General features: G+C 60.1%; 192 protein-coding genes, 1 tRNA gene, 1 pseudogene and 1 riboswitch (1 of these 195 cut by a window edge). Of the genes and pseudogenes, 95 read left to right on the top strand and 99 right to left on the bottom strand.

Annotation, left to right across the window (positions count from 1 at the left end):
- Window positions 1-242 precede the first annotated feature (242 nt).
- Window positions 243-1,442 (bottom strand): tyrosine--tRNA ligase, encoded by a 1,200-nt coding sequence (gene tyrS, locus FBY12_RS14185; RefSeq protein ID WP_054044107.1) that lies wholly within the window; start codon window positions 1,440-1,442, stop codon window positions 243-245.
- A 211-nt stretch (window positions 1,443-1,653) separates the two neighbouring features.
- Here tyrS and FBY12_RS14190 point away from each other — a divergent pair, with 211 nt between their 5' ends.
- Window positions 1,654-3,072, top strand: coding sequence for a peptidoglycan DD-metalloendopeptidase family protein (locus FBY12_RS14190; RefSeq protein WP_092277379.1), 1,419 nt, complete (start codon window positions 1,654-1,656; stop codon window positions 3,070-3,072).
- A gap of 3 nt (window positions 3,073-3,075) precedes the next feature.
- A complete protein-coding gene (locus tag FBY12_RS14195) occupies window positions 3,076-4,167 on the top strand; it encodes an anhydro-N-acetylmuramic acid kinase (RefSeq protein WP_145253329.1) in 1,092 nt (363 codons plus the stop codon).
- Window positions 4,168-4,294: 127 nt separating this feature from the next.
- Here the strand turns inward: FBY12_RS14195 and erpA are convergent, their stop codons facing one another.
- Both erpA and argC read right to left on the bottom strand, forming a co-directional pair.
- Entirely contained in the window at window positions 4,295-4,645 is a 351-nt protein-coding gene (erpA, locus tag FBY12_RS14200) for an iron-sulfur cluster insertion protein ErpA (RefSeq protein ID WP_007947969.1), read from the bottom strand.
- A gap of 168 nt (window positions 4,646-4,813) precedes the next feature.
- Entirely contained in the window at window positions 4,814-5,848 is a 1,035-nt protein-coding gene (gene argC, locus FBY12_RS14205) for an N-acetyl-gamma-glutamyl-phosphate reductase (RefSeq protein WP_121732512.1), read from the bottom strand.
- Between the two features lie 136 nt (window positions 5,849-5,984).
- Here argC and hemJ point away from each other — a divergent pair, with 136 nt between their 5' ends.
- The 6 genes from hemJ to coq7 all read left to right on the top strand — a co-directional run bounded on the left by hemJ (window position 5,985) and on the right by coq7 (window position 10,610).
- A complete protein-coding gene (gene hemJ, locus FBY12_RS14210; protein WP_101208602.1) occupies window positions 5,985-6,413 on the top strand; it encodes a protoporphyrinogen oxidase HemJ in 429 nt (142 codons plus the stop codon).
- A gap of 33 nt (window positions 6,414-6,446) precedes the next feature.
- A complete protein-coding gene (locus FBY12_RS14215) occupies window positions 6,447-7,415 on the top strand; it encodes a nitronate monooxygenase family protein (protein WP_145253331.1) in 969 nt (322 codons plus the stop codon).
- A 93-nt stretch (window positions 7,416-7,508) separates the two neighbouring features.
- A complete protein-coding gene (locus FBY12_RS14220) occupies window positions 7,509-8,495 on the top strand; it encodes a DUF805 domain-containing protein (RefSeq protein ID WP_145253333.1) in 987 nt (328 codons plus the stop codon).
- Between the two features lie 62 nt (window positions 8,496-8,557).
- Window positions 8,558-9,346, top strand: coding sequence for an SDR family oxidoreductase (locus FBY12_RS14225; protein ID WP_121732509.1), 789 nt, complete (start codon window positions 8,558-8,560; stop codon window positions 9,344-9,346).
- An 80-nt stretch (window positions 9,347-9,426) separates the two neighbouring features.
- Complete coding sequence (locus FBY12_RS14230) at window positions 9,427-9,765, top strand: histidine triad nucleotide-binding protein (RefSeq protein ID WP_092277358.1); 339 nt, start codon at window positions 9,427-9,429, stop codon at window positions 9,763-9,765.
- Window positions 9,766-9,962: 197 nt separating this feature from the next.
- Window positions 9,963-10,610, top strand: a complete 648-nt coding sequence (coq7, locus tag FBY12_RS14240) for a 2-polyprenyl-3-methyl-6-methoxy-1,4-benzoquinone monooxygenase (RefSeq protein ID WP_092281630.1) — start codon at window positions 9,963-9,965, stop codon at window positions 10,608-10,610.
- 125 nt (window positions 10,611-10,735) lie between these two features.
- On the opposite strand, the gene FBY12_RS14245 is transcribed toward coq7, so the two are convergent.
- Window positions 10,736-11,158 carry an OsmC family protein gene (locus FBY12_RS14245; RefSeq protein WP_092277352.1) on the bottom strand — a complete coding sequence of 141 codons (423 nt, stop codon included), beginning with the start codon at window positions 11,156-11,158 and terminating at the stop codon, window positions 10,736-10,738.
- 249 nt (window positions 11,159-11,407) lie between these two features.
- Between FBY12_RS14245 and crp the strand changes: the two genes are divergently transcribed.
- The gene (gene crp / locus FBY12_RS14250) at window positions 11,408-12,052 is read left to right on the top strand and encodes a cAMP-activated global transcriptional regulator CRP (RefSeq protein ID WP_092277349.1); all 645 of its coding nucleotides are present in this window, start codon (window positions 11,408-11,410) and stop codon (window positions 12,050-12,052) included.
- Here crp and FBY12_RS14255 read toward each other — a convergent pair.
- From FBY12_RS14255 to FBY12_RS14270, 4 genes are all read right to left on the bottom strand, one after another.
- Window positions 12,049-12,750 carry a lipoate--protein ligase family protein gene (locus FBY12_RS14255; RefSeq protein ID WP_145253335.1) on the bottom strand — a complete coding sequence of 234 codons (702 nt, stop codon included), beginning with the start codon at window positions 12,748-12,750 and terminating at the stop codon, window positions 12,049-12,051. The genes crp and FBY12_RS14255 overlap by 4 nt on opposite strands.
- A 129-nt stretch (window positions 12,751-12,879) precedes the next feature.
- Window positions 12,880-13,716, bottom strand: coding sequence for an indole-3-glycerol phosphate synthase TrpC (gene trpC / locus FBY12_RS14260; protein WP_092277343.1), 837 nt, complete (start codon window positions 13,714-13,716; stop codon window positions 12,880-12,882).
- Window positions 13,713-14,762 carry an anthranilate phosphoribosyltransferase gene (trpD, locus tag FBY12_RS14265; RefSeq protein ID WP_121732506.1) on the bottom strand — a complete coding sequence of 350 codons (1,050 nt, stop codon included), beginning with the start codon at window positions 14,760-14,762 and terminating at the stop codon, window positions 13,713-13,715. The genes trpC and trpD overlap by 4 nt, the downstream gene beginning before the upstream one ends.
- A gap of 9 nt (window positions 14,763-14,771) precedes the next feature.
- A complete protein-coding gene (locus FBY12_RS14270; protein ID WP_092277337.1) occupies window positions 14,772-15,365 on the bottom strand; it encodes an aminodeoxychorismate/anthranilate synthase component II in 594 nt (197 codons plus the stop codon).
- 404 nt (window positions 15,366-15,769) lie between these two features.
- Between FBY12_RS14270 and estP the strand changes: the two genes are divergently transcribed.
- The gene (gene estP / locus FBY12_RS14275; RefSeq protein ID WP_145253345.1) at window positions 15,770-17,680 is read left to right on the top strand and encodes an esterase EstP; all 1,911 of its coding nucleotides are present in this window, start codon (window positions 15,770-15,772) and stop codon (window positions 17,678-17,680) included.
- 240 nt (window positions 17,681-17,920) lie between these two features.
- Here estP and trpE read toward each other — a convergent pair whose 3' ends face one another.
- The 10 genes from trpE to FBY12_RS14325 all read right to left on the bottom strand — a co-directional run bounded on the left by trpE (window position 17,921) and on the right by FBY12_RS14325 (window position 30,392).
- Complete coding sequence (gene trpE / locus FBY12_RS14280; protein WP_145253347.1) at window positions 17,921-19,402, bottom strand: anthranilate synthase component I; 1,482 nt, start codon at window positions 19,400-19,402, stop codon at window positions 17,921-17,923.
- 72 nt (window positions 19,403-19,474) lie between these two features.
- Window positions 19,475-20,293 carry a phosphoglycolate phosphatase gene (locus FBY12_RS14285; protein ID WP_145253349.1) on the bottom strand — a complete coding sequence of 273 codons (819 nt, stop codon included), beginning with the start codon at window positions 20,291-20,293 and terminating at the stop codon, window positions 19,475-19,477.
- Window positions 20,290-20,964, bottom strand: coding sequence for a ribulose-phosphate 3-epimerase (gene rpe, locus FBY12_RS14290; RefSeq protein ID WP_092277324.1), 675 nt, complete (start codon window positions 20,962-20,964; stop codon window positions 20,290-20,292). Before rpe ends, FBY12_RS14285 begins: the two co-directional genes overlap by 4 nt.
- Window positions 20,965-21,054: 90 nt before the next feature.
- The gene (locus FBY12_RS14295) at window positions 21,055-22,203 is read right to left on the bottom strand and encodes an iron-containing alcohol dehydrogenase (RefSeq protein ID WP_101208593.1); all 1,149 of its coding nucleotides are present in this window, start codon (window positions 22,201-22,203) and stop codon (window positions 21,055-21,057) included.
- A 227-nt stretch (window positions 22,204-22,430) separates the two neighbouring features.
- Window positions 22,431-23,255, bottom strand: coding sequence for an ABC transporter permease (locus FBY12_RS14300; protein ID WP_008084123.1), 825 nt, complete (start codon window positions 23,253-23,255; stop codon window positions 22,431-22,433).
- A 12-nt stretch (window positions 23,256-23,267) separates the two neighbouring features.
- Window positions 23,268-24,515: an ABC transporter permease gene (locus FBY12_RS14305; RefSeq protein ID WP_145253351.1), complete on the bottom strand. Its 1,248-nt coding sequence runs from the start codon at window positions 24,513-24,515 to the stop codon at window positions 23,268-23,270.
- A 192-nt stretch (window positions 24,516-24,707) separates the two neighbouring features.
- Window positions 24,708-25,751 carry an ABC transporter substrate-binding protein gene (locus FBY12_RS14310; RefSeq protein WP_145253353.1) on the bottom strand — a complete coding sequence of 348 codons (1,044 nt, stop codon included), beginning with the start codon at window positions 25,749-25,751 and terminating at the stop codon, window positions 24,708-24,710.
- 43 nt (window positions 25,752-25,794) lie between these two features.
- Window positions 25,795-26,919: an ABC transporter ATP-binding protein gene (locus FBY12_RS14315; protein WP_092277312.1), complete on the bottom strand. Its 1,125-nt coding sequence runs from the start codon at window positions 26,917-26,919 to the stop codon at window positions 25,795-25,797.
- 327 nt (window positions 26,920-27,246) lie between these two features.
- Entirely contained in the window at window positions 27,247-27,876 is a 630-nt protein-coding gene (locus FBY12_RS14320; RefSeq protein WP_003210977.1) for a response regulator transcription factor, read from the bottom strand.
- 119 nt (window positions 27,877-27,995) lie between these two features.
- Window positions 27,996-30,392 carry a PAS domain S-box protein gene (locus FBY12_RS14325; protein WP_145253355.1) on the bottom strand — a complete coding sequence of 799 codons (2,397 nt, stop codon included), beginning with the start codon at window positions 30,390-30,392 and terminating at the stop codon, window positions 27,996-27,998.
- Between the two features lie 73 nt (window positions 30,393-30,465).
- Here FBY12_RS14325 and FBY12_RS14330 point away from each other — a divergent pair, with 73 nt between their 5' ends.
- Window positions 30,466-31,482 (top strand): alpha/beta hydrolase family protein, encoded by a 1,017-nt coding sequence (locus FBY12_RS14330; protein WP_145253357.1) that lies wholly within the window; start codon window positions 30,466-30,468, stop codon window positions 31,480-31,482.
- 146 nt (window positions 31,483-31,628) lie between these two features.
- Here the strand turns inward: FBY12_RS14330 and FBY12_RS14335 are convergent, their stop codons facing one another.
- The 3 genes from FBY12_RS14335 to FBY12_RS14345 are packed head-to-tail and all read right to left on the bottom strand — an operon-like array spanning window position 31,629 to window position 34,085.
- The gene (locus FBY12_RS14335) at window positions 31,629-32,396 is read right to left on the bottom strand and encodes a TerB family tellurite resistance protein (RefSeq protein ID WP_121732500.1); all 768 of its coding nucleotides are present in this window, start codon (window positions 32,394-32,396) and stop codon (window positions 31,629-31,631) included.
- A gap of 1 nt (window position 32,397) precedes the next feature.
- On the bottom strand, window positions 32,398-33,069 hold the full coding sequence (gene murU, locus FBY12_RS14340) for an N-acetylmuramate alpha-1-phosphate uridylyltransferase MurU (protein WP_145253359.1): 672 nt from the start codon (window positions 33,067-33,069) through the stop codon (window positions 32,398-32,400).
- A complete protein-coding gene (locus tag FBY12_RS14345; protein ID WP_145253362.1) occupies window positions 33,066-34,085 on the bottom strand; it encodes an aminoglycoside phosphotransferase family protein in 1,020 nt (339 codons plus the stop codon). The genes murU and FBY12_RS14345 overlap by 4 nt, the downstream gene beginning before the upstream one ends.
- A 130-nt stretch (window positions 34,086-34,215) precedes the next feature.
- Here FBY12_RS14345 and FBY12_RS14350 point away from each other — a divergent pair, with 130 nt between their 5' ends.
- The 11 genes from FBY12_RS14350 to FBY12_RS14400 all read left to right on the top strand — a co-directional run bounded on the left by FBY12_RS14350 (window position 34,216) and on the right by FBY12_RS14400 (window position 48,320).
- Complete coding sequence (locus FBY12_RS14350) at window positions 34,216-37,017, top strand: LPS-assembly protein LptD (protein ID WP_145253364.1); 2,802 nt, start codon at window positions 34,216-34,218, stop codon at window positions 37,015-37,017.
- Window positions 36,998-38,314, top strand: a complete 1,317-nt coding sequence (surA, locus tag FBY12_RS14355) for a peptidylprolyl isomerase SurA (RefSeq protein ID WP_145253366.1) — start codon at window positions 36,998-37,000, stop codon at window positions 38,312-38,314. The genes FBY12_RS14350 and surA overlap by 20 nt, the downstream gene beginning before the upstream one ends.
- Window positions 38,311-39,300 carry a 4-hydroxythreonine-4-phosphate dehydrogenase PdxA gene (gene pdxA / locus FBY12_RS14360; protein ID WP_145253368.1) on the top strand — a complete coding sequence of 330 codons (990 nt, stop codon included), beginning with the start codon at window positions 38,311-38,313 and terminating at the stop codon, window positions 39,298-39,300. Before surA ends, pdxA begins: the two co-directional genes overlap by 4 nt.
- Entirely contained in the window at window positions 39,297-40,115 is an 819-nt protein-coding gene (gene rsmA / locus FBY12_RS14365) for a 16S rRNA (adenine(1518)-N(6)/adenine(1519)-N(6))-dimethyltransferase RsmA (protein WP_145253370.1), read from the top strand. The genes pdxA and rsmA overlap by 4 nt, the downstream gene beginning before the upstream one ends.
- A 122-nt stretch (window positions 40,116-40,237) precedes the next feature.
- Window positions 40,238-40,618, top strand: a complete 381-nt coding sequence (apaG, locus tag FBY12_RS14370) for a Co2+/Mg2+ efflux protein ApaG (protein WP_121732494.1) — start codon at window positions 40,238-40,240, stop codon at window positions 40,616-40,618.
- On the top strand, window positions 40,618-41,499 hold the full coding sequence (locus FBY12_RS14375) for a symmetrical bis(5'-nucleosyl)-tetraphosphatase (protein WP_145253372.1): 882 nt from the start codon (window positions 40,618-40,620) through the stop codon (window positions 41,497-41,499). The genes apaG and FBY12_RS14375 overlap by 1 nt, the downstream gene beginning before the upstream one ends.
- A gap of 34 nt (window positions 41,500-41,533) precedes the next feature.
- Entirely contained in the window at window positions 41,534-41,863 is a 330-nt protein-coding gene (gene glpE, locus FBY12_RS14380; RefSeq protein ID WP_121732492.1) for a thiosulfate sulfurtransferase GlpE, read from the top strand.
- 296 nt (window positions 41,864-42,159) lie between these two features.
- Window positions 42,160-44,082, top strand: a complete 1,923-nt coding sequence (locus FBY12_RS14385) for a PrkA family serine protein kinase (protein WP_092277272.1) — start codon at window positions 42,160-42,162, stop codon at window positions 44,080-44,082.
- Between the two features lie 117 nt (window positions 44,083-44,199).
- A complete protein-coding gene (locus FBY12_RS14390; RefSeq protein ID WP_092277269.1) occupies window positions 44,200-45,471 on the top strand; it encodes a YeaH/YhbH family protein in 1,272 nt (423 codons plus the stop codon).
- Window positions 45,468-47,030: a SpoVR family protein gene (locus tag FBY12_RS14395; RefSeq protein ID WP_145253374.1), complete on the top strand. Its 1,563-nt coding sequence runs from the start codon at window positions 45,468-45,470 to the stop codon at window positions 47,028-47,030. The genes FBY12_RS14390 and FBY12_RS14395 overlap by 4 nt, the downstream gene beginning before the upstream one ends.
- 63 nt (window positions 47,031-47,093) lie before the next feature.
- Complete coding sequence (locus FBY12_RS14400; protein WP_145253376.1) at window positions 47,094-48,320, top strand: multifunctional CCA addition/repair protein; 1,227 nt, start codon at window positions 47,094-47,096, stop codon at window positions 48,318-48,320.
- Window positions 48,321-48,405: 85 nt separating this feature from the next.
- On the opposite strand, the gene folK is transcribed toward FBY12_RS14400, so the two are convergent.
- Window positions 48,406-48,924, bottom strand: a complete 519-nt coding sequence (gene folK, locus FBY12_RS14405) for a 2-amino-4-hydroxy-6-hydroxymethyldihydropteridine diphosphokinase (RefSeq protein ID WP_092277261.1) — start codon at window positions 48,922-48,924, stop codon at window positions 48,406-48,408.
- Entirely contained in the window at window positions 48,915-49,271 is a 357-nt protein-coding gene (folB, locus tag FBY12_RS14410; RefSeq protein WP_008051601.1) for a dihydroneopterin aldolase, read from the bottom strand. Before folB ends, folK begins: the two co-directional genes overlap by 10 nt.
- A 74-nt stretch (window positions 49,272-49,345) precedes the next feature.
- Here folB and plsY point away from each other — a divergent pair, with 74 nt between their 5' ends.
- Entirely contained in the window at window positions 49,346-49,915 is a 570-nt protein-coding gene (plsY, locus tag FBY12_RS14415) for a glycerol-3-phosphate 1-O-acyltransferase PlsY (RefSeq protein ID WP_121732491.1), read from the top strand.
- A 35-nt stretch (window positions 49,916-49,950) separates the two neighbouring features.
- Here plsY and tsaD read toward each other — a convergent pair whose 3' ends face one another.
- Window positions 49,951-50,976, bottom strand: coding sequence for a tRNA (adenosine(37)-N6)-threonylcarbamoyltransferase complex transferase subunit TsaD (tsaD, locus tag FBY12_RS14420; RefSeq protein ID WP_145253378.1), 1,026 nt, complete (start codon window positions 50,974-50,976; stop codon window positions 49,951-49,953).
- A 199-nt stretch (window positions 50,977-51,175) separates the two neighbouring features.
- On the opposite strand from tsaD, the gene rpsU reads away from it, so the two are divergent.
- The 7 genes from rpsU to FBY12_RS14455 all read left to right on the top strand — a co-directional run bounded on the left by rpsU (window position 51,176) and on the right by FBY12_RS14455 (window position 60,648).
- A complete protein-coding gene (gene rpsU, locus FBY12_RS14425; RefSeq protein WP_002551877.1) occupies window positions 51,176-51,391 on the top strand; it encodes a 30S ribosomal protein S21 in 216 nt (71 codons plus the stop codon).
- A 482-nt stretch (window positions 51,392-51,873) separates the two neighbouring features.
- Window positions 51,874-53,850, top strand: a complete 1,977-nt coding sequence (gene dnaG, locus FBY12_RS14430; protein WP_145253381.1) for a DNA primase — start codon at window positions 51,874-51,876, stop codon at window positions 53,848-53,850.
- 67 nt (window positions 53,851-53,917) lie between these two features.
- Window positions 53,918-55,768, top strand: a complete 1,851-nt coding sequence (gene rpoD / locus FBY12_RS14435; protein ID WP_092277246.1) for an RNA polymerase sigma factor RpoD — start codon at window positions 53,918-53,920, stop codon at window positions 55,766-55,768.
- A gap of 122 nt (window positions 55,769-55,890) precedes the next feature.
- On the top strand, window positions 55,891-59,637 hold the full coding sequence (locus FBY12_RS14440) for a bifunctional diguanylate cyclase/phosphodiesterase (protein WP_145253383.1): 3,747 nt from the start codon (window positions 55,891-55,893) through the stop codon (window positions 59,635-59,637).
- Window positions 59,638-59,652: 15 nt separating this feature from the next.
- Window positions 59,653-59,729 (top strand) — tRNA-Ile (locus tag FBY12_RS14445).
- Between the two features lie 153 nt (window positions 59,730-59,882).
- The gene (locus FBY12_RS14450; RefSeq protein WP_145253385.1) at window positions 59,883-60,203 is read left to right on the top strand and encodes a DUF4258 domain-containing protein; all 321 of its coding nucleotides are present in this window, start codon (window positions 59,883-59,885) and stop codon (window positions 60,201-60,203) included.
- A gap of 4 nt (window positions 60,204-60,207) precedes the next feature.
- Window positions 60,208-60,648: a DNA-binding transcriptional regulator gene (locus FBY12_RS14455; RefSeq protein WP_145253387.1), complete on the top strand. Its 441-nt coding sequence runs from the start codon at window positions 60,208-60,210 to the stop codon at window positions 60,646-60,648.
- Between the two features lie 153 nt (window positions 60,649-60,801).
- On the opposite strand, the gene FBY12_RS14460 is transcribed toward FBY12_RS14455, so the two are convergent.
- Window positions 60,802-63,186 (bottom strand): glucose/quinate/shikimate family membrane-bound PQQ-dependent dehydrogenase, encoded by a 2,385-nt coding sequence (locus FBY12_RS14460; protein ID WP_145253389.1) that lies wholly within the window; start codon window positions 63,184-63,186, stop codon window positions 60,802-60,804.
- A gap of 183 nt (window positions 63,187-63,369) precedes the next feature.
- Between FBY12_RS14460 and FBY12_RS14465 the strand changes: the two genes are divergently transcribed.
- The 10 genes from FBY12_RS14465 (at window position 63,370) to FBY12_RS14510 (ending at window position 74,465) form a co-directional block, all read left to right on the top strand.
- Window positions 63,370-63,831 carry an Lrp/AsnC family transcriptional regulator gene (locus tag FBY12_RS14465; protein ID WP_008067391.1) on the top strand — a complete coding sequence of 154 codons (462 nt, stop codon included), beginning with the start codon at window positions 63,370-63,372 and terminating at the stop codon, window positions 63,829-63,831.
- Window positions 63,832-64,183: 352 nt separating this feature from the next.
- Window positions 64,184-65,866, top strand: a complete 1,683-nt coding sequence (locus FBY12_RS14470) for an NAD(P)/FAD-dependent oxidoreductase (protein WP_145253391.1) — start codon at window positions 64,184-64,186, stop codon at window positions 65,864-65,866.
- Between the two features lie 12 nt (window positions 65,867-65,878).
- Window positions 65,879-66,673 carry a carbon-nitrogen hydrolase family protein gene (locus FBY12_RS14475; protein WP_145253394.1) on the top strand — a complete coding sequence of 265 codons (795 nt, stop codon included), beginning with the start codon at window positions 65,879-65,881 and terminating at the stop codon, window positions 66,671-66,673.
- Between the two features lie 48 nt (window positions 66,674-66,721).
- Window positions 66,722-69,157, top strand: coding sequence for a pyrroloquinoline quinone biosynthesis protein PqqF (gene pqqF / locus FBY12_RS14480; protein ID WP_145253396.1), 2,436 nt, complete (start codon window positions 66,722-66,724; stop codon window positions 69,155-69,157).
- Window positions 69,158-69,314: 157 nt separating this feature from the next.
- Window positions 69,315-69,389, top strand: coding sequence for a pyrroloquinoline quinone precursor peptide PqqA (gene pqqA / locus FBY12_RS14485; protein ID WP_009045898.1), 75 nt, complete (start codon window positions 69,315-69,317; stop codon window positions 69,387-69,389).
- A 72-nt stretch (window positions 69,390-69,461) separates the two neighbouring features.
- Window positions 69,462-70,373 carry a pyrroloquinoline quinone biosynthesis protein PqqB gene (pqqB, locus tag FBY12_RS14490; protein WP_145253398.1) on the top strand — a complete coding sequence of 304 codons (912 nt, stop codon included), beginning with the start codon at window positions 69,462-69,464 and terminating at the stop codon, window positions 70,371-70,373.
- Window positions 70,374-70,501: 128 nt separating this feature from the next.
- Complete coding sequence (gene pqqC / locus FBY12_RS14495) at window positions 70,502-71,254, top strand: pyrroloquinoline-quinone synthase PqqC (RefSeq protein WP_145253400.1); 753 nt, start codon at window positions 70,502-70,504, stop codon at window positions 71,252-71,254.
- Window positions 71,251-71,526, top strand: a complete 276-nt coding sequence (gene pqqD, locus FBY12_RS14500; RefSeq protein WP_145253402.1) for a pyrroloquinoline quinone biosynthesis peptide chaperone PqqD — start codon at window positions 71,251-71,253, stop codon at window positions 71,524-71,526. Before pqqC ends, pqqD begins: the two co-directional genes overlap by 4 nt.
- A gap of 4 nt (window positions 71,527-71,530) precedes the next feature.
- Window positions 71,531-72,673 carry a pyrroloquinoline quinone biosynthesis protein PqqE gene (pqqE, locus tag FBY12_RS14505; RefSeq protein ID WP_167370475.1) on the top strand — a complete coding sequence of 381 codons (1,143 nt, stop codon included), beginning with the start codon at window positions 71,531-71,533 and terminating at the stop codon, window positions 72,671-72,673.
- Window positions 72,639-74,465 carry a S9 family peptidase gene (locus FBY12_RS14510; protein ID WP_145253406.1) on the top strand — a complete coding sequence of 609 codons (1,827 nt, stop codon included), beginning with the start codon at window positions 72,639-72,641 and terminating at the stop codon, window positions 74,463-74,465. The genes pqqE and FBY12_RS14510 overlap by 35 nt, the downstream gene beginning before the upstream one ends.
- A gap of 107 nt (window positions 74,466-74,572) precedes the next feature.
- Here FBY12_RS14510 and FBY12_RS14515 read toward each other — a convergent pair whose 3' ends face one another.
- Window positions 74,573-74,731 carry a YqaE/Pmp3 family membrane protein gene (locus tag FBY12_RS14515; RefSeq protein WP_007904205.1) on the bottom strand — a complete coding sequence of 53 codons (159 nt, stop codon included), beginning with the start codon at window positions 74,729-74,731 and terminating at the stop codon, window positions 74,573-74,575.
- Window positions 74,732-74,938: 207 nt separating this feature from the next.
- Window positions 74,939-76,231, bottom strand: a complete 1,293-nt coding sequence (locus FBY12_RS14520; protein ID WP_145253408.1) for an aspartate aminotransferase family protein — start codon at window positions 76,229-76,231, stop codon at window positions 74,939-74,941.
- 181 nt (window positions 76,232-76,412) lie between these two features.
- Here FBY12_RS14520 and FBY12_RS14525 point away from each other — a divergent pair, with 181 nt between their 5' ends.
- Entirely contained in the window at window positions 76,413-77,333 is a 921-nt protein-coding gene (locus FBY12_RS14525) for a LysR family transcriptional regulator (protein ID WP_145253410.1), read from the top strand.
- Between the two features lie 239 nt (window positions 77,334-77,572).
- On the opposite strand, the gene FBY12_RS14530 is transcribed toward FBY12_RS14525, so the two are convergent.
- From FBY12_RS14530 to bioB, 10 genes are all read right to left on the bottom strand, one after another.
- Entirely contained in the window at window positions 77,573-79,351 is a 1,779-nt protein-coding gene (locus tag FBY12_RS14530; RefSeq protein WP_145253413.1) for an acyl-CoA dehydrogenase C-terminal domain-containing protein, read from the bottom strand.
- 272 nt (window positions 79,352-79,623) lie between these two features.
- Window positions 79,624-81,420 (bottom strand): acyl-CoA dehydrogenase C-terminal domain-containing protein, encoded by a 1,797-nt coding sequence (locus tag FBY12_RS14535; protein ID WP_145253415.1) that lies wholly within the window; start codon window positions 81,418-81,420, stop codon window positions 79,624-79,626.
- A 90-nt stretch (window positions 81,421-81,510) separates the two neighbouring features.
- The gene (locus FBY12_RS14540; protein ID WP_121732474.1) at window positions 81,511-82,797 is read right to left on the bottom strand and encodes a GGDEF domain-containing protein; all 1,287 of its coding nucleotides are present in this window, start codon (window positions 82,795-82,797) and stop codon (window positions 81,511-81,513) included.
- 231 nt (window positions 82,798-83,028) lie between these two features.
- Window positions 83,029-84,834, bottom strand: a complete 1,806-nt coding sequence (locus tag FBY12_RS14545; protein ID WP_109521079.1) for a phenylacyl-CoA dehydrogenase — start codon at window positions 84,832-84,834, stop codon at window positions 83,029-83,031.
- 278 nt (window positions 84,835-85,112) lie between these two features.
- Window positions 85,113-85,409, bottom strand: coding sequence for a pyrroloquinoline quinone biosynthesis protein PqqE (locus tag FBY12_RS14550; protein ID WP_092277185.1), 297 nt, complete (start codon window positions 85,407-85,409; stop codon window positions 85,113-85,115).
- A gap of 108 nt (window positions 85,410-85,517) precedes the next feature.
- Window positions 85,518-86,198 (bottom strand): dethiobiotin synthase, encoded by a 681-nt coding sequence (gene bioD / locus FBY12_RS14555; RefSeq protein WP_145253417.1) that lies wholly within the window; start codon window positions 86,196-86,198, stop codon window positions 85,518-85,520.
- Window positions 86,195-87,007: a malonyl-ACP O-methyltransferase BioC gene (gene bioC / locus FBY12_RS14560; protein WP_145253419.1), complete on the bottom strand. Its 813-nt coding sequence runs from the start codon at window positions 87,005-87,007 to the stop codon at window positions 86,195-86,197. Before bioC ends, bioD begins: the two co-directional genes overlap by 4 nt.
- The gene (locus FBY12_RS14565; RefSeq protein ID WP_145253421.1) at window positions 87,000-87,731 is read right to left on the bottom strand and encodes an alpha/beta fold hydrolase; all 732 of its coding nucleotides are present in this window, start codon (window positions 87,729-87,731) and stop codon (window positions 87,000-87,002) included. Before FBY12_RS14565 ends, bioC begins: the two co-directional genes overlap by 8 nt.
- Entirely contained in the window at window positions 87,724-88,902 is a 1,179-nt protein-coding gene (gene bioF, locus FBY12_RS14570) for an 8-amino-7-oxononanoate synthase (protein ID WP_145253423.1), read from the bottom strand. Before bioF ends, FBY12_RS14565 begins: the two co-directional genes overlap by 8 nt.
- A 161-nt stretch (window positions 88,903-89,063) precedes the next feature.
- Window positions 89,064-90,119, bottom strand: coding sequence for a biotin synthase BioB (bioB, locus tag FBY12_RS14580; RefSeq protein ID WP_121732469.1), 1,056 nt, complete (start codon window positions 90,117-90,119; stop codon window positions 89,064-89,066).
- Window positions 90,120-90,208: 89 nt separating this feature from the next.
- Between bioB and FBY12_RS14585 the strand changes: the two genes are divergently transcribed.
- From FBY12_RS14585 to rarD, 5 genes are all read left to right on the top strand, one after another.
- Window positions 90,209-90,949: a ComF family protein gene (locus FBY12_RS14585; RefSeq protein ID WP_145253428.1), complete on the top strand. Its 741-nt coding sequence runs from the start codon at window positions 90,209-90,211 to the stop codon at window positions 90,947-90,949.
- A 183-nt stretch (window positions 90,950-91,132) separates the two neighbouring features.
- A complete protein-coding gene (locus FBY12_RS14590) occupies window positions 91,133-91,897 on the top strand; it encodes a TOBE domain-containing protein (RefSeq protein ID WP_145253430.1) in 765 nt (254 codons plus the stop codon).
- 107 nt (window positions 91,898-92,004) lie between these two features.
- Complete coding sequence (locus FBY12_RS14595) at window positions 92,005-93,906, top strand: PhoX family phosphatase (protein ID WP_145253432.1); 1,902 nt, start codon at window positions 92,005-92,007, stop codon at window positions 93,904-93,906.
- 161 nt (window positions 93,907-94,067) lie between these two features.
- The gene (locus FBY12_RS14600) at window positions 94,068-95,042 is read left to right on the top strand and encodes a serine/threonine protein kinase (protein WP_092277162.1); all 975 of its coding nucleotides are present in this window, start codon (window positions 94,068-94,070) and stop codon (window positions 95,040-95,042) included.
- Between the two features lie 146 nt (window positions 95,043-95,188).
- Window positions 95,189-96,076, top strand: coding sequence for an EamA family transporter RarD (gene rarD / locus FBY12_RS14605; RefSeq protein WP_092277159.1), 888 nt, complete (start codon window positions 95,189-95,191; stop codon window positions 96,074-96,076).
- A 228-nt stretch (window positions 96,077-96,304) separates the two neighbouring features.
- Here the strand turns inward: rarD and FBY12_RS14610 are convergent, their stop codons facing one another.
- Window positions 96,305-96,823, bottom strand: coding sequence for a glycine cleavage system protein R (locus FBY12_RS14610; RefSeq protein ID WP_145253434.1), 519 nt, complete (start codon window positions 96,821-96,823; stop codon window positions 96,305-96,307).
- Window positions 96,824-97,422: 599 nt separating this feature from the next.
- Between FBY12_RS14610 and FBY12_RS14615 the strand changes: the two genes are divergently transcribed.
- The gene (locus tag FBY12_RS14615; protein ID WP_145253436.1) at window positions 97,423-99,600 is read left to right on the top strand and encodes a malate synthase G; all 2,178 of its coding nucleotides are present in this window, start codon (window positions 97,423-97,425) and stop codon (window positions 99,598-99,600) included.
- 192 nt (window positions 99,601-99,792) lie between these two features.
- Here FBY12_RS14615 and FBY12_RS14620 read toward each other — a convergent pair whose 3' ends face one another.
- On the bottom strand, window positions 99,793-100,239 hold the full coding sequence (locus FBY12_RS14620) for a response regulator (RefSeq protein ID WP_092277150.1): 447 nt from the start codon (window positions 100,237-100,239) through the stop codon (window positions 99,793-99,795).
- Between the two features lie 283 nt (window positions 100,240-100,522).
- Between FBY12_RS14620 and FBY12_RS14625 the strand changes: the two genes are divergently transcribed.
- From FBY12_RS14625 to FBY12_RS14660, 8 genes are all read left to right on the top strand, one after another.
- Window positions 100,523-102,457 (top strand): putative nucleotidyltransferase substrate binding domain-containing protein, encoded by a 1,935-nt coding sequence (locus FBY12_RS14625; RefSeq protein WP_306092828.1) that lies wholly within the window; start codon window positions 100,523-100,525, stop codon window positions 102,455-102,457.
- Window positions 102,454-103,161 carry a PolC-type DNA polymerase III gene (locus FBY12_RS14630; protein ID WP_145253438.1) on the top strand — a complete coding sequence of 236 codons (708 nt, stop codon included), beginning with the start codon at window positions 102,454-102,456 and terminating at the stop codon, window positions 103,159-103,161. The genes FBY12_RS14625 and FBY12_RS14630 overlap by 4 nt, the downstream gene beginning before the upstream one ends.
- Before the next feature lie 222 nt (window positions 103,162-103,383).
- Window positions 103,384-103,902, top strand: coding sequence for an RNA polymerase sigma factor (locus FBY12_RS14635; protein WP_092277144.1), 519 nt, complete (start codon window positions 103,384-103,386; stop codon window positions 103,900-103,902).
- A complete protein-coding gene (locus FBY12_RS14640) occupies window positions 103,899-104,870 on the top strand; it encodes a FecR domain-containing protein (protein WP_145253440.1) in 972 nt (323 codons plus the stop codon). The genes FBY12_RS14635 and FBY12_RS14640 overlap by 4 nt, the downstream gene beginning before the upstream one ends.
- Before the next feature lie 212 nt (window positions 104,871-105,082).
- The gene (locus tag FBY12_RS14645) at window positions 105,083-107,509 is read left to right on the top strand and encodes a TonB-dependent siderophore receptor (protein WP_145253442.1); all 2,427 of its coding nucleotides are present in this window, start codon (window positions 105,083-105,085) and stop codon (window positions 107,507-107,509) included.
- A 77-nt stretch (window positions 107,510-107,586) separates the two neighbouring features.
- The gene (locus tag FBY12_RS14650) at window positions 107,587-108,729 is read left to right on the top strand and encodes a PepSY domain-containing protein (RefSeq protein WP_145253444.1); all 1,143 of its coding nucleotides are present in this window, start codon (window positions 107,587-107,589) and stop codon (window positions 108,727-108,729) included.
- Window positions 108,726-108,905: a hypothetical protein gene (locus tag FBY12_RS14655; protein WP_092277132.1), complete on the top strand. Its 180-nt coding sequence runs from the start codon at window positions 108,726-108,728 to the stop codon at window positions 108,903-108,905. Before FBY12_RS14650 ends, FBY12_RS14655 begins: the two co-directional genes overlap by 4 nt.
- Before the next feature lie 1,167 nt (window positions 108,906-110,072).
- Window positions 110,073-110,702, top strand: a complete 630-nt coding sequence (locus FBY12_RS14660) for a glutathione S-transferase (protein WP_109521066.1) — start codon at window positions 110,073-110,075, stop codon at window positions 110,700-110,702.
- 262 nt (window positions 110,703-110,964) lie between these two features.
- Here FBY12_RS14660 and creD read toward each other — a convergent pair whose 3' ends face one another.
- The 4 genes from creD to FBY12_RS14685 all read right to left on the bottom strand — a co-directional run bounded on the left by creD (window position 110,965) and on the right by FBY12_RS14685 (window position 115,186).
- A complete protein-coding gene (creD, locus tag FBY12_RS14670; RefSeq protein WP_145253448.1) occupies window positions 110,965-112,335 on the bottom strand; it encodes a cell envelope integrity protein CreD in 1,371 nt (456 codons plus the stop codon).
- 138 nt (window positions 112,336-112,473) lie between these two features.
- A complete protein-coding gene (creC, locus tag FBY12_RS14675) occupies window positions 112,474-113,892 on the bottom strand; it encodes a two-component system sensor histidine kinase CreC (protein WP_145253450.1) in 1,419 nt (472 codons plus the stop codon).
- Window positions 113,892-114,620, bottom strand: a complete 729-nt coding sequence (gene creB, locus FBY12_RS14680; RefSeq protein WP_145253452.1) for a two-component system response regulator CreB — start codon at window positions 114,618-114,620, stop codon at window positions 113,892-113,894. The genes creC and creB overlap by 1 nt, the downstream gene beginning before the upstream one ends.
- A 59-nt stretch (window positions 114,621-114,679) precedes the next feature.
- Window positions 114,680-115,186 (bottom strand): ATP-dependent zinc protease, encoded by a 507-nt coding sequence (locus FBY12_RS14685; RefSeq protein ID WP_145253454.1) that lies wholly within the window; start codon window positions 115,184-115,186, stop codon window positions 114,680-114,682.
- 225 nt (window positions 115,187-115,411) lie between these two features.
- Between FBY12_RS14685 and FBY12_RS14690 the strand changes: the two genes are divergently transcribed.
- A complete protein-coding gene (locus FBY12_RS14690) occupies window positions 115,412-116,299 on the top strand; it encodes an acyltransferase (RefSeq protein WP_121732453.1) in 888 nt (295 codons plus the stop codon).
- A 1-nt stretch (window position 116,300) separates the two neighbouring features.
- Here the strand turns inward: FBY12_RS14690 and FBY12_RS14695 are convergent, their stop codons facing one another.
- From FBY12_RS14695 to FBY12_RS14735, 9 genes are all read right to left on the bottom strand, one after another.
- Window positions 116,301-116,864, bottom strand: coding sequence for a DUF2780 domain-containing protein (locus FBY12_RS14695; RefSeq protein ID WP_145253456.1), 564 nt, complete (start codon window positions 116,862-116,864; stop codon window positions 116,301-116,303).
- A 198-nt stretch (window positions 116,865-117,062) separates the two neighbouring features.
- Window positions 117,063-118,262 carry a formaldehyde dehydrogenase, glutathione-independent gene (fdhA, locus tag FBY12_RS14700; RefSeq protein WP_145253458.1) on the bottom strand — a complete coding sequence of 400 codons (1,200 nt, stop codon included), beginning with the start codon at window positions 118,260-118,262 and terminating at the stop codon, window positions 117,063-117,065.
- Between the two features lie 225 nt (window positions 118,263-118,487).
- A complete protein-coding gene (gene purU, locus FBY12_RS14705) occupies window positions 118,488-119,345 on the bottom strand; it encodes a formyltetrahydrofolate deformylase (protein ID WP_101206932.1) in 858 nt (285 codons plus the stop codon).
- A gap of 386 nt (window positions 119,346-119,731) precedes the next feature.
- Window positions 119,732-120,364, bottom strand: a complete 633-nt coding sequence (locus FBY12_RS14710; RefSeq protein WP_121732450.1) for a sarcosine oxidase subunit gamma — start codon at window positions 120,362-120,364, stop codon at window positions 119,732-119,734.
- Window positions 120,365-120,498: 134 nt separating this feature from the next.
- Window positions 120,499-123,516: a sarcosine oxidase subunit alpha gene (locus FBY12_RS14715; RefSeq protein ID WP_145253460.1), complete on the bottom strand. Its 3,018-nt coding sequence runs from the start codon at window positions 123,514-123,516 to the stop codon at window positions 120,499-120,501.
- A complete protein-coding gene (locus FBY12_RS14720) occupies window positions 123,513-123,842 on the bottom strand; it encodes a sarcosine oxidase subunit delta (RefSeq protein ID WP_145253462.1) in 330 nt (109 codons plus the stop codon). The genes FBY12_RS14715 and FBY12_RS14720 overlap by 4 nt, the downstream gene beginning before the upstream one ends.
- 15 nt (window positions 123,843-123,857) lie before the next feature.
- Complete coding sequence (locus FBY12_RS14725) at window positions 123,858-125,108, bottom strand: sarcosine oxidase subunit beta (RefSeq protein WP_007947735.1); 1,251 nt, start codon at window positions 125,106-125,108, stop codon at window positions 123,858-123,860.
- Window positions 125,109-125,129: 21 nt separating this feature from the next.
- On the bottom strand, window positions 125,130-126,383 hold the full coding sequence (gene glyA / locus FBY12_RS14730; protein ID WP_145253464.1) for a serine hydroxymethyltransferase: 1,254 nt from the start codon (window positions 126,381-126,383) through the stop codon (window positions 125,130-125,132).
- Between the two features lie 281 nt (window positions 126,384-126,664).
- Window positions 126,665-127,381: a TraX family protein gene (locus FBY12_RS14735; RefSeq protein ID WP_145253466.1), complete on the bottom strand. Its 717-nt coding sequence runs from the start codon at window positions 127,379-127,381 to the stop codon at window positions 126,665-126,667.
- 131 nt (window positions 127,382-127,512) lie between these two features.
- Between FBY12_RS14735 and FBY12_RS14740 the strand changes: the two genes are divergently transcribed.
- Window positions 127,513-128,553 carry a low specificity L-threonine aldolase gene (locus tag FBY12_RS14740; RefSeq protein ID WP_145253468.1) on the top strand — a complete coding sequence of 347 codons (1,041 nt, stop codon included), beginning with the start codon at window positions 127,513-127,515 and terminating at the stop codon, window positions 128,551-128,553.
- Between the two features lie 26 nt (window positions 128,554-128,579).
- Window positions 128,580-128,681 (top strand): annotated as a pseudogene (locus FBY12_RS27905) (short chain dehydrogenase); the annotation flags it as partial.
- Between the two features lie 365 nt (window positions 128,682-129,046).
- On the opposite strand, the gene gbcB reads toward FBY12_RS27905, so the two are convergent.
- Window positions 129,047-130,147: a glycine-betaine demethylase subunit GbcB gene (gbcB, locus tag FBY12_RS14750; protein WP_121732445.1), complete on the bottom strand. Its 1,101-nt coding sequence runs from the start codon at window positions 130,145-130,147 to the stop codon at window positions 129,047-129,049.
- Between the two features lie 296 nt (window positions 130,148-130,443).
- Between gbcB and gbcA the strand changes: the two genes are divergently transcribed.
- Window positions 130,444-131,739 (top strand): glycine-betaine demethylase subunit GbcA, encoded by a 1,296-nt coding sequence (gene gbcA / locus FBY12_RS14755; RefSeq protein ID WP_145253470.1) that lies wholly within the window; start codon window positions 130,444-130,446, stop codon window positions 131,737-131,739.
- Window positions 131,740-131,807: 68 nt separating this feature from the next.
- On the opposite strand, the gene FBY12_RS14760 is transcribed toward gbcA, so the two are convergent.
- The 8 genes from FBY12_RS14760 to FBY12_RS14805 all read right to left on the bottom strand — a co-directional run bounded on the left by FBY12_RS14760 (window position 131,808) and on the right by FBY12_RS14805 (window position 143,248).
- Window positions 131,808-132,587 carry a hypothetical protein gene (locus FBY12_RS14760; protein ID WP_145253472.1) on the bottom strand — a complete coding sequence of 260 codons (780 nt, stop codon included), beginning with the start codon at window positions 132,585-132,587 and terminating at the stop codon, window positions 131,808-131,810.
- A 76-nt stretch (window positions 132,588-132,663) separates the two neighbouring features.
- Window positions 132,664-133,437 (bottom strand): hypothetical protein, encoded by a 774-nt coding sequence (locus tag FBY12_RS14765; RefSeq protein ID WP_092277076.1) that lies wholly within the window; start codon window positions 133,435-133,437, stop codon window positions 132,664-132,666.
- A 1,933-nt stretch (window positions 133,438-135,370) separates the two neighbouring features.
- Window positions 135,371-136,141, bottom strand: coding sequence for an electron transfer flavoprotein subunit beta (locus tag FBY12_RS14780; RefSeq protein ID WP_121732442.1), 771 nt, complete (start codon window positions 136,139-136,141; stop codon window positions 135,371-135,373).
- A gap of 15 nt (window positions 136,142-136,156) precedes the next feature.
- A complete protein-coding gene (locus tag FBY12_RS14785) occupies window positions 136,157-137,377 on the bottom strand; it encodes an electron transfer flavoprotein subunit alpha/FixB family protein (RefSeq protein ID WP_145253478.1) in 1,221 nt (406 codons plus the stop codon).
- Window positions 137,377-139,326 (bottom strand): dimethylglycine demethylation protein DgcB, encoded by a 1,950-nt coding sequence (dgcB, locus tag FBY12_RS14790; protein WP_145253480.1) that lies wholly within the window; start codon window positions 139,324-139,326, stop codon window positions 137,377-137,379. Before dgcB ends, FBY12_RS14785 begins: the two co-directional genes overlap by 1 nt.
- A 174-nt stretch (window positions 139,327-139,500) precedes the next feature.
- Entirely contained in the window at window positions 139,501-141,561 is a 2,061-nt protein-coding gene (gene dgcA, locus FBY12_RS14795) for a dimethylglycine demethylation protein DgcA (RefSeq protein WP_145253482.1), read from the bottom strand.
- Between the two features lie 15 nt (window positions 141,562-141,576).
- A complete protein-coding gene (locus FBY12_RS14800) occupies window positions 141,577-142,107 on the bottom strand; it encodes a DUF5943 domain-containing protein (RefSeq protein WP_007907543.1) in 531 nt (176 codons plus the stop codon).
- 163 nt (window positions 142,108-142,270) lie between these two features.
- Window positions 142,271-143,248, bottom strand: coding sequence for a dipeptidase (locus FBY12_RS14805; RefSeq protein WP_092277058.1), 978 nt, complete (start codon window positions 143,246-143,248; stop codon window positions 142,271-142,273).
- Between the two features lie 231 nt (window positions 143,249-143,479).
- Between FBY12_RS14805 and FBY12_RS14815 the strand changes: the two genes are divergently transcribed.
- Window positions 143,480-143,881: a lysozyme inhibitor LprI family protein gene (locus FBY12_RS14815; protein WP_145253484.1), complete on the top strand. Its 402-nt coding sequence runs from the start codon at window positions 143,480-143,482 to the stop codon at window positions 143,879-143,881.
- A 4-nt stretch (window positions 143,882-143,885) separates the two neighbouring features.
- On the opposite strand, the gene FBY12_RS14820 is transcribed toward FBY12_RS14815, so the two are convergent.
- Together FBY12_RS14820 and FBY12_RS14825 are read right to left on the bottom strand one after the other, a co-directional pair.
- Window positions 143,886-145,124: a type II toxin-antitoxin system HipA family toxin gene (locus tag FBY12_RS14820; RefSeq protein ID WP_145253486.1), complete on the bottom strand. Its 1,239-nt coding sequence runs from the start codon at window positions 145,122-145,124 to the stop codon at window positions 143,886-143,888.
- Entirely contained in the window at window positions 145,121-145,417 is a 297-nt protein-coding gene (locus FBY12_RS14825; RefSeq protein WP_145253488.1) for a helix-turn-helix transcriptional regulator, read from the bottom strand. The genes FBY12_RS14820 and FBY12_RS14825 overlap by 4 nt, the downstream gene beginning before the upstream one ends.
- 273 nt (window positions 145,418-145,690) lie before the next feature.
- On the opposite strand from FBY12_RS14825, the gene FBY12_RS14830 reads away from it, so the two are divergent.
- A complete protein-coding gene (locus FBY12_RS14830) occupies window positions 145,691-146,107 on the top strand; it encodes a DUF3010 family protein (protein WP_092277049.1) in 417 nt (138 codons plus the stop codon).
- A gap of 14 nt (window positions 146,108-146,121) precedes the next feature.
- Here the strand turns inward: FBY12_RS14830 and FBY12_RS14835 are convergent, their stop codons facing one another.
- Window positions 146,122-147,066, bottom strand: a complete 945-nt coding sequence (locus tag FBY12_RS14835) for a GlxA family transcriptional regulator (protein ID WP_145253490.1) — start codon at window positions 147,064-147,066, stop codon at window positions 146,122-146,124.
- A 206-nt stretch (window positions 147,067-147,272) separates the two neighbouring features.
- On the opposite strand from FBY12_RS14835, the gene FBY12_RS14840 reads away from it, so the two are divergent.
- From FBY12_RS14840 to FBY12_RS14860, 5 genes are all read left to right on the top strand, one after another.
- Window positions 147,273-148,217, top strand: coding sequence for a choline ABC transporter substrate-binding protein (locus FBY12_RS14840; RefSeq protein ID WP_121732432.1), 945 nt, complete (start codon window positions 147,273-147,275; stop codon window positions 148,215-148,217).
- 97 nt (window positions 148,218-148,314) lie between these two features.
- Complete coding sequence (locus FBY12_RS14845; protein ID WP_121732431.1) at window positions 148,315-149,202, top strand: 3-keto-5-aminohexanoate cleavage protein; 888 nt, start codon at window positions 148,315-148,317, stop codon at window positions 149,200-149,202.
- Window positions 149,203-149,342: 140 nt separating this feature from the next.
- The gene (locus FBY12_RS14850; RefSeq protein ID WP_145253492.1) at window positions 149,343-150,308 is read left to right on the top strand and encodes an L-carnitine dehydrogenase; all 966 of its coding nucleotides are present in this window, start codon (window positions 149,343-149,345) and stop codon (window positions 150,306-150,308) included.
- A gap of 314 nt (window positions 150,309-150,622) precedes the next feature.
- Window positions 150,623-151,105, top strand: coding sequence for a thioesterase family protein (locus FBY12_RS14855; protein WP_145253493.1), 483 nt, complete (start codon window positions 150,623-150,625; stop codon window positions 151,103-151,105).
- Between the two features lie 419 nt (window positions 151,106-151,524).
- On the top strand, window positions 151,525-151,782 hold the full coding sequence (locus FBY12_RS14860) for a hypothetical protein (protein ID WP_109502551.1): 258 nt from the start codon (window positions 151,525-151,527) through the stop codon (window positions 151,780-151,782).
- A 93-nt stretch (window positions 151,783-151,875) separates the two neighbouring features.
- On the opposite strand, the gene FBY12_RS14865 is transcribed toward FBY12_RS14860, so the two are convergent.
- A complete protein-coding gene (locus tag FBY12_RS14865) occupies window positions 151,876-152,979 on the bottom strand; it encodes a GlxA family transcriptional regulator (RefSeq protein WP_092277029.1) in 1,104 nt (367 codons plus the stop codon).
- A 523-nt stretch (window positions 152,980-153,502) separates the two neighbouring features.
- Window positions 153,503-154,879, bottom strand: coding sequence for an L-serine ammonia-lyase (locus tag FBY12_RS14870; protein WP_121732428.1), 1,377 nt, complete (start codon window positions 154,877-154,879; stop codon window positions 153,503-153,505).
- A 436-nt stretch (window positions 154,880-155,315) separates the two neighbouring features.
- Between FBY12_RS14870 and FBY12_RS14875 the strand changes: the two genes are divergently transcribed.
- The 3 genes from FBY12_RS14875 to choV all read left to right on the top strand — a co-directional run bounded on the left by FBY12_RS14875 (window position 155,316) and on the right by choV (window position 158,364).
- Entirely contained in the window at window positions 155,316-156,266 is a 951-nt protein-coding gene (locus FBY12_RS14875; protein WP_121732427.1) for a choline ABC transporter substrate-binding protein, read from the top strand.
- Window positions 156,267-156,343: 77 nt separating this feature from the next.
- Window positions 156,344-157,189 (top strand): choline ABC transporter permease subunit, encoded by an 846-nt coding sequence (choW, locus tag FBY12_RS14880; protein ID WP_121732426.1) that lies wholly within the window; start codon window positions 156,344-156,346, stop codon window positions 157,187-157,189.
- The gene (gene choV / locus FBY12_RS14885) at window positions 157,186-158,364 is read left to right on the top strand and encodes a choline ABC transporter ATP-binding protein (RefSeq protein WP_092277018.1); all 1,179 of its coding nucleotides are present in this window, start codon (window positions 157,186-157,188) and stop codon (window positions 158,362-158,364) included. The genes choW and choV overlap by 4 nt, the downstream gene beginning before the upstream one ends.
- A gap of 195 nt (window positions 158,365-158,559) precedes the next feature.
- On the opposite strand, the gene FBY12_RS14890 is transcribed toward choV, so the two are convergent.
- The gene (locus tag FBY12_RS14890; RefSeq protein WP_256663330.1) at window positions 158,560-160,509 is read right to left on the bottom strand and encodes a BCCT family transporter; all 1,950 of its coding nucleotides are present in this window, start codon (window positions 160,507-160,509) and stop codon (window positions 158,560-158,562) included.
- Between the two features lie 485 nt (window positions 160,510-160,994).
- Between FBY12_RS14890 and betI the strand changes: the two genes are divergently transcribed.
- From betI to yccS, 9 genes are all read left to right on the top strand, one after another.
- Window positions 160,995-161,588, top strand: coding sequence for a transcriptional regulator BetI (betI, locus tag FBY12_RS14895; protein WP_010466984.1), 594 nt, complete (start codon window positions 160,995-160,997; stop codon window positions 161,586-161,588).
- 107 nt (window positions 161,589-161,695) lie between these two features.
- Entirely contained in the window at window positions 161,696-163,168 is a 1,473-nt protein-coding gene (betB, locus tag FBY12_RS14900) for a betaine-aldehyde dehydrogenase (RefSeq protein ID WP_145253496.1), read from the top strand.
- 155 nt (window positions 163,169-163,323) lie between these two features.
- Window positions 163,324-165,027, top strand: coding sequence for a choline dehydrogenase (betA, locus tag FBY12_RS14905; RefSeq protein WP_121732423.1), 1,704 nt, complete (start codon window positions 163,324-163,326; stop codon window positions 165,025-165,027).
- 286 nt (window positions 165,028-165,313) lie between these two features.
- The gene (locus tag FBY12_RS14910; RefSeq protein ID WP_145253500.1) at window positions 165,314-166,756 is read left to right on the top strand and encodes a TldD/PmbA family protein; all 1,443 of its coding nucleotides are present in this window, start codon (window positions 165,314-165,316) and stop codon (window positions 166,754-166,756) included.
- A complete protein-coding gene (locus FBY12_RS14915; RefSeq protein ID WP_145253503.1) occupies window positions 166,756-168,093 on the top strand; it encodes a TldD/PmbA family protein in 1,338 nt (445 codons plus the stop codon). Before FBY12_RS14910 ends, FBY12_RS14915 begins: the two co-directional genes overlap by 1 nt.
- Before the next feature lie 137 nt (window positions 168,094-168,230).
- Complete coding sequence (mdtD, locus tag FBY12_RS14920) at window positions 168,231-169,658, top strand: multidrug transporter subunit MdtD (RefSeq protein ID WP_145253507.1); 1,428 nt, start codon at window positions 168,231-168,233, stop codon at window positions 169,656-169,658.
- A gap of 238 nt (window positions 169,659-169,896) precedes the next feature.
- Complete coding sequence (gene dbpA, locus FBY12_RS14925; protein WP_256663331.1) at window positions 169,897-171,234, top strand: ATP-dependent RNA helicase DbpA; 1,338 nt, start codon at window positions 169,897-169,899, stop codon at window positions 171,232-171,234.
- Between the two features lie 131 nt (window positions 171,235-171,365).
- The gene (locus tag FBY12_RS14930; protein WP_145253515.1) at window positions 171,366-172,544 is read left to right on the top strand and encodes an NAD(P)/FAD-dependent oxidoreductase; all 1,179 of its coding nucleotides are present in this window, start codon (window positions 171,366-171,368) and stop codon (window positions 172,542-172,544) included.
- A 396-nt stretch (window positions 172,545-172,940) separates the two neighbouring features.
- A complete protein-coding gene (yccS, locus tag FBY12_RS14935; RefSeq protein WP_121732417.1) occupies window positions 172,941-175,124 on the top strand; it encodes a YccS family putative transporter in 2,184 nt (727 codons plus the stop codon).
- A 155-nt stretch (window positions 175,125-175,279) separates the two neighbouring features.
- Here the strand turns inward: yccS and FBY12_RS14940 are convergent, their stop codons facing one another.
- Complete coding sequence (locus tag FBY12_RS14940; RefSeq protein ID WP_145253518.1) at window positions 175,280-176,017, bottom strand: ABC transporter substrate-binding protein; 738 nt, start codon at window positions 176,015-176,017, stop codon at window positions 175,280-175,282.
- Window positions 176,018-176,274: 257 nt separating this feature from the next.
- Between FBY12_RS14940 and FBY12_RS14945 the strand changes: the two genes are divergently transcribed.
- Window positions 176,275-176,727, top strand: a complete 453-nt coding sequence (locus tag FBY12_RS14945; RefSeq protein ID WP_121732415.1) for a GNAT family N-acetyltransferase — start codon at window positions 176,275-176,277, stop codon at window positions 176,725-176,727.
- 126 nt (window positions 176,728-176,853) lie between these two features.
- On the opposite strand, the gene FBY12_RS14950 is transcribed toward FBY12_RS14945, so the two are convergent.
- The 3 genes from FBY12_RS14950 to FBY12_RS14960 are packed head-to-tail and all read right to left on the bottom strand — an operon-like array spanning window position 176,854 to window position 179,829.
- Window positions 176,854-177,150: a helix-turn-helix domain-containing protein gene (locus FBY12_RS14950; protein WP_145253521.1), complete on the bottom strand. Its 297-nt coding sequence runs from the start codon at window positions 177,148-177,150 to the stop codon at window positions 176,854-176,856.
- 13 nt (window positions 177,151-177,163) lie between these two features.
- Window positions 177,164-177,661: a M48 family metallopeptidase gene (locus FBY12_RS14955; RefSeq protein WP_145253524.1), complete on the bottom strand. Its 498-nt coding sequence runs from the start codon at window positions 177,659-177,661 to the stop codon at window positions 177,164-177,166.
- Between the two features lie 44 nt (window positions 177,662-177,705).
- Window positions 177,706-179,829: a bifunctional diguanylate cyclase/phosphodiesterase gene (locus FBY12_RS14960; RefSeq protein WP_145253529.1), complete on the bottom strand. Its 2,124-nt coding sequence runs from the start codon at window positions 179,827-179,829 to the stop codon at window positions 177,706-177,708.
- Window positions 179,830-180,151: 322 nt separating this feature from the next.
- Between FBY12_RS14960 and FBY12_RS14965 the strand changes: the two genes are divergently transcribed.
- Both FBY12_RS14965 and FBY12_RS14975 read left to right on the top strand, forming a co-directional pair.
- The gene (locus tag FBY12_RS14965) at window positions 180,152-180,820 is read left to right on the top strand and encodes a polysaccharide lyase family 7 protein (RefSeq protein WP_121732412.1); all 669 of its coding nucleotides are present in this window, start codon (window positions 180,152-180,154) and stop codon (window positions 180,818-180,820) included.
- Between the two features lie 538 nt (window positions 180,821-181,358).
- Window positions 181,359-181,652, top strand: a complete 294-nt coding sequence (locus FBY12_RS14975) for a fructose-bisphosphate aldolase (protein ID WP_145253532.1) — start codon at window positions 181,359-181,361, stop codon at window positions 181,650-181,652.
- Between the two features lie 1,055 nt (window positions 181,653-182,707).
- Here FBY12_RS14975 and FBY12_RS14980 read toward each other — a convergent pair.
- The 8 genes from FBY12_RS14980 to tkt all read right to left on the bottom strand — a co-directional run bounded on the left by FBY12_RS14980 (window position 182,708) and on the right by tkt (window position 190,760).
- Entirely contained in the window at window positions 182,708-183,973 is a 1,266-nt protein-coding gene (locus tag FBY12_RS14980; RefSeq protein WP_145253535.1) for a type II toxin-antitoxin system HipA family toxin, read from the bottom strand.
- Entirely contained in the window at window positions 183,966-184,217 is a 252-nt protein-coding gene (locus FBY12_RS14985) for a helix-turn-helix transcriptional regulator (RefSeq protein ID WP_145253538.1), read from the bottom strand. Before FBY12_RS14985 ends, FBY12_RS14980 begins: the two co-directional genes overlap by 8 nt.
- Window positions 184,218-184,379: 162 nt before the next feature.
- Window positions 184,380-185,444 carry a class II fructose-bisphosphate aldolase gene (gene fba / locus FBY12_RS14990; protein ID WP_054044249.1) on the bottom strand — a complete coding sequence of 355 codons (1,065 nt, stop codon included), beginning with the start codon at window positions 185,442-185,444 and terminating at the stop codon, window positions 184,380-184,382.
- A 252-nt stretch (window positions 185,445-185,696) separates the two neighbouring features.
- Entirely contained in the window at window positions 185,697-186,029 is a 333-nt protein-coding gene (locus FBY12_RS14995) for an MliC family protein (protein WP_145253541.1), read from the bottom strand.
- A gap of 56 nt (window positions 186,030-186,085) precedes the next feature.
- Entirely contained in the window at window positions 186,086-186,310 is a 225-nt protein-coding gene (locus tag FBY12_RS15000) for a hypothetical protein (RefSeq protein ID WP_121733149.1), read from the bottom strand.
- A gap of 34 nt (window positions 186,311-186,344) precedes the next feature.
- On the bottom strand, window positions 186,345-187,508 hold the full coding sequence (locus tag FBY12_RS15005; RefSeq protein ID WP_145253544.1) for a phosphoglycerate kinase: 1,164 nt from the start codon (window positions 187,506-187,508) through the stop codon (window positions 186,345-186,347).
- A gap of 17 nt (window positions 187,509-187,525) precedes the next feature.
- The gene (epd, locus tag FBY12_RS15010; protein ID WP_145253548.1) at window positions 187,526-188,590 is read right to left on the bottom strand and encodes an erythrose-4-phosphate dehydrogenase; all 1,065 of its coding nucleotides are present in this window, start codon (window positions 188,588-188,590) and stop codon (window positions 187,526-187,528) included.
- A 172-nt stretch (window positions 188,591-188,762) separates the two neighbouring features.
- Window positions 188,763-190,760, bottom strand: a complete 1,998-nt coding sequence (gene tkt / locus FBY12_RS15015) for a transketolase (RefSeq protein WP_109502874.1) — start codon at window positions 190,758-190,760, stop codon at window positions 188,763-188,765.
- Between the two features lie 260 nt (window positions 190,761-191,020).
- Between tkt and FBY12_RS15020 the strand changes: the two genes are divergently transcribed.
- From FBY12_RS15020 to FBY12_RS15035, 4 genes are all read left to right on the top strand, one after another.
- Window positions 191,021-192,016 (top strand): metalloregulator ArsR/SmtB family transcription factor, encoded by a 996-nt coding sequence (locus tag FBY12_RS15020; RefSeq protein WP_145253552.1) that lies wholly within the window; start codon window positions 191,021-191,023, stop codon window positions 192,014-192,016.
- Window positions 192,017-192,034: 18 nt separating this feature from the next.
- The gene (gene metK, locus FBY12_RS15025) at window positions 192,035-193,225 is read left to right on the top strand and encodes a methionine adenosyltransferase (protein ID WP_145253555.1); all 1,191 of its coding nucleotides are present in this window, start codon (window positions 192,035-192,037) and stop codon (window positions 193,223-193,225) included.
- 337 nt (window positions 193,226-193,562) lie between these two features.
- Entirely contained in the window at window positions 193,563-195,242 is a 1,680-nt protein-coding gene (ligB, locus tag FBY12_RS15030; protein ID WP_145253558.1) for an NAD-dependent DNA ligase LigB, read from the top strand.
- A gap of 97 nt (window positions 195,243-195,339) precedes the next feature.
- Window positions 195,340-195,735, top strand: coding sequence for a DUF1090 domain-containing protein (locus FBY12_RS15035; protein ID WP_145253561.1), 396 nt, complete (start codon window positions 195,340-195,342; stop codon window positions 195,733-195,735).
- Window positions 195,736-195,857: 122 nt separating this feature from the next.
- Here the strand turns inward: FBY12_RS15035 and FBY12_RS15040 are convergent, their stop codons facing one another.
- On the bottom strand, window positions 195,858-196,307 hold the full coding sequence (locus FBY12_RS15040) for a cytochrome c (protein ID WP_092276930.1): 450 nt from the start codon (window positions 196,305-196,307) through the stop codon (window positions 195,858-195,860).
- 128 nt (window positions 196,308-196,435) lie between these two features.
- Between FBY12_RS15040 and FBY12_RS15045 the strand changes: the two genes are divergently transcribed.
- Window positions 196,436-197,614, top strand: coding sequence for a murein transglycosylase A (locus tag FBY12_RS15045; RefSeq protein ID WP_145253565.1), 1,179 nt, complete (start codon window positions 196,436-196,438; stop codon window positions 197,612-197,614).
- Between the two features lie 128 nt (window positions 197,615-197,742).
- Here the strand turns inward: FBY12_RS15045 and FBY12_RS15050 are convergent, their stop codons facing one another.
- Both FBY12_RS15050 and FBY12_RS15055 read right to left on the bottom strand, forming a co-directional pair.
- Window positions 197,743-198,126, bottom strand: coding sequence for an MAPEG family protein (locus FBY12_RS15050; protein ID WP_092276924.1), 384 nt, complete (start codon window positions 198,124-198,126; stop codon window positions 197,743-197,745).
- A 40-nt stretch (window positions 198,127-198,166) separates the two neighbouring features.
- Window positions 198,167-199,000, bottom strand: a complete 834-nt coding sequence (locus FBY12_RS15055; RefSeq protein WP_145253568.1) for an EamA family transporter — start codon at window positions 198,998-199,000, stop codon at window positions 198,167-198,169.
- A gap of 359 nt (window positions 199,001-199,359) precedes the next feature.
- Between FBY12_RS15055 and FBY12_RS15060 the strand changes: the two genes are divergently transcribed.
- Window positions 199,360-200,529, top strand: a complete 1,170-nt coding sequence (locus FBY12_RS15060) for an MFS transporter (protein ID WP_121757160.1) — start codon at window positions 199,360-199,362, stop codon at window positions 200,527-200,529.
- 373 nt (window positions 200,530-200,902) lie between these two features.
- Window positions 200,903-202,168 carry a sodium:proton antiporter gene (locus FBY12_RS15065; protein WP_145253572.1) on the top strand — a complete coding sequence of 422 codons (1,266 nt, stop codon included), beginning with the start codon at window positions 200,903-200,905 and terminating at the stop codon, window positions 202,166-202,168.
- 48 nt (window positions 202,169-202,216) lie between these two features.
- On the opposite strand, the gene FBY12_RS15070 is transcribed toward FBY12_RS15065, so the two are convergent.
- Together FBY12_RS15070 and FBY12_RS15075 are read right to left on the bottom strand one after the other, a co-directional pair.
- Window positions 202,217-203,104: a formate/nitrite transporter family protein gene (locus FBY12_RS15070; RefSeq protein ID WP_121733159.1), complete on the bottom strand. Its 888-nt coding sequence runs from the start codon at window positions 203,102-203,104 to the stop codon at window positions 202,217-202,219.
- Window positions 203,105-203,301: 197 nt separating this feature from the next.
- Window positions 203,302-203,706: an acyl-CoA thioesterase gene (locus tag FBY12_RS15075; protein WP_092276898.1), complete on the bottom strand. Its 405-nt coding sequence runs from the start codon at window positions 203,704-203,706 to the stop codon at window positions 203,302-203,304.
- Between the two features lie 199 nt (window positions 203,707-203,905).
- Window positions 203,906-204,006, top strand: a riboswitch (S-adenosyl-L-homocysteine riboswitch).
- A gap of 23 nt (window positions 204,007-204,029) precedes the next feature.
- Here FBY12_RS15075 and ahcY point away from each other — a divergent pair.
- From ahcY to FBY12_RS15095, 4 genes are all read left to right on the top strand, one after another.
- The gene (gene ahcY, locus FBY12_RS15080; protein WP_145253576.1) at window positions 204,030-205,439 is read left to right on the top strand and encodes an adenosylhomocysteinase; all 1,410 of its coding nucleotides are present in this window, start codon (window positions 204,030-204,032) and stop codon (window positions 205,437-205,439) included.
- A gap of 181 nt (window positions 205,440-205,620) precedes the next feature.
- The gene (gene metF / locus FBY12_RS15085; RefSeq protein ID WP_101209142.1) at window positions 205,621-206,466 is read left to right on the top strand and encodes a methylenetetrahydrofolate reductase [NAD(P)H]; all 846 of its coding nucleotides are present in this window, start codon (window positions 205,621-205,623) and stop codon (window positions 206,464-206,466) included.
- Window positions 206,467-206,637: 171 nt separating this feature from the next.
- Complete coding sequence (locus tag FBY12_RS15090; RefSeq protein WP_145253579.1) at window positions 206,638-207,453, top strand: ABC transporter substrate-binding protein; 816 nt, start codon at window positions 206,638-206,640, stop codon at window positions 207,451-207,453.
- Window positions 207,454-207,676: 223 nt separating this feature from the next.
- The gene (locus FBY12_RS15095) at window positions 207,677-209,557 is read left to right on the top strand and encodes a DEAD/DEAH box helicase (RefSeq protein ID WP_092276886.1); all 1,881 of its coding nucleotides are present in this window, start codon (window positions 207,677-207,679) and stop codon (window positions 209,555-209,557) included.
- Between the two features lie 1,378 nt (window positions 209,558-210,935).
- On the opposite strand, the gene FBY12_RS15115 is transcribed toward FBY12_RS15095, so the two are convergent.
- From FBY12_RS15115 to FBY12_RS15125, 3 genes are all read right to left on the bottom strand, one after another.
- Complete coding sequence (locus FBY12_RS15115) at window positions 210,936-211,529, bottom strand: YceI family protein (protein WP_145253585.1); 594 nt, start codon at window positions 211,527-211,529, stop codon at window positions 210,936-210,938.
- Window positions 211,530-211,561: 32 nt separating this feature from the next.
- The gene (locus tag FBY12_RS15120) at window positions 211,562-212,113 is read right to left on the bottom strand and encodes a cytochrome b (protein WP_145253589.1); all 552 of its coding nucleotides are present in this window, start codon (window positions 212,111-212,113) and stop codon (window positions 211,562-211,564) included.
- 281 nt (window positions 212,114-212,394) lie between these two features.
- The gene (locus FBY12_RS15125) at window positions 212,395-214,170 is read right to left on the bottom strand and encodes a flavin monoamine oxidase family protein (RefSeq protein WP_145253592.1); all 1,776 of its coding nucleotides are present in this window, start codon (window positions 214,168-214,170) and stop codon (window positions 212,395-212,397) included.
- Window positions 214,171-214,407: 237 nt separating this feature from the next.
- On the opposite strand from FBY12_RS15125, the gene FBY12_RS15130 reads away from it, so the two are divergent.
- Window positions 214,408-215,814: an adenosylmethionine--8-amino-7-oxononanoate transaminase gene (locus FBY12_RS15130; protein WP_145253595.1), complete on the top strand. Its 1,407-nt coding sequence runs from the start codon at window positions 214,408-214,410 to the stop codon at window positions 215,812-215,814.
- Between the two features lie 63 nt (window positions 215,815-215,877).
- Entirely contained in the window at window positions 215,878-216,597 is a 720-nt protein-coding gene (locus FBY12_RS15135) for a 16S rRNA (uracil(1498)-N(3))-methyltransferase (RefSeq protein ID WP_145253598.1), read from the top strand.
- Between the two features lie 202 nt (window positions 216,598-216,799).
- Here FBY12_RS15135 and FBY12_RS15140 read toward each other — a convergent pair whose 3' ends face one another.
- Window positions 216,800-217,417, bottom strand: a complete 618-nt coding sequence (locus FBY12_RS15140; protein ID WP_101209147.1) for a hemolysin III family protein — start codon at window positions 217,415-217,417, stop codon at window positions 216,800-216,802.
- A gap of 128 nt (window positions 217,418-217,545) precedes the next feature.
- On the opposite strand from FBY12_RS15140, the gene FBY12_RS15145 reads away from it, so the two are divergent.
- The gene (locus tag FBY12_RS15145; RefSeq protein ID WP_145253601.1) at window positions 217,546-218,466 is read left to right on the top strand and encodes a LysR substrate-binding domain-containing protein; all 921 of its coding nucleotides are present in this window, start codon (window positions 217,546-217,548) and stop codon (window positions 218,464-218,466) included.
- 243 nt (window positions 218,467-218,709) lie between these two features.
- Here FBY12_RS15145 and madM read toward each other — a convergent pair whose 3' ends face one another.
- The 11 genes from madM to FBY12_RS15200 form a co-directional block, all read right to left on the bottom strand.
- A complete protein-coding gene (gene madM, locus FBY12_RS15150) occupies window positions 218,710-219,474 on the bottom strand; it encodes a malonate transporter subunit MadM (protein WP_092276863.1) in 765 nt (254 codons plus the stop codon).
- Between the two features lies 1 nt (window position 219,475).
- Window positions 219,476-219,892, bottom strand: a complete 417-nt coding sequence (gene madL, locus FBY12_RS15155; RefSeq protein WP_121733169.1) for a malonate transporter subunit MadL — start codon at window positions 219,890-219,892, stop codon at window positions 219,476-219,478.
- 66 nt (window positions 219,893-219,958) lie between these two features.
- A complete protein-coding gene (mdcH, locus tag FBY12_RS15160; RefSeq protein WP_145253604.1) occupies window positions 219,959-220,870 on the bottom strand; it encodes a malonate decarboxylase subunit epsilon in 912 nt (303 codons plus the stop codon).
- Window positions 220,867-221,487: a malonate decarboxylase holo-ACP synthase gene (locus tag FBY12_RS15165; RefSeq protein ID WP_145253607.1), complete on the bottom strand. Its 621-nt coding sequence runs from the start codon at window positions 221,485-221,487 to the stop codon at window positions 220,867-220,869. Before FBY12_RS15165 ends, mdcH begins: the two co-directional genes overlap by 4 nt.
- A complete protein-coding gene (gene mdcE, locus FBY12_RS15170) occupies window positions 221,481-222,269 on the bottom strand; it encodes a biotin-independent malonate decarboxylase subunit gamma (RefSeq protein WP_145253610.1) in 789 nt (262 codons plus the stop codon). Before mdcE ends, FBY12_RS15165 begins: the two co-directional genes overlap by 7 nt.
- Window positions 222,266-223,108: a biotin-independent malonate decarboxylase subunit beta gene (locus FBY12_RS15175; protein ID WP_145253613.1), complete on the bottom strand. Its 843-nt coding sequence runs from the start codon at window positions 223,106-223,108 to the stop codon at window positions 222,266-222,268. The genes mdcE and FBY12_RS15175 overlap by 4 nt, the downstream gene beginning before the upstream one ends.
- On the bottom strand, window positions 223,101-223,400 hold the full coding sequence (locus FBY12_RS15180; protein ID WP_054044377.1) for a malonate decarboxylase subunit delta: 300 nt from the start codon (window positions 223,398-223,400) through the stop codon (window positions 223,101-223,103). Before FBY12_RS15180 ends, FBY12_RS15175 begins: the two co-directional genes overlap by 8 nt.
- Complete coding sequence (locus FBY12_RS15185) at window positions 223,400-224,251, bottom strand: triphosphoribosyl-dephospho-CoA synthase (RefSeq protein WP_145253616.1); 852 nt, start codon at window positions 224,249-224,251, stop codon at window positions 223,400-223,402. The genes FBY12_RS15180 and FBY12_RS15185 overlap by 1 nt, the downstream gene beginning before the upstream one ends.
- On the bottom strand, window positions 224,252-225,922 hold the full coding sequence (mdcA, locus tag FBY12_RS15190) for a malonate decarboxylase subunit alpha (protein ID WP_145253620.1): 1,671 nt from the start codon (window positions 225,920-225,922) through the stop codon (window positions 224,252-224,254). It abuts the gene before it with no gap.
- 687 nt (window positions 225,923-226,609) lie between these two features.
- Window positions 226,610-227,065 carry a chemotaxis protein CheW gene (locus FBY12_RS15195; RefSeq protein WP_145253624.1) on the bottom strand — a complete coding sequence of 152 codons (456 nt, stop codon included), beginning with the start codon at window positions 227,063-227,065 and terminating at the stop codon, window positions 226,610-226,612.
- Window positions 227,058-230,686, bottom strand: the 3' portion of a protein-coding gene (locus tag FBY12_RS15200) for an Hpt domain-containing protein (protein ID WP_145253627.1). Its footprint extends 2,341 nt past the window's final position; 3,629 of the gene's 5,970 nt are visible here — the last part of the coding sequence; its start codon lies beyond the right edge, outside the window; its stop codon occupies window positions 227,058-227,060. The genes FBY12_RS15195 and FBY12_RS15200 overlap by 8 nt, the downstream gene beginning before the upstream one ends.

Raw genomic sequence — 230,686 nt, forward strand, 5'->3', positions numbered from 1 at the left:
CTTCAACAACTTCAACCACTTGCGCTTTCGATCTCTCGTTAGCGGGAGGCGAATTCTACAGCGTTACTCGCTGCTGTCAACCCCTCTTTTTCAACTCCCTTTCGCACTTCGATGAACTGAAGCAACTCACTGCCGAAACCTGCGTAACTCATTGTTTACCAAGGAGTTTTCCGTTTCGACTGCGCCGGAATTGGGGCGAATTATAGACTTCCAGAATCTGCCGTCAAGCGCTGATTTCAGGTTTATTCGGATTTGAGCGTAATACGCGCAAATGCCTTCTTCCCGGCCTGACAAACATGGGTCGCGCCAAGTACGTATATAAAGGTGCGATCGACAACCTCACCATCTATACGCACACCGCCGGAATTGAGGAGATCACGCGCCACTGCCGAGTTCTTCACCAGGCCTGCCTTATTAAGGACGGCCGCGATCGGCATATCTTCTGCAGCAGTCAGCTCGATTTCCGGCAGATCGTCCGGCAGTTCGCCTTCTTTCATACGGTTACCCGCAGCGCGGTGAGCATTGGCCGCAGCCTCCTCACCATGGAAACGTGCAACGATCTCTTCAGCCAACTTGATCTTGATGTCCCGCGGATTCGCACCGGCCTCGACGTCAGCGCGGAACGCATTGATCTCATCCATGGAACGGAAGCTGAGCAATTCGAAGTAGCGCCACATCAGCGCGTCCGGAATCGAAACCAGCTTGCTGTACATAACGCCTGGCGCTTCCTGGATACCGACGTAGTTGCCCAACGATTTGGACATCTTCTTCACGCCATCCAGACCTTCAAGCAACGGCATGGTCAGAATGCACTGTGGCTCCTGACCATAACCACGCTGCAGCTCACGCCCCATCAGCAGGTTGAACTTCTGGTCGGTACCGCCCAACTCGACATCCGCGCGCAAAGCAACCGAGTCATAACCCTGAACCAGCGGATAGAGGAACTCGTGAATGGCGATCGGTTGATTGGTGGTGTAGCGCTTGTCGAAATCATCGCGCTCGAGCATGCGAGCCACGGTGTATTGCGAAGTCAGGCGAATGAAGTCAGCCGGCCCCATCTGATCCATCCAGGTGGAGTTGAAAGCCACTTCGGTTTTCGCCGGATCGAGAATCTTGAACACTTGAGTCTTGTAGGTCTCGGCATTCTCAAGTACCTGCTCACGCGTCAACGGAGGACGGGTGGCGCTCTTGCCGCTCGGATCACCGATCATGCCGGTGAAGTCACCTATAAGGAAGATGACCTGATGGCCCAGCTCCTGGAACTGACGCAGCTTATTAATAAGCACCGTGTGCCCGAGGTGCAAATCCGGCGCCGTCGGATCGAAGCCAGCCTTGATACGCAGCGGCTGGCCGCGCTTGAGCTTCTCGATCAGCTCGGACTCGACCAACAGTTCTTCTGCACCACGTTTGATCAGCGCTAGCTGCTCTTCAACCGACTTCATAACAGACCCGCAAGGCTCGAATTCAAAGGGAACCAACCATACAAGATCACGGGTCAAATACAAAGTTTGGCCGGCGCAATGACGCCAATCCGCCGGCAGAGTGTCCGCGGACTTGCTTCAGGGATGATTTGGTTATATTTTATACAGTTATTTCATCTTCATCATGTCATTCATCTTTTCCAATTCATCTTTTCAAAGTCAAAAATTACCTATGACCACAAAACCGTCTAAAGCGCCGCCGCTTTACCCGAAGACCCACCTGCTCGCCGCAAGTGGTATCGCCGCCCTTCTTAGCCTGGCTCTCCTGGTATTCCCTTCCAGTGATGTTGAAGCCAAAAAGACAACGCTCAGTCTTGAACTGGAAAGTCCTGCTGAACAACTGACACAAGACCAAGACGCCGCTGAAGCCGTTCAAGCCACAAATGAGCCGGAAGCTTCGCCATTCGCGCAGATCGAAGAAAGCGCCGAAGACCCTACCGCCACGGCTCAAGCAGCCCCCGCGCCAGTGGTCGAGCCGCCGAAAGCGCCCAACCACAAAGAAGTGATTGTCGGCAAAGGTGACACCCTTTCCACGCTGTTCGAAAAAGTCGGCCTGCCAGCCGCTTTCGTCCATGAAGTATTGGCCAGCGACAAGCAGGCCAAGCAGTTCAGCCAGCTCAAGCGCGGCCAGAAACTCGAATTCGAACTGAGCCCGGAAGGCCAGTTGACCAGCCTGCACAGCAAGGTCAGCGACCTCGAAACCATCACCCTGTCGAAGAATGACAAGGGTTATGCGTTCAACCGCATCACTGCCAAACCGACCGTGCGCTCTGCTTATGTCCATGGCGTGATCAACAGTTCGCTGTCGCAATCCGCTGCACGCGCCGGCCTGTCGCACAGCCTGACCATGGACATGGCCAGCGTGTTTGGTTACGACGTCGACTTCGCTCAGGATATTCGCCAGGGTGACGAGTTCGACGTGATCTACGAACAGAAAGTCGTCAACGGCAAGGCCGTCGGCAATGGCCCGATCCTCTCCGCGCGCTTCACCAACCGCGGCAAGACCTACACCGCCGTGCGTTACACCAACAAACAAGGCAACAGCGCGTACTACACCGCTGACGGCAACAGCATGCGCAAGGCGTTCATCCGCACGCCGGTAGACTTCGCGCGCATCAGCTCGAAGTTCTCCATGGGCCGCAAACATCCGATCCTGAACAAGATCCGCGCGCACAAAGGCGTCGATTACGCAGCGCCGCGCGGTACGCCGATCAAGGCAACCGGTGATGGCAAAGTGTTGTTGGCGGGCCGTCGCGGCGGTTATGGCAACACCATCATCATTCAGCACGGCAACACCTACCGCACGCTGTACGGTCACATGCAAGGCTTCGCGAAAAACGTGAAGACTGGCGGCTCCGTCAAGCAGGGTCAGGTGATTGGTTATATCGGCACCACTGGCCTGTCGACCGGCCCGCACTTGCACTACGAGTTCCAGGTCAATGGCGTCCACGTCGACCCTCTCGGCCAGAAACTGCCGATGGCTGATCCGATTGCCAAAGGCGAGCGCTCACGTTTCCTCGCGCAAAGTCAGCCATTGATGGCGCGGATGGACCAAGAGAAGGCCACCATGCTGGCCTCGAGCAAACGCTAAGCCATGGCGCTCTATATAGGTGTGATGTCCGGGACCAGCCTCGATGGTCTGGACATTGCGCTGATCGAGCAGACCTCGGCGATCAAGCTGATCGCTACGCACTACATCCCCATGCCTGACACCCTGCGCGCCGAGCTGCTTGGCTTGTGCGCCAGCGGCCCGGACGAGATTGCCCGCTCCGCCATCGCCCAGCAGAACTGGGTGACACTGGCAGCGCAAGGCATTCACGCCCTCCTCGACCAACAACACCTCAAACCTGCAGATATTCGCGCGATTGGCAGCCACGGCCAGACCATTCGCCACGAACCGGCGCGCGGTTTTACCGTGCAAATCGGTAATCCCGCGTTGCTCACCGAGCTGACCGGCATTACCGTTGTCAGTGATTTCCGCAGCCGCGACGTCGCCGCCGGCGGTCAAGGCGCGCCGCTGGTGCCAGCCTTCCACGAAGCGTTGTTTGAACAGCAGCCGGGCAATCGTGCGGTGTTGAACGTGGGCGGTTTCAGTAATCTGAGCCTGATCGAACCGGGCAAAGCGGTCGCCGGTTTTGACTGCGGTCCGGGTAATGTCTTGCTCGATGCCTGGATTCACCAGCAACGCGGCGACAACTTTGATCGCGACGGTCAGTGGGCGGCCAGCGGCAAGGTTGAGCCGACATTGCTGAGCGAACTGTTGAGCGATCCCTTCTTCGTGACCAAAGGCCCGAAAAGCACTGGCCGCGAAGTGTTCAACCTGGCGTGGCTGATGCAGCACCTGTCGCACTTGCCGACCTTCGCTGCTGAAGACGTGCAGGCAACGCTGCTCGAACTGACCGCCCTGACGATCATCGAGTCACTGCAAAGCGCTCAATCAAACACCCGAGAATTGCTGGTCTGCGGTGGCGGCGCGCACAACGCTGCGCTGATGGCGCGTTTGGCGAGCCTGTTGCCGAACGCCAAGGTCAGCAGCACTGCCGCGTATGGCGTTGATCCGGACTGGGTCGAGGCCATGGCGTTCGCGTGGCTGGCGCATTGCTGCCTCGAAGGCATCGCCGCCAACCGCCCGAGCGTCACCGGCGCGCGCGGCTTGCGCGTCCTCGGCGCGATCTATCCCGCGTAGCTCTTCATAAAGGATCCTGTTCATAAAGGATCCTGGTCATAAAGAATCCTGGCCAGCGCAAATCCCGGACAGCAAAACGCCGCAGAGCTTTCAAGCCATGCGGCGTTTTTTATTGCGGTGACGCGGATCAGATCGAGAACGACGAACCGCAACCACAGGTGGTGCTGGCGTTCGGATTCTTGATCACGAACCGCGAACCTTCCAGACCTTCCTGGTAATCCACCTCGGCACCTGCCAGGTATTGGAAGCTCATCGGGTCAACGACCAGACTGACACCTTCGCGCTCGACGATGGTGTCGTCATCGGCCACTTCTTCATCGAAGGTGAAGCCGTACTGAAAACCTGAACAACCACCGCCCGTAACAAATACGCGCAGCTTCAAGCGATCATTCCCCTCTTCATCGACCAGGCTCTTCACCTTGTGCGCGGCACCGTGGGTGAATTGCAAAGCCGTGGGGGTGAAGGATTCGACGCTCATGTTAACTGTCTCCCGGCGTTACGCCGCCATAATGCGTGATGACGCGCATTATCCGCTTCTCCTAGAAAATTGGTCAACTATTGTTACGGTATATCAATCGATCCAATTGTCAGACCAAAATGCAAGAAGGCCCGATTCACGGGCCTTCTTGTGTAGCGCGATAAAGCCTTAAGGCAACATGCCCGCATGGGACAGACCAAAACGCTCATCGAGGCCGAACAGGATGTTCATGTTCTGCACCGCTTGGCCCGACGCGCCTTTGACCAGGTTATCGATCACCGACAACACCACCACCAGGTCGCCATCCTGCGGACGGTGCACGGCGATCCGGCAAACATTCGCGCCGCGTACGCTGCGGGTTTCCGGGTGACTGCCGGCCGGCATGACATCGACGAACGGTTCGTTGGCATAACGCTTTTCAAACAGCGCCTGCAGATCCACCGAACGATCAACCACAGTGGCGTAGAGCGTCGAGTGGATGCCGCGAATCATCGGCGTCAGGTGCGGAACGAACGTCAGACCAACGTCCTTGCCCGAAGCGCGCCGCAGACCTTGGCGAATTTCCGGCAAGTGACGGTGACCTTTCACCGCATAGGCTTTCATGCTTTCCGACGTCTCGGAGTACAACGAACCTACAGCAGCACCACGACCGGCACCGCTGACGCCGGATTTGCAGTCAGCGATCAGGCGCGAAGTGTCGGCCAGACCTGCTTCAAGCAACGGCAGGAAACCCAATTGCGTGGCGGTCGGGTAGCAACCCGGCACGGCAATCAGGCGCGCTTGCTTGATCTGCTCGCGATTGACTTCCGGCAGACCGTAAACCGCCTCTTCCAGCAATTGCGGCGCACCGTGCGGTTGGCCGTACCACTTGGCCCACTCATCGGCGTCATCCAGACGAAAGTCCGCCGACAGGTCGATGACTTTGGTACCCGCCGCCAGCAATTCACCGGCCAAGGCGTGCGCCACACCGTGCGGCGTGGCGAAGAACACTACATCGCAAGCGCCCAGGGTTTTGGTGTCCGGAACGCTGAACGCCAGGCCGTCGTAATGACCGCGCAGGTTCGGGTACAGATCAGCCACGGCCAGACCGGCCTCGGATCGGGAAGTGATGACCACCACTTCTGCTTGCGGATGCTGCGCCAACAGACGCAGCAGTTCGACACCGGTGTAACCCGTGCCGCCGACGATACCGACCTTGACCATAAACCTGCCCTCAACGAACCACTGGAAAGCCGTCGATAATAGGGGCCGCGCGGCCCTGCGACAACCGTCAAGGTGACGCGCGGCGGCACAAGCCTCTACTATTCCCGCTTACCGTGAACCTGGGAATAACTAAAAAATGCTCTATCTATGGATCAAAGCGCTGCACATCATCAGCATGGTCTGCTGGTTTGCCGGCCTGTTTTACCTGCCGCGCCTGTTCGTCTACCACGCGCAAAGTGAAGACACCGTCAGCAAGGAACGCTTCAGCCTCATGGAGCGCAAGTTGTACCGCGGCATCATGGGCCCGGCGATGATCGCCACGCTGATCTTCGGCGGCGCACTCATCTACCTCAACCCGAGTATCTTCAGTAGCGGCGCGTGGATTCACGCCAAGTTGACCCTGGTGGTCCTGCTTATCGGCTACCACCACATGTGCGGCGCGCAGGTAAAACGTTTTGCCCGTGGCGAAAACACCCGCAGCCATGTCTTTTATCGCTGGTTCAATGAAGTGCCGGTTCTGATATTGCTGGCTATCGTAATTTTGGTCGTGGTCAAGCCGTTCTAACTCAATCAGCCGCAATTAACCGGGGTACTTCCAATGTCGCTGCCCGCTCTGCTCGAACAACGTTTGCGTTTGCCCGTGGTGGTCGCGCCGATGTTCCTGATTTCCAATCCGCAGTTGGTGCTGGCCTGCTGCCGCAATGGCGTGGTCGGCAGCTTCCCCGCGCTTAACCAGCGCGAAAGCAGTGGCTTCAAGGCCTGGCTGGAAGAGATCGAAGCCGGGTTGGCGACCTTGGAAAACCCGGCGCCTTACGCCGTGAACCTGATCGTCCACAACAGTAATCCGCGCCTGCAAGCGGATCTGCAGATCTGTATCGAACACAAAGTGCCGATCGTCATCACCAGTCTCGGCGCCGTCAAAGAGCTGGTGGACGCGGTGCACAGTTATGGCGGCCTGGTGTTTCACGACGTAACGACGCGTCGTCATGCCGAGAAAGCTGCCGAGGCCGGCGTCGATGGGCTGATCGCCGTGGCTGCCGGGGCCGGAGGTCACGCCGGGACCTGGAGCCCGTTCTCGTTGATTGCCGAAATTCGTCAGTTCTTCGACAAAACGTTGCTGCTGGCCGGCTGTCTGAACCATGGCCACGAAGTGCTGGCGGCACAATTGCTCGGCGCGGATTTGGCCTACTTCGGAACGCGATTTATCGGCACCACCGAAAGTCATGCGCCTGACGCCTACAAGCAGATGTTGCTGACATCCAAAGCGGCAGACATCGTCCATACTCCTGCGGTGTCGGGGGTTCCGGCGAGTTTCATGCGCCAGAGCCTGGAGGCGGCCGGTTTTGACATGGCCGCGCTGCAAGGCAAGGGTGAAGTGAATTTCGGTTCCAAATTGAAACCGTTGAGCGACGAAGCCAAAGCCTGGAAGACCGTGTGGTCAGCCGGCCAGGGTGTTGGTGACATCCGTGATTTGCCGAGCGTCGACGAATTGGTCGCACGCCTCGACGCGGAGTATCGCCAGGCGCTGGAACGCGCTGCTCAGCTGCCGCAACGCTGGCCGCGTTGACGCTAAAACTTGGCCAGCCACCTGCGGCTGGCCGTACACTGCTCGACCGCCACACCCCACTTTCCAAAATTGCGCGACAAGGATGCCCCGGACATGAGCGAAAACCGTTACAAGATCGTCTTTGACGGCACTCTGCTGCCGGGCGTTGACCTCAGCACAGCCAAACTCAACCTCGCCGACCTGTTCAAGAGTGAAGTTGCGGCCATCGAACGACTGTTCACTGGGCGCACGGTTGCGCTCAAACGCGACTTGTCACAACTCGACGCACAAACTTACCTGCAGGCACTGAGAAAAACCGGGATCGACGCGCGCATCGAAGCCGAACCGGCAATCGAGCTGAACCTGGCCGATGTTCCCGACCATGCGACGGTCAGTCTGCACAAGGCGCCGACCGATCCGCAATCCCCGTACGCGCCACCACAGTCCACCGTCGGTGAGGCCGTGCCGGCATTCGCCACACTCCGCCCCTTCAGCTTTACCGGACGCATCGGCCGTGTACGTTTCCTCGCATGGACGATGGCGCTGACCCTGGTAACGCTGGGCATCGGTACGGTTCTGGCGATTTTCGGCATCGCGCTGATTGGCGCGGACTCGACTGCCGGGCTGATTCTCGGTGGGCTGCTGCTGTTTATCCTGCTGCTGGTGCTGGCGGTTATCAGCATTCAGTTCAGCGTCCAGCGCTTGCATGACATTGGCTGGTCGGGCTGGTTGTGGCTGATCAACCTCGTGCCGTTCGTAGGCAGTTTTTTCCCGTTTGTGATCATGGTGGTTCCGGGCAATACCACGGCTAATCAGTACGGCCCACCGCCGCCGCCGAACAGCACAGCGGTCAAGGTTCTGGCCTGGTTGTGGCTGGCATTTATCGCGCTGATCTTCGTAGGCGCACTGGCCGGCGGCATCACGGCGCTGCAGCAAGAGTATGAAACGGCTGCCGAAACCAGCTACGACAGCAGCACGGTGATTACCGACGACGTCGAAGTCGAGTCTGCCGACGAGGCTGAAGAGGCACCCAATTCGGCCGACGACGCAGCGGATGCAGCCGAAGAAGCCCAGCCCCCTGTAGACTCTGCGCAAGAATGAACAGCGCTCCCCGCCCGTGACACCTGCGTCGCGGGCGCGGAGCTGTTGCGATGGAGAACTGCATGACCCGTTACGCTCTGATCACTGGTGCTTCCAGCGGCATCGGCCTGGCGATGGCCGAAGCGCTGGCACGGCGCGGCCGCAGCCTGATTCTGGTGGCCCGACAACGTGATCAGCTGGAAAGTATTGCGATTGAACTGACTCAGCGATTTGGCGTGGAAGTGTTGTTCCGCGCCTGCGACCTCGGCGAACCGTTAAGGCTCTCCGGGTTTTTGCTGGAACTGGAAGAAGGTGATCGGCAGATTGATCTGCTGGTCAACTGCGCCGGCATCGGCACCTGCGGACCGTTTCTGGCGCAGGACTGGATGACAGAGCAAGACCTGATCGAAGTCAACATCCTTGCGCTCACGCGCCTGTGCCACGCGATTGGCAACAGCATGGCGTTGCAGGGCGGCGGGCAGATTTTGAATGTGGCCTCGGTGGCCGCGTTCCAACCCGGCCCGTGGATGAGCACCTACTACGCGAGCAAGGCTTACGTGCTGCATTTTTCCGAAGGCTTGCGCGTCGAGCTGAAGAAATGCGCGGTCAAGGTTTCGGTGCTGTGCCCAGGCCCGACGCGTACGGCGTTTTTCCGCACGGCGCAACTGGACACGGCCAAGGTCAACACCAGCCGAGCGCTGATGAGCCCGGAAGAAGTGGCCCTGTATACCGTTCGCGCACTGGAAAAAAACCGCGCGATCATTATTCCGGGCCGGCGTAATCGCTGGATCACCCGCCTGCCGCGCTTCGGCTCACGGTGGCTGACCCGGACCATCGCCGGCATGGTCAACAAGGCTTATTGCCCGCGCTGAATGCCCAACAGGTAAAAGGCTGGGCTCCGGTCTACCCCATGGTTACACTCGGGCCAGCCCAAACAACGGAGAAAACAGCTGTGGATACTCTGTTCACCAAGATCATCAACCGGGAAATCCCGGCCAAGATCATCTACGAGGACGACCAGGTTCTGGCCTTCCACGACATCGCCCCACAGGCCCCGGTGCATTTTCTGGTGATCCCGAAAAAACCGGTGCGCACCCTCAATGACCTGACCGAAGACGACAAGGCGTTGGCTGGGCACATCCTGTTCACCGCCCAACGCCTGGCGCTGGAACTGGGCTGCGAGGAAGGTTTCCGCGTGGTCATGAATTGCAATGAACTTGGTGGGCAGACGGTCTATCACATTCATATGCACGTGCTGGGACAGCGCCAGATGACCTGGCCGCCGGGCTGATTCACCGCCCCGCCCTATGTAGGAGCGAGGCTTGCCCGCGAAGAACGATCACGCGGTCTACCAAAATGACCGCGTGAGGCCATTCGCGTGCAAGCCTCGCTCCTACAGGTTCGTGGTGATTCCCACAAATGACCCAGCGCAATCCTTACCCGGCCGATTCAGTTAAACTGGCCGCCGAGATTCCACCGGAGGTCAGCATGACTACCCAGCGTCACTACTCGCCAATTGATCGTCTTCTGCTGCAAGCCGATGCCGCGATGCGCACTTTGCTGCCCTTCAGTGGCCAGCCCTATCGCCCTTCGCCCGCCATCGTCCAGCCCGAAGTGCAAATGAGCGACGAAGACACCCGGCACGTTGCCGGCCTGATGCGCATCAACCATACCGGCGAAGTTTGCGCCCAGGCGCTGTATCAGGGCCAGGCCCTGACCGCCAAGCTGCCCCAAGTGCGCGCCGCCATGGAACATGCCGCTGAAGAAGAAATCGATCATCTGGTGTGGTGCGAACAACGCATTCACCAGTTGGGCAGCCACACCAGCATTCTCAATCCACTGTTTTATGGCATGTCGTTCGGCATCGGCGCAGTTGCCGGTCTGATCAGCGACAAAGTCAGCCTTGGATTTGTCGCGGCGACCGAGCATCAAGTGTGCAAGCACTTGAATGAACATCTGGAGCAACTGCCGGCCGAGGATGAAAAGTCCCGGGCGATCCTCGAGCAGATGCGCATCGATGAAGAACACCACGCGGAAAGCGCGTTGGATGCCGGTGGTTTTCGCTTCCCGGCGCCGGTGAAGTTCGGGATGAGCTTGTTGGCCAAAGTGATGACCAAGAGCACTTACCGGATCTGACCGCCAGCCTTGCTCCCACAAGAGCGCTGCATCAGCCACAAGTGTGCGAAACCCATAAAAAAGGCGACTGCCGTGAGGTAGTCGCCTTTTTTATGCTCGAAAATCCATGGTCGTTGAATGTCGATTCAACCCAGCTCGATGATCTCGTAGTCGTGCGTAATGGCCACGCCAGCGGCGCCGAGCATGATCGAGGCCGAGCAATATTTTTCGGCGGAGAGTTCGATTGCACGTTTGACCTGGGCTTCTTTCAAGCCTCGGCCCTTGACCACGAAATGCATGTGAATCTTGGTGAACACCTTCGGGTCTTCGCTCGCGCGCTCGGCTTCGAGGAAAGCTTCGCAGCTCTCGACCGCCTGACGGGATTTCTTGAGAATGCTGACCACATCGAAATTGCTGCAACCGCCGACACCCAGCAGGAGCATTTCCATCGGGCGTACACCCAAATTGCGGCCGCCGGCGTCGGGCGGGCCATCCATGACTACCACGTGACCGCTGCCGGATTCGCCGAGGAACATGGCTTCGCCAGCCCATTGGATGCGTGCCTTCATCGCCAAGACTCCACTGTATAAAAAAGGGTCCCCAGCTTAGCACAGGGCCCCGCCCACACAGCGCTCGCGCGTCCTCGGACCGATGTGCCGAGCTTGTAGGCAAATTCTCGAATCATGAGCGAATGTGTCTGTTAAGCTGGCGCCAATTCACTGGCGCATAGCCAGCTACCAAGCGAATGCAAAAATCGCAGGCTTCACCCGCTCCTACAAAAACACTAAAACACCGTGCAGTCTTTTCGGGATACAACCATGGTTGCTATTACCCCCACACCCAAAATCAAGAACCTCGACAAACTGTTGATGCATTGCCAGCGCCGTCGTTACGCGGCCAAGAGCAACATCATCTGCGCTGGCGACCGCTCTGAAAGCCTGTTCTTCATCATCAAGGGCTCGGTCACCATCCTGATCGAGGACGACGACGGGCGCGAGATGATCATCTCGTACCTGAACGCCGGGGACTTTTTCGGTGAGTTGGGTTTGTTCGAACAGGCAGGCCTGGAACAGCAACGCAGCGCCTGGGTGCGCGCCAAGGTTGAATGCGAAGTTGCGGAAATCAGCTACGCCAAGTTTCGCGAACTGTCCCTGATAGATCCGGACATTCTTTACGTCCTCAGCGGACAAATCGCACAACGCCTGCGCAACACCACGCGCAAGGTCGGCGACCTCGCGTTCTTCGATGTCACCGGACGTGTCGCCCGTTGCCTGCTTGAATTGTGCAAGCAACCGGACGCCATGACTCACCCGGACGGCATGCAGATCAAAGTCACGCGTCAGGAAATCGGGCGGATCGTCGGGTGTTCACGCGAGATGGTCGGTCGCGTGCTCAAGGATCTTGAGGAACGCAACCTGGTGGATGTCAAAGGCAAGACCATGGTGGTCTTCGGTACGCGTTAAGCGCCGAACATCTGCGCCAGCGACTGGCGATACAACGCGTCGAGACGCTCCAGCGCATCCGGCGCGGCGAATTTCTCATGCAGGGCAATGTGGCTTTCGGCGCGCACTCGCTGCTCGAGGCCACAGGCTTGGTTGAAGCGATTGACCGCCGCCGCCATCGAATCCCGCTCGTTATCCAGCAACAAAGCCCCGTGCACCAACCCGACCGGCCGCGTGCCGCCCTTGCTCTGGCGCCAGCGCTGAGCGGTGCCGACCATTTTGCGCGCATCCAGATTGACGTTAAATCGGCCATCGCAGAATGCGCCTTCGATTTCGCCCAGCGACGCAACGCCGCCCAATTCATCGAGCAACTGACAAATCGGATCGCAGAGTCGGCGGTAAGCGGTTTCGATACGATTCTGGTCGCCTTCGCTGCGCGGCGCTGCGTAGACCAGGGCGATGTTGACGGTGGCGGCCGATTGCGGAACGGGTTCACCACCGGTTTCGCGCAGCAGCACTGGCCAACCCGCGGCGGCGGAGACTTCGCAGGCGGATTCGAACAGCGGCAAACGGCTCAAGCGCCGCGGCATGACCAGTGCGCGGTCGCTGGGTTGCCAGAACAGCAGGCCGAATTCTGCGGCACCGGTGCAGACATGGGCGAGCAGATCCTGTTCGGCTTGCAGGCCGGCTTCGATGGTCAGCGAGGTCATCAGGGTCATAAGGTATTCCGTCGGACGTTAAGTCTATGGTGCGTCTTATGCCGTCATCGCGAGCAAGCTCGCTCCCACACTGGATCGCCTGTTCAACGACGATCCCCTGTGGGAGCGAGCTTGCTCGCGATGCTTTTATCAGTCGAGCGTCGAACCACTCACCACACTGCCGCGTTCCGGGAAGAACAAGCGCTGCAGTTCGGTGCCCGGGCTTTCGGCGCGCATGAACGCTTCGCCGACCAGGAACGCGTACACGTCGCTGATTTCCATCAGCTCGACATCGGCGCGGTTGAAAATCCCGCTCTCGGTAATCACCAGACGGTCACGCGGAATGCGCGGCAGCAGGTCGAGGGTGGTTTCGAGGTTGACGTCGAAGGTGTGCAGGTTGCGGTTGTTCACGCCCACCAACGGTGTGTCGAGGGTTTTCAAAGCGCGCTCCAGCTCGTCGCCATCGTGCACTTCCACCAACACATCGAGGCCGACACTTTTCGCCACGGCGGCCAGCTCGGCCATTTTCACGTCGTCGAGCGCAGAGACGATCAACAGCACGCAATCAGCGCCGAGCGCACGGGACTCGATGATCTGGTACGGATCGATCATGAAGTCTTTGCGGATCACCGGCAGTTTGCACGCCGCGCGGGCCTGTTGCAGGTAGGCGTCGGCGCCCTGGAAGTAATCGATATCGGTGAGCACCGAGAGGCACGTCGCGCCGCCCTTTTCGTAGCTTTTGGCGAGGTCGGCGGGCACGAAGTTCTCGCGGATCACACCTTTGCTCGGCGAGGCTTTCTTGATTTCGGCAATCACCGCCGGCTGCTTGAGCTTGGCTTGAGCGATCAATGCCTGGGCAAAACCGCGCGGGGCATCGGCAGCCCTGGCCAGGTTCTCCAACTCGGCCAGGCTGACACGGGCGCTACGCTCGGCAACTTCCTGGACCTTGCGGGCCAGAATGTTTTCCAGAACCGTCGGTACACTCATCCCTCATTCTCCACTCGAAATACCGCGGTAAACGCACCCAGCTCCTCGAGTTTCTCCCGAGCGAGGCCGGTGTGCAGCGCGTCGTGCGCCAGGGCTACGCCCTCTTTCAAACTTGTTGCGTGGTCCGCGGCATACAGCGCGGCACCGGCATTGAGCACAATCATCTCGGCGGCTTTCTGGCCGTTCTCGGTTTTGCGTTTGCCCAAGGCATCGCGGATCAATTCCAGTGAAGCGGCCGGGCTCTCGACCGCCAAGCCGTGCAGGCTCTGGCTCTTCATGCCGAGGTCTTCCGGTTCGACCCAATATTCGCTGATCTGGTCGTTCTTCAATTCAGCGACAAAGGTCGGCGCGGCGAGGCTGAATTCGTCGAGGCCATCCTTGGAATGCACCACCAACACATGTTTGCTGCCCATGCGCTGCAAGACTTCGGCCAATGGCCGGCACAGCGCCGGGTTGAACACGCCGACCACCTGATGTTTCACGCCGGCCGGATTCGTAAGCGGGCCGAGCATGTTGAACAGGGTGCGCAGGCCCAAGTCCTTGCGCGGACCAGCGGCGTACTTCATTGCGCTGTGATGAGTCTGGGCAAACATGAAGCCGATGCCGACGTTATCGATGCAACGCGCGACCTGCACCGGCGTCAGGTTCAAGTAGATCCCGGCCGCTTCGAGCAAATCGGCACTGCCGCTTTTGCCCGAAACCGCACGGTTACCGTGCTTGGCTACCGTGCAACCGGCTGCCGCGACGACGAAGGAAGAAGCGGTCGACACGTTGAAAATGTTCGCACCGTCACCGCCGGTGCCAACCACATCGACGACGCCGTCGAGAGTCTTGAGTTCGACTTTGTCCGCCAGTTCACGCATGACCGACACCGCGCCGACGATCTCGTCGATGCTTTCGCTCTTCATGCGCATGGCCATCATGAACGCGCCAACCTGCGCGTCGGTGCATTGACCGGTCATGATTTCGCGCATCACGTCGCGCATTTCATCGGTGCTGAGGTCGAGGTGATCGACGATACGGCTCAGGGCTGTCTTGATGTTCATGAAAAGTCCTTAGCGCGTGCCGCCGGTTTGTTTGAGGAAGTTTGCGAACAGCTCGTGGCCCTGTTCGGTGAGGATCGATTCCGGGTGAAATTGCACACCTTCGATGTTCAGCGTCTTGTGGCGCAGGCCCATGATTTCGTCGACCGAACCGTCTTCGAGTTGGGTCCAGGCAGTCAGTTCGAGGCAATCGGGCAGCGTGTCGTGCTTGACGATCAGAGAGTGGTAACGGGTAACCGTCAGCGGATGATTCAAGCCTGCGAATACACCCTTGTCCTCGTGGAATACCGGACTAGTCTTACCGTGCATGACTTGACGGGCGCGGACCACGTCGCCGCCAAAGGCTTGGCCGATCGACTGATGACCGAGGCACACGCCGAGGATCGGCAATTTGCCGGCGAAGTGCTTGATCGCTTCGATGGAGATGCCGGCTTCGGTCGGCGTGCAAGGACCGGGGGAAACGACGATGCGCTCAGGGTTGAGGGCTTCGATTTCGGCAATGGTGAGTTCATCGTTGCGCACAACTTTGACCTGGGAGCCCAGCTCACCAAGGTATTGCACAACGTTGTAAGTAAAAGAGTCGTAGTTATCGATCATCAGCAACATGGCGAAGAACCTCTTGAATTCACTGACTTATAAGACAGCCTTCGAATGATTGCCCGCAGCGCGCTGCGCTTTGTCTGGTGCTGGAGTGCGCCAGCCAAGCGGCATTTCAAACGGGTAAAGAAGGCGAAGCGGTACAGGTCCGGCGAGGCCGGCAAAAGAATTCAGGCGCGCCAACGCCAGCGGGCGTGTGCCTTGATGACTTGATCCAGGAGTTTGCTGATGATCAACACGGGAAAGGTCTCATTCATACGTCTCGGCACAGTAACTTAGCTGGGCAGAGCGTGCAATATGGCACACGCCAAGGCTGGCGAAACAAATCGGCGCTGCACGACAGATGGCAAAAGGCCGGAAGTTTTTGGTACTGTCGTTTCGTTCACTACAACAATAAATAAACGGACTTGCACATGATCAAACAGACGTTGTTTGTACCGCTCGCCAGTTGCCTGCTCGCCATGGCTTGCGCCCAAGCGTATGCGGCGCCCTCCCCTTATTCGAACTTTGTGGTGTTCGGCGACAGCCTGAACGACGCCGGGACATTTGCCGACACCGGCGGCCCTGCCGGCTCGACCCAGCGTTACACCAACCGCACCGGCCCGGTGTATCTGGATGGCAGCGGTGAAGTGCGCTCGCTCAATTCCACGCAAATCCTCGGTGGCAAACTGGGTTTCTCGGCGGATCAGACCGCTTCGTCATCCTCCGCAGTCCGCGCTGGCCAAGGCCTGCCCGATGGCAACAACTGGGCGGTCGGCGGTTATCGCACCGACCAGATTCTCGATTCGATCACCAGCACCTCCGCCACCGGTGACCGCACGCGCGCCGGTTACTTGCCGTCGAACAACTTCCGCGCCGACCCGAACGCGTTGTATTACCTGTCGGGCGGCGGCAACGATTTCCTTCAGGGCCGGGTCACCAGTCTGCCGCAGGCCAGCGCCGCAGCGGATCGTCTGGTCAGCAGCGTGCAAACCCTGCAACAGGCCGGCGCGCGTTACATCATGGTCTGGCTGCTGCCGGACATCGGTTTCACCCCGGCCTTCAATGGTTCGCCGCTGCAATCGTTCACCTCGCAGCTCAGCAACCAATTCAACACTGAACTAGTCAGCCAGTTGCAAAGCGTCAACGCCAACATCATTCCACTGAACATTCCGGTGCTGCTCAAAGAGACGTTCGCCAATCCCGGCCAGTTCGGTTTGGCCACTGACCAGAACCTCAGCGCGACTTGCTTCAGCGGCAGCGGTTGCCTGGCCAATCCGCAATATGGCATCAACGGCCTGACGCCGGATCCGACCAAGCTGATTTACAACGACGCGGTCCACCCGACCGAAGCCGGGCAGCGGCTGATCGCCGATTACGCCTATTCGCTGCTGGCAGCGCCATGGGAGGCGACGCTGCTGCCGGAAATGGCCCACGGCACGTTGCGCTCGCATCAGGATGCGCTGCGTAACCAGTGGCTGGCTGATTGGGAAAACTGGCAAGGCGTTGGTCAATGGCGGGCGATTGTTGCCGGCGGTGGCCAGCATCAGGATTTCGACAGCCAACGCAGCGGCGCCAGTGCTGACGGCAATGGTTACAACCTAAACATAGGTGGCAGCTACCGTCTCAACGACGCTTGGCGCGTCGGTCTGGCGGCGGGTTTCTACAATCAGAAGCTTGAGGCCGGCGATCACGATTCCGACTACAAGCTCAACACCTACCTGGGCACCGCGTTCGCGCAATATCAGCAGAATCGCTGGTGGGGTGACACGGCGTTGACCGCCGGGCATCTGGACTACGACAGCCTCAAGCGCAAATTCCAGTTGGGCGTGAATGAGCGCGGGGAGAAGGGAGATACCGACGGTTATGTGGTTGCCATCAGCGGCCGCGTCGGTTACGACATCGCGCCGCTGGCGAGCAGCCCGTGGCACTTGTCGCCGTTCGTGAGCGCGGATTTCGCAAAGGTTGAAGTCGATGGATATTCGGAGGACGGCGCCAACTCGACGGCGCTGACTTTCGATGATCAGTCACGCATTTCCCGGCGTCTGGGCGTGGGCATTCAGGGCAAATATCAGATCACTGCGCAAACCCAAGTGTTCGGCGAACTGGCCCATGAGCGCGAATACAACGACGACGCGCAAGACGTGACGATGAACCTCAACAGCCTGCCCGGCAACCGCTACACCCTGGCCGGTTACACGCCGCAGTCCAATTTGAACCGGTTGAATCTGGGCGTGAGCCATAACCTGACCAAGGATTTGGCGTTGCGGGCGAGTTATGACATTCGCAAGGACGATGACTTTACTCAGCAAGGGGTGAATGTGGGGGTAAGTCTGGACTTCTAAATCACAGGCATAAAAAACGCGACGCCCTCTCAGGCGCCGCGTTTTTTTATGGCTGATCAACACCCATGTTGTGCGAGGTAGCCTGTTGTGGCGAGGGGGCTTGCCCCCGTTCGGCTGCGCAGCAGTCGCCAATCCAGACGACTCGATAAATCTGGAAGAATGCTGGGGGCCACTTCGCGACTCGACGGGGGCAAGCCCCCTCGCCACAAAAGCTCGCTCCCACAAGGGATTGGTGTTGACTCAGGTGTCCGGGGTTTGCTCGGCCAGCGCTACGGCGCGGAACATCGCGCGGCGTTTGTTCAGGGTTTCTTCCCATTCCAGCGCCGGCACCGAATCGGCGACGATGCCGCCACCGGCCTGCACGTGCAGTTCGCCGTCCTTGATCACCGCCGTGCGGATCGCAATCGCGGTGTCCATGTTGCCGTTCCACGCAAAATAACCCACCGCCCCGCCATACACGCCACGCTTGACCGGCTCCAGTTCGTCGATGATTTCCATCGCGCGAATCTTCGGCGCGCCGGACAACGTGCCCGCCGGCAGAATCGCCCGCAGCGCGTCCATCGCCGTCAGCCCGGCCTTCAATTGACCGGTGACGTTGGAAACAATGTGCATCACGTTGGAATAACGCTCGATGACCATCTTCTCGGTGAGCTTCACCGAACCGATCTCCGACACGCGACCGGTGTCGTTACGACCGAGGTCGATCAGCATCAAGTGCTCGGCGATTTCCTTGTCGTCCGACAGCAAGTCCTTTTCCAGCGCGACATCCGCCTCTTCGTTGGCCCCGCGTGGGCGGGTGCCGGCAATCGGGCGCACGGTGATCAGGTTGTCCTCGACCCGCACCAGCACTTCCGGCGAACTGCCGACGACGTGGAAGTCGCCGAAGTTGAAGAAGTACATATAAGGCGTCGGGTTGAAGCAACGCAGCGCGCGGTACAGATCAATCGGCGCAGCCTTGAAATCGATCGACATGCGCTGCGACGGCACAACCTGCATGCAGTCGCCGGCCAGAATGTATTCCTTGATCGTGTCGACGGCTTTTTCGTAATCGCCCTGAGTGAAACTCGAGCGGAACAGCGGATCAGCCGACTGTTGTTTGCTGAAGTCCAGACCGCGACGCGGAGTGATCGGCTGGCGCAGTTTCTCCAGCAGTTCCTGCAAACGCGCCTGACCTTGTTCGAAAGCATCGGCTTGCGCAGGATCAGCCAGAACGATCGCGTGCATCTTGCCGGCGAGGTTGTCGAACACCACGACCGCATCAGAAACCATCAGCAGAATGTCCGGCACGCCCAGCGGGTCCGGGTTCGGGCATTTGCCCAGACGCTTTTCCACATAGCGCACACAGTCGTAACCGAAGTAACCCACCAGACCGCCATTGAAGCGCGGCAGGCCGGGGATGGTCGGCACGTTGTAACGGGCTTTGAATTCTTCGACGAAGGCCAGCGGATCTTCGGCTTCGAGGCTTTCGATCTCGACGCCGTCGTGGGTCACGCTGATCTGGTGATCGTGGACCCGCAACACCGTGCGGCACGGCAGGCCGATGATCGAATAACGGCCCCACTTCTCGCCGCCCTGCACCGATTCAAGCAGATAGGAATTCGGCTCGTCGGCCAGTTTCAGGTAGATCGACAACGGCGTGTCGAAGTCGGCCAGGGTTTCGCAGGCCATCGGGATACGGTTATAGCCGGCAGCGGCCAAACGCAGGAATTCTTCGCGGATCATGGGGTAGCCTCGTGGCTTGAGGGTCTGACGGTCAGGTATGCAAACGCGCCGGCAATGCCGGCCAGGAACAAGTCAGGCGCGCCAACGCCAGCGGGCCAGGGCCTTGATGACTTTCATCCAGAGTTTGCGAGTGACCACCACGATGGCGTTTCCAGAAGGGAGTTGATCGGCGTCGGGCAACGTTATCCCAGCCGCCAGATCCAGGCAACCGGGAATTAGCTTGCGCAGATCGTCGATCACCAGCGCCGGCGACTCTTCGGCAATCGGCCGGCCGTGGTTGTAGCCGTAGCTCAGCGCCACGCACTTGACCCCCGCCGCTTTCGCTGCAAGAACATCGCTGCGCGAATCGCCGACAAACAACGATTGCGAGGCGGGGATGTTGGCCATTTTCATCACGAAAAACAGCGCGGCCGGGTCAGGTTTTTTCTGCGGCAGGGTGTCGCCGCCGATGATCCATTTGAAGTAACGACCGATCTTCATCTGGTCCAGCAACGGCGCGACAAAGCGTTCCGGTTTGTTGGTGATCAGCGCCATCTCGACGCCCTGCTTGTGCAGCCATTTCAAGGTGTCGCGCACGCCGGGATAGACCACGGTCAGCTCATGGCTTTCGCTATAAGCCTGCATGAAAATCTCCAGCGCGCCCTCCGCTTCGCCATCATCGACCGCCGAGTGCTCGATGCCACCGGCCAGCGCGCGGCGCACCAACACGGGCGCGCCGTTGCCGACCCACTGGCGCACCGACTCGAGACCGGCCGGTTCGCGGCCGAGTTTGAGCAGCATGTTATCCACGGCAACCGCGAGGTCGGGGACCGAATCGATCAGCGTGCCATCCAGATCGAACATCACCAGTCGCGGCAGACGCCCCGGGAACAGCTGCTCAAAGCCACTCATGGACGAGCCAGCGCCAGTTCGGAACGCATCTTCTCGATCACTTCCTGATAGTTCGGCGCATTGAAGATCGCCGAGCCGGCAACAAAGGTGTCGGCGCCCGCAGCGGCGATTTCACGGATGTTGTTGACGTTGACCCCGCCGTCGATTTCCAGGCGAATGTCGCGGCCCGAAGCATCGATCAGCGCCCGCGCCTGACGCAGTTTGTCGAGGGTGCCGGGGATGAATTTCTGCCCGCCGAAGCCTGGGTTGACGCTCATCAGCAAGATCATGTCGACCTTGTCCATGACGTATTCGAGCACGCTCAGCGGGGTCGCCGGGTTGAACACCAGACCAGCCTTGCAGCCGCCCTCGCGGATCAGTTGCAGCGAGCGATCGACGTGTTGCGTGGCTTCCGGGTGGAAAGTGATGTAGGTCGCACCGGCCTCGATGAAGTCGCCGACGATGCGATCCACCGGGCTGACCATCAAGTGCGCGTCGATCGGCGCGGTCACGCCGTACTTGCGCAGCGCCGCGCAGACCATCGGGCCGATGGTCAGGTTGGGCACGTAGTGGTTGTCCATGACGTCGAAGTGCACGAAGTCGGCGCCAGCGGCCAGGACGTTGTCCACCTCTTCGCCGAGGCGGGCGAAGTCGGCGGAGAGAATCGAAGGAGCAATTACGAAGGGCTGCATGACGCACCTTTTCTGAGCAAAATCACGATGGCGCGCATTGTATACCTCATGCTTTGGCGCGCGCACCGTGACCGCGATGATTGACCCGATCTAGTACGCCGCTCGGTAAATCTTCTCGATATCGACGGCGCTCAGCTTGCGCGGGTTGTTGCGCATCAGGCGCTCGATGCCTGCGGCTTCGACGGCCATGGCCGGGATCGCGTCTTCGGGTACGCCGAAGCTGCGCAAGCCTTGGGGGATTTCCACCGCCGCGCACAACGCCGTCATCGCTTCCACGGCTTGGTCTGCCGCATCGGTTGCGCTCAGGTGCGCCGTCTTGACGCCCATGGCTTCGGCAATATCTTGCATGCGCTCGACGCAGGCGAGTTTGTTCCAGGTCATGACATACGGCAGCAGCAGAGCATTGCTGACGCCGTGCGCAATGTTGTAGCGCCCGCCCAGCGGATAGGCCAGCGCATGCACCGCGCCGACCCCGGCATTGCCGAACGCCATGCCGGCCATCAGGCTGGCGGTGGCCATGTCTTCACGCGCTTGCAGGTTGTTCGGGTTGGCGTAGGCCTTGGGCAGCGCCTGGGTGATCAACTTGATCGCGCCAATCGCCAAGGCATCGGTAATCGCCGAGGCATTCAGCGACAAATACGATTCGACGGCATGCACCAATGCATCGACGCCACTCGCGGCGGTGACACTGCGCGGGCAGGTCAGGGTCATTTGCGGACTGACCAGCGCCACGTCGGGTAATAGATAGTCGCTGACGATGCCTTTCTTCAATTGCGCGACTTTGTCGGAGAGGATCGCCACGTTGGTGACTTCGGAACCGGTGCCGGCGGTGGTCGGGATGGCGATCAGCGGCGGGCCTTTGCGCGGCACTTGATCGACGCCGAACAGATCTTCCAGCGCGCCGTGGTAACCGGCATACGCCGCAACACTCTTGGCGATGTCGATCGCACTGCCGCCGCCGAGACCGATCAGGCCGTCATGCCCGCCCTCGCGGTAGACGCGCATGCAGTCTTCGACGATGGCGATTTCCGGGTCGGGCAATACGCGGTCGAAGATTTCGTAAGGGCGATCACCCAACTGCGCCAGCGCCAATTCGACCGTGCCGGACTTGACCAGCGCGGCGTCGGTGACGATCAGCGGGTTATCGATGTCGAGACGTGTCAGCTCGGCCGCCAGTTGCTCGATGGCAGCCGCGCCGGTGATCAGTTTGTGGGCAATTTTGAAAGAGGAAAGACTCATCTGCGCAGCCTCTTATCGTTGGGGAAGCTGCGCACAATAGTAGCTGGGGATTGGGGTTTGTCGTTTATTCACGGCGCGAATGATTGAGGTGCACTTAAAACTGTAGGAGCGAGGCTTGCCCGCGAAGGCGTCAGCACATCAAACATCTATGTTGACTGACACGCCGTCTTCGCGGGCAAGCCTCGCTCCTACAGGTTCCGGCGAGTTTTCGATCGTTCCCACATTTTTCAGACCTGCGCGGTGCGCAGTTTTTCGCTGCGTCCGCGCAGCCATTCCAGGGTCAGCAGCAGGATCACCGAGAAGGCGATCAACAACGTCGCCGCCGCCGCAATGGTCGGGCTGAGGTTTTCGCGGATGCCGCTGAACATCTGCCGAGGCAAAGTGGCCTGCTCGGGCCCGGCGAGGAACAGCGTCACCACTACCTCATCGAACGAGGTCGCGAAGGCAAACAATGCCCCGGAGATCACTCCCGGCGCGATCAACGGCAAGGTCACCCGACGAAACGCCGTCAGCGGCGAAGCCCCGAGGCTAGCCGCCGCGCGCACCAGATTATGGTTGAACCCCTGCAACGTCGCCGACACCGTAATGATCACAAACGGCACACCCAACACCGCGTGCACCACGATCAGCGAGAAGAAGCTGTTGCCCAAGCCCAGCGGCGCAAAAAACAGATAACTCGCCACACCGATGATCACCACCGGCACCACCATCGGCGAAATCACCAGCGCCATCACCAGCGCCTTGCCGGGGAAGTCGCCACGCGTCAGGCCAATCGCCGCCAGCGTGCCGAAAATCATCGCCAGCACCGTTGCCGCCGGGGCGACGATGATGCTGTTCTTCAGCGCGCGCATCCATTCCGCCGAGGCGAAAAAGTCGTGATACCACTGCAGCGAAAAGCCTTGCAGCGGATACACAAGGAAACTCCCCGAGTTGAACGACAGCGGAATAATCACCAGCACCGGCAGAATCAGGAACAGCAGGATCAAGCCGCAGAGAATCCGCAAACTGTAGAACCACACCCGCTCAATGGGCGACATATAAGGACTCAGCATTTCGTTCTCCCCTTAGCTCAGGCGCAGGCGACTGGCGCCCACCAGCCAGCTGTAAATCAGATAAAGCACCACGGTCGCCAACAGCAGCAGGCCGCCGAGCGCAGTGGCCATGCCCCAGTTGATGCTGGTGTTGGTGTAGAACGCGACGAAGTAGCTGACCATCTGATCGTTCGGGCTGCCGAGCAACGCCGGGGTGATGTAGTAGCCGATCGCGAGGATGAACACCAACAGGCAACCGGCGCCGACACCGGCGTAAGTCTGCGGGAAATACACCCGCCAGAAACTCGCGAACGGGTGGCAGCCGAGGGAAATGGCGGCGCGCATGTAGGTTGGCGAGATGCCTTTCATCACGCTGTAGATCGGCAGAATCATGAACGGCAGCAGGATGTGCACCATCGAGATATAAACGCCGGTGCGGTTGAACACCAGTTCCAGCGGTTTATCGATGATGCCCATGGCCATCAGGCCGCTGTTGATCAAGCCGCCGGATTGCAGCAAGACGATCCACGCAGCGACTCGCACCAGAATCGAGGTCCAGAACGGCAGCAGCACCAGAATCATCAGCAGGTTGCTTTGCCGCGAAGGCAGGTTCGCCAGCAGATAGGCCAGCGGGTAGGCCAGCACCAGGCAGATCACGGTAATCACCAGGCCCATCCAGAATGTGCGGGCGAAGATGTCGAGGTAGATCGCTTGGTCGGGCGTCGCCGGGGCCACTTCGCCGAGGTCGTCGATGCGGTGATCGACCGCTGCCAGCAAATAGTACGGGGTGATGCTGCTGGTGTTGCGGCGCACGGCTTGCCAATACGCCGGATCGCCCCAGCGTTCGTCGAGTGCTTCCAGCGCTTCTTTATAAGAGGCCGGCTCGCTGGCGAACGGCAAGGCGCGGGCGGTTTTGGTCAGCAGGCTGCGGTAGCCGGCCAGCTCCATGTTCAAGCGCTTGGACAGGTCGCCCAGGGTCTGGTTTTTTCGTGCTTCGGCGAGGTCTTCGCTGGCGGCTTTGTAGACTGGCTCGGCGGGCAAGCCGCGACCGTCCCAACTGGCAATCGCCGTCACCGTGCGCGGCATGCCGCCGACCACTTCGGGGTTGCCGACACTTTTGTAGAGCAACGCCGCAATCGGCACCAGAAACACCAGCAACAGAAACAGCACCAGCGGCGCAATCAAGGCCTGAGCCTTCCAGCGATTGATCCGCTCGGCGTGCCGCAGCCGCTGCTTCAAGGTGGGGTCAGTGCCCGCGTTCACGGGAACGGCGATAGCCATGGCGTACTCCGGAAATCTTTGATCGTTACAGAGGCGGCCAGGCCACCTCTGTTCTTGTTAGCTATACATCCTCCTGTAGGAGCGAGGCTTGCCCGCGAAGACGGTGTGTCAGTCAGCACCAATGTTGAATGTACCGACGCTTTCGCGGGCAAGCCTTGCTCCTACAAGGGTGGATAAGCCCACAGGGTGGGCTTATTTAGCAGCCCAGGAGTTGAAGCGCTGTTCCAGTTGCTCGCCGTTGTCAGCCCAGAAGCTGACGTCGATCTGCACCTGGTTGGCGATGTTTTCCGGGGTGGTCGGCATGTCTTTCAGCACGTCTTTATTCAGCAACGGCACGGCTTGGGTGTTGGCCGGGCCGTAAGCGATGTTTTCCGAATAGGTCTTCTGCTGCTGCGGCGCTACCGAGAACGCGATGAATTTCTTCGCCGCTTCGGCACGGGTTTTATCCAGGCCTTTTGGAATCGCCCACGCGTCGAAGTCGTAGATCCCGCCGTTCCACACCACTTTCAGATTGCTTTCTTTCTGTACCGCCGCGATCCGGCCGTTGTACGCCGAGCTCATGACCACGTCGCCGGAAGCGAGGTATTGCGGCGGTTGTGCGCCGGCCTCCCACCATTGAATGCTTGGCTTGAGTTCATCGAGTTTCTTGAACGCGCGGTCTTGGCCATCCTTCCCGGCCAACACTTTGTAGACGTCTTTCGGCGCGACGCCGTCGGCCATCAAGGCGAATTCCAGGGTGTACTTGGCGCCCTTGCGCAAGCCGCGTTTACCAGGGAATTTCTTGGTGTCCCAGAAATCCACCCAACTGGTCGGCGCGGCTTTCAGTTTGTCGGCGTTGTAGGCCAACACCGTCGACCACACGAAGAAACCGACGCCGCACGGCTGGATCGCGCCTTTGACGTAGTCATCGGCCTTGCCGAACAGCGCTGGGTCGAGCTGCTCGAACATGTCTTCGTCGCAACCACGAGACAGCTCTGGCGATTCAACTTCTACCAGATCCCACGACACGCTTTTGGTGTCGACCATGGCTTTGACCTTGGCCATCTCGCCGTTGTATTCGCCAGCGACGATCTTGCCGTTGCCCGCCGCTTCCCACGGCGCATAGAAGGCTTTGACCTGCGCAGCCTTGTTCGCCCCGCCAAAGGACACCACGGTCAGGTCCGGGCCCGCCGCCATCGCGTGTGCCGCACCGATCATGCCCATGACCAGGGCTGTGAATTTCAGGGATTTCAACATTTATATTGTTCTCCACGTGCAGGGTTGGTGTAGCAGGGGGCGATCAATGCGCCTCTAGAAGTGGGTCGAGCGCGCGAACGTGTTCGACTTGCCAGCCAAGCGGTACCACGTCGCCGACCGCGAGCGATGGATCGAGCTCGGCAATCGGTTGTTTCACAAAAAAATCGGTCTTGCCGCAGACTTCCAGGCGCACCCGCACGTGGTCGCCCAGGTAGATGAATTCCGCCACCCGCCCGGAGAAGCGGTTGACGCACGATTCGCTGGAGCCATTGAGGCTTACGCGTTCCGGGCGAATCGACAACGTGACGGGTTCGCCGGTCTTGCCGACATTCACCGCCAGCGCTTCAACCTTCTCCCCGCGCGCCAACTCGACCACGCAGCGGTCGCCGGTGTGGCTGTGCAAGCGGCCATTGAGCCGGTTGTTCTCGCCGATGAAATTGGCGACGAAAGTGTTTTTCGGTTCTTCGTAGAGCGAACGCGGCGCGGCGATCTGCTGGATTTCACCCTGATGGAACACCGCCACGCGGTCGGACATGGTCAGCGCTTCGCCCTGATCGTGGGTGACGTAAACCACGGTCACGCCGAGGCGTTGGTGCAGGTGTTTGATTTCCATCTGCATGTGTTCGCGCAGTTGCTTGTCGAGGGCGCCGAGCGGTTCGTCCATCAGCACCAGTTGCGGCTCGAACACCAAGGCGCGGGCCAGCGCTACACGCTGCTGCTGGCCGCCGGACAATTGCGCCGGGTAGCGTTGGGCAAACGCATCGAGCTGAACCATGCTCAGGACTTTTTTGACTTTGTCGCTGACATCGCTCTTGTTCAAACCGCGCACGCTCAGCGGAAACGCGAGGTTTTCGGCGACGGTCATGTGCGGAAACAAAGCGTAGTTCTGGAACACCATGCCGATGTCGCGTTTGTGCGGCGGCACGTTGTTGATCGAGCGCCCGGCCAACTGGATTTCGCCAGCGGTCGGCGTTTCAAAACCGGCGAGCATCATCAGGCTGGTGGTCTTGCCGGAACCGGACGGCCCGAGCAAGGTGAGGAATTCGCCTTTGCGAATCTCCAGGTTGAGGTCTTTGACGATCAGGTTTTCGCCGTCGTAGCTTTTCTGCACGCCACGAAAGCTGACCAGAATGTCATTGGCCCCTGTACTTGAATCGACCTGGCTCATACCCACACCTTCGTTAGTGATGACTGCTTGTGGACTAAGCCTAGTGGACGCTGGAGACCACGCAAATCGGGGCGCAGGAGAGAATCGCCTCAGCCGGATGGAAGGTTGGGGGTAGGGATCGCCCTACAAGGATGGCGCGTTTGGATAAACGCAGCGGTGAGCGGCAAGCTACAAGCGGCAAGCACAGGCAAAAGCGGATTTGCGGGGATGTCGTAAATGGATATGCCACTGCTTTTCCCTGTAGGAGCAAGGCTTGCCCGCGATGGCGTCCGCACTGGCGCCAAAAGCTTCGCGGGCAAGCCTTGCTCCTACAGGGGCGTGGTGCATTCAGAGCAGTTTGTGCTCCATCGCGTATTTCACCAGTTCCGCCAGGGAGGTGATGTTGAGCTTTTGCATCAGCCGCGCTTTGTGGGTGCTGATGGTTTTGCTGCTCAACGCCAGTTGCTGGGCGATGTCGTTGACGTTGGCGCCCTGGGCCAAGCGCTCGAACACCGAGAATTCACGCTCGGACAATAACGAGTGCAGCGGTCGCGAATCGGTCAGGCCGACTTCGAACACCATGCGATCAGCCAGGTCCGGGTCGATATACCGCCCGCCCGCCGCGACCTTGCGAATCGCTGTCAGCAGCAACGCCGGATCGCTGTCCTTGGTCGCATAACCCGCCGCGCCGACCTTCAACGCACGGGCGGCCATTTGCGCCTCGTCGTGCATCGACAACACCAGAATCGCCGGCGGATTGTTCAGCGCGCGGATTCGCGGGATCGCTTCCAGGCCGTTGACTCCGGGCATGGAGATGTCCAGCAAGACCACTTCGCAGGGCACGTGACGCAAGGTTTCGAGCAACTGTTCGCCATTACTCGCCTCGCCGACCACCAGCAAATCCTTGGCCAGGCCGATCAACTGCTTGATGCCTTCACGGACAATGGTGTGGTCTTCGGCTACCAATACACGGATCACGTTTTTCTCCAGATTCAAGATCTATCGCGAGCAGGCTCGCTCCTACATTTGAACGGTGTACACCGATCCCCTGTGGGAGTGAGCCTGCTCGCGATGACGTCAGCAAAGACACCAAACCATCAGGCTTCATCCACCGGCACGCGCACACTCAACGTCGTGCCCTCCCCCGGTTCACTCTCGATCACCAGCCGCCCGCCCATGATCAACACCCGCTCGCGCATGCCGACAATCCCGAACGACGTCGGCCGCCCCGTGGCAGCGACAAATCCTGCGCCATCATCGCTCACGGTCAGGCACAACTCGTCGCCCTCCAGCGCCAGCGTGAGCTCGACAGTATGCGCCTGGGCATGGCGCATCACATTGGTCAGCGCTTCCTGAAGGATGCGGAACAGCCCAATCGCCTTGGCATCGCTGAGCAGCGGCAGGTTCTCGGGCACCTGCACCAGACACGGAATCTGCGTGCGCGCCTCGAAACGCCGGGCCTGCCACTCAATTGCCGAAGCGATCCCGGCATCAAGAATCGGTGGCCGCAGCGCCGTCGCGACATCGCGCACCAATTGGAACAACTGCGCGATCAGCCGCTTCATGCTGTTCAAGCGCTCATGCAACCCGGGGTCCAGTTGCGCGTAGGCCAATTCGCACATGGACGTTTCCAGTTTCAACACCGTCAACATCTGCCCCAGCTCATCGTGAACTTCACGGGCGATCCGCGCCTTTTCCTCTTCGCGCACGCTTTCCAGATGCGCCGACAATTCGCGCAGTTGTTCACGGGAACTGGCGAGTTCCAGCTCAATGCGTTTGCTCTCGCTGATGTCCCAGACAATCCCGTCCCAGACATACGCGCCATCCTCCAGCCGCCGGGTGATGGCTTTGATCTCGGCCCAGCGCTGCTCGCCGGAGCGCGTGAGAATGCGGCCCTGCCACGACCAGTCGCTGTCGGTGTCGAGCGCGTGGTCCTGAGTCTGGTGATAACTTGCCTTGTCGTCCGGATGCACCAGACTGCGCAGGCCTTTGTCGCGATGCGCGAGGGTCGCCGGCGCGTATCCGACCAGGCTCTCGCTGCCCTCGCTGATGTAGGCAAAGTCGATCTGGCCTGTCAGCGGCGCGCGCTCCAGACGAAAGACCAATCCCGGCACGTTGGCGGCAATCCCCTGCAGCCGTGCTTCGCTTTCTTGCAGCGCGGCCAGTGCACGTCGGCGCTCGGTGACGTCGTTGAGGTAAACCACCAGGTATTCGCCGTCGCGGAAACGCAGGAAACTCAAAGAAACATCTGCCGGCAAAATACTGCCGTCGGCGCGCAGGCAATTGGTTTCGAAACTTTGCGGCGGCTCTTCGCTGGCGCGGGCGCGTTTCCACAGGTTCAGCCAGCGGTCCATGTGCAGGCCCGGTTCGAAGTCGATCAGCGGACGGTCGATCAACGCGCCGGAGCGGTAGCCGAGCATGCTTTCGGCGGCGCGATTGGCGTAGCGCACGTGGCTGTCCCAGTTGACCCAAAGGATGCCGACGGTGCTTTGATCGATGGAAAACTGCGTCAGGCGCAGCGCTTCTTCGCTGGCCGCGCGCAACGCGATGTCTGCGCGGGCCTCGCGCAAACGCTGTTCCAGACTGTGCTGCTGGCGGCGTTGCCAAAACACAATGGCCGCCGCGCTGAGCAGCAACACCGTCAGCAACATGCAGAGGTTTTGCCAGAACCCCGGCGACTCGGACAAGCGCGGGTATTTCGGTTGCAGCCATTGATTGTGCAGTTGCTCCAGGTCCTTGGCCGGGATCGCCCGCAGCGCACTTTCGACAATCCCCGCCAGTTCCGGCCAGTCGCGGCGCGTGGCCACTCGCAGCAACTGCGGCAAGCCGATATCGCCGACCACCACCAGCCCGGCGAACTCGGGCTCGGCGGACAATCGCCCGAGTTGCGCCTCATCAACTACCGCGTAACCGGCCTGCTGGCTCAGCAACAATTGCAGCGCCTGCCGTTCGATGGGCACGCCTTGCAGGTTCAGGTGCGGGAAGTTGCTGCGCAAATAATCGGCGGTGACGCTGGGCATGCGCACGGCCACGCGGGTCTGGCTGTCGAGTTTTTCCAGCTCCACGGCGCCGTTGCCCTTCTGCTCGCTGACCACCAGTTGCGGCACGCGCATGTACGGATCGGAAAACTGCCACAGCCGCAGCCCGCCCGGCGTTTGCGTCAGCCCTGGAGCGATGTCGACTCCACCCTCGCGCACCGCCGCTTCCAGTTGTTCGACGTCGGGGAAATTACGCCAACTGAGCTCGACCTGCAGCGCCTTCGCCAGCCATTTCATCAGCTCGACGTTGACCCCGGACAAGCGCTGCAAGCGTCGATCGTATTGCGCGTACGGCGCCTGCAACACCACGCCGACGCGCAATTCGCGGTGTTGCGCCAGCCATTGCTGCTGCGCCGCCGACAATTGCGCAAGGTGTGCCGGTGGCGCAGGCGCCGCCCAGCCCATCAAGGGAAACCACACCCAGCCGATAACCCACAGGCAGCAAAAACGCATCATTGAAGTCCTGCACACTGACAAATACTGATCAACCCATTAGGCTGCCGGAATAACTTCTGGCCTGGAATATCCGATGCCCCCTGTCTATCGCCTGGCATTGCCAGCATTGTGCCTGTCGCTGATCCTGCCCTGTGCTTCCGTCGTCGCGGCCGCCGAAACTGCACCCGCTGCTGCCGGGCAATCCACGGAGCAATCTACGGGGCAATCCACAGAACAGAAACCGGCCGAACGTCAGCCGTTGCTTGAGCGTAGTCAGGAAGAAGCCGCCGCACTTGAGCGAACAATCCCCGCTCAGGAACAACAACAGTTGCAGGCCGGCGACGCGACGTTCCTCGCTTTGTGGAAACCGGCCAACACCGCCGAGCCCAAAGGTGCGGTGATTATCATCCCCGGCACCGGCGAAACGGTTGACTGGCCGCAAGCGATCAGCCCTTTGCGCAACAAATTGCCGGACGCCGAATGGAGCAGCCTGAGTATCACCCTGCCCGACCTGCAAAGCGATGCCATTGCGCCACGTGTGGTCGAAGTGCCGCCGACGATCAAATCCCCGGACACCGGCAGCAAAGACGCGGCCACCGCGACGCCGATCGAACAAGCGGCCGGCGGTGAAGCCGACGCCGCCGACAAAGCCGTGGTGGAAACCGATGAAGTTCAAGCCAAGGATGATTCCGAACGCATCTTCGGCCGCATCGATGCGGCGATTGCTTTTGCCGAACAGCAAAGCGCTCGACGCATTGTGGTCTTGGGGCATGGCACCGGCGCTTATTGGGCCGCGCGCTATCTCAGCGAGCGCCAGCCAGCGCAAGTCGAGAAATTGGTGATGGTCGCGGCGCAGACGCCACCGTCCGGAAAACCACCGCTCGCCGAACTGACCCCGACCTTGAAGCTGCCGACCGCCGATGTCTTCTATATGGACAAACCGCTGGATCGCAAAGCGGCGCTGGAACGCATGCAGGCGAGCAAACGCCTGAAGACTTCGGCGTTTACCCAAGTGTCGCTGAAGGCATTGCCGGGCGATGTCAAAGCCGAGCAAGAGCAATTGGTGCGACGCGTGCGTGGATGGTTGAATCCCAAGCCTATGACGGATTGATCCGTTATTGGCGGCGCCATCAATCGCGAGCAAGCTCGCTCCCACAGGGTTTTTCAGTGTTTTCGTGATCTGCGTTACACCGAAGATCCCTGTGGGAGCGAGCTTGCTCGCGATGACGGCCTGACAGCCGCCGCACATTCATCCGCCTAACGAAAATCCCGCCGCGCCTTGATCACCGTGTAGGCGCTATGCAATTCCCGGGTCTTGTCCGTCGCCTCGCGGACCTGCAACGCCGTCGCCCCCGAACCGGCAATCTTGTCCGGATGATGGCGACTGAGCAGGCGTCGGTAAGCGCGCTTGATCTGCGCCGGTTCGCTGGTCGCCGACACTCCCAATAAACGCATCGCGTCCTGATACGTCAGCGCGCTGCTGACTTGCGGGCGTTTCTGCGGTTCGTAGTCGTTAGCCAGCGCCAGCACTTGTTGCGGCGTCCAGCCCAGCCATTTGCCCCACTGCGCGAGCAATTCGCGCTCACTGTTGCCCGCGCGACCATCGGCCCAGACCATTCGCCAACAGGCGCGCAAGACACCTTCGGCGGCGTGCGGCTGGTTGTTCAAACGGCGCAGATGACTGCGCAAACGGTCATGCCCGGATTTGCCGCGATTGAACGCGGCAATTGCCCGGCGCTGCGCCGACGCGGTCATTTCCAGCGAACGCATTTCCTGCCGCGCTTGCTGGATATGACCGTCGACCACCCGTCCGTCGCTTTTCGCCAGACGTCCGAGCAACAGAAACAACAGTTCGTCGTTACGCAGTGCCGGCCGGCCACCGAGTTTTTCGCGTAAATGCGCCCAGCTGTGCAATTGCAGACGCCGGTCCAGCGCCTGCCCCAACAACGCGCCGAGCATGGCCCCCGGAATGCTGGCTATCGCAAAGCCTGCTCCGGCTCCAATCAGAGTCCCTGGCCACAGCATGTCAGCGGCTCGCTTCTATCAGGGCTTCGGCTTCGGCCAGGCGCTCGTAAGTGCCGACATCCACCCATTGCCCTTCGAGGCGTTCGCCGGTCACTTGCCCGGCGGCCATGGCTTTGCGAAACAGCGGCGCGAGTTTGAATGCACCGGCGCTGCAGCCCTCGAACAACTGCGGATGCAAAACCGCGATGCCGCTGTAAGTCAGGGTCTGCGCATCCGCATCGGCGTCACGCACTTGGCCATCGACGAGGATGAAATCCCCGTTCGGGTGATGCGCCGGGTTGTCCGCCAGCACCAGATGCGCGAGGCCGGCAATCGGTTGGCGCAACGCGCGAAAGTCGTAGTCGGTCCAAATGTCACCGTTGACCACCACAAACGCCTCGTCACCGAGCAACGGCAAGGCACGGAAAATCCCGCCGCCGGTTTCCAGCGGCTCACCTTCCGGCGAATACTGAATGCTCAAGCCATATCGCGAACCATCGCCCAGATAATCTTCAATCTGCTGGCCGAGCCACGCGTGGTTGATCACCACTTCGGTGAAACCTGCTGCGGCCAAGGCTTGCAGGTGATATTCGATCAGCGGCACGCCGCCGGCGCGCACCAGCGGTTTGGGCGTGGTCAGGGTCAGCGGGCGCATGCGCTCGCCTTTGCCCGCAGCCAGAATCATTGCCTTCATGCCGGCACTCCGGCACGCAGACTGGCGAGCAACACATCGAGTTCGGCCAGTTCCGGACGACGGGCAATCACCGCGTCTATATAAGCAAAGAAGCGCGGCACGTCGGCGAGGTAGCGCGGCTTGCCATCGCGGTGGCAGATGCGCGCGAAGATGCCGATGACTTTCAAGTGACGCTGCACGCCCATCAGGTCGCTGGCGCGATGGAAGTCTTCAAAGTCCGAATGCACCGGAATCCCCAGCGCGGCGGCCTGTTGCCAGTAATCCTGGAGCCAGGCGAACACGCGCTCTTCAGGCCAGCTGAGGAAGGCGTCTTTGAACAGGCACGTCACATCGTAGGTGACCGGGCCGTATACCGCGTCCTGGAAATCCAGCACGCCGGGGTTTGGCTCGCTGAGCATCAGGTTGCGCGGCATGTAGTCGCGGTGCACCAGCACTTTTGGCTGCGCCAAAGCGCTGTCGATCAGCAGATCGCTGGCCTGCTGCCAGAGCATTTGCTGGGCGGCGTCGAACTCGATGCCGAGTTCATGTTTCACGTACCAGTCGGGGAACAGCTCGAGTTCGCGGCGCAGCAGCGCGACGTCATAACTCGGCAGCGGCGCGACCATCGGCAATTGCTGAAATGCCAGCAGCGCCTGCGAGGCATCCTTGAACAAATCGTCGGCATTTTCGCCATCGATCACGTCCAGATAGGTCTTGTTGCCCAGGTCATTGAGCAAAAGAAAGCCGCGCTCGAGGTCTTCGGCATAAATAATCGGCACATTTATTCCGGATTTCGCCAGCAAAAAGGCGATATCCACGAACGGTTTGCAGTTTTCCTGGGGTGGCGGGGCGTCCATCACGATGAAACTTCTGCCCTCGCCCTCCCAACGGAAGTAGCGCCGGAAACTCGCGTCGCTACTGGCCGCAGTCAACGTGGCCGGGGGCACGGCGCCCCAGCCTTGCGCGGCAAAGAGGGTCGCCAACTGTTCGTCGAGCCAAACTTTCAGGTGTTGCAAGCGTACATCTTGGTCAGGCATTACAAGGGTCTCCGACGGCGCTAGCCGTCAAGCGGGTCATGCTTTATTATCCAGCATCTTTTTCAGACCATCGAGAGGCGTGCGGCCCACACCGCGGGCAGATGGCACGCAGGAAGCCCGGACTAATAAGATGGCATTGAAATCCCCCGCGTTTCGTAAAAAATTTCCGTTGTTGGTTACCGGCAGTCTGCTGGCCCTGCAACCCCTAGCCACTTCCTACGTGGTCGCCGCGGAACAGTATGACTGCTCAGTCTCTGCTTCGGGTGCCTGGGACTGTGCGCCCAAGTCGCCGGCAGCTGCATTGCCGCCGCGACCCGTCCATGACGGCAGCGCCACAGCCACCACAAACGGCGAAGCTCCAGCCCAGAATGGCGCCGGTGAAGACGCTGGCGCGAAAACTGCGCTGGTCACCGAAGCCAAGGGCCGTGGCCTGAAGTCCCGTAGCGCAGACTACAGTCACCTCGACTGGGTTCCGCGCGAGAAGCTCACTGCTGCGCAGTTGGCCGAAACCGGTCCTTACTGCTCTGGTTCCTATATCGAACCCGTTCGTCCTGGCATGAATGACAAGACGGATAAAAGTGACGCTCCGACCTTTATCGGCGCCAAAGCCTCGCGCTATAACACCGATGATCAGGTCGGTACGCTGGCCGGTGACGTTGTCATGCGTCAGGGCAGCATGCAGGTCGAGGCCGATGAGGCCAGCCTGTATCAGGCCGAAAGCCGTGGCGAACTGAGCGGCAACGTGCGCGTTCGCGACAATGGCGCGCTGATCGTCGGCGACCACGCCGATGTGCAGCTCGACACCGGTGAAGCCAAGGTCGACAACGCCGAATACGTGTTGCACAAGTCGCGCATTCGCGGCAGCGCGCTGTACGCCAAACGTGCCGAAAACGCGATCATCCGCCTCAAGGATGGTACGTACACCACGTGCGAACCGAACAGCAACGCCTGGCAGCTCAAGGGCAACAACATCACCTTGAACCCGGCCACCGGTTTCGGTACCGCGACCAACGTGACGCTGCGGGTCAAGGACATTCCGATCCTGTACACGCCGTACATCTACTTCCCGATCGACGACCGTCGCCAGTCAGGTTTCCTGCCGCCGACCATCGGCACCGGCACCGATACCGGCTTCATGCTGGTCACGCCGTACTACTTCAACCTGGCGCCGAACTACGACGCCACGTTGTATCCGCGCTACATGAGCAAGCGCGGCATGTTGGTGGAAGGCGAGTTCCGTTACCTGACCCAGTCCAGCGAAGGCCAGTTCGGCGCCGCGTACCTCAACGACGACGACACCGAGCGCAGCAAGCAGACCGATTACGAAAAAACCCGCTACATGTACAACTGGCAGCACAAGGGTGGCCTCGATTCGCGCGTTCTCACGCAAGTCGACTACACCAAGATCAGCGATCCTTATTACTTCCAGGATCTGCAGACTGACCAGATTGGCGTGAAGGGTGACGATTACGTCAACCAGCAGGGCTCCGTCACTTATCGTGGCGACAGCTATACCGCGCGTTTGAACGCCCAGGCTTATCAGCTGGCGACCGTTTCGAACATCACGCCGTATGCGCGTCTCCCGCAGGTCACCTTCGATGGTGCGCTGCCGTATCACCCAGGCGGTCTGGATTTCGCGTACAACACGGAAATCGTGCGGTTTGATCGGGATCTGGAAACCGGCAATTTCTCCGACGAAGACGGCAACATTACGCGACGCCTGGATACCAACGTCGCCGGCCTTGCCCGTGCCAACGGTAACCGTCTGAACCTTGCACCATCGGTGAGCCTGCCGTTGAACGCGTCGTATGGCTACATCAAGCCGACGCTCAAGTATCAATACACCCAGTACGATCTGGATCTTGATCAGCAAGGTAAAGCGGACATTGCTGGCCAAACCGCTGAAGGTGACCAGCTTAATGGCACATACAGCCGCAACCAGAACCGCGCTGTCCCGATCGCCAGCATCGACAGTGGTCTGTACTTCGATCGCAATACTCAATGGTTCGGCAAGAACTACCGTCAGACTCTCGAACCGCGCCTGTTCTATCTCTACGTTCCTGAGAAAGACCAGTCCGACATTCCAGTGTTCGACACCGGTGAAAACACCTTTAACTACGCTTCGCTGTTCCGCGACAACCGCTTCTCCGGCACCGACCGCGTTGGTGACGAGAACAAACTGTCGCTGGGCGTAACCAACCGCTGGATCGAAGAGAACGGTTTTGAGCGTCAACGCATCAGCGTCGGCCAAGCCTTCTACTTCAAGGACCGCAAAGTCCAGTTGCCGGGCATTGCATTCAATGACCGTGACGACGCCAAGTCCGACGTTTCGCCTTATGCGCTCGAATACGAATACCGCTGGAACCGCGATTGGCGCACCACGGCCGACTACAACTGGGACCCGGACAGCCGCAGCCCGCGCTCGGGTAGCGCGATGTTCCACTACCAGCCTGAAGACAACCCGAACAAGGTCGTCAACGTTGGCTATCGCTATCGCAATGACCAGGTTCGTTACGACCAGAACACCGGTAAATGGACCGTGGGTGGTGGTGACTACGGCACTCCGGGACAGCCTGGCTACGTGAAGGATTACTACAAGATCCAGCAGCACGACTTCTCGGTTATCTGGCCGATCGTGCCGCAATGGAACGCCATCAGCCGCTGGCAGTATGACTACAACCGTAACCGTACCCTGGAAGCCTTCGGTGGTTTCGAGTACGACAATTGCTGCTGGAAACTTCGTGTGATCAGCCGCTACTTTGTCGATTACGACGAAAACAGCCAAGACGCTCCGGAAAACGAAAAAGGCGACCATGGCGTCTTCCTCCAAATTGTTCTGAAGGGACTCGGCGGCCTCACCGGCGCCAAAGTAGAGAGCTTCCTCGACAAAGGCATTCAAGGTTATCGTGAACGTGAAGACCAAGCTTTCTGATTGTCTGCGCCCGCTGATGCTGGGCGCGCTGTTCCTGGGTACCGCGGCTAACGCCGCGGTGCAGTCCATCGATAAAGTGGTGGCGATCGTCGACAACGACGTGGTCATGCAGAGCCAACTGGACCAACGCGTCCACGAAGTTCAGCAAACCATCGCCAAGCGCGGCTCTGCCGTGCCGCCGGCCAACGTGCTGGACCAGCAGGTTCTGGAGCGTCTGATCGTCGAAAACCTGCAACTGCAGATCGGCGAACGTTCCGGCATCCGCATTACCGATGAAGAGCTGAACCAGGCTGTCGGCACCATCGCCCAGCGCAACAACATGTCGATCGAGCAGTTCCGTGCCGCTCTGGCCCACGACGGTTTGTCTTATGACGACGCGCGTGACCAGATTCGTCGCGAAATGATCATCAGCCGTGTCCGTCAGCGCCGTGTCGCCGAGCGCATCCAGGTCTCCGAGCAGGAAGTGAAAAACTTCCTCGCCTCCGACTTGGGCAAAATGCAGCTGTCCGAAGAATACCGTTTGGCCAACATCCTGATTCCTACACCGGAAAGCGCTAATTCCGACGCGATTCAGGCCGCAGCCAAACAAGCGGACGCGGTTTATCAGCAACTCAAGCAAGGCGCGGACTTCGCTCAGTTGGCAATCGCCAAATCCGCCAGCGAAACCGCACTTGAAGGCGGTGACATGGGCTTCCGCAAAGCGGCCCAATTGCCACCGCCGTTCGATCGCATGCTGAGCACCATGGCAGTCGGCGACATCACCCAGCCAATGCGCACTCCGGGCGGCTTCATTATCCTGAAGGTTCTGGACAAGCGTGGCGGCGAGACGCAAACCCGTGATGAAGTGCATGTGCGCCACATCCTGGTCAAGCCAAGCCCGATCCGCGACGAAGCTAAAACCAAGGCGTTGGCCGAATCGCTTTACACCCGTATCGAAGCAGGTGAAGATTTCGGCGAACTGGCGAAAAGCTTCTCGGAAGATCCGGGTTCCGCGCTTAACGGCGGCGACCTCAACTGGATCGACCCGAACGCGCTGGTGCCTGAGTTCCGCGAAGTGATGGCCAATACACCGCAAGGTCAGCTGTCCAAGCCGTTCCAGACTCAATACGGCTGGCACGTGCTGGAAGTCCTTGGCCGTCGCGCCACTGACAGCACCAGCCAGGCGCGTGAGCAGCAAGCGATGACCGTATTGCGTAACCGCAAATACGACGAAGAGCTGCAAACCTGGCTGCGTCAGATCCGTGACGAAGCGTACGTCGAGATCAAACTCCCTGGTGCAGACCAGGCAGCGCAGTGAAACCCAAGCGTTTTGCTCTGACACCCGGCGAGCCGGCCGGCATAGGTCCAGACCTGTGCCTGCTAATCGCCTCGCAACAACAGCCACATCCCCTGATTGCCATTACCAGCCGCGACCTGCTCACCGAGCGGGCCGCGCAGCTGGGCGTGGTTGTCGATTTGCTGGCGGTCACCCCGGATAACTGGCCGGACGCGCCCGCGCCCGCCAACAGCTTGTATGTCTGGGATACCCCGCTCAACGCCAAGGTCACCGCCGGGCAACTGGACAAAGCCAATGCGGCGTTCGTCCTGGAAACCCTGACCCGTGCCGGCCAGGGCTGCCTCGACGGGCATTTCGCCGGAATGATCACCGCGCCCGTACACAAAGGCGTGATCAACGAATCCGGGATTGCCTTCTCCGGGCACACGGAATTCCTCGCTGACCTGACCCATACCGCACAAGTGGTAATGATGCTCGCCACGCGTGGATTGCGTGTCGCGCTGGTCACCACTCACCTGCCGCTGCGCGAGATTGCCGATGCAATCACCCCGCAGCGTCTGGAGCGGGTCACGCGGATTCTGCACGCCGACCTGCAAGAAAAATTCGGCATCGCCCAGCCACGCATTCTCGTCTGTGGGCTCAACCCCCACGCCGGTGAAGGCGGACACCTGGGCCATGAAGAAATCGACATCATCGAACCCACATTAGAGCGCCTGCGCGGCGAAGGCATGGACCTTCGTGGTCCCCTGCCCGCCGACACTCTGTTTACCCCCAAATATCTGGAGCACTGCGACGCGGTGCTGGCGATGTACCACGACCAGGGCCTGCCGGTGCTGAAGTACAAAGGCTTCGGCGCGGCAGTCAACGTGACCCTCGGCTTGCCGATCATCCGCACATCGGTGGACCACGGCACAGCCCTGGACCTGGCCGGCAGCGGTAAAATCGACACCGGCAGCCTGCAAGTCGCCCTGGAAACCGCCTACCAGATGGCCGAGACCCGTTTATGACCGAGCATTACCAACACAAAGCGCGCAAACGCTTTGGCCAGAACTTCCTGCACGATGCCGGCGTTATCGACCGCATCCTGCGCGCCATCCGCGCGAAACCCGAAGACCGCCTGCTGGAAATCGGTCCGGGCCAGGGCGCGCTGACCCAAGGCTTGCTCAACAGCGGCGCGCAACTGGACGTGGTCGAGCTGGACAAGGACCTGATCCCGATTCTCAACCAGCAATTCGCCGACAAAAGCAATTTCAACCTGCACCAGGGCGATGCGCTGAAGTTCGACTTCAACAGCCTCAACGCCGCGCCGAACAGCCTGCGGGTGGTCGGCAACCTGCCGTACAACATCTCGACGCCGCTGATTTTTCACCTGCTGAACAACGCCGGGATCATCCGCGACATGCACTTCATGCTGCAAAAGGAAGTGGTCGAGCGTCTGGCGGCAGGTCCTGGCGGCGGTGATTGGGGTCGTCTGTCGATCATGGTTCAGTACCATTGCCGTGTTGAGCACCTGTTCAACGTTGGCCCGGGCGCGTTCAATCCGCCGCCGAAAGTCGATTCGGCGATCGTGCGCCTGGTGCCGCACGACGTGCTGCCGCACCCGGCCAAGGATCACAAACTGCTGGAGCGCGTCGTTCGCGAAGCCTTCAACCAGCGCCGCAAGACCCTGCGCAACACCCTCAAATTGCTCCTGAGCAACGACGAAATCGAAGCCGCTGGCGTCGATGGCAGCCTGCGTCCCGAGCAACTCGACCTCGCCGCTTTCGTGCGCCTGGCGGACAAGCTCAGCGAACAAGTCCAGCAAGCCCGCGCGGCCGACTGACAGGCCTGAGCGTTATCGGGTAGGACGCCAGACGCGATGTCTGGTTTACTACCCGATACTTGGCCTAGACTGATGCCCTTCAGCTACGCCCCGCGTCCCGCATCGTTTTTAAGGCCTTTTGCATGTCCGATCCTCGTTATCAGGTCGACGTCAGCGTCGTCACTCGCTATCTGGCAGAACAATCGCAACCCGATCAAGCGCGCTTTGCCTTCGCCTACACCATCACCGTGCACAACAAAGGCCAGCTCCCGGCCAAACTGATGTCGCGGCACTGGGTCATCACCGACGGTGACGGGCATGTGGAAGAAGTGCGCGGCGCGGGCGTGGTAGGCCAGCAGCCATTGATCAAGTCCGGTGAAAACCACACGTACAGCAGCGGCACGGTCATGACCACCAAGGTCGGCACCATGCAAGGCACTTACGAAATGGTCGCCGACGACGGCAAACACTTCGATGCCATCATTGCGCCGTTCCGTCTGGCGGTGCCCGGAGCCCTGCACTGATGGCAACCTACGCCGTCGGTGACCTGCAAGGCTGCCTTGAACCGCTGCAGTGTCTGCTTAAACAAGTGGCTTTCGATCCGGCGCACGACAAGCTGTGGCTGGTCGGCGATCTGGTCAACCGTGGCCCGCACTCGCTGGAAACCCTGCGCTTCCTTTATGGCATGCGCGAATCGCTGGTCTGCGTGCTCGGTAACCATGACCTGCACTTGCTTGCCGCCGGGCGCAACATCGAGCGCCTGAAGAAAGGCGACACCCTGCGCGAAATCCTCGAAGCGCCCGATTGTGCGGACTTGCTGGAGTGGCTGCGTCAGCAAAAACTCATGCATTACGACGAAGCGCGCGAGATTGCCTTGGTGCATGCCGGCATCCCGCCGCAATGGTCTCTGCGCAAAGCCTTGAAGTGCGCTGGCGAAGTTGAAGCCGCGCTGCGTGATGACAACTTGTTGCCGCCGTTTCTGGATGGCATGTACGGCAACGAACCGGCCAAATGGAACAGTGACCTCACAGGCGTAGACCGCTTGCGGGTGATCACCAACTACTTCACCCGGATGCGTTTCTGCACCAGCGAAGGCAAGCTCGAACTCAAAGGCAAGGAAGGCGCCGACAGTGCGCCGCCGGGTTACGCGCCGTGGTTCCAGCACAAGGAACGCAAGACCAAAGGCCTGAAGATCATCTTCGGCCACTGGGCAGCGCTCGAAGGCAAATGCGCCGAGCCTGGCGTTTACGCCCTCGACACCGGTTGTGTCTGGGGCGGCGCGCTGACCCTGCTGAACGTCGATACGTTGCAGCGCATCAGTTGCAAATGCGACGAACACGGCAACGCCGAGCCGTCAGTCGCTCCACTTATTTCCGAACAAACCAGCGCCGGCGCCCAGCGCTAAACTGCGCGTTCTGCCGAGCCACAGGAGCCCGCCCATGAGCGAATTCAAACGAATCCCCCCACAAGAAGCCCAGGCATTGCGCGAGAAAGGCGCGGTGGTCGTCGATGTCCGCGACGCAGCTACTTTTGCCGCGCTGCACATCGCCGGTTCGAAGCATCTGGATAACCATTCCATCGCCGACTTCATCAGCGCCGCCGACCTCGACGCACCGATTGTGGTGGTCTGCTATCACGGCAATTCCAGCCAAAGCGCCGCGGGCTACCTGATCAGCCAAGGCTTCTCCGACGTCTACAGCATGGATGGCGGATTTGAGCAGTGGCGCGTGATTTATCCGGCGGAAACCGCGCAAGGCACCTCCGAATAATTTTTTTGTCACGCGCAAGCCCCGGCCCCCGCGGGCTGGCGCGGTGGCAGACGAACGGTCTGCCACAACTAATTACGTATCTCGCCTTTACCTCCTGAATTCCCAACTATCCTTAAGCGCAGGCCATCCAAAACAGGGGAGAGCCGGTACACCGGCGCGCGGATCATCGGGAGTAACTTTCGGCGTAGTCAGCACCGAAAGAGTTCTGGGGGGTAAACAGCCACTGGGTTTTCAGCGGCTGCCAGCATCGACTGATTGATTCGGCGTCGGCTCCACGTATCGAGCGAGGTGACGTCATGAGTATCTTTAGCCACTTCCAACAACGCTTCGAGTCCACACGCCAGGAAGAATTCTCGCTACAGGAATATCTTGAGCTGTGCAAAAAGGACCGCAGCGCCTACGTTTCCGCCGCCGAGCGTCTGCTGCTGGCCATCGGAGAACCGGAGCTGCTCGACACCTCGGCCAACTCGAGATTGTCGCGAATCTTTTCCAACAAGGTGATCCGCCGCTATCCGGCCTTTGAAGACTTCCACGGGATGGAAGAATGCATCGACCAGATCGTCTCGTATTTCCGCCATGCCGCGCAGGGCCTCGAGGAGAAGAAACAAATCCTCTACCTGCTCGGTCCCGTCGGTGGCGGTAAATCGTCGCTGGCCGAAAAGCTCAAACAGCTGATCGAAAAAGTGCCCTTCTACGCGATCAAGGGCTCGCCGGTATTCGAATCGCCTCTGGGTCTGTTCAACGCCACTGAAGATGGCGCGATTCTCGAGGAAGACTTCGGCATCCCGCGGCGCTACGTCAACACCATCATGTCGCCGTGGGCGACCAAACGCCTGGCCGAATTCGGCGGCGACATCAGCCAGTTCCGCGTGGTGAAACTCTATCCGTCGATCCTTAACCAGATTGCCGTGGCCAAGACTGAACCTGGCGATGAAAACAACCAGGACATCTCGGCGCTGGTCGGCAAGGTCGATATCCGCAAACTCGAGGAATACCCGCAGAACGACGCCGACGCTTACAGCTATTCGGGCGCGCTGTGCCGGGCCAACCAGGGCCTGATGGAATTCGTCGAAATGTTCAAGGCGCCAATCAAGGTGCTGCACCCATTGCTGACTGCCACGCAGGAAGGCAACTACAACAGTACCGAAGGCCTGGGGGCGATTCCGTTTACCGGGATCCTGCTCGCCCACTCCAACGAATCGGAGTGGCACACCTTCCGCAACAACAAGAACAACGAAGCGTTCATCGACCGGATCTACATCGTCAAAGTCCCGTACTGCCTGCGCGTCAGCGACGAAGTGAAGATCTACGACAAACTGCTGTTCAACAGTTCGCTGGCCAAAGCGCATTGCGCGCCCGACACCTTGAAAATGCTTGCCCAGTTCACCGTGCTCTCGCGCCTCAAAGAGCCGGAAAACTCCAACATCTATTCGAAGATGCGGGTGTACGACGGCGAGAACCTCAAGGATACCGATCCGAAAGCCAAGTCGATTCAGGAATACCGCGACAACGCCGGTGTCGACGAAGGCATGAACGGCCTGTCGACCCGCTTTGCGTTCAAGATCTTGTCCAAGGTCTTCAACTTCGATCCGCACGAAATCGCCGCCAACCCGGTGCATTTGCTCTATGTGCTGGAACAGCAGATCGAACAGGAACAATTCCAGGCTGAAACCCGCGAGCGTTATCTGCGCTTCCTCAAGGAATACCTGGCGCCGCGCTACATCGAGTTCATCGGCAAGGAGATCCAGACCGCCTACCTCGAGTCTTACAGCGAGTACGGCCAGAACATTTTCGACCGCTACGTGCTGTACGCCGACTTCTGGATTCAGGACCAGGAATACCGCGACCCGGAAACCGGCGAGATCCTCAATCGCGTCGCACTGAACGAAGAACTGGAGAAAATCGAGAAACCGGCCGGCATCAGCAATCCGAAGGATTTCCGCAACGAAATCGTCAACTTCGTGCTGCGCGCCCGCGCCAACAACAACGGCAAAAATCCAACCTGGCTCAGCTACGAAAAACTGCGTGTGGTCATCGAGAAGAAAATGTTCTCGAACACCGAGGACCTGCTGCCGGTCATCAGCTTCAATGCCAAGGCCAGCAAAGAGGACCAGCAGAAGCACAACGACTTCGTCACCAGGATGGTCGAGCGCGGCTACACCGACAAACAGGTACGTCTGCTGTCCGAATGGTACCTACGGGTCCGGAAATCGCAGTGACGCGGCAACAAGCTACAAGCCACAAGCTGCAAGGAACAAGCGCTTAGCCCTGTTATCCGGGCGACTGCTTCGACTTGCAGCTTGCAGCTCACAACTTGAAGCTGCCCGGAGGGCCCTATGAGCTATGTGATCGACCGACGTCTCAATGGCAAAAACAAGAGCACGGTGAACCGCCAGCGGTTTCTGCGGCGCTACCGTGATCACATCAAAAAGGCTGTCGAAGAGGCGGTCAGCCGCCGCTCCATTACGGACATGGAGCATGGCGAACAAATCAGCATCCCCGGTCGCGACATCGACGAGCCGGTGCTGCACCATGGGCGCGGCGGCAAACAGACCGTCGTGCACCCCGGCAACAAGGAATTCACCAGCGGCGAACACATCGCCCGGCCACCGGGGGGCGGCGGCGGCCGAGGTCCGGGCAAGGCCGGCAATTCCGGCGAAGGCATGGACGAGTTTGTCTTCCAGATAACCCAGGAAGAATTCCTCGAATTCATGTTCGAGGACCTGGAGCTGCCGAATCTGGTCAAGCGCAACCTGACCGGCACCGACACGTTCAAAACCGTTCGCGCGGGCATCAGCAACGAGGGCAATCCGTCGCGGATCAACATCATCCGCACCTTGCGTTCCGCCCACGCGCGGCGTATCGCCCTGTCCGGCAGCAGCCGCAAGCGCCTGCGCGATGCCAAAGAAGAATTGGCCCGACTCAAAAGAGAGGAGCCGGACAACTTTGGTGATATTCAGGAAATCGAAGCCGAAATCGAAAAACTCAGCGCGCGCATTCATCGCGTGCCGTTTCTCGACACCTTCGACCTCAAATACAACTTGCTGATCAAGCAGCCCAATCCGAGCTCGAAAGCGGTGATGTTCTGCCTGATGGACGTCTCTGGATCAATGACGCAGGCGACCAAGGACATCGCCAAACGCTTCTTCATCCTGCTGTACCTGTTCCTCAAACGTAACTACGACAAAATCGATGTGGTATTCATTCGCCACCACACCAGTGCGCGCGAAGTCGATGAAGAGGAATTTTTCTACTCGCGGGAAACCGGCGGCACCATCGTTTCCAGCGCATTGAAACTGATGCAGGAAATCATGGCCGAGCGTTATCCGAGCAATGAGTGGAACATTTACGCCGCCCAGGCTTCCGACGGCGACAACTGGAACGACGACTCGCCAATCTGCCGCGACATCCTGATCAACCAGATCATGCCGTTTGTGCAGTACTACACTTACGTCGAAATCACTCCACGCGAACATCAGGCCTTGTGGTTCGAGTACGAACGCATTGCCGACGCCTTTTCTGACACTTTTGCCCAGCAGCAATTGGTCTCGGCCGGGGATATCTATCCGGTCTTCCGTGAACTCTTCCAGCGCAGGTTAGTGACATGACCGCCAAAGAGCAGAAGCGCCAACCCATTTCCACCGGCTCCGAGTGGACGTTCGAGCTGATCCAGGCCTACGACAAGGAAATCAGTCGTCTGGCGGCTCGTTATGCCCTGGATACCTACCCCAACCAGATTGAAGTGATCACCGCTGAACAGATGATGGACGCTTACGCTTCTGTCGGCATGCCGCTGGGCTATCACCATTGGTCCTACGGCAAACACTTCCTCAGCACCGAAAAATCCTACAGTCGCGGTCAGATGGGCCTCGCCTACGAGATCGTGATCAACTCCGATCCATGCATCGCCTACTTGATGGAAGAAAACACCATCTGCATGCAGGCGCTGGTCGTGGCGCATGCCTGCTATGGCCACAACAGCTTCTTCAAGGGCAATTACCTGTTCCGCACCTGGACCGATGCCAGCTCGATCATCGATTATTTGGTGTTCGCCAAGCAGTACATCATGCAATGCGAGGAGCGCCACGGCATCGACGCGGTGGAGGACTTGCTCGATTCCTGTCACGCCTTGATGAACTACGGCGTCGACCGTTACAAACGGCCTTATCCGATTTCCGCCGAGGAAGAGCGGCGGCGGCAGAAGGATCGTGAAGAACATCTGCAGAAACAGATCAACGACCTGTGGCGCACGATTCCCAAGGGCGCGGACAAGTTCAGCGACAAGGACAATGCGCGCTTCCCCGCCGAACCTCAGGAAAACATCCTGTACTTCATCGAAAAACACGCGCCGCTGCTGGAGCCGTGGCAGCGGGAAATTGTGCGGATCGTGCGCAAGATCGCGCAGTATTTCTACCCGCAACGCCAGACGCAGGTGATGAACGAAGGCTGGGCAACGTTCTGGCACTACACGCTGATGAACGACTTGTACGACGAAGGCCTGGTGACTGACGGCTTCATGATGGAATTCCTCACCTCGCACACCAGCGTGGTGATGCAGCCCGGTTTCGACAGCCCCTACTACAGCGGCATCAACCCCTACGCACTGGGTTTTGCCATGTACCGCGACATCCGGCGTATGTGCGAGCACCCGACCGAAGAGGATTACCGCTGGTTCCCGGACATTGCCGGCACGGATTGGCTATCGACCATCAAGTTCGCCATGAGCAGCTTCAAGGATGAGAGCTTCATCCTGCAATACCTGTCGCCCCAGGTGATTCGCGACCTCAAGCTGTTCAGCATCCTCGATGATGACCAGAAGGATGATCTGCTGGTCCCGGCCATTCACGATGAACCCGGCTACCGGACCATTCGTGAAACCCTGGCCGCGCAATACAACCTGGGCAATCGCGAACCTAACGTGCAGATCTACAGCATCGACCGGCGCGGTGATCGCTCGCTGACCCTGCGCCACCAGCAACACGATCGCAAACCGCTGGGCGAGTCCACCGAAGAAGTGCTCAAACACTTGCATCGCTTGTGGGGCTTCGACATTCATCTGGAAACCCTGCAAGGTGACCAAGTGACGAAAACCCACCATGTTCCGCCCAGAAGCGAACACGCCGAGGGTGATTACGGGCGGCTGGACTTGGCCGTCATTCATCTTTGATTGGGTTTGTGCCTCCGAAAGCGCGATGCAACGGTTATTCTGTCGCGCTAACGGAGGTTTTTTATGCAGATTTATAAAGTCGGCGGCGCCGTACGCGATCGCCTGCTGGGCATCCCGGTCACCGACATTGACCGGGTGGTGGTTGGCGCGACCGCCGAAGAAATGCTCGCTTTGGGCTATCGCCCGGTCGGGTCGGATTTCCCGGTGTTCCTTGACCCGAAAACCGGCGACGAATACGCCCTCGCCCGCACCGAACGCAAAAGCGGTCGCGGTTACGGCGGCTTCGTTTTTCATGCCAGCCCCGAAGTCACCCTCGAAGAAGACCTGATTCGCCGCGACCTGACAATCAACGCCATGGCCGAAGACGATCAGCTGAATCTGACCGATCCGTACCATGGCCAGCGCGATCTCGAAGCGCGCGTGCTTCGTCACGTTTCCCCCGCGTTCGCAGAAGATCCGCTCCGGGTCCTGCGCGTTGCACGCTTCGCCGCGCGTTATGCCGGGCTCGATTTTAAAGTCGCGCCGGAGACCATGGAGTTGATGCGCCAGCTCAGCGATTCCGGCGAATTGGAGGCATTGACGGCGGAACGCAGCTGGAAAGAAATCTCCCGCGCGCTAATGGAAGATCAGCCACAGGTGTTTATCGAGGTCTTGCGTGAATGCGGTGCGCTGAAGGTGCTGCTGCCGGAAGTCGATGCACTGTTCGGCGTACCGCAACCCGAAGCGCACCACCCGGAAATCGATACCGGCGTGCACACTTTGAGCGTGCTGGAGCAAGCGGCACTGCACAAGCAACCGCTGACCGTGCGCTGGGCCTGCCTGCTGCACGATCTCGGCAAAGGCCTGACCCCGGAAAAAGACTGGCCTCGGCATATTGCCCATGAACACACGGGGCTGAAGCTGATCAAAGCGGTCAACGAACGCTTCAAGGCGCCGAAGGATTGTCAGGAATTGGCTTTGCTGGTTGGCCAATATCACACCCACGGCCACCGCGCGCTGGAGCTGAAAGCGTCAACGCTGCTGGATTTGCTGCAGAGTTTTGATGTGTACCGGCGACCGCAGCGGTTCGAAGAATTTGTGGTCGCGTGCGAGATGGATGCGCGCGGGCGCAAAGGTCTGGAACAAAGAAGTTATCCACAGGCGGATTATTTGCGCGGCGCGGCGAATGCTGCGCGCGGCGTGGCGGTTCAGCCGTTGCTGGAGAAGGGTTTCAAAGGGCCGGAGCTGGGTGAGGCAATCAAGCGCGAGCGGTTGAAGGTGTTGAAGGCCTACAAGGACGCGGCATCCTAAAAAGCTTCGCGGGCAAGCCTTGCTCCTACAGGTTCTGCGCTAAACCCTGTAGGAGCGAGGCTGGCCCGCGAAAGCGTCATCCGCATCAAAGCAAATCTGAAGGGGTCAGCTGCTGCCCACGCCACTCAAACGCCACCGGCGCCAACACCTGATCAATCTGCGCCTCGGCCCACAACGTCGCGAAGCTTTTGCCTACACCCGGATGCACTCGGTCCGGCGCAATCAGCGACAACGGCCACAGCACAAAGGCGTTTTTCAGAATTTCGGCGCGGGGCAGGATCAAACCGTCGAAGTTGCCCACCTGATCGCCGAACAACAACACGTCGATATCCAGCGGCAAACCCTTGCGGTCCGGCGCATAACGGCCGTTGTCCGCTTCGATGAATTTGAGTCGACGGTCCAACTCCATCAGCGGCAAATCGGTGTACGCCGAGACCACGAAGTTGAAGAACGGACCGCTTTTGATTCCCACCGGCTGACTTTCAAATACCGCCGAGCAGCGAATATCCACCAGAAAACCCGCGAGCGCTTCCAGGCCTGCCTGCAAATGGGCTTCGCGCTCGATGTTGCTCCCGAGCCCGAGGTAAACCTGAGTCAGCGACATCCGCGCTCGATCTCCACGCCCACGCCACCCGTGGCCGCCGGCACCGCGCCGGGTTTGGTCAGCTTGAGGCGCATCCAGGTGATTTTGAATTCGCTCATCAACACTTCCACCAAACGTTCGGCAAAAGTCTCGACCAACTGGAATTGCGCCTGCTCGGCGAACGCCTGGATCCGCGAGGAAACGCTCGCGTAATCGAGCGCCAGGGTCAGGTCATCACCCGCGGCTGCCGGGCGATTGTCCCAAGCGAAGCTCAGATCAAGTCGCAGGCACTGGCGGATGCCGCGCTCCCAGTCGTAGGCACCGATTACGGTGTCGACTTCCAGGCCCTCGATAAACACTCTGTCCAAGCACTTCTCTCCGCTGCACGACAAGGGCGCATTGCGCCGTTAGAATCAGGGCGTCCTCGCCCGGAATAGTTAGCATGTTTTGGTTATTGGCGACCTTCGCCTACCTGCTCGGCTCGCTGTCCTTCGCCATTTTGCTCAGCCGCCTGACCGGTCATCCGGATCCGCGAATGAGTGGCTCGGGCAATGCCGGCGCCACCAACATGTTGCGTCTGGCCGGCAAAAAACTCGCCGTCCTGACCTTGCTCGGCGACTTGTGCAAAGGCTTGGTGCCGGTGCTGATCGCCGCTGCTGCCGATCTTGCAGTGCAAGAACAGGCCTGGATTGGCGTGTGCGCCGTGATCGGTCACCTGTTCCCGCTGTACTTCCGCTTTCGCGGCGGCAAAGGTGTCGCCACCGCCGCCGGCATGCTGCTGGGCCTCTACCCGCCCGCCGCGCTGTTGGCGGTGTGCGCGTGGCTGCTGACGTTCTACCTGACCCGCACCAGCTCACTGGCGGCGCTGATCGCCACGCCGCTGACCCTGCCGCTGCTGGCCTGGCAGGAACCGGCGGCGCTGCTGCCGATGAGCGCACTCACGGCGCTGATCGTCTGGCGTCATCGCGGCAATCTACGCGACCTGTTTGCCGGGCGCGAACGGCATTTTTAAATACCGCCCATGAGCCCCGCTCATCTCGCTCGTCGTTACAGCGCCGACAATTGCTCCATCGGCCAGCGTGCCTGCACGCTGATCGCCAGGCTTTCGTGCTGACCGGCCTGCAAACGCTGGCAACCGGCAAACGCAATCATCGCGCCGTTGTCGGTGCAGAATTCGGGACGCGCGTAAAACACGTCACCCTGCATATCGCCGAGCATTTTTTCCAGCGACGTGCGCAATGCCTTGTTGGCGCTGACGCCGCCGGCAATCACCAGACGACGCATGCCCGCCGCTTTCAGGGCGCGCTTGCACTTGATGGTCAAAGTCTCCACCACGGCCTGCTGGAACGCCAGCGCGATGTCGCAACGGGCTTGCTCGCTGTCGTCCCCGGCGCTGACGCTCTGCTGCCAGGTGTTCAGCGCGAAGGTTTTCAAACCGCTGAAACTGAAAGCCAGCCCCGGCCGATCGCACATCGGTCGCGGAAAAGTGAAACGCCCGGCGACGCCCTGTTCAGCCAGACGCGCGATTTCCGGACCGCCCGGATAATTCAGGCCCATCATCTTCGCAGTCTTGTCGAACGCTTCGCCGGCGGCATCGTCGAGGGTCTCGCCCAACAACGTGTATTGGCCAATGCCGTCGACCTGAACCAGCTGCGTATGCCCACCCGACACCAACAAAGCGACGAACGGGAATTGCGGCGGTTGCGACTCCAGCATCGGCGCCAGCAAATGGCCTTCCATGTGGTGCACGCCGAGCGCCGGAATACCCCAGGCAAACGCCAGCGCCTGAGCGCAGGAAGCGCCGACCAGCAGCGCCCCGACGAGGCCCGGACCGGCGGTATAGGCGATGGCGTCGATCTCGGTCGGCACGCAGTCAGCCTCGGCCAACACCTGACGAATCAAGGGCAGCATGCGTTTGACGTGGTCACGCGAGGCCAGCTCCGGCACTACGCCACCATAGGCGCGATGCAGGTCGATCTGGCTGAACAGCGCGTCGGCGAGCAGCCCGCGTTCACTGTCATATAATGCGACACCGGTTTCGTCGCAGGAGGTTTCTAATCCCAGTACTAGCATGGGTTTGCGCCTTGTTTAGGCTGAATTCGAAGGCGCGCATAATAGTCGCCATGGGATGCCCCGACTAGCGGTTTTCGATCAGAGGCTTTGCATTCCGGTCGATGAGGAGTTAACATCCGCAACCCTTAAAAACCGACGTCTTCAAGTGCTCTTTTGCCGCGAGGATGTTGACCCCGGTAATGAATGAAGGTAGCTCTGGATGCCAGCCGTCAAAGTAAAAGAGAACGAACCCTTCGACGTAGCTCTGCGTCGTTTCAAGCGCTCCTGCGAAAAAGCCGGTGTACTGGCTGAAGTTCGTAGCCGCGAATTTTACGAGAAGCCAACTTCTGAGCGTAAGCGCAAAGCAGCAGCCGCTGTTAAGCGTCACGCCAAGAAAGTACAGCGCGAACAGCGCCGCGCCGTTCGTCTGTACTAATACACAGACGTTCGTAGCAAGCTTCTGCCAAGCCCGGCCCTCAGCCGGGCTAATGGCATTTGCGGAAATCGCTTGATGCTTCACCGTCAAAGCCGCAGACGCGACTTAGACAAATCTGCTTCACAGCGTCAGACCTGGCTCTTTTGCCAGCGGTGCACGTCTTTTCTGACGAGCCTTCCAAGGCTACTGACGAGCACACCCACTGATTCCTCTCACGACGATCAGCCCAAGGCACCTTCTTGCGTGCCCGCTTATGAGCGATCCGAGGGCCATCAACTGGCCACAGCGGATTTCAGCGCAATACTTTCAAACAGTCGAATACTGATTGGTACTAACGTCAGTGGATTTTCGGCAGATACACTTCCCGACAGCGATTACGCAGACGACACCGGTCGAGCCACATTCCCGTGTGCCTCATCCAGTGACCCGCGTTTGTTCGCCGTTCGTTTTGGATCCGTTTCAGCGCAGATGACGAGAACGCCATGGCCGGGCTAATTCCCCAGAGCTTCATTGACGACCTTCTGAACCGTACCGACATCGTCGACGTGGTCAGCTCTCGCCTGCAAATGAAAAAAGCCGGCAAGAACTACACTGCCTGCTGCCCGTTTCACAAAGAGAAAACCCCGTCCTTCAGCGTAAGCCCCGACAAACAGTTCTATTACTGCTTCGGTTGCGGCGCTGGCGGCAACGCCCTCGGCTTCATGATGGACCACGACAACCTGGATTTCGTCCAGGCCGTCGAAGAACTGGCCAAAGCCGCCGGCATGGAAATACCCCGCGAAGAGAGCGGCCGCCCGCATAAACCGCGGCAACCGACCGATTCGCCGCTGTACCCGCTGCTCACCGCCGCCGCTGATTTTTACCGGCAAGCGCTGAAAAGCCACCCGGCGCGCAAAGCCGCCGTGGACTATTTGAAGGGCCGCGGCCTGACCGGCGAAATCGCCCGCGACTTCGGCCTCGGTTTCGCCCCGCCCGGCTGGGACAATCTGTTCAAGCACTTGAGCAGCGACACCCTGCAACAAAAAGCCATGGTCGACGCCGGCCTGCTGATCGAGAACGCCGAAACCGGCAAACGCTATGACCGCTTCCGCGATCGCGTGATGTTCCCGATCCGCGACAGTCGCGGGCGCATCATCGCTTTCGGCGGCCGCGTACTGGGCGCCGACAAACCGAAATACCTCAATTCACCGGAAACCCCGGTATTCCATAAGGGCCAGGAGCTTTACGGCCTCTATGAAGCGCGCAAGAACAATCGCAACCTCGATGAAATCATCGTCGTCGAAGGCTACATGGACGTTATCGCCCTCGCCCAGCAAGGCTTGCGCAACGCCGTGGCAACCCTGGGCACCGCGACCAGCGAAGAGCACTTGAAGCGGCTGTTTCGCGTGGTGCCTAACGTGCTGTTCTGTTTCGACGGCGACCAGGCGGGCCGTAACGCCGCATGGCGGGCACTCGAAGCCACGCTGCCGTGCCTGCAGGACGGGCGCCGCGCACGCTTTCTGTTTCTGCCCGAGGGCGAAGACCCGGATACGCTGGTTCGCTCGGAAGGCACTGACGCGTTTCGCGCGCGGATCAATCAACACGCACAACCGCTGGCAGATTATTTCTTCCAGCAACTGACCGAGGAATCGGACCCGCGCTCGCTTGAAGGCAAGGCCCACATGGCCACCCTCGCGGCGCCGCTGATCGATAAAGTCCCCGGCGCCAACCTGCGCATCCTGATGCGTCAGCGTCTGACCGAAATCACCGGCCTGACCGGCGAAGCGATGAGCCAACTGGTGCACAGCGCTCCACAAGACGCGCCACCCGCCTACGATCCGGGCATCGATTACGACGCGATGCCAGATTACAGCGACTACCATCAGCCGCAGGCGCAAGACGCCTACGCGCCGCAGCAGGAATGGACACCGAAGAAACCCGGCGCCGGCGGCAAGAAGTGGGACAAAAAGCCCTGGGACAAGAACGGCAAGCGCGGTGATCGCGACCAACCAAGTGCCCCGCGCACGCCGATCGCCGTCGAAGCACCAACACTGATCGCTTTACGTACGCTGATTCATCATCCAGACCTGGCCGGCCGGGTAGAAACCGCCGACCACTTCGCCAATGAAAGCAATACGTATGCGCAGTTGCTGGTGGCCCTGATCGGCGCCGTACAAAAAAATCCCAAGCTAAACTCAATTCAGCTGATGGCCCGATGGCACGGGACCGAACAGGGCAAATTGCTCAAGGCTCTGGCGGAAAAGGAATGGTTGATTGACGGCAACAACCTTGAACAACAGTTTTTAGACACCATTACTAGGTTATCAGCCGCTCAACACACGGATAGCCTGGAAGCACTAATCAGAAAAGCAAGGCAGCCAGGACTGACCGCGGAGGAAGCAAATCAGATCGCAAATCAGATGCGCGACCTATTAAAACGCAATATGGCTGTATCAACCCCGACCTCAACTGGCGCGTGAGGTCATAGCTCAGGTATAATCCTCGGCTTGTTTTTTGCCCGCCAAGACCTTCAGTGGATAGGGTGTTATGTCCGGAAAAGCGCAACAGCAGTCTCGTATCAAAGAGTTGATCACACTTGGTCGTGAGCAGGGTTACCTGACTTACGCGGAGGTCAACGACCACCTGCCGGAGGATATTTCAGATCCGGAACAGGTGGAAGACATCATCCGCATGATCAACGACATGGGGATCAACGTATTCGAGGTTGCGCCAGATAAGGATTCCCTTATGCTGGCCGACGCCGATACCGACGAAGCCGCGGCCGAAGAGGCAGCAGCAGCGTTGGCAGCGGTCGAGACCGACATTGGTCGCACCACCGACCCAGTGCGCATGTACATGCGTGAAATGGGTACGGTAGAGCTCCTCACTCGTGAAGGCGAAATTGAAATCGCCAAGCGTATTGAAGAGGGCATCCGCGAAGTGATGGGCGCAATTGCGCACTTCCCTGGCACGGTTGACCACATTCTGTCCGAATACACTCGCGTCACCACCGAAGGTGGTCGCCTGTCCGACGTTCTGAGCGGTTATATCGACCCGGACGACGGCATCGCGCCGCCTGCAGCCGAAGTGCCGCCGCCAGTCGATCCGAAAGCCGTGAAAGCGGAAGACGATACCGACGAAGACGAAGCTGAAGCCAGCACCGACGACGAAGAAGAAGTCGAAAGCGGTCCCGATCCTGTTATCGCCGCACAGCGTTTTGGCGCTGTCTCCGATCAGATGGAAGTGACCCGCAAGGCGCTGAAAAAGCACGGTCGCGGCAACAAGGCGGCGATTGCCGAACTGGTGCTGCTGGCTGAGCTGTTCATGCCGATCAAACTGGTGCCGAAGCAATTCGAAGGCCTGGTCGAGCGTGTTCGCAGTGCCCTGGATCGTCTGCGTCAGCAAGAGCGCGCGATCATGCAGCTTTGCGTTCGTGATGCGCGCATGCCGCGTGCCGACTTCCTGCGCCAGTTCCCGGGCAATGAAGTTGACGAGAGCTGGTCCGATGGCCTGGCCAAAGGCAAAGGCAAATACGCCGAAGCGATTGGTCGCCTGCAACCGGACATCCTGCGTTGCCAGCAGAAGCTGATCGCGCTGCAAACCGAAACCGGTTTGACGATCGCCGAGATCAAGGACATCAACCGTCGCATGTCGATCGGTGAGGCCAAGGCCCGCCGCGCGAAGAAAGAGATGGTCGAAGCGAACTTGCGTCTGGTGATCTCCATCGCCAAGAAGTACACCAACCGTGGCTTGCAATTCCTCGATCTGATCCAGGAAGGCAACATTGGTTTGATGAAAGCGGTAGACAAGTTCGAATACCGCCGCGGCTACAAATTCTCGACTTATGCCACCTGGTGGATCCGTCAGGCGATCACTCGCTCGATCGCCGACCAGGCCCGCACCATCCGTATTCCGGTGCACATGATCGAGACGATCAACAAGCTCAACCGTATTTCCCGGCAGATGTTGCAGGAAATGGGTCGCGAACCGACCCCGGAAGAGCTGGGCGAACGCATGGAAATGCCTGAGGACAAGATCCGCAAGGTATTGAAGATCGCTAAAGAGCCGATCTCCATGGAAACCCCGATCGGTGATGACGAAGACTCCCACCTGGGTGACTTCATCGAAGACTCGACCATGCAGTCGCCAATCGATGTTGCAACCGTTGAGAGCCTTAAAGAAGCGACTCGCGAAGTTCTCTCCGGCCTCACAGCACGTGAAGCCAAGGTTCTGCGCATGCGCTTCGGTATCGACATGAATACCGACCACACCCTCGAGGAGGTTGGTAAGCAGTTCGACGTTACCCGTGAGCGGATTCGTCAGATCGAAGCCAAGGCGTTGCGCAAGCTGCGCCACCCGACGAGAAGCGAGCATTTGCGCTCCTTCCTCGACGAGTGATCACACAACCCCCGGCCCAGGCCGGGGGTTTTGCTTTTTACAGATAAAATCCCCCGCACTACCCTCCCGCCGAATTGCCCGTCTACACTCGAAACATTCCCCCGAGCCATAACGAGACCGTTATGCCCAGACTGCCGACCGTGCTTTTTTTGCTGTCGCTGATGACCTGGACCGCAACGGCTGGCGCGCTGACTCTGACCGACGAAGAACGTAGCTGGCTGGCGGCTCACCCGGACTTGCGCCTGGGTGTCGATGCGTCGTGGCCGCCGTTCGAATTCCGCGACGAACACAACCGTTATCAGGGCTTGGCGGCCGACTACATCAACGTCATTCGCCAGCGCCTGGACATCAAACTCACACCGATCGAACCGGTCAGTTGGACCGTGGTTCTGGAACAAGTCAAACAGGGCAAACTGGACCTGCTGCCGGGCATCATGTCGACGCCCGAACGCCAGAGTTACCTGTCGTTTACCCGTCCCTACCTGGATTTCCCGATTGTCATCCTCGCCCACGTCGGCGGCCCTCAGCCGCGCAAAATCGAAGAACTGTACGGGCTGAAAATCGCCGTGGTGGAAAACTATGCGCCGCACGAACTGCTGCGCACGCATCACCCGGACCTGAATCTGGTGGCGATGCCCAACGTCAGTTCGGCGCTGCAAGCGCTGGCCACCGATGAAGTCGACGCGGTGGTCGGCGACCTTGCCTCCAGCGTCTGGAGCCTGCGCCAACTCAAGCTCGACGGTCTCTACGTCAGCGGCGAAACGCCCTATCGCTATCAACTGGCGATGGCCGTGCCGCCCAACAACAAAATCCTCGTGGGCATTCTCGACAAAGTGCTGGCGGACATGAGCGCCAGCGAAATCAGCGCGATTCAGGAACATTGGATCGGCAACGTCCTCGATCACCGCACGTTCTGGTCGGATTTGCTGGTCTATGGTCTGCCGGGCCTGCTGATTCTAGTCACCGTGCTGGCGGTGGTGATTCGGATCAATCGGCGCTTGAGCTCGGAAATCGCCCGGCGCATCGACCTCGAACAGGAATTGCGCAGCAGCGAATATCACTATCGCGGCCTGGTCGAGAGCTTGTCGGCGATTGCCTGGGAAGCGCGGATCAGCGATTTCACCTACAGCTATGTGTCGCCGCACGCCGAAGATTTACTCGGTTATCCGCTATCGCATTGGCTGATTCCGGGCTTCTGGCGCAACATCATCCACCCCGCCGACCTGACCCGCGCCCAGACCTACTGCGATCACGAAGTCCTCGCCGGCCGCGATCACAGCGTCGATTATCGGGTGATCACCGCCGATGGCCGCTGCCTGTGGGTGCGCGACATCGTCAGCCTGATCGAGCATGGCCACGAACCAGTGCTGCGCGGGTTGATGATCGACATCAGCGACGCCAAACGCACCGAAGAAGCGCTGCGCCTGTCGGAACAGAAGTTCGCCTCGGTGTTCCAGCAATGCCCGGACATTCTGGTGATTGCGCGCCTGTCCGACGGCTGTTTGCTGGAGGTCAACGAAGCGTTCGAAGAGCAGATCGGCCTCAAGGCCCGCGATGTCATCGGCCAGACCGCCACCGATTTGAACATCTGGGGCATTCCCGGCGTCGGCCCCGGCCTGCTGCAACGCTTGCAGGCTGGCAGCATTCGCAACCTGGAGATGCCTTTTCGGCGCAACAATGGCCAAGTGTTCACCGGGCTGATTTCCGCCGAACCGTTCGACCTCGATGAGACCCCGGCGCTGGTGGTGGTGGTGCGCGACATCAGTCAGCTCAAGGAAACCCAGCAACAACTGCAAACCTCCGAAGAGAAGTTCGCCAAAGCCTTCCACGCCTCGCCTGACGGCTTGCTGCTGTCGCGGCAGAGCGACGGCATGCTGCTGGAGGTCAACGAGGGGTTCAGCCGGATTACCGGCTTCAACAGCGCGATGTCGGTGGACCGTTCGACGCTGGACCTGGGCATCTGGGTCAATCTCAACGAGCGCAAACAGATGCTCGACTTGCTGCACCGCGATGGGTTCGTCCGCGATTTCAGTTGCCACATCCGCCGCAACGATGGGCAGATTCGCCTCTGCGAAGTGTCGAGCCGGCCGCTGCCGATTGGCGACGAAGATTGCATGCTGACCATCGCCCGCGACATAACCGAACGCCACTTGATGCAGGAAAAACTGCAACAGGCCGCTACCGTGTTCGAAAGCACCGCGGAAGGCGTGTTGATCACCGACACTCAGCAGCACATCAGCGCGGTCAATCGTGCCTTCACCGAAATCACCGGTTACAGCGAAAGCGAAGCGTTGGGCCACACCCCGCGCCTGCTTGCGTCGGGGCTGCACGACAGCGCGTTTTACGCGGCGATGTGGCATCAGTTGACTGACGAAGGTCACTGGCAAGGCGAGATTTCCAATCGACGCAAGAACGGCGAGCTGTACCCGAGCTGGCTGACGATCAGCGCGGTGCGCAATCGCGAGCAGTTCATCACGCACTTTGTCGCGGTGTTCGCCGACATCTCCAGCCTCAAACACGCGCAAGCCAAACTCGATTATCAGGCGCACCACGACCCGCTCACCGGCCTGCCGAACCGCACGCTGTTCGAAAGCCGCTTGCTCACAGCGTTGAACACCCAACAGGAAAATGGCGGCCAGGGCGCCGTGCTGTTCCTTGACCTCGACCGCTTCAAACACATCAACGACAGCCTCGGTCACCCGGTCGGCGACCTGCTGCTCAAAGGCATCGCCGTGCGCCTCAAGGAGCAACTGCGCGACATCGACACGGTTGCGCGGCTGGGCGGCGATGAGTTCATCATTCTGCTGCCGGGTCTGCAGCAAGCCACCGACGCCGACCACATAGCGAACAAACTGCTCAACTGTTTTGCCGCGCCGTTCCAGGCCGGCGAGCACGAGTTTTTCATCAGCGCGAGCATCGGCAGCAGCCTGTACCCCAAGGACGGTTGCGACGTTGCGACGCTGGTGAAAAATGCCGACGCGGCGATGTACCGCTCCAAAGCCAAGGGCCGCAACCGCGTCGAAAGCTACACCCGCGACCTCACGGCCCAGGCCAGCGAACGTGTGGCGCTGGAACACGAACTGCGCCGCGCCATCGAACGCAACGAACTGCACCTGTATTACCAACCGAAAATCAGCCTCGACGACCATCGTCTGGTCGGCGCCGAAGCGCTGATTCGCTGGCGTCACCCGACGTTCGGCGACGTGCCGCCGGAACACTTCATTCCGCTGGCCGAAGAAAACGGCATGATTCTGCAGATCGGCGATTGGGTGCTTGAGACCGCGTGCCGACAGATGTTCGAGTGGAATCAGGTCTATGAAAGCCTCGGCCCACTGTCGGTCAACCTCGCCGGCGCGCAATTGCGCCAGCCGAATCTGCTCGGCCGCATCGAACAACTGCTCCGGGACAACCGCCTCAAGCCCGGCTTTCTGCAACTGGAAATTACCGAAAACTTCATCATGAGCCAGGCCGAAGAGGCACTCGCGGTGCTGCATCAACTCAAACATCTGGGCGTGCAACTGGCGATCGACGACTTCGGCACTGGCTATTCGTCCCTCAGCTACCTCAAGCGCCTGCCGCTGGACATCCTCAAGATCGACCAGTCTTTCGTCCGCGGATTACCGGATGATCCCCACGACGCGGCGATCGTGCGGGCGATCATCGCGCTCGGCCGCAGCATGCAATTCACCATCATCGCCGAGGGCGTCGAAACCCAGGCCCAACAGCAATTCCTCGCCGCCGAAGGATGCGAACAGATCCAGGGCTACATCGTCAGCCTGCCCCTGCCGCCCGAGGAATTCGCCGCGACGTTTCTTCGTATCGCAGTTTCAGACTTTTCGGATAGCACAGCAGAGAAACCGTCGTTATAATCCGCGACCTACTGAGGGCCTATAGCTCAGTTGGTCAGAGCAGAGGACTCATAATCCTTTGGTCCACGGTTCAAGTCCGTGTGGGCCCACCAAACAAAAAAGCCGCGTGATTACGCGGCTTTTTCGTGTCTGGGGTTTGGGGTTTTCGGGCGCTGCTGAGTAGTAATCTGCAGAAACACTCATGAAATTGACAATCCAGCCTTGAACTCTAGGATGGCTCGACCTATAAATACTATAGAAAATCAATGAGCCTCCTTCCTTTTCCACTGACCCAGAAGAAAGCCCTCGAGATCATACGAGCACTTGCGCAAGTGTCGGAACGCATCTTTTATTCCCCGCATGCCAAGGCACGGATGATCGAGAGAGGTGTGAGCATGCCGGATGTCATGGACTGTCTGGGTAAAGGGCTTATCAGAGAGGGGCCATATCAGCAGCCGGGAGGTGATTGGAGATTTACGATTTCCTGGTTCAGAGCAGGCTCACCACTCGAGATTGTTGGCGCAATCGATGTCGACGACGAGGGGACATTCCTTGTCATAGTGACCACGATTAAAAAGAAGGGGTGAAATTATGTACCACTACGTGGAAAGCGGGCTGCCAAATGTATGGCTCAGCAACGGCTTCGTGGTGAAACAGACCGCCTATGGCGAGTCCATCGCAATCACTGATGTAAAGGGCTTACACGACGTTATCGGCAAGGTTATTGCGGCAAAATCTTCGGTGCTGACAGGCGCTGAGTTCAGGTTCTTGAGGAAAGAGCTTGGACTGTCCCAGGAAAGTCTCGCGGAGATTGTTGGTTTGACCAGCCAGGCCGTTGCGATTTGGGAGAAAACCGACAAAATTCCGTTGGTGAACGACCGCTACTTGCGAGGACTTTATCTGGAGTCAAAAACTGGCGGAGCGGATTTGATGGCAGCTATCAATACCATCAACAAGCTGGACCATGATCTGTACAAATTGAACCTGGAATTCGAAGGCGAATGGCACAACTACGACCGCTCATGCGCGTAGTGCTTAGCGCTTTCCAATTGACGCCCGGCCAATGCCGGGCTTTTTTATGGTCGTGTATTGGCATAAGTACGTGATCGGCGGCTGAAACCTAACTGGAAAGCCATAAAAAAACCGCGCAATTGCGCGGCTTTTTTCCCCACTGCAAATCACCCCTTACTCAGGCAACGCATACGCAATCACGTAATCCCCGCGGTCCGGCGACTGTCGCGCGCCGCCCACGGTCAGCAGGATGTATTGCTTGCCGGTCTTCGGCGAAACGTAGGTCATCGGCCCGGACTGACTGCCTACCGGCAGACGCGATTTCCAGATTTCGTTGCCGTTGCCGGTATCGAACGCACGCAGGTAGAAATCCTGAGTACCGGCGAAGAACAGCAACCCGGACTGCGTCGCGAGCGAAGCGCCGAGTGTCGGCATGCCGATCGGGATCGGCAAATGCATGCGAATACCCAGCGGGCCGGTGTCTTGCACGGTGCCAACCGGGACTTGCCACATCAGTTTGTGGGTCTTCAGGTCGATGGCGGACATGGTGCCGAAAGGTGGTTTCTGGCAAGGAATGCCGGCCGCCGAAAGGAAGCGTTCGCGCATCGCACCGAACGGCGTGCCTTCCTGCGGCACGACGCCCATTTCGATGCCGCTGGCCCCGGCGGCAATCTTGTCGCGCGGGATCATGTAGTTGGCCAGGCCCAGGCGCATGTCGTTGACGAACATGTAGTTAGTGTTCGGATCGACCGACACGCTGCCCCAGTTCATCCCGCCCAGCGAGCCCGGGAATTGCAGCGCGCGGTCCAGGCCCGGCGGCGTGTAGACGCCTTCGTGGCGCATGCCTTTGAACTGAATGCGGCACATCAATTGGTCAAACGGCGTGGCGCCCCACATGTCGGATTCGGTCAGGGTTTTGTTGCCGATCGACGGCATGTCGACCGAGAACGGCTGGGTTGGCGAGTAGCGTTCGCCGGGCACGTTGCCCTGTGGCACCGGGCGTTCTTCAACCTTGGCGATCGGCACGCCGGTTTCGCGATTGAGCAGGAAGATTTCGCCCTGCTTGGTCACTTGCGCCAAGGCTGGCTGGGTGCCGCCCTTGTCGTCCGGCACGTCGTAAAGCAGCGGTTGCGCCGGCAGGTCGAAGTCCCAGAGGTCATGGTGAGTGGTCTGGAAGTGCCAGCGCACCTGACCGGTTTTCACGTCGATGGCGACGATGGACGAGTTCCACTTATCGTCGAATTCGGTGCGTTGGCCGCCGAAAAAGTCCGGCGTCGCGTTGCCGGTTGGCAAATAAACGAGGCCGAGTTGGGCGTCGTAGGACATCGCCGACCAGACGTTCGGTGTGCCTCGGGTGTACGTCTCACCGGGCGGCGGACGTTTCGTGATGTTCGGATTGCCCGGATCCCAGGCCCACACCAGTTCACCGCTGCGCACGTCATACGCGCGGACGACGCCTGGCGGTTCGCCGGTCGAGTAGTTGTCCGCGACGCGCCCACCCACGATCACTACGTCACCCGCCACCAGCGGCGTCGAGGTTTGCTGGAAGTAACCGGGTTTGACTTCGCCCATGTCGGTTTTCAGATCGACCGTGCCTTTGTCGCCGAAGTCTTCGCACGGCTTGCCGGTATCGGCATTGATCGCGATCAGACGCGCATCACCGGTCGGCAGAAACAGACGTTTCGCACAGGCTGTGGGTTGAGTTTCCGACGAGGCAGGCGTTGATGTCGGCGTCGGCGCCGGCGCCGGCGTCTCGGAATAACCCAAACCACGGCAGCGCTGCCAGTTGGGCGCGGTGCCTTGCGGGTCGAATTTCCAGCGCTGGGCGCCGGTATCGGCGTCGAGCGCGAAAACTTTGCCGTACGCGGTGCAGGTGTAGACCGTGTCGCCGATTTGCAGCGGGGTGTTCTGATCTTCAGCGCCAGCGCCGGTGCTTTGCGGAATGTCGCCGGTCTGGAAAGTCCAGGCGACCTGCAATTTGTCGATGTTGCCTTTGTTGATCTGGTCCAGCGCGGCGAAGCGGTTGCCGGCCGTGGTGTTGCCCCAATGCGCCCAATCCTTTTGCTCGGTGCCCGGTTTTACCGGAGTCACCGCAGGTTCGCTGCTGGCCTTGACCACGTGGGTCGGCACGAACATGTAGGCCAGCGTCGCGACTACGCCGACCCCCAGAATGCCCGCCAAACCGTACGCACCGCGCCCTGCGGTGGCGCCGGAAGCGCGAACCAGCGTCGGATAAATCAGCGCAACGACCAGGCCGATCACAGCAAAAGTCAGTACCCGCGACACCAGCGGCCAATAATCCAAACCGCTGTCCCACACCGCCCAGATCGCCGTCAGGATCAGCGCTACGCCATACAGCCAGGCGCCTTGCGGCTGGCGCCGGGCAATCAGCAGCCCGGAAGCGAACATCGCCAGACCCATCAGCAAAAAGTACCAACTGCCGCCCAACGTTGCCAGGTAAGCACCGCCACCGGCCAGGCCCAGCCCGATCAACGCGATCAGGACGCCGAGCCCCAACAGCAACCATTTGCTGCCGGCGGCAGCTCCAGAATTACTCATGTCGAAAGTTTTCCAATGTGTGACAAGCGCAAAATTATGTACTACCTAGTTACTTATGACAATTTGTCGCAGGCAAAATGTTCTGAACGGTACAAAACATGATCGATCAACCGCCGCGAGCGCACTGCAGGATGTGGCTGTAACATGCTGACCACTGATTTTCATGCCGCTGGAGCCGCCCCCTTGCCCGACACTCGCCCGCCCGTGCTAGACGAAATTGACCGCCAGTTGATCGCCGCCCTGCAGATCAACGCCCGCGAAAGTGTCGCCATGCTGGCGCGGCAACTGGGTATTGCGCGCACCACCGTCACGTCGCGATTGGCACGGTTGGAAAAGGCGCGGGTGATCACCGGTTACGGCGTGCGTCTGGGGCAACGCGTGGTTGATGGCGGGTTGCAGGCATATGTCGGGATTACCGTGCAACCGCGTTCCGGCAAAGAAGTGTTGCGGCGTTTGAGCGCGATGGCGCAGGTGCAGCAACTGTGTGCGGTGAGTGGCGAGTTTGATTATGTGGCGTGGTTGCGCACTGATTCGCCGGAGCAGCTGGATCAGTTGCTGGATCAGATCGGCAGCGTGGATGGGGTCGAGAAGACCACGACGTCGATAATCTTGAGCAGCAAGATTGATCGGGGGCAGCCGGTTTAGGTTTGGCTGCGAGGTTTTGCAGCGGCTGGGCGGGCCTCATCGCGAGCAAGCTCGGCTCCCACAGGGTTGTGTGATCAGCCCTTGCAGGAGTGAGCCTTCTCTGCTCCCACAGCGATATGTGGATCAGCCCTTGTAGGAGTGAGCCTGCTCGCGATCGCGGTTTGTCAGCAAACGATGATGTTAAAGACTGTTTACTGACAGATCGCATAAATCACTCGTCATAAAGCACAGCTGATTATCAAAACGACGACACATTGCGTCTTATTAACGTGTTCTGCGCTCTCTAGAATGGCTGGCATCTTTTCCTATACTCAGACGCGCATTCCGCGTCGGGTCGCCAGCAAGGTCAGCCATGAACAAGAACAATCGCCATCCTGCAGACGGTAAGAAACCGATCACAATTTTCGGCCCGGACTTTCCGTTCGCGTTCGACGACTGGATCGAACACCCGGCCGGCCTCGGCAGCATTCCCGAGCACAACCACGGCGCCGAAGTGGCTATCGTTGGTGGCGGCATCGCCGGTCTGGTCGCGGCTTACGAGCTGATGAAACTGGGCCTGAAACCGGTCGTCTACGAAGCCTCGAAAATGGGCGGTCGCCTGCGTTCGCAAGCGTTCAATGGCGCGGAAGGCATCGTTGCCGAGCTCGGCGGCATGCGTTTTCCGGTGTCTTCCACGGCGTTTTATCACTACGTCGACAAACTCGGCCTCGAAACCAAACCGTTCCCCAACCCGCTGACCCCGGCGTCCGGCAGCACGGTGATCGACCTCGAAGGCAAGACTCATTACGCACAAAGCCTGGCGGATCTTCCTGCACTGTTTCAGGAAGTGGCTGACGCCTGGGCGGACGCGCTAGAGGACGGCTCGCGTTACAAAGAGATCCAGCAAGCGATCCGCGACCGTGACGTGCCACGCCTCAAAGAACTGTGGAACACCTTGGTGCCGCTGTGGGATGACCGCACGTTCTACGACTTTGTCGCGACCTCGAAAGCCTTCGCCAAGTTGTCGTTCCATCACCGCGAAGTGTTTGGCCAAGTCGGTTTCGGGACCGGCGGCTGGGATTCGGACTTCCCCAACTCGATGCTGGAAATCTTCCGCGTGGTGATGACCAACTGCGACGACCATCAGCATCTGGTCGTCGGTGGCGTCGAGCAAGTGCCGCTGGGCATCTGGCGCCATGTGCCGGAACGCTGCGTGCATTGGCCGCAGGGCACCAGCCTCAGCTCGCTACACCGAGGCGCGCCGCGCTCGGGCGTGAAGAAAATCGCCCACGCCGAGAACGGCCGTTTCACCGTCACCGACAACTATGGCGACAGCCGCGAATACGCTGCGGTACTGACCACCTGCCAGAGCTGGTTGCTGACCACGCAGATCGAATGCGATGAAACCCTGTTCTCGCAAAAGATGTGGATGGCCCTCGACCGCACCCGTTACATGCCGTCATCAAAAACCTTCGTGATGGTCGACCGCCCGTTCTGGAAGGACAAGGATCCGGAAACCGGCCGCGACCTGATGAGCATGACCCTCACCGATCGCCTGACTCGTGGCACTTATCTGTTCGACAACGGCGACGACAAGCCCGGGGTGATTTGCCTGTCGTACTCGTGGATGAGTGACGCGCTGAAAATGCTCCCGCATCCGGTGGAAAAGCGCGTGAGATTGGCGCTGGACTCGTTGAAAAAGATCTACCCGAAAGTCGATATCGCCGCGCGGATCATTGGCGACCCGATCACCGTTTCCTGGGAATCCGATCCGCACTTCCTCGGCGCGTTCAAAGGCGCCCTGCCCGGCCATTACCGCTACAACCAGCGCATGTACGCGCACTTCATGCAGGACGACATGCCAGCCGAGCAACGCGGGATTTTCATCGCCGGCGACGACGTTTCGTGGACCCCGGCGTGGGTCGAAGGCGCGGTGCAGACCTCGCTCAACGCGGTGTGGGGCATCATGAAACACTTCGGCGGTGAAACTCACGCCGAGAACCCGGGTCCAGGAGATGTGTTCAACGAAATCGGGCCCATCGCCCTGCCCGAGTAAGAGGAATCCGAAATGCGCGTAGCCCTTTACCAATGTCCACCGTTGCCGCTGGACGTCGCCGGCAATCTGCATCGCCTGCATCAACTGGCGCTGGAGGCCCGAGGCGCGGACTTGCTGGTGTTGCCGGAGATGTTTCTGACCGGCTACAACATCGGCGTGGATGCCGTCAGCGTTCTCGCCGAAGTGCACAACGGTGAGTCGGCTCAACAAATTGCGCGCATTGCGAAAACCACCGGCATCGCCATTCTTTATGGTTATCCCGAGCGCACTGAGGACGGCCAGATCTACAACTCGGTGCAACTGATCGACGCCCACGGCGAACGCGTGTGCAACTACCGCAAGACGCATTTGTTCGGCGACCTCGACAACTCGATGTTCAGCGCGGGCGGCGATGAGTTCCCGGTGGTCGAGCTCAATGGCTGGAAAATCGGTTTCCTGATTTGCTACGACATGGAGTTCCCGGAAAACGCCCGACGCTTGGCGTTGGCCGGTGCCGAGCTGATTCTGGTGCCGACCGCGAACATGATTCCTTACGACTTCGTCGCTGACGTCACCGTCCGCTCGCGCGCCTTCGAAAACCAGTGTTATGTGGCTTACGCCAACTATTGCGGCAACGAAGGCGACATCCATTACTGCGGGCAAAGCAGCATCGCCGCGCCGGATGGCAGCCGTATCGCCCAGGCCGGGTTGGACGAAGCGTTGATCGTCGGCGAGCTGGATCGGCAATTGATGCTCGAATCGCGCGCCGCCAATCGCTACTTGATCGATCGCCGTCCTGAACTCTACGGCGAGCTGAACAAGCGCTGAGCCCCGGTTATCCGCTAGCATTAGCGCTTCTCTGTACTGGAAGTGCTCATGCCTGCGCTGAATCATCCCCGCCCTCACACTGAAACCCTGGCCAATGGCCTGCGGGTGACGCTGCGTCACGCGCCCGATTTGAAGCGCGCCGCAGCCGCGTTGCGGGTCGCCGCTGGCAGCCATGACGTACCGCTGGCATGGCCCGGGTTGGCGCATTTTCTTGAGCATTTGCTGTTTCTGGGCACTGAGCGTTTTCCTACGGACGAGGCGCTGATGGCCTACGTCCAGCGGCATGGCGGCCAAGTGAATGCGCGGACCAATGAACGCACCACCGATTTCTTTTTCGAGTTGTCGCCGCAGGCGTTTGCCGGTGGATTGCAGCGTCTGTCGGACATGCTCGCCCACCCGCGTATGAATCTGGACGATCAGGCGCGGGAACGGGAGGTTTTGCACGCGGAATTCGTCGCTTGGTCCCAGGACGCCACGGCGCAACAGCAACTTTCGCTGTTCGACGGGCTGTCGCCGAGTCATCCACTGCGCGGTTTTCATACCGGCAACCGCGATAGCCTGCCGGTGCCGCAGCCTGAGTTTCAGCAGGCTTTGAAGGATTTCTATCAGCAGTTTTACCGCACCGGGCAGATGACCCTGAGTCTGGTAGGCCCGCAAAGTTTTGACGAGTTGCGAGCGATGGCGCAGGCGTTCGACGCGGTTATCGCGTCGGGGGATAAAGTCCAGCAACAGGCGCCAACACTGCTGATGGCTGCGGCGGATAGAAGTTATCAACAGGTCGGCGAGCGTCGCGTGGATCTGCTGTTCGCCCTCGAAGCGCTGCCGGAATCCTCTGCCGAGGCGTTGGCGTTTTTATGTCATTGGCTGAACAACGCGAAATCCGGCGGATTGCTCGCCGAACTGCAAACACAAGGCTTGGCTGACGGTCTGAAAGCCGCGCCGCTGTATCAATTCGCCGGACAGGCTTTGTTGCACATCGAGTTCATCAGCGCTGCGACGCCAAGTGCGCCAAGTGCGCTGCGCGGGCAACTGATGGATTGGCTGGGGTTTTTCGCGTCTCAGCAAAACAGCAGCGAACTGCGCGAAGAATACGCGGCCCTGCTGCAGCGCCAGCAGCAAATGAGCTGCGCTTTGCAACAGGCCCAGCGCGACAGTCAGCAGCTTGAAAGCGCTTTATCCGAACAAGGTGTTGCAGCGCTCCAGAGCATCCTCCAACAAATCGGCGCTGTGGATAACTTCACCGGCCAGTGGCAAGTGCCTGCTGCGAACCCGTTCCTGCGCTCGGACGCAGCATTGGCCAACGCCGGACTGATTCGCGGCCAGACCAGCGCCCACCGTGGTTTGCGCACGTTCGCCCAGGATCGCTCGCGCGGTCGCCGTGAACGCTCGCCGATGCAATTCAGCCAGGCATTGCCCGGCAATACCGAGGCAGGCGCGATTTATCTGCGTTGGCGGTTGGCGGCGGCAGCGGACAGCGGCCTGCAATCCAGTCTCGAAAATAGCCTGCAACCGCTGCGTGAAGACGCGCGTCAGGCGGGTGTCGAGGTTTCTTTTGACGTGTCGGGGAACCAAGGGTTGCTGAAGATGACCGGTTTGCAGGAGCCAATGCCGAAAATCCTTGAACACGCGCTGACGCTTCTGACGAAACCTGACGCCGATTTCCCACGCGTCGCAACCACAAGTCCTGCGTTGATGCCGATTCGGCAACTGCTCAAAGCGCTGCCGGCGTGTGGACTGGAACCGGCGAATGTCTCAGACAATCTGCAACAACTCTGGTCGAACGCACGCTGGGATGGCTTGGCGGTCGGTTTGTCGGCGCAGACGCAAGCGGCGATGGGCGTTGCGCTGAGCCGTATTCCGGGGATCGCCGACGCGCAACTGACGCCGCCGCCATCGCTCCATTCGCAACATGTGTGGCATTGCATCGAAACCCAATCCAGCGAAGCGGCGCTGCTGCTCTTTTGCCCTACAGCTACCCAGGAAATTACGGACGAAGCCGCATGGCGTTTGCTCGCGCATTTGAGCCAAACCGCGTTCTACCAGCGCCTGCGCGTCGAGCTGCAACTGGGTTACGCGGTGTTCAGCGGATTGCGCCAGATGAATGGCCAGGCCGGTTTGCTGTTTGGCGTGCAGTCGCCGACGGTCGCGGTGGTCGAATTGCTCGGGCACATCGACCATTTCCTCAGTGGACTGACAGAACTGATCAGTGGCCTCGACGATCACTCCTGGCTCGCGCAACGCCAGGCCCTCGCGGATCAATTCGACATCGAGGCGCTGCCGAGCGTGCAGGCGGCCGAACTGCTTTGGCAGGCAAAACTGGCCGGCCACTCGTCGGATTACCTCTCGCAACTTGGTGAAACCATTTTGTCCATCGACCGAGCCGAATTGTTCGCCGCCGCCCAGCGTCTTAATACTGCGGCAGGCGGTTGGCGCTGTGTCGCCAACACGCCGTGCCCCGGCGGTCTTTGGCAAGTGGCGAAATGATCATTACGGGCGCTGCAATTAGCTTTCTCAAACTTTCACGGGCAAGCGCTCGGTAATTTTGAGTAACATAGCCGCCTAACTATCTGAACATCTCCGGCTGGAGGTGGACTATATGTATAGGTCTCAGCTGTCCCATCCACCTGAAAGGAGCACTTTTATGTCCTGGTCCAAACCTGCTTACACCGACCTGCGTATCGGCTTTGAAGTCACCATGTACTTCGCAAGCCGCTAAGTTTGTCCTGTGTCACAGCGCCTCGGTTTGCCGAGGCGTTTTTATTTTCGGTTTTCAAATGATGGAGCGGCCATGTTTGTCCAGATTCTAGGTTCCGCCGCCGGCGGTGGTTTCCCGCAGTGGAATTGCAACTGCGTGAACTGTGCCGGTTTTCGCGACGGCAGCCTGAACGCCAAGGCGCGTACTCAATCGTCCATCGCGATTTCCGATGACGGCGTGAATTGGGTGCTGTGCAATGCGTCGCCGGACATCCGCGCCCAACTCCAGAGCTTCGCCCCGATGCAACCGGGCCGTGCGCTGCGCGATACCGGGATCAGCGCAATCATCCTGATGGACAGCCAGATCGACCACACCACCGGTTTGCTCAGTCTGCGCGAAGGTTGCCCGCACCAGGTCTGGTGCACCGACATGGTCCACGAAGATTTGAGCACGGGTTTCCCGCTGTTCACCATGCTGACCCACTGGAACGGCGGGCTGAACTGGAACCGCATCGAACTCGACCAGAGCTTCAGCGTCCCCGCCTGCCCGAACCTGCGTTTCACCCCGCTGCCGTTGCGCAGCGCCGCGCCGCCCTACTCGCCGCACCGTTTCGACCCGCACCCGGGCGATAACATCGGCCTGATCGTTGAAGACCTGAGCACCGGCGGCAAGCTGTTTTACGCACCGGGCCTGGGCAAAGTCGACGCGCCTTTGCTGCAAATCATGGCCGAAAGCGATTGCCTGCTGGTGGACGGCACGATGTGGGACGACGACGAAATGCAGCGTCGCGGCGTTGGCACCCGTACCGGTCGGGAAATGGGTCATTTGGCGCAGAACGGCCCCGGCGGCATGCTGGAAGTGCTCGAACAACTGCCCAAGCAGCGCAAAGTGCTTATCCACATCAACAACACCAACCCGATCCTCGACGAAGATTCACCGGAGCGCGCGGAATTGGCGCGGCGTGGGGTTGAAGTGGCGTATGACGGGATGAGTATTGTGTTGTAGCTGAGGGCCCTTCGCGGGCGAGCCTCGCTCCTACAGGGCATAGCGAAGAACCTGTAGGAGCGAGGCTCGCCCGCGAAAGCGTCCGACCCGACACCAAAGAATCCACCGGTCCTACCCGGAGAACCGAAATGACTGACACCGCAATGTCCCCCACCGAGTTCGAAGCCGCCCTGCGCGCCAAGGGCGCCTATTACCACATCTATCACCCGTATCACGTGGCGATGTATGAAGGTCGGGCGACGCGTGAACAAATTCAGGGCTGGGTGGCCAACCGCTTCTACTATCAGGTGAACATCCCCCTGAAGGACGCGGCGATCCTCGCCAATTGCCCGGACCGCGAGATCCGCCGCGAGTGGATTCAGCGCCTGCTCGACCATGACGGCGCGCCCGGTGAAGACGGCGGCATCGAAGCATGGCTGCGCCTCGGCCAGGCGGTTGGCCTCGATCCGGACCAGTTGCGCTCGCAGGAACTGGTGCTGCCCGGCGTGCGTTTCGCTGTCGATGCCTACGTCAATTTCGCCCGTCGGGCCAGTTGGCAGGAAGCCGCCAGCAGCTCGTTGACCGAACTGTTCGCGCCGCAGATCCACCAATCGCGCCTCGACAGTTGGCCGCAGCATTACCCGTGGATCGACCCGGCCGGCTACGAATATTTCCGCACTCGCCTGGGTCAGGCGCGGCGCGATGTCGAGCATGGGTTGGCGATCACTTTGCAGCACTACACCACCCGCGCCGGCCAGGAGCGCATGCTGGAAATTCTCCAGTTCAAACTGGACATTCTTTGGAGCATGCTCGATGCCATGACCATGGCGTATGAGCTCAATCGCCCGCCTTACCACAGCGTGACCGAGCAACGGGTCTGGCATAAAGGAATCATTTTATGAGTTTCGATCGCAGCAAAGTCCCGACCTGGCGTCAGGGATACCGCTACCAATACGAACCGGCGCAGAAGGGCCACGTGCTGCTGTACCCGGAAGGCATGATCAAACTCAATGAAAGTGCGGCGCTGATCGGCGGATTGATCGACGGCGAACGTGATGTCGCGGCGATCATCGCCGAACTGGAGGCTAAATTCCCCGGTGTGCCCGAGCTCGGTGTAGACATCGAGCAATTCATGGAGGTCGCCCGTGCTGAGCACTGGATCGAACTTGCCTGACACCCTGTCGGACAAGTTACCGCCCAAACCGGAAATTGGCCTGCCACTGTGGCTGCTGGCCGAGCTGACGTATCGCTGCCCGCTGCAATGTCCGTACTGCTCCAATCCGCTGGATTTCGCCGAGCAGGGCAAAGAGCTGAGCACCGAACAGTGGATCAAAGTGTTTCGCGAAGCGCGGGAAATGGGCGCGGCGCAATTGGGTTTCTCCGGCGGCGAACCGCTGGTGCGCCAGGACCTCGCCGAATTGATCGCCGAGGCGCGCAAGTTGGGTTTCTACACCAACCTGATCACCTCGGGCATCGGCCTCACCGAGCAGAAAATCAGCGACTTCAAGAAGGCCGGCCTCGACCATATCCAGATCAGTTTTCAGGCCAGCGACGAGCAGGTGAATAACCTCCTCGCCGGTTCGAAAAAAGCCTTCGCGCAAAAGCTCGAAATGGCCCGCGCGGTGAAGGCGCACGGTTATCCGATGGTGCTGAACTTCGTCACTCATCGACACAATATCGACAAGATCGACCGGATCATCGAGCTGTGCATTGCGCTGGAAGCCGACTTCGTCGAGCTCGCGACTTGCCAGTTCTACGGTTGGGCGCAGCTCAATCGTGTCGGTTTGTTGCCGACCAAGGAACAACTGGTCCGCGCCGAACGCATCACCAACGAATACCGCGCCAAACTGGAAGCCGAAGGGCATCCGTGCAAACTGATTTTTGTCACGCCGGATTACTATGAAGAACGCCCGAAAGCCTGCATGAATGGCTGGGGCAGTATTTTTCTCACTGTCACGCCGGACGGCACCGCGCTGCCCTGCCACGGTGCCCGACAGATGCCGGTGCAATTTCCCAACGTGCGCGATCACACCATGCAACACATCTGGTACGACTCGTTCGGCTTCAACCGCTTTCGCGGTTACGACTGGATGCCCGAGCCGTGCCGCTCCTGCGACGAGAAAGAAAAGGACTTCGGCGGCTGTCGCTGCCAGGCGTTCATGCTCACGGGCGATGCAAGCAATGCCGACCCGGTGTGCAGCAAATCGGAACATCACGGCGTGATTCTCAAGGCCCGCGAAGAAGCCGAGCACGCGACTCAAACCATTGAACAACTGGCCTTTCGCAATGAACGAAACTCACGACTCATCGCTAAAGGCTGAGCCTTTCAGCGCGCTCAAGGCTGTTGCCGCCGGCATCGATTTTGCCGAATTGCAACTCGGCCGCCATGGCTTGTTCTGGAACGAATACCGTCCCGAGGACGGCGCTTGCCGGATCTGGCACTGGCGCGACGGGCACGCCCACTGCATGACGCCGCCAGGTTTCAGCGTGCGCAGCCGCGTGTACGAATATGGTGGCGGCGCGTTTTGCCTGACCGATGACGGCGTTGCTTTCGTTAACGAGGCCGATCAGCAGTTGTATCGCCAGTCGCTGAACAGCGAACCCCCGCACGCCCTGACTTCCAATGAGTGCCGCTATGGCGATCTGCAGTTTGCCGATGGCCAAGTGTTGGCGGTTGAGGAAAACCACGATCAGCATCGCTTGGTCGCCATCGACCTCGCGGATGGCGTGCGTCATCTGCTGGCCGAGGGTGCTGATTTCTACGCAGCACCGACGCTGAGCCCGGACGCCCGGCGCCTGACGTGGATCGAGTGGAGCCGGCCCGATCAACCGTGGACCGCAACGCGCCTGATGGTTGCCGAGCGTGAGGATCAGGCCAGTTTCGGCGCGCCGCGCTGTGTAGCGGGCGATGCTGGCGAAGAGTCGTTGCAGCAACCGCGTTTTGATCAGAGCGGTCGTTTGTATTGCCTGACCGATCGCAACGGGTTTTGGCAGCCATGGGCGGAGTCGGCTGACGGCTTGAGCGCGTTGGCGAGCGCCGCTGCCGATCACGGACCGGCGCCGTGGCAATTGGGCGGCAGCACTTGGTTGCCGCTCGGTGGCGAAAACTATCTGGCGAGCTGGACCGAGGGCGGCTTTGGCCGGTTGGAAATCCGCGGTGATGTCACTGAAGATTTCACCGGGGATTACACGCGGTTTCGCAGTCTAGCGATGGATGAAAAGTGCATTTACTGCATCGCCGCCTCGCCGATCAGTTCTGCGGCAGTGATCGCGATTGACCGCAGCACCGGCGCGGTCAAAACCTTGGCCGGCGGTATCGCCCCGCTGCCCGCCGAACAGGTCAGCCGTCCACAAACCCTGCGTTACCCAAGCGGTTCGGGCGAGGCGCATGGCTTCTTCTATCCGGCCATGACTGGCGAAGCGAAACCGCCGCTGGTGGTGTTCATCCACGGCGGCCCGACGTCGGCCTGCTACCCGATGCTCGACCCGCGCATTCAATATTGGGCACAACGCGGTTTTGCCGTGGCCGACCTCAACTATCGCGGCAGCAGCGGATATGGCCGCGAATACCGCCAGGCACTGCACTTGAGTTGGGGTGATGTCGACGTCGAAGATGCTTGCGCGGTGGTGACCTACCTCGCCGAACGCGGACTCATCGACGGCGAAAAAGCCTTCATCCGCGGCGGCAGTGCCGGCGGTTACACGACGCTGTGCGCGCTGGCGTTCCACAAGGTTTTCCGCGCTGGCGCCAGCCTTTACGGCGTCAGCGATCCGGTAGCGCTGGCGAGGGCGACGCACAAGTTCGAGGGCGATTATCTCGACTGGCTGATCGGCGATCCGCAGCAAGACGCCGAACGCTACGCCGCGCGCACACCGTTACTGCACGCGAAAAACATCAGGGTGCCGGTGATTTTCTTTCAGGGAGAACTGGACGCGGTGGTGGTTCCGCAGCAGACCCGCGACATGGTCACGGCGCTCGAGGACAACGGCATTTTGGTCGAAGCGCACTATTACGCAGACGAGCGACATGGCTTCCGCAAGGCCGGGAACCAGGCACATGCGCTGGAACAGGAGTGGTTGTTTTATCGGCGGGTGATTGAGTCAACCGAATGAAACCGAGTCGCGCCGTTCGCGGGCAAGCCTTGCTCCTACAGGTATGGCGCAAAGCCTTGTAGGAGCGAGGCTCGCCCGCGAAAGCAATCTACTTCATGCCACAGGACTCAACGCTTGGCGATGATGTAAACCGCGTGCACGATCCCAGGAATATAACCGCACAACGTCAGCAGGATATTCAGCCAGAACGCACCCGCGAAACCGACTTGCAGAAACACACCCAGGGGCGGCAACAGAATGGCGATGATGATTCGAATAAAGTCCATGGGGCAGCTCCTGAATTAAGTTGGCTCGTGTGAGCCACACACCCAATCGACCTGCGCCGTTCGTCAGGGTTCACTCCGAATCGTGTCCTGATGCCAGTATCTCGATGAATCAGCGGACAAAAAAACGCCCCACGCCAAAAGAATCAGGCATGGGGCGATGCGTTATTACCGCGAGACGGTTCGGAAATTCGTGTAGGGCGGTTCTGATCAGACGGCAATCCCTTTGCGGCATTGCAGTTGCGCGGTGCGTACGCGGGAGAAGGCGCGGGCCAGGCGCAGGAGCATTTCGTCGATGTTGGCTTTGCTGACGGTGAGCGCAGGGGTGAAGCGCAGGCAGTCGGGTTGCGCGGCGTTAAGCAGCAAACCTTCGTAGAGCGCCGCTTTGACGACGGCGTCCGCTGAACCTTCTGACAAGGTCAGTCCCCAGAGCAGGCCTTGTCCACGCAGTTCGCCGTGGGCATAGCGATGGGATAAACGCCGCAGACCTTCACTCAGGTGCTGGCCGGTGTCCTCGACGTGGTCAAGGAAGCCTTTGTCGTCTACGGTGTCGAGCACTGCCAGGCCGGCAGCGGTCATCAGTGCATTGCCATGGTGGGTGCCGGTCATTTCGCCGAGTTCGAAACAGCAGGCTTTGCCGCGCGCCAGCAGTGCCGCCAGTGGTACGCCGCCGCCCAGCCCTTTGCCGAGCACGACGATGTCGGCGCGCACGTCGCTGGATTGTTCCGCGAGCAAGCTGCCGCAGCGGCCAATCCCGGTTTGCACTTCGTCGAGGATCAGCAGAATTCCGAGTTCGCGACACAGGCGTTCGACGCCTTTGAGGTAATGCGGGTCGGCGGGAATGACGCCGGCATCACTCTGGATCGGCTCGAGCATGATCGCCACGGTTTGCGCGTCTACCGCTGCGTGCATCGCCGGCAGGTCGTTGAACGGCACGTGGCTGAACCCCGGCAGTTGCGGTTCGAAAAGGTTGGCGAGGTTGGAACTGTCCGACGCCGAGATCGTCGCGAGACTACGCCCGTGGCAGCCATTTCTGGCGACGATGATCCGCGAGGCACCACTGCGATAGCGCTGGCCCCACTTGCGTGCCAGTTTGATCGCCGTTTCACAGGCCTCGCTGCCGGTGTTCAGCAGGTACGCCTGATCGCTGCCGGTGCTGCGGCAGAGGCGCTCGGCGAGGTTGAGCATGCCGCGGTTATGCAGGCCGAAACCGGGATTGATCAGCGCTTGAGCCTGATCGGCAATGGCCCTGACCAACACCGAAGCGCTATGGCCCAAGCTGTTGGCGCCGCCGCCCTGGGTGAAATCCAGATACGCGCGGTCGTCGCTGTCCCACAGCCACGAACCCTGCCCACGCACGAATATCTGCTTCGGCCGCTCGACGCTGGGCATCAGGCACTCGCTGGAAAGGTTGTCGTTGCAAATCGGTTTGGCCGCGTCCATCGCCAAGTCGTCGAGGCTGCGCGGGCTGGCTGGACTGCGGCGCAGATTGAACAGATTCATCGCAAACAACCTCCGTTGAGGTCCTTTGCGGTGTCTGTGTAAAAACCTATGTAAAAACCATCGCTGCAAACGCTATTCATCGCGCTTTCCGGCCCTGTAAGCCTTGTGAATGCGGTTAGACTAGGCGCCGGCACGGCCGTGAGCCATTTCGATTTCACAGCATTTTCGATAAGTGTTACTTATGGATTTCAAGCAACTGCGTTATTTCGTCGCGGTCTACGAAGAGGGCCATGTCGGCCGGGCTGCCGAGCGACTGTCGATCTCGCAACCGGCGCTGTCGCAACAGATCCGCCATCTCGAACAAAACCTCGATGTCAGCCTGTTCGAGCGCAGCAGCAAACGGCTATTGCCGACGTTGGCCGCGCACACGCTGTACAACCACGCGCTGCCGCTGCTGGATGGGATGCAGCGGGCGCGAGAAGCACTGGGCAATTTCAAGGGCCAGGCGTTGCGCACGCTGGCAATTGGCGTGTTGCAAACGGTGCACACCAGTCTGGTCCCGCAGATGCTCGAACGGGTGCGCAAGGCGCAGCCGCATCTTGTCGTGCAGATCTACGAATTGACCGGCCTGGAGATTGAGCGGCGCCTGCTCAACGGTTCTCTGGACATCGGCATCAGCTATCTGCCGCCACGTCAGCCGGGACTGCATGGCGTGCTGCTGTACGAAGATGAACTGACGCTTGTCATCCCGGCGGAGCATCCGTTGCGCGAATTCAAGAAAGTCTCGATGAGTCAGGCGGCCGAGCTGCCGATGTTGCTGCTGGGCGAGGAATTTCAGCTACGGCAGATCTGGCAAACGCAACTGGCCAACCTCGGTCGGCGGCCGCAGGTGCAGGCAGAACTGAACAACATGGCGGGCATTCTCGACAGCTTGCCGCATACGCGGCTGGCGACCGTGCTGCCGGGGCGCTCGCAAAAAGCTTTGGGCAACCATGAGCTGCTGTGGAAACCGATTACCGAACCGCGTGTGCCGCTGAACGTCGGTTTGGTTTGTCGAGATGTGCAACGACAGCAGGCCTCGTTGGCGCTGTTGCAGACATTGCTGGAAGAAGTGCTGAGCGGACCGGAAGATCGCTTGGTCGGCCCGACGAAACCGGCCTGATGGCTGGGCCGAGCACTTTTCTGCAGGCAAAAGAAAACCCCGCCGAAGCGGGGCTTTGCAGACTGTTTCCCTGACATCCATTTCACTCCGCCGTCCTGGCAGAATCCTACGTGTCCGTGTTGTTGCTTTGCGCTTCCTGCGCGACGTCCATGTGAAGAAGATTAACTGTGGATCCAATCGGCGCCAATGGGAGAACAGCAGCACGTCATGTAAGAGATTGCTTACATGACGTTACACGGTCAGAACTGCGCCGCGTCGAGCAGGAACAGCGACTCGCTGCCGGCCTTCACCGAGGCGCTCAACGAGTGAATACGCGGCAGCAGACGGGCGAAATAGAACCGCGCGGTGCCCAGTTTGCTGGCGTAGAAATCATCCTGAGCTTCTTTGCCGAACGCCGCTTTGGCCATCAGCGCCCACATGTAGGCGTAGGAAACGTATCCAAACGCTTGCAGATATTCGACCGACGCCGCGCCGATTTCATTCGGGTTGTTTTTCGCCCGGTCGAGCAGCCACGAAGTCAGCTCATCAAGCGTGGTTACCGCGTCGTTCAACGGCTTGGTGAACTCCGCCAGATCGGCGCTGGCCGTTGCGGTGAAGTGGCGGATTTCGTCGGCGAACAGGTTATAGAGCGCCCCGCCGCTGCCCACGATTTTGCGCCCGACCAAGTCCAGCGCCTGAATGCCGTTGGTGCCTTCGTAAATCTGCGTGATGCGCACGTCGCGCACCAGTTGCTCCTGGCCCCACTCGCGGATGTAGCCGTGGCCGCCGAAAATCTGCTGGCCATGCACGGTGGTTTCCAGGCCCAGATCGGTGAGGAACGCCTTGGCCACTGGCGTCAGCAACGCCACCAGATCTTCGGCACGTTTGCGCGTGGTCGGGTCTTCGCTGAACTTCGCGGTGTCCAGTTGCATCGCCACGTAGGTCGAGAACGCGCGACCGCCCTCGTTCGAGGCTTTCATGGTCAGCAACATCCGGCGCACGTCCGGGTGGACGATGATCGGGTCAGCGACTTTGTCTTTGTTCTGCGCGCCGGTTGGCGAACGGCTTTGCAGACGATCGCGCGCGTATTCGATGGCGTTCTGGTATGAACGCTCGCCGGTTGCCAGGCCCTGGATGCCGACGCCCAGACGCTCGTAGTTCATCATGGTGAACATCGCCGCCAAGCCTTTATTCGGCTCGCCGACGATGTAACCGACGGCTTCGTCGAAGTTCATCACGCAGGTCGCGGAGGCCTGGATACCCATTTTGTGTTCGATCGAACCGCAATTCGCCGGGTTGCGCGCGCCGAGGCTGCCGTCGGCGTTGACCATGAATTTCGGCACGAGGAACAGCGAAATGCCTTTCGGACCGGCCGGCGCGTCGGGCAATTTCGCCAGCACCAGGTGGATGATGTTTTCGGTCAGGTCGTGCTCGCCACCGGTGATGAAGATTTTGGTGCCGCTGACTTTGTAGGAACCGTCGGCCTGAGGCTCAGCCTTGGTGCGGATGATCCCGAGGTCGGTGCCGGCGTGCGGCTCGGTCAGGCACATCGAACCGGCCCAGACGCCGGCGTACATGTTCGGCAGGTACGCAGCTTTCAATTCTTCGCTGGCGTGGGCGTTGATCGACAGGCAGGCGCCGGCCGTGAGCATCGGGTACAAGCCGAACGACAGGCTTGCGGAGTTGACCATTTCTTCGACTTGCGCCGAAACCGCCTTGGGCATGCCCATGCCGCCGTAGGCCGGATCGCCGCCGACGCCAACCCAGCCGCCCTCGGCATAGGTCTGATAAGCCTGTGGGAAACCTGCCGGCGTGGTGACGGCACCGTCCGCCCAATGGCAACCTTCTTCGTCGGCCGCGCGGCTCAGTGGCGCGATGCTTTTGCTGGTGACCTTGCCCGCTTCTTCGAGAATCGCTTCGACGGTTTCGGCGTCGACGGTGTCGGCCAGTGCCGGCAGTTCGGCCCAGAGTTTGGCGACTTCGAACACTTCATTGAGGACGAAGCGCATATCGCGCAGGGGCGCTTTGTAGTCAGCCATGGCAAACCTCGCAGGATCTAAACAGGTGATTCACAGGAAATGTGTTTTGAGTGGGCCCGAGTGTAACCCAACAACTTTTACGACACATAGGGTCAGCTCATGACCGATTTGTAATTTTTAGTCACTGAGATTTCAGCTGAATTATTGTTGAATGGCAGAACGGCTTCGCGGGCAAGCCTCGCTCCTACAGGTTCTCGGTGCATGCAAATCTCGCGAACAACTCAAAACCGTAGGAGCAAGGCTTGCCCGCGATGCTTTTTATGGGCACGCCATCAAAGCGCAAACATCTGCGCCGGCAGTTTCATCAAACAATCACTCCCCGCCTCGATCGCCGCCCGATGCGCGGCGGTGCGTGGCAGCAAGCGCTTGAAGTAAAACTCGCACGTCGCCAGTTTCCCGCGCAGGTAATCGGCATCGCCGCTGCCCGCGTCCAACTGCTGTTGCGCCGTCAGCGCCATGCGCAGCCACAAGTAGCCGAGGATGATGTAGCCGCTGTACATCAGATAATCCACGGACGCGGCGCCGACCTCGTCGGCATTCTTCATCGCCGCCATGCCGATCTGCGTAGTGACTTCGCCCCACTGCTGGTTCAAGCCATTGAGCTGCGCGACGAACGCGCCCAATTGCGGATGGTCCGCATTCGCTGCGCAGAACTTATGGACGATTTTGGTGAACCCGCGCAGCAGTTTGCCCTGGCTGCCGAGCACTTTGCGCCCGAGCAAATCCAGCGCCTGAATGCCGTTGGTGCCTTCATAAATCGGCGCAATCCGGCAGTCGCGCACCAGTTGCTCCATGCCCCATTCGCGGATAAAACCGTGGCCGCCGAAGACCTGCATGCCATGGTTGGTCACTTCCAGGCCGGTGTCGGTCATGAACGCTTTGCAGATCGGCGTGAGGAACGCCAACAAATCCTCGGCGTCCTGCCGCGCGGTCGCGTCGGCGCTCAGATGCGCGGCATCGAGTAATTGCGCGGTGAAGTAGGTCAGCGCCCGGTTGCCTTCGTTGAAGGCTTTCATGGTCAGCAACATGCGCCGCACGTCGGGGTGGACGATGATCGGGTCGGCGGCTTTTTCCGGGGCTTTGGCGCCGGTCAGCGAGCGCATTTGCAGGCGATCGTTGGCGTATTTGATCGCGCCCTGAAAGCTTGCTTCACCCAGACACAAACCTTGCATGCCGGTGCCCAGGCGCGCGTGGTTCATCATGGTGAACATGCAATTGAGGCCCTTGTTGGCCTCGCCGATCAGGAAGCCTTTTGCCTGATCAAAGTTGAGCACGCAGGTGGCCGAGGCCTTGATGCCCATTTTGTGCTCGATGGAACCGCAGGAAACGCCATTGCGCTCACCCGCATCGCCCTCGGCGTCGGGTAGGAATTTAGGCACGATAAACAGCGAAATGCCTTTGGTGCCTGCAGGAGCATCCGGCAGTTTCGCCAACACCAGGTGGATGATGTTGTCGCTCAAATCGTGCTCGCCGGCGGAAATGAATATCTTGCTGCCGGTGATCGCGTAACTGCCGTCGGCGTCAGGCACCGCGCGGGTCTTGATGATTCCCAGGTCGGTGCCGCAATGCGCTTCGGTCAGGCACATGGTGCCGGTCCACTGGCCGGCCGTCAGTTTGCTCAGGTAGGTGTTTTTCTGCTCTTCGGTGCCGTGGGCGTGGATCGCCGACATTGCGCCGTGGGTCAGGCCGGGGTACATGCCCCACGAGGTGTTGCTGGAACCGACCATTTCGCTGATGACCAGCCCCAGCGAACTCGGCAACCCTTGGCCACCGTACAGCGGATCGGCCGCCAAACCGTGCCAGCCACCTTCGACATATTGTGCGAAAGCCTGCTTGAAGCCTGTAGGCGTTGTTACCACGCCATTGTCGAAATGGCAGCCTTCTTCGTCACCGCTGCGATTGAGCGGCGCGAGGACGTTTTCACAGAATTTCGCGCCTTCTTCGAGGATCGCGTTGACCATGTCCGGGCTGGCGTCAGTCGCGCCCAGCGCGGCGTAGTTGCGGTGAAAGTCGAAGACGTGGTCGATCAGAAAGCGCATGTCGCGCAGGGGAGCTTTGTACTCGGGCATGGTCGTTTCTCCGGCAGCAGATCAGCCAAACCTACTGCCGCGCACCACGCCTCACAATCACAGTCCAGACGCTGAATGCGCCATCATCACTCAACCCGCAGCGGCGTCCATGCGCACCGCGCCACGGCGGCTCTGGCCGAACGCGACGACGCAATTGCGCCCGGCACCCTTGGCGCTGTAGAGCGCTTCGTCAGCCGACTTGAGCACTTGTTCGGGGGTGCGCTGCTCCAGACGCTCGGCGACGCCGATGCTGACCGTCACCGAAACACTGGACGCGCCGGAGCCGGCTCGACGCTGACGCCCTTGCTGGTCGTCCTGCGGACGGTCGGGGTTGCGCAGTTGAATGTTGTAGCTCGCAATCGACTCGCGGATGACTTCCAGGTGCGGCATGCACTCTTCGAGCGTCTTGCCCGCAAACACCAGGGCGAATTCCTCGCCGCCGTAGCGATATGCCCTACCGCCACCGCTGATTTTCGACAGTTTGCTGGCGACTAATCGCAGCACCTGATCGCCAACGTCGTGGCCGTGGGTGTCGTTGAATTTCTTGAAATGATCGACGTCGCTCATCGCCAGCACGTAATTGCGCCCCAGCCGCTGCATGCGCTCGTTCAAGGCGCGGCGACCCGGCAAACCGGTGAGTTCGTCGCGGAAGGCCATTTGGTAGGCTTCGTGAGCGACTGCCGATGCAATCATCAACATCACTTGGCTGCACATGATGTTCAGGGTAAACGGCAGGATGAAGGTTTTCGGCAACATCCAGAACAACCCGAGCAAACCGACCAGTTGCGCAGCGTGCAGCGGTCGCGGGTGGCGCCAGTATTGCCAGGCCAGCAGCACAAACGCGGCGATGAACACCGGATAGGACAACTGGATCAGGCTCATCCACGCGCCGTGCAACGCCGGCCAGCGAATCTCTGATAACCACATCAGCAACGCCTGCGGATAACTTTGCTCGATGCCCAGCGCCACGCTGCCGAACGCCAGCAACACGGCGAAACGCGCCACCATGTCCTGAAACAAATGCGTGCGTTCCTGCCACGCCGCAAATAGCCCGAACAACAGCGGCAGCAGCAGACAACAGAGATGGAACACCACCGCCGCGTCTTCGCGAACCTGGCCGTTGTCGCGGTAATAGTCGGTCTGGGTGTCGAGCAAAAAGTAGGCGATGTACACCGTGACCATCAGAAACAGTTCGCGCTGACGTCGGTAAACCGCGCAATACGCGCCGCCGAGCAACAGCACCAAGGTCGGCAGCACGTTGAACAGCGAGGTGAAAAAGACGTTGAGATCCTTGATATACGCAGCCGAAAGCCCTGCGAGCAGCAGCAGGAGTGAAGGCAGGAAGTGGCTGAAACGTACAGCGGAAGAACGCGGCAAGGGGTAAAGCTCCGACCCGGCAAACAAAGATGGCATTGTGCCTGCAATTGGCGCAGTTAAGCACATGCAATGTGATGTCTGTCACACCGCCCTCTCTATAACGGCAGGTTTCGGCGATTTCTTAGCGTTGCAGTCGGGAATTATTCAGCGCAGCAATCGACGTTTTGCGCAGGCACAAAAAAGCCGCTGCTCTGGAAAGAGCAGCGGCTGGTTGAAGCGACCGCGCAGGGCTTAGTAACCCAGGGCGAAGTCTTCTTCTTTCATGTCCATCAGGTTGCCAGCGCCCGACAGCATGGTTGCCACGTGGGTGCGGGTACGCGGCAGGATGCGCTGGAAGTAGAAACGCGCAGTCTGCAGCTTGGCGGTGTAGAAGGCTTCTTCGGAAGTGCCGGCCGCGAGTTTCTCGGCTGCCAGACGTGCCATGTCAGCCCAGAAGTAAGCGAGGCAGGCGTAACCGGAGTACATCAGGTAATCCACCGACGCCGCGCCGACTTCTTCGCGATCTTTCATGGCGGCCATACCGACCTTCATGGTCAGCTCGCCCCACTCTTTGTTCAGTGCAGCCAGCGGCGTAACGAATTCCTGAACGGCTTCGTTACCTTCGTTGGTCTGGCAGAACTTGTGGACGATCTTGGTGAAGCCTTTCAGGGCCTCGCCTTGAGTCATCAGCACTTTACGGCCCAGCAAGTCGAGTGCCTGGATACCGGTGGTGCCTTCGTACAGCATCGAAATGCGGCTGTCGCGAACGTTCTGCTCCATGCCCCACTCGGCGATGAAGCCGTGGCCGCCGTAGATTTGTACGCCGTGGTTGGCGGATTCAAAACCGACTTCGGTCATGAAGGCTTTGGCGATTGGAGTCATGAACGCCAGCAGTGCGTCGGCTTTCTTCTTCTCTTCTTCATCCACGCCGTATTTGACGATGTCGACTTGCTTGGCGGTGAAGTAAACCATCGCGCGGTTGCCTTCGGCGAACGCCTTCATGGTCAACAGCATGCGGCGTACGTCAGGGTGGACGATGATCGGGTCAGCGGCTTTTTCCGGCGCTTTCGGGCCAGTCAGCGAACGCATTTGCAGGCGATCGCGAGCATATTTCAGACCGCCCTGGAAGCCGATCTCGGCGTGCGCCAGACCTTGCAACGCAGTGCCCAGACGCGCGGTGTTCATGAAGGTGAACATGCAGTTCAGGCCTTTGTTCGCCGGGCCGATCAGGTAACCGGTGGCCGCGTCGAAGTTCATCACGCACGTGGCGTTACCGTGGATACCCATTTTGTGTTCCAGGGAACCGCAGGTCACCGCGTTGCGCTCGCCGATCGAACCGTCAGCGTTCGGCATGAACTTCGGCACGATGAACAGCGAGATGCCTTTGGTGCCGGCCGGTGCATCCGGCAGACGGGCGAGCACGATGTGGACGATGTTGTCGGCCATGTCGTGTTCACCGGCCGAGATGAAAATCTTGGTCCCGGAAACCTTGTAGGAACCATCGGCCTGAGGTTCAGCCTTGGTGCGCAGCATGCCGAGGTCGGTGCCGCAGTGCGGTTCGGTCAGGCACATGGTGCCGGTCCATTCGCCGGACACCAGTTTGGTCAGGTACGCGTCTTGTTGCTCAGGCGTGCCGTGCTCGGAAATGGTGTTCATCGCGCCGTGCGACAGGCCTGGGTACATGCCCCACGACCAGTTGGCTTCGCCAACCATTTCGCTCACGGCCAGACCCAGCGACTCCGGCAGGCCTTGGCCGCCGTGCTCGACGTCGTGCGCCAGGCTCGGCCAGCCGCCTTCAACGAATTGTTTGTAGGCTTCTTTGAAGCCAGTCGGGGTTTTAACCCCGGACTCGCTCCAGGTGCAGCCTTCGGTGTCACCCACGCGGTTCAGCGGAGCCAACACCTGCTCACAAAACTTGGCGCCTTCTTCGAGAATGGCGTCAACCATGTCCGGAGTTGCGTCTGCGCAAGCCGGAAGGCTCGAATAATGCGCTTCGTAGCCGAGCAGCTCGTCACGAACGAAGCGAATATCACGCAAGGGGGCCTTGTAGTCAGGCATAGCGATAAACCTCTGCTGATGTAACCGGGAATGAACGACCGCATTGATTTGTTGTGACGGTCAAACAGTTGTTTGAAACATACGTTTACGCCCAAATCTTGTCAAGCGCCGATCTTTTGCCGTTCGTCATCACGCCCGCCTTCATAACGGCCACACAGCCGCGCACCGCCGCCGACATCGCGCCATGCCGCAGACAAAAGATTAGTTGAGGAAGAAAGACTTACGCAGAAAAACGCCGCGAAGATTCGCGGCGTTGGGGAAGCGGATCGAGCAAATAATCAGGCGTAAGTATCAATCAGCGTGCCGAGCACTTCATCGGAAGCCTTGGCGACTTTTGCCCCAAGCTCGACCTGCAACTTGCCCTGAGACATCTCGACCATATCGCTGGCGAAGTCCGAGCGCTGACTGCGATCAACCGAACGCAGGCGATCGACCTGTACATCCGAAGACTGACCGACCGGCACCCGTTCAACCGCAGCGCCGGCGATCTGGCCAGCAGCCTGATCGATACGGTTCTGCCCAGTCTGGATAGTGTTCAGACCGGCATAAAAAGCGCTGTTACCTGAGATTTCCATGGGAGAACTCGTCCTGTGAAGGATCAACAGCGGCCATTGAACCAGACGCACCGGCAAAACACCCGACAAAAACACTAATGGCACAGTGCCTTGCCATAGGCAAAAACATTAATCGAGCAAGTCCAGTTGCAGATGCTCCGCCACCGCTTCCGCCGATAACGCCTTGAGTTTCGGCACTCGCCCCAGGCACGGCGCGGGGATGCGCTCGGCCAGTGTCGAGAGGTTCTCCTCCAGCCGCGAAGTCTTCGGCTCGATGATATTGGCCACCCATCCGGCCAACTGCAGCCCGTCATTGGCAATCGCTTCAGCCGTCAACAGCGCATGGTTGATGCAGCCCAGCCGCACGCCGACCACCAGAATCACCGGCAGCTTCAGCGCCATCGCCAGGTCCGACAGATTGTCCTGATCGGCCAGCGGCACGCGCCAGCCACCGGCGCCTTCGATCAACGTGAAATCGGCCTGCATCTCGAGAATCTCGCGCATCGGCGTCAGCAACGATTGCACGGTCAACGCTAGGCCCGCCTCGCGCGCCGCCAGATGCGGGGCGATTGCCGGTTCGAACGCTACCGGGTTGACCTGCGCATAGGTCAGCGGCAGCGAACATTGCGCCAGCAACGCCAACGCGTCGGCGTTACGCAAACCTTTCGGGGTCACCTCGCAGCCAGACGCCACCGGTTTGCCTGCCGCCGTGCTCAAACCAGCCGAACGCGCGGCGTGCAGCAAACCGGCGGCGACCGTGGTCTTGCCGACGTCAGTGTCAGTGCCGGTGATGAAATAAGCTGCGCTCATAGGGGTTTCTCCAACACGGCGTAAACCACTTGATAAGTCGCCGGCAATCCCTGCGCCTGACGAAACTGCTCATATCCCTCGATCAAACCGAGGACCCGCGCCCGGCCAGTCAAACCGCCGGGCCGCCCGGGATTCAAATTGTGCGCGCCGAGGGCTTTGAGCTCATGGGTCAGGCTGCGCACGTCCGGGTAATGCAGCACATGTGCAGCATTTTGCAGACTGACAACCTTCAAGCCACTGGCCGCGCACAGTTGTTGATACGTCGCGAACTCGCGGAAACGGTTCACATGCACCAGCCCATCCACCTGCCGCCAGCTATCGCGCAATTCGTACAGCGTGCCGACACAGAGGCTAGCAAACGCAAAAACCCCGCCCGGTTTTAACGCCCGGTTCGCTTCGCTGAGCACCGAGGCGAAATCCGCACACCACTGCACCGCGAGGCTGGAGAAGATCAGGTCGCAGGTCGAATCCTGCAGCGGCAGACGCTCGGCATCACCCGCGATGAAATGCGTGGCGCCGCCCAATGGCCTGGCGTGCTCAAGCATGCCCTCGGCGATGTCCAGCGCCACACCGTGCGCCGCCGCAAAACGCCGCGCCAGCGCCCGACTGAAATAACCGGTGCCGCAGCCCAGATCCAGCCAACGCTGCGGCGAAAAATCCTCCGGCAAACGGCTCAACAATTGGTTGCCAACATCGCGTTGCAGCTGCGCGACGCTGTCGTAACTGCCCGCCGCGCGGGAAAAGGACGCCGCGACTTGGCGCTTGTCCGGCAAAGCGCCGGGCAGCCGTGGATTGGATAAATCAGTCATCACCGCACTCATGCAAAAAAGCCTGGATCGCCCCGGCCACGCCGTGAGGGTCTTCCAGGAGAAACGCGTGGCTGGCCTGTTCAATCAGGCCGATTTCGACATCCGGCAGCAACACCAGCAATTCGCTTGCTGCTTCTGCGGGAACCAGCGCGTCGAGGCCGGCGAATAAATGCAGCTGCGGGCCACGAAACGCCTGCAACGCCTGGCGGGTGTCCAGTTGCGCGAGAATTTCCAGGCCGCTCATCAACACCTGCGCCGAGGCGTGCGGCGCACCGCCGAGCAACAACCGCGACAACCCGCGCGGGTCTTCGGCGCCTTGCGCGCAAAGCAGCGAAAAGCGTTTCAGGGTCATGCGCGGGTCAGTGCTGCAACCAGCGAGGAAGGCATCGAAGGTTTCGCCGGGCATCGCGCTCGGCCACTGCTCATGGGCGACGAATGCAGGATTGCTCGCCAGCGTCAGCAAACCGCAGCAACGATCGCCGCGCCGCGCCGCCAACTCGGAGGCGAGCATGCCGCCCAGCGACCAGCCGCCGAGCCAGGCATCCTGCGGCACGCTCGAATCGAGCTCGTCGAGCCATTCTTCAAGATCGCCCGATTGCAGCTCCGGCAACGGCTCGATTTCCACGTGCAAATGTTCATCGAGCCCTTGCAGCGCTGCGGCCAAGGGCTCCAACGGCGAAATCCCGAGGCCCCAGCCGGGCAGCAAAATCAGACGATCACGCATGGCTTGGCTCCGGTCCCAGTTGTGCATAACAGTCGGCCAGTCCCTCTAACAATAGCTGCACCTGCGCCTCGCTGTGCGCCGCGCTCAGGGTCACGCGCAAACGGGCGCTGCCGGCGGGCACGGTCGGTGGGCGGATCGCGGTGACCATCAAGCCGCGTTCGCGCAACATCTGCGACAGGCGCACGGCGCGGCCGGCATCGCCGATCATGATCGGCTGGATCGGGGTGAAGCTGTCCATGAGTTCCAGGCCGATCTGTTCGGCGCCTTGGCGAAATTGACGGATCAGCACATTGAGGTGCTCGCGCCGCCAATGCTCGCTGCGCAGTAATTCGAGACTTTTCAGCGTCGCGCAGGCCAGCGCCGGCGGTTGGCTGGTGGTGTAGATGTACGGACGGGCGAACTGGATCAGGCTTTCGATCAGATCGTCGCTGCCGGCGACAAACGCGCCAGCCGTGCCGAACGCCTTGCCGAGGGTGCCGACCAGCACCGGCACATCCTCCTGGCTCAAGCCGAAATGCTCGACGATGCCGCCGCCGCTCGCACCCAGCGGACCAAAGCCATGGGCGTCATCGACCATCAGCCACGCGCCTTTGGCTTTGGCTTCGCGGGCCAGCGCCGGCAGATCGGCGATGTCGCCGTCCATGCTGAACACGCCGTCGGTGACCACCAGCGTATTGCCGGTGGCTTTCTCCAGACGCTTGGCCAGACTGTCGGCGTCGTTGTGCAGATATCGATTGAACCGCGCCCCCGACAACAGGCCGGCATCCAGCAACGAGGCGTGGTTGAGCCGGTCTTCGAGCACCGTGTCGCCCTGCCCGACCAGCGCGGTGACCGCGCCGAGGTTGGCCATGTAGCCGGTGGTAAACAGCAGCGCACGCGGGCGCCCGGTGAGGTCGGCCAACGCTTCTTCCAGTTGGTGATGCGGCGTGCTGTGGCCGATCACCAAGTGTGAAGCGCCGCCACCGACGCCCCAACGGGACGCGCCGGCGCGCCAGGCTTCGATGACTTGCGGGTGATTGGCCAGGCCCAGGTAATCGTTGTTGCAGAACGCTAGCAATGGCTGGCCATCGACCACCACTTGCGGGCCTTGCGGGCTTTCAAGCAATGGGCGCTGGCGATAAAGATTGTCGGCACGACGGGCAGCAAGGCGTGCGGCGAGATCGAAAGACATGCAGGCCTCGACTATCAAATGACACGGTTCCCTTGTAGGAGTGAGCCTGCTCGCGATGGCGTTGTGTCAGGCGACATCATTATTGGATGTCATACCGTTATCGCGAGCAGGCTCACTCCTACAGGGGTTTTGCATTTTTTCAGCAGGAACGCGGAAAGGCTTCAAACAGCGGCGTTATAGAACTGCTCGCTGCTTTTCTGCTCGACCAGCGCTTGCTCGATAGCGGCCTGATGCACCTCATCGGCGTGCTCTTCGCGGGCTTCCGGCAAAATCCCCAGGCGCCCGAACAGTTGCATGTCCTTGTCAGCCTGCGGGTTGGCGGTGGTCAGCAGTTTGTCGCCGTAGAAAATCGAGTTGGCCCCGGCGAAAAATGCCAGCGCCTGCATCTGCTCGTTCATCGCTTCGCGGCCGGCGGACAGACGCACGTGAGATTGCGGCATGAGGATGCGAGCGACCGCGAGCATGCGGATGAAGTCGAACGGGTCGATGTCATCGGCATTTTCCAACGGCGTGCCAGCGACTTTCACCAGCATGTTGATCGGCACCGATTCCGGATGCTCCGGCAGGTTGGCCAACTGGATCAGCAGATTGGCGCGGTCATCCAGCGATTCGCCCATGCCGAGGATGCCGCCCGAGCAGATCTTCATCCCCGATTCACGCACGTAGGCCAGCGTTTGCAGGCGTTCGCTGTAAGTGCGCGTGGTGATGATGCTGCCGTAGAACTCCGGCGACGTGTCGAGGTTGTGGTTGTAGTAATCGAGGCCGGCCTGGGCCAGCGCTTCGGTCTGGTCCTGGTCGAGGCGGCCGAGGGTCATGCAGGTTTCCAGGCCCATGGCTTTCACGCCTTTGACCATTTCCAGCACGTATGGCATGTCTTTGGCCGACGGGTGTTTCCACGCCGCGCCCATGCAGAAACGCGTCGAGCCAATGGCCTTGGCGCGCGCAGCCTCTTCGAGGACCTTCTGCACTTCCATCAGTTTTTCTTTTTCCAGCCCGGTGTTGTAGTGGCCGGACTGCGGACAATATTTGCAATCTTCCGGGCAGGCGCCGGTTTTGATCGACAGCAGCGTCGAGACTTGCACGCGATTGGCGTCGAAATGCGCGCGGTGCACCGTCTGCGCCTGAAACAGCAGGTCATTGAATGGCTGTACGAAGAGTGCTCTGACTTCGGCCAAAGACCAGTCATGACGCAGGTTTGCAAAGGTGCTGGCGCTCATAGGTGTTTCCTTGTTTATGCTTGGCTGGCGCCGGGGAATGGAATACCCACAGGCGCGACACGGATGTTCGGCATATTTAAGGAAGAGCGATGCGCTGTCAACCACGATACAAAGGACTGGTTTACATCTGGTTAAAAAACAAACAGCGGTGTTTGTTATGTTCGGAAATCGCCGAAGAGGCGTCAGCCATCTGTTCAGCCTGCGAAACCGAGCTGCCCTGGCTCGGCGAGCAATGCCGCACCTGCGCCCTGCCGCTGCCCGCGTCCGGGCTGACGTGCGGGCAATGTCTGCGGCAACCGCCCGCGTTTGAACAAGTCGCAGCGCCGTGGAGTTACAGCTTTCCGGTGGACACGCTGATCACCCGTTTCAAACACGGCGCGAAGTGGCCGTTTGGCCGCCTGCTTGGCGAACTTCTCGGGCAATACCTGCAACATCGCTTCGATGAAGACCTGCCACGACCGGATGCCCTGGTGCCGGTGCCGCTGGCGACTCAACGTTTGCGCAAGCGCGGGTTTAATCAGGCTGCCATGCTTGCGCGCTGGTTGAGCGAACAGCTGCAGATCGCCTGCGATGAATCGTTGTTGCTGCGGGTTCAGGACACCAGCGCGCAGCAGGATCTGAATGCCGAGGCGCGCCAACGCAACTTGCGCCACGCCTTTGCGCTGGCGCCGAATGCGTCAGTCGCCGGCCGGCATCTGTCGCTGATCGATGACGTGCTGACCACCGGAGCCACCGTGCAAACCTTGGCCAAGCTGCTGATGAACGCCGGCGCCGCACGGGTCGACGTCTACTGCCTGGCCCGCACGCCCAAACCCGGCGATGTCATCTAGCTCACACAAAGCCCCTTGTAGGAGTGAGCCTGCTCGCGATAGCGGTCTTCCAGCCAAAAACCTGTGACTGACAGATCGCCATCGCGAGCAGGCTCGCTCCCACAGGGATTGCGGCGTGACTTGACTCCCGCGCTACAAGCCGCCAACTTCCCTGCCATCACCACCGCCCAAAAGCACCTCGCCATGTCCCTGCCCACCTTGCTCTCCCAGCACATCGTTCGTCGCCCGCAGCGCATCGCGTTGCTGCAACACATCGCCGAACAAGGCTCGATCACCCGCGCCGCGAAGAGCGCGGGGCTGAGTTACAAAGCCGCGTGGGACGCCATCGACGAGCTCAACAACCTCGCGCAAAAGCCTTTGGTCGAGCGCAGCGTCGGCGGCAAGGGTGGCGGCGGTGCGCGGTTGACCCGCGAGGGCGAACGGGTCTTGCGCCTGTATCAAAAGCTGCAAGCGTTACAGGCTCAAGTGCTGGAAGCGGCGGAAGATGCCAGCGACCTGGATTTGCTCGGGCGGTTGATGCTGCGCACCAGCGCGCGCAATCAATTGCACGGCACAGTCATGACGATTGAAGCCCAGGGGCGCAACGACCGCATTCAGCTGCGACTGGCGGAAGGTCTGAGCATCGACGCGCAAATTACCCACGACAGCACCCTGCGCCTGGAGCTGCAAATCGGCACCGAAGTCGTCGCGCTGATCAAGGCCGGTTGGCTGAAATTGTCCGCGCCCGAGCACAACGCAACACCCGGCGACAATTGCCTGCAAGGCCTTATCGAAGAAATCCTCGACGCCGAAGACGGCCCCAGCGAAGTGCGCATCAGTTTGCCCAACGGCCAGACCCTCTGCGCCCTCGCTGAGCCCCTGCACTTGAAAAACCAAGGCCTGACCGCCGACAAACCGGTGCAAGTGCAGTTTTCCCCGTCCAACGTTTTGCTCGGCACCCCGCTCTAGCCCAACGGCCCCACAACCCTTGTTACACCGATCGTGGCAAGACAACTGCAACAAAAGCTTCATCGACCATGATTAAGGTGACTGCAAAAACCTGCAGGGAGCCTGACGTGAGCCTATTAGAAGAACACCAATCCACCGACCTGGAAAAAATGGTCGGCCTCAGCCGTCGTGGCTTCATCAGCGCCGGCGCCCTGTGCGGCGCGGCGATGTTTCTCGGGGGCAACCTGCTGAGCCGCAGCGTGCTGGCCGACAGTGTCAGCACCGGCACCAGCAAATTGCTGGGTTTCGACAGCATTGCCGCCGCCACCAGCGACGCGATCACATTGCCCAAAGGCTACAAATCTTCGGTGCTGATCAGTTGGGGCCAGCCACTGCAGAAAAACGGTCCGGCGTTCGACCCCAGCGGCAACGGCAGCGCGCAGGCGCAGGAAGTGCAATTCGGCGACAACAACGACGGCATGAGCCTGTTCGAGTTTCCCGGCGAAAAAGACCGGGCGCTGATGGCAATCAACAACGAATACACCAACTATCGCTACCTCTACCCGCACGGCGGCATGCCGCAATCGGCGGAAGAAGTGCGCAAGGCACTGGCCTGCGAAGGCGTCTCGGTGATCGAAGTGCGGCGCAAGAACGGCCATTGGCAGTTCGTCCAGGGCTCGCGCTACAACCGGCGCATTCATGGCAACTCGCCGTTGCGCGTTGGCGGCCCGGCCGCCGGCCACGCTTTGCTGAAAACCAGCGCCGACCCGCAAGGCACGCAAGTGCTCGGCACCTTCCAGAACTGCGCCAACGGTAAAACGCCGTGGGGCACGTACCTGACGTGCGAAGAAAACTTCACCGATTGTTTCGGCAGCAGTGACGCCGCGCAGACCTTCGACGCCGCGCAAAAACGCTACGGCGCGGTCGCCGCGAGCAAAGAGATCAACTGGCATCAACACGATCCGCGTTTCGACCTGGCGAAGAATCCCAACGAACTCAACCGTCACGGCTGGGTGGTGGAAATCGACCCGTTCGACCCGCAATCGACCCCGGTCAAACGCACGGCGCTGGGGCGCTTCAAGCATGAAAACGCGGCACTTGCAGAAACCCGTGACGGCCACGCCGTGGTGTACATGGGCGACGACGAGCGCGGCGAATTCATCTACAAATTCGTCAGCCGCGACAAGATCAATCATAAGAACGCCAAAGCCAACCGCGACCTGCTCGATCACGGCACTTTGTACGTCGCGCGCTTCGACGCCGGCGATGGCAACGCTGATCACCCGAAAGGCCAGGGCCAGTGGATCGAGCTGACTCACGGCAAGAACGGCATCGACGCCAGCAGCGGTTTTGCCGATCAGGCCGAAGTGCTGATCCACGCGCGCCTCGCCGCCAGTGTGGTGAATGCAACGCGTATGGACCGCCCGGAATGGATCGTCGTCAGCCCCAAGGATGGCCAGGTTTATTGCACGCTGACCAACAACGCCAAGCGCGGCGAAGACGGGCAACCGGTCGGCGGCCCGAACCCACGGGAGAAAAACGTTTACGGGCAGATCCTGCGCTGGCGCACCGACCACGATGATCACGGTTCGAAAAGCTTTGCCTGGGATTTGTTTGTGGTCGCCGGCAACCCCAGCGTGCATGCCGGCACGCCGAAGGCTGGCTCGTCGAACATCAACGCGCAGAACATGTTCAACAGCCCGGATGGCCTGGGTTTCGACAAGGCTGGGCGTTTGTGGATTCTCACCGATGGCGACTCAAGCAATGCCGGGGACTTTGCCGGCATGGGCAACAACCAGATGCTCTGCGCCGATCCTGCGACCGGGGAGATTCGGCGGTTTATGGTCGGGCCGATTGGTTGCGAGGTGACCGGGATCAGTTTTTCGCCGGACCAGAAAACCCTGTTCGTCGGGATCCAGCATCCGGGGGAAAACGGTGGTTCGACCTTCCCCGAGCATCTGCCGAACGGCAAGCCAAGGTCGTCGGTGATGGCGATTACCCGCGAGGATGGCGGGATCGTCGGCGCCTGATCAGGCCTCTTCGCGGGCAAGCCTCGCTCCTACAAGGAATCTGCATAACCCTGTAGGAGCGAGGCTTGCCCGCGAAGGCGTCCGCACAGTCACCACCTATCTCCCCGTCTGCGCTACCATGCTTGGCCGGACGCGGCAGCCTGCTGCGCGCAGGAGTCAGCATGGCCCACCCGTTTGCAACCCTCACCCCCGATCTCGTGCTGGATGCCGTCGAAAGCATCGGCTTCCTCAGCGACGCGCGCATTCTGGCGCTGAACAGCTATGAAAACCGCGTCTATCAAGTCGGCATCGAAGACTCCGAGCCGCTGATCGCCAAGTTCTACCGCCCACAGCGCTGGACCAACGAAGCGATCCTCGAAGAACACCAATTCACCTTCGAACTCGCCGAGTGCGACGTGCCGGTGGTTGCGCCGATGATTCACAACGGCGTCAGCCTGCACGAACACGCCGGGTTTCGTTTCACCCTGTTTCCGCGCCGTGGTGGCCGCGCGCCGGAGCCGGGCAATCTCGATCAGCTGTATCGCCTCGGCCAATTGCTCGGGCGCCTGCACGCGGTCGGCGCGACCAAGCCGTTCGAGCACCGCGAAGCACTGGGCGTGAAAAACTTCGGCCAGGATTCGCTGAACACTTTGCTCGAAGGCAATTTCATCCCCAAAAGCCTGCTGCCGGCCTACGAGTCCGTAGCGCGCGACCTGCTCAAGCGCGTCGAAGAAGTCTACAAAGCCACGCCGCACCAGAACATCCGCATGCACGGCGATTGCCACCCCGGCAACATGATGTGCCGCGACGAGATGTTCCACATCGTCGACCTCGACGACTGCCGCATGGGCCCGGCGGTGCAGGACATCTGGATGATGCTCGCCGGTGACCGCCAGGAATGTCTCGGGCAATTGTCGGAATTGATGGACGGCTACAACGAATTTCACGATTTCGACCCGCGCGAACTGGCGCTGATCGAACCACTGCGCGCGTTGCGCCTGATGCATTACAGCGCCTGGCTCGCCCGGCGCTGGGACGACCCGGCGTTCCCGCACAGCTTTCCGTGGTTTGGCAGCGAGCGTTACTGGGGCGATCAAGTGTTGGCATTGCGCGAGCAACTGTCGGCACTCAACGAAGAACCGCTGAAACTCTTTTAAACACCGCAACTCCTGTAGGAGCGAGGCTTGCCCGCGAAGCTTTTGGCCGCCTCAAGGTCCCCTTCGCGGGCAAGCCTCGCTCCTACAAAAACCGAAACACATCTATACAATCCCCTCTTTGTTAGCTGCCTAAGCAAGGATTCTGCATGCAAGCCGCCAACCCGCGTCGCGGGTACATCCTGGGCCTTACTGCCTACATCATCTGGGGACTTTTCCCCATCTACTTCAAAGCCATCGCCTCGGTGCCGGCCGTCGAAATCATCATCCATCGCGTGCTCTGGTCGGCGTTGTTCGGCAGTTTGCTGTTGCTGGTGTGGAAGCACCCAGGCTGGTGGCGCGAGTTGCGCGACAACCCCAAACGCCTGGCGATTCTGGCGCTCAGCGGCACGCTGATTGCGGCCAACTGGCTGACCTATGTGTGGTCGGTGAACAACGGGCGGATGCTTGAAGCCAGCCTCGGTTACTACATCAACCCGCTGATCAACGTGTTGCTGGGGATGTTGATCCTCGGCGAACGACTGCGGCGCATGCAGTGGCTGGCGGTGGGTCTGGCGGCGGTGGGCGTGGCGCAGCAGGTGTGGCAGGTCGGCAGTTTGCCGTGGGTGTCGTTGGTATTGGCGCTGACCTTCGGTTTCTACGGGCTGATCCGCAAACAAGCGCCGGTCAAAGCGTTGCCGGGGCTGGTGGTGGAAACCTGGATGCTGGTGCCGATTGCCATTGCGTGGTTGCTGTTCAACCCGGCGGCGGCCAGCGCACAACCGGCGTTCTGGACCACTTCCGAGGCGTGGTGGCTGGTGGCGGCCGGGCCGGTAACGTTGATCCCGCTGGTGTGTTTCAACGCTGCGGCGCGGCATTTGCCCTACACCACTTTGGGATTTCTCCAGTACCTGGCGCCGACGCTGGTGCTGCTGCAAGCCGTGTTGCTGTTTGACGAACACATGTCATCCAGCACGCTGGTGGCGTTCATCTTTATCTGGGCCGGATTGGCGATTTACAGCGTCGATGCGGTGATCAGTTTGCGTCGGCGCAGCTGATCAAAAAACGTACAAACCTCTACAGGCCACGTCCCTCGTGGCCTGCATCAATCCTTCCCAAGGTTATCCACAACGTGATCCCCGCCGTTTGTGCGCAACTTGTTGAAACTGCTGGTTTTTTGATCAGATCCTGAAGAAGCCCGGCCAGCCTGGGCTGGCGGCGCATCTCTACAGGTTATCCACAGGCAGGTGCACGTTTTACTTGGATAACCCTGATGCACTGTCGGCTCACGGCTCGCTGCGCAGGACCAATTCGACCATCAAGTCATCGGCCAGTGTTTCCAGGCGCGATTGCAGCACGTCCAGCGACAAGGTCAGCGGCACCGCGAGAATCGCTTCGGCGTGGAATAACGGCTCGCTGCTCATCGGCGCCGGGCGCACTTCAGTGACCAGACGTTCGAGGTTCACCCCTTGCTCGCTCAACAGCCGAGTGATGTCGCGGACGATGCCCGGGCGGTCGTTGCCGACCAGTTCCATGGCAATCGGCTTCCAGGTGCAGGATTGCTCGATGCCGCTTTCGGCGATCAACACGCGGATGCCGTGGGTGGACAGCGCTTGCAGGGCATCGACCAGTTCGTCATAGGCCTCAGCCGGTACGCCGACGCGAAGAATCCCGGCGAACTGCCCGGCCATGCGCGACATGCGGCTTTCCAGCCAGTTGCCGCCGTGCTCGGCGATGCATTGGGCAATGCGCTCGACCTGCCCTGCCTTGTCCGGCGCGAATATGGTAAGTACCAGGTGGTCCATGGCGCAGCCCTCTGTTGTTATTGAAGGGCAAGTATAGGCAAGGGCCTGAATCAGGCTGCACTGCTTTCCTGTGGCGAGCGAGCTTGCTCGCGTTGGGCTGCGAAGCGGCCCCCTGCAACTGTTCAGGCAACCGCGTCGGCAGGTTTTGTGGCTGCTGCACAACCGCACGCGAGCAAGCTCGCTCGCCACAGGTATGCGTTTCGAGGCGGATGCATAGCAGTGCCTCAAAGATTATGTGTACAAGTTTTTATATTTAACTGGAACAATCCAATAGTTTTTTGAGAACATCCCGTTCCCCGACATGACTGCAATGCGTCATGGGGTCGCAGAACGACGTAATTAGTCTGATTTTCACAAGCGCAATTCATCATGTAGTATGCCGCTGCGCGCACTACATAACGTTGGATCGATGTCTGCCAAGGCCCACTCGCAACCCGCAAAGCCCCGTCAGCAAGGCCTCCAAGCCGTTGATTGGACCCAACCCAGCCGCCCGCAATGGCATGTACTGGTAGACCGGTTTGTGGTTTAAATGGCCCGAGGCTTCATTGTCATAATTGAAGAGCTGAAAAGCGAAATAGCTGAGCAGAGTGAGGCAAGCAATGACTGAACACGTTCAAGTCGGTGGCCTGCAGGTCGCCAAAGTCCTGTTCGACTTCGTGAACAACGAAGCCATTCCCGGTACCGGCCTCACCGCCGACAAGTTCTGGGCCGGTGCCGACAAGGTCATTCATGACCTGGCGCCGAAGAACAAAGCCCTACTCGCCAAACGCGATGATATCCAGGCTCGTATCGATGGCTGGCACCAATCCCGTGCCGGTCAACCACACGACGCCGTGGCCTATAAAGCCTTCTTGCAAGACATCGGTTATCTGCTGCCAGAAGCGGCTGATTTCCAGGCAACGACGCAAAACGTCGATGACGAAATCGCCCGCATGGCCGGCCCGCAACTGGTGGTGCCGGTGATGAACGCGCGCTTCGCGCTCAATGCCTCGAACGCTCGCTGGGGCTCGTTGTACGACGCGCTCTACGGCACCGACGCCATCAGCGAAGCGGACGGCGCGGAAAAAGGCAAAGGCTACAACAAGGTTCGCGGCGACAAGGTTATTGCCTTCGCCCGCGCCTTCCTCGACGAAGCGGCGCCATTGGCCGCCGGCTCCCACGTCGATTCCACCGCTTACAAAATCGTCGACGGCAAACTGGTGGTCGCCCTCAAGGGTGGCAGCAACAGTGGCCTGCGCAACGACGCGCAGTTGATCGGTTTCCACGGTGACGCCGCCGCGCCAACCGCAATCCTGCTGAAAAACAACGGCCTGCATTTCGAAATCCAGGTCGATGCCAGCACCCCGGTCGGCCAGACCGACGCGGCCGGCATCAAAGACATCCTGATGGAAGCCGCGCTGACCACCATCATGGACTGCGAAGACTCGGTCGCCGCTGTCGACGCCGATGACAAAGTGGTGATCTACCGCAACTGGCTCGGCCTGATGAAGGGCGACCTGTCGGAAGAAGTCTCCAAGGGCGGTCAGACGTTTACCCGCACCATGAACGCCGACCGCACCTACACCGGCGTCGATGGCCAGGAACTGAGCCTGCACGGTCGTTCGCTGCTGTTCGTGCGCAACGTTGGCCACTTGATGACCATCGACGCGATCCTCGACAGCCAGGGCAACGAAGTGCCGGAAGGCATTCTTGATGGTCTGGTGACCTGCCTCGCGGCGATCCACAGCCTCAATGGCCACAACTCGCGCAAGAACAGCCGCACCGGTTCGGTCTACATCGTCAAACCGAAGATGCACGGCCCGGAAGAAGCGGCGTTCACCAACGAGCTGTTCGGGCGCATCGAAGATGTGCTCGAGCTGCCGCGCAACACGCTGAAAGTGGGGATCATGGACGAGGAACGCCGCACCACGGTCAACCTCAAGGCGTGTATTCAGGCGGCCAGCGAGCGCGTGGTGTTCATCAACACCGGTTTCCTCGACCGCACCGGCGACGAAATCCACACCTCCATGGAAGCCGGCCCGATGGTGCGCAAGGCTGACATGAAGGCTGAGAAGTGGATCGGCGCTTATGAAAACTGGAACGTCGATATCGGCTTGAGCACTGGCCTGCAAGGTCGCGCGCAAATCGGTAAAGGCATGTGGGCAATGCCCGACCTGATGGCGTCGATGCTCGAACAGAAAATCGCCCACCCGATGGCCGGCGCCAACACCGCTTGGGTGCCCTCGCCAACCGCCGCCGCGCTGCACGCGCTGCACTATCACAAGGTTGACGTGTTCGCCCGTCAGGCCGAATTGGCCAAACGTGCGCGCGCTTCGGTGGACGACATTCTGACCATCCCGCTGGCGGTCAATCCGAACTGGACGCCAGAGCAGATCAAGAACGAACTGGACAACAACGCCCAGGGTATTCTCGGTTACGTGGTGCGCTGGATCGACCAAGGCGTGGGTTGCTCGAAAGTGCCGGACATCAACGACGTCGGCCTGATGGAAGACCGTGCGACGCTGCGTATTTCCAGTCAGCACATCGCCAACTGGCTGCGTCACGGCATCGTCACCGAAGAACAAGTGCTGGAAAGCCTCAAGCGCATGGCGCCGGTGGTTGACCGTCAGAACGCCAATGACCCGTTGTATCGCCCGTTGGCTCCGGACTTCGACCGCAACATTGCCTTCCAGGCAGCGGTCGAACTGGTGGTCGAAGGCACCAAACAACCGAACGGTTATACCGAGCCGGTGCTGCACCGTCGTCGCCGCGAGTTCAAGGCTGCCAATGGCCTGTAACTGAGCGCTGATGTTGGACAAAAAAAGGCCCTGATCGCGAGATCAGGGCCTTTTTTTATCTGCGAATGCGGTTCCCTGTGGGAGCGAGCTTGCTCGCGATGGCGGTGTGTCAGTCACCTCGATGTTGGCAGTGATGGCCTCATCGCGAGCAAGCTCGCTCCCACAGGGAATATGCCGGGCTCACGGCTTGCGCTAAGGCTCCATCCCCAATTCATGCTTGACCAACTCGAGCAATTTGCCGGTATCGATCGGTTTGAGCAGGAAATCCACCACGCTCAAATGCATCGCGGCGATGGCGTCTTTGACGTCGGCATCGCCGGACACGATGATAATCGGCATCGCCGCGCGGACAGACTCGCGCACTTGGCGGATCAGTTCCAGGCCATCGACATGGCCCATGCGCAGATCGGTAATCACCAGTCCAATCGAAGGTTTCTCGTCGAGCATTTTGAGCGCTGTCTCACCACTGGCGGCGGTCATGCAACGAATGCCGTCCAGCGCCAGAATCTCCGACAACAACTCCCGGGCGTCCTTATCGTCATCAACGATCAAGACCCGCTGCGGCGGAAGATCGGGTTCCAGCATGATCGCACTGAGCGCCTCGCGCTCGGCGTCACTCAAAATATCGTGGTCGGACATGGCTTTCTCTACGTGTTCAATTCAATCCCCTAGCACAGTGGTCAGACATCGCTAAGCAGGCCTTCAATGTGCACTTCGTCGGATAATTTTCCTAGAGGGCAATTGAGAGATAAATCCCGCACTGGCGATTCAGAGATAAATCCCGCACCGGCGCCGGAGTTCTCCGAATTCAAGCAAATGCACGCTTACCTAGACTTACGTCCAATGGGCACCCTGCGCACAGGGGCCGAACATGGCTGAACGATCCGACAACAACAATTCGAAAAAGACTGCGGTAATAGTTATGAGTAAAGCGGACGCCTTCACCCAGGCAGGGAAAACCGCGGTATTGCAGAACATTCAGGGCACTTTGCAATTCCTCCAGCGTTTCCCGCCCTTCAATCACATGGAACACGCCCACCTGGCTTATCTGGTGGAGCAATGCCAGCTGCGTTTCTACGGTCCCGGCGAAAGCATCATCAAGCCTGCCGATGGCCCGGTTGCACACTTCTACATAGTCAAACAGGGCCGAGTGGTTGGCGAACGCCCGCACACGGCCAAGGGCGGCACAGAAACCACGTTTGAAATCACCACCGGCGAATGCTTTCCGCTTGCCGCGCTGCTGGGCGAACGGGCGACCCGCACCGAGCATCTGGCGGCCGAAGACACCTTTTGCCTGCAACTGAACAAACTGGCATTCATCAAACTGTTCGCGCTCTCCAGCACCTTCCGCGATTTCGCCCTGCGCGGGGTCAGCAGTTTGCTCGATCAGGTCAATCAGCAAGTCCAGCAAAAAGCTGTAGAAACCCTCGGCACGCAATATTCGCTGAACACCCGGCTGGGCGAATTGGCCATGCGTCACCCGGTAACGTGCAGCCCGCAGACGCCGTTGCGCGGAGCGGTGACGCTGATGCACGAGCAGCAGGTCGGCAGCATTGTGATCGTCGATGCGCAGAAAGCGCCGCTGGGGATTTTTACCCTGCGCGATTTGCGCCAAGTCGTTGCTGGCGGCACCAATGATTTCAATCAGGCCATCGAGCAGCACATGACCCGCGCGCCGTTTTACCTGACGCCGGATCACAGCGCGTTCGACGCGGCCATCGCCATGACCGAACGGCACATCGCCCACGTTTGCCTGGTCAAGGATCAGCGCTTGTGCGGTGTGGTTTCGGAGCGCGATCTGTTTTCCCTGCAACGGGTCGATCTGGTGCACCTGGCGCGGACTATTCGCAGTGCGCAGAAAGTCGAAAACCTGGTGGCGATGCGCGGCGAGATCGGCCAATTGGTCGAGCGCATGCTCGCTCACGGCGCATCCTCGACGCAGATCACCCACATCATCACCTTGCTCAACGACCACACCGTGTGCCGAGTAATCGAGCTGACGCTGGCCGAAAAAGGCGACCCCGGCATTCCGTTCAGTTGGTTGTGCTTCGGCAGCGAAGGCCGGCGCGAGCAGACGCTGCACACCGATCAGGACAACGGCATTCTGTTTGAAGCACGCGACGCCGCGCACGCCGCCGAGATTCGCGGCAAGTTGTTGCCGATTGCGCAGCACATCAACCAGAGCCTGGCGTTGTGCGGTTTTACCCTGTGCAAGGGCAACATCATGGCCGGCAACCCCGAGCTATGTTTGTCGCGGGCCGAATGGGCGCGGCGCTTTGCGGCGTTTATTCGCGAGGCGACGCCGGAGAACCTGCTGGGTTCGAGCATTTATTTCGACTTGCGCGTGGTCTGGGGCGACGAGCAAAGCTGCGAACAACTGCGCCGGGGGATTCTCGAGCAAGTCGCCGACAACCGTTTGTTCCAGCGCATGATGGCCGAAAACGCGCTGCGCAATCGGCCGCCCGTAGGACGTTTCCGCGAGTTCGTGCTGGCGCGCAAGAATGGCGAGAAAGCCACGCTGGACCTCAAAGTCCAAGGCCTGACGCCGTTCGTTGATGGCGCGCGATTGCTCGCGTTGGCCAATGGCATCGAAGCCAACAATACCCAGGAGCGCTTCCGCCAATTGGTCGAAAAAGAAGTGATTGATCGGCTCGACGGCGCCGCGTACGAAGAGGCGTATCACTTCATCCAGCAAACGCGCATGCAGCAACATCAGCTACAGACCCGCGAGAACCTGCCCTATTCCAATCGCGTCGATCCCGACAGCCTCAATCATCTGGACCGGCGCATCTTGCGTGAATCCCTGCGCCAGGCCCAACGCCTGCAAAGCAGCCTGACGTTGCGGTATCAGCTATGAGCCTGTTTTCGTGGTTGCGCCCGGCGTCGCCGCTGTTGCCCGAGGCGCTGCAACATCGTCTGGAGCGCTTGCCGCTGGGCGCGGAACTGGCGCAATGCAGCTTGCGCGAGCAGCGCTGGGTGGTGCTGGACCTGGAAACCACCGGGCTGAATCTGAACAAGGATCGGGTATTGTCGATTGGCGCAGTGGTGATCGAGGATGGCGCGATTGATTTCAGCCAGCAGTTCGAACGCACGCTGCAATGCGCCGACCTGAAACGTGCGCCGAGCATGTTGATTCATGGCTTGGCGCCCAGCGCGATTGCCGCGGGTAGCGACCCGGCGCAGGCGTTGCTGGAGTTCATGGAGTTTGTTGGCGACAGTCCGTTGCTGGCGTTTCATGCGCCGTTCGATCAACACATGCTCGGGCGCTCGCTGAAAGATCATCTGGGTTACAAGTTGCAGCATTCATTTCTGGATGTGGCGGACATCGCGCCGCTGCTGTGTCCGCAGGCGAACATCCGTGAGGCGGGGCTGGATGAGTGGATCGAATGGTTCAAGCTCGAAGTGTTCGAGCGCCACAACGCCAGTGCCGATGCGCTGGCCACGGCGGAACTGGCGTTGATCCTGTTCAGCCGCGCGCGCCAGCAGCAGATCGATAGCCCGCTGGAACTGCAGCAGCGGATCAACCAATGGAAACGCCGGCAGCGCGCACCTTCCTTTTAAAGTGCGCTGAATTCACCGACGCCTTCGCGGGCAAGCCTCGCTCCTGCACACACAGGCATTGCCTCTGTAGGAGCGAGGCTTGCCCGCGAAGAACGATAACCCGGCCCACCTGAATATCTATGCCGCGGTCTCCCGACCAACGCCAATTGCTTACCTCTGCCGCTCCTGACACAATCGCGAACAATTCTCGTTAGTTAACACTTCCTAATCGGTGAAGTTTTCGTGTCGTCAATTCCTGGCCCCCACAGCGACCTCGTCGGTGCGTTATATCGCGACCACCGCGGTTGGCTATTGGCTTGGTTACGACGCAATGTCGCCTGCCCGCAACGGGCCGAAGACCTCAGCCAGGACACCTTCGTGCGCCTGCTCGGCCGCGATCAACTGAAGGAGCCGCGCGAACCTCGGGCGTTTCTGGTGGCCATCGCCAAAGGCCTGCTGTTCGACTACTTCCGCCGCGCCGCGCTGGAACAGGCCTACCTCAACGAACTGATGCTGATCCCCGAAGGCGAGCAACCGTCGGTGGAAGAGCAGCAAATGATCCTCGAAGACCTCAAAGCCATCGACCGCTTGCTCGGCAAACTCTCGAGCAAGGCCCGCGCGGCGTTCCTTTATAACCGCCTCGACGGCCTCAGCCACGGCGAGATCGCCAGCAAACTCGGGGTCTCGGTGCCGCGTGTGCGCCAATACCTGGCCCAGGGGATTCGCCAGTGCTACATCGCGCTGTACGGAGAACCGCTATGAGCCCGGCCAGTTCCAAACCGGTTTCGGCGCAGGTGCTGGACGCGGCGATTGCCTGGCAATTGTCGCTGGATGGCGCCAGCCCGATCGAGCGCGAAGAGTTCGCCAAATGGCACGCCGCCCATGAAGAACACGCCCGCGCCTGGCGCCAGTTGAGCATGCTCGACCAACGCTTCAGTGTCGCCAACGGCCCGGCCCGCGCGGCGCTGCTGCAATCGCGTGAAAGCATTCGGCGGCGCGTGCGCAAGCTCGGCAGCGGTCTGGCCAGCGTGGTTGCGGTGATTGGTCTGGCACTGTTTGCCGGCGAGCGTTATCTGCCGCTCGACTATTGGCTGGCCGATCAACGCACCGCCACCGGCGAGCAACGCACCTTGCACCTCGCCGACGGCACGCAGATCAACCTCAACACCCACAGCGCGGTGGACGTGCGTTTCGATGACAAGCAGCGGCTGATCATTCTTCAGGAAGGCGAAATCCTCGTCGAAACCGCTCATGGCGATGCCCGGCCGTTTATCGTCGAAACCCGCGAAGGCAGCATGCGCGCGCTGGGTACGCGGTTTTTGGTCAAACGTGAAGAACAAGGCACGCGGTTGAGTGTGCTGAAGTCGGCGGTGGCGGCGCATCCCGAGTCGAGCCCGGAAGAACAGATTTTGCGCGAGGGTCAGCAAGTGCTGATGCGCAGCAACGGTCTGGGGCCGATTGTGGCGCTCAACAGCGGCGCCGATGCGTGGACGCGCGGGATGCTGGTGGTGGACAACGTGCGGCTTGAGGATTTGTTGAATGAGCTGGCGCGCTCTCGGCGCGGGCACTTGGGCGTGGCGCCGGAGATTGCCAATTTGCGCATCACTGGCAGCTTTCCGTTGCACGACACCGACAAAGCATTGAGCGCCCTGCTGCCGACCTTGCCGGTGCGGATCGAACAGCACACGCCGTGGTGGGTGACGGTGGCGAAGGCTGACGTCAAACCCTGAGATTTGCGGTGTCTGGTCGGACGCTTTCGCGGGCAAGCCTCGCTCCTACATTAGAAATACGCTTTCCCTGTAGGAGCGAGGCTTGCCCGCGAAGAGGCCAGCAGCCACACCGCAAATCACGAATCAAAATTATTTTCATCCAGCCCTATCACTTTTGCATTCTCGTTCGGCACCTAGGCAATTGAGAAATATTTCCATTCAGGAGCCTGTGTATGACCCGTTCGCTCGATACCGTGCTGCGCCCCAGTTTGCTCGCGATTGCCATTGCCCTGTGTGCACCGCTGGCCAGCAGTCCGCTGCTGGCTGCCGAACAGGCGTCGAGCGTTCGCGCCTACAATCTGCCGGCCGCGCCACTGGCCAGCACGCTGAACCAGATCGCCAGCCAGGCCGGCCTCGCGTTGTCGCTCAACCCTGCGCTGGCGGCGGGCAAAACCTCGGCGCCGGTCAACGGTCAGTTCGACGCGACCGGCGCATTGCGTGAGGCACTGCGCGGCACCGGGCTGCAACTGGAACAAAGCGGCAGCGGCACCTACAGCCTGGTCGCGGTGCCGGATGGCGTGATGGCGCTGCCGGAAACGGCGGTCATTGGCGTCGAAAACTACGAAACCGCCTGGAGCCCGGTCGAAGGGTACGTCGCCACGCGCACCGCCGCCGGCACTAAAACCGACACCGCGCTGGTCGAAGCGCCGCGCTCGATTTCGGTCGCCACGCGCCAGCAAATGGAAGATCGCGGCGTGCAAAACCTCGACGACGCCGTGCGCTACATGCCGGGCATCACCGCCAGCAGCTACGGCAGCGACACCCGCGCCGACTGGCTACGCGTGCGCGGTTTCGAACCGACGCAATTCCTCGACGGCCTGCCATTGCCGCGCGGCACGTACGCCAATCCGAAACAGGAAACCTGGAACCTCGACCGTCTCGCCCTGCTGCGCGGCCCGGCTTCGTCCGTCTATGGCCAGACGCCGCCGGGTGGTTTGCTGGACATGGTCAGCCGCCGCCCGAGCGCCGAGCAGAGCAGCGAAATCGAGTTGCAGTACGGCAGCGACAACCACCGCCAGATCAACTTCGCCAGCACCGGCAAAATCGACGACGCAGGCCAGTTTCTCTATAGCCTCAGCGGCGTGGTGCGCGACAGCGGCACGCAAATCGACCACGTCGACAACAAGCGCTACAACATCGCGCCGAGCCTGACCTGGAACATCGACGAATACACCAAATTCACCTTGCTCACGCAGTTCACTCGCGACGATACCGGCATCACCAGCCAGTTCCTGCCGGTGCAAGGCACCAAGATCGACATGCCGTTCGGCAACGTCTCGCATCACAAAAACCTCGGTGATCCGGATTGGGAATACTACGACCGCACCTACTACGCGTTGGGCTACGCGTTCGAACATCGTCTGAATGACGTGTGGCAGTTCAAGCAAAACCTGCGTTACACCAAGTCGGATTTGTCGTTTCAGGGCATCACCGTCGGTTCGTATCCGTTCACTCAGGTGGACAACGCCGGCAACGTCGGGCGCAGCACGACCATCGTCGACGAAGACATCAGCCAGTTCGCCGTGGATAACAACTTCCAGGCCGATTTCAATACTGGCGAGGTGCGCCACACCTTGCTGCTGGGCCTCGATCACCAGCGCAGCAACACCAACTACACCTCGATCTTCGGCACCGCGCCGGCGATCAACGTCAACAATCCGCTGCACGGTTTGCCGATCACGCGCCCGGACCGCTCCACCGCGTTCTACGACCTCGATCAGAAAATCTACCAGACTGGCCTCTACGTTCAGGACCAGATGGCCCTCGACCAATGGCGTCTGACCCTCGGCGGGCGTGAAGACTGGGTACACACCAGCACCAAATTCTTCAACCGTGGCGACGCGACCAACACTCAGCGTGACAAGAAATTCAGCGGCAACGCGGCGATCAGCTACGTTTTCGACTCCGGTTTTGTGCCGTACCTGTCGTACGCCGAATCCTTCCAGCCGACCACCGGCGCCTCGGCTTCGAGCACCGAAACCTTCAAGCCGACCGAAGGCAAGCAGTGGGAATTGGGCATCAAATACCAACCACCGGGCAGCAAGACTTTGCTCACCGCTGCGGTGTATGACCTGACGCAGAAAAACGTATCGGTCACCACCACCGTTGGCGCCACGCCGATCACCAGCCAGACCGGCGAAGTGAAGGTCAAGGGCCTGGAGCTGGAAGCGGTGTCCGACGTCACCGATAACCTGAAGATCATCGCCGCTTACACCCTGGCCAAATCCGAAGTGCAGAAGGGCGACAACAAAGGCAACCGCTTGCAACTGATGCCCAACCAACAAGCCTCGCTGTGGGCCGATTACACCTGGCACAACGGCGTGCTCGACGGGTTCGGCATCGGCGCCGGCGCCCGCTACACCGGCAACACTTATGGCGACCAGGGCAACACGTGGCTGGGCAAGGCCAACGCTTATACGGTGTTCGATGCGGCGCTGCATTACGACCTCGGCCGATTGGACAACAGCCTCAAAGGTGCATCGTTGGCACTTAATGCCACCAACTTGCTCGACAAGGATTACATCTCGACCTGCGACAGCTTTTACTGCTACTACGGCGACCAGCGCAGCGTCGTCGCCAGTGCGTCTTACAAATGGTAAAAGCTTGAGCTGACACGCCGCATAACCGAGCCGTCCTCCGTGGGCGGCTTTGGTATTTCTGAAGGCTATGAAACGAAATGAAAAGTAAAACAATTCGTCGCTGGTCGTTTGTCCACACCTGGACCAGCCTGATTTGCACGGTGTTTTTGCTGATGCTGGCGCTGACCGGGCTGCCGCTGATTTTCCATCACGAGATCGACCACTTGCTGGGCGACGCGCCGGAACTGAAGCAAATGCCAGCCGACACGCCGCAGCTGAATTTGCAGCAGTTGATCGAAGCGGCGGAAAAACATCGTCCCGGCGAAGTTGTGCAATACGCCGGCTACGACGAGGAAGACCCCAACGGCATGTTCGCGATCATGGCGCCCACCGCCGACACCGAACCTAACTCGTCGCACACCTTCATGCTCGACGCCCGCACCGGCGAAGCGCTGGAAATGCCCTCGGCCAACGGCGGGCTGATGATGGTCATGCTGCGCCTGCACGTGGACATGTTTGCCGGGCTGCCGGGCAAATTGCTGCTGGCGTTCATGGGGTTGTTGTTCGTCGCGGCACTGGTTTCCGGCACCGTGCTGTACTTGCCGTTCATGCGCCGCTTGAAGTTCGGCACGGTGCGCCAAGACAAATCCACGCGGCTGCGCTGGCTCGATTTGCACAATTTGCTCGGCGTGGTGGCGTTGACGTGGATGCTGGTGGTCGGCGTGACCGGAGTGATCAGTGCCTGCGCCGATCTGCTGATTGCCGCGTGGCGTTATGAAAGCCTCAACGCGATGATCGCGCCGTACCGCGACAAGCCACCGCTGACGCAACTGGCCCCGGCCACGCGGTTGCTCGACATCGCCAAAGACGTGGCGCCGGGCATGCAGCCGGACTTTATCGCGTTCCCCGGTACGCGTTTCTCCAGCGAACACCATTACGCGGTGTTCATGAAGGGCAGCACGCACCTGACTTCGCACTTGCTGACGCCGGTGTTGATCGACGCCAGCACACTGCAAGTCACGGCGGTCGCGCAACGCCCGTGGTACATGGACGCGATGGGCATGTCGCAGCCGCTGCACTTTGGTGATTACGGCGGCATGCCGATGAAGATCCTCTGGGCGGTGCTCGATGTGCTGACAATTATCGTCCTCGGCAGCGGCGTTTATTTGTGGGTGGTGCGGCGCAAAGCGGCGAAACGCCTCGCGCAAAACGTCGAGCAAAACGCGGAGCAAACGGCATGAGGCCGCGCCAGTCGAACTTCTGGAAAGTCTTCGCCACGCCGACAGTAATCGCGCTGCTGAGCGCCGCCGGATTGTTCGCCGCACTGCTGGGCGATGGCTTGTGGGATGCGCTCAGTTGGCTGGGGCTCGGCGTTCCCGCCGTGCTCGGCATGCGCGGCCTGCTGCGACGCCGCTGAAATCCCCGCTCCCCAATCCACTGTGGGAGTGAGCCTGCTCGCGATAGCCATCCATCAGCCAACATCAATGTTGACTGACACACCGCCATCGCGAGCAAGCTCGGCTCCCACAGAGATCTGCAGTGGACGCCGGGTTTTGTGAGCAACACCGATCCCATGTAGGAGCGAGCTTGCTCGCGATAGCTATTCATCATTCAACATCGATGTCGGCTGACACACCGTCATCGCGAGCAGGCTCACTCCCACAGGGATCTCCAGTGGATGCCGCGTTTTGTGGGCAACACCGATCCCATGTAGGAGTGAGCCTGCTCGCGATAGCTATTCATCAGCCAGCATCGATGTCGGCTGAAACACCGCCATCGCGAGCAAGCTCGGCTCCCACAGGAATCTCCAGTGGATGCCGGGTTTTGTGGGCAACACCGATCCCATGTAGGAGCGAGCCTGCTCGCGATTGCAATTGATCAGCCAACATCCATGCCGGCTGAAACACCGCCATCGCGAGCAAGCTCGGCTCCCACAGGGATCTCCAGTGGATGCCAGGTTTTGTGGGCAACACTGATCCCCTGTGGGAGCTAGCTTGCTCGCGATAGCTATTCATCATTCAACATCAATGTTGACTGACACACCGCCATCGCGAGCAAGCTCGGCTCCCACAGGGATCTGCAGTGGATGCCGGGTTTTGTGCGCAACGCTGATCCCATGTAGGAGCGAGCCTGCTCGCGATAGCCATTCATCAGCCAACATCCATGCCGGCTGAAACACCGCCATCGCGAGCAAGCTCGGCTCCCACAGGGATCTTCAGTGGATGCCGGGTTTTGTGGGCAACACCGATTCCATGTAGGAGTGAGCCTGCTCGCGATAGCAATTGATCATCCAACATGGAAGTCGGCTGACACACCGCCATCGCGAGCAAGCTCGGCTCCCACAGGGATCTGCAGTGGATGCCGGGTTTGGTGGGCAACGCTGATCCCATGTAGGAGTGAGCCTGCTCGCGATAGCCATTCATCAGCCAACATCAATGTTGACTGACACACCGCCATCGCGAGCAAGCTCGGCTCCCACAGGGTTCTCCGGTGGATGCCGGGTTTGGTGGGCAACACGGATCCTCCCGGTCTGGATTTGCGATGAGCTATCCTGCCCCACTCCGCCACTGACCGAGTCCCTGCCATGTCCGCCCCGAGCATGACCCTGTTCCACAATCCCGCTTCGCCGTTCGTTCGCAAAGTCATGGTGCTGCTGCATGAGACTGGGCAGACCGGGCGTGTGGCGTTGCAGGCCAGCCAACTGACGCCGGTCAGCCCTGACCTGGCGCTGTGCGAAGACAACCCGCTGGGCAAGATCCCGGCCCTGCGCCTGGCCGATGGCAATGTCATCCATGACAGCCGGGTGATCCTCGATTACCTCGATCAGCAGCACGTCGGCAACCCGCTGATCCCTCGCGAAGGCCCGGCGCGCTGGCGGCGCTTGACCTTGGCCTCGCTGGCCGACGGGATCATGGACGCTGCGGTGATGATTCGTTACGAACAAGCGTTGCGCGCCCCGGAGAAGCAGTGGGACGAGTGGCTTGAGGGCCAGCGCGAGAAGATTCGTCGTGCGCTGGCGCTGTTGGAAGCTGATGCGATTGCCGAATTGACCAGCCATTTCGATGTCGCGGCGATCAGCGTGGCGTGTGCCTTGGGTTACTTGGACTTGCGCCATCCCGACCTGCAATGGCGCGTGGCTAATCCGAAGCTGGCCGAGTGGTTTTTTGCCGTGAGTCAGCGGGCGTCGATGCTGGCGACGATGCCAAAGATCTAACAACGCCCGGGGTTTAACAAAGGCAAGGATTCAACAAAACCCAAGCCTTAATGCTTCGCTGACTGTTCCGGCCCCATCGCGAGCGAGCTCGTTCCCACAGGGTTTTGCGGTTGTTCATGCCATTGCGGTGACAACAGAAATCCTATGTGGGAGCGAGCTTGCTCGCGATGGCACCAACGCGGTTCGACAGGCAACAACTCGACAATCCGCGTCACCAGGTTTTCCCTCCAGCATTGATCCTCCCGCAACCCCAACCGCCGGCTCATTGCACCGCTCCAATATCAAACGCCAACGGCTTGGCCGACTTCTGCCCGATCCCGTACCAGTCGAGTTTGCGCGTCAGCACCATGAACACCCCGAGCAAGCCGAACAGCAGCAGCGAGCCCATCAGCAGCGCGTAATCCTCGGCGCTGAGCAAGCCGTAAAGCAAGCCGTACAACGCCGCCAATCCCGCCGAAAAACTCAAGCCGTGACGCACGCTGCGCAGCACGTGGCAGACGTAGAAGCCGATCAACAACACACAACTGCTCGCCGACAGCAGATACGCCAGGGCAAAACCAATGTGCTCGGACAGCGACAGCAGCAACAGGTAAAAGAACGCCAGCGCCACACCGACCAGCGCGTATTGCACCGGATGCACGGCCAGGCTTTTCAGCACTTCGAAGAGGAAGAACCCGGCGAACGTGAGGACGATGAACAACAGCGCGTATTTGATCGCCCGATCACTCTTCAGGTACTGGTCCACCGGATCGATAAAACTCACGCCGAAACTGCGCGCATTGAACGCTTCACACTTGTCGGCGACTACGCAGCTGTCCAGCGCCTCTTCGAGGTTGGTGGAGAAAAACGAGGTCTGCCAATGCGCGCTGAACCCCTGATCGCTGACTTCCCGCTGAGCCGGCAAGTAGTTGCCGATGAAGCTTGGATGCGGCCAATTCGCGGACAACGAGACTTTGCTGGTGCGGCCCACCGGGATCACTTGCAACTGCCCGGTGCCTTGCAGCCGCAGGTCAAAACCGAAAGCCAATTGCGTGGCTTTGCCGGGGTCCAGCGCTGGCAGCATGACGTGCACGCCCTCGCCCAAAAAGCTCACTTGGCTGCCGGGAACGAAGTCCAGGTGTTGGCCGTCGAGTTCCAGTTTCAACGCATTTTCGATGCCGCGAATGTCACTGATGCCGACCGCGAGGAAGGGCTGATCGAACTGGTAATCGGCGAAATCTTCAGTAATGCCCAGCTGCTCGGGAATCGCGAAGTTGCCGCTGATGCGGTTATCGGCGTGGAACAGCCGCGCTTCATAAATGCCCCGCGCACGCAGCTCGGTCTGCACGTTGCCGTCGAGTTCGAAGCGCTCGGGGAGGAAAAACATCCGCCCGCGCTCTTCGCCGACATCCTGATAACGCTCGTTGGTTTTTTCGTTGAGTTTCCAGGTGCGCACCACTTTGCGGTACGGCACCACCATCACCGGCCCGCTCAATTGCTGGCTGTAGCTGGAGCTGCGGGCGATGTCTTCAAGCACGCCGTCGCGCAATTGCTGACGGTCCTGGATTACGCCGTTGATCATCATCAACGGGATCAGCAATAACAGAATCAGCAGGGCAATCGCCCCGAGTTTTATGGCCAGGCTACGGTTCATGAGGTCTCTCCCTGTTCGAATGAGGGAGAGTCTGGCGGCGGCGTGTGAGGGTTTTATGGGGAAAATGTGGAGAGTGTGTGGAGACTCATCCACATAACCCTGTAGGAGTGAGCCTGCTCGCGATGGGCCGCACTCGGTCTAAACCAGGCGCAACATCACCTCAACCCCACCCTCAACGTTGCCCACACTCATGTCCCCACCGTGCAACTTGACCACTTCTTCAACGAAGTTAAGCCCCAACCCGGTACTTTTGCGCCCACTGTCCGGCCTCGGCAATGAGTAAAAACGCTCGGTCAATCGCGGCAACGCGTAATCGGGAATCGCCTCGGTCTGGTTGAACAGTTTGAATTCGACATGTGCCCCTGCCCTGCCGGCGCTAAAGCGCAACACGCCGCCCACCGGGGTGAAATCCAGCGCATTTTCCAGCAGGTTGCCGAATGCCTGACGCAACAAAAACGGTTCGCCGATCACGCTCAGGTCCTGTGCAATCGCTTGTTCGACGCGCAACTGTTTGCCTTCAATGCGCGCCGTTTGCGCCGCCAGCACTTGCTCGACCAGCGTCGCCAGCGGCACCGCGACCCGTTGCTCCAGACCTTGGCGCTGCTCGACCAGCGCCAGATTGAGCAAGCGCTCGATCAACTGCTGCATTCGCGCACTTTCGCTCTCGATGTTGCTGACGAAACGTTGCTGCTGCGCCAACGGCATCTCGTCTTGCAGCAGCTCCGCCGCACCGCGAATCGCCGCCAACGGACTTTTCAATTCATGGGTCAAGGTGTGCACGTAGCGCTCGACGTAAGCCTTGCCTTCGAGTTGCGTGCGCATCTGTTCGACGGCGCTCGCCAGTTGCTCGAGTTCGCCGCCGCGATAATGCGGCACCTCGACCCGCCGCCCTTCGCTGACGGCTTGCGCGTAAGCGGTCAAGCGCCGTAGCGCGGCGCTCAACCACCACGACAGCACGCCGCCGAACAGCAGACCCAGGACAATCATCCCGGCGCCGTAAGCGATCAACCGCCGCTCCGTGCGATCGACGTAGGGCTGCAGCGAACTGTTGGGTTTGGCCACGGTGACCACGCCGATGATCTTGCCGTTGTCGCGGATCGGCGCGCCGACGTGCATCACTGATGTGGTCGCATCCTCTGCAATGCTGCGGGTTGAGCGCGCGCCGTATTCGCCGCGCAGGGTCAGGTAAACGTCGTTCCAGCGTGAGTAATCCTGGCCGAGCGCGACACCGCTGGAATCCAGCACCACGATGCCTTTGGCGTCGGTGACGTAGATGCGGTGGCTGACCTGATTTTTCGGCAAGCCCCAGATGTTCGCCTTCGGTTCGCGCTCGCCGTAGGCCTTGAGCAATTGCGGCCAGCGGTTCTGGTTGAGCGTGCCGGCCTTGAAATCGTCGCGCAGGATTTCTGCCATCAGGTTGGCGGTATCCACCAGCGTTTCTTCAGTGGATTGGCGCACGCCGGGGCGCACTTCCTGCATCACGGTGTTGAGCACAAAGTAGCCGGTCAGGCCGATGAACAGCACATAAACCAGGAAAATCCGGATTCCCAACGGCATCAGCTGTGTCCCGGGCTGTAGCTGTAGCCGAGGCCGCGATGGGTCTGGATCGGCTCGGCCTCGGCGCGCACCTGGCGCAATTTGGCGCGCACGCTTTTGATGTGGCTGTCGATGCTGCGCTCGTAACCGGCATCGGCCGGCACGCCCAGCGCGTCGAGCAATTGTTCGCGGCTGAAGACCCGTTCGGGTTGTTCGAGCAGGCATTGCAGGAGGCGGAATTCGTGGCGGGTAAGGCTCAACAACTGGCCGCGATAGCTGATCTGCACACGTTCGTTGTCGATGCGAAACAGCATTGGGGTTGGGGTTGGGGCTGGGGCTTGAGTTGAAGTTGAAGTTGAAGTTGCCGCGACCTCGGCCACCGCGCGCGGCGCCATGCGTTTGAGGATCGCGCGGACCCGCGCCGCGACTTCGCGTGGGCTGAACGGCTTGACCACGTAATCGTCGGCGCCGATCTCCAGGCCCACCACCCGGTCAATCTCGGCGTCGCGAGCGCTGAGGAAAATCACCGGCACTTCGCTGAAACGGCGCAGTTGCTTGCAGGTTTCGAAGCCGCTGATATCGGGCAGGCCGATGTCGAGGATGATCAGGTCGGCCGGGGTCTCGCGCTGATGCTCCAGCGCGGCGGCGCCGAGGCTCAACCAGGTGGTGGTGAAGCCTTCGCCCTGCAAGGCAAAAATCAACGTATCGGCAATGGCCGCTTCGTCTTCGACAATCAGGATATGAGGCATGGCATCCGAGCCCAACAGTTAAGTTGCGCAACGGTGGCGCAAGCCTCGCATCGCGTCAATCAGCAGTCGGGTTTGTCGGCGGTGTAACGGCGTGCCGGGTTCACGGCGGCGTTGAATTCGCGCAAGGCCTTGGCGCCGATCAGCAGCGGGTAATTGAAGCTGCTGCGGTCGGTAAGGTTGACCTCGACCGTGCGCTTGACGTTGCCCAGGCACAGTTCCAGATCGACCACCGGGCGCTTGGTCGGCGCGGCTTCGTCCTTGTCGTCTTCATCTTCTTCGGAGCGTGCCTTGATCTTGCTGATGCGGGCGATCTTGTGTTCGTAGACCTTGTTGCTCGCCTCTTTGGTGGCGAGGCGGAAGCGCACCCACTCATCGCCATCGCGGGTGAACATTTCGATGTCCTTGGCCGACAGCGACGCGGTCAGGGCGCCGGTGTCCATTTTCGCCTTGAGGACTTCACCGCCGATTTCCGGCAGCGCGATGTATTCGTAACGCCCGTACAGGGTCGGCTCGGCGGCCATGACCGGCAGGGCCACGAGGGTCAGCAGTGCAAGGAGGGATTTCACGTGATGGGCTTCCTAGGGAAATGGAGGGCGCAGAGACCGAATTCTAGACCGCAAAAACCAGCGATAGTTAGGCTGCCGCTGCCTTGTGGCGGGAGAGCTCGCCACAGGGATCTTCATGAGGCGCGAAGCATAACCGTTGAAAGGTGAAACATTCGTCGATGCGGATTTGGCCTGCCGCCCGAAGCTGCTTATCATGGCGCGCCCAACCGTTTTCAAGAGTTACTTATGCGCCGCCTGCTCACCGGCTGTTTCGTTACCCTGCTGCTGTTGCTCAACACCTTGGTCCTGATCGGGCCGCTGATGGTGTTTGCCCTGCTGAAACTGATCGTGCCCAAGCGTTACCGCGTGTACCCCTCGACGGCGGTGATGTGGATCGCCGAGACCTGGGCGGAAATCGACAAGCTGATTTTCAAGCTGTGCATTCCCACCGAGTGGGACATTCGCGGCGGCGGCGACTTGCGCAGCGACACCTCTTATCTGGTGATCAGCAACCATCAATCCTGGGTTGATATTCCGGCGCTGATCCAGGCGTTGAACCGGCGCACGCCGTTCTTCAAATTCTTCCTCAAGAAAGAACTGATCTGGGTGCCATTCCTCGGGCTCGCCTGGTGGGCGCTGGATTACCCGTTCATGAAGCGCTACACCAAGGCGTTTCTGGCGAAGAATCCTGAACTGGCGGGCAAGGACCTGGAGATCACCAAAGCCGCGTGCGAGCTGTACAAAAGCCAACCGGTGACCGTGGTCAATTACCTGGAAGGCACGCGATTTACCCCGGCAAAAAGCACCCAGCAGCAATCACCCTTCAGTCATTTGCTCAAACCCAAGGCGGGCGGCGTGGCGTTTGTATTGGCGGCGATGGGCGAACAGCTGGACGCAATTCTCGATGTCACGGTGGTGTATCCGCAGCAACGAATTCCGGGGTTCTGGGATTTGATCAGCGGCAATGTGCCGAAGGTGATCATCGACATCCAGACCCGCGAACTCGACCCGGCGTTGTGGCGTGGCGATTACGAAAACGATCCGCAATTTCGCCAGACGGTCCAGAACTGGGTCAACCAGCTCTGGATCGAGAAAGACCGGCGCATCGCCGAATTGCGCGACGAGCGCCGTTGAATCAGCTGCCGGTGCCGGCGCCGGTGCCCCAGATGCTGCCCAGATTGCCAAGCAGCGAACCGCCGACGCCCTGCTGACCGAGGTATTGCAGAATCACCGGGGCAAATTGGCCGATCATGCCGCTGTCCATGCCCAGCGCGCTGAAGGCGTTGTTCAGGTCGTTGGTGTCTTTGACGTTGCCCAAGGCGTTTTCCAGCCCTGCGGATTTGCCCGACGAGCCGAGCAAACCGCTCAGCGCCGCCAGATTGCCGCTGCCGCCAGAGAGCTTGTCGATGCCCGGCACTTCTTTGGCCAATTGCGAATAGTCGGTGCTGCTCAACTTATTCTTCGCCAGGCCCAGCATCGCACTGGTGCCGCCGACCGCTTGTTGCGGGGTGACGTCCAGCGCACTCAGGGCGCTCAACAGGCCGGCCGTTTCCGACGTCGGCGCCGCAGCGGCCGCGCTGTCATTGCCCTTCATGCCGGAAATGGCATTGGCCGCGTCATTCAGGTTGAACTGGGCGAAGACCGGACTGGCCGCCAGACTCATGAGCGTAGCCAATGCAAAACCGCGTGAAATCTTCATCAGGAGAACCTCTGTTGGGCAAAAACCGTCCGCCATGTTGGCCAGCAATAAGCCACGGCGAAAAACTGTGCGTTGGACTGGCGGGTCGGGGGATTGTTCCCATCTGCACAACTGACTGAACTCTGTGGCGAGGGGGTTTTGCTGTTTTGCTCATGAAAACGGCGACCCGAAGGTCGCCGTTGTGGATTGCGTGAAGCCTTAGGCCGCGCTGAACAATTTGTGCGGATCGATCACAAACTTCTTCGGCACACCGGCATCAAACTCGCCGTAACCGCGTGGCGCGTCGTCGAGGCTGATGACTTCGACGCCGACGATGTCAGCAATCTTGATGCGATCCCACATGATCGCCTGCATCAACTGACGGTTGTACTTCATCACAGGCGTCTGGCCGGTGTGGAAGCTGTGGGATTTGGCCCAGCCCAGACCGAAGCGAATGCTCAGGCTGCCCATTTTCGCGGCGGCGTCCACGGCACCTGGATCTTCGGTGACGTAGAGGCCCGGAATGCCGATTTTGCCGGCGACACGGACCACGCCCATCAGCGAGTTGAGCACAGTGGCCGGAGCCTCGTGTTTCACGCCGTCATGGCCGTGGCCGCGCGCTTCGAAGCCCACCGCGTCGACCGCGCAATCCACTTCCGGCTCGCCCAGCAGAGCGGCGATTTGTTCGTGCAGCGGGGTGTCCAGCGACAGGTCGGCGATTTCGAAACCCTGCGCTTTGGCGTGGGCCAGGCGCACGGGATTGACGTCGCCGATGATCACCACCGCCGCGCCCAACAGGCGAGCGGAAGCGGCAGCGGCCAGACCGACCGGACCCGCGCCGGCAATGTACACGGTGCTGCCAGGGCCAACGCCAGCGGTAACGGCGCCGTGGTAACCGGTCGGGAGGATGTCGGAGAGGCAAGTCAGGTCGCGGATTTTTTCCATCGCGCGGTCGCGGTCCGGCAGTTTCAGCAGGTTGAAATCGGCGTATGGCACCAGCGCGTATTCCGCCTGGCCGCCGGTCCAGTCGCCCATGTCGACGTAACCGTAAGCGCCGCCGGGACGGGCCGGGTTGACGCTCAGGCAGACGCCGGTGTGCATTTCTTTGCAGGAACGGCAGCGCCCGCAAGCCACGTTGAACGGCACCGACACCAGATCGCCGATTTGCAGGTTCTCGACGTCGCTGCCCTTCTCGATCACTTCACCGGTAATTTCATGGCCCAGCACCAGACCGGTTTGCGCCGTGGTACGACCGCGCACCATGTGCTGATCGGAGCCACAGATATTGGTGGAAACCACGCGCAGGATGACCGCGTGATTGATCTTCCTGCCACGCGGATCCTGCATTTTCGGATAGTCGATTTTCTGTACTTCGACCTTGCCAGCGCCGAGATACACCACACCACGATTGCCAGACATGCTTTCACCTCGCTGTTGTTTTTATGTAGCGGTCGCGTCGCCAGGGAGCGGCGGCGCGTTGATTGCTCTTGGTGTTGATTGCTCTGGGTTGTGCTTGTGTCTTTGTCTTGTGTTGTTTGTTGTGGCCTCTTCGCGGGCAAGCCTCGCTCCTACAGGATTGAGGTTGTTCCCATTATTGCGGCTCGCCTCACCCCTGTAGGAGCGAGGCTTGCCCGCGAAGGCGATCTAAAGAACGACGGTGCGATTGGCGTTCAAAAACACTCGCCGCTCAATGTGATAACCAACCGCCCGCGCCAGCGTCAGCCCTTCGATATCGCGCCCCTTGGCGATCAGGTCTTCCGGGTAATGACTGTGGTCCACGGCCTCGACGCCCTGGGCAATGATCGGCCCTTCGTCCAGATCGTTGTTGATGTAATGCGCCGTCGCCCCGACCAGTTTCACGCCTTTGTTATAAGCCTGGTGATACGGCTTGGCGCCCTTGAAACCCGGCAGCAGCGAGTGGTGAATGTTGATCGCCTTGCCATCGAGCTTGCGGCACAGCTCGGGCGAGAGAACCTGCATGTAGCGCGCGAGGATCACCAGTTCCGCGCCGGATTCTTCGATCACTTGCCACACTTGACGCTCTTGCGACGGTTTGTCGTTGGGGTCGAGTGGGAAATGGTAGTACGGAATCTGGTGCCAGTCGGCGAGCGGTTTGAGGTCCGGGTGGTTGGACACCACGGCGGCCACGTCCATCGATAACTGGCCGATGCGCTGGCGGTAGAGCAAGTCGTTGAGGCAGTGATCGGCCTTGGAAACCATGATCACCACTTTTGGCCGGTAGTTCGGCGCCGTCAGTTCGAAGATCATGCCGAAACTGGCGCCGCGTTCTTCGAGGCCGGCGCGGAAGGCTTGTTCGTCGAAGCCGTCGGGCTGACGGAATTCCACGCGAATGAAAAACCGACCCGAGAGCCGGTCATCGAAGGAATGGTGCTCGGTGACGTAGCAACCCTGCTCAAACAAAAAGCGCGTCACCGCGTCCACGGTGCCGAGCACGCTGGGGCAGTCGGCAGTCAGAATCCATGTGTCTGGGGCGCGGCTCATAGTGCGGTGACTCCTGTTCATTGTGCGGGGTGTCAGGGAAATCCCCCCCTCACCCTAGCCCTCTCCCCAAAGGGGCGAGGGGACTGACCGAGTTGTTCCTGGAGCTACATCGACCTGAAATACCGAGTTGAACTCAGGCTCAAAAAAGCAGTTTCGAGTCGAACACCAATAGCGATAACACTGGAAATCGGCCCCCTTTCTCCCTCTCCCCAGAGGGGCGGATGGACCGAGTTGAACTCAGGCTCTTCAAAAGCGATTTCAAGCCGAACACAACTAGCGATAACACTAGAGATCTGCCCCCTTTCCCCCTCTCCCCTCTGGGGAGAGGGTTGGGGTGAGGGGTCGATCTAAAGCCAGCCTCAATATCGAGGCCAACTCAAACTGCTTTAAGCCTGAACACTCAACCCGTATTCCGCCGCCGCATCCTGCAGCCACAACCACCAATAATCCGAAAAGCTGCGGCGGATCAGCAGTTCCCAAGTGTCTTCAGCTGTGTGGCGAATCACCAGTTGCGACTTGGCGAACACCGTGCCGACGGCTTTGCCCACGGGGAAGCTGTTCGGGTGCACGTCGTAGCTGGTGGATTTCATCAGCACCTGGCGCACGTTCGGGCCGCTCAATTCGAGGATCTGCTGGCCGCCGCTGACGTTGACGATCTGGATGTGCAGGTCGCCCAGCGCTTCACGGAGTTTTTGCTCGGCGGCGAATTCTTCGCCGCTCGGCACGATCAGCAGCCACTCGTCCGGGCCCATCCATTGCAGGCTGGTTTCACCCTTGATGATGACGGCCAGCGCGCCGGGCAATTCGATGCCCAAGGCTTTGTGCACACCTTCACTGAACGCCGGATCGTGGCCATCGCCACGAATCGTCAGGTGACCGAGGAGTTTTTTCTCTCGCACGATCACACCGGCGCTTTTACGGCCCTTGCCCACCAGGCTGGCGAGGTCGGCATGATGCAGCGACGACTCGGCTTTGGCCCCGGTGGTCGGGCGTTGTTGGTAAACATTGGCTGCGGTCATAAAGCACCTTTCCTGAATTCGTACGACACACCTGTGGGAGCAAGGCTTGCCCGCGATTGGGGCGAAGCAGTTCGGCTGATACGCCGCGTCATCGTTCATCGCGGGCAAGCCTTGCTCCTACAGGGTCTGTGTGGTTACACGTTCTGGCGATCACCTTTCGGGTCGAAGAACACCGAAGAAACAATCTCAGCCTCGATCACGCTGCCATCCGCCAGCGGCGCAAAAACCCGCTCGCCGATGCGCTTCAAGCCGCCCTTGACCACGCCCATGGCAAACGAATAGCCCAAGGAGTTGTGCAAGTAGCTGGAGGTGACGTGGCCAACCATCGTCATCGGAATCGTCTGCTTGGTGTTGAACACCAGTTGCGCGCCTTCCGGCAGCCATTGCGTCGGATCGATCGGCTTCAAACCGACCAATTGTTTGCGCTGCTCACGCACACAATCTTCGCGATTCATCCCGCGCTGGCCGATCCACGAGAACGCTTTGGTGCGACCGACACACCAACCCATGTTCAGGTCGTCCGGGGTCATCGAGCCGTCGGTGTCCTGGCCGACGATGATGAAACCCTTCTCGGCCCGCAGCACGTGCATGGTCTCGGTGCCGTACGGCGTCAAGTTGTACTGCTTGCCGGCCTCGACGATTTTCTCCAGCACGCCCATCGCATAGTCGGCCTGCACGTTGACTTCGTACGACAGCTCACCGGTAAACGAAATCCGGAACACCCGCGCCGGCACACCGCCAACCAGGCCTTCTTTCCAGGTCATGAACGGGAACGCTTCGTTGCTCAGGTCGATGTCGGTGACTTCGCTGAGCAGCTTGCGGCTGTTCGGCCCGGACAGGGTCATGGTTGCCCAGTGATCGGTCACGGACGTGAAGTACACCTTCAAGTCTGGCCATTCGGTCTGTTGGTAGATTTCCAGCCACTGCAGCACGCGCGCCGCGCCGCCGGTGGTGGTGGTCATGACGAAATGGTTGTCGGCCAAACATGCAGTCACGCCATCGTCGAAGACCATGCCGTCTTCTTTGCACATCAGACCGTAACGCGCCTTGCCGACGTCGAGTTTGGTCCAGGCGTTGGTGTAGATGCGGTTGAGAAACTCGCGTGCATCCGGGCCTTGAATGTCGATTTTGCCGAGGGTCGAGGCGTCGAGCAGGCCGACGCTGTCGCGCACGGCTTTGCATTCGCGCTTCACTGCCGCGTGCAGGCCTTCACCGTTTTTCGGGAAGTACCAAGGGCGTTTCCACTGGCCGACGTCTTCAAACTCGGCGCCATTTTTCACGTGCCAGTGATGCAGCGCGGTGTGCCGGACCGGTTCGAAAATGTGCCCACAGTGACGACCGGCCACTGCGCCGAAAGTCACCGGCGTGTAGTTCGGGCGGAACATCGTGGTGCCCATCTGCGGAATGGTCACGTTCAGCGAACGGGCGGCGATGGCCAGGCCGTTGACGTTGCCGAGTTTGCCCTGATCTGTGCCGAAGCCCAGCGCGGTGTAGCGTTTGACGTGCTCGACCGACTCGAAACCTTCACGGGTCGCCAGCTCGATACCGCCCGCAGTGACGTCGTTTTGCAGGTCGACGAATTGCTTCGGCGCACGTGCCGAGTTCTTCTCATGCGGCACCTGGAACAGCGCCAGAGTCGGCTCTTCGTGGCGGCTAAGGGCTTTCGGCAAGGTCGCTTCGACCACCCCGAAACCGGCTTCACTGGCGGCGCGCACGCCGCCCTCAAAACCATCGGCCAGCGAATCGCCGAGGCCGTAGACGCCATTGATGCCGCCTACGCACACGCGTTTCTGCGGTGCTTCGCCCGGTACAAAACCGAGGATGTCTTCACGCCAGGTCGGTTTGCCACCCAAGTGCGAAGCCAAGTGCACCACCGGGCTGTAACCGCCGGAAGTCGCCACCAGATCGCAATCGAGCCATTCGCCCGGACTGGTCACCGCGTGTGCTTTCACATCAATTGCGGCGACGCGTGCAGCGCTGACGCGCTTGGTGCCGCGCACTTCGATCACCGCGCTGCCAGTGAGGATGCGAATGCCTTTGGCACGTGCTTCTTCAACCAACGCGCCGCGCGGGTTGCTGCGCGCGTCGGCGATGGCAACGACTTGCAGGCTGGCGTCGAGCCAATCCAGGGCCACGCGATAGGCGTGATCGTTGTTGGTCGAGAGGACGAGTTTTTTCCCCGGGGCCACGCCGTAACGGCGCACATAAGTGGAAACAGCACCGGCGAGCATGTTGCCCGGCACGTCGTTGTTGCCGTAGACCAGTGGCCGCTCGCAAGCGCCGGTGGCCAGCACCACACGCTTGGCGCGAACCCGGTGAATGCGCTGACGCACCTGGCCAATCGGTGCGCGGTCGCCGAGGTGATCGGTCAGGCGCTCGTGAATGGTCAGGAAGTTGTGGTCGTGATAACCGTTGACCGTGGCGCGCGGCAACAGCAGTACGTCCGGGGTGTTTTTCAGTTCTTCGATAACACTGGCGACCCACTCGATAGCCGGTTTGCCGTCGAGGCTTTCGCGCGAATCAAGCAGGCTGCCGCCGAATTCTTCCTGCTCATCGGCAAGAATCACCCGTGCGCCACTGCGCGCAGCGGCCAATGCAGCGGCCAGACCAGCAGGGCCGGCGCCGACGATCAGCACGTCGCAGTGCTGGTTCATGTAGTCGTAAGTGTCCGGATCGTTCTCGGTCGGCGAGCGGCCAAGCCCGGCAGCCTTGCGAATGTACTTCTCGTAAGTCATCCAGAACGATTGCGGGTACATGAAGGTTTTGTAGTAGAAACCCGGCGGCATCAGCTTGCCGCCGACCTTGCCGAGAATGCCCATCATGTCGTTGTTGACGCTCGGCCAGCCGTTGGTGCTGGTCGCGACCAAACCTTGATAGAGCGCTTGTTGCGTGGCGCGCACGTTGGGAATTTGCGTGGCTTCGGTGGCGCCGATCTGCAGCACCGCGTTCGGCTCTTCGGCGCCGGCAGCAAAGATGCCGCGCGGACGCGAATACTTGAAGCTGCGACCGATGATGTCGACACCGTTGGCAATCAGCGCAGCGGCCAGCGAGTCGCCTTCGAAGCCTTTGTAGGTCTGGCCGTTGAAGGTGAAGCTCAGCACTTTGTTGCGGTCGATCCGTCCACCGTTGGACAGGCGATTGATCTGGCTCATACCTTCTCTCCCAGAGCCGTGGCGGCCGCTTTCGGGCTGTCGGTCTTGTCGGTGAATTGTGGCTTGGCGCCGATCTTGTAGGTTTCCAGAATCTCGTAGGTCACGGTGTTGCGGGTCGCGTTGAAGTACTGGCGGCAACCGGCGGCGTGAATCCACAGTTCGTGGTGCAGGCCGCGCGGGTTATCGCGGAAGAACATGTAGTCGCCCCACTCCTCGTCGGAGCAAGAAGTCGGGTCCAGTGGGCGCGGAATGTGCGCCTGGCCGGATGCATGGAATTCCTCTTCGGAGCGCAGCTCGCCGCAGTGAGGACAGAAGATGTGCAACATAGGAAATTTCTCCTGTTAGTGGGCGACGGCCGCAGCGCCGTGTTCATCGATCAACGCACCGTTGTGGAAACGGTCGATGGAGAAAGGTGCGGCCAATGGGTGCATTTCACCCTTGGCCAGACTCGCGGCAAACACGTTGCCCGAGCCGGGTGTTGCCTTGAAGCCACCGGTGCCCCAACCGCAGTTGAAGAACATGTTCGGCACCGGAGTTTTCGAGATGATCGGGCACGCATCCGGCGTGGTGTCGACGATGCCGCCCCACTGGCGGTTCATGCGTACGCGCGACAACACCGGGAACATTTCGACGATGGCTTGAATGGTGTGCTCGATCACCGGGTACGAACCGCGCTGGCCGTAGCCGTTGTAGCCGTCGATACCGGCGCCGATCACCAGGTCGCCCTTGTCGGACTGGCTGATGTAACCGTGCACCGCGTTGGACATGATCACGCTGTCGATAATCGGCTTGATCGGCTCGGACACCAGCGCCTGCAGCGGGTGGGATTCGATCGGCAGACGGAAACCGGCGAGCTTGGCCATGTGCCCGGAGTTACCGGCCGTGACCACGCCGACACGCTTGGCGCCGATGAAGCCTTTGTTGGTTTCAACGCCGATGCACACGCCGTTTTCCTTGCGGAAACCGATTACTTCGGTCTGCTGAATCAGGTCCACGCCAAGTGCGTCAGCGGCACGGGCGAAACCCCACGCCACGGCATCGTGACGGGCAACGCCGCCGCGACGCTGGACGGTGGCGCCCATCACCGGGTAGCGGGTGTTTTTCGAGCAATCGAGGTACGGAATCTCGTCGGCCACTTGCTTGGCATCGAGCAGCTCGCCGTCGACGCCGTTGAGGCGGTTGGCGCTGACCCGACGCTCGGAATCACGAATGTCTTGCAGGGTGTGGCACAGGTTGTAAACGCCGCGCTGCGAGAACATCACGTTGTAGTTCAAATCCTGGGACAGGCCTTCCCACAGTTTCATCGCGTGTTCGTACAAGTGCGCCGACTCGTCCCACAGATAGTTGGAGCGGACGATAGTGGTGTTGCGCGCAGTGTTGCCGCCGCCCAGCCAGCCTTTCTCGACCACGGCGACGTTGGTGATGCCGTGCTCTTTGGCCAGGTAGTAAGCCGTGGCGAGACCATGCCCGCCACCGCCGACGATGACCACGTCATAGACCTTTTTCGGGGTCGGCGTGCGCCACATCTTCTGCCAGTTTTCGTGATGGCTGAGGGAGTGTTTGAAGAGGCCGAAGCCTGAGTAGCGTTGCATAGTCATTTACTCCAAAACCGCTCAGCGATAAACCGGGAAGTCTGCGCACAGGGCCGACACTTGCTGCGCGACATTGGCCTCGACGTCGGCATCGCCGAGGTTGTCGAGGATGTCGCAGATCCAGCCGGCCAGCGTCACGCACTGGCTGACCTTGAAACCGCGCGTGGTCACCGCCGGGGTGCCGATGCGCAGGCCCGAGGTCACGAACGGCGACTGCGGGTCGTTCGGCACGGCGTTTTTGTTGACGGTGATGTGGGCGCGGCCGAGCGCGGCGTCCGCCTCTTTGCCGGTGAGGCCCTGACGGATCAGGCTGACCAGAAACAGGTGGTTGTCGGTGCCACCGGACACCACGTCATAACCGCGCTCGATGAACACGCCGGCCATCGCCTGGGCATTGTCGATCACTTGTTGTTGATAGGCTTTGAAACCCGGCTCCAGCGCTTCCTTGAAGCACACCGCTTTACCGGCAATCACGTGCATCAACGGGCCGCCCTGACCACCGGGGAACACCGCCGCGTTGAATTTCTTTTCCAGTGCTTCGTTGGCCTTGGCGAGGATCAGACCGCCACGTGGCCCGCGCAGGGTTTTGTGGGTAGTGGTGGTGACGACGTCGGCATACGGCAGCGGGTTCGGGTACAAACCAGCGGCGACCAGACCGGCAACGTGAGCCATGTCGACGAAGAAATACGCGCCGACCTTGTCTGCAATCTGGCGAAAGCGCGGGAAGTCCAACGTCTTCGAATACGCCGAGAACCCGGCGATGATCATTTTCGGTTGGTGCTCGACCGCCAGACGCTCGACTTCGTCGTAGTCGATCAGCCCGGTTGTGGTGTCGATGCCGTACTGCACGGCGTTGTAGAGCTTGCCGGAAAAGCTCACTTTGGCGCCGTGGGTCAAGTGACCGCCGTGGGCCAGGCTCATGCCCAGCACGGTGTCGCCGGCGTTGAGCAATGCGAGGTAAACCGCCGCGTTGGCCTGGCTGCCGGAGTGCGGCTGGACGTTGGCGTAATCGGCGCCGAACAGTTGCTTGGCGCGTTCGATGGCCAGCGCTTCGACCTTGTCGACGTGCTCGCAGCCGCCGTAGTAGCGCTTGCCCGGATAACCTTCGGCGTATTTGTTGGTCAGGCCGCTGCCCTGCGCTTGCATGACGCGTTTGCTGGTGTAGTTCTCTGACGCGATCAGTTCGATGTGATCTTCCTGGCGTTGCTCCTCGGCATTCATCGCCGCCAGCAGTGCATCGTCGTAGCCCTTGATCTGGTCTTGCTTGCTGAACATCGCGTCTCTCCCAGCGGCATCTATGCGCCATTCGTCTCGGTAAGGCCCTGGCAATTTCGGCAGTGCCCTTTGATGCGATGGTATGACCGGCGCAGACAGGCCAAATGCCTACGGACGCCACGCAAAGGTGCGTTTACGACATGCGCTGAAATGGCTGGCGCGGCAGATCACCAAACCACAGAGATCCCTGTAGGAGTGAGCCTGCTCGCGATAGCGGTAGGCCAGGCAACATTGATGTTGGCTGTAAGGGCCTCATCGATAGGAGGCTCGCTCCTACAGGGTTATGCGACGAGCTTGCGGATGAGTAACAGCAGCAAAAAATGCAGCGGATACAGCGCATACGCCCAGCGCCGCATCGGTGGCGGCTTGACGCTTTTGGCGTGTCGCAACAAGAACACTCCCAGCGCTGGCGCAATCAGGCAAATCACCAAACCGCCAATCGCCGTGCCGTTGCCCCAACGCGCCGCGCTGTACAGCACTTGCCATTGGTTGGCCGCCAGACAGACGATCCCCGGCAACAGGCTGAAATACCATGGCCGGCGAAACACCAGGAGCATCGCCAGCGGCAGCAGCACGCCGAAAAACCCGAACATCAGCCGCTCGCTGAACAACGCCGCGATCACCGCCGCGCCCACCGCCAACAAGCGCGATTGCAGCGTCGGTTGCCGCCAGCCGCGCGCGACCATCAGACCGAGGACCAGGGTCGGCATCACGTTTAACGTGTCGGGATCAGGAATAAACAGTCGATAGGGGATTTCGCTGATCGCGCTGAACAGCAGCAACCAGCCGAGATAACGCCACTGGCTGGTGGCGGCCGCCGCGTTGACCCGCGCCAGATTCGCCGCCATCGCCAGGCAAAACCATGGAAACGCCAGCCGCCCCGGCACATACAGGAAATCGACGGAATAACCGACATATCGCAGGTGATCGAGCACCATGCTCATCAGCGCTAGCCACTTGAGCAGGTCCAGCGCGCCGTCCCTTTGCGTCATGTGCATAATTGCCCGTCAATTGTGTAATTTTCTGACAGCATCATCGCGTGTGCTCCCCGGACGATCTTCGGTAAAGTGCGCACCATCATTGACCCCGAGGCCCTTCACCATAAGGGCCTTGCACACGGAATCAGGCCATGACCGATAAGAGCCAACAATTTGCCAGCGACAACTATTCCGGTATCTGCCCTGAAGCCTGGGCCGCCATGGAACAGGCCAACCACGGCCACCAGCGCGCTTACGGCGACGATGAATGGACCGCACGCGCGTCCGACGATTTCCGCAAATTGTTCGAAACCGACTGCGAAGTGTTTTTCGCCTTCAACGGCACTGCCGCCAACTCGCTGGCCCTGTCGTCGTTGTGCCAGAGTTACCACAGCGTGATCTGCTCGGAAACTGCCCACGTCGAAACCGACGAATGCGGCGCTCCGGAATTCTTTTCCAACGGCTCGAAACTGCTGGTCGCGCGCACTGAAAACGGCAAGCTGACCCCGGAATCGATCCGCGAAGTCGCGCTCAAGCGCCAGGACATCCACTACCCGAAACCGCGCGTGGTCACGCTGACCCAGGCCACCGAAGTCGGCAGCGTCTACACCCCGGAAGAAATCCGCGCGATCAGCGTCACTTGCAAAGAACTCGGTTTGAACCTGCACATGGACGGCGCGCGTTTCTCCAACGCCTGCGCTTTTCTCGGCTGCACGCCGGCGGATCTGACCTGGAAGGCTGGCGTTGATGTGCTGTGCTTCGGCGGCACGAAAAACGGCATGGCGGTGGGCGAAGCGATTCTGTTCTTCAACCATAAACTGGCGGAAGACTTCGACTATCGCTGCAAACAGGCCGGGCAACTGGCGTCGAAAATGCGTTTTCTCTCGGCGCCGTGGGTTGGGATTCTGGAAAACCACGCCTGGCTGAAATACGCGAAACACGCTAACCGTTGCGCGCAATTGCTTGCCGAACTGGTCAGCGATATTCAAGGCGTGGAATTGATGTTCCCGGTGCAGGCCAACGGCGTATTCCTGCAACTCTCGGAACCGGCAATTGCCGCCCTCACCGCCAAGGGCTGGCGCTTCTACACCTTCATCGGCAACGGCGGCGCGCGCTTCATGTGCTCATGGGACACCGAAGAAGAACGCGTACGTGAATTGGCGGCGGATATCCGCGAAGTCATGTCCCGCTGAGCCCTGCCCTGCCGGACTTGAATCAGGATGAGGAGGTTTTGCGCGAAAGTGGAGTGACGGATTTCGAGGGGTATCGGTTTGAACCGGGCGCCACCGACAAACTGATGCCGGACCTGTTTGTCGATTGAGGGATTTGTAGTGTCAGTTGGGTCCACCCCTCACCCTAACCCTCTCCCCAAAGGGGCGAGGGGACTGACCGAGGTGCTCTTGGAGCTACGTCGACCTGAAAAACCGAGTCGAACTCAGGCTTTGAATCGCCTCGGTACTTGAAATCCAGAGTCAAACTCAGGCTTCGAAAACAACGAAGATCTGCTCCCTTTCCCCCTCTCCCCTCTGGGGAGAGGGGACTGACCGAGGTGCTCTTAGAGCTACGTCGACCTGAAAAACCGAGTCGAACTCAGGCTTCGAAAACAACAAAGATCTGCTCCCTTTCCCCCTCTCCCCTCTGGGGAGAGGGTTGGGGTGAGGGGTGTTTCTCGAAGTTAACCAATCATCAGAACTCAATCCGCACATCGCCCTTCGGCACGCTGCAGCAGGACAAGATGTAACCCTCGGCTTCGTCTTCTTCGGTGATCCCGCCGTTGTGTTCCATTTCAACTTCGCCGCCCAGTTTCAGCACTTTGCAGGTGCCGCAAATGCCCATGCCGCAGGCTTTCGGGATCAGCAGGCCGAGCTTGGCGGCGGCCGCGTGCACGGTTTCGCCCGGCGCCACGCGAATGCTTTTGCCCGAAGAGATGAACTCCACTTGATGCAGGTCCGCCAGATCGACTTCCGGCGCATCCGCAGCGATTTCTGCCTGTTCCACCGCATCGGCGCGGGCCTCCGGTGGGGTCGCGCCGAAAGATTCTTCGTGATACCGCGACATATCAAAACCGACCGCTTCGAGCATGCGTTTGACCGCGTTCATGTACGGCGTCGGGCCGCAGCAGAAGACTTCGCGCTCCAGGAAATCCGGCGCCATCAGTTCGAGCATCTTGTGGTTCAGATAACCGCGATAGCCGGCCCACGGCTCGCCCAGACCGTGCTTCTCGCAGATCAGGTGCAGGCTGAAGTTGTCGATCCGCGACGCCATGTGTTCCAGCTCGCGGTGGTAAATGATGTCTTTCGGTGAACGGGCGCTGTGGATAAACACCATGTCGACATTGCCGTTGGTGTCGTAAAACCAGCGCGCCATCGACATCACCGGCGTGATGCCGACGCCGCCGCTGAGGTAGAGCACTTTCGGCGCGGTGAAATCCATCGCGTTGAACAGCCCGACCGGCCCGTGCACCGCCAGCTCCTGGCCCTCGTGCAAAGTGTCGTGCAACCAGTTGGAAACCTTGCCGCCGGGCACGCGTTTGATCGTCACCGAAAAGCTGTACGGCACCGATGGCGAACTGGAGATGGTGTAGGAGCGCATGATCGGCACGCCGTCGATTTCCAGCTCCAGGGTGACGAACTGCCCCGGCTTGAAGAAAAACAAGATCGGCTGATCGGCCATAAAGCAGAAGGTGCGCACGTCCCAGGTTTCCTGGATGACTTTGACGCAACGGACGATGTGTCGACCATTGGCCCAGGTCTGGGTGGTAACCGGATTCAGGAAGCTGTTGGACATGCTGTTCTCCGTAGCCGTGTGTCGGCCTTCTGTTGGCGATTCTGCGTATAGCGCGAGCCGCCCATTTACCTATCTGCGACATTCACATACTTATCGCGACCAGCCCGCAACTACCGGGGGTTGCGCGTCGGGAACAGATTGGGCCATGTCGCCCATGGATAAGGTTCTGGTGTGCGCCGGCCCCACACTCGCCCCATACCCATACACATTCCTTACACCTTCAATTGACACCTTGCGTCGCAACCCTGATTAGCCACTTTCGCCGGCCACACAGAATGGCCTTGAGGATCAAATCGATGGACGTCACCGCAAAAATCAGCTTGGGCGATCCGCTGGAACCCGCACGCAAGGCCACTGCGCAGATGCTGCAAGAGCGCGAGCGCACTTTCTCGCTGCCGCAGCCGTTTTACTCTGACGAGCGGCTGTTCGATATCGACATGCAGGAGATTTTCCAGAAAGAGTGGTTGATCGCCGGCATGACCTGCGAGATCCCGAGCAAGGGCAACTACCTGACGCTGCAAATCGGCAAGAACCCGATCATCGTGATTCGCGGTGCCGAAGGCGTGGTGCATGCGTTCCACAACGTCTGCCGCCACCGCGGTTCGCGGCTGTGCACCAGCGACAAAGGCAAGGTCGCCAAACTGGTCTGCCATTACCACCAGTGGACCTACGAACTTGACGGCCGCCTGCTGTTCGCCGGCACCGAAATGGGCGCCGATTTCGACATGAAGCAGTACGGCCTCAAACCGGTGAACGTGAAAACCGCTGGCGGCTACATCTTCATCAGCCTGGCCGAGAATCCGCCGGCGATTGATGACTTCCTGTCGACGCTGAACCATTACATGGAACCGTACGACATGGAGAACACCAAGGTGGCCATCACCACCACCCTGGTGGAAAAAGCCAATTGGAAACTGGTGCTGGAAAACAACCGCGAGTGCTACCACTGCAACGCCTCGCACCCGGAACTGCTGAAAACCCTGCTGGAATGGGACGACGTCACCGACCCGCGCGCCGATCAGGCATTCAAGGATCACGTCGCCGCGTCCGCCGCCGCGTGGGACGCCGAGAAAATCCCTTACGCCCACGCCAGTTTCGGCCTGCGCAACCGCATCGTGCGCATGCCGCTGCTCAAGGGCACCGTGTCGATGACCCTCGACGGCAAACAGGGCTGCGCGAAACTGATGGGCCGGATCAAAAACCCGGACCTCGGCTCGATGCGCATCCTGCACCTGCCGCATTCGTGGAACCACTGCATGGGCGACCACATCATCGTCTTCACCGTGTGGCCGATCAGCGCGCAGGAAACCGTGGTCACCACCAAATGGATCGTGCACAAGGACGCGGTTGAAGGCGTCGATTACGACGTTGACCGCATGCGTCAGGTCTGGGACGCGACCAACGATCAGGACCGGCGCCTGGCCGAAGAGAACCAGCGCGGGATCAACTCGACGGCTTATCAGCCAGGGCCTTATTCCAAGACGTACGAGTTCGGCGTGGTGAATTTCGTCGATTGGTACAGCGAGCGGTTGCTGAACAATCTTGGCGCCGAGCCTGCGGCCTACCTCAAAGGAGTGCCGGTTCAAGGCTGATTGCTCAGACAGCGGTTCCAACCATCAACGACAAAGGGCGCTCAGCGCCCTTTGTCAGTTATGTCGTTTCAGATATCCACACTGTCCAGAAACTGTCGAGTGCCTGTATCAAGTTCGATTCCGGCAGGCGCGAGAGTGGCTGGAACAAGCATTATATTTTCTCGGATATTGGTTTCGCCCAGTTTGTCGATGATTTGCTGGCGAATGGCCGAATAGTTTGACTCGATCAATTCAGCCTTGAATGAACTGACGCTTACATTGCCCAAAATATCCTTTACTGCAAACTTCTGATTAAACAAATCCGCTTCGACCGACTCAAGCGTTTTGAAGTAAATACTGCAAACGGACAATCGACTGCCGCTGTGAACAACGCTGAGTTGCAGATTAATGACCGATATTGTCGACGGCACCGGCGGTACTTTTTCATCCATCTCGAATTCAACGTGGGTTTTGCTATTGTACAAAAGCGCAGGCGCACTGGACTCAGGCAGTTCCAGCCAAAGACCAATTCCCTCCTCAATGCAATCCACCAAGTTGGTATCCAGCGTCTTGAAAAATGTCGCCTGCAAAATCTTCATCAGGGTTAACGAGCGAATCAGCGGTGGCACAGGGTAGCTGATCGTATTGGAGTTGGTTATTTGCCAGAATACTTTCCCCAACGAGTTGCGATACATATCCAGCCAGACCGCAGGGTCAATAAAACGTGATGTCAGTTTTTTATCAGCAGCCAACTGGCATAACAGATTGGAATTGACAACATCCTGCACAACAGTGGCGTTCGTTACCGAAGGCGCAGCGACCAGCAAATTACCTGATACGATGTAAGTTTCGGCGGCAGGCAAGCTCATGGCGAATCATCCTTGAATAATGATGACGCGAAGAAGACAAACCCGGCACCTGCGTGCCGGGTTCGCATCAGGACAATTAAATATCCAGGTCTTTGACAAAGTTTTTGGCGTTATCACCCAGCTTGTCGATAACGGCCTGGCGAACCTGTTTGTACACCGATTCGTTCAGGACAATCTGTTGCGCCGCCCGGTACATCCGGGACGATGATGAACTCCAGTGCCAGAACAGGAAGCTGCCGGACTGCACCGTCGTCGTCGCGTTAACGCACGTCAGCACCATAATCACGTTACCGCCGGTGTCCTGCGCCACCGGCAGGATCTGGAAGGTGCCGGTGCCGCTCTTGGTGCTGCTGTTGTCGAAGAGTTTCAGCGCGCCTTGATTATTCGGATTGGATTTCAATGCCTCGAACGTTTGCGCCACCACTAGATACAGGGCTGACTCGGGAGCCACCACCTGTGCGAGAACTTCCAGCACCACTTGGTCCATCGTTACATCGGTATTCTTTGGCTGATAATCGGAATAAGCACTTGATACACGACCCCAGCCCAGGTTCGCCAGACCTTCGGTATAAAATTTGAACCACTCCTGCTTCTGCGAATCCGGATCAAACTTTTTGTCAGCCGCCAGTTGCATCAACAATGTGCTGTTCTGCACATCGTCGCGGGCTTGATCAGTAAGCCCTGACACAAAAGAAACCACACTGCCTTTGACCACCGCCGCGCCATTCTCATCGGCACTGGCCCGCACCACTGCCGATCTTTCGCGAGAACTTACTGCGGCTGGCGCTTCTGGAATTTCAAGTTTCGAGATCCAGGCCAGACGTTCTACATGGCTTTCGATAACACTCATGACAATGCTCCATATTGTTAAGAAGTTAATTACACGATTGGCTGCCACCGCCGAGCTGACTGTTTTTACAGATCAGTCGCACACGCAATAACGTGAACGCTGGTAGGCGTCATTATCCATTCATAAACGCAGCGAATCCCGCCATTGATGCAACGGCAGATTTGGATTTAATCCAGTCGAAGAAGATATCGGTTATAGCGCGGCAGACAAACGAGGGTCGTGCGGTAAGTTTCCATGATCTCTCTCCTTGAGAAATGCGAGTACGCAATGGTATTCCGTCCAGTGCTTTTTGCCAGTGACAGTTAAGTCTTGAAGCCCACATGTGTCAATGTGCCTTTATAGACTTATAAGGAGTTACCTGATGAATTTTCAGGGCCATTGGCGATAACTTACAAAGGGGGGCTTGGTTGCTATTGCTCAAGCGTGTTCTGGCGGACTGACGTGGACGGGATGCGGAAGCGCTTTAGAACTGTACGAAATTTGATCTATTGCGTTTGGGACTATACGTAGCGTGGTTTTCGGGGTTTAGCGAACAAGTTATCCACAAGCCCACCCACAGGTATTGGGGACAACTGAGGATGCTAGCGAAAAATGGCAGTTAAATAGTGAATAAAAACCGTGACTTATTCGGAAGTACCCTTTGAGAGCGGGATTGGTTGTTTTTTGATCGAAAGGTTGCAGGGCACGATCTGTATGGCCTGCAGGGGATGGCGAACATGTTATCCACAGAAGGGCTAACAGAGTTTGGGGGCAACTTTAGCTGGGCTGTGGAAAACCGCAAATTGCGGCGGCAAATCCGGGGTTGGGGTGGATTTTCAGTGGGAAAAGGCTAAATTGGTTGTTTTTTGATCAATCGCGTGAAAGGCCTGATTTATATGGCGTGCAGCGGACAGCGAACATCTTATCCACAGAAGCGCCAACAGAGATTGGGGGCAAGTGTGGATGAGCGCGTCGAGTTATCCCACGAAAAAAGTCAGGAAAAACCGCGAGTTAGGCTGGTTGTTTTTTGTACGAGAGGCTGCAGGGCTTGAAGCATAAGGGCTGCGGCGAAGCGCGAACACCTTATCCACAGATGCGCTAACAGGGATTGTGCATAAACGCGCTACCACGCAAGTTCCTGTGGGTATACATGGAATCTGTGACCGACGAAATTCCTGTGGGAGCTGAGCTTGCTCGCGATGGCGGCAGGTCAGGCGATATGGATGTTGGATGTCAGTCCGTCATCGCGAGCAGGCTCACTCCTACTGGGGATGGCGGGTGTACATGGAATCTGTGACCGACGAAATTCCTGTGGGAGCTGAGCTTGCTCGCGATGGCGGTGGGTCAGGCGCCATCAATGCTGGATGAGATGGCCCCTTCGCGAGCAAGCTTTGCTCCCACAGGGGTTTTCGGTGGTCACAAATTTTGTGTACACCCACCCGTTCTGTGGGAGCTGAGCTTGCTCGCGAAAGCGGTGGGTCAGGCGACATCGGTGTTGGATGTTGGTCCGTCATCGCGAGCAGGCTCACTCCTACTGGGGATGGCGGGTGTACATGGAATCTGTGACCAACGGAATTCCTGTAGGAGCTGAGCTTGCTCGCGAAAGCGGTGGGTCAGGCGACATCGATGTTGGATGTAGGTCCGTCATCGCGAGCAGGCTCACTCCTACTGGGGATGGCGGGTGTACATGGAATCTGTGAACGACACAATTCCTGTGGGAGCCGAGCTTGCTCGCGATGGCGGTGGGTCAGGCGCCATCAATGCTGGATGAGATGGCCCCTTCGCGAGCAAGCTTTGCTCCTACAGCGGTTTTCGGTGGTCACAAATTTTGTGTACACCCACCGGCCCTGTGGGAGCTGAGCTTGCTCGCGATGGCGGTGGTTCAGGCGCCATTAATGCTGGATGGGATGGCCCCTTCGCGAGCAAGCTCAGCTCCTACAGGTTTTGTGCGGGTTTAGCGAACTACGCCTTCTTCGATCAGCAATTTCAGAATTGCCTCGGCACCTGCCTGCGCGGTCACGCCTTTGAGCACTTGGCCGCCGCCACCGCTGGCTTTGGCCGTCGCGGCTTTCATCCGGTCGGCGCCGCTTTTGGCTTTGATCACTTTCAAACGTTTCGGCCGTGGTTTCGCCGCTTGCAGCGTGGCAACGCTGAGCAATTGATCATCGACAACCTCGACCTCGTCCGCTTCCAGCACCCCACGCCGCGCCGGGCCGTAGGCGCTTTGCCGAGGTTTCGGCGCGGCGTTATCCACAGTCGCGAGAAACGGCAAGCGCACTTTCAAGCGACGCCGCTGACCGCGCGGCAACGCTTGCAGTACCAGCGCCGAACCGCCGTCGATGGATTCAACCTGGGCCAGCCCCACCACCAGCGGCCAGCCAAGGCTTTCGGCGAGCAGGAACGGCAACATGCCCGAGCCCTCGCCGGTTTCAGCCTGGCTGCCAGTGAGCACCACTTGCGCCCCGGCCTCACGCAAATACGCGCTCAACGCCGGCAGCGCGTCGGCGCCGTCCGGTTGCTCAAGCACGTGCAATTGCGCCAGACCCATGCCCAGATAAGCGCGCAACGCCGGTTCCGCGACGTCGCCGGCATGCAGCACTTGCAGGTTATCCCCAGCCAATTGCAGACCCAGCTCCACCGCGCGCGCATCCTGCTCGGCGCGGCGCGGGCGACCGGAGGTCGGGTGGGCGCCGATGGACACCAGGCTGATGACTTTTGTACTCATGGTCCGTTCCTTCCCTTAAGCCGCATCGCGCTTGGCGTCGTTGCGGTAAGCCGCTACCGCGTCGATCAAGGCTTGCAGGATCTCGGCGCTCTCACCGATCACCGACAGATCGGCCCGTTTGATCATGTCGCAGCCCGGATCAAGGTTGATCGCCACCACTTTGTCGCAGGCGCCGATGCCTTGCAGGTGCTGAATCGCCCCGGAAATCCCCACCGCCACATATACCCGCGCAGTGACCCAAGTGCCGGACGCGCCGACCTGGCGGTCACGCGCCATGAAGCCATCGTCCACCGCCACCCGCGACGCGCCTTCAGTGGCGCCCAAGGCTGCGGCGGTGTTGTGGAAAAGTGTCCAGTCCTTGACCCCGTTGCCGCCGGAGAAGATGAACTCGGCTTCGGCCATCGGAATCGCCGCCGGGTCCACCGCGACGGCACCCAGATCTTCGATACGCGACAAACTGCGCGCCACGCTTGTGGATAACTCCACCGGCAACGCTTCATGGCGGGTTTCGCTGACCGGATCCGCGCATTCGGCGGCACCCAGAATCAACCGCGCGACCGGCCGCGCAAGGTCTTGCAGCCCAGCGCCAGCGCGGCCGATGCATTGCTCATCCTTGACCTGCCAGACCCGCGTGGCCGGGCGTTCGCCCAGTGCGGCAGCAAAGCGTCGACCGAGTTCGCCACCGCCGCTGCGACTGTCCGGCAGCAACCAATGACGCGGATTGAACTGGTTATCCACAGCCCGCAAGCCCTGCACGCGTTGCTCCGGTGCATAACCGTTGAATTCCTCACCATCGAGCACCAGCAAACGATCGACACCCGCCGTGGTGAAGGCGTTTTCCTTGTGTTCGCCGAAGACCACCGCCAACACCGCGCCGTCCTTGCCGGCCAACTGATGCGCGAGGCCCAGCAGATCGCGGTCGTGGCTGCTCAAGCGGCCGCCGACCATGTCCGGCACCACGCTGATGTAAAACGCCGGAGCCGGCACTTGATGCAGCGGCAGTTGCACTTCTACGGCGGCCGAACGTTTGGTCGCCCCGCCCTGCTGTGCGCCGCTGCGGTCGATGCGCTTGATCCCGTTCGGCCCGATAAAACCGATGCCGTGCAGGTTCTTGCGGATAACCCCGTTCGGCCCCATCCAGCTGTGTTGCGCCGGTTGCATCGCCGCGTGCAGCGGGTGCAAGCGGTTACGCGCAATCCATTCGGCGCGCGGGTCGCGGCGGATAATGTCGCTCATCAGTGGGCCTCCGCAGGTTCACGTTTGGCCGGAGTGGCGGGTTTGCTCGGTGCCTGGTCTTCGAGCAGGGCATCGGCCACCAGTTCGGCAATGTCTTTGATCAGCGGCCGCGGTTCGACCACACCCTCAAGCATCGCGGTGCATTGCGGGCAACCCACGGCCACCAGTTCGGCGCCGGTTTCGCGGATGTCGTCCATGCGCATGTCGGGGATCCGCTGCTTGCCCGGAATGTCGGTGATCGGCGCGCCGCCACCGCCACCGCAGCAACGCGAGCGGTAACCGGAACGCTGCATCTCTTTGACTTCGATCCCGAGCGCGCGCAGCACTTCGCGCGGCGCCTCGTATTCGCCGTTGTAACGGCCGAGGTAGCACGGATCGTGGTAAGTCACGCTGGCGCCTTTGTGCTGGCCGAGATTCAGTGCGCCAGCGCCAATGATTTCCGCCATGTAGGTGCTGTGATGCTGCACCAGGTAGTGGCCGTCGAAGGCGCCGTACTCGTTTTTCAGCACATGGAAACTGTGCGGATCGCAGGTGACGATGCGGTTGAAGCTGTACTTGGCGAGGGTCTGAATGTTGCGTTTGGCCAACAACTGAAACGTCGCTTCGTCGCCCAGACGTCGGGCCACGTCGCCGCTGTCGCGCTCCTCCAGACCGAGCACGGCGAAGTCGACTTTGGCCGCTTTCAGCACTTTGACGAAAGCGCGCAAGGTGCGCTGGTTGCGCATGTCGAACGCGCCGTCGCCAACCCAGAACAGCACGTCGACGGATTTTTTCTCGCTCATCAAATTCAGGTTCAGATCCGCCGCCCAGTTCATCCGCCCGCCTGGCGCAAAACCGCCCGGGTTGTCGGTGGCGATCAGGTTTTCGAGGACTTCGGCGCCCTTGTTCGGCGTCGCGCCGCGCTCCAGTGTGAGGTGGCGGCGCATGTCGACGATGGCATCGACGTGCTCGATCATCATCGGGCATTCCTCGACGCAGGCGCGGCACGTGGTGCACGACCACAGGGTTTCGGCATCGACCAGACCGTTGACGATCGGTTGATGGGGATTGCCTGCGTGTTCGCCGATCGGTTTGCCGGGATACGGGCTACCGGCGAAGTTTGCATCGGTGCCACCGGCGAGGCCGACGACCATGTCTTGAATGAGTTTTTTCGGGTTCAGCGGTTGGCCGGCGGCGAACGCCGGGCACGCCGCTTCGCACTTGCCGCACTGCACACAGGCGTCGAAACCGAGCAGTTGGTTCCAGGTGAAATCCTTGGGTTTTTCCACGCCCAGCGGCGCGTTTGGGTCGCTCAGGTCCAGTGGTTTCAGACCGGTCGAGCGACCGCCGCCAAAGCGTTCGGCGCGACGGTGCCAGGCCAGGTGCAGGGCGCCGGCGAAGGCGTGCTTCATCGGCCCGCCCCAGGTCATGCCGAGGAACAGTTCGCAGACACCCCAAAGCACGCCGAAGCCGAGGATCGCCGCGACCACCCAGCCACCAAAGTTTTGCGGAAGGATCCCGGCGACCGGCAGGGTCAGCAGGAAGAAGCTCGCCGAGAATGCCAACAGGCTTTTCGGCAAACGCATCCACGGTCCTTTGGACAGACGCGCGGGAGGATTGCGCCGGCGCAAGAACATGAAAATCGCGCCGACGAACATCACCGCCGAAGCGATCAACAGGGCGAAACCGAGGATGCGGTTTTGCAGGCCGAAACCGTAAACCAGCAGCGCCAGCACAATCGACGCCACCGCGCCGCCGGCCGTCGCGACGTGGGTGTTGGCGATGTATTTGTCGCGCGCGACGACGTGGTGCAAGTCGACCATGTAGCGCTTGGGCATGGCGAGCAGGCCGCCGAGCAAATCGACCTTCGAGGCTCGGCCCCGACGCCACATGTTCATCCGCCGCAACGCGCCGAGGACAGCCAGGCCCAGGGCAGCGAACAACAGGATTGGAAGAAGGGTGTTCAACATGGTGAAGCTCCCAAAGACCTCAAGGTCTTGCAGGCCAAACTACCTGGATGCCTTGCCCGATTCCCTGTAGGAGCGAGGCTTGCCCGCGAAGGCGATGGATCAGCCGACATCAATGTTGAATGTCATGACGCCTTCGCGGGCAAGCCTCGCTCCTACAGGGTTATCCACAAGCTCTTAGAAATCCTTACACAGGCGCAGTGCGTCGTAGATCGCTGCGTGCGTGTTGCGCTGCGCCACACAATCGCCGATGCGGAACAGCAAGTAACCGTCACCGCTGGTGCTCAACGATGGTTGCGGCTGGATCGCGAACAAGGCTTCAATGTCCATCTGGCCCTTGTTGCGCGACGCCTCCTTGAGCGCGTAATAGATTTCTTCGTCCGGACGCACGCCGTTTTCGACGACGACCTGGTCCACCACCCGCTCCTCTTTGGCGCCGGTGTATTCGTTCTCCAGCACCGCCACCAACTTGTCGCCCTCGCGGTAAACCTTCTCGAGCATCATGTCGCCGGTCATGATCACTTCTTTCGGGTACATGCTGCGGTAGTAGGTCGGGAACGAGGTGCCGCCAATCGCCACGCCTGGCTTGATGTCGTCGGTGACGATCTCGACCTGACAGCCCTTGTCGGCCAGATAGTCGGCGGTCGACATCCCGGTGAATTCACAAATGGTGTCGTAGACCAGCACGTTTTTGCCCGGTGCCACTTTGCCGTCGAGGATGTCCCAACTGCTGACCACCAAACCTTCCGCCGCGCCCCAATGCTCGTTCTGCTCGATGAATGGATGGCCGCCGACGGCGAGCACCACCACGTCCGGGCGCAGATCAAGAATGGTCGCCGCATCCGCCGCCACGCCCAGTCGCAGATCGACTTTCAACCGCGCCAGCTCCAGTTGGAACCAGCGCGTGATGCCGGCAATCTGGTCGCGTTGCGGCGCTTTCGACGCCGTAGTGATTTGCCCGCCGATGAATTCCTTTTTCTCGAACAACGTCACGTCGTGGCCACGTTCGGCCGAGACGCGCGCCGCTTCCATCCCGGCAGGACCGGCACCGACGACCACGACTTTGCGTTTCACGCCGGTCGATTTCTCGATGATGTGCGGCACGCCCATGTATTCACGGGACGTCGCGGCGTTCTGGATGCACAGCACGTCCAGGCCCTGGTACTGACGGTCGATGCAGTAGTTGGCGCCGACGCATTGTTTGATCTGGTCGACCTGACCCATTTTGATCTTGGCGATCAGGTGCGGATCGGCGATGTGCGCGCGGGTCATGCCGACCATGTCGACGTAGCCGCCTTCCAGAATACGGGTCGCCTGATTCGGGTCCTTGATGTTCTGCGCGTGCAGAACCGGGGCCTTGACCACTTCCTTGATCCCGGCAGCCAGGTGCAGAAATGGCTCCGGTGGATAACTCATGTTGGGGATAACGTTGGCCAGGGTGTTGTGCGTGTCGCAACCCGAACCGACGACGCCGATGAAGTCGATCATGCCGGTGTCGTCGTAGTACTTGGCGATCTGTTTCATGTCCTCGTGGGACAAGCCGTCCGGGTGAAACTCATCGCCGCACAGGCGCAGGCCGACACAGAAATCCGCACCGACTTCGGCGCGCACAGCCTTCAATACCTCGAGGCCGAAACGCATGCGGTTCTCGAAGCTGCCGCCCCATTCATCGGTGCGCTTGTTGACGCGCGGGCTCCAGAACTGGTCGATCATGTGCTGGTGCACGGCGGACAATTCGATGCCATCCAGACCACCGGCCTTGGCGCGGCCCGCCGCTGTGGCGTAGTTGCCGATAACGCGCCAGATCTCTTCCGGCTCGATGGTTTTGCAGGTCGCGCGGTGCACCGGTTCACGGATGCCCGACGGCGACAGCAAGGTTGGCCAATGCTCGCCGTCCCAACGGGAACGACGGCCCATGTGAGTAATCTGGATCATGATCTTGGCGCCATGCTTGTGCATGGCATCGGCCAGGTTCTGGAAATGCGGGATGATCCGGTCGTCCGCCAGGTTGACCGATTTCCACCAGCCTTGCGGGCTGTCGATGGCCACACTGGAAGAACCGCCGCAAATCGCCAGGCCGATCCCGCCCTTGGCTTTCTCTTCGTAATACTTGACGTACCGGTCGGTGGTCATGCCGCCGTCGGTCGCGTAGACCTCGGCGTGCGCGGTGCTGAGCACGCGGTTGCGGATGGTCAATTTGCCGATCTGGATCGGCTGGAACATTGCTTCGAAAGCCATGGCGGGTTCCTCGACTTACAACGGCTTGACGGTGAACAAACCGTCGTCGTGGCCTTCTTCGGAGCCACCGTAGACTTGCTCGGCAACCGTGCGAATGCTGCTGCCGCGCGCTTGCAGAATCTGGTCCATGGCACCGGCAAACCACCCGGTGAACATGTAGTCGACCTTGCGCCCGACCTTGCCGTAGACGTAGACGAATGCCGAGTGTTCGAGCTTGACGCTGGCGGTGCCTTTATCGAGGTCGATGTCCTGAATCTTGAACAGGCCCCAGCCGCGTTGCGACAGGCGCTTCATGTAGTGCTCGAAAACCGCAACGCCTTCCAGGCCGTGGCATTCGGCTTCTTTCTCGCACCAGTGCCAAGCGGATTTGTAGCCGGCCTTGTAGAGGATTTCGGCGTAGGCGTCGGCGCCCAGCACTTCTTCGATGCCCATGTGGTTGTTGACGAAGAAATGGCGCGGCACGTACAGCATCGGCAGGGCGTCGGAGGTCCAGACACCGGTTTCGCTGTCGACTTCGATTGGCAATTGCGGGGCGATCTTGGCCATGGAAACTTAACTCCAGAAAATTCGTGATGTGTTTTGTGTGTAGCAGCTGCCGAGCCTGCGAGGCTGCGTTGGGCTGCGAAGCGGCCCCCGAGGGCGGTCCTGAGGACCGCGACGCAGCCTCGTGCCTCGGCAGCTGCTACAAGGGATCATTGTTTAACGGGGGTTATTCGCCCCAGACGTCTTTGAGAACGCTGACCCAGTTATCGCCCATGATCTTGCGCACTACTCGCTCGGGGTGGCCGCGCTTGAGCAGCGTTTCGGTCAGGTTCGGGAACTCACCGACGGTGCGGATGCCCAGCGGGTTGATGATCTTGCCGAAGCTGGTCAGGCGGCGCGCGTAGCCCTTGTCGTGGGTCAGCATTTCGAAGAAATCCTGGCCGTGACCCTGGGTGAAGTCGGTGCCGATGCCGATCGCATCTTCGCCAACGATGTTCATGGTGTATTCGATCGCTTCGGCGTAATCGTCGATGGTCGAATCAATGCCCTTGGCGAGGAACGGCGCGAACATGGTCACGCCGACAAAACCGCCGTGGTCGGCAATGAACTTCAGTTCTTCATCGGACTTGTTGCGCGGGTGCTCTTTGAGACCCGACGGCAGGCAGTGGGAATAGCAGACTGGCTTTTTCGATTCGAGGATGACTTCTTCGGAGGTCTTCGAGCCAACGTGGGACAGGTCGCACATGATGCCGACGCGGTTCATTTCGGCAACGATTTCGCGACCGAAACCCGATAGCCCGCCATCACGTTCGTAGCAACCGGTGCCGACCAGATTCTGCGTGTTGTAGCACATCTGCACCACGCCAACGCCGAGCTGCTTGAAGATCTCGACATAGCCGAGCTGGTCCTCGAACGCATGCGCGTTCTGGAAGCCGAAAATGATCCCGGTCTTGCCCTGCTCCTTGGCTTTGCGGATATCGGCGGTGGTTTTCACCGGGATCACCAGGTCGCTGTTCTCGCGGATCAGCTTCTGGCTCGCGGCGATGTTATTGATCGTGGCCTGGAAGCCTTCCCACACCGACACTGTGCAGTTGGCTGCGGTCAGACCGCCCTTGCGCATGTCTTCGAACAGGTCGCGGTTCCACTTGGCGATAATCAGCCCGTCGATAACGATGCTGTCGGCGTGCAATTCGGCTGGGCTCATCAGGCAGTCCCCTATTAGCGATTCGTGCGCCGAATCGTGTGCCGGCGCTTTGGGGCCAGCATATGCCTGAGCACCGGGGCAGCCGGGTGCAAAAACGACAGGGGGTTTGCCGAAAGCGTCAATCCGCGACAAAGGGTTGTCGTTGAACGTGGCGCGCCACCTGTTCAAGGGCCCGCGCATGGGCCAGAATTCGCCGCATCACTGGATGCTTACTGGATTTAGGGCGACTCAATGAAATCGATCTTCCTGGCAATGGCACTGATAGCGACCGGCGTACACGCGGCAGATGAATCCGACAACAACCCCTGCGATGCCGTCGAAAACGACGTCCAGACCCTGGAATGCTCGGTCTACGGCCGCACCACCGCCGAAGATCTGCTCAAGGAAAACGTCCAGAGCCTCAACGATCGCCTGCAAACGACCTACGGCAAAAACAAGGCACAGCTGACCGACATCAGCGAAAAGCTCAAAGTCGCCCAACAGCAATGGCTGAAAACCCGCGACGCCGACTGCGCCGTCGAAGCGTTCCCGGCGACCAGCGGCAGCCAGGCCTTCACCATTGCGCAGAATGATTGCATCGCAAGAATGAGCGATGAGCGGTCGGAGTTTTTGGAGTCGATTGCGCAGGAGTGAGGCGTCAGAGCGCTTGCCACACCGATTCAAGCGCTGTCCGCAGCCGCTGGCTCTGAACCTTGTCAACGCCCAAGGCAGCACAACAGCCAGTCCAACCGGAGAACGCCTCCAGCGTCTGTTCAATGTAGCGTTCTGGCTCAAGAAAGCTGAAGGGTTGGCACACTTCGATAAGCGCCTTTCGAGTAGGTTGGCCGCGCCCGGCAAATGCCGTGGTGTGCTCGTTGCCACGTCCACTGGTACTGGAAAAGGTCAGGTCGTATGCCGGGGCCATCTTCCAGCCATCCACGCCGCCGAAAAACGAGAAGTTTTTCGCGTGATCGTCGCGATTGTGGGCCAAGGCATTGAAAATCATCAATCGGGCCATTTTCTCGACCTCAAGCGCATCTCGCGTCATGGCCCAAGTCGCACGTAGCAAATCACTGTAATCAAGGCTTGGCGTGCGGAAATCGGTATACAGAATGGCTGCCGCGCTGAGCATGTGGCGTTTGGCACTTGCTACTCGGTCAAAGCGTTTCGTGGCAAAAAACTGTTCAGCGCCCTTGGAGGTTTGCACTTGAAACAGTGTCGACTCTGCAGTTTCGACCCCAGCCCTGTTTGCCATCAGAGCGTATGCCTGCTCAATGGCGCCACTGTCACGATGATCTTCCTCGCAACGAAATTTAATCAGCCAATGCTCATAGCCCTCAGGCATATCGCCAAAGGACGAAACGGCGCGCAGCTTGTCCGGCGACAGGCCGATGACAGCTTTTGGTCGAGCGCCGCCCGGGGAACCGCCCGCCAGCCGCAGCGACGTTATCACCTCGTCGGCGCTACCTGAGAGTATCGATTGCGAAGCCTCATAGAGCGCTGCGAGATCGAGATCGTCATTTGCCTCAACGGTTTCGAACATTGGAACGTACTCAAGCGCCCCCATGCTCCGGTTACCCATGTAGGCAAGACGATCCAGCGGGCTGATGGCGTGACGCTCAACGCCCAATTGACTGCGAAAAAACCGATCCATCAACAGAAGGCCCCAGCCATCCGGCAATGAATCACTGAAAGCCCCGTGCAGACCATCAAAAAGCGCGACGTCGGCCGCTCGCTGAGGGTTGACCGTAAACTCCAGGTGAAACGGGGCAAGATTGAACCCTTTCGCCAACCAACCCGGGTCGTACGAGAAAAACAAACCTTGGCGAGGAATCGCGACCAACTCGCCGACTCTCGACTCCTGCATCATTACGCTCAGTGCTTTCACGGTTTTCATTGCCGGCCACGAGCCCTTTCATGGTTTTTCAGTTCTTGAAGCGTCAGGGACTGAGTAGAGGCGAACAGGCGCGTCAGTGGCTCCTCTGCCCCAAGGCATACGGCAATCAACAACAAACCGTCGAGGGAGATTTTCCCGGTCGTTTCAAAGCGCTTGATATTCGATTCCGCAACACCGGACTTTTGCGAAAGCGTGCGCCGGGACAGATTTTTACTGAGTCTCAGACGTTTGGCATTTCCTGCGATTTGCAGCGCCAGTTCGCCGGGGGAATAGAGAATATGGGTAAGAGCCACAATTCGACCTCACTGAGAGTATGAGCAAGTGTAGCAGCGCGAAAGAAGATAAGATTTTAATGGATAACATTTAGCCTCTAATTCGCATGTAAAGAGTTTATGGGGCAACATTTAGACCTTTGTATAACCTGTTTTTTTGCATTTTCGTCGCCTCGTCCAAGCAGCATGAACCCGACTGAGGCCACCCGTGAGACCATCGCTGGCGCATTTGGCATCAACGCCGATCAGCTTGAGTTGTAAGCTGTCCGCCATCAGCTCAATAAGGGATTCCCAATGAACATCTGCGGCATTGAAATCAAAGGCAGCGAAGCGATCATCGCCGTGGCCTCTCTCGACGGTCAGGCCTTGAGCCACGTTGCTTTGGCGACCAAGAAAATCGCTCTCGACGATGACGACGAAGCGGCGAACGTCAAAGTCTTCGCTGCTCAGGTTGCCTCGTTTGTGCGGGAGAATTCGGTCGACCGGATCGCGATCAAGAAGCGCAGCAAGAAAGGCGAGTTTGCCGGTGGGCCGACCACGTTCAAGATCGAAGGGATTTTTCAGCTGTTGGAGAGTTGCGAGGTGACGCTGTTGTCGCCACAGACGATCAATGCCCAGGCTAAAAAGCACAACTTCGAACTGCCGGCGACGCTGAACAAATATCAGCATGAAGCCTATAAAGCGGCGTGTTCGGCGCTGATGAAGAAGTAGAAAATTTCCACTGATCATGCCTTGGCGGTGCGGCGATCCTCCCGCGGGCAGCGCTCAAACCGTGCGCGGTAGCTGCGGGTGAAATACGACGGCGACTCAAACCCGCAGGCGATGCTCACTTCCAGCACGCTGAGGTCGGTCTGGCGTAACAGTTGCCGGGCTTTTTCCAGGCGTAGTCGCAGATAAAAATTGCTCGGTGTGTCGTTCAGGTGCAGGCGAAACAACCGCTCCAACTGCCGCCGCGTCACTTTGATCGACTCCGCCAATTGCAGCGTGCTCAGCGGCGGCTCGCTGTGCAGTTCCATCTCGCCGATCACTTGAACCAGTTTCTTGTTGCGAATCCCGTAGCGCGTGGCGACTTCCATGCGCTGGTGGTCTTTGCGCGGGCGGATGCGCCCGAGCACAAATTGTTCGCTGACCTGGATCGCGAGTTCCGGGCCGTGGGCCTGGGCGATCAGGTCGAGCATCAGGTCGATGGACGCGGTGCCGCCAGCGCAAGTGATGCGGCGGCGGTCGATTTCGAACAGTTCCTGGGTGACGCTGAGCTGTGGATAAGACTCTTTGAAGGCGTCGATGGCTTCCCAGTGCAGGGTCAGGCGATGGCCGTCGAGTAACCCCGCTTCGGCGAGAACAAAACTGCCGGTGTCGATGGCGCCGAGGGTCACTCCGTCGTGGTCCAGTCGGCGCAGCCAATGCTGCAGCGTCGGCGTGGCGAATTTCAGCGGTTCGAAACCGGCGACCACCAATAAAGTCGCACCTTTCTTCAGCGGTTCCAGCGCCGCGTCGGCGTTGACCGACATGCCGTTGCTGGCCAATACCGCGCCGCCGTCGGCGCTCAACACATGCCAGCGATACAGCTCGCCGCGAAAGCGATTGGCGACCCGCAGCGGCTCGATCGCCGAGATGAAACCGATGGCGGAAAAACCCGGCATCAGCAAGAAGTAGAAATCCTGGGACATGGAGCGCACTCGACTGGCAGGTAACGAGAGGTCGACTAGCGTGGGGACGTTGATACGCCAGTTGTCGATGGCATTCAAGGGCGCAGGTCGCTGCAGTGCAAGAGCTGGTCGCCATAGTGCGCTTTCACGGGGGCATAGCTGCGTAACTTGGCATCACCGGCACACAGATGCCGGGAACCACAATAACGTCTGCCGAGGAAACCGACATGAAACGACTGATCAGCAGCTGTGTTCTTGCACTCAGCGGTACCGCTTTCTTCAGCGCCAGCGTCATGGCGGCCGAACCTGCGTCGTGCCAGAACGTGCGCATGGGCGTGGTCAACTGGACCGACGTGATCGCCACCAGCGCCATGACCCAGGTCTTGCTCGACGGCCTCGGCTACAAAACCAAACAGACCAGCGCGTCCCAGCAAATCATTTTTGCCGGGATTCGTGATCAGCGCCTCGACCTGTTCCTCGGCTACTGGAACCCGTTGATGACCCAGACCATCACCCCGTTCGTCGATGCCAAACAGGTGAAAGTGCTGGACGCGCCAAGCCTCAAGGACGCCCGCGCGACCCTCGCGGTGCCGACCTATCTCGCCGACAAGGGCCTGAAAACCTTCGCCGACATCGCCAAGTTCGAAAAAGAACTGGGCGGCAAAATCTACGGCATCGAGCCTGGCTCGGGCGCCAACACCCAGATCAAAGCGATGATCGCGAAGAACCAGTTCGGCCTCGGCAAGTTCCAGTTGGTCGAGTCGAGCGAGGCCGGCATGCTCGCGGCGGTGGACCGCGCCGTGCGCCGCAAGGAAGCCGTGGTGTTCTTCGGTTGGGCACCGCACCCGATGAACGTCAACGTGCAGATGACCTACCTCAGCGGCAGCGAAGATGCGCTCGGGCCGAACGAAGGCATGGCGACGGTGTGGACCGTCACCTCGCCGAACTACGCGCAGCAATGCCCGAACATCGGCCGTTTGCTGAGCAACCTGACTTACACCGCCGAAGACGAGAGCCGGATGATGCAGCCGCTGCTCGACCACAAAGACGCGTTCGAGTCGGCCAAGCAATGGCTCAAGGATCACCCGCAGGACAAGCAGCGCTGGCTCGAAGGTGTGACCACGTTCGATGGCAAACCGGCCGCTGAAAACCTGCAACTGACGACCAAATAACCTCGAACCGAAAACCCGATTGAAACCACCGAATCGCAGCCCGTCCGGGTTGCGAACGGTTTCACCACGCCCAGAATCCGCCTGCAAGGAACCCAAAATGAACCACGACGTCATCATCACCTGCGCACTCACCGGTGCTGGCGACACGAGCGCCAGAAGCCCACACGTGCCGGTCACCCCGAAACAAATCGCCGCCGCTGCGGTGGAAGCGGCCAAGGCCGGCGCGACCGTGGTGCACTGCCACGTCCGCGACCCGCAAACCGGCAAGTTCAGCCGCGACGTGGCGCTGTATCGCGAAGTGATGGAGCGCATCCGCGAGGCGGACATCGACATCATCGTCAACCTCACCGCCGGCATGGGCGGCGATCTCGAAATCGGTGGCGGCGAGAACCCGATGGAGTTTGGCCCGAACACCGATCTGGTCGGCCCGCTGACCCGTCTGGCCCACGTCGAAGAACTGCTGCCGGAAATCTGCACGCTCGATTGCGGCACGCTGAACTTTGGCGATGGCGACACCATTTATGTGTCGACGCCGGCGCAACTGCGGGCTGGCGCCAAGCGCATTCAAGAGCTGGGCGTGAAGCCGGAACTGGAGATTTTCGACACCGGTCACCTGTGGTTCGCCAAGCAGATGATCAAGGAAGGTTTGCTCGACGACCCGCTGTTCCAGTTGTGCCTGGGCATCCCGTGGGGCGCGCCGGCCGACACCACCACCATGAAAGCCATGGTCGACAACCTGCCGGCGAACGCGGTGTGGGCCGGGTTCGGTATCGGGCGCATGCAAATGCCGATGGCCGCGCAAGCGGTGCTGCTCGGCGGCAACGTGCGGGTCGGGTTGGAGGACAACTTGTGGCTGGATAAAGGCGTGCTGGCGACCAATGGGCAACTGGTTGAACGCGCCAGCGAAATCCTCAGCCGCCTCGGCGCCCGCGTCCTCACGCCGGCAGAAGGCCGGACAAAAATGGGCCTGACCCAGCGCGGTTGATCCCCACATAAACCTTGTAGGAGCGAGGCTTGCCCGCGAAGAGGCCGGTACATCCGGTAGATCTCTTGCGACAGGAATGCCGCCTTCGCGGGCAAGCCTCGCTCCTACAAGGGTTGACCGAATCTCTTTAGGAAGTCGCCATGAGCTTTATCACCGAAATCAAAACCTTCGCCGCGCTCGGCAGCGGTGTCATCGGCAGTGGCTGGGTGTCCCGCGCCCTCGCCCACGGCCTCGACGTGGTGGCCTGGGACCCGGCGCCCGGTGCCGAAGCGGCGTTGCGCAAACGCGTTGCGAACGCCTGGGGTGCGCAGGAGAAACAAGGCCTGGCGCCCGGCGCGTCACAAGATCGCCTGCGTTTTGTCGCGACCATTGAAGAGTGCGTGCGCGACGCCGATTTCATTCAGGAAAGCGCCCCGGAACGCCTCGAACTGAAACTCGAACTGCACGGCAAAATCAGCGCCGCCGCCAAGCCCAATGCGTTGATCGGCTCCAGCACTTCAGGGCTGTTGCCGAGCGAGTTCTACGAAGGTTCGACGCACCCGGAACGCTGCGTGGTCGGGCACCCGTTCAACCCGGTTTACCTGCTGCCGCTGGTGGAAGTGGTCGGCGGCCAGAACACTGCGCCGGAAGCCATCCAAGCGGCGATAAAAGTCTATGAATCCTTGGGCATGCGACCACTGCATGTGCGCAAGGAAGTGCCGGGATTTATCGCCGACCGCTTGCTTGAAGCGCTGTGGCGCGAGGCGCTGCACCTGGTGAATGACGGCGTCGCGACCACCGGTGAAATCGACGATGCGATCCGTTTCGGCGCCGGGCTGCGCTGGTCGTTCATGGGCACGTTTTTGACTTACACACTGGCGGGCGGCGATGCCGGGATGCGTCACTTCATGGCGCAATTCGGCCCGGCGTTGAAGCTGCCGTGGACCTACCTGCCGGCCCCGGAATTGACCGACAAACTGATTGATGACGTGGTCGACGGCACCGCCGACCAGCTCGGCTCGCACAGCATCTCGGCGCTGGAGCGCTATCGTGATGATTGCCTGCTGGCGGTGCTCGAAGCGGTGAAAACCACCAAAGAGAAGCATGGGATGGCGTTTGCTGATTGATAGCGATCGACTTGAATCCACCCCTCACCCTAACCCTCTCCCCAAAGGGGTGAGGGGACTGACCGAGGCGTTCTTGGAGCTCCATCGACCTGAGATATCGAGTCGGACTCAGGCTAGAAACGCATGCAGATCTGCACCCCTAGGGGGATTGACCGAGGTGTTCCTGGAGCCTCATCCACCTGAGATATCGATTCGGACTCAGGCTTGAAACGCATGCAGATCTGCCCCCTTTCCCCCTCTCCCCTATGGGGAGAGGGCTGGGGTGAGGGGTGGATCTTGACCACAAACAAACTCCCAAGGCCGGAACCAAAATCATGCCCGCACTTACCACCTACCAAACCCGAATCATCCCCGACTGGGTCGATTACAACGGCCACCTGCGCGATGCCTTCTACCTGCTGATTTTCAGCTACGCCACCGACGCACTGATGGATCGGCTAGGCATGGACAGCAGCAACCGCGAAGCCAGCGGCAACTCGCTGTTCACCCTCGAACTGCACCTCAACTATCTGCACGAAGTGAAGCTCGACGCCGACGTCGAAGTGCACACGCAAATCATCGCCCACGACAGCAAACGCCTGCACCTCTACCACAGCCTGCATCTGGTGGGCGGTGACAAGGAACTGGCCGGCAACGAGCAAATGCTGTTGCACGTCGACCTCGCCGGGCCGCGTTCCGCACCGTTCAGCGCCGACACCTTGAGCAAACTGCAAACCATCGTCGCCGACCAAAGCGACCTGCCAAGCCCTGACTACGTCGGCCGAGTGATTGCTTTACCGCCAAAAAAATCGGAATGAAATGAGTTGTTGACGCGCATTCTTGTGCTGCAACGGTAGACCGCGTCATCGTTCATCGCGAGCAGGCTCACTCCCACAGGGGATCGGTGTACACCGTTCAAATGTGGGAGTGAGCCTGCTCGCGATAGCGGTCTGATGATCAACACAAACCCGCCTGATCCACAGGCAAAAAAAACCCCGATCAAGCCGTGACTTGATCGGAGCTGAGGAGGGTACTTTTGAGGAGCTGTTGCGCGAGGGTGACCAAACCGTCGTGGGGCCAGCTGAGTCCAGTGTGCCTAACCTCCCCCATCGCAAGTTAGCCGAAAACGACCTGTTCATAGGTATTGCGGCCATGGCGACAAATCGCCCTTGCCCAGACCCCATCGCGCTACGAGAATCGAGCCACACGACACCGTTCCCTGAAGAAGGATTGCGTCATGATGCACGCCGATTTGATTGACCAGGAAGACCTGTTGGGCCAACTGAAAGCGCTGGGTTTTCAAGTGCCGAGCGGTGCCACGGCCGAGCAGGCTTGTGAGTGTGCGGTGCGCGGGCTGGACGATGTCCGGGCATTTGAATTGCGCAAGATGGTCAAGGACATGTACACCAGCGGCGCGAGCATCCAGCCGGTGGTGCGCCAGGCGATCGACAAGCAATTATTGCCGGCGCTGACCGAGTATCAGCAGAAGTCGTAGCGCCTGATAAATCCAATCGCGAGCAAGCTCGCTCCCACAGAAGATCGCATATCCCTGTGGGAGCGAGCTTGCTCGCGATGAAGGCCCCTCGGCCTAGAGCCTTACGCTGGCAAACGTCGATTCATTACGCGCCTGACTCAGCGCCGACAGCGGCCCGGACAGCGGCGACAGCACCAGTGCTTGCGGCAACGGCATCATCGCCACTTGCTGCGTGGTGTTGGAACCAACGCGTTCGTCGCGCGGCGGAATGCCGAAGTATTCGCGGTAGCACTTGGAGAAGTGCGGCGTCGAGACAAACCCGCAAACCGACGCCACTTCGATGATCGACATCGGCGTTTGCTTAAGCAACTGCCGGGCGCGGATCAGGCGCAGTTTCAGGTAATATCGCGACGGCGAACAGTGCAGGTATTTCTGGAACAGCCGCTCCAACTGACGGCGCGAAACGGCGACGTACACCGCCAGCTCATCCAGATCGATCGGCTCTTCCAGATTGGCTTCCATCAGCGCGACGATTTCCTGCAGCTTCGGCTGATTGGTCCCGAGCATGTGCTTGAGCGGCACGCGCTGGTGATCCTGCTCGTTGCGGATGCGCTCGTAGACAAACATCTCGGAAATCGCCGCCGACAGTTCGCGGCCATGATCGCGGCTGATCAGGTGCAGCATCATGTCCAGCGGCGCGGTGCCGCCGGAGCTGGTGAAACGGTTGCGGTCGAGGGTGAACAAACGCGTGCTCATGGCCACGCGCGGGAAGGCTTCCTGCATCGAGGCCAGGCATTCCCAGTGCACGCTGCAATCAAAACCATCGAGCAGACCGGCGCACGCCAGCGCCCAGCTACCGGTGCACACCGCGCCCAGGCGCTTGGACTGGCGCGCCTGGCTTTGCAGCCACGACACGTGTTCGCGAGTGACGGTGCGCTGAATGCCGATGCCGCCGCAGACGATGATGGTGTCCAGGCTTGGCGCTTTGTGCATCGAGCAATCGGGGGTGATTTGCAGACCATCGCTGGCCCAGACCTGGCCGCCGTCAACGGTGAGTGTGGTCCAGCGATACAGCTCGCGGCCGGACAATTGGTTGGCCATACGCAGAGGTTCTACTGCGGAGGCCAGAGAAATCAGCGTGAAATTGTCCAGCAGCAAAAAGCCGATGGATTGAGGCGCACGGTTCTGGGGTTGAGCCCCGGAGTTGAACGTCGTCATCGCGGTATCTCCTCACACAAAGCGGGTGATGGCCTCAGGCGGAGGCTCTTGTTATTGCCATCGTTCTCGCGTGGGAGACGGGCTTTGTAATGACAGAGCAATTGCCATGCCCAAAATTGAATGGCTGTTCAATAACTCCTGAAAACGACCTCCCCACGTGTCTATTTAAGCCGTGCGCAGAGTGGGGGTTATAAGTGCCATCAGCGCTGGCAAATGCGCCGCACAAAGGGCTGTGAGCAAATCGGTAGCACTTGTGGGAACAGGGCTGCGGCGGTGTGCGCAAGAATGTCACCACAAGCACAGGTGACCGGCGGTAACGGCCAGCCTGGAACGCTGAACCGGGAGGAGTCACTTATCTGTAAGCGACGCGCTAAAAGGTGGCGCGGTTTTGGTGCGGTGTGCACTTAGCGCGCAGTTTTGACTGGTCTGGCGCCTTCGCGGGCAAGCCTCGCTCCTACAAGGGCAATACAAAACCTGTAGGAGCGAGGCTTGCCCGCGAATGGCGCGACGCGGTCCTACTGAATCAACACTCCACCGCGCTGACCGCCAAGCCGCCGCGCGAGGTTTCCTTGTATTTGTCGTGCATGTCGGCGCCGGTGTCGCGCATGGTGCGGATCACCCGGTCCAGCGAAATAAAGTGCTGGCCGTCGCCGCGCAAGGCCATTTGTGCGGCGTTGATCGCTTTCACCGCGGCAATCGCGTTGCGCTCGATGCACGGCACCTGCACCAGGCCGCCGACCGGGTCGCAGGTCAGGCCGAGGTTGTGTTCCAGGCCAATTTCCGCGGCGTTGCACAATTGCTCCGGGGTCGCGCCGAGAATCTCCGCCAGGCCCGCCGCCGCCATCGCGCACGCCGAACCAACTTCGCCCTGGCACCCGACTTCGGCGCCAGAGATCGAGGCGTTTTTCTTGCACAGGATCCCCACCGCCGCCGCACTGAGGAAATAGTCGACCACGTTGGCCTCCGTCACCACTTCGCTGAACTTCATGAAGTAATGCAGCACCGCCGGAATGATCCCCGCCGCACCGTTAGTCGGCGCCGTGACCATGCGCCCGCCCGCCGCGTTCTCCTCGTTGACCGCCAGCGCAAACAGGTTGACCCATTCCATCGCGCTTAACGTCGAGCCGATCACATTGGGCTTACCCAATTCCTGAAGGCTGCGATGCAACTTGGCCGCGCGCCGCCGCACGTTCAAACCGCCGGGCAAAATGCCTTCGTGCTTGAGCCCTTGCTCGACGCAATCCTGCATGGCGCGCCAGAGTTTCATCAGCCCGGCGCGGATTTCATCTTCGCTGCGCCAGACCTTTTCGTTGGCCATCATCAGCTCGGCGACGCGCAGATTATGCGTCTGGCACAGCGCCAGCAATTCCACCGCGCTGGAAAAATCGTAAGGCAGTTCGGTGCGATCCAGATCCACCACGCCGCTGGAGGCTTGCGCCTCATCGACGACAAAACCGCCGCCAATCGAATAGTAGGTGTCGCGATGCAGTTCGCCGTGTTCGCCTTCTACAATTAATGTCATGGCGTTCGGGTGAAACGGCAGGTTTTCATCAATCAGACGCATGTCGCGGGCCCAGATGAACGGCACCGGCAAACGACCGTCGAGGTACAGCGTGCCGGTCTCGCGAAGGCTGGCGATATGAATGCCGATTTGCGACGGATCGATCGCGTCCGGCCACTCGCCCATCAGCCCCATGATCACCGCGTTGTCGCTGCCGTGACCGATGCCGGTGGCGGATAACGAGCCGTAGAGCTGAACTTCGACACGCCTTGTTTGTTCCAAAAGACCCTGCTCACGCAAACCTTGCACGAACAGCGCGGCCGCTCGCATCGGGCCGACGGTGTGCGAACTGGAAGGGCCGATGCCGATTTTGAACAGGTCGAAAACGCTGATAGCCATTACTGCCGAACTCCTGGATGTACCCGATCCAGGCGCAAAAGCGCCCAGTGACGAAGCTGCTACGCTCAAGCTGCAATCCGCCGCAATGGCTGCATCATCGGGCTTTTGCGGCGTCGTTCGACGTCTCACACCGACGCACTCATGTCCACCAACGCCGCGGGTCTTTGACGCTGCGCTTTCGCCGTTTTTTAGCGGTGCAGAGCGGCAAACAGGGCTGAAAAAAGCTGTAAACGACGTCACCGACACTGGATGCGACCATCCCTGTACTGGTTACGACGCTCCCTGTAGGCGTCAGATTTTCACTGGTACATGATCGTATCGACTCGATTGCAAGGCGCCGCGGTAGAGCAGTCTGAAAAACGCCACCCAACCGCAACCTATAAGTGCGGTGGTCCAATCGGAACACTGCCGAAAAAAACAACCAAGGAGTCCATCCATGAAAGGTTCCCCCTCGCTGTTGTTGGCCGCCATGCTGAGTCTGCCGTTATTGGCGCAAGCCGCAGAACCGGCTCAGTGCAGCACCGTAAATTTCTCTGATGTCGGCTGGACCGACATTACCGCGACTACCGCGACCACCAGCGTTGTCCTCAACGCCCTCGGCTACAAAACCAAAACCACGATGATTTCCGTGCCGGTGACCTACAAGTCGCTGGCCGACGGCAAAAACATGGACGTGTTCCTCGGTAACTGGATGCCGACCATGGAAAACGACATCAAGGCCTACCGCGAAGCGGGCACCGTCGACACCGTGCGCACCAACCTGACCGGCGCCAAATACACCCTCGCGGTGCCGCAAGCGCTCTACGACAAGGGCCTGCATGACTTCGCCGACATCGCCAAATTCAAGAAAGAACTCGACGGCAAGATCTACGGCATCGAGCCGGGTAACGACGGTAACCGGCTGATCCAGAGCATGATCGACAAGGATGCCTTCGGCCTCAAAACCGCCGGTTTCAAAGTCGTCGAATCCAGTGAAGCGGGAATGCTTTCGCAGGTTGATCGCGCGCAAAAACGCGAAACCGCCGTGGTCTTCCTCGGCTGGGCGCCGCACCCGATGAACAAGCGCTTCAAAATCCAGTACCTGACCGGTGGCGATGACTTCTTCGGCCCTGATTTCGGCGCCGCCACCGTCGCCACCAACACCCGCAAGGGTTACGTCCAGGAATGCAGCAACGTCGGCACGCTGCTGAAAAACCTGGAGTTCACCGTGGACATGGAAAGTGCGCTGATGGGCAACATCCTGGACGACAAGATGAAACCTGACGCCGCTGCCAAGGCCTGGCTGAAAAAGAATCCACAGGTGCTTGATACCTGGCTCGCTGGCGTGACCACCATTGACGGTAAACCAGGCCTGGAGGCCGTGAAAGCCAAGCTCGACCAGCCTTGAATTAAGGAGCATCGCTTACGCCGGGCGGCGCACGCCGTCCGGGCTGTTTATTTCCTTGCATGCGGACGTTCATTACCATGCTGATTGATCAGAAAATCCCTTTAGGCCAGTACATCGCAGGCTTCGTTGAATGGTTGACGCAACACGGCGCCAACACCTTCGACGCCATCGCCGTGTCACTGGAAACGATGATCCACGGCGTGACTTTCGCGCTGACCTGGTTCAACCCGCTGGCATTGATCGGCCTCATTGCACTGATTGCACATTTCATTCAACGAAAGTGGGGGCTGACGGTTTTCGTCATCGCTTCCTTTCTGCTGATCCTCAATCTGGGGTACTGGCAGGAAACCATGGAAACCCTCGCCCAGGTGTTGTTCGCCACCCTGGTCTGCGTGGTCATCGGCGTGCCGCTCGGCATCGTCGCCGCGCACAAACCGATGTTCTACACACTGATGCGTCCGGTGCTCGATCTGATGCAGACCGTGCCGACGTTCGTGTACCTCATTCCAACCCTGACCCTCTTCGGGCTGGGTGTGGTCCCGGGGCTGATTTCGACGGTGGTGTTCGCGATTGCCGCGCCGATCCGCCTGACCTATCTGGGGATCCGCGATGTACCCGCAGAACTGCTCGACGCCGGCAAAGCCTTCGGCTGCTCGCGCCGCCAACTGCTCTCCCGTATCGAACTGCCCCACGCCATGCCCAGCATCGCGGCCGGCATCACCCAGTGCATCATGCTGTCGCTGTCGATGGTGGTGATCGCCGCACTGGTGGGCGCCGATGGCTTGGGCAAACCCGTGGTCAACGCACTGAACACCGCCGATATCGCCCTGGGCTTCGAAGCCGGGCTGGCGATCGTCCTGCTGGCGATCATGCTCGACCGTATCTGCAAACAACCCGACGCCAAAGTAGGGGGTGACGCATGAGCATTATTCGCTTCGAAGACGTCGACGTGATCTTCTCCCGAGATCCGCGTGAGGCGCTCAAACTCCTCGACCAAGGCATGACCCGCGACCAGATCCTGAAAAAAACCGGGCAGATTGTCGGCGTTGAAAAAGCCACGCTGGACATCGAACGCGGCGAAATCTGCGTGTTGATGGGCCTTTCCGGTTCCGGCAAATCAAGCCTGCTGCGCTGCATCAACGGCCTCAACACCGTCAGCCGTGGCAAGTTGTTCGTCGAGCACGAAGGCAAGCAGATCGACATCGCTTCGTGCACCCCGGCCGAGCTGAAAATGATGCGCACCAAGCGTATTGCGATGGTGTTCCAGAAGTTCGCGCTGATGCCGTGGCTGACGGTTCGCGAGAACATCAGTTTCGGTCTGGAAATGCAGGGCCGCCCAGAGAAAGAACGGCGCAAACTGGTCGACGAAAAACTCGAGCTGGTGGGTTTAACCCAGTGGCGCAACAAGAAGCCCGACGAGCTCTCCGGTGGCATGCAGCAACGTGTCGGCCTGGCCCGTGCGCTGGCGATGGACGCCGATATTCTGCTGATGGACGAACCGTTTTCGGCACTCGACCCGCTGATCCGCCAGGGTTTGCAGGACGAACTGCTGGAGCTGCAACGCAAGCTGAGCAAGACCATTGTGTTTGTCAGCCACGACCTCGATGAAGCACTGAAACTCGGTAGCCGCATCGCGATCATGAAGGACGGCCGGATCATCCAGTACAGCGTGCCGGAAGAAATTGTGCTCAACCCGGCGGACGATTACGTGCGGACCTTCGTCGCGCACACCAACCCGCTGAACGTGCTCTGCGGCCGCAGCCTGATGCGCACACTGGACAACTGCAAACGCATCAACGGTTCGGTGTGTCTCGATCCGGGCGGCGATTCGTGGCTGGACCTGGCCGAGGGCAACACCATCAAGGGTGCCCGCCAGAACGGCGCCAGCATGGACTTGCAGAACTGGGCGCCGGGGCAAGCGGTTGAGGGCCTGGGCCGTCGGCCGACGCTGGTGGATTCGAACATCGGCATGCGCGATGCGCTGCAGATCCGTTATCAGACCGGCAATAAACTGGTGCTGCACGACAACAACAAAGTCGTCGGCATCCTCGGCGACAGCGAGCTGTACCACGCACTGCTCGGCAAGAACCTGGGTTAAGGCAACAGACACAAAAACGCCGCGAGAGGATCGCGGCGTTTTTGTTTACGCAGATATCGGGTCATTCAGTGTTGCGGCGGATGACCCCTTCGCGGGCAAGCCTCGCTCCTACAAGGACAACGCGAAACCTGTGGGAGCGAGGCTTGCCCGCGAAGAATGCAACGCGGTGCATCTGATGCACCGCGCCCTCAGCATTTAGCTATACACCCGGCCAAGGAGTTGCCGATGGCTTTCAAACTGATCGAGCACGTCACGGGTGATCTGATCCTGAGTGAAGCCCATCAAGTCGTAATCCTGGCTGCCGTTGTGCAGGTACACCTCGGCGCGGTAGTAACGAGCGCGCGGCTCTTCGGCGCTTTCCGCCGACACCCCTTCGCTTGCCGCCGCCAGATAACCGTCCAGGCTCACTTCGTAGACAAAAGGGTTGCCCTCTTCCATCTCGATCCGCAGGCCCATGCAACGCTTGGATTTACCGAGCAAGGTCTGCACTTCCAGGCCTTGAGCCTGCAACTGCGCCGCCGCATCTTCCAGCGCCGGGCTGACTTGCTTGTCCATGAAACGCTGCACGATCGACTGGTTCGGTTGCAGGTCCAGTTGGGTCAGACGCTCGCTGAAACCACGACGACCGCGTGCGGCCAGCTCCGCTTGCTCTTGTTCGACCTGCACGTCCTGACGCATCTGCTTGTGCAAACCGAACATGAAGAACACCAGCACCACCGAGAACGGCAGACCGGCCAGCACCACCATGGTTTGCATGGCTTCGAAGTTACCGGCGAACAGCAGGCCAATCGTTACCAGAGTGATCACCGCCGACCAGAAGATCCGCAGCCAGTGCGGCGCATCCTCGTCAACGTTGCCGCCTCTGCAGGAAAGGTTGGCCATCATCACCGCGCCGGAATCCGCCGGGGTCAGGAACAGCACAAAACCGACAAAGATCGACACGCCGATCACAATCTTCGACGCCGGGTAATGCTCCAGCAATTGATAGATGGCCATCGACGGTTGTTCCAGCGCGGTTTTCCCGAGCTCGACCGCGCCATGGTTCATCACCAGATCCAGCGCCGAGTTACCGAAGATCGACAACCACGCCAGGGTGAAACCCAGCGGAATCAGCAACACGCCGGCGACCAGTTCACGCACCGTGCGACCACGGGAAATACGCGCGATGAACATGCCTACGAACGGTGCCCAGGAAATCCACCAGGCCCAGTAGAACAGGGTCCACAGGCCCATCCAGCGTTCAGTCTTGGCGCCGTCGCCCTCGTACACATACAGGTCGAAGGTTTTCAGCACGATGCCGTTCATGTAGTCGCCGATGTTCTGCACAAAGCCGTTGAGCAAGTGCAGGGTCGGGCCGAACAGCAGCACGAAAATCAGCAAACCGCTGAACAGCACGATGTTCAGGTTGGACAGACGACGGATGCCGTTTTCCACGCCGGACACGGCAGCGATGGTCGCCACGGTGCTCATCACGATGATCACGATCAGCAAGTTAGTGTTGCTGTGTTCCATGCCGAACAGGTTTTCCAGCCCCGACGACACTTGCAGCGAACCAATCCCCAGGTTCGTCACCAGCCCCAGCAGGGTCACGAACATGCCGAAGCCGTCCACCGCGTGACCGGCCGCGCCTTTGACCCAGCGTTCGCCGACCAGCGGATACAGCGCCGAGCGCAACGCCAGCGGTTGGTTATGCCGATACGCGAAGTACGCCACGGCGAGGCCGACCAGTGCGTAGATCGCCCAGCCGTGCAGGCCCCAATGCAGGAAGGTCAGTTGCACTGCCTGACGCGCGGCCAGGTTGCTGCCGGCCACGCCTTCAGGCGGATTGAAGTAGTGATCCAGCGGCTCGGAAGCACCGAAGTACAACAGCGAAATGCCGATGCCCGACGAGAACAGCATCCCCGCCCAGGCGCCGTAGCTGAAGTCCGGGGTGTCGTCCTTGCTGCCCAGTTTGAGTTTGCCGTAAGACGAAAACGCCAGGCCGACGACGAATACCAGGTAGGCGGCGATCACCACCATGTAGTACCAGCCGAAACTGCGGGACAACCAGGCCTGGGCAATACCGAGCAATCTGCCGGCCTCTTGCGGGGCGATGATCAGAATGGCGGTCAACAACAGGATCAACGCGGTCGAGGTGTAAAACACCCAACCGTTGACCGTCACCTTCTCGGGTGGGGTCTTTATTAGAGAGGCAGAACTCATGGCACAGATGCTCCAGGCAGTGCGAGAGAAGAACACAAGGCAACGCGTGACCCGACCAATCGGTTAGTTGGCAGCCGACCGGCGGGTGATATAAAGACACCCCGAAAAAGCCTGCAAACCGCAGGCAAAGCGTTGAGAACCGACGTCGCAGACCAGGCGACGGACGAATGGTCCGCCGCTTGGGCCAAAGGCGTCTTGCCCATTTCAACACGTCCGTCATCGGCGATCCGCGCCATGCCCCGCGCAGGTTTCGGGCTTTTTCAGATGTCGTTTTTCCGCCGACTACACGCGGGAAAAACCGGTAGACAGCGACGAATTGTCGCAGATCTTATTCTTTGTTGATTGAACGTTCAATCAAAACAAAATAGACTGGCCCTCAATCCGACAGACGTTTTTCGTCCGTCGGAAGGCCTAAGGAGATGTGCAAGATGCCCAAGGTCGGTATGCAACCCATCCGCCGTCAGCAATTGATCGAAGCCACATTGCAGGCCGTCGATCAGGTTGGAATGGGGGACGCCAGCATTGCGCTGATCGCCCGTTTGGCCGGTGTCTCGAATGGCATCATCAGTCACTACTTTCAGGACAAGAACGGCCTGATTGCCGCTACGGCGCAGTACCTGATGAGTGTTCTCAGCGAGAACGTCACCGCGCGTCGTCAAGCGCTGGAAGACAGCAGCCCACGGGCGCACCTTCAGGTGATTATCGAAGGCAACTTCGACGCCAGCCAAGTCAACGGCCCGGCAATGAAAACCTGGCTGGCCTTCTGGGCCACCAGCATGCACCACCCGTCTTTGCACAGGTTGCAGCGGATTAACGATCACCGTTTGTATTCCAACCTGTGTTGCCAGTTCCGCCGTGTATTGCCGCTCGATGATGCGCGCAGTGCAGCCCGAGGCCTGGCGGCCCTGATCGACGGTTTGTGGTTGCGCGGCGCCCTGTCGGGAGATGCTTTCGACACCGAGCAAGCGCACCGCATCGCTTACGAATACATGGATTTCCAATTGGCCAAGCAGGTGAGCTAGAGCACACATAACCGCTCAGCCCCTGAACGCCGCTGAACCGCACCGCTCCAGCTACACGGTGCGAGCAGTGGTTACCGCCAACCCACTTATGCTCTTGCGAGGACTTTATGGCCCGTTTCGAACTGCAAAAACTTTACATCGATGGCGGCTACTCCGACGCCAGCAGCGACGCCACTTTCGAAGCCATCAACCCGGCTAACGGAGAAGTCCTCGCAAACGTCCAGCGCGCGACATTCGACGACGTCGAGCGCGCGGTTGTCAGCGCCGAAAAAGGTCAGAAGATCTGGGCCGCGATGACCGCCATGGAGCGTTCGCGCATCCTGCGTCGTGCCGTCGACATCCTGCGCGAGCGCAACGATGAGCTGGCCGCGCTGGAAACCCTGGACACCGGCAAATCTTTCTCCGAAACCAAATACGTCGACATCGTCACCGGCGCCGACGTGCTGGAATACTACGCCGGCCTGGTGCCAGCGATCGAAGGCGAGCAGATTCCACTGCGCGACACTTCTTTCGTCTACACCCGCCGCGAGCCGCTGGGCGTAGTTGCCGGTATCGGCGCGTGGAACTACCCGATCCAGATCGCCCTGTGGAAATCCGCACCTGCCCTGGCGGCCGGTAACGCGATGATCTTCAAGCCAAGCGAAGTCACCTCGCTGACCACGCTGAAACTGGCCGAAATCTACACCGAGGCTGGCGTTCCGGCAGGCGTGTTCAACGTGCTGACCGGCAGCGGCCGTGAAGTCGGCACCTGGTTGACCGAGCACCCACGCATCGAAAAAATCTCCTTCACCGGCGGCACCGACACCGGCAAGAAGGTCATGGCCAGCGCTTCGAGCTCTTCGCTCAAAGAAGTGACCATGGAACTGGGCGGCAAATCGCCGCTGATCATCTTCGACGACGCCGACCTCGATCGCGCCGCCGACACCGCGATGATGGCCAACTTCTACAGCTCCGGTCAGGTCTGCACCAACGGCACTCGCGTATTTGTTCCGACTCAGCTCAAAGCTGCGTTCGAAGCCAAGATCGCCGAGCGCGTTGCTCGCATCCGCATCGGCAACCCTGAAGACGAGAACACCAACTTCGGCCCACTGGTCAGCTTTGCGCACATGGAAAGCGTGTTGGGTTACATCGCCAAGGGCAAGGAAGAAGGCGCCCGCCTGCTCTGCGGCGGCGATCGTCTGACTGACGGCGATCTGGCCAAAGGCGCATTCGTCGCACCGACGGTGTTCACCGATTGCACTGACGACATGACCATCGTTCGCGAAGAAATCTTCGGCCCGGTCATGGCGATCCTGACTTACGACACCGAAGAAGAAGTGATCCGTCGTGCCAACGACACCGACTTCGGCCTCGCTGCCGGCATCATCACCAAGGACCTGAACCGCGCCCACCGCGTGATTCATCAACTGGAAGCCGGTATCTGCTGGATCAACGCCTGGGGCGAGTCCGACGCAAAAATGCCGGTCGGCGGCTACAAGCAGTCGGGTGTTGGCCGTGAGAACGGGATCAGCTCGCTGAACAACTTCACACGCATCAAATCGGTACAGGTCGAACTGGGCGATTACGCCTCGGTGTTCTAAGGAACGCCCGCACAACCTGTAGCAGCTGCCGAGGAACGAGGCTGCGTTGCGCGTCCGCAGGACCGCCCTCAGAGGGCCGCTGCGCGACCCAACGCAGCCTCGTACCTCGGCAGCTGCTACAGGCGACCTGACCACTTTCAATGAGGGTGCATTTTATGTCCCAAGAATACGATTACATCATCATCGGTGCCGGCTCGGCCGGTAACACCCTGGCGACCCGTCTGACTGAAGACGAAGGCGTCACCGTCCTGCTGCTCGAAGCAGGCGGCCCGGATTATCGTCTCGACTTCCGCACGCAAATGCCCGCCGCTCTGGCATTTCCGCTGCAAGGTCGTCGCTACAACTGGGCGTATGAAACCGATCCGGAACCGTACATGGACGGTCGCCGGATGGAATGCGGTCGCGGCAAAGGCCTCGGCGGTTCCTCGCTGATCAACGGCATGTGCTACATCCGCGGCAACGCGATGGACTACGACAACTGGTCGAAACTCCCGGGTCTGGAAAACTGGACTTACCTCGACTGCCTGCCGTACTTCCGTAAAGCGGAAACCCGCGACATCGGCCCGAACGATTACCACGGCGGCGACGGTCCGGTCAGCGTGACCACGCCGAAGGCTGGCAACAACCCGCTGTTCCACGCGATGGTTGAAGCCGGCGTACAAGCCGGTTACCCGCGTACCGAAGACTTGAACGGTTACCAGCAAGAAGGCTTCGGCCCGATGGACCGTACCGTCACGCCGAACGGCCGTCGTGCCAGCACCGCGCGCGGTTATCTGGATGTGGCCAAGAAGCGCTCGACGCTGACCATCGTCACCCACGCCTTGACCGACAAGATCCTGTTTGAAGGCAAACGTGCGGTCGGCGTGCGTTACCTGATCGGTTCGGCAGAAGAACGTGTTGAAGCCAAGGCGCGCAAGGAAGTGCTGCTGTGCTCCGGCGCCATCGCTTCGCCGCAAATCCTGCAACGCTCCGGCGTCGGCCCGGCCGAACTGCTGAACAAGCTCGACATCCCGGTGGTCCACGACCTGCCAGGCGTCGGCGAAAACCTGCAGGATCACCTTGAGCTGTACCTGCAATACGCCTGCACCCAACCGGTTTCGCTGTACCCGTCGCTGCTCTGGTACAACCAGCCTGCGATCGGTGCCGAATGGCTGTTCAACGGCACCGGCATCGGCGCCAGCAACCAGTTCGAAGCCGGCGGTTTCATCCGTTCGCGTCCGGAATTCGAATGGCCGAACATTCAGTACCACTTCCTGCCGGTGGCGATTAACTACAACGGCAGCAACGGTGTGAAAGAGCACGGTTTCCAGGCACACATGGGTTCCATGCGTTCGCCGAGCCGTGGTCGCATCCAGGCCAAGTCGAAGGATCCGCGCGAATACCCGAGCATCCTTTTCAACTACATGGCCACCGAGCAGGACTGGCAGGAATTCCGTGACGGCATCCGCCTGACCCGTGAAATCATGCAGCAGCCGGCACTGGATCAATACCGTGGCCGCGAAATCAGCCCGGGCATCGACGTGCAAACTGATGAGCAGCTCGACAAGTTCATCCGCGAACACGCCGAAACCGCGTTCCACCCGTCCTGCTCCTGCAAAATGGGCACCGACGAGATGGCCGTGGTTGACGCCGAGGGCCGTGTGCATGGGATGCAGAGCCTGCGTGTGGTCGATGCGTCGATCATGCCGATCATCACCACCGGCAACCTCAACGCGCCAACGATCATGATCGCCGAGAAAATCGCCGACAAGATCCGTGGCCGCCAGCCACTGCCACGCAGCACCGCCGACTACTTCGTCGCCGGCGATGCGCCAGTGCGTGGCAAGCCGATGCGTGATGTGAGCCCGACTGCGCAGTAACACCGTTACACCGCGTCATGGCCAATCGCGAGCAGGCTCGCTCCCACAGGGGATCTTCAGTGAACACAGATTCTGTGAGCACCCAGGATCAACTGTGGGAGTGAGCCTGCTCGCGATGGGGCCCGACCAAACAAAACATATCTACCTGACACACGTTGGTAAACCCTCCTACACCCGCGCCGCCCTTGATCCTACCCCCCACGCAGGCCTAATCTAGCGCCACGCAAACGTTTCACCCCCCTCGCCGTACCGATACGCCGCTACTCCATACCAAGGAGGTTCTCGAATGTTCGATTTCCACCCCCAGCTCAAGCAGCGTTTTGCTGCGTTGCGCACGGGCGCTGAATTCTTTTCGCTGCGTTATGTGCGCGAGTCCGGCCAATACCTGTCGGTGCGCAAGAACGTCGCCGAACCGCCGAGCCTGAGCCGTGACGAAGGCGCGATGCTGACCGTGCGGGTCAACGGCGTCGAAGCCTACGCGGCGACCAACGACCTCTCGCAACAAGGCTTGCAAGCCGCACTGGAGAAAGCCGAGCAGCACGCTCGCCGACTCAAGCCGCACGCCCTGCTCGACCTCAGCACACAAGCCGTTTCCAATGATCGCGCCGACTACTTTTCACCGAACTTCGACCAGCCCTTCCCGTCCCTCAGCGACTGCTACCAGTTGCTCGGCGCCGAATCCGCGTCCGTGCCCAAGGACGAGCGCCTGGTGAACTGGCAGGTCAGCATCGGCCTGACCAACGTCGAGCAGATCTACCTCAGCAGCGCCGGCGCCGAACTGCGTCAGGCCCAGCGTTTTGTGTTCCCCAGCCTGGAAGTGACCGCCTACGACGGCAACGACAGCCAGACCCGCACCCTCGGCCGCGAGAACTTCGGCCAACAGGGCGGCTTCGATGTGATCAGCCGCTGCGGACTGGTCGGCGCCGGGCCGAAAATCGCCGATCAGGCGCTGCAATTGCTGCTGGCACCGAACACCCCGCAAGGCCCGCGCGACCTGCTGTTGATGCCCGACCAGATGATGCTGCAGATCCACGAGTCGATCGGCCATCCGCTGGAACTCGACCGCATCCTCGGTGATGAACGCAATTACGCCGGCACCAGTTTCGTCAAGGCTGAGGATTTCGGCAGCCTGCAATACGGCTCCAAACTGCTCAACGTGACGTTCGACCCGGACATCCCCGAGCAGCTCGCCAGCTACGGCCATGACGACGACGGCAGCGCCGCGAGCAAGCAATTCCTGATCAAGGAAGGTCTGTTGTTGCGGCCACTGGGCGGCGCACTTTCGCAATTTCGCGCCGGCATGGACGGCGTCGCCAACAGCCGCGCGTGCGGCTGGAACCGTCCGCCGATCGATCGCATGGCCAACCTCAACATCGAGGCCGGCGATCAGCCGCTGGAGCAATTGATCGGCGGCATCGAGCACGGCATTTTGATGAGCACCAACCGTTCCTGGTCGATTGACGATGCGCGCAACAAATTCCAGTTCGGCTGCGAGTGGGGCCAGTTGATCGAAAACGGCGAACTCAAAGGCGTGGTGAAAAACCCCAACTACCGGGCGATTTCCGCGCACTTCTGGAAAAGCCTCAGCGCGGTCGGCGACGCCAACACCGTCAAAGTCCTCGGCACGCCGAACTGCGGCAAGGGCGAACCGAACCAGGTGATCCGCGTCGGCCACGCCTCGCCGGCGTGCGTGTTCAGCAACATTGATGTGTTTGGGGGAGATGCCTGATGAGCATTGAAAAAAGTCAGGCCGATGCATTCAAGTCGCTGGTCACCTGGCTGCGTGACGCGATTCGCGAGCCGGAACAATTCACCCTCAGCTACGCCGCCGAGTCGTCGTCCTTCGTGCGTTTCAACCACGCCAAGGTGCGTCAGGCCGGGCAAGTGCAGCAGGCGAGTGTCGGTTTCAAATTGATCAACGAAGGTCGCCACGCCGACCTGCACATCACCCTGTCCGGCGATGCCGAGGTTGACGTGCAGCGCTTGGCCGAGGGCCTGCAACAACTGCGCGAAACGTTGCCGCTGCTGCCGGCGGACCCGTACTTGCTGCTCAACCACAACGGCTGGCAGAGCAAGAATGTGCAGGACCATCCGTTGCCGGACACCGAGCAGGTAGTCGCCGAAATCACCCAGGCCGCCGAGGGTCTGGACCTGGTCGGGTTCTACGCTGCCGGGCCGATCAGTCGTGGTTTCGCCAGTTCGTCGGGCGCGTTTGGCTGGCATCAGGCCAACAGCTTCAACTTCGATTTCAGCCTGTTTCATGAAAACGGCCAGGCGCTGAAAGCCAGTTACGCCGGGCACGACTGGAGCAGCGAAGGCTTCGCCAAACGCTTCCAGCAGGCCCGCGAGCAATTGGCGTTTCTCGGTCGGCCATCGCGCACTCTGGCGCCGGGGCAATACCGCGCTTACCTCGCCCCGGCGGCGCTGGAAGAGATCATGGGCATGCTCGGCTGGGGCGGTTTTTCCGCGCAGTCGATTGCCAGCAAGGGCAGCCCGTTGCAGAAGTTGTATGCCGGTGATCAGTCGTTCAGCCCGTTGGTGTCGCTGGACGAAAAGGTCAGCGGTTCCCTGAGCCCGGCGTTTTCCGGCGAAGGTTATCCGCGCAGTGATCTGGGGTTGATCGTCGCCGGCCAGGCTGGCGCGCAACTGGTGGGCTCGCGCAGTGCCGCCGAATACGGCTTGACCGCCAACGGTGCCGGCGGCGGTGAAATGCCCAGTGCATTGAACATGGCGGCCGGCGTGTTGCCAGAAGCAGAGATCCTCAAGCAGTTGGGCACCGGGCTGTACATCAGCAACCTTTGGTACTTGAACTACTCGGATCAACCCGCTGCACGGATGACCGGGATGACCCGGTTTGCGACGTTCTGGGTCGAGAACGGCGAGATCCAGGCGCCGGTCAGCACAATGCGTTTTGATGACAGCGCCTACAGCCTGCTTGGTTCGCAGCTCGAAGCGCTGACCGAAGAACGCGAATTGCTGCTGTCGGCGAGCACCTACAGCCAGCGCGCCACAGCATCGGCGCTGCTGCCCGGCGCACTGATCAAGCGATTGACCTTGACCCTGTAAAAGCTTCGCGGGCAAGCCTCGCTCCTACGGGATCGGGGTTTGCCGCAGGTTTGCGGACAACGCCAGACCTGTAGGAGCGAGGCTTGCCCGCGAAGAATCCACCACGGACTAACTGACTCACACTCACTAGAGGTCCCATGCCCAACCGCCCGCCTCTCGACGCTGTCACCGCCCGCTGGCTGCCGTGGGTTGTGGCGATTGCTTTTTTCATGCAGTCGCTCGACGGCACCATTCTCAACACCGCGCTGCCGGCGATGGCGCTGGATCTGGCGGAAAACCCGCTGCGCATGCAAGGCGTGATCATCGCCTACATGCTCACCGTCGCGTTGCTGATCCCCGCCTCAGGCTGGATCGCCGACCGTTTCGGCACCAAGAAAATCTTCTTCGGCGCGATCCTGCTGTTCAGCATCGGCTCATTGCTGTGCGCGTTGTCGAGCACCCTGAGCATGTTGATCGGCGCGCGCATCATTCAGGGCCTCGGCGGCGCGCTGATGTTGCCGGTCGGGCGCCTCGTGGTGCTCAGAGCCTACCCGCGCTCGGAACTGGTGCGGATCATGGGTTTCATCACCATCCCCGGCCTGCTCGGCCCGCTGATCGGCCCGACCATGGGCGGCTGGATGGTCGAATACCTGACCTGGCACTGGATCTTCCTGATCAACCTGCCGGTCGGCGCCATCGGCTGCTACGCCGTGTGGAAGTTCATTCCCGACCTGCGCGGCAGCGAACGCACGCGCTTCGACAGCCTGGGCTTTTTGCTGTTTGGCGCGGCGATGGTGCTGATCACCATTGCCATGGAAGGCCTTGGCGAATTACACCTGCCGCACCTGCGCGTGATGTTGCTGCTGTTCGGCGGCATGGCATGTCTGGCGGCCTATTGGCTGCGCGCCGGGCACATCGATAATCCGCTGTTCGCGCCGTCGCTGTTCAGGACCCGCACATTTGCCGTGGGCATTCTCGGCAACCTGTTCGCGCGTCTGGGCAGCGGCGCCTTGCCGTTTCTGGTGCCTTTGCTGCTGCAAGTGGCGCTGGGTTATTCGCCGTCGCAGGCCGGCATGAGCATGCTGCCGCTGGCCGCTGCGGCGATGGTCGCCAAGTCGGTGGCGCGGCCGCTGATCGAACGCTTCGGTTATCGCATCATCCTTACCGGCAACACCGTGGCGCTGGGCCTGATGCTGGCGAGCATGGGCCTGGTCAGCGAGCAGACGCCGTACTGGTTGCTGCTGGGGATGCTGGGGATTCTCGGCGCGATCAACTCGCTGCAATTCACCGCGATGAACACCGTGACCCTGATCGACCTCGACGACGCCAGCGCCAGCAGCGGCAACAGTTTGCTCTCGGTGGTCGCGCAATTGTCGCTGAGCCTCGGCGTCGCGTGCGCCGGTGCGCTGCTCGGTGGTTTCACCGCCGAAGTCGGCAACGATGGCGTCGACACCGTACTCGGTGCGTTCCAGTTGACCTTCGTCACCGTGGGAATCATGGCGATGCTGGCCGCGACAATCTTCTCGCAGCTGTCAAAGGAAGACGGACGCCGGCCAATCAGCCGCCAACCCGACATCGACCACTAACCCTGTAGCAGCTGCCGAGGCACGAGGCTGCGTTGGGCTGCGAAGCGGCCCCCCTAGGGCGGTCCTGCGGACACGCAACGCAGCCTCGTGCCTCGGCAGCTGCTACACGATGTGCTTCTCGTCCAGAACTTGCAGGTGCAGCGTGCAGGCCTGATACACTGCGCGACATTTTGTTTTGCAGGCCCGTCCCGTGACCACCATCGCCACCGCTTTTAATACTTTGCCGCTGTCCGCCGCCATGCTGGCTAACCTCGACTCTTTGGGTTATGCCGAGATGACGCCGATCCAGGCGCAAAGCTTGCCGGTGATCCTCAAAGGGATGGACCTGATAGCCCAAGCCAAGACCGGCAGCGGCAAGACGGCTGCTTTCGGCATCGGCCTGCTGAACCCGATCAATCCGCGCTTCTTCGGTTGCCAGGCACTGATCATCTGCCCGACCCGCGAGCTGGCGGACCAGGTGGCCAAGGAAATCCGTCGTCTGGCCCGTGCCGAAGACAACATCAAGGTCCTGACCCTGTGCGGCGGCGTGTCCCTCGGCCCGCAGATCGGCTCGCTGGAGCACGGCGCGCACATCATCGTCGGCACGCCGGGGCGGATTCAGCAACATTTGCGCAAAGGTTCGCTGGTGCTGCACGGCCTCAACACGCTGATCCTCGATGAAGCGGATCGCATGCTCGACATGGGTTTCTACGATTCCATCGAAGAAATCATCGCGCAGACCCCGGAGCGCCGGCAGACCCTGTTGTTCTCCGCGACTTACCCGACCGGCATCAAGCAATTGGCCGCGAAGTTCATGCGCAACCCGCAGATCGTCAAGGCCGAGGCGTTCCACGACGACACGCAGATCGAGCAGCGTTTCTACGAAATCTCCCCGGAAGAACGCATGAGCGCGGTGACCAAGGTGCTTGGCCACTTCCGTCCGGCGTCCACCGTGGCTTTCTGCTTCACCAAGCAGCAGGTTCAGGAAACCGTTGATCACCTGACCTCCAAAGGCATTTCCGCCGTCGGCCTGCACGGCGATCTGGAACAGCGTGATCGCGACCAGGTGCTGGCGATGTTCGCCAACCGCAGCACTTCGGTGCTGGTGGCCACCGACGTCGCCGCGCGCGGTCTGGACATCGATGCGCTGGACATGGTGATCAACGTCGAGCTGGCGCGTGATTCGGAAATCCACATTCACCGTGTTGGCCGTACTGGTCGCGCCGGTGAAAAAGGCATTGCGATCAGCCTGGTTGCGCCGTCCGAAGCCATCCGCGCCCAAGCCATCGAGAAACTGCAGCAGTCGCCGTTGAACTGGGATCAGCTCGACAACCTCACCTCCCAGGGCGGTGGGCCGCTGCTGCCGGTAATGAGCACGCTGTGCATCGGCGCCGGGCGCAAAGACAAAGTGCGGCCGGGCGACATTCTGGGTGCTCTGACTGGTGATGCCGGGATTCCAGGCGCGCAGGTGGGCAAGATTGCGATCTTCGATTTCCAGGCGTTTGTGGCGGTTGAACGCGGGATTGCCAAGCAAGCCCTGCAACGCCTGAACGACGGCAAAATCAAAGGCCGTTCGTTGCGCGTACGCATCTTGTAAGAACACCACCGCCCCCCTGTAGGAGCGAGGCTTGCCCGCGAAGCTTTTGGCGGCCTCACGGTCCCCTTCGCGGGCAAGCCTCGCTCCTACAGGGTCCGGGTCAGCTTTGAGATCTGTGTGAGGACACCGTTTTGCGCTCTACCGAAGTCGTGATCATTGGCGCTGGCGCCGCCGGGTTGATGTGTGCGCTGACCGCCGCCGGGCGCGGGCGCAAAGTGCTGTTGCTCGACCACGCCAACAAGGCCGGCAAAAAAATCCTCATGTCGGGCGGTGGCCGCTGCAATTTCACCAACATGTACACCGAGCCGGGCAATTTCCTCTCGCAGAACGAACACTTCTGCAAATCCGCCCTCGCCCGCTACACCCAGTGGGATTTCATCGGCATGGTCGCCAAGCATGGCGTGCCGTATCACGAGAAAAAACTCGGCCAGTTGTTCTGCGATAACAAATCCAGCGACATCCTCGAAATGCTCCTCAACGAGTGCGACCAGGTCGGCGTCAGCCTGCACCTCGACACCTCGATCTCGACCATCGAGAAAACCGCCAGCGGTTATTTGCTCGACACCACGCTCGGCCAGTTGAGCTGCGAATCGTTGGTGATCGCCACCGGCGGTTTGTCGATCCCGACGCTGGGCGCCAGCGGTTTCGGTTATCAGGTCGCCAGGCAATTCGGCCACGAACTGCTGCCAACCCGCGCCGGGCTGGTGCCCTTCACCATCACCGATCAGCTCAAAGAGCTTTGCACCGAGCTGTCCGGCACCTCGGTGGATTGTCTGGTGAGCTGCAACGAGCAGAGTTTCCGCGAGAACATTCTGTTCACCCATCGCGGCCTCAGCGGCCCGGCGATTTTGCAGATTTCATCGTTCTGGGAATCCGGCGACACGGTTGAAATCAACCTGATGCCGGACCACGATGCGCCGAGCTGGCTGCAACAGCAGCAAGCCGAACGGCCGAACAGCGAGTTGAAAACCCTGCTGGGGGAAATCTTCACCAAGAAGATGGCCAACCTGCTGGCGGACAACTGGTTCGTTTCCAAACCGATGAAGCAATACACCCACGCCGAAATCGCCGACATCGCGGAAAAACTTGCGAGCTGGAAAGTCGTGCCGGCCGGCACCGAGGGTTATCGCACGGCGGAGGTGACGCTGGGCGGGGTCGATACGCACGAAGTGTCGTCGAAAACCATGGAATCGCTGAAAAGCCCCGGTTTGTACTTCATCGGCGAAGTGCTGGACGTCACCGGCCACCTCGGCGGCTTCAACTTCCAATGGGCCTGGGCCTCCGGCTACGCCGCCGCGCAATACGTCTGACACAACCCCCACCAGATTGTCGGCGGATCGAAATTCCGCCAATCAACACACCACCCCTGTAGGAGTGAGCCTGCTCGCGATAGCGCCGGGTCAGGCAAATTATTTCTGACTGACACGCCCTCATCGCGAGCAGGCTCACTCCCACATTGGATTGTCGGCGGATCGAAATTCCGCCAATCAACACACCACCCCTGTAGGAGTGAGCCTGCTCGCGATAGCGCCGGGTCAGGCAAATAATTGCTGACTGACACGCCCTCATCGCGAGCAGGCTCACTCCTACAAGGGCGCTTGTGATATCAGGGAACAGATTTTGCTGTCAGATGTGCTCGACGCCATTGCGTCGACGTCATTACTGGCTCAATTTAGCGGCATTGCCTCGGAAGGCCTTCGCACTTCATGTCATCGACCTCTTTTACTCAATCTCTGCGTCGCCTCTGGGCGCTGGATAAATTCAGCTACAGCGTGCGGGTGTTCATCGCCCTGACCGGCAGCATGGCCGTGTGCTGGTATCAGGACGAAATGGCGCTGCTGATCCCGTTGTTCCTGGGCATCATCGCCAGCGCCCTCGCCGAAACCGACGACAGTTGGCAGGGCCGCCTCAACGCGCTGGCCGTGACCCTGGTGTGTTTCAGCGTCGCCGCGCTGGCGGTCGAATTACTCTTCCCCTACCCGATCATCTTCATCGTCGCCCTGGCGCTGGCCAGTTTCGGCCTGACCATGCTCGGCGCCCTCGGCGAACGCTATGGCGCGATTGCCTCGGCAACGTTGATCCTCGCGGTCTACACCATGATCGGCGTCGACCAGCGCGGCGGCGCGGTCACCGATTTCTGGCACGAGCCGCTGCTGCTAGTGGCCGGCGCCGCGTGGTACGGCTTGCTCTCGGTGCTGTGGCAGGCGTTGTTTTCCAATCAGCCGGTGCAGCAAAGCCTGGCGCGGCTGTTCCGCGAATTGGGCCTGTACCTGAAGCTCAAATCATCGCTGTTCGAACCGATCCGGCAGATGGACACCGAGGCGCGGCGCCTCGAACTGGCGCAGCAAAACGGGCGTGTGGTCGCGGCGCTGAACGTCGCCAAAGAAATCATCCTGCACCGGGTCGGCAACGGTCGGCCGGGGTCGAAAGTCAGCCGTTACCTGAAACTGTACTTCCTCGCCCAAGACATTCACGAACGCGCCAGCTCTTCGCACTATCCGTACAACGCGCTGGCCGAGGCGTTCTTTCACAGCGACGTGATGTTCCGCTGCCAACGCCTGCTGCGCCAGCAAGGCAAGGCCTGCCGGGCGCTCGCCGAATCGATTCAGATGCGCCAGCCGTTCGTCTACGACGCCAGTTTCGCCGAAGCGCTGGGCGACCTGCACGCCTCCCTCGAACACCTGCGCGTGCAAAGCAACCCGGCGTGGCGCGGGCTCCTGCGGTCGTTGCGCGCATTGGCGGCCAACCTCGGCACGCTCGACCGTTTGCTCAGCGACGCGAGCAACCCCGACGCCCTCGCCGACGCCACCGACAGCAGCCTGCTCGACCGCTCGCCGCGCAACTTCAAAGACGTCTGGCTGCGCTTGCGCACGCAACTGACGCCGACCTCGTTGCTGTTCCGCCACGCCCTGCGCCTGCCGCTGGCGCTGAGCATCGGCTACGCCATGGTGCATTTGATTCACCCGTCGCAAGGCTACTGGATCATCCTCACCACGCTGTTCGTCTGCCAACCGAACTACGGCGCCACGCGGCGCAAACTCGGCCAGCGGATCATCGGCACCGCCATCGGCCTGACCATCGCCTGGGCATTGTTCGATCTGTTCCCCAATCCGCTGGTGCAATCGTGTTTCGCGATCGCCGCCGGGGTGGTTTTCTTTATCAGCCGCACCACGCGCTACACCTTGGCCACCGCCGCGATCACGATCATGGTGCTGTTCTGCTTCAATCAGGTCGGCGACGGTTACGGACTGTTCCTGCCACGTCTGTTCGATACCTTGCTCGGCAGCCTGATCGCCGGGCTCGCGGTGTTCCTGTTCCTGCCCGACTGGCAGGGCCGGCGTCTGAACAAAGTGCTGGCCAACACCCTGACCTGCAACAGCATTTACCTGCGCCAGATCATGCAGCAATACGCCGCCGGTAAAAGTGATGACCTGGCTTATCGCCTGGCCCGGCGCAACGCGCACAACGCCGACGCAGCGCTGTCGACCACACTGGCGAACATGCTGATGGAGCCGGGGCATTTCCGGAAGGAAGCGGACGTCGGTTTCCGGTTTCTGGTGTTGTCGCACACGCTGCTGAGTTACTTGTCAGGCCTCGGCGCACACCGCGAAACGCAGTTGCCGCCGGACGTGCGCGAGCATTTGATTGACGGCGCCGGCGTGAGCCTGGCCGCGAGCATCGATGAAATCGCCCAAGGGCTGGCGAGCAAAACGCCGATTGCGATTCAGAGCGATGAAGAGGAAGCGCTGGCCAATGAGCTGGAGCAGATGCCGGACGAGATCGATGAAGGGCAGCGATTGGTGCAGACGCAATTGGCGCTGATCTGCCGGCAATTGGGGCCGTTGCGCACGTTGGCGGCGCATTTGATCAAGGACACCAGCCAGGATTGAGATTTGCAGTGGCTGGGCGGGCCTCTTCGCGGGCAAGCCTCGCTCCTACAATGGCAACGCATTTCCAATGTAGGAGCGAGGCTTGCCCGCGAAGGCGTCATCGGCAACACCGCCGATCAAGTTGCAGCTCGCCGCTCAAAACCTGCCGCTGCCCTTCACATCCCATGCCGCTTCATCAATCGCTCATAACTGCCATCCGCCTTCATCGCCGCAATCTCCCGATCAAACCCCGCGACGATCTGCTGATGCCTGGGGTTTTTCAGGCTGACCAGAATATGCAGGCTGTTCTCGCTCAGCGGCTTGGGCAGAAACTCCACCGAGTTGCGCACCTTCGCCGATTCACGCGACAGGTAATAACGCGCGACAAACTCGTCTTCCAGCGTCAGTTGCACCCGGTCCGCGGCGAGCATGCGCACGGCCATGGCGAAGTTATGCACAGGGATTTTCTGCAACGCGGCGTCGTCATCGAATTCCGGCGAATAGGCGTAACCGCGCACCACCGCAATCGGGTACGTGTGCAATTGCTGCAAATTGTTGTATTCGATGGGCGCGTCTTTGCGCTTGATAAAGCGCACGCGATTGAGCAGGTACTCGGCGGAAAACTGCCCAAGTCGGGTCCGCTCGTCGTTGTACCAGGCGTTGACCAACACGTCGTAGCGGCCCTCGCCGACACCCAGCAACGCCCGCGCCCACGGTACTTGTTCGAACTCGCTGGCATACCCGGCGCGGGCCAGCGCAGTGCTGACGATGTCGGTGGCCAGGCCGCCGTTGATCAGCGTGGCATCGGTGAACGGCGGCCAGTTATCGGCCACCAGACGCAGCTTTTCCGCCGCCGCGTTCTGAGTCAGCAACAGCAATCCAATCAAAGCAAAGGCTCGATGCAATCGCGGCATGCTAGAAAATCCTTGGCGGGCGGGCTGCCCGGGATGTTTTTCAGCGCAGACTCCAAAACGCGGAGACCGGCGAACCGGTACTCAACCTTAGCTCATTGAAGCCGCTGCGCAGCGCTGACTTGCAGAGTACACAAAGCAGCAGCGGCCGCGCGAAATGAATGATGGCATTTTGGCCTTTGTCACAGATTTATCAGCCACCGAGACATCTTTCTTCAGGTCGCCTAGTATCGGCAGGACGTTGTTCAAGGAATAAGAAGATGACTATCGAGTGGGTCTGCAAACATCACAACGATCTGGGTAAAGAGCAGCTGTACGCCATTTTGAAGTTGCGCGCCGAAGTGTTTGTCGTCGAGCAGCGCTGCGCTTATCAGGACGTCGACGGCCAGGACCTGGAAGGTGACACCTGCCATTTGATGGGCTGGAACGGTGATGTGCTGGTCGCGTACCTGCGCTTGCTCGACCCGGAGTTGCAGGGCGGCGACGTGGTGATCGGCCGCGTGCTGACCGCGCCGCAAGGTCGGGGCCAGGGGTTGGGCCATCAGATGATGGAACAGGCGTTGAAGCAGGCTGAGAAACGCTGGCCCGAGGTGCCGATTTACCTGTCGGCGCAGGCGCATTTGCAGGGGTATTACGGGCGGTACGGGTTTGTCGCTGAAGGTGAGGAATATCTGGAGGATGATATTCCGCATATTGGGATGCGGCGTTTCTGAGGGACCCATCGCGAGCAAGCTCGCTCCCACAGGGGATTTATGGTTTGCCGGCGATCTACGGCACGACCTGTTTACCCTGTGGGAGCGAGCCTGCTCGCGATGGCGTCCATACGGGCGCCACCTACCTCACGGATACCCCAACACTTCCTTTATCTGAGGCAAATTCCCCTCAATCCACCGCCGATCAATCGCCCCCCAATCACGAATCCGGTAGCACCCGGCGTGATTGCGCGCGCCATCCTCCTGCTCGAACTCGCAGACGATGTCCAGATCGGCCAGCGCCGCGATGGTGTCCTGCGCCGTGCGCCGGGGCATGCCGGTGACTTCGGTGAGCGTCGGCACGCTGCTGGCCAACCCGCTGTCGATCAAATACGCCACGTACAACCGGCGATAGAAGCTGCTTTTGGTTTTGCTGACGTCCATCCAGGCCTTCCTTTTATTCCGATTGCAGGTCGCGCCACGTCAGGTACACGCGCAAATCGAACTCGACCTGGTGATACCCCGGCAACATGTGTTCGCACAGTTTGTAGAACGCCTTGTTGTGATCCGACTCTTTGAAATGCGCCAACTCGTGCACCACGATCATTTTCAGAAAGTCCGACGGCGCTTCCTTGAACAACGAGGCCACGCGAATTTCTTTCTTGGACTTGAGCTTGCCGCCCTGCACCCGCGAAATCGTCGTGTGCAGACCCAACGCGCGGTGAGTCAGGTCGAGGCGGTTGTCGAACAACACTTTGTCGATGCCCGGCGCGTTACGCAGGTATTCCTGCTTCAACTCCAACGCGTAGGTGTACAACGCCTTGTCACTTTGCACGGCGTGTTTTTGCGGGTAACGCTGGCTCAAATAGTCGCCCAGCCGACCGTCGGCGATCAGTTGGCGCACTTGATCCTGCAACGCGGCGGGATAGGCCTGGAGGTATTTCAACGCGGTCATTGGGCGGGCAACACGATCATCAAAAGGTCGCCAGTGTAGCGAATTCAGCCGCTCAGCGCGCTCCAGTCAAACGGTCGCACAAAGTCGTCGGCATCCTCGGCCATCAGTGGCCGCGCCACTAGAAACCCCTGCACATACTCGCAGCCATTGGCTTGCAGCCACTCGTATTGCGCCACGGTTTCCACACCTTCGGCGATCACCAGCAAACCGTATTGCTTGCACAAATCGATCACCGTGCGCACCAGCGACGCATCGCGCGCCGACCCCGGCAGCCGCGCAATCAAATGCCGGTCGAGTTTGAGCGTGTCCAGTTCCAGGTCGCGCAAATGCGCCAGCGAACACGACCCCGCGCCAAAGTCATCCAACGCTACGCGCACCCCGAGATTGCGCAGCAAGCGCAGCTGCTTGCGGGTTTCGTCAGGGTTGAGCATCAGTGCGTCTTCGGTCACCTCGACTTCGATTTGCCACGGCTTGAGGTCATGCCGTTCCAGGGTTTGCCGCAACTCGGTGACCAGATTGGGCATGCCGAATTGCGTGCTGCTCAAACTCACACCGAGCACCAGATCCTCGGCGAACAGGGTTTCCCAGGCTTTGCGTTGCTGGGCGCTGCGGTGGTAAATCCAGCTGCCGAGACGACTGATCAGCCGCGCCTCTTCGAGCAACGGCAAAAACAGCCCCGGCGGCACATCGCCAACGCTCGGGTGCTGCCAGCGCAGCAAGGCTTCGAAGCCGCGCACCTGACCGCCATCAATCGCCACTTGCGGTTGATAGACCAAATTGAAATCACGGTTTTCGATGGCCGTGCGCACGCTCTCTTCCAGCATCAGACGCGAGCGCGCGCGGCCGTTCATTTCGTGATCGTAAAAGCGATACTGCTGCCGCCCGGCGCGCTTGGCTTCGTACATCGCGATGTCGGAGGCGCGCAACAAACCGTCGAGGTTCGAGCCGCAGTCCGGGTAGGTGGCGATGCCGATACTGGCGCCGAGGGCGATGTCCAGGCCCTCGATCTGCTGACAAACGGATACGCGCTCGATCAGCTTCTCGGCAATCTTCGCCGCTTGCTCGGGGAATTCCAGGTCAAGCAACGCGGTGAACTCATCGCCGCCCATGCGCGCGAGAATGTCGAACGGTCGCAGGCACGCCTTCAGTTGTTCGGACACCCAACGCAACACACGGTCGCCGGCATCGTGGCCGAGGGAATCATTGACCCGTTTGAAGCCATCCAGGTCGAGGTAAAGCAGCACCCACGCGCCGTCGGAGCGCTCGCCGCGCAGCAGCAAGTTATCCACAGTCTGGTGAAAACCGCGCCGATTGAGCAGCCCGGTCAGCGGGTCGGTCACTGCTTGAAACTCCAGTTGCTGATGCAGATGCCGCACCACCGACATGTCCAGCACCGTCACCACCATCGCGTGTTGCTCGGCCGGCAACGGCGCGCAGGACAGCGCCACCGGCACTTGCTGGCCCGGCGCGGTACGCAGCAACGCATCGTGCAAACGCAAGGTTTCGCCGCGCGTGTATCCGACATAAAGGTCGGAATCGGCCCACACCGGAATGTGCGGTTTCTGCAGAAAATCAAGAAACTCCCGACCCTGCAACTCCGTCACCGTGGCATTAAGCAACCGCGACATCGCCGGGTTGGCAAAACGAATCAAGCCGTCCTCGCCCACCACCAGAATGCCCTCGGCGGCGTTGTCCAGCACCGAGGCATTGAAGGCGCGCGCCACTTCCAGGTCATGGCTCAAGCGCTGCAACGCGCGGCGATTGCGCTGATGCTCAAGCAAGGCCTGGACTTTCGGTTTGAGGATTTGCGGGTCGAACGGTTTGAACAGGTAATCCACCGCGCCGCTGGCGTAACCCTTGATCACGGCGTCCTGGGACTGCTCGTTGGCGGTGAGGAAAATGATCGGCGTGAGGCGCGTGCGTTGACTGCCGCGCATCAGCCGCGCGACTTCAAAACCGTCCATGCCCGGCATCTGCACATCCAGCAGCACCAGGTCGATATCGTGTTCAAGGAGCAAACTGAGCGCCTCGAAACCCGAGGCAGCGGTCAGGACGTGCCAATCCTGACGCTGCAACAACGCGCGCATGCTGATCAGGTTTTCAGGGTAATCATCAACGATTAAAAGGACAGAGCTGCCATCACCTGGCGTCGGTTGAGCGCATTCCATGCTGCTTCTCTTGTCTGGACATTCAGGCCGGTTTTTTGTGAAAACCGGACACGTACTGAGCCTCCACTCTAGACCGGGATGGGCAAAAGCAGTAGGTGTCATCTCGCCATCGTTGATTCAAAGCCTCCATAAGCCGACTAACGGTCAGCGCTACAGCCCCCTGAAACCGGGAAAGATGGCATTTCGACAGGATGTTGGCGCCAATCATCTGCCGGGCGGGCATTAACAAAAACCCTCGCTACGCTTATAAAGAGCGCCCTCCAAGGCCCGGGCCAGAGCTTCTGGCACGGGCGTGCAGCCTGAATTTGTGGAAGCTTTGTCTATGATCGATCTCGCAACATGGAACCTCAGTGTTCCTGTCGGCAATCCGCCATACACCGTCGAAACGTCCAAACTGGTGAACGGCTTCAAGGACCAATACTTCCATTCCAATACCGGCACGCTGTTTTTCTGGTCACCGGTCACGGGCTCCAAAACCGAAAACGCCAAATACCCGCGCACCGAACTTCGCGAAACCTACAGCAACGGCACATTGCGTAACTGGCTTTATCCGGACGCCGACAACACTTTGCGCGCGACCCTGGCAGTCAATCAGGTGCCCAGCTCGGGCAAGATTGTGATCGGGCAGATCCACGCGTATGAAAGTCAGAAGCCGATGGTCAAGGTCGAGTACCAATACAAGACCAAAACCCAGACCGGCAACATCGTCGCCAAAGTGCGCATGCACCCGGATGACGGCGACGGTCGGGTGATTACCATCGCCACCGGGGTGAAGCTCGATCAGGAGTTTTCCTACCTGATTCATCTGAGCCCCGGCGGGCAACTGGGGATCAGCGCGGCGGGTTATCAGTGGGATTCGAACATCAGCGCAACCTGGCGCGTGAAGCCGCTGTACTTCAAGGCCGGCGTGTACGTGCAGGACAACACCGGTTACACCAGCGAGGGCGGCAAAGTGACCTTCAGCAAACTGGACATTGATCACGATAAGTAAGCCATCTGCCCAGTGGCGTGGGGGCTTGCCACCGTCGGGCTGCGCAGCGGCCCCCATCAATTCCATTACCGTCCGAAAATCTCGTAGGAAATTACCTTTTGTGGCGAGGGAGCTTGCTCCCGTTGGGCTGCGAAGCGGCCCCAAACCCTGCCACCGAATTCCTACAGCCAGACCTTAGTGCCCGGTTTTACGACGGCTGCGCCGCCGGACGGGGGCAAGCCCCCTCGCCACAGGGACGGTTTACAGTCGTAGGACTCGGTTGCTGTGGTTAAGGTCGGCGCCTATAGTCCGTCCCGTCGCCGGAGCAATCGGCGATAGGGTTTCGCAGCCCAACAGACAAAGTTGTAACCAAGCACCAAATGATCAACGATGGTCGCGTTAACGCCTATCGTCATTTCTATGGTGGCTGTGTGTGGGAGATCTTCGGGTCTGCCGGGTTTCCTTTGTCCTCGGTCTGCGAACCCACGCACAGCTACCACCTAACTCGTTTCGCAGCGAACGGCAGTAGCTCTTCTTTTAAGTACAAGGAAGATTACTTATGACAAAGAACAGCTCGCCCCAACGCTTCACTCCAATGTCCCAACTCGCCACGGACTACCCCGTCCTCGTCATCGACACCAACGCCCCGCTCCGCGAATTGCACAACTGCGTCAGCGAACGCCTCAACGCCGCCCTCAAATACCTCAACCTGATGGCCTGCACCAGCCTGCCCGATTACGCCGAACACGACATCAACACCGTCACCAACATCGCCCGCATCCTGCTCCAGGACGTGAACGACGTGTTTCGAGTGATTGAACAGCGTGGGTTTGATACGCCTGAAGTGAAGTAATCAAAAATCAGTCGCAAAAAAAACCCGCATAACTGCGGGTTTTCGACGGTAGTGACTAGAGCTTTGTCGGATCAACCTGGACCTTGGCAGGGCCTTTACTGTTGACCATCGCACCAAGCGGACTGGTGAGGGGCTTCGGTTCTTGAGGTTTTGTGTCTTCAGGCTTCGGTTGTTTGGTGCTCATGGTGCAATACCCTCTCAAATGAAACGACACCTTGGAGACAGGTACAAAATCCTGCAACTGTCATAGTTACCAGTTTTTATAAGTTATAAGGGGACAATTTATAAGGGGACAATTTTTTTTCCATCGAGATGGCAGACCGGGTAAATAAAGCAAACAGTGGTAAGAGGAAGAATTAAATAAACCTGCCCTTTTTCGGCATTTTCTCCGTCAAATCGTTTTAACAATAATAACGAAAAGTTCTTATAAACTGTCACAACTTACAGGTGACGGCGATCCAGACATTCGCAATTATTGAACACGCAAGAGTAAAAAAACAGATAAGCCCCTCCTCAACGTAGAATTAAAAGGAATTAATACCATGGCAGCATACATTGACAGCATTCAAGGTGGCGCGGACGAAATTACAGTGTCCGGCCGAGGCACTCCAAATCATCGGGTCTATCTGCATCATGCAGGTGGGGGTATTGCTCTCGGCAGTGGTCCCGTAGGAGCAGATGGGAATTACAAATTCACTACGAAGGAACCGGTTATAAAGCAGCAATTCCACTCCAAGACTTTTCCAGTTCAGGTCAGGGAATCATTGGACAATGTTAGCTATTCTGATTGGTGCCTGAACACCTCAGTTACCACTTGCTGAGCTGATCAAAAGACACTGCGGACAAAAATGGCGCAGAGCTAGTCGGCACCATTATTGAGCCAGAATAAAAAAACCCGCCTCTCGGCGGGTTTTTTATCAAAGCAGTTTAACGCCCAGGCTTAATTAACCTTTGCGTTCAACTCACCTTTCTAATACCGCTGATACATCGCTTCCAACGAGATCGGCTTGATCTTCGAAGCCATCTCAGCGTGAAGAAGGCATGCCAAAAATCATTTACTTGTTCACGACCGGCTTACGCCTTAGTCCAGATTGCACCGAGTCATGTAGCGCCATCATTCGTCCAGCATCCCATTCCGCCTGCATTGCCGAGAACAGCTCGCCATCAACTCGTTTCTGGTGGACAACGAGCGCCTGATCCATCGCCTCAGCAATACGCTCAATAATCAGTGATGGTTTTTCGACGGCGCAATGTTTGCGACCGAACTCGATTAGTTGCTGCCGGTCAGGGTAGGTTTTGACCTTGTTCATTTTGATAGCCAATGTGCGATCAACCAGTGAGCGGCCGGATTTGGGATTGTAGTTGTCGTACACGGTCGTGGTCGTGACGTCGAATACCGGGGCCAACTGCACCGTTTCCCGCGCATCAGGATGCGTGTAAATCACCCCAAAGTTTTTCAGATGAGCATCACCATTGCGAACCATGACGGACAGACAAACCGACGAAAACAGCCGCTCCAACTCGCGTAATGGATCGCCATGCTGGCAAACCTGGGCAACTACAGCCGCAAGCGTCTCGTAACTCTGGGAGTATTTGTAGTTGTCATGCGGGTCTTTATTCAGCCCTAGAAGTACGGCCATATCTTCAAATCCGAGTCGGCCGGATTCCGTCAGATCAAACCGCCCCATGACAAACAACTCACCACTTTCAGAAAGCCAGAAGGGCGGTGTTTCCAGTCCGGCCAAGCGAGCCGCCTCCAGACACAGGAACTCGTTCTGAGCCAAGTGTGCATATTCTTCAGCGCCGGATTTTACGATCAGGTCAGAGCTGAGCATGGTTTTACGAGTGCCAGTCAACTTATCCAGGTCAGGTACTAATACCTTGGGCTGCACGCCGGAAATGCCGGATTCGAAGTATGTATCGACGAGGAATTCGAAGACGCCTTGCGACGTGTCGGAAGACAGAATTTCTTTCAGCCCGACTTGAGCGCGGACGGCGACCGCAGCGTCGAGCGGATTGCGATAGGTAAGGCGCCCAATCTGGTTGCCACCAATCACTGAAAGCAGGCGCATTTCGTCCACCTGCATATGCTTGGCCATTCGGCGTTTGATCTGATCCGCCAGAAAACCTTCGGGAACGTTCATGTCGAATATTGGGTGCAGCACATGACTGACCGAAGGTGTCGGGTCATAGGGCATAACCAGCGAAACTTCCCTCGGCGCATCGGCGGTCGAATAAGCGAAAGAAAACTGCGAGCCTCTGGAAAGCACACCGCAATCACCCTGCGGCGTGATGATGTCGAGCTGCTTGACCCTACTCATCGTGCTCTACCAGATCGGCCAGGGATTTAAGATCGATGCGGTTATCGACAATTTCGAGCGCCATTCCCAACGCTGAGAGCACCCGGAACACCGTGTACATCGATACGTTTTCCCCAGCCTCCAGGTCGATAATCGTTTTGCGGCTGCATTTTGCCCGGTGTGCCACCTGTAGCTGGCTATAGCCTTTGCCGCGTCGTAACTCACGGAGACGGTCGGCGAAGACAGATGGGTTATACAGCAGCATAAATGTCACCTATAAAGAACTTTCTCTAAAATAATTTTGATTATGTTCACTATGAGTGACATTGCAACCGCCGTGTGTCGGAGCATTGCGAATCAAAAATCCGCCCCACAAAAAAACCCGCCTCTCGGCGGGTTTCTTCTCAACGCTGTTTAACGCTCAGGCTTAGTTAACCTTAGCGTTCAACTCACCTTTCAGATAACGCTGATACATCGCTTCCAACGAGATCGGTTTGATCTTCGAAGCATTACCGGCAGTACCAAACGCTTCATAACGAGCGATACACACATCACGCATCGCCGTCACAGTCGCGCCGAAGAACTTACGCGGATCGAACTCGCTCGGGTTGGTAGCCATCAGGCGACGCATTGCGCCGGTGGAGGCCAGGCGCAGGTCGGTGTCGATGTTGACTTTGCGCACGCCGTGCTTGATGCCTTCGACGATTTCTTCAACCGGTACGCCGTAGGTTTCTTTGATGTCGCCGCCGTACTGGTTGATGATCGCCAGCCAGTCTTGTGGCACGGAGGACGAGCCGTGCATTACAAGGTGGGTGTTCGGGATGCGCTTGTGGATTTCTTTGATGCGGTCGATGGCGAGCACGTCGCCGGTAGGTGGCTTGGTGAATTTGTAGGCGCCGTGGCTGGTGCCGATGGCGATGGCCAGGGCATCGACCTGGGTGCGTTTGACGAAGTCAGCGGCTTCTTCCGGGTCGGTGAGCATCTGGCTGTGATCGAGCACGCCTTCTGCGCCGATGCCGTCTTCTTCACCGGCCATGCCGGTTTCCAGCGAACCCAGGCAGCCCAGCTCGCCTTCTACCGAAACGCCGCAGGCGTGAGCCATGGCCACGGTTTGTTGGGTGACGCGGATGTTGTAGTCGTAGTCGGTCGGGGTCTTGCCGTCTTCGCCAAGGGAGCCATCCATCATTACCGAGCTGAAGCCCAATTGGATCGAGCGCTGGCAGACGTCAGGGCTGGTGCCGTGGTCTTGGTGCATGCACACCGGGATGTGCGGGAATTCTTCGATTGCCGCCAGGATCAGGTGACGCAGAAACGGCGCGCCGGCGTATTTGCGGGCGCCGGCCGAGGCCTGGACGATCACCGGGGAGTCAGTCTTGTCAGCGGCTTCCATGATGGCGCGCATCTGCTCAAGGTTGTTGACGTTGAAGGCTGGAACGCCGTAGCCGAATTCGGCTGCGTGGTCCAACATCTGGCGCATGCTGATAAGTGCCATTGTGTGTGTCTCTCCCGGTTTGGGTCGTTAATCGTGCCAGCCTGCCGTAGCGGCGGCGGCTATTCAAGTTATTGCAGATCGGGGGTGAGGCCGGTCCGCTCATTCGGTATTACCTAAATCTCTACGAGCCATCGATTACTTGTAGGAGCGAAGCTTGCTCGCGAAAGCGGTTTAACCGCCAACACATGTGTTGAATGTGCTGGCCTCTTCGCGAGCAAGCTTCGCTCCTACGGGTTTGGCGTAAGCCTTCGATTACTGCGCTTTACAACCGCGGCCAATCAAATCGTTGGTGGCGACCCAGTACACCAGGCCTTCCTCACCTTTTACGTGAAACGCCAGCATGTCGTTGCTGTACAGCGAACCTTCGGCGCCCGGTTCAAGCTTCAAGCGGTAGACCTGATCGGCCCCGCCGAGGCGCACGTCGACTTCCTTGCGACTGTCATCGGTGTAGCGCCAGAGCACTTTGGCCTCGCTGTCGCAGGTCCAGGTGGTCCAGTTGTCCGCAGGTGCCGACGCGTCGAACAGGTTGAACGTGGAGCAACCTGCCAGCAGTGCCAGCGCCATGATGGCGATAAAGCCTTTCATCCGTGTTCCTCGACCGACGGCGCACGCCGCCAGCCTTGAGTAATGAGTCAGACCCATCAAGGGCAGCCATGTTCCTTGGCCGGGGTCTGGGTCTCGTATTTGTCCAGGCCCTCGGGCCCGGAACGCTTGTTGAGCACCGGATTGGTTTCCGCTTGCCATTCGGCTTGATAACAGCCTTTTTCATCCGGCGCAGTCGGCGCGGGTTCCGGCGTGGCTTTGGGATTGCTCCCGCAAGCCGCCAGCAAAACCGCAACGATCAACAGCGCTACGTGCCTGACCATGTCAACACTCCTTTGCCTGGTCACAGGATTGGACTCAGGCCTTGGCCCGGCTTTCCAGAACTTCAACCGCCGGCAAAGCCTTGCCTTCGACGAACTCGAGGAACGCACCGCCGCCAGTGGAAATGTAGGAGATCTTGTCAGCAACGCCATATTTGTCGATCGCCGCCAAGGTGTCGCCGCCGCCCGCGATGGAGAACGCCGAGCTTTCTGCGATGGCTTCGGCCAGCACTTTGGTGCCGTTGCCGAACTGGTCGAATTCGAACACGCCGACCGGGCCGTTCCACAGAATGGTTTTCGACGACTTCAGCAGTTCGGCGAAATTCGCTGCGGTCTGCGGGCCGATGTCGAGAATCATGTCGTCTGCGGCCACATCGGCGATCAGCTTGACGGTGGCAGTGGCGCTTTCCGCGAATTCCTTGGCAACCACGACGTCGACCGGCAACGGCACGCTGACTTTGCCGGCGATTTCGCGCGCGGTGTCCAGCAGGTCTGGCTCGTACAGGGATTTGCCGACCGGGTGACCGGCCGCCGCGAGGAAGGTGTTGGCGATGCCGCCGCCGACGATCAACTGGTTGCAGATCTGGCTCAGGCTGTTCAGCACGTCGAGTTTGGTCGAGACCTTGGAGCCGGCAACGATGGCGGCCATCGGTTGCGCCGGGGCGCCGAGGGCTTTGCCCAGTGCGTCCAGTTCAGCGGCCAGCAACGGGCCAGCGGCAGCGACTTTGGCGAACTTGGCCACGCCGTGGGTCGAACCCTCGGCGCGGTGAGCGGTGCCGAAGGCGTCCATCACGAACACGTCGCACAGGGCGGCGTATTGCTGGGCCAGTTCGTCAGCGTTCTTTTTCTCACCTTTGTTGAAGCGCACGTTCTCGAACAAAACGATGTCGCCGGCCTTCACGTCAACGCCGTTCAGGTAATCGGCCACCAGCGGCACGTCGCGGCCCAGCGCCTTGCTCAGGTATTCAGCGACTGGCTTGAGGCTGTTCTCGGCCGAGAATTCGCCTTCGGTCGGACGCCCAAGGTGCGAGCAAACCATCACCGCCGCGCCTTTTTCCAGGGCCAGCTTGATGGTCGGCAGCGAGGCCAGGATTCGCGCATCGCTGGTGACAACACCGTCCTTTACCGGGACGTTGAGGTCTTCGCGGATCAGTACGCGCTTACCTTGCAGATCGAGGTCGGTCATCTTCAACACGGTCATGGGTCGCAATTCCTGAGTTACTGTTTTTGAGTGACAGAAAGTGGTGCAGCTCTGTGCAGATAGTGTTCCGCAACATCCAGCATTCGATTGGCAAACCCCCATTCGTTGTCGAACCAAGCCAGGATGTTCACCAGCCGTGGGCCGGAAACACGGGTCTGACTGGCATCGACGATGGCCGAGTGTGGGTCGTGATTGAAATCACAGCTTGCGTGCGGCAACTCGGTGTAGGCCAACAGGCCTTTGAGCGGGCCAGTAGTGGCGGCCTCGCGCAGGATCCGGTTGACCTCGGTGGCGTCGGTGTCGCTGACGGTTTGCATCGTGATGTCGAGGCACGACACGTTGACGGTCGGCACGCGTACGGCTTTGGCCTGAATTCGCCCGGCAAGTTCCGGCAGCAGCCGTTCGATGCCACGCGCCAGACCAGTGGACACCGGGATCACCGACTGGAACGCCGAACGGGTGCGGCGCAGGTCTTCGTGGTGATAAGCGTCGATGACCGGTTGATCGTTCATCGCCGAGTGAATGGTGGTGATCGACACGTATTCCAGACCAATGGCCTGATCCAGCAAGCGCAACAACGGCACGCCGCAGTTGGTGGTGCAGGACGCGTTGGACACCAGCAGTTCGTCGCCGGTCAGGCAATCCTGATTGACGCCGTAGACGATGGTGGCGTCGACATCCGCCTCGCTGGCCATCGGCTGGGAAAACAGCACACGCGGCGCGCCAGCGTCGAGAAAGCGCTGGCCATCGGCGCGCGTGTGGTAAGCGCCGGAGCATTCCAGCACCAGATCGACGCCCAGTGACGCCCAATCGATGCCTTCGGGGGTGGCACTGCGCAGGACCTTCACGCAGTCGCCATTAATATGCAGACAATCGTCTTCAACGCGCACTTCGCCGGGGAATCGCCCGTGAGTGGAGTCAAAGCGTGTCAGGTATTCGATGCTGGCCATGTCCGCCAGATCGTTGATCGCGACAATTTCAAACCCGGCTTTCTCGCCTCGCTCAAACAACGCACGCAAGACGCAACGACCAATCCGGCCGTAGCCGTTGAGTGCAACTTTGTAAGGACGCGGTTGAGGCATGGGGTTCTCGATTACCGTGGTGAATCCGTTGTTGCAGTGGTGGCAGGGCCGACGCCTTCGCGGGCAAGCCTCGCTCCTACAGGTTTTCGGTTGTCATGAAAAACAACACGATCCCTTGTAGGAGCGAGGCTTGCCCGCGAAGAGGCCAGCCCGGACAACGCATCCTTCAGACTTAGTCTTCCAGCAGCTCTTCAGCCTGACCCAGGATGTTTTCCAGGGTGAAGCCGAACTCTTCGAACAAGGCTGGCGCAGGCGCCGACTCGCCGTAGGTGGTCATGCCGATCACGCGACCTTCCAGGCCCACGTACTTGTACCAGTAGTCCGCGTGCGCGGCTTCGATGGCGATACGCGCGCTGACTTGCAACGGCAGGACGGCCTGCTTGTAACCGGCGTCCTGAGCATCGAACACGCTGGTGCAAGGCATGGAAACCACACGCACGTTGCGACCTTGCGCGGTCAGTTTGTCGTAAGCCTGAACCGCCAGGCCCACTTCCGAACCGGTGGAGATCAGGATCAGCTCAGGCTCGCCTGCGCAGTCCTTCAACACGTAACCGCCACGGGCGATGTCGGCGATCTGGCCGGCATCACGTTCCTGATGCTGCAGGTTCTGCCGCGAGAAGATCAGCGCCGAAGGGCCGTCCTTGCGTTCGATGGCGTACTTCCAGCACACCGCCGATTCAACGGCATCGGCTGGACGCCAGGTGTCGAGGTTTGGCGTGGTGCGCAGGCTGGTCAATTGCTCGACTGCCTGGTGCGTCGGGCCGTCTTCGCCCAGACCGATGGAGTCGTGGGTGTAGACGAACACCACGCGTTTCTTCATCAACGAGGCCATGCGGACGGCATTGCGCGCATATTCCATGAACATCAGGAAGGTTGCGCCGTAAGGCACCAGACCGCCGTGCAGGGACACGCCGTTCATGATCGCGCTCATGCCGAACTCGCGAACGCCGTAGTACATGTAGTTGCCGCTGGCGTCTTCAGCCGTTACGCCTTTGCAACCTTTCCACAAGGTCAGGTTGGAACCGGCGAGGTCAGCGGAGCCGCCCAGCAGTTCCGGCAACAGCGGGCCGTAGGCATTCAGTGCGTTCTGGCTGGCTTTACGGCTGGCGATGGTTTCGCCCTTGGCCGCGACTTCAGCGATATAAGCCGAGGCTTTTTCGGCGAAGTCCGCCGGCAGTTCGCCGCTCAGACGACGGATCAGTTCGTTGGCTTCGGTCGGGAATGCCGCGGAGTAGGCAGCGAAACGCTGGTCCCACTCGGCTTCGGCGGCGCGACCGGATTCCTTGGCGTCCCACTCGGCGTAGATGTCAGCCGGGATTTCGAACGGGCCGTGGTTCCAGTTCAGCGCGGCGCGGGTCAAGGTGATTTCCGCGTCACCCAGCGGGGCGCCGTGGCAGTCTTCTTTGCCCTGCTTGTTCGGCGAACCGAAACCGATGGTGGTCTTGCAGCAGATCAGCGTCGGCCGCTCGCTTTTGCGTGCAGTCTCGATGGCGGTCTTGATTTCTTCCGGGTCGTGACCGTCAACGTTGCGGATCACCTGCCAGTTGTAGGCTTCGAAACGCTTCGGCGTGTCGTCGGTGAACCAGCCTTCGACTTCGCCATCGATAGAGATGCCGTTGTCATCGTAGAAAGCGATCAGTTTGCCCAGGCCCAACGTACCGGCCAGCGAGCCGACTTCGTGGGAAATGCCCTCCATCATGCAGCCATCACCGAGGAACACGTAGGTGTGGTGATCAACGATGTTGTGGCCAGGACGGTTGAACTGCGCCGCCATGACTTTTTCCGCGAGGGCGAAACCCACGGCGTTCGCCAGGCCCTGACCCAGTGGACCGGTGGTGGTTTCAACGCCCGGCGTGTAGCCGAATTCCGGGTGGCCTGGGGTGCGGCTGTGCAGTTGGCGGAAGTTTTTCAGGTCATCGATCGACAGGTCATAGCCGGTCAGGTGCAGCAGCGAGTAGATCAGCATCGAGCCGTGGCCGTTGGACAGCACGAAGCGGTCACGGTCGGCGAACGATGGATTGCTCGGGTTGTGCTTCAGGTAGTCACGCCAAAGTACTTCGGCGATATCCGCCATACCCATAGGGGCACCGGGATGGCCGCTGTTGGCTTTTTGCACGGCATCCATGCTGAGGGCACGAATGGCGTTGGCACGCTCACGACGGCTTGGCATCGCTGATCTCCTGGGGATTGAATAAAACGAATCGGAAAAAAGGCGAGCATTTTCCCTCACCGGGCCGCCTCGGGGCAATGACAGATAGTCATCTGGAGACGTTTTTCCCATGGATAACGGCGGTTTCTGCAGGTGAAACCTTTCCGCTGTTGGTTTGTAGAGTGAGCACCTCGCCGAGAAGTGCCATCTATCGAGCAATATCAAAACTTTTTGATATTGCCCTTGCGGGGTTTTCTGACCGTCACTAGACTGCTGGCCTTATGAATTTACGCGCGCCCTCCATTCAACATGACGATTGCGATGAGCTGGCGGCCCTGTGCAAGGCCGGCGGCGATCCTCTGCGCCTGAATGTATTGCGCGCGTTGGCCAACGATTCGTTTGGCGTGCTGGAACTGGCGCAGATTTTCGGTATGGGTCAGTCGGGCATGAGTCATCACCTCAAGGTATTGGCCCAGGCCGATCTGGTGGCGACTCGCCGTGAAGGCAATGCGATTTTCTACCGTCGCGCCCTGCCCCACACCGACCTGCTGGGCGGCAAGCTGCACGCCGCGCTGCTCGAAGAAGTCGACAACCTGACCCTGCCGGCCGACGTGCAATCGCGCATCGCCCAGGTTCACGGACAACGGGCGGCGGCCAGCCAAGACTTTTTCTCGCGGGTCGCGGAGAAATTTCGCGCCCAGCAAGACTTGATCGCCGGCCTGCCGCAGTACCGCGAAAGCGTGGTGGCGCTGCTCGACAAGTTGAGTTTCAGCGAAAGCGCGACGGCCATCGAAGTCGGCCCCGGCGATGGCAGTTTTCTGCCGGAACTGGCGCGCCGCTTCACGCAAGTGACGGCGCTGGACAACAGCGCAGCGATGCTCGAACTGGCGCGCCAGGTGTGCGTGCGCGATGCGCTGACTAACGTCAGCCTGCAATTGGCCGATGCATTGAATGGCGTCGGCCTGACCGCCGATTGCGTTGTACTGAACATGGTGCTGCACCATTTCGCCGCGCCGGCCGAGGCACTCAAACACATGGCCGGCCTGCTGAAACCGGGCGGCAGCCTGTTAGTGACAGAGTTATGTAGCCACAACCAGAGTTGGGCCAGGGAGGCCTGCGGTGATCTGTGGTTGGGGTTTGAACAGGACGATTTGGCCCGTTGGGCCACCGCTGCGGGACTCGTTCCCGGGGAAAGTCTCTATGTAGGCTTACGTAATGGTTTCCAGATTCAGGTCCGCCATTTTCAGCGGCCGCCTGGCGACACTCACCATCGGTAAATTCAGGAAAAAATCGAGATGAGCGAATACTCCCTCTTCACCTCCGAGTCCGTGTCCGAAGGGCATCCGGATAAAATCGCCGACCAGATTTCCGATGCGGTGCTGGACGCCATCATTGCTGAAGACAAGTTCGCTCGCGTTGCGTGCGAAACCATGGTCAAGACCGGCGTAGCCATCATCGCAGGTGAAGTCACCACGTCGGCCTGGGTCGACCTGGAAGATATCGTCCGCAAGGTGATTCTCGATATCGGCTACGACAGCTCCGACGTCGGCTTCGACGGCGCAACCTGCGGCGTGATGAACATCATCGGCAAGCAGTCCCCTGACATCAATCAGGGTGTTGACCGTGCCAAACCTGAAGATCAGGGCGCCGGCGACCAGGGCCTGATGTTCGGCTACGCCAGCAACGAAACCGACGTGCTGATGCCTGCACCGATCACTTTCTCGCACCAACTGGTGCAGCGTCAGGCCGAAGCGCGTAAATCCGGCCTGCTGCCATGGCTGCGCCCGGACGCCAAGTCGCAAGTAACTTGCCGTTACGAAGGCGGCAAGGTTGTTGGCATCGACGCTGTTGTTCTGTCGACCCAGCACAACCCGGAAGTGTCGTACAAAGACCTGCGCGAAGGCGTGATGGAGTTGATCGTCAAGCACGTGTTGCCTGCCGAATTGCTGAGCAAAGACACCCAGTTCCACATCAACCCGACTGGCCAGTTCATCATCGGCGGCCCGGTGGGCGACTGCGGCCTGACCGGTCGCAAGATCATCGTCGACAGCTACGGCGGCATGGCCCGTCACGGCGGCGGCGCGTTCTCCGGCAAGGATCCATCGAAGGTTGACCGTTCTGCAGCCTACGCCGGTCGTTATGTCGCGAAGAACATCGTTGCGGCCGGCCTGGCCGAGCGTTGCGAGATTCAGGTTTCCTACGCGATTGGTGTGGCCCAGCCTACGTCGATCTCGTTGAACACCTTTGGCACCGGCAAAATCAGCGACGACAAAATCGTCAAACTGGTTCGCGAAGTGTTCGACCTGCGCCCATACGCGATCACCACCATGCTCGACCTGCTGCACCCGATGTACCAGGAAACCGCAGCCTACGGCCACTTCGGCCGCACGTCGCAAACCAAGACCGTGGGCGACGACACTTTCACCACGTTCACTTGGGAAAAAACCGACCGCGCCGACGACCTGCGTCTGGCGGCTGGCTTGTAAGACTTTTCCTGCTGCACCCAGCCCCGCACGGTTCGCGCCGTGCGGGGCTTTTTATTGGCTGGCGCTCGGGACCGAGTTGCTGCTTTCGCGGGCAAGCCTCGCTCCTACAGGGGCTTTGCGTTGTTTTGACTACCGCTATCCCCCCGTAGGAGCGAGGCTTGCCCGCGAAGGGGCCGTACGAAAATGCACCAATCCCAGGCACAACAAAGTCCCCCCCTGTAGGAGCAAGGCTTGCCCGCGATGGCGTCATCCGCATCACCCCGCCACATCCTGCAAAACAACCCGCCCTCGCACTTCCTAAAACTGACCTAGCCTTCCAGCATCTACCCGAGCAAGGATGCTCTCGATGCTGCGCTACCTGCTGTTGGCTTTTCTCCTGACCTCACTCACCGTCAACGCGGACACCTGCCCCGACTGGACGCCCGCCCGCGCAACCGTCGAAATCAACGCCGCGCAAAAACAGATCGACCAGTGGGACGACAGTTACCACCGCAACGGCCGCTCGCTGATCGCCGACGAACTCTACGACCAGTCCCGCGCCCGCCTCACGCAATGGCGCCAATGCTTCAACCTCGTCTCCGCCGACCAACCATTGCAAACCGCCGCTGGCAAAGTCGCCCACCCGATCACTCACACCGGCCTGCAAAAACTCCACGATCAACGCGCCGTCGAAGATTGGCTGCGCGGCCGCAAGCAGGTGTGGATTCAACCCAAAGTCGATGGCGTCGCGGTGTCGCTGATCTACCGCAACGGCCTGCTGCATCAAGCGATCAGTCGTGGTGACGGCGTCAACGGCCAGGACTGGACCGCCTCCGCGCGGCAGATCGGCGCGATTCCCCAACGCCTGCCGCAGTCGCAAGATTTGCTGGTGCAAGGCGAGCTCTATTGGCGCCTCACCGATCACGTGCAAGCGCAGGCCGGCAGCCTCAATGCACGCTCCACCGTTGCCGGCCTGATGGCGCGCAAAGTGCTGAGTGCCGAGCAGGCCGGCGGCATTGGCTTGTTTGTCTGGGACTGGCCGCAAGGCCCGGCGAATTTGCCGGAACGGGTGGCGGCATTGGCGCACTTGGGTTTCCCGATCACCGCGCTGTACAGCCAACCGATCGACTCAATCGCCGATGCGCAGCGCTGGCGCGAGCATTGGTATCGCGCGCCGCTGCCCTTCGCCAGTGACGGCGTGGTCCTGCGCCAGGATCAACGGCCCGTCGCCGAACGCTGGCAGGCGCGGCCACCGTATTGGAGCGTGGCGTGGAAATATCCGTTCGCCCAAGCGTTGGCCGAGGTGCGCAAAGTCAACTTCAAGATCGGCCGCACCGGGCGGATCACGCCGGTGCTGGAACTGGTGCCGGTGAAGCTCGATGACCGGCAGATCAAGCGGGTGAGCGTCAGCTCGTTGCAGCGCTGGGAGCAGATGGACATTCGCCCCGGTGATCAGGTCGCCATCAGCCTCGCGGGGTTGACCATTCCCCGACTCGACGAAGTGGTGCTGCGCAGCGCCGAACGCATCGCAGTCAACGCGCCGCTGGCGGCGGACTTTCATCACTTGAGCTGCTGGCAGCCAACGCCGGGTTGCGAGAGCCAATTTCTCGCGCGCCTGACTTGGCTCAGCGGCAAAAAAGGCCTGGCCCTGCCGCATGTCGGGCCGGGCACCTGGGAGAAACTTTTCGAAACAGGCCGCCTGAATGGCCTTCTGGATTGGTTGACACTCAATGCGCAAGAGCTTGCTAACATTAACGGCTTCGGCGAGCGCAGCAGCGCTCGTCTTCTAAGCAGTTTCGACAGTGCCCGCCAGCGCCCGTTTGCAAGCTGGCTCAAAGCACTGGGATTACCCCCGACGGGCCAGGCCGTCCTCGCCGATTCATGGCAGGCGCTGGCGCAACGAAGCAACGAACAATGGCAGGCCGAAGCCGGCATTGGCCCGGGACGCGCAGCGCAGTTGAGCGCATTTTTCCGCGACCCGCAGGTGCTGGCCTTGAGTGAAACGTTACGCATGGCGGGGATTGACGGTTTCCAGTGACCAACAATGCCCGGCGGCCCGGGAACCCAATGCTGACGCTGCGCTCAAACAGCCCATTGCCACATCGACTCGATCATTTTTTTTGCATGGAGCTTTTATGAAATTTTTCACACCGCTCGCCCTGCTGACCCTATGCGGCGTGATGGCCGCGCCAGTGATGGCGGCAGAAGACGCCCCCGGCCTGTCCGGCTGCGCAGCCAAGAAACAAGGCATCGTCAACCAGATCGAATTGGCCAAGAGCCATGGCAATGCCGATCAGCAAGCAGGCCTGGAAACCGCCCTGCGCGAAGTCACCGAACACTGCACCGACGCTTCGCTGAAAAAGGAACGCGAAAACAAGGTGCTTGAAGCCAAGCATGAAGTCAGCAAACGCCAGGCCGACCTCGACAAAGCCATGAGCAAGGGCGACGCCGAGAAGATCAACAAACGCAAAGACAAACTTGCCGAATCCCGCAAGGAATTGCAGGAAGCGCTGGATGAGTTGGATAAATAGGAAAAGCTGAAACCTGTGTTGATCTTCTGGCAGCCATCGCGAGCAAGCTCGCTCCCACAGTTGATCGTATTCCCCTGTGGGAGCGAGCTTGCTCGCGATGACGTCAGCCAGAACGCTGCAAATCAATGATCCCGAAACTGTTTATGGCACGCACTGCAGGCATCTTCGACTTTCTGCACCGCCGGCCCAAGGTTGCTCGCCTTGTACGGCTGAACCTTGCTGGCCACCACCAATTCACCGGTGGCGGTTTCGAGGTTGCGGGCCATTTCCTGAAAGCGTGCCTGTTGCTGCCAGACATCGTCCTTGGCGCTGGTGTGATCTTCTTCGCGCACCTGTGGGAAATGTTTCCACGGCTCGTGAGACAACGCATCAAGCTTCACCGCACCTTCGGCAAATTTCGGCCCGTCGAACGGAATGCGTCCACGCAACATGCCACCCAGATCTTCGCCGGTCTTGAGCATTTGCTTGAAGATCGCCTTGCGCTGACCCAACGGAGAATTGGGGTCGACACCCCCGCAAGCGGACAACGTCAGGCAGGCCAGCAATACAACGGAAAGTCTTTTAAGAGTCATGGTGGCTTCAGGTCACGGGAAACGGCGGCCAGTATCCTCGCGTCATCGGCAAACACCAATAGCCCTATTATCAATAAGGGTTGTTTGAGCGCATGGAGCACTCAAACGACCGTCAAAGGAATCACTCCATGAACAGCCGTTTCAAGGCTTGGCGTCCGCGCCTGAGCTGGACCCTTCCGGTCGTAGCCGTGCTCGCAGGCTGCACCGGCGGCGAAAACAACGCGCCGAAAACCCATGCTTTGGCGACTTACACCAGCGCCACGTGGGAAGCATTACCGGCTGTGTCCGATGCTGATCTGGTGGCCGGTTTCGGTTCCTGGCGCAGCGCCTGCACCCGCCTCAAGGCTGACCCGATCTGGGGCCAGACCTGCGCCGCGTCCGCCAATGTGCCGGCCAGCGCCGATGCCATCCGTGGTTTCCTCAAGCAGAACCTCGACGTCTATGGCCTGCGCGCCGCCAACGACAACCCGAATGGCCTGATCACCGGTTACTACGAACCGGTCTACCCCGGCAGCCTGACGCAAACCGAAGTGGCAAACATTCCGGTGTACGGCGTGCCGGAAGACATGATCGTCGTATCACTCGACAGCATTTACCCGGAGCTCAAGGGCAAACGCCTGCGCGGACGCCTCGAAGGGCGGGTGCTCAAGCCGTATGACGACGCCGCCACCATCGAGAACAACGGCGTCAAGGCGCCGGTGGTTGCCTGGCTGACCGATCCGATGAACCTGCAATTCCTGCAGATCCAAGGCTCGGGACGCATCCAGCTCGACAGCGGTCGCCAGTTGCGCATCGCCTATGCCGACCAAAACGGCCACCCCTATCGGCCGATTGGTCGCTGGTTGGTCGAACAGGGTGAGCTGAAGAAAGAAGAAGTGACCATGGGCGCCATCAGCGCGTGGGCCAAGGCCAATCCGGAGCGAATTCCGCAACTGCTGGCGAGCAACCCCAGCTATGTGTTCTTCACGCAAAACCCGGACAGCAACGAAGGGCCACGCGGCTCGCTCAACGTGCCACTGACGGCCGGTTACAGCGCGGCGGTGGATCGCAAGGTGATTCCGCTGGGCAGCCTGTTGTGGTTATCGACGACCAAACCGGATGGCAGCGCACTGGTGCGTCCGGTCGCGGCGCAGGACACCGGCGGCGCAATTGCCGGCGAAGTCCGGGCCGATTTGTTCTGGGGCACCGGCGAAGCAGCCGGGCAACTGGCTGGCGACATGAAGCAGCAAGGGCAGATTTGGATGTTGTGGCCAAAAGGTGCAGCGCTGCCACAAGTGCCGCAGGTGGCGGATGCGGTGAAGCCTTGAATCATCTGTTGTCGGTGAGATAGCTATCGCGAGCAGGCTCACTCCTACAGGGAATGCATTCCAATTGTAGGAGCGAGCCTGCTCGCGATGAGGCCCTCACAACCGCCACATACCCTGGCTATGCCGAATCACATCGACACAAAAAAGAAACTCGCAATCAACGCCATCCCGACAAACCACACCAGCGACCGCAACATCGCCCAATCCGCCAGGTAGCAAATGATGTAAAGCAGCCGACTGGTGATAAACAGCACCGCCAACACGTTAACCGTGACCAACTGCGCCGTGCCGACCAGATGCGCAACCAGCACCGCTGCGGCGAACGCCGGGGTCACTTCAAAACTGTTCAACTGCGCCGCATGCGCGCGTCGTCCGAAGCCGTTCAGCGATTCGAGAAAGTCTCGCGGATCATGGTTGTCTTGCAGCCTGAAGCCATTGCCGAACTTGGCGATCCCCGTACACAGGTATGGCAGGAAAATCGCGATCAAAACGCACCACAGAGCAACCGTCATAGAGCAATCCTTTCTTCAGTTTTTGAAATTCGAGCGCCGGTCAAAACTTCATCACCAGCATGCCGACCAATACCAACCCACAGGCTAAGAGCCGCGGCCGGCCGAAAGGTTCTTTCAAGTAGCGCATGCCGAACAGCACCACCAGAATCACACTGATCTCGCGCAGCGCCGCCGCTTCGGCAATCGAGCCCAATTGCATCGCCCACAACACCAGAGCGTAGCTGAACAACACACAAAACCCGACGGTCAGCCCGAGCCGCCATTGCTCGCGCCAGAACAGCTTGAACGCCGGCCGTTTGCGCACCAGCGCCAGCAACGGGAATGGCCAGGCGCTGAGCAGCGTGACCCACACCAGATAGTCGAGCGGATGCGACCAGCGCCGCAGCGCCTGGCCATCGATGAAGGTGTAACAACCGATGCACAAGCCGATCAACGCCACCACCGGCAACATCGACCACGGCAATCGCGCGCCGCCACCGCCCTGCCAGAGCAGGCAGAGCATGCCGAGCGGGATCAGCAAAATGCCGAAGATCTGCTGATCGGTCAGCACTTCGCCGGCAAAGATCAGCGTCAGCGCCAGCACTACCAATGGCGACAACCCGCGCATCAGCGGATAGACCAACCCGAGGTCGCCGACTCGATACGCCTGAATCAGCAGATAGCGGTAAAGCAATTCGAACGCTGCCGACGCCAGAATCCACGGCCAGATCTGCAGCGGCGGCGCGCTCACGAACGGCAACAGGATCGCGACAAACAGCATCGCCACCGAGTCCATGCACGCGACGACTAAAAGCCGCTCGGCGCTGAACTTGATCAGGGTATTCCACGCCGCGTGCAATAGCGCCGCCACCAACACCAACGCCGTCGCAAGCACGGCCGACTCCTCTTGTTGTCCCCCCCGCCGCCCCTGTAGGAGCAAAGCTTGCTCGCGATGGCGCCCTTGAGACCGCCATCGCGGGCAAGCCTTGCTCCCACACCAAACCTTGCCCCCACAGCAAGCCTTGCTCCCACAGCAGGTCTTGCTCCCACAGCTCGCCTCGCTCTTACAGAACAGCGCGGGAGAATTGATTCGCGATATGTCTGCAGCTGTTTATACTGCAAGCGACCACGCCGCACTCAGTTGCGCACAGACTAATTCCAATAATTCACGCCCCCGCCCGCACTCTTCGAGATCGGTCGTTGGCCTGCGTATGCCTGATCACAGCGTCAAGACTACCGACAGAGACCTTGCGCATGCCACTCGCCTTGTTTGCCCTCGCTGTTGCCGCTTTCGGCATCGGCACCACTGAATTCGTCATCATGGGCCTGCTGCCCGATGTCGCCCGCGACCTCGCCGTGAGCATTCCTCACGCCGGCCTGCTGATTACCGGCTACGCCTTGGGCGTGGTGTTTGGCGCGCCGATCCTGGCGATCGGCACCGCCAACATGCCGCGCAAAGCCACACTGCTGGGGATGACGCTGATGTTCATCCTCGGCAACATCCTCTGCGCATTGGCGCCCAATTACGCGACGCTGATGGCCGCGCGAGTCGTCACCGCGTTGTGCCACGGCGCGTTCTTCGGCATCGGTTCGGTGGTGGCGGCAGGACTGGTCGCGCCGAACAAACGCGCGCAGGCGATTGCTTTGATGTTCACCGGCTTGACGCTGGCCAACGTGCTCGGCGTGCCACTGGGCACGGCGCTCGGCCAATACGCCGGTTGGCGCTCGACGTTCTGGGCGGTGTCGGTGATCGGCGTGATCGCGGCCATTGCCCAATGGTTGTGGTTGCCGAAAGACATCACCATGGACAAGGCCAACCTGGCCAGCGAGTTCAAAGTGTTGGGCAAGGTTAATGTGCTGCTGGCGCTGGGCATGAGCGTGCTGGCTTCGACCAGTCTGTTCAGCGTGTTCACTTACATCGCGCCGATTTTGCAGGACATCACCGGCGTCAGCCCGCATGGCGTGACCGTCATGTTGCTGTTGTTCGGCGTCGGTTTGACCGCCGGCAGCATGATCGGCGGGCGCTTGGCGGACAGTCGTCTGTTGCCGTCGCTGGTGGGTATGGCGCTGGCGTGTGTGGTGGTGCTGGCGGCGTTCAGCCAGACCAGTCAATCGGTGATTCCGGCGGCGATCACGCTGGTGCTGTGGGGGATTTTCGCTTTCGCGCTGTGCCCTATACTGCAGTTGCTGATCATCGATCAGGCGCATGAAGCGCCGAATCTCGGTTCGACGCTGAACCAGAGCGCGTTCAACCTGGGCAACGCCGCTGGCGCGTGGATTGGCGGGCTGGTGGTTGCCAGCGGCGCGGATCTGGCCGACTTGCCGTGGACCGGCGCACTGGTCAGCGGCTTGACGGTGCTGACCGCGCTTTTCTACATCTACCTGCAACGCCGAGGCGCGACGGCGGTCAATGTGTCCGGCTGATGGGTGGGTGTCAGGGGATCCACCCCTCACCCTAACCCTCTCCCCAGAGGGTAGAGGGGACTGACCGAGGTGCTCTGTCGAGTCACATCGACCTGAAAGTTCTGAGTCGAACTCAGGTTTTGAACGGCACGAAGGTTGTTCGGTCGAGCTACATCGACCTGAAAACTCTGAGTCGAACTCAGGTTTTGAACGGCACAAAGCTCTGCTCCCTTTCCCCCTCTCCCCTTTGGGGAGAGGGCTGGGGTGAGGGGTGGCTCTTGATCTCATCACCCATTTCAATCCACCCAACCTGTGCCCTCCCCCTCGCCCGGCACATCAAACCCATGCACGGCCCGCATCGTGCCTCACTCCATCCTCACCCAAAGGACCCCGGATGCTTGAACTTGTCGCTGCGTTTATTTGCCTCACATCCCTGCTCACCTACGTGAATTTCCGCTTCATCGGCCTGCCGCCGACCATCGGTGTGATGGTCACGGCGCTGATGTTTTCCCTGTTATTGCAAGGCCTGAGTTTCATCGGTTATCCCGGTCTCGAAGAGCGCGTGCAGCAGTTGATCGGCCAGATCGACTTCGGCGATTTGCTGATGAACTGGATGTTGTCCTTCCTGCTGTTCGCCGGCGCCCTGCACGTTAACCTCAACGACCTGCGCAGCTATCGTTGGCCAATCGGTTTGCTCGCGACCTTCGGTGTGTTGATCGCCACGGCAGTGATCGGCAGCCTCGCGTATTACATTTTTGCCCTGTTCGGCTGGCACGTGAGCTTCCTCTATTGCCTGCTGTTCGGCGCGCTGATTTCGCCGACCGACCCCATCGCAGTGCTCGGCGTACTGCGCACCGCCAACGCCTCCAAGCCGCTGAAAACCACCATCGTCGGCGAGTCGCTGTTCAATGACGGCACGGCGGTCGTGGTGTTTACCGTGTTGCTCGGCATCGCGCAGTTGGGAGAAACGCCGACGGTCGGCGCCACCGCCATGCTGTTCGCCCACGAAGCGATTGGCGGCGTGGTGTTCGGCGGGCTGATCGGTTACCTCGTGTACCTGATGATCAAGAGCATCGAGCAGCATCAGATCGAAGTGATGCTGACCCTGGCGCTGGTGATCGGCGGCTCGGCCATGGCCTCGGAGCTGCATGTTTCCGCGCCGATTGCGATGGTCGTCGCCGGCCTGATCATCGGCAACCTGGGCCGCAACCTGGCGATGAACGACATGACCCGAAAGTACCTCGACGGTTTTTGGGAATTGCTTGATGACATGCTCAACGCGCTGCTGTTCGCGCTGATTGGCATGGAGCTTTTGCTTCTGCCGTTCAACTGGCTGCACGTGCTGGCGGCGAGTTTGCTGGCGTTAGCGATTCTGCTGTCGCGCCTGCTGACGGTGGCCCCGGCCATTTTGCTTTTGCGGCGCTGGCGCACAGTGCCGCGCGGGACGATCCGGATTCTGACGTGGGGTGGTTTGCGCGGCGGTGTTTCGGTGGCCCTGGCCCTGGCGTTGCCGCTGGGCCCGGAGCGCGATCTGATCTTGAGCATCACTTACATCGTGGTGCTGTCGTCGATCCTGTTGCAGGGTTTGAGCATCGGCAAACTGGTCAAACACGTCACCAAGGATGAGCCTGCGCCAACGGCGCAGGCTGAGCATCACTAAAAAAAGCATCACTGATAGAAAGCATCACTGACTAAAAAGTGTCATTGATTACTTTTTGTCCTTTCGCGGATCAGGGCTTGGCTCCTGATCCGCCTCTTCTTTCGGCGCACTGCTTTCGCTGCGCACCTGCGCATGGCTGATCAGGGCGAAGATGAAACTGCCGCCAATGATGTTGCCCGCCAGCGTCGGCCCGGCAAATACCAGCCAGAAATCCTTCCACGGCAACTCGCCAGCAAACACCAGATACGAAACCTCCGCCGAACCGACGACGATGTGGGTGAAATCGCCGAGCGCCATCAGGTAGGTGATGAGGATGATGATCCACATCTTCGCGCTCTCCATGGACGGAATCATCCAAACCATGGTGGCGATCATCCAGCCGCTGATGATGCCTTTAGCGAACATGTTCCCGGCGTCGTTTTCCATGATCTTGCGCCCGATGTCGAGGAAGGCCAGATCAGTCTTCGCGTCGAAAATCGGCAAGTGCAACATCACGTAAGCGACCAGCAATGTGCCGCACAGGTTGCCGACCAGCACCACGCTCCACAGCCGCAGCAATCGGCCGAAGTTGGCCAATGTGGGTTTGGTCATGATCGGCAGCACGGCCGTCAGGGTGTTTTCGGTGAACAGTTGCTGGCGCGCCAGAATCACCGCGAGGAACCCCGCGCAGTAACCGAAACTGGCGATGACTTTGAAGCCTTCGCCGTCGGGCAGTCGCGAGTTGAGCAAACCCATGGCCATCAGTGACAGGCCCATGGTCAGGCCGGCGGCGAGCGCCGACCACCAGAGCGCCGCGACACTGCGCTCCAGCTCCTGATCGCCCTGGGTTCTGATGATTTCATGCAGCACTGCCGCGCGTGGCGGCTGGTTGCGATGGGCTTCGTGTTTTTCTTCCGCCGAGAGATTCGGGGTCTTGCCGTCTTTTTGGGTGTCCATTGGAGCTGCGAACCGGTGGCGTGTGATGTTAGTACGACACGCGGCGCTCGGCGCTGTTCACTGACCACCCAAACGAAACCGCTCTTATAGGAGCGAGCGGTGCGACGATTCGACTTGTCCGCGAAGGGTTCACCTCGGTTTTTGGGGAGACGCGAATGACGCCTTCGCGAGCAAGCTTCGCTCCTACAGGGCTCGAGTTACTCGCTAGCGAGTTCGTCTTGGAACTGGTCTTTGACGTATTTGATCTCGGTGCGGCCGTGCGGCGCCGGCAGGCCGTCTTCGCCGAGGTTGACGAAAACCATGCGCTCAACGGTGAGGATGCTTTTGCGGGTGATTTTGTTGCGCACTTCGCAGGTCAGAGTGATCGAGGTGCGGCCGAACTCGGTGGCGGTGATACCCAGTTCGATAATGTCGCCCTGGCGCGAGGCGCTGACGAAGTTGATTTCGGAGATGTACTTGGTGACCACGCGCTGATTGCCGAGCTGGACGATCGCATAGATCGCCGCTTCTTCGTCGATCCAGCGCAACAGGCTGCCGCCGAACAGCGTGCCGTTGGGGTTGAGGTCTTCGGGTTTTACCCATTTGCGGGTGTGGAAGTTCATGTTCACTCCTGAGCGTCTTGCCGAATGATGGGCGCCATCATGGCAGAGCGCGCCCTTGAGCTCTATCAAGCATCGACTATGGCCTCGATTACCGTTCAGACATTGACCCACATAAACGCTTTGGAAGATCAGCTTAGCCCGCTATAATCGCCTCCGTTTCAAAACGGTAACGTTTGCTCTGCTACCGTTTTCCCGCCACCTGTCCGAGGGGCGCTGCAGCAGGTCAAACCTGTCAGGCTCGGATGGGGCGTTGCCAGGTCGCATGACCCGACACTAAACGCACAACGGCGCCCATTCGCATACATTACGAATGGAGGCTCTTCATGAGCGCTGTTATCACGCCTGCAGATTTTACCGATTACAAAGTCGCCGACATGTCCCTGGCTGCCTGGGGTCGTCGCGAAACCATCATCGCCGAATCCGAAATGCCAGCCCTGATGGGTCTGCGCCGCAAGTACGCCGCTGAGCAGCCGCTCAAAGGCGCGAAGATTCTCGGCTGCATCCACATGACCATTCAGACTGCCGTGCTGATCGAAACCCTGGTTGCCCTGGGTGCCGAAGTGCGCTGGTCGTCCTGCAACATTTTCTCGACTCAAGACCAGGCCGCTGCTGCTATCGCCGCTGCCGGTATCGCGGTTTATGCCTGGAAAGGCGAGACCGAAGAAGAGTACGAGTGGTGCCTGGAGCAAACCATCCTCAAGGACGGCGCGCCTTGGGATGCCAACATGATCCTCGACGACGGCGGCGATCTGACCGAGCTGCTGCACAAGAAATACCCGCAGATCCTCGACCGCGTCCACGGCGTGACCGAAGAAACCACCACTGGCGTTCACCGTCTGCTGGACATGCTGGCCAAAGGCGGGCTGAAAATCCCGGCCATCAACGTCAACGACTCGGTGACCAAGTCCAAGAACGACAACAAGTACGGCTGCCGTCACAGCCTCAACGACGCGATCAAGCGCGGCACCGACCACCTGTTGTCCGGCAAGCAAGCGCTGGTCATCGGTTACGGTGACGTGGGCAAGGGCTCGTCGCAGTCCCTGCGTCAGGAAGGCATGATCGTCAAAGTCTCCGAAGTTGACCCGATCTGCGCCATGCAAGCGTGCATGGACGGCTTTGAACTGGTTTCGCCATTCATCGACGGCATCAACGACGGCACTGAAGCGAGCATCGACAAAGCGCTGCTGGGCAAGATCGACCTGATCGTGACCACCACCGGCAACGTCAATGTTTGCGACTCGAACATGCTCAAAGCCCTGAAGAAGCGCGCTGTAGTCTGCAACATCGGCCACTTCGACAACGAAATCGACACCGCTTTCATGCGCAAGAACTGGGCATGGGAAGAAGTGAAGCCACAGGTGCACAAAGTTCACCGCACCGGCCCAGGCAGCTTCGACGCGCAGAACGACGACTACCTGATCCTGCTGGCCGAAGGCCGTCTGGTTAACCTGGGTAACGCCACTGGCCACCCGAGCCGCATCATGGACGGTTCGTTCGCCAACCAGGTGCTGGCGCAGATCTTCCTGTTCGGCCAGAAGTACGCCGACTTGTCGCCAGCGCAGAAAGCCGAGCGTCTGACCGTTGAAGTACTGCCGAAGAAACTCGACGAAGAAGTGGCCCTGGAAATGGTCCGCGGTTTCGGCGGCGTGGTCACCCAACTGACCAAGCAACAGGCTGACTACATCGGCGTCACCGTCGAAGGCCCGTTCAAGCCGCACGCTTACCGCTACTGATTGGTCCTGCTGTCCGCCCCTTTCGCAGGGGCGGACTCATGCACAAACCACGCAAATCTGCAGGAGCAAAGCTTGCTCGCGATAGCATCACCACGGTTTCCCCTGGATACCGCGGCGCGTTCATCGCGAGCAAGCTTTGCTCCTGCAAAAGCAAGGCTTACGCGTTTCCAAGGATATGACCATGTCCCAAGACCGTCGCTACAGCTTCGAGTTCTTCCCGACCAAGACCGATGCTGGGCATGAAAAACTGCTCGCCACTGCCCGTCAGTTGGCGACTTACAATCCCGATTTCTTTTCCTGCACGTACGGCGCCGGCGGTTCGACCCGTGATCGCACGATCAACACCGTGTTGCAGCTCGAAAGCGAAGTCAAAGTCCCGGCCGCCCCGCATTTGTCTTGCGTCGGCGACAGCAAGGACGACCTGCGCGGCCTGCTGACGCAATACAAGGCGGCCGGCATTACCCGCATCGTCGCCCTGCGCGGTGACCTGCCTTCGGGCATGGGCATGGCCAGCGGTGAATTGCGCCACGCCAATGACCTGGTTGAATTCATTCGTGAAGAAACCGGCAATCATTTCCACGTCGAAGTTGCCGCTTACCCGGAAATGCATCCGCAAGCGCGCAACTTTGAAGACGATCTGCAGAACTTCGTGCGCAAGGCCAACGCCGGTGCCGACAGTGCGATCACCCAGTACTTCTTCAACGCCGACAGCTACTTCTACTTCGTCGAGCGTGTGCGGGCGATGGGCGTGAACATCCCGATCGTGCCGGGGATCATGCCGATCACCAACTACAGCAAACTCGCGCGCTTCTCCGATGCCTGCGGTGCGGAAATCCCGCGCTGGATCCGCAAGCAACTGGAAGCCTACGGCGATGACACCCAGAGCATTCAACGCTTTGGTGAGCAAGTCATCACCGAAATGTGCGAACGCCTGCTGCAGGGTGGCGCTCCAGGGTTGCACTTCTACACGCTGAACCAGGCTGAACCGAGCCTGGCAGTGTGGAACAACCTGAAGTTGCCGCGATAACAGCAGCGACGAGCTTCAAGCTTCAAGCTCCAAGCGAAACCAAAAGATCGCCGCCTTCAGGGGCTGCGATTTTTTGCGTTTGGCGCGCTTTTTTTGTGCGCCAACACACGGAGTTAGAGCTTGTGCAGGCAGTTTCTGGCTCTTTACGGTTTCTCGTCGTAATCTCAAGCCATGCCTTTGATCGCGCAGTTACTGACCCTGCTACTTTTCACTTGCCTGAGCTGCACCGCTCGGGGCGAGAAATTGCGCATTGTCACTGAGCCGTGGGCCCCTTACGTCTACGAAGAAAACGGCAAACCGCTGGGTCTGGACTACGAAACCACCGCCATCGTCTTCAAACGTCTGGGCATCGAAGTGGAATGGCAATTCCTGCCGTGGAAGCGCTGCTTGTCGATGCTCGAAACCGGCCAGGCCGACGGCGCGCTGGACATCTTCCACAGCGCCGAACGCGACGCCACCCTGCTCTACCCCAGCGAACCGCTCTCGGAAGTCGAGTTCGTGATGTTCTATGCCAACCAGCGCCCACACCCGTTCAGCACGCTCGAAGCACTCAAAGGCCTGACCATCGGCACTTCGCCGGGTTATCTGTACAGCGAGGATTTCAGCAGCTCGACACTGTTTACCCGCGAACCGGCGCCGACCCATGAAGCCAACTTCGGCAAACTGGTGCGTGGGCGCATCGATCTGCTGATCACTGATCGCCGGGTCGGCCAGCATCTGCTCGATGAGCTGAACATCCGCGATCAGATCACTGAAAACCCGACAATCATCAGCCATCAGAGCCAGTTTCTGGCCGTGCGGCGCAACGCCGGGATGGATTTGCTGGTGCAGCGCTTCGGCGCCGAGCTCAAGCGATTCAAGCGCGAGCCCGCCTACGCTGAGTTGAGCGCCCGTTACGGGGCAAATCCGGACCCGGTGGCGCGAGCGCAAAGCACCTCGATCAGCCCTGCGCAAACCGTTGAGCAGCAGGAAAGCGGCGCGCAGTGATTGCTCTGTTATACTCCGGCCTTCCCGCCAGGCTCACGCCCGGACGCTCGGAATCGTTCAAGGCATCTCGACCCCGCTACAGCGCAGCTTTTCAGCCCGCGCGAGCGCTCCAGACGAGCCTTCGAAACCCAGCAGGACCGGACGGGATTGCGTTCCCCTTAAACGCCATTCGCGCCAGGCAAGACTCCCATTGGGCCAAGCCCTAACTAAAACAGGATTACTCATGTCCTTTGCTTCCCTCGGTCTCTCCGAGGCTTTAGTCCGCGCCATCGAGGCGGCGGGCTATACCGAGCCTACTCCGGTGCAACAGCGGGCCATTCCCGCCGTGTTGCAAGGTCGCGACCTGATGGTCGCGGCACAGACAGGTACTGGTAAAACCGGCGGCTTCGCCCTTCCGATTCTGGAGCGGTTGTTCCCCAACGGTCACCCGGACAAATCCCAGCGTCACGGCCCGCGCCAACCGCGCGTACTGGTCCTGACCCCTACCCGCGAACTCGCGGCTCAAGTGCACGAAAGCTTCAAGGTCTATGCCCGTGACCTGAAGTTTGTCAGTGCCTGCATCTTCGGCGGCGTTGGCATGAACCCACAGGTTCAGGCCATGTCCCGTGGTGTTGACGTGCTGGTTGCCTGCCCTGGCCGCCTGCTCGACCTCGCCGGCCAAGGCAGTGTCGATTTGTCCCACGTGGAAATCCTCGTGCTCGACGAAGCCGACCGCATGCTCGACATGGGTTTTGTCCATGACGTGAAAAAGGTCCTCGCGCGTCTGCCGAGCAAACGCCAGAACCTGCTGTTCTCGGCGACGTTCTCCAAAGACATCACCGACCTCGCCGGCAAGCTGCTGCACAACCCGGAACGCATCGAAGTGACGCCGCCGAACACCACGGTCGAGCGTATCGAACAGCGTGTATTCCGCCTCGCCGCCAGCCACAAGCGCTCGCTGCTGGCGCACCTGATTACCGCTGGCGCCTGGGAACAGGTGCTGGTGTTCACCCGCACCAAGCACGGCGCCAACCGTCTGGCCGAATACCTGGACAAACACGGCCTCACCGCCGTCGCGATCCACGGTAACAAGAGCCAGAACGCGCGCACCAAAGCCCTGGCCGATTTCAAGGCCGGCGAAGTGCGGATCCTGGTTGCCACCGACATCGCCGCTCGCGGCCTCGACATCGACCAGTTGCCACACGTGGTCAACTTCGAACTGCCGAACGTCGATGAAGACTACGTGCACCGTATCGGCCGTACTGGCCGTGCCGGTCGTTCGGGCGAGGCGATCTCGCTGGTTGCTCCGGACGAAGAAAAACTGCTGAAAAGCATCGAGCGCATGACCAAGCAGAAAATCGCCGACGGCGACCTGATGGGCTTCGATTCGAGCGCTGTAGAGGCCGAGAAGCCTGAAGTTCGCGAGCGTCCGGATGTGCGTAACCCGCGCAACCCACGTGGCCCGCGCGGCGACGGTCCGAACGGCACTGGCGGTGGCGGCGGTCGCAAGGACAAAGGCAAGGACAAGGGCGGCAAGGAAAAACCTGCAGCCACTGGCCGTGGCGATCGTCCGGCGCGTGAGCACAAGCCGCGCGAAGGCACCCCGGCCCGCGAACAACAGCGTCCGGCGCCACGCGCAGCGGCGGCTGATCGTGCCCCGGATGAGTTCCTCGACGACGACGTGGATAACTTCGGTAACCGCGTTGACTACGTGCCTCAGGCCAAACCGGCTCAGGGCCGTGGTCGCCGCCCAGGTGCTCCGGCACAAGGCGCGGCCACTGGCGCAGGTGCTCCGCGCACCGGCGGCAAGCCTCAGGGTCGCCAAAGCGGCCCGCGCAGCAGCGACGGCGCCACCACCGGCACCCCGCCCGCCAAGCGCAGCGGCCCACGCAACGGCGCGCCACGTGACGGTCAAGCCCGTCGCGAAGAGTCGCGCAACCGCCGCCCGGCCCGCACCGACGACCAGCCTCGTTCGGAACCGGCCGTGCAAAACCCGCGCGGCCCGGCACCGAAGATCATCCATAAAGAGTCGAAAACCGATCGGTTCCCGACTCCTGAGCAACTGGATCAACTGCCAGGTCGCCCACGCGGCGAAAAACCAGCGCTGCTGACCCGCAACCGCTGAGTTTTTGAAGTAACCCAAAATGCCCCGGATCTCACGACCCGGGGCATTTTTGTGTCCGCCACACAACCTCATCCCCTGTGGACGCGGAGTTCGTGCACGACAACCATCAACTGTGGGAGCAAGGCTTGCCCGCGATAGCGGTGGATCCGTCAGCAAAGATGTTGAATGTACTGGCCCCATCGCGAGCAAGCTCACTCCCACAGGGGATCTCCAGTGAACGCAGGTTTCGTGCACCACACCGACCAACTGTAGGAGCGAGGCTTGCCCGCGGAAGCGGTGGATCAGTCAGCGAAGATGTTGAATGCCTTGGCCCCATCGCGAGCAGGCTCACTCCCACATGGGATCTCCAGTGGACGCAGGTTTCGTGCACCACACCGACCAACTGTAGGAGCGAGGCTTGCCCGCGAAAGCGGTGGATCAGTCAGCGAAGATGTTGAATGCCTTGGCCCCATCGCGAGCAAGCTCACTCCCACAGGCGATCTCCAGTGGACGCGGGTTTCGTGCACAACACCGACCAACTGTAGGAGCGAGCCTGCTCGCGATAGCGGTGGGTCAGTCAGCGAAGATGTTGAATGTACTGGCCCCATCGCGAGCAGGCTCACTCCCACAGGGGATCTCAGGTGAACGCGGAGTTCGTGCACCACACCGACCAACTGTAGGAGCGAGGCTTGCCCGCGAAAGCGGTGGATCTGCCAGCGAAGATGTTGAATGTACTGGCCCCATCGCGAGCAAGCTCGCTCCTACATGGGATCTCCAGTGAACGCGGGTTTCGTGCACAACACCGACCAACTGTAGGAGCGAGCCTGCTCGCGATAGCGGTGGATCTGCCAGCGAAGATGTTGAATGCACTGGCCCCATCGCGAGCAGGCTCACTCCTACATGGGATCTCAGGTGGACGCGGAGTTCGTGCACCACACCGACCAACTGTAGGAGCGAGGCTTGCCCGCGATAGCGGTGGATCAGCCAGCGAAGATGTTGAATGTACTGGCCCCATCGCGAGCAGGCTCACTCCTACATGGGATCTCCAGTGGACGCGGGTTTCGTGCACAACACCGACCAACTGTAGGAGCGAGGCTTGCCCGCGAAAGCGGTGGATCAGCCAGCGAAGATGTTGAATGCACTGGCCCCATCGCGAGCAGGCTCACTCCCACATGGGATCTCAGGTGAACGCGGAATTCGTGCACCACACCGACCAACTGTGGGAGCAAGGCTTGCCCGCGATAGCGATGGATCAGCCAGCGAAGATGTTGAATGCCTTGGCCCCATCGCGAGCAGGCTCACTCCCACAGGGGATATACGGAGGTCATGGAAATTTTGTCGGCAATAAAAAACGCCCCTGACCGTGAGGCCGGGGGCGTTTTTTTGTCAGGCGCGAAAGTTACTTCGCTTTGACACCTTCGAACGAGATGTACAGCTCAACCGCGTCGGAGGCTGGGCCCAGATCTTTTTGCTTGCCGAAGTCGGAGCGCTTGATGCTGGTGGTGCCTTCGAAGCCGGCACGGTAGCCGCCCCATGGATCGTCGCCTTCATTCAGGAAAGTGGCTTTGACCACAACTGGCTTGGTCACGCCCAGCAGAGTCAGGTCGCCGGTGACGTCAGCAGTGTCCTTGCCAGCGGCGTTTTTGCCGGTGGATTTGACGCTGGTGGAAACGAAAGTGGCCTTGGCGAACTTGCTGACGTTCAGGAAATCAGCGCTGGCGATGTGCTTGTCGCGCTCGGCGTGGTTAGTGAACACGCTGGCGGTATTCACGTTGAACTCGATCTTGCTGTCTTCTGGCTTGGCAGCGTCGAAGCTGAACTTGCCGTCGATGTCCTTGAAAGTACCGGTGATGTAGCTGTAGCCCAAGTGGCTGATCTTGAAGTCGACGAAGGCGTGCTGGCCTTCCTTGTCGACGGTGTAGTCAGCAGCCATCACGTTAGCGGACAGCAGAGCGGAACCGATTGCCAGAGCGGCGAGAGTCTTTTTCAACATGCTTTCTATTCCTTTGGAGTTGAGGTTGAACTTCAAGCTTTGCGGCCGAGCATTCGCGTCAGCGTCGCATCACGGTCGATAAAGTGGTGCTTCAATGCTGCCAACGCATGGAGACCGGAAAAAATTACCAATATCCACGCCAGGTAAAAATGAACCACCCCAGCGGTATCTGCCTGGTCCGGTAGTCCGGAAACCAGCGCAGGAATCTCAAACAGGCCAAACACCGGAATCCCGACACCGTCTGCGGTGGAAATCAGGTAGCCGGCAATCATCACAGCGAACAGGCTGATGTACAGGAACGAATGACCGAACTTGGCGCCGATGCGCGTCATCCGGCTATAGCTCTGCAATGCCGGCGGCGGTGGGCTGATAAAGCGCCACAGCACGCGCAGCAACATGATCGCGAACAGCGTCAGGCCGATGCTTTTGTGCAGGTCCGGCGCGTCTTTGCGCCAGGTGCTGTAGTAATCCAGCCCGACCATCCACAGGCCCAACGCGAACAGCCCGAACACCGCCAGCGCCACGCCCCAATGCAGGAACACGCTGACCCAGCCATAACGAGAAGAAGAATTACGTAGCGGCATTGCTCAAATCCTGTGAGAACTGCGACTAAGACTAACGAGTTATCTATCGAATTAAAGCGGAAAATTTCGCTTTGAAATATCGAGAAATACGATCAAGAGTCTCCAAGTGGTGAGTTAAGGAAAGATTAAAGGCGAATTTGTGTCGGTTTGTGAGGTGTATTGGAAGAAATAGGTGTATGCGCGGACGACGCTATCGCGAGCAGGCTCACTCCTACAGAGAGCCATCTGCCAGGCAAAAAAAAGCGCGGCCCTTAAGCCGCGCTTTCATTCACCGCAACGCCTTACTGCGCTTTGGTATCAGTCGCTGCAGCCGGTTTTGCCGCAGGCTTCTTCGCCGGTTCAGCTTTCTTCGCCGCCGGTTTGGCCGGGGCCTTCTTGGTCTCGGTTTTTGCCGCAGGTTTCTTCGCCGCAGGCTTGGCCGCTTTCTTCGCTGGCTCGGCTTTGACCGGTGCCGCAGGCTTCGGTGCTTCCACTGGCGCCGGGGCCGGGGCTACCACTGGAGCTGGCGCAGGCGCTGGTGGCGTGACTGGTTCAGGCGCCTTCACTGGTTGCGCTTTCTTCTCTTCGTCCGCAGAACCACCAAACAGATTGCCGAAGAAATTGCTGAACACATTGCCTTTCTTCTGCGCTGCCGCACCCGCCGCTACTGCGGTCGCTGCCGGAACCACTTTCGCCGGTTCAAACGACTTGCCCGCCGCCAGGTCTTCAACCTGACTGGCCGCACGCTGGCCGGTGCGCAAGGCGCCTTCCAGAGTGCCCGGGTACAAGGTGTCGGTGTGTTCGCCGGCAAACGTTACGCGTTGCAGCGGACGTTCCCACAAGCGCCAGTATTTGCTGATCTGGCCTGGACCGAAGGCCAGGTAAGCGCCGCCCATCGACGGGTCGGTGCTGTAACGACGGATTTCATAACCGGTGAACGAACCGCGCGCCTGTGGATAAAACGCGTGCAGGCGAATCAACACCTGATCGACCATCTGCTTGTCGCCGAAGGCCTGCATCACCCGCGCATTGTCGCCGGACAGGTTGATCACCACGTTGGCGCCGCCCTTCAGCGCCGGCTCAATCCACAACATGCCGAGGCCGGCGTTGCTGTAAATCTCGCCGGACATGCGCGCCTTGCTTTCCCACACTGGCGTCTTGAACTTCAGCATGATCTGGTCGCGCCAGCCGTAGTTGGTGCCCTTGATCGCGCCGAGGTGCTGAGCGTCCAGCGCCGGGGTCATGCTGATCTTGTTGAGGGCGCGTAATGGCACTGCGACCACCACATAATCCGCTTGATAACCAACGCTGCCGACTTTGACGGTCACGCCGTCCTTGTCCTGGACAATCGCCGACACCGGCGAGCTGGTCTTGATGGTTTTCAGTTGTTTGACGAAGGCCTGAGCCAACACCGGGCTGCCGCCCAGCAGGCGCGAAGCGCGCAGGTCACGGTCGGAAACACCGCTGTAGACGCGGTTCTGCTGTGCGAAATACAGCAGCGACAGGCGCGAAGGTTCGTCGTAACGCGTACGAATCTGCTGATTGATCAGCTGACGCGCCGTTGCTGGCAGCGACAGACGGTCGAGCCAATTGGACACGTTGATCTGGTCCAGCGCATGCAGCGTGTTGTTGGCGGCCGGGTTTTGCGGGTCTTCGATCGAACGCGCCAGATCATCGACGGTTTTTTCGTAGCGCTTCAGCGCTTCCGCAGTTACCGGGTCCTTGGTCGCCAGATCGGCGGCAGTGAAGTAAACACCGTCAACCAGGTAGCCGGGTGTGCGCACGAATTCAGGCGCTGGCGTGGTGCTCAGCTTGAACGTCGAAACGTACTGGTTCAGCACCGGTTGGGCCTTGTCGTTGCCGATCCACTCGCTGGTGGCCATGCCGGAGCGACCGCCCAGGCTCGGTTTGGCTTCCAGCAGCGTGACTTGCCAGCCCTTGTTTTGCAGTTCGTACGCCGCCGTGAGGCCCGAAAGCCCGCCGCCGATCACGATCGCTGTTTTATCCTTGGCCAGCGCCGAAACGCTGAACAGCCCCAACATCACCAGCGCACAGGCGCGCAGCCAACCAGCAGACATTCAGCGAACTCCGGAAATAAGCGTAGGAAAAATCAGTTTTGCGAGTCAGACGACTCGAAGAATCGCGAAGAATACGTCAGCCATCAAAACGCCGCCAGCGACGTCTATCGCCCCACGCAAAGTAGCGCAATCGACACAATGGGTTGCTCGGGCGGGGTTGTTCCGGCGCGATGCATTGCATAGGCTTGCGCGATTGTTTGCCCGCGCCCGTCGCGGCTCGCCTCGAGGAGACTGTAAATGGGCCTGAATAATCAATGGATGCAACGGGATCTGGCCGTTTTATGGCACCCGTGCACCCAGATGAAAGACCACGAACAGCTGCCGCTGATCCCGATCAAGCGCGGTGAAGGCATCTGGCTGGAAGACTTCGAAGGCAAACGCTACCTCGACGCCGTCAGTTCCTGGTGGGTCAACGTGTTCGGCCACGCCAACCCGCGCATCAACCAGCGCATCAAGGACCAGGTCGATCAACTGGAACACGTGATCCTCGCCGGTTTCAGCCATCAGCCGGTCATCGAGCTGTCCGAGCGTCTGGTGAAGATGACCCCGGAAGGCCTGACCCGGTGCTTCTACGCCGATAACGGTTCGTCGTGCATCGAAGTCGCGCTGAAAATGAGCTTTCACTATTGGCTCAATCGCGGCCAGCCGAACAAGAAGCGCTTCGTCACCCTGACCAACGGTTACCACGGCGAAACCATGGCGGCGATGGCGGTCGGCGACGTGCCGTTGTTCACCGAAACCTACAAAGCGCTGCTGATGGACACCATCAAAGTGCCGAGCCCGGATTGCTACTTGCGCCCCGAAGGCATGAGCTGGGAAGAACACTCGCGCAACATGTTTGTCGCCATGGAACAGACCCTCGCGGACAATCACGAAACGGTCGCCGCGGTGATTCTCGAGCCGTTGATCCAGGGCGCGGGCGGCATGCGCATGTATCACCCGGTTTACCTGAAGTTGCTGCGCGAGGCGTGCGACCGTTATGGCGTGCACCTGATCCACGATGAAATCGCCGTCGGTTTTGGCCGCACCGGGACCATGTTTGCCTGCGAGCAGGCCGGTATCCGCCCAGACTTCCTGTGTTTGTCGAAAGCGCTGACCGGCGGTTATCTGCCGTTGGCGGCGGTGTTGACCACCGACGACGTCTACAGCGCGTTTTACGACGATTACCCGACCCTGCGCGCCTTCCTGCATTCCCACAGCTACACCGGCAACCCGCTGGCATGCGCCGCCGCGTTGGCGACGCTGGATATCTTCGAAGAAGACAACGTCATCGAGAACAACAAGGCCCTGGCCCAGCGCATGGCGACGTCCACCGCGCACCTGGTCGATCACCCGAACGTTGCTGAAGTGCGGCAGACCGGCATGGTCCTGGCCATCGAGATGGTCAAGGACAAGGCGACCAAGGAGGCTTATCCGTGGCAGGAACGGCGCGGTTTGAAGGTGTTCAAGCATGCGCTGGAGCGCGGGGCTTTGCTGCGGCCGCTGGGCAGCGTGGTGTATTTCCTGCCGCCGTACGTGATTACCCCGGAGCAGATCGATTTCCTCGCCGAAGTGGCCAGCGAAGGCATCGACATCGCCACACGCGACAGCGTCAGCGTGTCCGTGCCGAAAGAATTTCACCCGGGCTTCCGTGACCCGGGCTGACAGTCACCACAAATCGTCAGCAGCCACAAAAGCGATTCCGAGCCAATTTTTCAGAGAACCCAGATGAGACTCTCCCGCTTCTTTATCGACGCCCCCCTGAGCACCGGCGAGCACGAGTTGCCCGAGGCGCAGGCCCACTACATCAGCCGCGTGCTGCGCATGGCCGAGGGCGATGCGGTGCAATTGTTCGACGGCTCGGGCCATGAGTTTCGCGGCTCGCTGGTGGACGTCGGGAAGAAACGCGTGGTGGTGCAGATCGATGAAAGCTTTCGCGGCCAGATCGAATCGCCGCTGCAGATCCACCTCGGCCAAGGCCTGTCCCGTGGCGAGCGGATGGACTGGGCGATCCAGAAAGCCACCGAGTTGGGCGTGACTGAAATCACCCCGATTTTCACCGACCGCTGCGAAGTCCGGCTCAAGGACGAACGCGCTGACAAACGTCGGCTGCACTGGCGCCAAGTGGCGATCAGCGCGTGTGAACAGTGCGGACGCTCGACAGTGCCGGTGATTCATCCGCCGCTGTTGTTGGCGGATTGGTTGAAGCAGACCGAGGCCGAATTGAAGCTGGTGCTGCACCCGGTCGCGGAGCCGCTGGTGAGCCATGCCAAACCTGCGACGTTGGCGTTTCTGATCGGGCCGGAGGGCGGGTTGTCGGATGCGGAAGTGGATCAGGCTAAAGGTGCCGGTTTCCACGCCGCCCGCCTCGGCCCGCGAGTGCTGCGCACCGAGACCGCGCCGGTGGTGGCGTTGGCGGTTGCCCAGCAATTGTGGGGGGATTTCTAAACCGCTATCGCGAGCAAGCTTTGCTCCCACAGGGTCAGGGCTTGCCACCGAGCTTTCGACGGCCACCGACCCAATTGTGGGGTGATTTCTAAATCGCTATCGCGAGCAAGCTTTGCTCCCACAGGGTCAGGGCTTGCCACCGAGCTTTCGACGGCCACCGACCTGTGGGAGCAAGGCTTGCCCGCGATGGGATTACCTCGACCTATAGGACATAAAACAATATCGCCACAAAGTGCAGCAAACTCCCGGCGATCACGAACAAATGCCAGATCCCATGCGCATGCCGCAACCGGTGATCCAGTGCAAAAAAGATAATCCCCACCGTGTACAAAACCCCGCCCGACGCCAGCCACGCGAACCCCGTCGCGCCCAGCGCCGCGAGCAAAGGCTTGACCGCCACCAAGACAATCCAGCCCATCACCGCATAAATCACAATCGACAAAATCCGCGCCTCCGAACGCGGTTTGATCTCCTGCAAAATCCCGATCAGCGCCAGCCCCCAGACAATCCCGAACAACGTCCAGCCCCACGGCCCACGCAGCGTCACCAGGCAAAACGGCGTGTAGCTGCCGGCGATCAGCAGGTAGATCGAAAAGTGATCAACCTTCTGCATGATCTCTTTCTTGCGCCCGCGCACGCTGTGGTAAACGGTCGAGGCGCTGTAGAGCACCATCAAGGTGAATCCGTAAATCGCCACGCTGACAATCTTCCACGGACTGCCATCCATGCTCGCAATCACCAGCATCCACACCGCGCCAATCCCTGCCGCGACGGCCCCGACCAAGTGCGTCCAGGCGTTCAATCTTTCCCCGTGATACATCGGTTTCCCACCTCAAAATTCGTTACAACTTGGCGCAAGGCTCAGCCCTTGAGACTGAAAGCGCAATGTTTCAGGACACATATCGCCCTGCCGTGCACAATCAGGCCATTCCAAAAAGAGTCCGGCCCATGCTGATCGACGAAGAGTTGACCCTGAAAAAACTCGAGGTGTTCCTCGCCTTCATGCGCACCGGCAACCTGGCCCGTGCCGCCGCCGAATTGCAGACCAGCAACGTCAGCGTGCACCGCGCGATTCATTCCCTCGAAAGCGCCCTGCGTTGCCCGTTGTTCAAACACGAAGGACGCAACCTGACGCCGCTGGAAAGCGCTTACGTGCTGGAAGAACGCGCGCAAAAGCTGATTCAGGACGTGGTCGAAAGTGTGCGCCTGACCCGCGAAGCGGCCGGGTTCTCGGCGGAACGTTTCAAGCTTGGCTCGCTGTATTCGCTGACGGTGAAGACCGTGCCGCAGCTGATCATGGGCCTGAAAATCCGCCGCAGCGAACTGAATATCGACCTGATCCTCGGCTCCAATATCGACCTGTTGTACAAGCTGAAAAACATGGAAGTCGACGCGATTCTGGTGTCGCTGGACGACAGCATCCACGACGCGGATTGCGAGCATATTGCGCTGTTCTCCGACGATATCTTCCTCGCTACGCCAGCAGATTCGAAGTTCGCCCAGCGCGCCGAAGTCGACCTCGCGGAAGTGCGCGACGAGACATTCATCACGCTGACGCAAGGCTTCGCCACGCATCAGGACGGGATTCGGGTGTTCAAGCAGGCAGGGTTCGAGCCGAAAGTGGCGATGCAGGTCAACGACATCTTCACGCTGCTGAGTATGGTCAGCTCGGGGGTGGGTTATGCGCTGCTGCCGGGGCGGATTGCGGCGGTGTATGAGAACCGGGTGAAGCTGATTCCGCTGCAGGAAAAGTATCGATTGCAGCAGCACATTGGCGTGGTGTTTTTGAAGGCCAAGGAGCGGGATCCGAATTTATTGGCGTTGTTGGCGGAGTGTCGGATGTATGCCAATCGCAATGGTGTGGTGTGACTGAGAGCCACCCCTCACCCCAGCCCTCCCGAAACGTCGGACCGCCCCAGAGGGGAGAGGGGGAAAGGGAGCGGATCTCCACCGTTTTCAAAGCCTGGGTTCGACTATCGATCGCAATGGTTTTGCTTTTCAAAACCTGAGCTCACCTCAATATCGCAGGTCGATGTAGCTCGAGAGAACAACTCGGTCAGTCCCCTCGCCCCCCTGGGGAGAGGGTTAGGGTGAGGGGTGGATCTTGACCCCCTACCCCACAATCCCGCGAACAATGAAGTACAACAACGAAGGCCCCAACAAGCACCCCAGCCCGGTATGAAACGTCGCCGTCAACGCCCCATATGGCACCAACCGCCGATCCGTCGCCGCCAGCCCCGCCGTCACGCCGCTCACGGTCCCGGCCAAGCCACCAAACACCATCGCCGAGCGCGGGTTGTCCAGGCCCATCCATTTCGCCGCCATCGGCGTGCCGACCATCACCAGAATCGCCTTGATCAACCCGGTGGCAATCGACAACGCCACCACATCCGAACTCGCGCCAATCGCCGCACCGGTCACCGGCCCGACGATGTAAGTCACCGCGCCCGCGCCGATGGTGGTCATGCTCACCGCATCGCGATAGCCGAACGCCCAGGCAATGCTCGCGCCGACAATAAACGGCAGGATCGTGCCCAGCAGCAGCGCAATCACCCCGATCATTCCAGCCTTCTTCGCCTCGGTGGCCTGCACCTCGAACGCCGTCGCGACAATCGCAAAGTCGCGCAGCATCGCGCCGCCCATCAAACCGATGCCGGAGAACAACGTCAGGTCCGCCAGGCCCTTTTGCCCGCCGGTCATAGTGCCGCCAACCCACGCCAGCACCAGGCCGATGACAATGGCAATCGCCGAGCCGTGAATCCGCCCGAACGTCAGGCGTTTCGACAACACCACCGACACCCACATGATCACGCCGACAAACGCGAACGCCGTGACCAGACCGTTATGTTCCAGGCCTTTCTCGATGAGATCCCACATATCAGCGCCCCCCTACCGGCGTGCCAACCGGGGAGATTTCCTGCGGTTCGTCGGGCAACGGTTCGCCCTTGTGCGTGCGGCTGATCAGCGCAATCGTGCCGCCGCAAATCACCACCGAACCGATCGCCGCCAATACCGCCACCGGGCCGCCGTGCAGCGCAGTGACGACGTTTTGCTGCGCCGCCATCGCCACCACCACCGGAATGTACATGGCGCCCCAGAAGCCGACGCCCATCTCGCAATCCTTGGTCATGCCGCCACGTTTTTGCATCCACAGCCGCGCGCAGATCAACAGGATCATCGCGATCCCGACCCCGCCGACGTTGGACTTGACGCCCAGCAACACGCCCAGCGCGTCACCCATGATCACCCCTGCCAGCGTACAGATCGCCAACAGCGCCACACCGTAAATAATCATTGTTGTAGTCCCTCAAGTTGCGTCGTCGAATGTTGTTTTTGTTGTTCGAAGCCTGAGTCGGGTGATCTAGAGTTGGCGGCTTCCCTCCTCACGCAACAGCGCGTGCAAGGTGTCGAGCCGCGCACCGTCGAAGGCGATCACGCTGCCCTGCTCGAACACCCGGCGCGCCAGCCCGGTCAGCACGGCACCGGGCGGCAGTTCGATCTGCAGCCGCACGCCGCGCTCGTAAGCGCTTTGCACCGTGCCGCGCCAATCGACGACGCGGCACATGTTGAACGCGAGGTCGTCGCGCAAGGCTTCGACATTGCTGATCGGCCGGGCGCGGCTGCCGCTCAGGTAGCCCGTCGCCGGGGTTTGCAAACGCACCTTGGCGAAGGCTTCGGCAAGGGTTTGCGCCGGCGCATCCAGCAGCGGGCAGTGCGACGGCACGCTGACGGCCAAGCGTTTAGCCAACCCCGCGCCGCGTTGTCTGGCCAACTGCGCCACGGCGTTCATCGCCTCGTCGCTGCCAGCAATCACCACTTGGTTATCGGCGTTGATATTGGCCAGATACACCGGCGTTTCGTTGCGGTGAACCTGCGCCAGCAGCGTTTCGACGGTGGATAAATCCAGGCCGATGATCGCGGTCATGCCGTAGCCCTGTGGATAAGCTTGCTGCATCAACTCGCCGCGCAGGCTGACCAGATGCAGCGCGTCGCTGAAGCTCAGGGCTCCGGCAACCACGGCTGCCGGATAGGCGCCGATGGACAATCCCGCGACATAATCTGCGGACATCGCCAGTTGCCGTGCAGCCGCGACACCCGCGATCAGCAGGCAAAGCTGAACCGCCCTCGTCGACCGCAACGCATCGGCAGAATCCAGCTGCAAGACGTCTTCGCCGAGTACTTCACTCGCCTCATTCACCGTTTCCAAAGGCAACCGATGGAGCATGCCCGGCTGCTGCGCGCCCTGACCGGGGAACACCAGCAAACTGCTCACGCCGCTTGCTCCTGAGGGTTCCACGGATCCATCACCAGACAGGCCTGATGAGCGTTTTTCAGCAGGACGCGGCGCGCTGGCCCGGCCCACTCGCGCAGGGCGACGGCGCCTAAGGGCGTCTGCAATTGCATATCCACTTGGCAGGCGGCAGTGTCGAAAATCTTCACCAGTGCCTGAGCCTGGGCGCGGCTCAGCGGTTGCGGCGTGCGCAGAATCAAATCAAGATCGCTGCGCTCATGCAGCGCTTGAACACCGCTGGCCAACTCAAACCCGGCGCTGCCGGTGATGCCCCAGACAAAACCACAGCTATCGAGCATCGGCCGAAGCTGATTTAACGCACGCAACGCCGGCAAATCCCGATCAATCAGGACGTGGCAGAGGTCTTCCGGTTTGACCCGACGCTGAATCGCTTCGACCGCCATCAGCGTGGCAAAACGCTGCTCACGCAACGGCCCGCGCACGCCGACGGCAATCTGACCCGGCGCGCACAACGCCCGCCGCACCACCACCGGTTGGCAAGCGCCAATCGACTCAATCGCCCATAACGGCGCGTCCGCTGGCAACTGCTCCGGGGTCATGCCCCAGAGCAAGTCGTGAGCCAGAAACGTATTCACCACTGCGCTCTCAGCAGTTCACGCACCTTGCTCGACGCCGCGCGGTTGCTGGCGCCCAAGCGGCTGCTCAGGTCGCGGCCCTTCGCGGCGACATCGCTGATCGCCTGATTCAGGCATTCAGTCACGCGGGCCAGATCTTGCGCCGTCGGTTGCTCAATCTGCTCCACCGACAAGGTTTCCCAGAGCAGACCGAGGCTGGCGTAACTTTCGATGTCATAGGCCATCGGCGGCACGCTGGCGGCCAGCGCTTCGAGTTCCTCGACACTGCGCAAGGTCACCCGCGCCGCCGAAGCCTTGCCCATCGCGTGGACCATGACGCCCGGATCGCGCAGGGCAATCAGCCGGTTGGCTTGATAACCATGGGCTAGAAATGCGCCGGACATTGCTTTGCCTACCAGCAAACCGATCACTGCGTGGCCGGCCAGTCGAGCGCGGGCATAACTGTCCGCCGCACCGGCCAACGCCTGATGAATCCCGAGCGCCTCTTCGCGGCGACCGTAGGCTTGGCTCGGAACATCGACGATGGCGATCAAAGCGCGCTTCTGCGATTTGTCACTGTCGGCCGCAATAACTTCATCCACGGCTTTGGCCAAACCCCAACCTTCAAGCAACCCAACCTCGCCATTACGGGCACGGGCGAAGCGGTTGTCGGGATCGGTCACCACAGCGATAAATCGCACCGGTTGGTCGCCCAAAACACCGTCGGCGACTTTCAGCGAGGCGGGCAAACCTTCAACAGGTTTGGCGCCGCTGCTCAAAGCGTTAAACCAGTTCAAACCTCTCATGAGCGCTCTCCTTGATACAGATCGCGAACCACTGAAGGTTCGATTTGCGGTTCAGCATCCAGCCGCGCCAAACGCTGCAGGAACAACTCGGATTGCTGGCTACGTTGCTGCGCCGGCAGACCTTGCTTGAGCAACTCACTGACCTGCTGCTGAATCTGCGCCACATCATCGGCGACATAACGATCCGCCAAACCGCTGGCAAACCGCTGCTCGCCACCGGTCAGGCTCCAGATAAACGGGCGATCCCGCGAGTCGTATTCCTCAAGCCCGGCTTCCTGCTCGATCACTTGCGGACCATTCAAGCCAAGCCGCGCCTCCTGGGTCACCAGCAAATAACTGCACAACCCGGCCGCAATCGACATCCCGCCAAAGCAACCGACACTGCCGGCCACCACGCCAATCACCGGTTGGTGCTGGCGCAGGTCGACAATCGCCGCGTGAATATCGGCAATCGCCGCGAGCCCGAGGTTGGCTTCCTGCAACCGCACGCCGCCGGTTTCCAGCAACAGCACGGCGCGGGTTGGAATGCCTTTGCGGTTGTCTTCGGCGGCCAGTTCGAGCGCACCGGCTATCTTCGCGCCGCCGACTTCGCCGAGGCTGCCGCCCTGAAACGCGCCTTCAATCGCGGCGATCACCACGGGCAATCCACCGATGCTGCCCTTGGCGATCACCACGCCGTCATCGGCTTGCGGCACCACGCCTTGGCGCGACAGCCATGGCGACATGATTCGCTGAAACGGGTCGAGCAATTCGCGAAAGGTCCCGGCATCGAGCAAGGCTTTCGCCCGTTGCCGCGCGCCGAGTTCGACGAAGCTGTGTTTGTTTAGGAGATCAGTCATGGCCAATCTCCTCAAAGCCTTGTTCCAGACGCAGGCGCACCACGCCTGGGGTCGCGCCGAAGTCATGGATATCGATGGCCATCGCTGGCGGCGTCTGCCCGTCAAACATCCGCGCAAACAGGTGCTGCCAGCGTTGTTCGGCACCGTTGACCGAGGTCTGTACCTGGATCGTCAGTTTGCCGGCCTGCCCCGGTTCGATCAGCACTTCCAGATCGCCCGAGCCGACACAGCCCACCAGCGTCCGCCCGCGTGGCGGCTGCCCGGCGGGGAATTCAAAGGATAAGGTTTCCATCAGAAAGCTCCGGACTCGATACGGTCGATGAACAGGCAAGCGGCGAGCAAGTCGGCAGCGCCGCCGGGCGAGGCGTTCAACGCGATTAATTGTTGGTCCAGCTCATGCAAACGCCGACGCCCGCCAAGGCTGGCACTGCCGCCCGCGTCGAGCACGGCTTGGGCGCCGAGTTGCATGGTTTGCAGGCCGGTTTCGCCGGCGCGGTAGAGCACGCAGGTGTCGGCCAGTCGGGTCATGATCGCCAGCAAGGCGTCGAGGCGCGCGTTCTGCTCGCCGTGGCCGAGCGCGCGGCTGCGTTTGAGTCGCGGCAATGCGCGTTGCAACACCGCCGGAAAACCAAGCTGCGCTTCTTCACGGGCACCGCGTGCGCCGTAGCGCTGGGCGACTTGGGCGCCGTGGCTGAGTGGGCGTGGGGCGTAGCGGTCGTCGAGCAAAGCCAAACGTGCGGCGCACAGAGAGACGGCGCTGGCGGTTGTGTTTTCCAGTGCGGCGGCGGCGACCAACAGGCCCAACGCCCAAATCGCCCCGCGATGAGTATTCACACCGTTGGTGGTGGCGAGCATCGCTTGCTCCCCTTCCCGGCCAATCCGCCCAAGGGCTTCGCGCAGTGGTAAGCCGACTTCGCCAAACTCGATAGCGGCTTCCGCCATTTCCTTGAACGCCGGCCACAACGACAGCGCCGAAGCGTGCATCAGCCCGAGGTGCAAATCGGTATGGGCGCCGTTGCCGCGACGGTCAACCAGTGCCGGTTTCGGCGACAGGTCCGCTTCGTCGATCAGCGCGTCGACCGCCAGATCCGCCAGCCGATCAGCCAGTGTCAGCGGTTTGGATTGCAGATTAAGTGCGTGCATTTACCAACTCCTGAACTTGGCGGGCGGGTTGTAGAGGCCGCCGGACCACTCGACCAGATCAGCCACACTTTTCGCCGCGAGCAATTCGCGGGTGGCGTCGGTGCGGCGGATGCCGAGGTCTTCGGGCAAGGCGATCAAGCCTTCGCGGCGCATGCGCGCGGTGTCTTTCGGGTTGTGGCGCAGGCCGATGGCGGTGACGCCGGCGACTGCGGCAATCATGGCTTGGCGCTCTTCCAGCGAGCGCGCCTTGTACAGATAGGCGATGCCTTCTTCGGTCAGCAGGTGAGTGACGTCGTCGCCGTAGATCATGATCGGCGCCAGCGGCATGCCGCTTTTACGCGCGACTTCGACCGCGTCGAGGGTTTCGACGAAGGTCGGTTTGCCGCCCTCCTGGAACGTCTCGACCATTTGCACCACGAGTTTTTTACCGCGTTCAAGCAAGGCTTCCGGCGCATCGTGGTGGCGCATGTCGAGCCAGGCTGGCGTGCCGTGGCGGCGACCGCGCGGGTCGTGGCCCATGTTCGGCGCGCCACCGAAACCGGCGAGGCGTCCGCGAGTCACGGTAGAGGAATGGCCGTCGCCATCGACTTGCAGGGTCGCGCCAATGAACAGATCCACCGCGTATTGCCCGGCGAGTTGGCAGAACATCCGGTTGGAACGCAGCGAGCCGTCGCGCCCGGTGAAGAACACGTCCGGCCGGGCGGCGATGTAGTTTTCCATCCCGAGTTCGGTCCCGAAACAATGCACGCTTTCGACCCAGCCGCTTTCAATCGCCGGGATCAGCGTCGGGTGCGGATTGAGCGTCCAGTTGCGGCAGATTTTGCCTTTGAGGCCGAGGGATTCGCCGTAGGTCGGCAGGATCAATTCGATGGCGGCGGTGTTGAAACCGATGCCGTGGTTCAGCGACTGCACGTTGTGTTTTTCGTAGATCCCGCGAATCGCCATCATCGCCATCAACACGTGGACAGGCTTGATGTGGCGCGGGTCGCGGGTGAACAGCGGCTCGATGTAGAACGGCTTGTCCGCCACCACCACGAAGTCGACCCAGGACGCGGGGATATCAACGCGAGGCAGATCGCTGACGTCGTCGACCAATTGGTTGACCTGGACGATGACGATGCCGTCGCTGAAGGCGGCTGGTTCGATGAGCGCTGGAGTGTCTTCAGTGCTCGGGCCGGTGTAGATGTTGCCGGCACGGTCGGCCATGAAACCGGCCGAGAGCACGACGTTGGGGATCAGGTCCACCACCAGTCGCGCATAGAGTTCGATGTAAGTGTGGATCGCGCCGATTTCCAGCAGGCCGTCTTCGAGCAACTGGCTGATGCGCAGGCTCTGGGTGCCGGCGAAGGAGAAATCGAGCTTGCGAGCGATGCCGCGTTCGAACAGGTCGAGGTGCTCGGAACGGCCGACGCTGGGCATGATCATGTGCAGGTCGTGGAGCTTGGCGGGATCAGCCTTGGCCAGCGAGCGCGAGAGGAAATCCGCCTGCTTCTGGTTATTGCCTTCGAGCACCACGCGGTCGCCGGGCAGGATCAACGCCTCCAGCGCCGCGACGATTTTGTCGGTGGGCAGGACCACACCGTCGGCCAAACCTTTCACCAACTCAAGCCGCCGCTGCTTCTCGCTGCGCCGCCGCGTCCATCGCGCGTTGGGGGAAATTGTTGTTGTCATGACCACTCCACGGGGTTCGCTGTCGTGGGAGCCACCTTAGGAGGGTTGGGTGCGGGGCATCAATCAAGCAGAGTGTTGGATTGTTACGGTTAGGGTAATGGTTGATCTCAGAGACTTGGAGTGTCAGTTAAAATCACCCCTCACCCTAACCCTCTCCCCAGAGGGGCGAGGGGACTGACCGTGTTGTTCTTGGAGCTACATCGACCTGAACGATCGAGCCGAACTCAGGATTTGAAAAGCGCAGCCGTATAGATCTGAATGTCCGGATCGAACTGGGGATTCGAAAGGCGCAGCCGTATAGATCTGAATGTCCGGGTCGAACTGAGGATTCGAAAGGCGCAGCCATATAGACCTGAATGTCCGGGTCGAACTCAGGATTTGAAAAGCGTGGAGATCTGCTCCCTTTCCCCCTCTCCCCTTTGGGGAGAGGGCTGGGGTGAGGGGTGGATTTCGGATACGCCTGGTTTTTATGTTCAAACACCCATCCCCATCGACCAGCCCCAAAAAAGGACCGATCAGCCCCTTTTTGGAACTCTTCAACCCCTCCCAGCCAAATGGAATTTGTGTTTAAAAGTTGCGCCACAGGAGGGGTGAGCGGCTACGTGGTCTGGCGCCGTTGCCTACAGCAATGCGGGAAGCCTCTGAAGATTTGCTGTCCATCAGCGCCATTCCAGCATGGCGATCCGGTCAGACCAGATCGGCGTTCACCAGCAGTTCTTCCAGCGCCAACAAATCCGGCACCTTCGCCACTTGTTCCCCAATCTGCACCGCCGCTTGTTCCAGCGGACACAACGGCACATCCACATAGCTCAACTGACTATCGAGCTTGTAAGACCGAGGAATCCCCTGCACCAGCAACGCAATAAACTTCAACTCCGGCCGCCCGCCGAGGGCATTGAGGATGACGATTCTCACGCGTTCGCCGATCACCACTTTGCTGCCGCACGCCGACTCGAAACTCAGCAACGGAATCTGCCGGTCCCGCCACGTCACCAGCCCCAGATACCACGGCGGTGTGTCGAGGTCGAACGCCGCCGGTTGATAGTCGATCAACTCGGCGACCGCGACGTTGGGCAGGATCAAATTGCGATCCGCCAATGGCAGCAACAGCCCGGTGAGGTTGCTGGTGCGATGTTCATGCATGGGTTTTGCTCCACAGCGCGATGCTTTCGAGCAGCACGGTTTCCTGATACGGCTTGCCGAGGTAGTCGTTGACGCCGATGGCCATCGCGCGGTCGCGGTGTTTTTGGCCGGTGCGCGAGGTGATCATGATGATCGGCAAGTGCTGCAGACGTTCGTCGGCGCGCACTTGGGTGGCGACTTCGAAGCCGTCCATGCGCGGCATTTCGATGTCCAGCAACATCACGTCGGGCACGTGATCTTCGAGCAGCAGCATGGCGTCGACGCCGTCCTTGGCGGTCAGCACGTTCATGCCATGGCGTTCGAGCAAACGGCTGGTGACCTTGCGCACCGTCACCGAGTCGTCCACCACCAACACCAATAGCGGTTTATGCGGCTCAGCTTCGGTTTCGTGGGTCAGCGGCCGTTGCGGGACGCGCGTCTGCATGGCGCGGATCGGCGCGAGCAAATCGATGATCAGCACCACCCGCCCGTCACCCAGAATCGTCGCCCCGGACAAGCCCTGCACCGCCGCGAATTGCGCGCCGAGGCTCTTCACCACAATCTCCCGCGTGCCCGCCATCGAGTCCACTTGCACGGCGATGTGCCGCTCGTTGCATTGCACCAGCAACACCGGCAACGGCAGGCTCTGGCCCAACAGTTTCGGGCGTGTGCTGGTTTTCAGCAGTTCGCCGAGGTAGCACAGTTCATAGTCCTGCCCGGCGTATTTGTAGGTCGGCGGATCGAGTCGGTAATGCCCTTCGAGTTCGCTGGGCAGCACGCGAACGATGCCGTCGATGGTGTTCAGCGGGATCGCGTATTGATCCTCACCGCACTGCACCATCAGCGCGCGGTTGACCGACACGGTGAACGGCAGCCGAATGCGGAAGTGCACACCCTGCCCCGGCACCGAGTCGATGACCATGCTGCCGCCGAGCTGCCGCACTTCCTCGTGAACCACGTCCATGCCGACGCCGCGCCCGGAAATCTGGGTGATTTTCTCGGCAGTGGAAAACCCCGGTTGCAGGATGAATTGCAGCACGTCGCGGTCGCTGATATCGCTGTCCGGCGCGAGCAAACCGCGCTTGATAGCCTTGCGCCGCACCGCATCCAGCGGCACACCGGCGCCGTCGTCGCGGATGTCGAAAATGATGTCGCCGCCCTCGCGCGCCAGGTCCAGGGTTATCCGCCCCTGCGCCGGTTTGCCCGCCGCGAGCCGCACTTCGGCGGACTCCAAACCGTGATCCACGGCGTTACGCAGCATGTGTTCGAGCGGTGCGGCCATGCGTTCCAGCACGTTGCGATCCATCTCGCCCTCGGCGTTGCCGACCACGAATTCCACGTCCTTGCCCAACTCGCTGGAGACCTGACGGACGATCCGCTTCAAGCGCGGCAGCATTCGTTCGAACGGCACCATACGCGTGCGCATCAGGCCTTCCTGCAGTTCGGTGTTGATCCGGCCCTGCTGTTGCAGCAGGTTGTCGGCGTCCTGGTTGCGCCGGTCGAGGGTTTCCTTGAGGTCGAGCAAGTCCGAAGCGGACTCGAACAACGCGCGCGACAGTTGCTGCAATTGCGAATGACGGTCCATTTCCAGCGGATCGAATTCTTCGTAACCGAGGCGCTCGGCCTCGACTTGCTGGCGACTGAGAATCCGCCCCTGGGTTTCGCTGTCGATCCGCCGCAACTGATCGCGCATGCGCTCGATGGTGGTTTCCATCTCGTTCAGCGCGACGCGCGCATCGTTGACCTGTTGCTCGATGCGGCCACGGAAGATCGACGTTTCGCCGGCCAGATTGACCAGATCGTCGAGCAATTCGGCCGAGACCTTGACCATATCGGCGCCCGCATCCGGCGCCGGCGCTTCGGGTTTTACCACGATCGGCGCGGCTGTCGGCACGCTGACCGGCGCTACCACCGGCGCCACGACCGGAGCAATGACTGGAGCAACGACCGGCGCTGGCGGCTCAGCCTGATGGCTGAAGTTTTTGATCGCCTCGATCAACCGGTCTGCGGGCGGACACGCTTGCCCGGCGCGGATCGCGTCGAGCATTTGCGCCAAGCGGTCCTGGCTGCTTTGCAGCAAGGTAAACAGCGCCGCCGTCGGTTGCAGCAGGCCCGCCGACAAGCCTTCGTAGAGGAATTCCAGTTCATGCGCCAAGTCACCAATCGGCGCGATTTCGACCATCCGCGCGCCGCCCTTCAGCGTGTGCAGATCGCGCAGCAGGGTTTCCACTTCCTGGCGATTGGACGGCTCGGCCTGCCAGCGCAGCAACGCCGCGCCGGAGTTTTCGATGATGTCGAAACCTTCTTCGAGGAAGATCTCCAGCAGCTCCGGGTCATGTCCGGGCGAATCCATCGCGGCGGGCGGTTCTGCTGTTTCGACGCCGCTCGAATGGCTTTGGCGGAACTGCCGAATCGCTTCGATCACTTCCTCGGGATCGCCCATCGGTTGCTGCTGTTGCAGTTGCTCAAGCAGCAACGCCAAGCGGTCATGACTGGTTTGCAGCAACTGCGCCAGCGCTGCGCTGTGGTTGTAGCGGCGGTCGACCAGGCCTTCGTAAAGGTTTTCCAATTCGTGCGCGAGGTCACCGACCGCCTCGACTTCGGCCATTCGCGCGCCACCCTTGAGCGTGTGCAAATCGCGCTGCAAGGATGACAGCGGCGCCGCGTTTTCCGGGTCGCCGAGCCAGCGCTGCAAGGCCTGGCCGGCGCTTTCGAGAATATCCGCAGCTTCTTCGAGGAAGATCGCAACGATTTCGTCGTCGTGCTCGATTTGCGTCGCGGTGTGCGACAGCTCGGCGGTGGCGTTGCCGAGTTCGCGAATGCTCAACGTGCGGCTGCCGTCGCTGCGAATCAGGCCCATGGCCGACGGGTCGAGGCTGGTATCGAGTAAACCGCGCAAGGCCTGAACGCGCGCCGGTTGTGGGCTGACTTCCTGGCCGGCGGCCAGTTCGTCGAGCATGTTGATCAGCGCTTCATGGGCACTTTGCGCCTCATGAAAAAAGCCGTCGCTGACCGCCAGGCTGCTCTCTTCCACCGCGCCATACAGGTCGAGCAAGGCTTCGCAGAGTTCGTCCACCGGATGCAGATCGGCGAGATGCGCGCCTTCGCCGAGGGTGGTCAATTCGTCGAGCAACGCGCTGAGTTCCTGGCGCTCGCCGGGGTGTTCTTGCCAGCGGCGCAGCAGGCTTTCGGCGTCGAGCAGGATGTCCATGCCCTGGGCGAGAAAGTTGTTGATCAGTTGCGGATCGCGCTTGACCCGCAAGCCACGGTTCGGCGCGCTGAGCAGCGCTTCGAGGCGCTCATCGAACAACGCGTGCGTGCGCTCGATCAACGAGCGCGCGCCAGGAATCTGCGCCAACGGATCCGTCTTGAGTTGGCGCAAACCGAGGCGGAACAAGCCTTCGGCCTCCAGCAACAATTCAACTTCGTCGAGGTCCAGCGCGATTAAATGCGCCTTATATTCACGCGCCAGTTGGTCGAGCGGCCCGGCGAGTTCGGCAATCGGCAACACGCCGGCCATCGACGCGCTGCCCTTGAGCGTGTGCAGTGCGCGCTGCAATTCATCGCTGGCCTGCAACGGCACGTGCTCGGCGGCTTGATCGAGGAAGCGGTTGAGGCTGGCGAGGTGGGTTTCAGCCTCGT

The organism is Pseudomonas sp. SJZ131, assembly GCF_007828705.1.
Classification (GTDB): Bacteria; Pseudomonadota; Gammaproteobacteria; order Pseudomonadales; family Pseudomonadaceae; genus Aquipseudomonas; species Aquipseudomonas prosekii.

What these genes read in the sequence shown, in the direction of transcription:
- tyrS (WP_054044107.1), bottom strand. Translation starts at nt 1,442, where the DNA reads ATGAAGTCGGTTGAAGAGCAGCTAGCGCTGATCAAACGTGGTGCAGAA.
- FBY12_RS14190 (WP_092277379.1), top strand. Translation starts at nt 1,654, where the DNA reads ATGACCACAAAACCGTCTAAAGCGCCGCCGCTTTACCCGAAGACCCAC.
- FBY12_RS14195 (WP_145253329.1), top strand. Translation starts at nt 3,076, where the DNA reads ATGGCGCTCTATATAGGTGTGATGTCCGGGACCAGCCTCGATGGTCTG.
- erpA (WP_007947969.1), bottom strand. Translation starts at nt 4,645, where the DNA reads ATGAGCGTCGAATCCTTCACCCCCACGGCTTTGCAATTCACCCACGGT.
- argC (WP_121732512.1), bottom strand. Translation starts at nt 5,848, where the DNA reads ATGGTCAAGGTCGGTATCGTCGGCGGCACGGGTTACACCGGTGTCGAA.
- hemJ (WP_101208602.1), top strand. Translation starts at nt 5,985, where the DNA reads ATGCTCTATCTATGGATCAAAGCGCTGCACATCATCAGCATGGTCTGC.
- FBY12_RS14215 (WP_145253331.1), top strand. Translation starts at nt 6,447, where the DNA reads ATGTCGCTGCCCGCTCTGCTCGAACAACGTTTGCGTTTGCCCGTGGTG.
- FBY12_RS14220 (WP_145253333.1), top strand. Translation starts at nt 7,509, where the DNA reads ATGAGCGAAAACCGTTACAAGATCGTCTTTGACGGCACTCTGCTGCCG.
- FBY12_RS14225 (WP_121732509.1), top strand. Translation starts at nt 8,558, where the DNA reads ATGACCCGTTACGCTCTGATCACTGGTGCTTCCAGCGGCATCGGCCTG.
- coq7 (WP_092281630.1), top strand. Translation starts at nt 9,963, where the DNA reads ATGACTACCCAGCGTCACTACTCGCCAATTGATCGTCTTCTGCTGCAA.
- FBY12_RS14245 (WP_092277352.1), bottom strand. Translation starts at nt 11,158, where the DNA reads ATGAAGGCACGCATCCAATGGGCTGGCGAAGCCATGTTCCTCGGCGAA.
- crp (WP_092277349.1), top strand. Translation starts at nt 11,408, where the DNA reads ATGGTTGCTATTACCCCCACACCCAAAATCAAGAACCTCGACAAACTG.
- FBY12_RS14255 (WP_145253335.1), bottom strand. Translation starts at nt 12,750, where the DNA reads ATGACCCTGATGACCTCGCTGACCATCGAAGCCGGCCTGCAAGCCGAA.
- trpC (WP_092277343.1), bottom strand. Translation starts at nt 13,716, where the DNA reads ATGAGTGTACCGACGGTTCTGGAAAACATTCTGGCCCGCAAGGTCCAG.
- trpD (WP_121732506.1), bottom strand. Translation starts at nt 14,762, where the DNA reads ATGAACATCAAGACAGCCCTGAGCCGTATCGTCGATCACCTCGACCTC.
- FBY12_RS14270 (WP_092277337.1), bottom strand. Translation starts at nt 15,365, where the DNA reads ATGTTGCTGATGATCGATAACTACGACTCTTTTACTTACAACGTTGTG.
- estP (WP_145253345.1), top strand. Translation starts at nt 15,770, where the DNA reads ATGATCAAACAGACGTTGTTTGTACCGCTCGCCAGTTGCCTGCTCGCC.
- trpE (WP_145253347.1), bottom strand. Translation starts at nt 19,402, where the DNA reads ATGATCCGCGAAGAATTCCTGCGTTTGGCCGCTGCCGGCTATAACCGT.
- FBY12_RS14285 (WP_145253349.1), bottom strand. Translation starts at nt 20,293, where the DNA reads ATGAGTGGCTTTGAGCAGCTGTTCCCGGGGCGTCTGCCGCGACTGGTG.
- rpe (WP_092277324.1), bottom strand. Translation starts at nt 20,964, where the DNA reads ATGCAGCCCTTCGTAATTGCTCCTTCGATTCTCTCCGCCGACTTCGCC.
- FBY12_RS14295 (WP_101208593.1), bottom strand. Translation starts at nt 22,203, where the DNA reads ATGAGTCTTTCCTCTTTCAAAATTGCCCACAAACTGATCACCGGCGCG.
- FBY12_RS14300 (WP_008084123.1), bottom strand. Translation starts at nt 23,255, where the DNA reads ATGCTGAGTCCTTATATGTCGCCCATTGAGCGGGTGTGGTTCTACAGT.
- FBY12_RS14305 (WP_145253351.1), bottom strand. Translation starts at nt 24,515, where the DNA reads ATGGCTATCGCCGTTCCCGTGAACGCGGGCACTGACCCCACCTTGAAG.
- FBY12_RS14310 (WP_145253353.1), bottom strand. Translation starts at nt 25,751, where the DNA reads ATGTTGAAATCCCTGAAATTCACAGCCCTGGTCATGGGCATGATCGGT.
- FBY12_RS14315 (WP_092277312.1), bottom strand. Translation starts at nt 26,919, where the DNA reads ATGAGCCAGGTCGATTCAAGTACAGGGGCCAATGACATTCTGGTCAGC.
- FBY12_RS14325 (WP_145253355.1), bottom strand. Translation starts at nt 30,392, where the DNA reads ATGATGCGTTTTTGCTGCCTGTGGGTTATCGGCTGGGTGTGGTTTCCC.
- FBY12_RS14330 (WP_145253357.1), top strand. Translation starts at nt 30,466, where the DNA reads ATGCCCCCTGTCTATCGCCTGGCATTGCCAGCATTGTGCCTGTCGCTG.
- FBY12_RS14335 (WP_121732500.1), bottom strand. Translation starts at nt 32,396, where the DNA reads ATGCTGTGGCCAGGGACTCTGATTGGAGCCGGAGCAGGCTTTGCGATA.
- murU (WP_145253359.1), bottom strand. Translation starts at nt 33,069, where the DNA reads ATGAAGGCAATGATTCTGGCTGCGGGCAAAGGCGAGCGCATGCGCCCG.
- FBY12_RS14345 (WP_145253362.1), bottom strand. Translation starts at nt 34,085, where the DNA reads ATGCCTGACCAAGATGTACGCTTGCAACACCTGAAAGTTTGGCTCGAC.
- FBY12_RS14350 (WP_145253364.1), top strand. Translation starts at nt 34,216, where the DNA reads ATGGCATTGAAATCCCCCGCGTTTCGTAAAAAATTTCCGTTGTTGGTT.
- rsmA (WP_145253370.1), top strand. Translation starts at nt 39,297, where the DNA reads ATGACCGAGCATTACCAACACAAAGCGCGCAAACGCTTTGGCCAGAAC.
- apaG (WP_121732494.1), top strand. Translation starts at nt 40,238, where the DNA reads ATGTCCGATCCTCGTTATCAGGTCGACGTCAGCGTCGTCACTCGCTAT.
- FBY12_RS14375 (WP_145253372.1), top strand. Translation starts at nt 40,618, where the DNA reads ATGGCAACCTACGCCGTCGGTGACCTGCAAGGCTGCCTTGAACCGCTG.
- glpE (WP_121732492.1), top strand. Translation starts at nt 41,534, where the DNA reads ATGAGCGAATTCAAACGAATCCCCCCACAAGAAGCCCAGGCATTGCGC.
- FBY12_RS14385 (WP_092277272.1), top strand. Translation starts at nt 42,160, where the DNA reads ATGAGTATCTTTAGCCACTTCCAACAACGCTTCGAGTCCACACGCCAG.
- FBY12_RS14390 (WP_092277269.1), top strand. Translation starts at nt 44,200, where the DNA reads ATGAGCTATGTGATCGACCGACGTCTCAATGGCAAAAACAAGAGCACG.
- FBY12_RS14395 (WP_145253374.1), top strand. Translation starts at nt 45,468, where the DNA reads ATGACCGCCAAAGAGCAGAAGCGCCAACCCATTTCCACCGGCTCCGAG.
- FBY12_RS14400 (WP_145253376.1), top strand. Translation starts at nt 47,094, where the DNA reads ATGCAGATTTATAAAGTCGGCGGCGCCGTACGCGATCGCCTGCTGGGC.
- folK (WP_092277261.1), bottom strand. Translation starts at nt 48,924, where the DNA reads ATGTCGCTGACTCAGGTTTACCTCGGGCTCGGGAGCAACATCGAGCGC.
- plsY (WP_121732491.1), top strand. Translation starts at nt 49,346, where the DNA reads ATGTTTTGGTTATTGGCGACCTTCGCCTACCTGCTCGGCTCGCTGTCC.
- tsaD (WP_145253378.1), bottom strand. Translation starts at nt 50,976, where the DNA reads ATGCTAGTACTGGGATTAGAAACCTCCTGCGACGAAACCGGTGTCGCA.
- rpsU (WP_002551877.1), top strand. Translation starts at nt 51,176, where the DNA reads ATGCCAGCCGTCAAAGTAAAAGAGAACGAACCCTTCGACGTAGCTCTG.
- dnaG (WP_145253381.1), top strand. Translation starts at nt 51,874, where the DNA reads ATGGCCGGGCTAATTCCCCAGAGCTTCATTGACGACCTTCTGAACCGT.
- rpoD (WP_092277246.1), top strand. Translation starts at nt 53,918, where the DNA reads ATGTCCGGAAAAGCGCAACAGCAGTCTCGTATCAAAGAGTTGATCACA.
- FBY12_RS14440 (WP_145253383.1), top strand. Translation starts at nt 55,891, where the DNA reads ATGCCCAGACTGCCGACCGTGCTTTTTTTGCTGTCGCTGATGACCTGG.
- FBY12_RS14450 (WP_145253385.1), top strand. Translation starts at nt 59,883, where the DNA reads ATGAGCCTCCTTCCTTTTCCACTGACCCAGAAGAAAGCCCTCGAGATC.
- FBY12_RS14455 (WP_145253387.1), top strand. Translation starts at nt 60,208, where the DNA reads ATGTACCACTACGTGGAAAGCGGGCTGCCAAATGTATGGCTCAGCAAC.
- FBY12_RS14460 (WP_145253389.1), bottom strand. Translation starts at nt 63,186, where the DNA reads ATGAGTAATTCTGGAGCTGCCGCCGGCAGCAAATGGTTGCTGTTGGGG.
- FBY12_RS14470 (WP_145253391.1), top strand. Translation starts at nt 64,184, where the DNA reads ATGAACAAGAACAATCGCCATCCTGCAGACGGTAAGAAACCGATCACA.
- FBY12_RS14475 (WP_145253394.1), top strand. Translation starts at nt 65,879, where the DNA reads ATGCGCGTAGCCCTTTACCAATGTCCACCGTTGCCGCTGGACGTCGCC.
- pqqF (WP_145253396.1), top strand. Translation starts at nt 66,722, where the DNA reads ATGCCTGCGCTGAATCATCCCCGCCCTCACACTGAAACCCTGGCCAAT.
- pqqB (WP_145253398.1), top strand. Translation starts at nt 69,462, where the DNA reads ATGTTTGTCCAGATTCTAGGTTCCGCCGCCGGCGGTGGTTTCCCGCAG.
- pqqC (WP_145253400.1), top strand. Translation starts at nt 70,502, where the DNA reads ATGACTGACACCGCAATGTCCCCCACCGAGTTCGAAGCCGCCCTGCGC.
- pqqD (WP_145253402.1), top strand. Translation starts at nt 71,251, where the DNA reads ATGAGTTTCGATCGCAGCAAAGTCCCGACCTGGCGTCAGGGATACCGC.
- FBY12_RS14510 (WP_145253406.1), top strand. Translation starts at nt 72,639, where the DNA reads ATGAACGAAACTCACGACTCATCGCTAAAGGCTGAGCCTTTCAGCGCG.
- FBY12_RS14515 (WP_007904205.1), bottom strand. Translation starts at nt 74,731, where the DNA reads ATGGACTTTATTCGAATCATCATCGCCATTCTGTTGCCGCCCCTGGGT.
- FBY12_RS14520 (WP_145253408.1), bottom strand. Translation starts at nt 76,231, where the DNA reads ATGAATCTGTTCAATCTGCGCCGCAGTCCAGCCAGCCCGCGCAGCCTC.
- FBY12_RS14525 (WP_145253410.1), top strand. Translation starts at nt 76,413, where the DNA reads ATGGATTTCAAGCAACTGCGTTATTTCGTCGCGGTCTACGAAGAGGGC.
- FBY12_RS14530 (WP_145253413.1), bottom strand. Translation starts at nt 79,351, where the DNA reads ATGGCTGACTACAAAGCGCCCCTGCGCGATATGCGCTTCGTCCTCAAT.
- FBY12_RS14535 (WP_145253415.1), bottom strand. Translation starts at nt 81,420, where the DNA reads ATGCCCGAGTACAAAGCTCCCCTGCGCGACATGCGCTTTCTGATCGAC.
- FBY12_RS14545 (WP_109521079.1), bottom strand. Translation starts at nt 84,834, where the DNA reads ATGCCTGACTACAAGGCCCCCTTGCGTGATATTCGCTTCGTTCGTGAC.
- FBY12_RS14550 (WP_092277185.1), bottom strand. Translation starts at nt 85,409, where the DNA reads ATGGAAATCTCAGGTAACAGCGCTTTTTATGCCGGTCTGAACACTATC.
- bioD (WP_145253417.1), bottom strand. Translation starts at nt 86,198, where the DNA reads ATGAGCGCAGCTTATTTCATCACCGGCACTGACACTGACGTCGGCAAG.
- bioC (WP_145253419.1), bottom strand. Translation starts at nt 87,007, where the DNA reads ATGACTGATTTATCCAATCCACGGCTGCCCGGCGCTTTGCCGGACAAG.
- FBY12_RS14565 (WP_145253421.1), bottom strand. Translation starts at nt 87,731, where the DNA reads ATGCGTGATCGTCTGATTTTGCTGCCCGGCTGGGGCCTCGGGATTTCG.
- bioF (WP_145253423.1), bottom strand. Translation starts at nt 88,902, where the DNA reads ATGTCTTTCGATCTCGCCGCACGCCTTGCTGCCCGTCGTGCCGACAAT.
- bioB (WP_121732469.1), bottom strand. Translation starts at nt 90,119, where the DNA reads ATGAGCGCCAGCACCTTTGCAAACCTGCGTCATGACTGGTCTTTGGCC.
- FBY12_RS14585 (WP_145253428.1), top strand. Translation starts at nt 90,209, where the DNA reads ATGCGCTGTCAACCACGATACAAAGGACTGGTTTACATCTGGTTAAAA.
- FBY12_RS14590 (WP_145253430.1), top strand. Translation starts at nt 91,133, where the DNA reads ATGTCCCTGCCCACCTTGCTCTCCCAGCACATCGTTCGTCGCCCGCAG.
- FBY12_RS14600 (WP_092277162.1), top strand. Translation starts at nt 94,068, where the DNA reads ATGGCCCACCCGTTTGCAACCCTCACCCCCGATCTCGTGCTGGATGCC.
- rarD (WP_092277159.1), top strand. Translation starts at nt 95,189, where the DNA reads ATGCAAGCCGCCAACCCGCGTCGCGGGTACATCCTGGGCCTTACTGCC.
- FBY12_RS14610 (WP_145253434.1), bottom strand. Translation starts at nt 96,823, where the DNA reads ATGGACCACCTGGTACTTACCATATTCGCGCCGGACAAGGCAGGGCAG.
- FBY12_RS14615 (WP_145253436.1), top strand. Translation starts at nt 97,423, where the DNA reads ATGACTGAACACGTTCAAGTCGGTGGCCTGCAGGTCGCCAAAGTCCTG.
- FBY12_RS14620 (WP_092277150.1), bottom strand. Translation starts at nt 100,239, where the DNA reads ATGTCCGACCACGATATTTTGAGTGACGCCGAGCGCGAGGCGCTCAGT.
- FBY12_RS14625 (WP_306092828.1), top strand. Translation starts at nt 100,523, where the DNA reads ATGAGTAAAGCGGACGCCTTCACCCAGGCAGGGAAAACCGCGGTATTG.
- FBY12_RS14630 (WP_145253438.1), top strand. Translation starts at nt 102,454, where the DNA reads ATGAGCCTGTTTTCGTGGTTGCGCCCGGCGTCGCCGCTGTTGCCCGAG.
- FBY12_RS14640 (WP_145253440.1), top strand. Translation starts at nt 103,899, where the DNA reads ATGAGCCCGGCCAGTTCCAAACCGGTTTCGGCGCAGGTGCTGGACGCG.
- FBY12_RS14645 (WP_145253442.1), top strand. Translation starts at nt 105,083, where the DNA reads ATGACCCGTTCGCTCGATACCGTGCTGCGCCCCAGTTTGCTCGCGATT.
- FBY12_RS14650 (WP_145253444.1), top strand. Translation starts at nt 107,587, where the DNA reads ATGAAAAGTAAAACAATTCGTCGCTGGTCGTTTGTCCACACCTGGACC.
- FBY12_RS14655 (WP_092277132.1), top strand. Translation starts at nt 108,726, where the DNA reads ATGAGGCCGCGCCAGTCGAACTTCTGGAAAGTCTTCGCCACGCCGACA.
- FBY12_RS14660 (WP_109521066.1), top strand. Translation starts at nt 110,073, where the DNA reads ATGTCCGCCCCGAGCATGACCCTGTTCCACAATCCCGCTTCGCCGTTC.
- creD (WP_145253448.1), bottom strand. Translation starts at nt 112,335, where the DNA reads ATGAACCGTAGCCTGGCCATAAAACTCGGGGCGATTGCCCTGCTGATT.
- creC (WP_145253450.1), bottom strand. Translation starts at nt 113,892, where the DNA reads ATGCCGTTGGGAATCCGGATTTTCCTGGTTTATGTGCTGTTCATCGGC.
- creB (WP_145253452.1), bottom strand. Translation starts at nt 114,620, where the DNA reads ATGCCTCATATCCTGATTGTCGAAGACGAAGCGGCCATTGCCGATACG.
- FBY12_RS14690 (WP_121732453.1), top strand. Translation starts at nt 115,412, where the DNA reads ATGCGCCGCCTGCTCACCGGCTGTTTCGTTACCCTGCTGCTGTTGCTC.
- FBY12_RS14695 (WP_145253456.1), bottom strand. Translation starts at nt 116,864, where the DNA reads ATGAAGATTTCACGCGGTTTTGCATTGGCTACGCTCATGAGTCTGGCG.
- fdhA (WP_145253458.1), bottom strand. Translation starts at nt 118,262, where the DNA reads ATGTCTGGCAATCGTGGTGTGGTGTATCTCGGCGCTGGCAAGGTCGAA.
- purU (WP_101206932.1), bottom strand. Translation starts at nt 119,345, where the DNA reads ATGAGCCGCGCCCCAGACACATGGATTCTGACTGCCGACTGCCCCAGC.
- FBY12_RS14710 (WP_121732450.1), bottom strand. Translation starts at nt 120,364, where the DNA reads ATGACCGCAGCCAATGTTTACCAACAACGCCCGACCACCGGGGCCAAA.
- FBY12_RS14715 (WP_145253460.1), bottom strand. Translation starts at nt 123,516, where the DNA reads ATGAGCCAGATCAATCGCCTGTCCAACGGTGGACGGATCGACCGCAAC.
- FBY12_RS14720 (WP_145253462.1), bottom strand. Translation starts at nt 123,842, where the DNA reads ATGTTGCACATCTTCTGTCCTCACTGCGGCGAGCTGCGCTCCGAAGAG.
- FBY12_RS14725 (WP_007947735.1), bottom strand. Translation starts at nt 125,108, where the DNA reads ATGCAACGCTACTCAGGCTTCGGCCTCTTCAAACACTCCCTCAGCCAT.
- glyA (WP_145253464.1), bottom strand. Translation starts at nt 126,383, where the DNA reads ATGTTCAGCAAGCAAGACCAGATCAAGGGCTACGACGATGCACTGCTG.
- FBY12_RS14735 (WP_145253466.1), bottom strand. Translation starts at nt 127,381, where the DNA reads ATGCACATGACGCAAAGGGACGGCGCGCTGGACCTGCTCAAGTGGCTA.
- FBY12_RS14740 (WP_145253468.1), top strand. Translation starts at nt 127,513, where the DNA reads ATGACCGATAAGAGCCAACAATTTGCCAGCGACAACTATTCCGGTATC.
- gbcB (WP_121732445.1), bottom strand. Translation starts at nt 130,147, where the DNA reads ATGTCCAACAGCTTCCTGAATCCGGTTACCACCCAGACCTGGGCCAAT.
- gbcA (WP_145253470.1), top strand. Translation starts at nt 130,444, where the DNA reads ATGGACGTCACCGCAAAAATCAGCTTGGGCGATCCGCTGGAACCCGCA.
- FBY12_RS14760 (WP_145253472.1), bottom strand. Translation starts at nt 132,587, where the DNA reads ATGAGCTTGCCTGCCGCCGAAACTTACATCGTATCAGGTAATTTGCTG.
- FBY12_RS14765 (WP_092277076.1), bottom strand. Translation starts at nt 133,437, where the DNA reads ATGAGTGTTATCGAAAGCCATGTAGAACGTCTGGCCTGGATCTCGAAA.
- FBY12_RS14780 (WP_121732442.1), bottom strand. Translation starts at nt 136,141, where the DNA reads ATGAGTACAAAAGTCATCAGCCTGGTGTCCATCGGCGCCCACCCGACC.
- FBY12_RS14785 (WP_145253478.1), bottom strand. Translation starts at nt 137,377, where the DNA reads ATGAGCGACATTATCCGCCGCGACCCGCGCGCCGAATGGATTGCGCGT.
- dgcB (WP_145253480.1), bottom strand. Translation starts at nt 139,326, where the DNA reads ATGTTGAACACCCTTCTTCCAATCCTGTTGTTCGCTGCCCTGGGCCTG.
- dgcA (WP_145253482.1), bottom strand. Translation starts at nt 141,561, where the DNA reads ATGGCTTTCGAAGCAATGTTCCAGCCGATCCAGATCGGCAAATTGACC.
- FBY12_RS14800 (WP_007907543.1), bottom strand. Translation starts at nt 142,107, where the DNA reads ATGGCCAAGATCGCCCCGCAATTGCCAATCGAAGTCGACAGCGAAACC.
- FBY12_RS14805 (WP_092277058.1), bottom strand. Translation starts at nt 143,248, where the DNA reads ATGAGCCCAGCCGAATTGCACGCCGACAGCATCGTTATCGACGGGCTG.
- FBY12_RS14815 (WP_145253484.1), top strand. Translation starts at nt 143,480, where the DNA reads ATGAAATCGATCTTCCTGGCAATGGCACTGATAGCGACCGGCGTACAC.
- FBY12_RS14820 (WP_145253486.1), bottom strand. Translation starts at nt 145,124, where the DNA reads ATGAAAACCGTGAAAGCACTGAGCGTAATGATGCAGGAGTCGAGAGTC.
- FBY12_RS14830 (WP_092277049.1), top strand. Translation starts at nt 145,691, where the DNA reads ATGAACATCTGCGGCATTGAAATCAAAGGCAGCGAAGCGATCATCGCC.
- FBY12_RS14835 (WP_145253490.1), bottom strand. Translation starts at nt 147,066, where the DNA reads ATGTCCCAGGATTTCTACTTCTTGCTGATGCCGGGTTTTTCCGCCATC.
- FBY12_RS14840 (WP_121732432.1), top strand. Translation starts at nt 147,273, where the DNA reads ATGAAACGACTGATCAGCAGCTGTGTTCTTGCACTCAGCGGTACCGCT.
- FBY12_RS14845 (WP_121732431.1), top strand. Translation starts at nt 148,315, where the DNA reads ATGAACCACGACGTCATCATCACCTGCGCACTCACCGGTGCTGGCGAC.
- FBY12_RS14850 (WP_145253492.1), top strand. Translation starts at nt 149,343, where the DNA reads ATGAGCTTTATCACCGAAATCAAAACCTTCGCCGCGCTCGGCAGCGGT.
- FBY12_RS14855 (WP_145253493.1), top strand. Translation starts at nt 150,623, where the DNA reads ATGCCCGCACTTACCACCTACCAAACCCGAATCATCCCCGACTGGGTC.
- FBY12_RS14860 (WP_109502551.1), top strand. Translation starts at nt 151,525, where the DNA reads ATGATGCACGCCGATTTGATTGACCAGGAAGACCTGTTGGGCCAACTG.
- FBY12_RS14865 (WP_092277029.1), bottom strand. Translation starts at nt 152,979, where the DNA reads ATGACGACGTTCAACTCCGGGGCTCAACCCCAGAACCGTGCGCCTCAA.
- FBY12_RS14870 (WP_121732428.1), bottom strand. Translation starts at nt 154,879, where the DNA reads ATGGCTATCAGCGTTTTCGACCTGTTCAAAATCGGCATCGGCCCTTCC.
- FBY12_RS14875 (WP_121732427.1), top strand. Translation starts at nt 155,316, where the DNA reads ATGAAAGGTTCCCCCTCGCTGTTGTTGGCCGCCATGCTGAGTCTGCCG.
- choW (WP_121732426.1), top strand. Translation starts at nt 156,344, where the DNA reads ATGCTGATTGATCAGAAAATCCCTTTAGGCCAGTACATCGCAGGCTTC.
- choV (WP_092277018.1), top strand. Translation starts at nt 157,186, where the DNA reads ATGAGCATTATTCGCTTCGAAGACGTCGACGTGATCTTCTCCCGAGAT.
- betI (WP_010466984.1), top strand. Translation starts at nt 160,995, where the DNA reads ATGCCCAAGGTCGGTATGCAACCCATCCGCCGTCAGCAATTGATCGAA.
- betB (WP_145253496.1), top strand. Translation starts at nt 161,696, where the DNA reads ATGGCCCGTTTCGAACTGCAAAAACTTTACATCGATGGCGGCTACTCC.
- betA (WP_121732423.1), top strand. Translation starts at nt 163,324, where the DNA reads ATGTCCCAAGAATACGATTACATCATCATCGGTGCCGGCTCGGCCGGT.
- FBY12_RS14910 (WP_145253500.1), top strand. Translation starts at nt 165,314, where the DNA reads ATGTTCGATTTCCACCCCCAGCTCAAGCAGCGTTTTGCTGCGTTGCGC.
- FBY12_RS14915 (WP_145253503.1), top strand. Translation starts at nt 166,756, where the DNA reads ATGAGCATTGAAAAAAGTCAGGCCGATGCATTCAAGTCGCTGGTCACC.
- mdtD (WP_145253507.1), top strand. Translation starts at nt 168,231, where the DNA reads ATGCCCAACCGCCCGCCTCTCGACGCTGTCACCGCCCGCTGGCTGCCG.
- dbpA (WP_256663331.1), top strand. Translation starts at nt 169,897, where the DNA reads ATGCTGGCTAACCTCGACTCTTTGGGTTATGCCGAGATGACGCCGATC.
- yccS (WP_121732417.1), top strand. Translation starts at nt 172,941, where the DNA reads ATGTCATCGACCTCTTTTACTCAATCTCTGCGTCGCCTCTGGGCGCTG.
- FBY12_RS14940 (WP_145253518.1), bottom strand. Translation starts at nt 176,017, where the DNA reads ATGCCGCGATTGCATCGAGCCTTTGCTTTGATTGGATTGCTGTTGCTG.
- FBY12_RS14945 (WP_121732415.1), top strand. Translation starts at nt 176,275, where the DNA reads ATGACTATCGAGTGGGTCTGCAAACATCACAACGATCTGGGTAAAGAG.
- FBY12_RS14950 (WP_145253521.1), bottom strand. Translation starts at nt 177,150, where the DNA reads ATGGACGTCAGCAAAACCAAAAGCAGCTTCTATCGCCGGTTGTACGTG.
- FBY12_RS14955 (WP_145253524.1), bottom strand. Translation starts at nt 177,661, where the DNA reads ATGACCGCGTTGAAATACCTCCAGGCCTATCCCGCCGCGTTGCAGGAT.
- FBY12_RS14960 (WP_145253529.1), bottom strand. Translation starts at nt 179,829, where the DNA reads ATGGAATGCGCTCAACCGACGCCAGGTGATGGCAGCTCTGTCCTTTTA.
- FBY12_RS14965 (WP_121732412.1), top strand. Translation starts at nt 180,152, where the DNA reads ATGATCGATCTCGCAACATGGAACCTCAGTGTTCCTGTCGGCAATCCG.
- FBY12_RS14975 (WP_145253532.1), top strand. Translation starts at nt 181,359, where the DNA reads ATGACAAAGAACAGCTCGCCCCAACGCTTCACTCCAATGTCCCAACTC.
- FBY12_RS14980 (WP_145253535.1), bottom strand. Translation starts at nt 183,973, where the DNA reads ATGAGTAGGGTCAAGCAGCTCGACATCATCACGCCGCAGGGTGATTGC.
- FBY12_RS14985 (WP_145253538.1), bottom strand. Translation starts at nt 184,217, where the DNA reads ATGCTGCTGTATAACCCATCTGTCTTCGCCGACCGTCTCCGTGAGTTA.
- fba (WP_054044249.1), bottom strand. Translation starts at nt 185,444, where the DNA reads ATGGCACTTATCAGCATGCGCCAGATGTTGGACCACGCAGCCGAATTC.
- FBY12_RS14995 (WP_145253541.1), bottom strand. Translation starts at nt 186,029, where the DNA reads ATGAAAGGCTTTATCGCCATCATGGCGCTGGCACTGCTGGCAGGTTGC.
- FBY12_RS15000 (WP_121733149.1), bottom strand. Translation starts at nt 186,310, where the DNA reads ATGGTCAGGCACGTAGCGCTGTTGATCGTTGCGGTTTTGCTGGCGGCT.
- FBY12_RS15005 (WP_145253544.1), bottom strand. Translation starts at nt 187,508, where the DNA reads ATGACCGTGTTGAAGATGACCGACCTCGATCTGCAAGGTAAGCGCGTA.
- epd (WP_145253548.1), bottom strand. Translation starts at nt 188,590, where the DNA reads ATGCCTCAACCGCGTCCTTACAAAGTTGCACTCAACGGCTACGGCCGG.
- tkt (WP_109502874.1), bottom strand. Translation starts at nt 190,760, where the DNA reads ATGCCAAGCCGTCGTGAGCGTGCCAACGCCATTCGTGCCCTCAGCATG.
- FBY12_RS15020 (WP_145253552.1), top strand. Translation starts at nt 191,021, where the DNA reads ATGAATTTACGCGCGCCCTCCATTCAACATGACGATTGCGATGAGCTG.
- metK (WP_145253555.1), top strand. Translation starts at nt 192,035, where the DNA reads ATGAGCGAATACTCCCTCTTCACCTCCGAGTCCGTGTCCGAAGGGCAT.
- ligB (WP_145253558.1), top strand. Translation starts at nt 193,563, where the DNA reads ATGCTCTCGATGCTGCGCTACCTGCTGTTGGCTTTTCTCCTGACCTCA.
- FBY12_RS15035 (WP_145253561.1), top strand. Translation starts at nt 195,340, where the DNA reads ATGAAATTTTTCACACCGCTCGCCCTGCTGACCCTATGCGGCGTGATG.
- FBY12_RS15040 (WP_092276930.1), bottom strand. Translation starts at nt 196,307, where the DNA reads ATGACTCTTAAAAGACTTTCCGTTGTATTGCTGGCCTGCCTGACGTTG.
- FBY12_RS15045 (WP_145253565.1), top strand. Translation starts at nt 196,436, where the DNA reads ATGAACAGCCGTTTCAAGGCTTGGCGTCCGCGCCTGAGCTGGACCCTT.
- FBY12_RS15050 (WP_092276924.1), bottom strand. Translation starts at nt 198,126, where the DNA reads ATGACGGTTGCTCTGTGGTGCGTTTTGATCGCGATTTTCCTGCCATAC.
- FBY12_RS15060 (WP_121757160.1), top strand. Translation starts at nt 199,360, where the DNA reads ATGCCACTCGCCTTGTTTGCCCTCGCTGTTGCCGCTTTCGGCATCGGC.
- FBY12_RS15065 (WP_145253572.1), top strand. Translation starts at nt 200,903, where the DNA reads ATGCTTGAACTTGTCGCTGCGTTTATTTGCCTCACATCCCTGCTCACC.
- FBY12_RS15070 (WP_121733159.1), bottom strand. Translation starts at nt 203,104, where the DNA reads ATGGACACCCAAAAAGACGGCAAGACCCCGAATCTCTCGGCGGAAGAA.
- FBY12_RS15075 (WP_092276898.1), bottom strand. Translation starts at nt 203,706, where the DNA reads ATGAACTTCCACACCCGCAAATGGGTAAAACCCGAAGACCTCAACCCC.
- ahcY (WP_145253576.1), top strand. Translation starts at nt 204,030, where the DNA reads ATGAGCGCTGTTATCACGCCTGCAGATTTTACCGATTACAAAGTCGCC.
- metF (WP_101209142.1), top strand. Translation starts at nt 205,621, where the DNA reads ATGTCCCAAGACCGTCGCTACAGCTTCGAGTTCTTCCCGACCAAGACC.
- FBY12_RS15090 (WP_145253579.1), top strand. Translation starts at nt 206,638, where the DNA reads ATGCCTTTGATCGCGCAGTTACTGACCCTGCTACTTTTCACTTGCCTG.
- FBY12_RS15095 (WP_092276886.1), top strand. Translation starts at nt 207,677, where the DNA reads ATGTCCTTTGCTTCCCTCGGTCTCTCCGAGGCTTTAGTCCGCGCCATC.
- FBY12_RS15115 (WP_145253585.1), bottom strand. Translation starts at nt 211,529, where the DNA reads ATGTTGAAAAAGACTCTCGCCGCTCTGGCAATCGGTTCCGCTCTGCTG.
- FBY12_RS15120 (WP_145253589.1), bottom strand. Translation starts at nt 212,113, where the DNA reads ATGCCGCTACGTAATTCTTCTTCTCGTTATGGCTGGGTCAGCGTGTTC.
- FBY12_RS15125 (WP_145253592.1), bottom strand. Translation starts at nt 214,170, where the DNA reads ATGTCTGCTGGTTGGCTGCGCGCCTGTGCGCTGGTGATGTTGGGGCTG.
- FBY12_RS15130 (WP_145253595.1), top strand. Translation starts at nt 214,408, where the DNA reads ATGGGCCTGAATAATCAATGGATGCAACGGGATCTGGCCGTTTTATGG.
- FBY12_RS15135 (WP_145253598.1), top strand. Translation starts at nt 215,878, where the DNA reads ATGAGACTCTCCCGCTTCTTTATCGACGCCCCCCTGAGCACCGGCGAG.
- FBY12_RS15140 (WP_101209147.1), bottom strand. Translation starts at nt 217,417, where the DNA reads ATGTATCACGGGGAAAGATTGAACGCCTGGACGCACTTGGTCGGGGCC.
- FBY12_RS15145 (WP_145253601.1), top strand. Translation starts at nt 217,546, where the DNA reads ATGCTGATCGACGAAGAGTTGACCCTGAAAAAACTCGAGGTGTTCCTC.
- madM (WP_092276863.1), bottom strand. Translation starts at nt 219,474, where the DNA reads ATGTGGGATCTCATCGAGAAAGGCCTGGAACATAACGGTCTGGTCACG.
- madL (WP_121733169.1), bottom strand. Translation starts at nt 219,892, where the DNA reads ATGATTATTTACGGTGTGGCGCTGTTGGCGATCTGTACGCTGGCAGGG.
- mdcE (WP_145253610.1), bottom strand. Translation starts at nt 222,269, where the DNA reads ATGAGAGGTTTGAACTGGTTTAACGCTTTGAGCAGCGGCGCCAAACCT.
- FBY12_RS15175 (WP_145253613.1), bottom strand. Translation starts at nt 223,108, where the DNA reads ATGACTGATCTCCTAAACAAACACAGCTTCGTCGAACTCGGCGCGCGG.
- FBY12_RS15180 (WP_054044377.1), bottom strand. Translation starts at nt 223,400, where the DNA reads ATGGAAACCTTATCCTTTGAATTCCCCGCCGGGCAGCCGCCACGCGGG.
- FBY12_RS15185 (WP_145253616.1), bottom strand. Translation starts at nt 224,251, where the DNA reads ATGCACGCACTTAATCTGCAATCCAAACCGCTGACACTGGCTGATCGG.
- mdcA (WP_145253620.1), bottom strand. Translation starts at nt 225,922, where the DNA reads ATGACAACAACAATTTCCCCCAACGCGCGATGGACGCGGCGGCGCAGC.
- FBY12_RS15195 (WP_145253624.1), bottom strand. Translation starts at nt 227,065, where the DNA reads ATGCATGAACATCGCACCAGCAACCTCACCGGGCTGTTGCTGCCATTG.